At 59.9% G+C, this 167,728-nt stretch carries 146 protein-coding genes, 1 tRNA gene, 4 pseudogenes and 1 riboswitch (1 of these 152 running past the window's edge); of the genes and pseudogenes, 78 read left to right on the top strand and 73 right to left on the bottom strand.

Annotated features, from left to right (window positions below):
• Entirely contained in the window at window positions 1–849 is an 849-nt protein-coding gene (gene nadC / locus AC09SL_RS19610; RefSeq protein WP_058543957.1) for a carboxylating nicotinate-nucleotide diphosphorylase, read from the bottom strand.
• Between the two features lie 226 nt (window positions 850–1,075).
• Between nadC and AC09SL_RS19605 the strand changes: the two genes are divergently transcribed.
• The 5 genes and pseudogenes from AC09SL_RS19605 to AC09SL_RS19585 all read left to right on the top strand — a co-directional run.
• Window positions 1,076–3,289, top strand: coding sequence for a DUF1631 domain-containing protein (locus AC09SL_RS19605; RefSeq protein WP_058543956.1), 2,214 nt, complete (start codon window positions 1,076–1,078; stop codon window positions 3,287–3,289).
• Between the two features lie 64 nt (window positions 3,290–3,353).
• The gene (gene ampD / locus AC09SL_RS19600) at window positions 3,354–3,914 is read left to right on the top strand and encodes a 1,6-anhydro-N-acetylmuramyl-L-alanine amidase AmpD (protein ID WP_058543955.1); all 561 of its coding nucleotides are present in this window, start codon (window positions 3,354–3,356) and stop codon (window positions 3,912–3,914) included.
• The gene (gene ampE, locus AC09SL_RS19595; protein WP_058543954.1) at window positions 3,911–4,747 is read left to right on the top strand and encodes a regulatory signaling modulator protein AmpE; all 837 of its coding nucleotides are present in this window, start codon (window positions 3,911–3,913) and stop codon (window positions 4,745–4,747) included. Before ampD ends, ampE begins: the two co-directional genes overlap by 4 nt.
• Window positions 4,748–5,091: 344 nt before the next feature.
• Window positions 5,092–6,183, top strand: a pseudogene (locus AC09SL_RS19590) (methyl-accepting chemotaxis protein); the annotation flags it as partial.
• 333 nt (window positions 6,184–6,516) lie between these two features.
• Window positions 6,517–7,089: pseudogene (locus tag AC09SL_RS19585) on the top strand (methyl-accepting chemotaxis protein); the annotation flags it as partial.
• Between the two features lie 120 nt (window positions 7,090–7,209).
• On the opposite strand, the gene AC09SL_RS19580 reads toward AC09SL_RS19585, so the two are convergent.
• Both AC09SL_RS19580 and cra read right to left on the bottom strand, forming a co-directional pair.
• On the bottom strand, window positions 7,210–7,986 hold the full coding sequence (locus tag AC09SL_RS19580; protein WP_058543952.1) for a TatD family hydrolase: 777 nt from the start codon (window positions 7,984–7,986) through the stop codon (window positions 7,210–7,212).
• Between the two features lie 20 nt (window positions 7,987–8,006).
• Window positions 8,007–9,002 (bottom strand): catabolite repressor/activator, encoded by a 996-nt coding sequence (gene cra / locus AC09SL_RS19575; RefSeq protein ID WP_058543951.1) that lies wholly within the window; start codon window positions 9,000–9,002, stop codon window positions 8,007–8,009.
• Window positions 9,003–9,290: 288 nt separating this feature from the next.
• Between cra and ptsP the strand changes: the two genes are divergently transcribed.
• The 4 genes from ptsP (at window position 9,291) to AC09SL_RS19555 (ending at window position 16,492) form a co-directional block, all read left to right on the top strand.
• Window positions 9,291–12,155, top strand: coding sequence for a phosphoenolpyruvate--protein phosphotransferase (gene ptsP, locus AC09SL_RS19570; protein ID WP_064107095.1), 2,865 nt, complete (start codon window positions 9,291–9,293; stop codon window positions 12,153–12,155).
• A complete protein-coding gene (pfkB, locus tag AC09SL_RS19565; protein WP_058542938.1) occupies window positions 12,155–13,096 on the top strand; it encodes a 1-phosphofructokinase in 942 nt (313 codons plus the stop codon). Before ptsP ends, pfkB begins: the two co-directional genes overlap by 1 nt.
• 14 nt (window positions 13,097–13,110) lie before the next feature.
• Window positions 13,111–14,853: a PTS fructose-like transporter subunit IIB gene (locus AC09SL_RS19560; protein ID WP_058542937.1), complete on the top strand. Its 1,743-nt coding sequence runs from the start codon at window positions 13,111–13,113 to the stop codon at window positions 14,851–14,853.
• Between the two features lie 97 nt (window positions 14,854–14,950).
• A complete protein-coding gene (locus tag AC09SL_RS19555; RefSeq protein ID WP_058542936.1) occupies window positions 14,951–16,492 on the top strand; it encodes an alkaline phosphatase D family protein in 1,542 nt (513 codons plus the stop codon).
• A 152-nt stretch (window positions 16,493–16,644) separates the two neighbouring features.
• On the opposite strand, the gene AC09SL_RS19550 is transcribed toward AC09SL_RS19555, so the two are convergent.
• Window positions 16,645–19,170 (bottom strand): PepSY domain-containing protein, encoded by a 2,526-nt coding sequence (locus AC09SL_RS19550; RefSeq protein WP_193034298.1) that lies wholly within the window; start codon window positions 19,168–19,170, stop codon window positions 16,645–16,647.
• Between the two features lie 444 nt (window positions 19,171–19,614).
• On the opposite strand from AC09SL_RS19550, the gene AC09SL_RS19545 reads away from it, so the two are divergent.
• The 3 genes from AC09SL_RS19545 (at window position 19,615) to AC09SL_RS19535 (ending at window position 23,151) form a co-directional block, all read left to right on the top strand.
• The gene (locus tag AC09SL_RS19545; RefSeq protein WP_116643180.1) at window positions 19,615–19,788 is read left to right on the top strand and encodes a hypothetical protein; all 174 of its coding nucleotides are present in this window, start codon (window positions 19,615–19,617) and stop codon (window positions 19,786–19,788) included.
• 82 nt (window positions 19,789–19,870) lie between these two features.
• The gene (locus AC09SL_RS19540; RefSeq protein WP_058542934.1) at window positions 19,871–22,132 is read left to right on the top strand and encodes an alpha-xenorhabdolysin family binary toxin subunit A; all 2,262 of its coding nucleotides are present in this window, start codon (window positions 19,871–19,873) and stop codon (window positions 22,130–22,132) included.
• Window positions 22,133–22,242: 110 nt separating this feature from the next.
• Entirely contained in the window at window positions 22,243–23,151 is a 909-nt protein-coding gene (locus tag AC09SL_RS19535) for a hypothetical protein (RefSeq protein WP_058542933.1), read from the top strand.
• Between the two features lie 48 nt (window positions 23,152–23,199).
• Here AC09SL_RS19535 and AC09SL_RS19530 read toward each other — a convergent pair whose 3' ends face one another.
• The 5 genes from AC09SL_RS19530 to AC09SL_RS19510 all read right to left on the bottom strand — a co-directional run bounded on the left by AC09SL_RS19530 (window position 23,200) and on the right by AC09SL_RS19510 (window position 28,362).
• On the bottom strand, window positions 23,200–24,363 hold the full coding sequence (locus AC09SL_RS19530; protein WP_058542932.1) for a type III PLP-dependent enzyme: 1,164 nt from the start codon (window positions 24,361–24,363) through the stop codon (window positions 23,200–23,202).
• A gap of 530 nt (window positions 24,364–24,893) precedes the next feature.
• Complete coding sequence (locus AC09SL_RS19525; RefSeq protein WP_058542931.1) at window positions 24,894–26,051, bottom strand: osmoprotectant ABC transporter ATP-binding protein OsmV; 1,158 nt, start codon at window positions 26,049–26,051, stop codon at window positions 24,894–24,896.
• A complete protein-coding gene (locus tag AC09SL_RS19520) occupies window positions 26,048–26,701 on the bottom strand; it encodes an ABC transporter permease (RefSeq protein ID WP_058542930.1) in 654 nt (217 codons plus the stop codon). Before AC09SL_RS19520 ends, AC09SL_RS19525 begins: the two co-directional genes overlap by 4 nt.
• 15 nt (window positions 26,702–26,716) lie before the next feature.
• Complete coding sequence (locus tag AC09SL_RS19515; RefSeq protein ID WP_058542929.1) at window positions 26,717–27,619, bottom strand: glycine betaine ABC transporter substrate-binding protein; 903 nt, start codon at window positions 27,617–27,619, stop codon at window positions 26,717–26,719.
• 26 nt (window positions 27,620–27,645) lie between these two features.
• The gene (locus AC09SL_RS19510) at window positions 27,646–28,362 is read right to left on the bottom strand and encodes an ABC transporter permease (protein WP_058542928.1); all 717 of its coding nucleotides are present in this window, start codon (window positions 28,360–28,362) and stop codon (window positions 27,646–27,648) included.
• 330 nt (window positions 28,363–28,692) lie between these two features.
• On the opposite strand from AC09SL_RS19510, the gene AC09SL_RS19505 reads away from it, so the two are divergent.
• Both AC09SL_RS19505 and AC09SL_RS19500 read left to right on the top strand, forming a co-directional pair.
• The gene (locus tag AC09SL_RS19505; RefSeq protein ID WP_058542927.1) at window positions 28,693–30,276 is read left to right on the top strand and encodes a peptide chain release factor 3; all 1,584 of its coding nucleotides are present in this window, start codon (window positions 28,693–28,695) and stop codon (window positions 30,274–30,276) included.
• Window positions 30,277–31,444: 1,168 nt separating this feature from the next.
• Window positions 31,445–31,696: a hypothetical protein gene (locus AC09SL_RS19500; protein ID WP_058546776.1), complete on the top strand. Its 252-nt coding sequence runs from the start codon at window positions 31,445–31,447 to the stop codon at window positions 31,694–31,696.
• Between the two features lie 80 nt (window positions 31,697–31,776).
• Here AC09SL_RS19500 and AC09SL_RS19495 read toward each other — a convergent pair whose 3' ends face one another.
• The 12 genes from AC09SL_RS19495 to AC09SL_RS19440 form a co-directional block, all read right to left on the bottom strand.
• Window positions 31,777–32,757, bottom strand: coding sequence for a peptide ABC transporter ATP-binding protein (locus AC09SL_RS19495; protein WP_064107094.1), 981 nt, complete (start codon window positions 32,755–32,757; stop codon window positions 31,777–31,779).
• Window positions 32,757–33,725 (bottom strand): ABC transporter ATP-binding protein, encoded by a 969-nt coding sequence (locus AC09SL_RS19490; RefSeq protein WP_058546775.1) that lies wholly within the window; start codon window positions 33,723–33,725, stop codon window positions 32,757–32,759. The genes AC09SL_RS19495 and AC09SL_RS19490 overlap by 1 nt, the downstream gene beginning before the upstream one ends.
• A gap of 10 nt (window positions 33,726–33,735) precedes the next feature.
• Entirely contained in the window at window positions 33,736–34,647 is a 912-nt protein-coding gene (locus AC09SL_RS19485; RefSeq protein ID WP_058546774.1) for an ABC transporter permease subunit, read from the bottom strand.
• A 10-nt stretch (window positions 34,648–34,657) separates the two neighbouring features.
• Window positions 34,658–35,668 (bottom strand): ABC transporter permease subunit, encoded by a 1,011-nt coding sequence (locus AC09SL_RS19480; protein ID WP_058546773.1) that lies wholly within the window; start codon window positions 35,666–35,668, stop codon window positions 34,658–34,660.
• A 76-nt stretch (window positions 35,669–35,744) separates the two neighbouring features.
• Entirely contained in the window at window positions 35,745–37,340 is a 1,596-nt protein-coding gene (locus AC09SL_RS19475) for an ABC transporter substrate-binding protein (protein ID WP_058546772.1), read from the bottom strand.
• A gap of 75 nt (window positions 37,341–37,415) precedes the next feature.
• Entirely contained in the window at window positions 37,416–38,795 is a 1,380-nt protein-coding gene (locus AC09SL_RS19470) for an OprD family porin (RefSeq protein WP_058546771.1), read from the bottom strand.
• Window positions 38,796–38,967: 172 nt separating this feature from the next.
• The gene (locus tag AC09SL_RS19465; protein ID WP_058546770.1) at window positions 38,968–40,569 is read right to left on the bottom strand and encodes an ABC transporter substrate-binding protein; all 1,602 of its coding nucleotides are present in this window, start codon (window positions 40,567–40,569) and stop codon (window positions 38,968–38,970) included.
• 305 nt (window positions 40,570–40,874) lie between these two features.
• Window positions 40,875–42,500 carry an ABC transporter substrate-binding protein gene (locus AC09SL_RS19460; RefSeq protein ID WP_058546769.1) on the bottom strand — a complete coding sequence of 542 codons (1,626 nt, stop codon included), beginning with the start codon at window positions 42,498–42,500 and terminating at the stop codon, window positions 40,875–40,877.
• Window positions 42,501–42,755: 255 nt separating this feature from the next.
• Window positions 42,756–44,357 carry an ABC transporter substrate-binding protein gene (locus AC09SL_RS19455; RefSeq protein WP_058546768.1) on the bottom strand — a complete coding sequence of 534 codons (1,602 nt, stop codon included), beginning with the start codon at window positions 44,355–44,357 and terminating at the stop codon, window positions 42,756–42,758.
• Between the two features lie 279 nt (window positions 44,358–44,636).
• Window positions 44,637–45,317, bottom strand: a complete 681-nt coding sequence (locus AC09SL_RS19450; RefSeq protein ID WP_081264532.1) for a serine/threonine protein phosphatase — start codon at window positions 45,315–45,317, stop codon at window positions 44,637–44,639.
• A complete protein-coding gene (locus AC09SL_RS19445; RefSeq protein ID WP_058546767.1) occupies window positions 45,314–46,018 on the bottom strand; it encodes a hypothetical protein in 705 nt (234 codons plus the stop codon). The genes AC09SL_RS19450 and AC09SL_RS19445 overlap by 4 nt, the downstream gene beginning before the upstream one ends.
• A complete protein-coding gene (locus AC09SL_RS19440; protein WP_081264531.1) occupies window positions 46,015–46,797 on the bottom strand; it encodes a MarR family transcriptional regulator in 783 nt (260 codons plus the stop codon). The genes AC09SL_RS19445 and AC09SL_RS19440 overlap by 4 nt, the downstream gene beginning before the upstream one ends.
• Before the next feature lie 1,152 nt (window positions 46,798–47,949).
• On the opposite strand from AC09SL_RS19440, the gene AC09SL_RS19435 reads away from it, so the two are divergent.
• The 3 genes from AC09SL_RS19435 to AC09SL_RS19425 all read left to right on the top strand — a co-directional run bounded on the left by AC09SL_RS19435 (window position 47,950) and on the right by AC09SL_RS19425 (window position 49,048).
• Entirely contained in the window at window positions 47,950–48,342 is a 393-nt protein-coding gene (locus AC09SL_RS19435) for a DUF6124 family protein (protein ID WP_058545385.1), read from the top strand.
• A gap of 133 nt (window positions 48,343–48,475) precedes the next feature.
• On the top strand, window positions 48,476–48,721 hold the full coding sequence (locus tag AC09SL_RS19430) for a hypothetical protein (RefSeq protein ID WP_064107093.1): 246 nt from the start codon (window positions 48,476–48,478) through the stop codon (window positions 48,719–48,721).
• Between the two features lie 69 nt (window positions 48,722–48,790).
• Window positions 48,791–49,048: a hypothetical protein gene (locus AC09SL_RS19425; protein WP_058545383.1), complete on the top strand. Its 258-nt coding sequence runs from the start codon at window positions 48,791–48,793 to the stop codon at window positions 49,046–49,048.
• Between the two features lie 309 nt (window positions 49,049–49,357).
• Here AC09SL_RS19425 and AC09SL_RS19420 read toward each other — a convergent pair whose 3' ends face one another.
• Complete coding sequence (locus tag AC09SL_RS19420) at window positions 49,358–50,074, bottom strand: SIMPL domain-containing protein (RefSeq protein WP_058545382.1); 717 nt, start codon at window positions 50,072–50,074, stop codon at window positions 49,358–49,360.
• A gap of 234 nt (window positions 50,075–50,308) precedes the next feature.
• Here AC09SL_RS19420 and AC09SL_RS19415 point away from each other — a divergent pair, with 234 nt between their 5' ends.
• The 9 genes from AC09SL_RS19415 to AC09SL_RS19375 all read left to right on the top strand — a co-directional run bounded on the left by AC09SL_RS19415 (window position 50,309) and on the right by AC09SL_RS19375 (window position 62,276).
• Window positions 50,309–51,571, top strand: coding sequence for an ATP-binding protein (locus AC09SL_RS19415; RefSeq protein WP_058545381.1), 1,263 nt, complete (start codon window positions 50,309–50,311; stop codon window positions 51,569–51,571).
• The gene (locus AC09SL_RS19410) at window positions 51,564–52,124 is read left to right on the top strand and encodes a response regulator transcription factor (protein WP_003177957.1); all 561 of its coding nucleotides are present in this window, start codon (window positions 51,564–51,566) and stop codon (window positions 52,122–52,124) included. The genes AC09SL_RS19415 and AC09SL_RS19410 overlap by 8 nt, the downstream gene beginning before the upstream one ends.
• Window positions 52,125–52,215: 91 nt before the next feature.
• Entirely contained in the window at window positions 52,216–53,943 is a 1,728-nt protein-coding gene (locus AC09SL_RS19405) for an ABC transporter ATP-binding protein/permease (RefSeq protein ID WP_058545380.1), read from the top strand.
• Window positions 53,944–54,219: 276 nt separating this feature from the next.
• Entirely contained in the window at window positions 54,220–54,966 is a 747-nt protein-coding gene (locus AC09SL_RS19400; protein ID WP_058545379.1) for a FadR/GntR family transcriptional regulator, read from the top strand.
• A gap of 513 nt (window positions 54,967–55,479) precedes the next feature.
• Window positions 55,480–56,391 carry a 5-dehydro-4-deoxyglucarate dehydratase gene (kdgD, locus tag AC09SL_RS19395; protein ID WP_058545378.1) on the top strand — a complete coding sequence of 304 codons (912 nt, stop codon included), beginning with the start codon at window positions 55,480–55,482 and terminating at the stop codon, window positions 56,389–56,391.
• A 129-nt stretch (window positions 56,392–56,520) separates the two neighbouring features.
• Window positions 56,521–57,966, top strand: a complete 1,446-nt coding sequence (locus tag AC09SL_RS19390) for an aldehyde dehydrogenase family protein (RefSeq protein ID WP_058545377.1) — start codon at window positions 56,521–56,523, stop codon at window positions 57,964–57,966.
• A 175-nt stretch (window positions 57,967–58,141) separates the two neighbouring features.
• Entirely contained in the window at window positions 58,142–59,506 is a 1,365-nt protein-coding gene (locus AC09SL_RS19385; RefSeq protein WP_058545376.1) for an MFS transporter, read from the top strand.
• A 13-nt stretch (window positions 59,507–59,519) separates the two neighbouring features.
• A complete protein-coding gene (gene garD / locus AC09SL_RS19380; protein ID WP_058545375.1) occupies window positions 59,520–61,073 on the top strand; it encodes a galactarate dehydratase in 1,554 nt (517 codons plus the stop codon).
• 261 nt (window positions 61,074–61,334) lie between these two features.
• Window positions 61,335–62,276 (top strand): AEC family transporter, encoded by a 942-nt coding sequence (locus AC09SL_RS19375; protein ID WP_058545374.1) that lies wholly within the window; start codon window positions 61,335–61,337, stop codon window positions 62,274–62,276.
• A 144-nt stretch (window positions 62,277–62,420) separates the two neighbouring features.
• On the opposite strand, the gene AC09SL_RS19370 is transcribed toward AC09SL_RS19375, so the two are convergent.
• The 6 genes from AC09SL_RS19370 to gatC all read right to left on the bottom strand — a co-directional run bounded on the left by AC09SL_RS19370 (window position 62,421) and on the right by gatC (window position 67,691).
• On the bottom strand, window positions 62,421–62,801 hold the full coding sequence (locus AC09SL_RS19370; RefSeq protein WP_003177973.1) for a carboxymuconolactone decarboxylase family protein: 381 nt from the start codon (window positions 62,799–62,801) through the stop codon (window positions 62,421–62,423).
• The gene (locus AC09SL_RS19365; RefSeq protein WP_064107092.1) at window positions 62,798–63,859 is read right to left on the bottom strand and encodes a calcium/sodium antiporter; all 1,062 of its coding nucleotides are present in this window, start codon (window positions 63,857–63,859) and stop codon (window positions 62,798–62,800) included. The genes AC09SL_RS19370 and AC09SL_RS19365 overlap by 4 nt, the downstream gene beginning before the upstream one ends.
• A 49-nt stretch (window positions 63,860–63,908) precedes the next feature.
• A complete protein-coding gene (locus AC09SL_RS19360; protein ID WP_058546626.1) occupies window positions 63,909–64,286 on the bottom strand; it encodes a septal ring lytic transglycosylase RlpA family protein in 378 nt (125 codons plus the stop codon).
• Window positions 64,287–64,479: 193 nt separating this feature from the next.
• Entirely contained in the window at window positions 64,480–65,925 is a 1,446-nt protein-coding gene (gene gatB, locus AC09SL_RS19355) for an Asp-tRNA(Asn)/Glu-tRNA(Gln) amidotransferase subunit GatB (RefSeq protein WP_058546625.1), read from the bottom strand.
• Window positions 65,926–65,935: 10 nt separating this feature from the next.
• The gene (gatA, locus tag AC09SL_RS19350) at window positions 65,936–67,387 is read right to left on the bottom strand and encodes an Asp-tRNA(Asn)/Glu-tRNA(Gln) amidotransferase subunit GatA (RefSeq protein WP_058546624.1); all 1,452 of its coding nucleotides are present in this window, start codon (window positions 67,385–67,387) and stop codon (window positions 65,936–65,938) included.
• Between the two features lie 16 nt (window positions 67,388–67,403).
• Window positions 67,404–67,691 (bottom strand): Asp-tRNA(Asn)/Glu-tRNA(Gln) amidotransferase subunit GatC, encoded by a 288-nt coding sequence (gene gatC / locus AC09SL_RS19345; protein WP_003197816.1) that lies wholly within the window; start codon window positions 67,689–67,691, stop codon window positions 67,404–67,406.
• Between the two features lie 372 nt (window positions 67,692–68,063).
• On the opposite strand from gatC, the gene mreB reads away from it, so the two are divergent.
• The 8 genes from mreB (at window position 68,064) to tldD (ending at window position 79,347) form a co-directional block, all read left to right on the top strand.
• Window positions 68,064–69,101 (top strand): rod shape-determining protein MreB, encoded by a 1,038-nt coding sequence (gene mreB / locus AC09SL_RS19340; protein ID WP_002555108.1) that lies wholly within the window; start codon window positions 68,064–68,066, stop codon window positions 69,099–69,101.
• Window positions 69,102–69,241: 140 nt separating this feature from the next.
• Window positions 69,242–70,378: a rod shape-determining protein MreC gene (mreC, locus tag AC09SL_RS19335; protein ID WP_081264529.1), complete on the top strand. Its 1,137-nt coding sequence runs from the start codon at window positions 69,242–69,244 to the stop codon at window positions 70,376–70,378.
• Entirely contained in the window at window positions 70,375–70,863 is a 489-nt protein-coding gene (mreD, locus tag AC09SL_RS19330) for a rod shape-determining protein MreD (RefSeq protein WP_003197820.1), read from the top strand. Before mreC ends, mreD begins: the two co-directional genes overlap by 4 nt.
• A 37-nt stretch (window positions 70,864–70,900) precedes the next feature.
• The gene (locus AC09SL_RS19325) at window positions 70,901–71,497 is read left to right on the top strand and encodes a Maf family protein (RefSeq protein WP_058546622.1); all 597 of its coding nucleotides are present in this window, start codon (window positions 70,901–70,903) and stop codon (window positions 71,495–71,497) included.
• Window positions 71,498–71,553: 56 nt separating this feature from the next.
• On the top strand, window positions 71,554–73,011 hold the full coding sequence (rng, locus tag AC09SL_RS19320; protein WP_018613976.1) for a ribonuclease G: 1,458 nt from the start codon (window positions 71,554–71,556) through the stop codon (window positions 73,009–73,011).
• A gap of 60 nt (window positions 73,012–73,071) precedes the next feature.
• On the top strand, window positions 73,072–76,875 hold the full coding sequence (locus tag AC09SL_RS19315) for a YhdP family protein (RefSeq protein WP_058546621.1): 3,804 nt from the start codon (window positions 73,072–73,074) through the stop codon (window positions 76,873–76,875).
• Between the two features lie 160 nt (window positions 76,876–77,035).
• Entirely contained in the window at window positions 77,036–77,899 is an 864-nt protein-coding gene (locus AC09SL_RS19310) for a carbon-nitrogen hydrolase family protein (RefSeq protein WP_058546620.1), read from the top strand.
• Window positions 77,900–77,904: 5 nt separating this feature from the next.
• The gene (gene tldD / locus AC09SL_RS19305; RefSeq protein WP_058546619.1) at window positions 77,905–79,347 is read left to right on the top strand and encodes a metalloprotease TldD; all 1,443 of its coding nucleotides are present in this window, start codon (window positions 77,905–77,907) and stop codon (window positions 79,345–79,347) included.
• 230 nt (window positions 79,348–79,577) lie between these two features.
• Here the strand turns inward: tldD and yjgA are convergent, their stop codons facing one another.
• Window positions 79,578–80,102, bottom strand: a complete 525-nt coding sequence (gene yjgA, locus AC09SL_RS19300) for a ribosome biogenesis factor YjgA (RefSeq protein WP_003197830.1) — start codon at window positions 80,100–80,102, stop codon at window positions 79,578–79,580.
• A gap of 108 nt (window positions 80,103–80,210) precedes the next feature.
• Between yjgA and pmbA the strand changes: the two genes are divergently transcribed.
• Window positions 80,211–81,557: a metalloprotease PmbA gene (gene pmbA, locus AC09SL_RS19295; RefSeq protein ID WP_058546618.1), complete on the top strand. Its 1,347-nt coding sequence runs from the start codon at window positions 80,211–80,213 to the stop codon at window positions 81,555–81,557.
• An 84-nt stretch (window positions 81,558–81,641) separates the two neighbouring features.
• On the opposite strand, the gene AC09SL_RS19290 is transcribed toward pmbA, so the two are convergent.
• The 10 genes from AC09SL_RS19290 to AC09SL_RS19245 all read right to left on the bottom strand — a co-directional run bounded on the left by AC09SL_RS19290 (window position 81,642) and on the right by AC09SL_RS19245 (window position 88,649).
• Window positions 81,642–81,917 (bottom strand): HPr family phosphocarrier protein, encoded by a 276-nt coding sequence (locus AC09SL_RS19290; RefSeq protein ID WP_058546617.1) that lies wholly within the window; start codon window positions 81,915–81,917, stop codon window positions 81,642–81,644.
• Between the two features lie 15 nt (window positions 81,918–81,932).
• Window positions 81,933–82,790 (bottom strand): RNase adapter RapZ, encoded by an 858-nt coding sequence (gene rapZ / locus AC09SL_RS19285; protein WP_058546616.1) that lies wholly within the window; start codon window positions 82,788–82,790, stop codon window positions 81,933–81,935.
• Window positions 82,791–82,792: 2 nt separating this feature from the next.
• Entirely contained in the window at window positions 82,793–83,257 is a 465-nt protein-coding gene (gene ptsN, locus AC09SL_RS19280) for a PTS IIA-like nitrogen regulatory protein PtsN (RefSeq protein ID WP_058546615.1), read from the bottom strand.
• Between the two features lie 12 nt (window positions 83,258–83,269).
• Window positions 83,270–83,578 (bottom strand): ribosome hibernation-promoting factor, HPF/YfiA family, encoded by a 309-nt coding sequence (gene hpf, locus AC09SL_RS19275; RefSeq protein ID WP_058546614.1) that lies wholly within the window; start codon window positions 83,576–83,578, stop codon window positions 83,270–83,272.
• Between the two features lie 76 nt (window positions 83,579–83,654).
• Window positions 83,655–85,148 carry an RNA polymerase factor sigma-54 gene (locus tag AC09SL_RS19270; RefSeq protein WP_058546613.1) on the bottom strand — a complete coding sequence of 498 codons (1,494 nt, stop codon included), beginning with the start codon at window positions 85,146–85,148 and terminating at the stop codon, window positions 83,655–83,657.
• A 164-nt stretch (window positions 85,149–85,312) separates the two neighbouring features.
• Window positions 85,313–86,038 carry an LPS export ABC transporter ATP-binding protein gene (lptB, locus tag AC09SL_RS19265; RefSeq protein WP_018614004.1) on the bottom strand — a complete coding sequence of 242 codons (726 nt, stop codon included), beginning with the start codon at window positions 86,036–86,038 and terminating at the stop codon, window positions 85,313–85,315.
• A complete protein-coding gene (gene lptA, locus AC09SL_RS19260; RefSeq protein ID WP_058546612.1) occupies window positions 86,038–86,586 on the bottom strand; it encodes a lipopolysaccharide transport periplasmic protein LptA in 549 nt (182 codons plus the stop codon). The genes lptB and lptA overlap by 1 nt, the downstream gene beginning before the upstream one ends.
• Entirely contained in the window at window positions 86,573–87,142 is a 570-nt protein-coding gene (lptC, locus tag AC09SL_RS19255; RefSeq protein ID WP_058546611.1) for an LPS export ABC transporter periplasmic protein LptC, read from the bottom strand. Before lptC ends, lptA begins: the two co-directional genes overlap by 14 nt.
• A gap of 7 nt (window positions 87,143–87,149) precedes the next feature.
• Complete coding sequence (locus AC09SL_RS19250) at window positions 87,150–87,674, bottom strand: KdsC family phosphatase (RefSeq protein WP_058546610.1); 525 nt, start codon at window positions 87,672–87,674, stop codon at window positions 87,150–87,152.
• Window positions 87,675–88,649 (bottom strand): KpsF/GutQ family sugar-phosphate isomerase, encoded by a 975-nt coding sequence (locus AC09SL_RS19245; RefSeq protein ID WP_058546609.1) that lies wholly within the window; start codon window positions 88,647–88,649, stop codon window positions 87,675–87,677.
• A 274-nt stretch (window positions 88,650–88,923) separates the two neighbouring features.
• On the opposite strand from AC09SL_RS19245, the gene AC09SL_RS19240 reads away from it, so the two are divergent.
• The 10 genes from AC09SL_RS19240 to hisC all read left to right on the top strand — a co-directional run bounded on the left by AC09SL_RS19240 (window position 88,924) and on the right by hisC (window position 97,028).
• Window positions 88,924–89,733 carry an ATP-binding cassette domain-containing protein gene (locus AC09SL_RS19240; protein WP_058546608.1) on the top strand — a complete coding sequence of 270 codons (810 nt, stop codon included), beginning with the start codon at window positions 88,924–88,926 and terminating at the stop codon, window positions 89,731–89,733.
• Window positions 89,733–90,530, top strand: a complete 798-nt coding sequence (gene mlaE, locus AC09SL_RS19235; RefSeq protein WP_058546607.1) for a lipid asymmetry maintenance ABC transporter permease subunit MlaE — start codon at window positions 89,733–89,735, stop codon at window positions 90,528–90,530. Before AC09SL_RS19240 ends, mlaE begins: the two co-directional genes overlap by 1 nt.
• The gene (gene mlaD / locus AC09SL_RS19230) at window positions 90,530–90,997 is read left to right on the top strand and encodes an outer membrane lipid asymmetry maintenance protein MlaD (protein ID WP_053118499.1); all 468 of its coding nucleotides are present in this window, start codon (window positions 90,530–90,532) and stop codon (window positions 90,995–90,997) included. Before mlaE ends, mlaD begins: the two co-directional genes overlap by 1 nt.
• A gap of 11 nt (window positions 90,998–91,008) precedes the next feature.
• A complete protein-coding gene (locus AC09SL_RS19225) occupies window positions 91,009–91,662 on the top strand; it encodes an MlaC/ttg2D family ABC transporter substrate-binding protein (RefSeq protein WP_058546606.1) in 654 nt (217 codons plus the stop codon).
• A gap of 8 nt (window positions 91,663–91,670) precedes the next feature.
• Window positions 91,671–91,976 carry an STAS domain-containing protein gene (locus AC09SL_RS19220; protein WP_058546627.1) on the top strand — a complete coding sequence of 102 codons (306 nt, stop codon included), beginning with the start codon at window positions 91,671–91,673 and terminating at the stop codon, window positions 91,974–91,976.
• 115 nt (window positions 91,977–92,091) lie between these two features.
• Complete coding sequence (locus AC09SL_RS19215; RefSeq protein WP_003439919.1) at window positions 92,092–92,331, top strand: BolA family protein; 240 nt, start codon at window positions 92,092–92,094, stop codon at window positions 92,329–92,331.
• A gap of 22 nt (window positions 92,332–92,353) precedes the next feature.
• Window positions 92,354–93,619 carry a UDP-N-acetylglucosamine 1-carboxyvinyltransferase gene (gene murA, locus AC09SL_RS19210; protein WP_003197868.1) on the top strand — a complete coding sequence of 422 codons (1,266 nt, stop codon included), beginning with the start codon at window positions 92,354–92,356 and terminating at the stop codon, window positions 93,617–93,619.
• A gap of 243 nt (window positions 93,620–93,862) precedes the next feature.
• Complete coding sequence (gene hisG, locus AC09SL_RS19205; protein WP_058546605.1) at window positions 93,863–94,498, top strand: ATP phosphoribosyltransferase; 636 nt, start codon at window positions 93,863–93,865, stop codon at window positions 94,496–94,498.
• Between the two features lie 123 nt (window positions 94,499–94,621).
• Window positions 94,622–95,974 (top strand): histidinol dehydrogenase, encoded by a 1,353-nt coding sequence (gene hisD / locus AC09SL_RS19200; RefSeq protein ID WP_058546604.1) that lies wholly within the window; start codon window positions 94,622–94,624, stop codon window positions 95,972–95,974.
• Between the two features lies 1 nt (window position 95,975).
• The gene (gene hisC, locus AC09SL_RS19195; RefSeq protein WP_058546603.1) at window positions 95,976–97,028 is read left to right on the top strand and encodes a histidinol-phosphate transaminase; all 1,053 of its coding nucleotides are present in this window, start codon (window positions 95,976–95,978) and stop codon (window positions 97,026–97,028) included.
• Between the two features lie 1,759 nt (window positions 97,029–98,787).
• Here hisC and AC09SL_RS19190 read toward each other — a convergent pair.
• Both AC09SL_RS19190 and AC09SL_RS19185 read right to left on the bottom strand, forming a co-directional pair.
• The gene (locus AC09SL_RS19190) at window positions 98,788–99,531 is read right to left on the bottom strand and encodes a methyl-accepting chemotaxis protein (RefSeq protein ID WP_479571956.1); all 744 of its coding nucleotides are present in this window, start codon (window positions 99,529–99,531) and stop codon (window positions 98,788–98,790) included.
• Window positions 99,532–99,645: 114 nt separating this feature from the next.
• Window positions 99,646–99,840 (bottom strand): annotated as a pseudogene (locus tag AC09SL_RS19185) (HAMP domain-containing protein); the annotation flags it as partial.
• Between the two features lie 1,304 nt (window positions 99,841–101,144).
• Between AC09SL_RS19185 and AC09SL_RS19180 the strand changes: the two are divergent.
• The gene (locus tag AC09SL_RS19180; RefSeq protein ID WP_058543353.1) at window positions 101,145–101,960 is read left to right on the top strand and encodes a M48 family metallopeptidase; all 816 of its coding nucleotides are present in this window, start codon (window positions 101,145–101,147) and stop codon (window positions 101,958–101,960) included.
• 136 nt (window positions 101,961–102,096) lie between these two features.
• Here AC09SL_RS19180 and AC09SL_RS19175 read toward each other — a convergent pair whose 3' ends face one another.
• From AC09SL_RS19175 to AC09SL_RS19165, 3 genes are all read right to left on the bottom strand, one after another.
• Window positions 102,097–102,681 carry a TMEM165/GDT1 family protein gene (locus AC09SL_RS19175; RefSeq protein WP_058543354.1) on the bottom strand — a complete coding sequence of 195 codons (585 nt, stop codon included), beginning with the start codon at window positions 102,679–102,681 and terminating at the stop codon, window positions 102,097–102,099.
• A gap of 88 nt (window positions 102,682–102,769) precedes the next feature.
• A riboswitch (yybP-ykoY riboswitch) is annotated at window positions 102,770–102,892 on the bottom strand.
• Window positions 102,893–102,941: 49 nt separating this feature from the next.
• Entirely contained in the window at window positions 102,942–103,940 is a 999-nt protein-coding gene (locus AC09SL_RS19170; RefSeq protein ID WP_058543355.1) for a class I SAM-dependent methyltransferase, read from the bottom strand.
• Window positions 103,941–103,973: 33 nt separating this feature from the next.
• Entirely contained in the window at window positions 103,974–104,939 is a 966-nt protein-coding gene (locus tag AC09SL_RS19165) for a 2-hydroxyacid dehydrogenase (protein WP_058543356.1), read from the bottom strand.
• A 168-nt stretch (window positions 104,940–105,107) separates the two neighbouring features.
• Here AC09SL_RS19165 and AC09SL_RS19160 point away from each other — a divergent pair, with 168 nt between their 5' ends.
• The 6 genes from AC09SL_RS19160 (at window position 105,108) to AC09SL_RS19135 (ending at window position 115,185) form a co-directional block, all read left to right on the top strand.
• Window positions 105,108–105,737, top strand: coding sequence for a LysE family translocator (locus tag AC09SL_RS19160; RefSeq protein WP_058543357.1), 630 nt, complete (start codon window positions 105,108–105,110; stop codon window positions 105,735–105,737).
• Window positions 105,738–106,040: 303 nt separating this feature from the next.
• A complete protein-coding gene (locus tag AC09SL_RS19155) occupies window positions 106,041–107,723 on the top strand; it encodes a fatty acid--CoA ligase (protein ID WP_058543358.1) in 1,683 nt (560 codons plus the stop codon).
• 330 nt (window positions 107,724–108,053) lie between these two features.
• On the top strand, window positions 108,054–109,910 hold the full coding sequence (locus AC09SL_RS19150; protein WP_058543359.1) for a DUF1302 domain-containing protein: 1,857 nt from the start codon (window positions 108,054–108,056) through the stop codon (window positions 109,908–109,910).
• Between the two features lie 25 nt (window positions 109,911–109,935).
• Window positions 109,936–111,300: a DUF1329 domain-containing protein gene (locus tag AC09SL_RS19145; protein WP_058543360.1), complete on the top strand. Its 1,365-nt coding sequence runs from the start codon at window positions 109,936–109,938 to the stop codon at window positions 111,298–111,300.
• Between the two features lie 394 nt (window positions 111,301–111,694).
• The gene (locus AC09SL_RS19140) at window positions 111,695–114,430 is read left to right on the top strand and encodes a winged helix-turn-helix domain-containing protein (protein ID WP_058543361.1); all 2,736 of its coding nucleotides are present in this window, start codon (window positions 111,695–111,697) and stop codon (window positions 114,428–114,430) included.
• Between the two features lie 254 nt (window positions 114,431–114,684).
• Window positions 114,685–115,185, top strand: a complete 501-nt coding sequence (locus AC09SL_RS19135) for a methylated-DNA--[protein]-cysteine S-methyltransferase (RefSeq protein WP_058543362.1) — start codon at window positions 114,685–114,687, stop codon at window positions 115,183–115,185.
• Between the two features lie 7 nt (window positions 115,186–115,192).
• On the opposite strand, the gene AC09SL_RS19130 is transcribed toward AC09SL_RS19135, so the two are convergent.
• The 5 genes from AC09SL_RS19130 to dctP form a co-directional block, all read right to left on the bottom strand.
• The gene (locus AC09SL_RS19130) at window positions 115,193–117,112 is read right to left on the bottom strand and encodes an alkaline phosphatase D family protein (protein WP_058543363.1); all 1,920 of its coding nucleotides are present in this window, start codon (window positions 117,110–117,112) and stop codon (window positions 115,193–115,195) included.
• Between the two features lie 215 nt (window positions 117,113–117,327).
• Complete coding sequence (locus tag AC09SL_RS19125) at window positions 117,328–118,323, bottom strand: TRAP transporter substrate-binding protein (RefSeq protein WP_058543364.1); 996 nt, start codon at window positions 118,321–118,323, stop codon at window positions 117,328–117,330.
• 109 nt (window positions 118,324–118,432) lie between these two features.
• Window positions 118,433–119,716: a C4-dicarboxylate TRAP transporter large permease protein DctM gene (gene dctM / locus AC09SL_RS19120; RefSeq protein ID WP_058543365.1), complete on the bottom strand. Its 1,284-nt coding sequence runs from the start codon at window positions 119,714–119,716 to the stop codon at window positions 118,433–118,435.
• Window positions 119,713–120,345, bottom strand: coding sequence for a TRAP transporter small permease (locus tag AC09SL_RS19115; protein ID WP_058543366.1), 633 nt, complete (start codon window positions 120,343–120,345; stop codon window positions 119,713–119,715). Before AC09SL_RS19115 ends, dctM begins: the two co-directional genes overlap by 4 nt.
• A 65-nt stretch (window positions 120,346–120,410) precedes the next feature.
• Window positions 120,411–121,406: a C4-dicarboxylate TRAP substrate-binding protein DctP gene (gene dctP / locus AC09SL_RS19110; RefSeq protein WP_058543367.1), complete on the bottom strand. Its 996-nt coding sequence runs from the start codon at window positions 121,404–121,406 to the stop codon at window positions 120,411–120,413.
• Window positions 121,407–121,763: 357 nt separating this feature from the next.
• Here dctP and AC09SL_RS19105 point away from each other — a divergent pair, with 357 nt between their 5' ends.
• Window positions 121,764–121,988 carry a hypothetical protein gene (locus tag AC09SL_RS19105; protein WP_058543368.1) on the top strand — a complete coding sequence of 75 codons (225 nt, stop codon included), beginning with the start codon at window positions 121,764–121,766 and terminating at the stop codon, window positions 121,986–121,988.
• Window positions 121,989–122,202: 214 nt separating this feature from the next.
• Here AC09SL_RS19105 and aceE read toward each other — a convergent pair whose 3' ends face one another.
• Entirely contained in the window at window positions 122,203–124,872 is a 2,670-nt protein-coding gene (gene aceE / locus AC09SL_RS19100) for a pyruvate dehydrogenase (acetyl-transferring), homodimeric type (RefSeq protein WP_058543369.1), read from the bottom strand.
• Between the two features lie 174 nt (window positions 124,873–125,046).
• Here aceE and AC09SL_RS19095 point away from each other — a divergent pair, with 174 nt between their 5' ends.
• Window positions 125,047–125,499, top strand: a complete 453-nt coding sequence (locus AC09SL_RS19095) for a MarR family winged helix-turn-helix transcriptional regulator (protein ID WP_058543370.1) — start codon at window positions 125,047–125,049, stop codon at window positions 125,497–125,499.
• 11 nt (window positions 125,500–125,510) lie between these two features.
• On the opposite strand, the gene AC09SL_RS19090 is transcribed toward AC09SL_RS19095, so the two are convergent.
• From AC09SL_RS19090 to AC09SL_RS19075, 4 genes are all read right to left on the bottom strand, one after another.
• On the bottom strand, window positions 125,511–126,593 hold the full coding sequence (locus AC09SL_RS19090) for a transketolase-like TK C-terminal-containing protein (protein ID WP_058543371.1): 1,083 nt from the start codon (window positions 126,591–126,593) through the stop codon (window positions 125,511–125,513).
• A gap of 133 nt (window positions 126,594–126,726) precedes the next feature.
• Window positions 126,727–127,143, bottom strand: a complete 417-nt coding sequence (locus AC09SL_RS19085; protein ID WP_058543372.1) for a VOC family protein — start codon at window positions 127,141–127,143, stop codon at window positions 126,727–126,729.
• 235 nt (window positions 127,144–127,378) lie between these two features.
• Window positions 127,379–127,912, bottom strand: a complete 534-nt coding sequence (locus AC09SL_RS19080; RefSeq protein WP_058543378.1) for a GNAT family N-acetyltransferase — start codon at window positions 127,910–127,912, stop codon at window positions 127,379–127,381.
• A gap of 52 nt (window positions 127,913–127,964) precedes the next feature.
• Complete coding sequence (locus tag AC09SL_RS19075; protein ID WP_058543373.1) at window positions 127,965–128,576, bottom strand: DUF695 domain-containing protein; 612 nt, start codon at window positions 128,574–128,576, stop codon at window positions 127,965–127,967.
• Window positions 128,577–128,757: 181 nt separating this feature from the next.
• On the opposite strand from AC09SL_RS19075, the gene AC09SL_RS19070 reads away from it, so the two are divergent.
• The gene (locus AC09SL_RS19070) at window positions 128,758–129,303 is read left to right on the top strand and encodes a DUF4256 domain-containing protein (protein ID WP_058543374.1); all 546 of its coding nucleotides are present in this window, start codon (window positions 128,758–128,760) and stop codon (window positions 129,301–129,303) included.
• 295 nt (window positions 129,304–129,598) lie between these two features.
• Here the strand turns inward: AC09SL_RS19070 and AC09SL_RS19065 are convergent, their stop codons facing one another.
• From AC09SL_RS19065 to AC09SL_RS19050, 4 genes are all read right to left on the bottom strand, one after another.
• Window positions 129,599–130,009 carry a hypothetical protein gene (locus tag AC09SL_RS19065; RefSeq protein WP_231139265.1) on the bottom strand — a complete coding sequence of 137 codons (411 nt, stop codon included), beginning with the start codon at window positions 130,007–130,009 and terminating at the stop codon, window positions 129,599–129,601.
• On the bottom strand, window positions 129,942–130,349 hold the full coding sequence (locus AC09SL_RS19060) for a hypothetical protein (protein WP_058543376.1): 408 nt from the start codon (window positions 130,347–130,349) through the stop codon (window positions 129,942–129,944). Before AC09SL_RS19060 ends, AC09SL_RS19065 begins: the two co-directional genes overlap by 68 nt.
• Window positions 130,346–130,735: a DUF6630 family protein gene (locus AC09SL_RS19055; RefSeq protein ID WP_231139266.1), complete on the bottom strand. Its 390-nt coding sequence runs from the start codon at window positions 130,733–130,735 to the stop codon at window positions 130,346–130,348. The genes AC09SL_RS19060 and AC09SL_RS19055 overlap by 4 nt, the downstream gene beginning before the upstream one ends.
• A gap of 191 nt (window positions 130,736–130,926) precedes the next feature.
• Window positions 130,927–131,331 (bottom strand): DUF488 domain-containing protein, encoded by a 405-nt coding sequence (locus AC09SL_RS19050; protein WP_058546907.1) that lies wholly within the window; start codon window positions 131,329–131,331, stop codon window positions 130,927–130,929.
• A gap of 216 nt (window positions 131,332–131,547) precedes the next feature.
• Between AC09SL_RS19050 and AC09SL_RS19045 the strand changes: the two genes are divergently transcribed.
• From AC09SL_RS19045 to AC09SL_RS19035, 3 genes are read left to right on the top strand one after another with little or no spacing between them, the layout of a single operon-like run.
• Window positions 131,548–132,348: a response regulator transcription factor gene (locus tag AC09SL_RS19045; protein WP_058546908.1), complete on the top strand. Its 801-nt coding sequence runs from the start codon at window positions 131,548–131,550 to the stop codon at window positions 132,346–132,348.
• The gene (locus tag AC09SL_RS19040; protein WP_058546882.1) at window positions 132,348–134,735 is read left to right on the top strand and encodes a hybrid sensor histidine kinase/response regulator; all 2,388 of its coding nucleotides are present in this window, start codon (window positions 132,348–132,350) and stop codon (window positions 134,733–134,735) included. Before AC09SL_RS19045 ends, AC09SL_RS19040 begins: the two co-directional genes overlap by 1 nt.
• Before the next feature lies 1 nt (window position 134,736).
• A complete protein-coding gene (locus AC09SL_RS19035) occupies window positions 134,737–137,085 on the top strand; it encodes a TonB-dependent receptor (protein WP_058546883.1) in 2,349 nt (782 codons plus the stop codon).
• Here the strand turns inward: AC09SL_RS19035 and AC09SL_RS19030 are convergent.
• Window positions 137,069–138,154 (bottom strand): sensor domain-containing diguanylate cyclase, encoded by a 1,086-nt coding sequence (locus AC09SL_RS19030; RefSeq protein ID WP_058546884.1) that lies wholly within the window; start codon window positions 138,152–138,154, stop codon window positions 137,069–137,071. The genes AC09SL_RS19035 and AC09SL_RS19030 overlap by 17 nt on opposite strands.
• Window positions 138,155–138,355: 201 nt before the next feature.
• A complete protein-coding gene (locus AC09SL_RS19025) occupies window positions 138,356–139,999 on the bottom strand; it encodes an alkaline phosphatase D family protein (protein WP_058546885.1) in 1,644 nt (547 codons plus the stop codon).
• Window positions 140,000–140,355: 356 nt separating this feature from the next.
• On the opposite strand from AC09SL_RS19025, the gene AC09SL_RS19020 reads away from it, so the two are divergent.
• From AC09SL_RS19020 to AC09SL_RS19005, 4 genes are all read left to right on the top strand, one after another.
• Window positions 140,356–140,841, top strand: a complete 486-nt coding sequence (locus tag AC09SL_RS19020; protein ID WP_058546886.1) for a DUF3592 domain-containing protein — start codon at window positions 140,356–140,358, stop codon at window positions 140,839–140,841.
• Between the two features lie 68 nt (window positions 140,842–140,909).
• Window positions 140,910–141,515, top strand: coding sequence for a hypothetical protein (locus AC09SL_RS19015; protein WP_058546887.1), 606 nt, complete (start codon window positions 140,910–140,912; stop codon window positions 141,513–141,515).
• A 381-nt stretch (window positions 141,516–141,896) separates the two neighbouring features.
• A complete protein-coding gene (locus AC09SL_RS19010) occupies window positions 141,897–142,256 on the top strand; it encodes a DUF6124 family protein (protein WP_058546888.1) in 360 nt (119 codons plus the stop codon).
• A gap of 209 nt (window positions 142,257–142,465) precedes the next feature.
• Window positions 142,466–142,696, top strand: coding sequence for a DUF6429 family protein (locus AC09SL_RS19005; protein ID WP_058546889.1), 231 nt, complete (start codon window positions 142,466–142,468; stop codon window positions 142,694–142,696).
• A 187-nt stretch (window positions 142,697–142,883) separates the two neighbouring features.
• On the opposite strand, the gene AC09SL_RS19000 is transcribed toward AC09SL_RS19005, so the two are convergent.
• The 8 genes from AC09SL_RS19000 to AC09SL_RS18965 form a co-directional block, all read right to left on the bottom strand.
• A complete protein-coding gene (locus AC09SL_RS19000; RefSeq protein ID WP_081264518.1) occupies window positions 142,884–143,138 on the bottom strand; it encodes a colicin E3-like toxin immunity protein in 255 nt (84 codons plus the stop codon).
• 9 nt (window positions 143,139–143,147) lie between these two features.
• Window positions 143,148–143,681: a pyocin S6 family toxin immunity protein gene (locus tag AC09SL_RS18995; protein ID WP_331250291.1), complete on the bottom strand. Its 534-nt coding sequence runs from the start codon at window positions 143,679–143,681 to the stop codon at window positions 143,148–143,150.
• A gap of 71 nt (window positions 143,682–143,752) precedes the next feature.
• Window positions 143,753–143,983, bottom strand: coding sequence for a DUF7683 domain-containing protein (locus AC09SL_RS18990; protein WP_058546890.1), 231 nt, complete (start codon window positions 143,981–143,983; stop codon window positions 143,753–143,755).
• A 90-nt stretch (window positions 143,984–144,073) separates the two neighbouring features.
• A complete protein-coding gene (locus AC09SL_RS18985; RefSeq protein WP_058546891.1) occupies window positions 144,074–144,328 on the bottom strand; it encodes a colicin E3-like toxin immunity protein in 255 nt (84 codons plus the stop codon).
• Between the two features lie 29 nt (window positions 144,329–144,357).
• On the bottom strand, window positions 144,358–144,606 hold the full coding sequence (locus AC09SL_RS18980) for a pyocin S6 family toxin immunity protein (RefSeq protein ID WP_058546892.1): 249 nt from the start codon (window positions 144,604–144,606) through the stop codon (window positions 144,358–144,360).
• Window positions 144,607–144,636: 30 nt separating this feature from the next.
• Complete coding sequence (locus tag AC09SL_RS18975) at window positions 144,637–144,861, bottom strand: hypothetical protein (protein WP_058546893.1); 225 nt, start codon at window positions 144,859–144,861, stop codon at window positions 144,637–144,639.
• A 126-nt stretch (window positions 144,862–144,987) separates the two neighbouring features.
• Window positions 144,988–145,242, bottom strand: coding sequence for a colicin E3-like toxin immunity protein (locus tag AC09SL_RS18970; RefSeq protein ID WP_058546894.1), 255 nt, complete (start codon window positions 145,240–145,242; stop codon window positions 144,988–144,990).
• A 7-nt stretch (window positions 145,243–145,249) separates the two neighbouring features.
• Window positions 145,250–146,473: a colicin E3/pyocin S6 family cytotoxin gene (locus tag AC09SL_RS18965; RefSeq protein WP_058546895.1), complete on the bottom strand. Its 1,224-nt coding sequence runs from the start codon at window positions 146,471–146,473 to the stop codon at window positions 145,250–145,252.
• Between the two features lie 492 nt (window positions 146,474–146,965).
• On the opposite strand from AC09SL_RS18965, the gene AC09SL_RS18960 reads away from it, so the two are divergent.
• From AC09SL_RS18960 to AC09SL_RS18925, 8 genes and pseudogenes are all read left to right on the top strand, one after another.
• On the top strand, window positions 146,966–147,325 hold the full coding sequence (locus AC09SL_RS18960) for a DUF6124 family protein (protein WP_064107080.1): 360 nt from the start codon (window positions 146,966–146,968) through the stop codon (window positions 147,323–147,325).
• Window positions 147,326–147,689: 364 nt separating this feature from the next.
• Window positions 147,690–149,204, top strand: coding sequence for an IS21 family transposase (gene istA, locus AC09SL_RS18955; protein ID WP_058546896.1), 1,515 nt, complete (start codon window positions 147,690–147,692; stop codon window positions 149,202–149,204).
• A 20-nt stretch (window positions 149,205–149,224) separates the two neighbouring features.
• Complete coding sequence (istB, locus tag AC09SL_RS18950; protein WP_058546897.1) at window positions 149,225–149,980, top strand: IS21-like element ISPsy14 family helper ATPase IstB; 756 nt, start codon at window positions 149,225–149,227, stop codon at window positions 149,978–149,980.
• 905 nt (window positions 149,981–150,885) lie between these two features.
• Window positions 150,886–152,670, top strand: coding sequence for an ATP-dependent nuclease (locus AC09SL_RS18945; protein ID WP_058546898.1), 1,785 nt, complete (start codon window positions 150,886–150,888; stop codon window positions 152,668–152,670).
• Window positions 152,657–153,463: pseudogene (locus AC09SL_RS18940) on the top strand (UvrD-helicase domain-containing protein); the annotation flags it as partial. The gene AC09SL_RS18945 and the pseudogene AC09SL_RS18940, both read left to right, overlap by 14 nt.
• A 510-nt stretch (window positions 153,464–153,973) precedes the next feature.
• Entirely contained in the window at window positions 153,974–154,453 is a 480-nt protein-coding gene (locus tag AC09SL_RS18935; protein WP_231139268.1) for a 3'-5' exonuclease, read from the top strand.
• A gap of 196 nt (window positions 154,454–154,649) precedes the next feature.
• Window positions 154,650–155,726: a nucleoid-associated protein gene (locus AC09SL_RS18930; RefSeq protein ID WP_196764491.1), complete on the top strand. Its 1,077-nt coding sequence runs from the start codon at window positions 154,650–154,652 to the stop codon at window positions 155,724–155,726.
• 23 nt (window positions 155,727–155,749) lie between these two features.
• Entirely contained in the window at window positions 155,750–157,444 is a 1,695-nt protein-coding gene (locus tag AC09SL_RS18925) for a hypothetical protein (protein WP_155742111.1), read from the top strand.
• 126 nt (window positions 157,445–157,570) lie between these two features.
• Here the strand turns inward: AC09SL_RS18925 and AC09SL_RS18920 are convergent, their stop codons facing one another.
• The 4 genes from AC09SL_RS18920 to AC09SL_RS18905 form a co-directional block, all read right to left on the bottom strand.
• Window positions 157,571–157,909 (bottom strand): hypothetical protein, encoded by a 339-nt coding sequence (locus AC09SL_RS18920; protein WP_058546900.1) that lies wholly within the window; start codon window positions 157,907–157,909, stop codon window positions 157,571–157,573.
• Window positions 157,910–158,078: 169 nt separating this feature from the next.
• Window positions 158,079–158,483 (bottom strand): hypothetical protein, encoded by a 405-nt coding sequence (locus AC09SL_RS18915; protein ID WP_058546901.1) that lies wholly within the window; start codon window positions 158,481–158,483, stop codon window positions 158,079–158,081.
• A 98-nt stretch (window positions 158,484–158,581) separates the two neighbouring features.
• Window positions 158,582–158,911, bottom strand: coding sequence for a hypothetical protein (locus AC09SL_RS18910; protein WP_058546902.1), 330 nt, complete (start codon window positions 158,909–158,911; stop codon window positions 158,582–158,584).
• Window positions 158,912–159,450: 539 nt separating this feature from the next.
• A tRNA-Leu gene (locus AC09SL_RS18905) sits at window positions 159,451–159,535 on the bottom strand.
• 108 nt (window positions 159,536–159,643) lie between these two features.
• On the opposite strand from AC09SL_RS18905, the gene queA reads away from it, so the two are divergent.
• The 6 genes from queA (at window position 159,644) to AC09SL_RS18875 (ending at window position 165,724) form a co-directional block, all read left to right on the top strand.
• Window positions 159,644–160,693, top strand: a complete 1,050-nt coding sequence (gene queA / locus AC09SL_RS18900) for a tRNA preQ1(34) S-adenosylmethionine ribosyltransferase-isomerase QueA (RefSeq protein WP_018607457.1) — start codon at window positions 159,644–159,646, stop codon at window positions 160,691–160,693.
• 14 nt (window positions 160,694–160,707) lie between these two features.
• The gene (gene tgt, locus AC09SL_RS18895) at window positions 160,708–161,823 is read left to right on the top strand and encodes a tRNA guanosine(34) transglycosylase Tgt (RefSeq protein ID WP_161796642.1); all 1,116 of its coding nucleotides are present in this window, start codon (window positions 160,708–160,710) and stop codon (window positions 161,821–161,823) included.
• A 43-nt stretch (window positions 161,824–161,866) separates the two neighbouring features.
• Window positions 161,867–162,202: a preprotein translocase subunit YajC gene (gene yajC / locus AC09SL_RS18890; protein WP_058546903.1), complete on the top strand. Its 336-nt coding sequence runs from the start codon at window positions 161,867–161,869 to the stop codon at window positions 162,200–162,202.
• Window positions 162,203–162,265: 63 nt separating this feature from the next.
• Window positions 162,266–164,134, top strand: coding sequence for a protein translocase subunit SecD (gene secD / locus AC09SL_RS18885; protein WP_058546904.1), 1,869 nt, complete (start codon window positions 162,266–162,268; stop codon window positions 164,132–164,134).
• Between the two features lie 9 nt (window positions 164,135–164,143).
• Window positions 164,144–165,058 (top strand): protein translocase subunit SecF, encoded by a 915-nt coding sequence (gene secF, locus AC09SL_RS18880; RefSeq protein ID WP_058546905.1) that lies wholly within the window; start codon window positions 164,144–164,146, stop codon window positions 165,056–165,058.
• Between the two features lie 117 nt (window positions 165,059–165,175).
• The gene (locus tag AC09SL_RS18875; RefSeq protein WP_003197986.1) at window positions 165,176–165,724 is read left to right on the top strand and encodes a glycine zipper 2TM domain-containing protein; all 549 of its coding nucleotides are present in this window, start codon (window positions 165,176–165,178) and stop codon (window positions 165,722–165,724) included.
• A 231-nt stretch (window positions 165,725–165,955) separates the two neighbouring features.
• Here AC09SL_RS18875 and suhB read toward each other — a convergent pair whose 3' ends face one another.
• A complete protein-coding gene (suhB, locus tag AC09SL_RS18870) occupies window positions 165,956–166,774 on the bottom strand; it encodes a type III secretion system regulator SuhB (protein ID WP_003185165.1) in 819 nt (272 codons plus the stop codon).
• Between the two features lie 144 nt (window positions 166,775–166,918).
• On the opposite strand from suhB, the gene trmJ reads away from it, so the two are divergent.
• Together trmJ and cysE are read left to right on the top strand one after the other, a co-directional pair.
• Entirely contained in the window at window positions 166,919–167,689 is a 771-nt protein-coding gene (gene trmJ, locus AC09SL_RS18865) for a tRNA (cytosine(32)/uridine(32)-2'-O)-methyltransferase TrmJ (protein WP_058546906.1), read from the top strand.
• 1 nt (window position 167,690) lies between these two features.
• A protein-coding gene (gene cysE, locus AC09SL_RS18860; protein WP_064107081.1) for a serine O-acetyltransferase crosses the window boundary here: on the top strand, window positions 167,691–167,728 show its beginning. Its footprint extends 739 nt past the window's final position; 38 of the gene's 777 nt are visible here — the first part of the coding sequence; it begins with the start codon at window positions 167,691–167,693; its stop codon lies beyond the right edge, outside the window.

The following is a 167,728-nucleotide window of genomic DNA, read 5'->3' as shown; positions in this document are numbered from 1 at the left end:
TCAGAGGCTCAAGCGCATCGACAGATCCACTGCCTTCACATCCTTGGTCATTGCGCCGATCGAGATGTAGTCCACCCCTGTCTCGGCAATCGGGCGCAACGTGCTTTCGTTGATCCCGCCGCTGGCTTCCAGTTTCGCCTTGCCGCCATTGAGACGTACGGCTTCACGCATGTCGTCCAGGCTCAACTCGTCGAGCATGATGATGTCGGCGTTGGCCGCCAGCGCTTCTTTCAATTCCGCCAGGCTTTCGACTTCGATTTCCACCGGTTTGCCCGGAGCGATCTTGTGGGCGGCAGCGATGGCCTGGGCGATCCCGCCGCAGGCGGCGATGTGGTTTTCCTTGATCAGGAAGGCATCGTACAGGCCGATGCGGTGGTTGTGGCAGCCACCGCAGGTGACCGCGTACTTCTGGGCCAGACGCAGCCCGGGCAGGGTCTTGCGAGTGTCCAGAAGCTTGACCTGGGTACCGGTGACAAAGTCGGCCAGGTAACGAGCCCGCGTGGCAACGCCGGAAAGCATTTGCAGGAAGTTCAGCGCGCTGCGTTCGCCGGTCAGCAGCGAGCGGGCCGGACCTTCCAGGTGGAACAGCGCTTGATCGGGTTTGACCCGTTCGCCGTCGGCTACTTGCCAATGCACCGCGACACGCGGGTCCAGTTGCCGGAATACGGCATCGACCCAGGCCGTGCCACTGATGACTGCCGCGTCGCGGGTGATGATGGTGGCCTTGGCCAGGCGTTCAGCGGGGATCAGTTGCGCAGTGATGTCGCCGCTGCCGATGTCTTCAAGCAACGCACGGCGCACGTTGGCTTCGATTTCGGCGGTCAGATCGGCGAGGCGTAGATTCGGCATAACGGGCTCCACAAACAAAGTGGCCTGATTATAGGGTGTCGAAACCTGCATTTGGTCGCGTCCTCGCAACATTTCCTCATTTCCCCGGTCACTTATTGCGCCGTATTTCGAGATGGATCACAGAGTGTGCTGGTGCGACGGGGTTCTTTTACCTGATAATCCGCCTTTCGATTGACGTCATGACTTTGACGTTGCGAACCGAAGAAAGCCGCTTCAGGAGGCCAGGATGCACAACGACGGGAATGTAGTGCCTTTGCACAAGGTCGCTACCGATCAGGCGAATCCCTCGCCGCTCGCCCGCCTGCCTGTGATTCTGCTTCAGGTTCGCGACAAGGCCGCCCAGCAGTTGCGCCTGGGTTTGCAAGGGCTGTTCGATAACGCCGACGACACCTTGTTTGAAATGGCCGACCGGGCGCGCGACGACGTCGAGCAGAACCTGTACTTCGAGGCCATGCGGGACCTGCGCCTGAAGCGCAAAAGCATTGAACGTGAGTTTATCGAGCAGTTTTTCGAGACCTTCGTCAACCTCGCCCAATACGACCAGACCCACGCCAGCCTGGCGCCGAACCTGGCGCCAGACAGCCACATCCAGCGGTCCCAGGACGAGCTGGAGCGACAACTGGCGGTCGAGGCGATGGTCACTCGGGTGCTTCGGCGCGATGGCGTGTCGCTGGAACAACTGACGGCCCGGCTCGGCGTGCTGTTGGCCCGCCCGCTGGCCAATCAGCACAATCCCCTGAGTCCGGCGCTGCTGTGCGAGAAGTTCCTGCAGGCCGGGCGCAACCTGGGTGTGGAAATCAAGGTCAAGCTGATCCTGCTCAAGCTGTTCGAGCGTTATGTGCTCAGCGATTGCGACCAACTCTATACTGAGGCCAACCAGTTGCTGGCCGCCACAGGCATCCTGCCAGAGCTCAAGGTCACGTTGGCGCGCCGGGCGTCGGATCGCCCTGAGGAAACTCCCCGGCCGAACTCGGAGATCGCTGCCAAACCCGGCGATGACGAGGTCGATGACAGCGTGCAGGAAGTGTTCGCCGCCTTGCAGAAACTGTTGATGCAGGTGCGGGGCACTGTGGCGCCGACCCTGGAGCCCAGCGTGCCGCCCCAGCCGATTTCTACCCGTGACCTGCTGCGGCTGCTCTCTCATTTGCAGCAATACGTGCCGGCGCCTACTGTTCACGACGAGTTCGATTTGCGTAGCCAGCTCGAACAACTGTTGACCCGGGTCAGCGTGCGCAGTGGCAAGTCTCGCGTGGTCGAAGGCGCCGATGAAGATGTGATCAACCTGATCTCGATGATGTTCGAGTTCATCCTCGACGATCACAACCTGCCGGACTCCTTCAAGGCCCTGATCGGCCGCCTGCAAATCCCGATGCTCAAGGTCGCGGTGCAGGACAAGAGTTTCTTCAGCCGTGGCAATCATCCGGCCCGGCGACTGCTGAACGAAATCGCGGCCGCGGCCATGGGCTGGGGCGATTGCGACGATCATCAGCGCGACAGCCTCTACCTGCGCATCGAGCAGGTGGTGCAGCGCTTATTGAATGATTTTGTCGATGACCCGGCGATTTTCTCCGAGCTGCTGGCCGACTTTCTGGCCTTCACCAGTGATGAGCGGCGCCGCAGTGAGCTGCTCGAACAGCGTATCCGCGATGCCGAAGAGGGCCGGGCCAAGGCCGAGCTGGCGCGCCATCGCGTCGAAGGGGCGCTGAACCAGGTGATGTTGGGCAAAGTCTTGCCGCAAGCCGTGGTGGAGTTCGTGCAACACGCCTGGAGCCAAGTGTTGCTGCTGACGTGCTTCAAGCATGGCAAGTATTCCGCCGAGTGGCAGGCCGACGTCTTGACCCTGGAGCAATTGATCTGGAGCGTCCAGCCTCACGACGAACCCGATGCCGGCCTGCGTTTGCTGGCAATGGTGCCCGAACTGCTCAAGGCCTTGCGTGAAGGCTTGAGTCGCTCGGCGTTCGATCCGTTCGCCACCAGCGATTTTTTCAGTGAGCTGGAAGTCCTGCATGTGCAGGCGCTCGAGCGCATGGGCCAAGCGACGGAACAGGCCCAGTCGTTCACTTCACCGGTCATGGTCGAGGTGCGGGAAAAAATCGTCTTGCGTCCCCCTCAAAAAACGACGGGGGAGAGCGTGGCGGTGCATTTGCCGGCGGATGATGTGGGCCTGCTGCAGGTCGACCAGTTGCACCTGGGGAGCTGGGTCGAGTTCCAGGAGGACGATGACAATACCCTGCGCTGCAAGTTGGCGGCGATCATCGAGGCCACCGGCAAGTATGTTTTCGTCAATCGCACCGGCCTCAAGGTGCTGGAGCATAGTCGCACCAGCCTGGCCCTGGAATTTCGCCGGGGAGCGGCGCGGCTGTTGGACGACACCCTGTTGTTCGACCGTGCGCTGGAGTCGGTGCTGGGCAATCTGCGCCAGCTCAATCGCGGCAAGTGATCGCGCAGCCCGGCCCGATCACGGCATACTGACGGCATTCACCGTCGTCATCGAAGGAACCTGTATGCAGTTGGACTCCGCGAGCGGTTGGTGCGAGGGGGTGCGTCATTGTCCATCGCCCAACTTCAATGCGCGCCCGGAAGGCGAAATCTCCCTGCTGGTGATCCACAACATCAGCCTGCCACCGGCACAATTCGCCACGGGCAAGGTGCAGGAGTTCTTCCAGAATCGTCTGGATGTCACGGAACACCCCTACTTTGTCGGTATCGCTGACCTGCGCGTTTCTGCGCATTTTCTGATCGAGCGTGACGGCGCCGTGACCCAGTTTGTCTCTTGTCTGGATCGCGCGTGGCATGCGGGTGTCTCGTGCTTCGAGGGGCGTGAGACCTGTAATGATTTTTCCCTGGGCATCGAGCTCGAGGGCACGGATGATCTGCCGTTTACCGACGCGCAATATGCCGCGTTGGTGGACCTGACCCGGCAGTTGCAAGCGGCGTTCAGGGCGATCACAGTGCAGCGTATCTGCGGGCACAGCGACATCGCACCGGGGCGCAAGACCGATCCGGGACCGGCATTCGACTGGGTGCGCTATCGCGCGGCCCTGACAGAAGGGGAAGGACAATGAGTTTTCTGGTGTTGCTGCTGGCCGTCTGGATCGAGAAGTTCTCGGCCTTGCGCCAGCGGGTCCAGCGCGACGGCGGTTGGCTGCACGAGCTGAACAAGCTCGAGGCGAGCCCACGTTGGATCAACCGACCCTGGCTGGTGCTGACGATTTTGGTCCTGCTGCCTGTGGCGCTGCTGGCGTTGCTGCTGTGGGTGCTGGAACCGGTGGCCTACGGTCTGTTGGCGCTGCCGGTGCATTTGCTGGTGGTGATTTACAGCCTGGGACGCGGCGATCTGCTGGCCGGCCTCGGGCCGTTTCGCGACGCGTGGCGTCGAGAAGACCTGCAAGCGGCGGCCCACGTGGCCAAGCGCGACCTGGACATTGAAGCCGATGATGGCGAGCAGTTGCTGGAGCGGGTCCAGGGGCATTTGTTGTGGCAGGCCTACCAGAGCTTTTTCGCGGTGATTTTCTGGTACTTCCTGTTGGGCCCGGTCGCGGCCCTGAGTTATCGACTGCTGGCGCTGGCCGCCGAGCACAGCCAGAACCCCGGCGTGGCCGAGCGGGCCGCGCAAATGCGCCATGCTTTCGATTGGGTACCGGTGCGGTTGCTGGCGGCGAGCTTCGCCCTGGTGGGCAATTTCGTCGCGGTGAGCCGGGTCATGCTGCATGAGCTATTGAACTGGAACATCAGCGCCGCCGCTCTCATCGACAAAGTCGGCCTGGTGGCCGGCGAGATCCCCAGGCCCGTCGCCGGACCGGACGGCATCAACAGCCTGGACCGCCTCTGGGAGTTGCTGCTGCGTGCGGCGGTGCTCTGGTATGCCGGGTTTGCGTTGTGGACGGTGTTGGCCTGATCAATGTAGGCCTAGGAGCTTTTGTGGCGAGAGCTTGCTTGCGCTCGGTTCTGTAGGAGCTGGCGAAGCCTGCGATCTTTTGATCTTTTGATCTTTTGATCTTTCGCTTGAGATTCAAGTGTTTTTGGAAAGATCGCAGCCTCGTTGCACTCGACAGCTCCTACACAGCTCCACAGTTCCTACACCGTTAACCTTAAGTTACAAATCTCTCCGCCGATTTAGGCTATACAGGAGCAGCGCCCGAATAGTGGCTTTCTGCTCTCTCCGTGCGCGAGCCCATAACAATAAGAACACTACCGGGAGGCTTCCTAGTGAAGAGTTTGCTCTGGCCCGCCGTCGCGCTGATGAACCGCCTGAGCTTCGGCATGAAGTTCAGCCTGATCAGCGTGCTGTTCCTGTTGCCCATGCTGGTGACCAACTTCTTTCTGGTGCGCGATTCCTATCGGGAATTCCAGGGCACGCAAGTGGAGCTGCAAAGCCTCGACCTGCTGGGCAGCAGCCTGATCCTGCGCCGGGACCTGGAAACCCTCAATAACCTGGTGCAGATCAATGCCAGCCTGGGCCAGTCCGGCAAGGCCGGTGATGTGGAGGCGAAGATCGGCAGCCTGGAGCAACAGGTCCTCGCGCGGCTGCAAGGCATGGTCGCCATGGCCGTCGAACCTGAGCAGATCAGTGCCTTCGATGCCAAGCGCGACGAGATGATCGGTGCTTTCAAGGCCCAGCAGGCCGAAAGATCCCTGCAGAGCAAAAGTGCACTGATTGGCAAGTTGCTCAACAGCGCCCAGATGTTCAGCCAGATCATCGCCAGCCAGGCGGGGCTGAGCCGCGACAACCAGAGCGATATCCGCCAGCTCAGTGAGCTGATCATCGGCACGACCCCCAAGGTCACCCAGATCCTCGGCGAAGGCCGGGCGCTGGGCGCGTCCTCGTTGGGGCTGGGGTTTCTCAATTCGGCGTCGAGCACCCGTTTCGACGAGTTGCTGGGGCAGATCGAAAAGCTCCAGGGCGAGTACGACTTGAAACTGCAGGACGCCCTCGGCTCCAGCCAGGCTGCCGGACAAACCCTGGCCGCCCAGGCCGACGGCAGCAAGAGCACGCTCAAGAAAGCCTCGGAGCTGATCGAGGAGCAGGTGGTGATGGCTGATACCCTCGATGCGCCGTGGCCGGCATTCTTTGAGCAGGTCAGTGGCTTGATGGAGCAGACCTATCGGCTGAACGAGGCGACCCAGACTTTTCTCGGCGTGCAGTTGCAGCAGCGTCTGGAGCAGAATCGCAGCCACATGGTGCTGCAAGCCGTGGCGTTGGTGCTGGTGTTCCTGTTGATTTTTTACCTGTACGCGGGTTTCTACGCGTCGACCCGCACCACCCTCCAGCACCTGGGCCAGATGATGGACAAGGTGGCAGCGGGGGACATGACGGTCAATTTTGTCGCCCGCAGCAAGGATGAGCTGGGTGAATTGGGCGAAGTGTTCAACGGCACGGTGGCGAAGATCCATGACCTGATCGAGCAGGTCGGCCGCACCGTTGCTGAAGTCGAACGCCAGGCCGGGCAGGTGGAAACGGTATCGGCCCGCAGCAACCAGGCCGTCGCTGGGCAGCGCAGCCAGATCGAGTTGGTGGCCACGGCGATGAACCAGATGTCGGCCACGGCCCAGGAGGTTGCCCGCAGTGCCGCCGCCGCCGTGAGCAGTGCCCACAGCGTGAACGACGAAACCCTCAGCGGGCGCGGGCTGGTGGAATCCCAGCAGGGCAGCATCGCCCGCCTGGCCAGCGAGATCGATCAGTCAGTGCAGGTGATCAATCAACTGGCGACCGACAGCCAGGCCATCAGTCGCGTGCTGGATGTGATCAAGAGCATCGCCGAGCAGACCAACCTGCTGGCCCTCAATGCCGCCATCGAGGCGGCCCGGGCCGGTGAGCAGGGGCGCGGCTTTGCGGTGGTGGCCGATGAAGTGCGGACCCTGGCCAAGCGGACCCAGCAATCGACCGAAGAAATCGAAGCGATGATCAGCCGCTTGCACGGCGGTGTCGGCGCCGCGGTCAAGGCGATGGGCACCAGTCATGAGATGGCCAGCGGCACGGTCGGTCAATCGGAAAAGGTCCAGCAGGCCTTGGAAAACATTCTTGGCGCGGTGGGCATGATCGTCGACCAAAACCAACAGATTGCCGCAGCGGTAGAGCAGCAGACGGCCGTGGCCCATGACATCGACCAGAACATCGTCGAGATCAACCGCGCCGGCGAACGCACCGCCGAAGGTGCCCACCAGACCGAAGACGCCAGCCGCGAACTGTCCGCCCAGGTGGTGGTGCTCAAGCAGTTGATCAATGCGTTTCGGGTGTAGTTCCTAGGCCCACCACAGATCCAATGTGGGAGCGGGCTTGCTCGCGATAGCGGTGCATCAGTCGCCAAATAGGTTGCCTGACACTCCGCTTTCGCGAGCAAGCCCGCTCCCACAGGTTTTTTACCAGTTGAACAATGTTCGGGCGTTGCTGGTACTGGCCTCGGCCAATCGTTCTGGGCTGATATCCATGATCCCGGCCAACGTCTCACAAATCGCAGGCAAATGTGCCGGCGTATTACGTTGGCCGGGGAACATCGCCGGGGCCATGTCCGGGGAGTCGGTTTCCAGCACCACCGCGTCCAGCGGCAATTTCGCCAGCACACGGTGCATGCGCAAGGCCTGGGGCCAGGTCGCGGCACCGCCCAGGCCGAGCTTGAAGCCGAGCTTGATGTACTCGCGGGCCTCTTCAAAACTGCCGGCGAAGGCGTGGATGATCCCTGCGCGTTTGGGCCCCGTGCGCTTGAGGGTCGCGATCACGTCGGCATGGCTGCGGCGCACGTGGATCAGTGCTGGCAGTTCGAACTCCACCGCCAGTTGCAGTTGTGCGTCGAACAGCCTCTGCTGACGTTCGCGGTCCAGGGTCGGGATGTAGTAATCCAGGCCGATTTCCCCCACGGCACACAATTGCCGGTGCCCGGCCAGGCGGCTCAGCCACTCGCGCAGTAGCGCCACGTCGTCGGGGCGATGCTGGTCGAGATACACCGGGTGCAGGCCCAGCGCGGCATGCAGGTCCGGGTCGCTTTGCACCAGGTCCCAGACCCGCTGCCAGTTGTCCCGGTACACACCCAGCACCACCATTTGCCGCACGCCCAAGGCGCGGCTTTCGGCCAGCAGTGCCGGGCGGTCCGCGTCGAAGTCCGGGAAATCCAGGTGGGTGTGGGTATCGATCAACTCCATGCATCAATCCTGAAGAAGCTTCAGCCCTGGTGAATACGCTGCTTGAACGTCCGCGCGATGGCCTGCACGCCTGGCTGGTAGTCATCGTTTTCGATGGCCGCCAGGGCCAGTTCCAAGGCTTTTTCGGCGATCAGTTGGTGCTGTTGGGACATGGCATTGACCGGTAGCGGCAGGAAATCCAGCAACTGCGTGTCACCAAACGTGCCCAGGCGCAACGGCCGCGACTTGAGCGGGAAATCGTGGAGGGCGTCGAACACCCCTTGCAGCAGCACATAGGACGTGGTGATCAGCGCATCGGGCAGATGCCCCAGGCGTGCGAGCATTTCATCCATCAACTGGCGGCCGCATTCACGGCTGAACGACTCGCCATGCTCGATCAGCACCTGGCCCTCGAACCCGGCCAGTGCTTCGCGAAAACCTGCGGTGCGTTCCTGGCTGATGCTCAACTCGGGACGAGCGCTGATCAGCGCGATTTGCCGAGGGTGGGTTTGCAGCAGGCTACGCGTCAGTTGCAGGCTGGCCTGGCGGTCGTCGCTGATCACCGAGCAGAACCGCGCAGGGTCCATGACCCGGTCGATGGCGATGATCGGAATGCCCTTGGCCTGCAGTTGCTGGTAACTGTCGTCGCCGGTCGGCAGGCAACTGGCGACGATCAGCGCATCGCAGCGGCGGGCACGGAACAACTGCAACAGTTGCCGTTCGCTGTCGGGGGCGTCGTCGGAACTGGCGATCAGCAACTGGTAGCCTCGGGCCCGTGCGCCTTGTTCCAGCAACTTGGCGATGCGTGCGTAACTGGGGTTTTCCAGGTCTGGCAGGATGAAGCCCAGGGTGCGGGTGTGTCGGCTGCGCAGCCCGGCGGCCTGGGGATTGGGCGTGAAGCCGTGTTCCTGGACCACCGCCCGCACCCGTTCGACGGTGGCGCTGCTGATGCGTTGTTGTTCGGCCTTGCCGTTGATGACGTAACTGGCGGTGGTCACGGACACACCGGCCAGTTGGGCAATATCACTGAGTTTCAACCCGGTTTTCCTTGTTTTTTCGAGTTAGCCCCGACGATAAGGGCCATCCTACCCGATTCAAGCTGACGGTCACCGTCCAAACGCTTACGACAAGTTGCACTTCAAGGATGAGAGATTATCGAGTAACGTGCCAATCTTTCTAGATTAAACGTTTCAGCAAGCGTATTTTCAAGGCTAGCAGGATTTTTGGCCCTTCTGCCGTGATCACGCCAAAAATCATCCTGCAACGCTAAGCTGATTCATTCAAAACAATACCTGGCGCCAACCGGACGCCAAAAAGGAGAAAGCATGCTCGAGCTCACTCTAGAGCAGATATCCATGGCTCAGACGGCTGTGGATAAAGACGCTGCACTGCAACTGCTCGCCGACAAACTGGTGGCCGATGGCTTGGTGGCTGAGGGGTACCTCGCCGGCTTGCAGGCTCGTGAAGCCCAGGGCTCGACCTTTCTTGGCCAAGGTATTGCCATTCCCCACGGCACCCCGCAGACCCGCGACCTGGTTTATTCAACCGGTGTGCGCCTGCTGCAATTCCCGGAGGGCGTGGACTGGGGCGATGGTCAGATCGTCTACCTGGCGATCGGTATCGCGGCCAAGTCCGATGAACACCTGCGCCTGCTGCAACTGCTGACCCGCGCCCTCGGCGAGACTGACCTGGGCCAGGCCCTGCGCCGTGCCAGTTCCGCCGAAGCCTTGCTGAAGCTGCTGCAAGGCGCGCCGCAGGAACTGGCCCTGGATGCCCAGATGATCGGTCTGGGTGTGTCGGCGGACGATTTTGAAGAGCTGGTATGGCGTGGCGCCCGCTTGCTGCGCCAGGCCGATTGCGTGAGCAATGGCTTTGCCGGGGTGTTGCAGCAAGTCGATGCGCTGCCCCTGGGCGATGGCTTGTGGTGGCTGCACAGTGAACAGACCGTCAAGCGTCCGGGCCTGGCGTTCGTCACGCCGGACAAGCCCATCCGTTACCTGGGTCAACCGTTGAGCGGTCTGTTCTGCCTCGCCAGCCTCGGCGAGGCTCACCAGGCTTTGCTGGAAAGGCTCTGCGCCTTGCTGATCGAAGGCCGAGGCCACGAACTGGGTCGCGCCACCAGCAGCCGCAAGGTGCTGGAAGTGCTCGGCGGCGAACTGCCCGCCGATTGGCCCAGCGCGCGCATCGGCCTGGCCAATGCCCATGGCCTGCATGCACGCCCGGCGAAAATCCTCGCTCAGTTGGCGAAAAGCTTCGAAGGCGAGATCCGCGTGCGCATCGTCGACGGCCAGGACAGCGCGGTGTCGGCCAAGAGCCTGAGCAAGCTGTTGAGCCTGGGCGCCCGTCGCGGCCAGGTCCTGGAATTCATCGCCGAGCCGAGCATTGCCGCCGATGCGTTGCCGGCACTGCTGGCGGCCATCGAAGAAGGCCTTGGCGAAGACGTCGAACCGCTGCCGCCGCCGAGTGCACCGCGGGAAACGGTAATTGCCGAAGTGGCGACTGTCGTGCTGGCGCCCGAATCCGGCAGCCTGATCCAGGCCGTCGCCGCCGCCCCGGGCATCGCCATCGGCCCGGCCCACATCCAAGTGCTGCAGGCCATTGACTACCCGTTGCGCGGTGAGTCGGCGGCCATCGAGCGCGAGCGCCTGCAAAACGCCTTGAACCAGGTGCGCCGCGATATCCAAGGCCTGATCGAACGCGCCAAGGCCAAGGCCATCCGCGAGATCTTCATCACCCACCAGGAGATGCTCGACGACCCGGAGCTGAGCGACGAAGTCGACACCCGCTTGAAGCTGGGCGAGAGTGCGCAAGCGGCATGGATGGGGGTGGTTGAAGCTGCCGCGAAAGAACAGGAAGCCTTGCAGGACGCCTTGCTGGCCGAACGTGCCGCCGATCTGCGCGACGTCGGCCGTCGTGTGCTGGCGCAACTGTGTGGCGTCGAAACCCCGAACGAACCCGATCAACCCTACATCCTGGTGATGGACGAAGTCGGCCCGTCCGATGTGGCCCGCCTGGACCCGACGCGGGTGGCGGGGATTCTCACCGCCCGTGGCGGCGCCACCGCCCACAGCGCCATCGTTGCCCGGGCCTTGGGCATTCCAGCGCTGGTGGGCGCCGGTACGGCGGTGTTGCTGCTGGCGCCGGGCACGTCCTTGTTGCTGGATGGCCAGCGCGGTCGCCTGCACGTGGACCCTGACGCCGCCACCTTGCAACGGGCTGCCGAGGAACGCGACACCCGCGAGCAGCGCCTCAAGGTCGCTGCCCAGCAGCGCCACGAACCGGCGCAGACCCGTGAGGGTCATGCCGTGGAAGTGTTTGCCAACATCGGCGAAAGCGCCGGTGTCGCCAGTGCGGTGGAGCAGGGCGCCGAGGGCATCGGCCTGTTGCGCACCGAATTGATTTTCATGGCCCACAACGAGGCCCCGGACGAAGCGACCCAGGAAGCCGAATACCGCAAGGTGCTCGACGGCCTGGCCGGTCGACCGCTGGTGGTGCGCACCCTCGATGTGGGCGGCGACAAGCCGCTGCCGTACTGGCCGATCGCGAAAGAAGAAAACCCGTTCCTGGGCGTGCGTGGCATTCGCCTGACCTTGCAGCGTCCGCAGGTCATGGAAGCGCAACTGCGTGCCCTGTTGCGCTCGGCGGACAACCGCCCATTGCGGATCATGTTCCCGATGGTGGGCAGCGTCGATGAATGGCGCCAGGCCCGGGACATGACCGAACGCCTGCGCCAGGAAATTCCCGTGGCGGACCTGCAACTGGGGATCATGATCGAAGTGCCGTCCGCCGCGTTGCTGGCGCCGGTGCTCGCCAAGGAAGTCGACTTCTTCAGCGTCGGCACCAACGACCTGACGCAATACACCCTGGCGATCGACCGTGGTCACCCGACCCTTTCGGCCCAGGCCGATGGCTTGCACCCGGCGGTGCTGCAACTGATCGACATCACCGTGCGCGCCGCCCATGCCCATGGCAAATGGGTCGGCGTGTGCGGCGAACTGGCGGCCGACCCGCTGGCGGTGCCGGTGCTGGTGGGCCTGGGCGTGGACGAACTGAGCGTCTCGGCCCGCAGCATTGCCGAGGTCAAGGCGCGGGTCCGCGAATTGAGCCTGGCGCAAGTACAAACCTTGGCCCAAGAGGCCTTGGCCGTGGGCAGCGCCGATGACGTGCGCGCATTAGTGGAGGCGCTGTAATGGCGAAGATTCTTACCCTGACCCTCAACCCGGCGCTCGACCTCACGGTAGAGTTGGCGCGCCTGGAGCCGGGCCAGGTCAACCGCAGCGACGCCATGCACGCCCACGCCGCCGGCAAGGGCGTGAACGTGGCCCAAGTGTTGGCCGATCTCGGCCATACGCTGACGGTCAGTGGTTTTCTGGGCGAAGACAATGCCCAGGTGTTTGAGACGCTGTTTGCCCAGCGTGGTTTTGTCGACGCCTTTATCCGTGTTCCCGGCGAAACCCGCAGCAATATCAAACTGGCCGAGCAGGATGGGCGCATCACTGACCTCAACGGCCCGGGCCCGGTGGTTGATGAAGCCGCTCAGCAGGCCTTGCTGGCGCGCCTTGAGCAAATCGCCCCCGGTCACGACGTGGTCGTGGTGGCGGGTAGCTTGCCTCGGGGCGTCAGCCCGCAGTGGTTGCAGGCCTTGATCATGCGCTTGAAAACCCTCGGCCTGAACGTGGCCCTGGACACCAGTGGCGAAGCCTTGCGCGTCGCCCTGGCGGCGGGGCCGTGGCTGATCAAGCCGAACACCGAGGAGTTGGCCGACGCGCTGGGTTGCGAGGTGGTGAGCGAATTGGCCCAGGCGCAAGCGGCGCAGCGCCTGCATGCCCAGGGCGTCGAACATGTGGTGATTTCCCACGGTGCCGATGGCGTGAACTGGTTCAGTGTCGGTACGGCGCTGCATGCTTCGCCACCCAAGGTCAGCGTCGCCAGCACCGTGGGTGCCGGGGATTCGCTGCTGGCGGGCATGCTGCACGGCTTGCTCAGCGCCGACACCCCGGAGCAGACGCTGCGCACCGCCACGGCCATCGCCGCCATGGCGGTCACGCAGATCGGTTTTGGCATCCACGACACCGCGTTGCTGGCGTCGCTTGAACAGGGCGTGCGCGTGCGCCCCCTGACAGAACAATAAGAGGGTTCGCAAGAATGAAACTAGCCATTGTGACGGCCTGCCCCAACGGCATGGTTACCAGTGTGTTGTGTGCCCGCCTGCTGGACGCCGCGGCGCAGCGCCAGGGTTGGAGCACCAGTGTCGAAGTCCATGACGCGGCCCATCCGGAACGCCAGTTGTCGGCGGCGACCCTCGAAGCAGCCGAGTGGGTCTTGCTGGTTGCCAGCGGCCCGGTGGACCTGTCGCGTTTCGTCGGCAAACGCCTGTTCCGCAGCACCCCGGCCCTGGCCCTCCAGGATGTTGATGCGGTGCTGCGCCGCGGCGCCGAAGAGGCCGAGGTTCTTCTTGCCTCGGATGTCGTGGAGCAAGTGCCGGCGGTGTCGACCGAGCGTGCGCCGCGCCTGGTTGCCATCACCGCATGCCCGACGGGCGTTGCCCATACCTTCATGGCCGCCGAGGCATTGCAGCAGGCGGCGAAGAAGCTCGGCTACGACCTGCAAGTGGAAACCCAGGGGTCGGTCGGTGCGCGCAATCCGTTGAGCGCCGAGGCCATCGCCGAGGCGGACGTGGTGCTGCTGGCGACCGACATCGAAGTCGCCACCGAGCGTTTTGCCGGCAAGAAGATCTACCGCTGCAGCACGGGCATCGCCTTGAAACAGGCCGAAGCGACGCTGAACAAAGCGCTGGTCGAAGGTCGCCAGGAAAGCGCCTCGAGCGCTGCCGGCGCTGCGGCCAAGTCGGAGAAGACCGGCGTCTACAAGCACCTGCTGACGGGCGTGTCGTTCATGCTGCCGATGGTGGTGGCCGGTGGTCTGTTGATCGCCTTGTCGTTTGTATTCGGCATCACCGCCTTCAAGGAGCCCGGCACGTTGGCGGCCGCGCTGATGCAGATCGGCGGCGACACCGCGTTCAAATTGATGGTGCCGCTGCTGGCCGGCTACATCGCCTATTCCATCGCCGACCGTCCGGGCCTGGCGCCGGGGATGATCGGCGGGATGCTGGCGAGCACCCTGGGCGCCGGCTTCATTGGCGGGATCATCGCCGGTTTCCTGGCCGGTTACGTGGCCAAGGCGATCAACCGCTACGCACGCCTGCCCCAGAGCCTGGAAGCACTCAAGCCGATCTTGATCATCCCGCTGCTGGCGAGCCTGATCACCGGCCTGGTGATGATCTACATCGTCGGCAAACCGGTGGCAGGCATGCTCGAAGGCCTGACCCATTTCCTCGACAGCATGGGTACCACCAACGCGATCCTGCTGGGCGTGCTGCTGGGGGCGATGATGTGCGTCGATCTCGGTGGGCCGATCAACAAGGCCGCCTACGCCTTTTCGGTGGGGCTGCTGGCTTCCCAGAGTTATGCACCGATGGCCGCGACCATGGCCGCCGGCATGGTGCCGCCCATTGGCCTGGGCATCGCCACTTTCATCGCCCGGCGCAAATTCGCCCAGACCGAACGCGAGGCCGGTAAAGCTGCGTTGGTGCTGGGGCTGTGCTTCATCTCCGAAGGCGCGATTCCGTTCGCCGCCAAGGACCCGCTGCGGGTGATCCCGGCCAGCATCGCCGGCGGCGCGCTGACCGGTGCGCTGTCGATGTACTTCGGCTGCAAGCTCATGGCCCCCCACGGTGGTCTGTTCGTGATGCTGATCCCCAACGCCATCAACCATGCGCTGTTGTACCTGCTGGCGATCGTAGCGGGGAGCCTGCTGACGGGGGTGGCGTATGCGCTGCTCAAGCGGCCTGAGGTGGTGGAGATGGCGTTGGAGCCGGCCAAGGCCTGAGATCACACTGCTTTGCCTACTGTGGGTGTTCATGAGTTCCTGTCACACCCACTTCACAGAGCCATGCTTAAGTTTTCCCATTTCAAGGGAGAACACCATGAGCGAATTCGACCTGGGCCGCCGTCGTGTGATGCAAGCCGTGGGGGCGGGGTTGTTGTTGCCGGGGCTGGCGCCGGCGGTGATGGCTTCGGTCAAGGATCGGCCGGTGCTCACCGACGGTGTGCAGTCCGGCGACTTGCAGGGCGACCGGGCGATGATCTGGAGCCGCAGCGACCGTCCGGCGCGGATGGTGGTGGAGTGGGACACCCGCAGCAAGTTCAGCAATCCGCGTCGCTTCGTCTCGCCCATGGTCGATTCGCGCAGCGATTTCACCGCCCGGGTCGAACTCACCGGCCTGCCGCCCGACCAGGCAATTTTCTACCGGGTGCATTTCGAAGACGCCCAGAGCGGTGCTGCCAGCGAACCCTGGTTGGGCCACCTGCGCAGCGTGCCGCAGTTCAAGCGCGACATCCGTTTTGTCTGGAGCGGCGACACCGTCGGCCAGGGCTTCGGCATCAACCCGGACATCGGCGGCATGCGCATCTACGAAGCCATGCGCCTGCGCCTGCCGGACTTTTTTATCCACAGCGGCGACACCATCTACGCCGACGGCCCGGTGCCGGCGCAAATCACCGCCGAGGGTGGACGCGTCTGGCGCAACCTCACCACCGAAGCCAAGAGCAAGGTCGCCGAGACTCTGGATGAGTATCGCGGCAACTATCGCTACAACCTGATGGACGAAAACGTACGTCGCTTCAACGCCGAAGTGCCGCAGATCTGGCAGTGGGACGACCATGAGGTGGTCAACAACTGGTCGCCGGGCAAGCAACTGGACGAGCGCTACCAGACCCAGGATATCCACAGCCTCGTGGGGCGCGCGCGACAGGCCTGGCTGGAATACGCGCCGATGCGCCGGCAGAAGGCCGATGGCGGCGGACGCATCTACCGCAAGCTCGGTTACGGGCCGCTGCTGGATGTGTTCGTGCTGGACATGCGCAGCTACCGTGAAGCCAACGACGCCAACCTTGGCGCGGCCAAACCGTTCCTGGGGCGTGAACAGTTGAATTGGCTCAAGCGCGAATTGAAGCAGTCCCGTGCCCAATGGAAAGTCATTGCCGCCGACATGCCCATCGGCCTCGGTGTGCCGGATGGCGAGGTCAGCCCCGGTGTGCCGCGCTGGGAAGCGGTGGCCAACGGTGATCCGGGCGCAGCCCAGGGCCGTGAAGTGGAGATCGCCGAACTGCTCGGCTACCTGCGCAAGCATCAGGTGCGCAACTACGTCTGGCTCACCGCCGATGTCCACTATTGCGCCGCCCATCACTACCACCCCGAACACGCCGCGTTCCAGGATTTCGAACCGTTCTGGGAGTTCGTCGCCGGGCCGCTCAATGCGGGCAGCTTCGGGCCCAACGCCTTGGACAAGACCTTTGGGCCCGAAGTGGTGTTCCAAAAAGCCCCCCCGGCCCAGAACACCTCGCCGTTCGCCGGGTATCAGTTCTTTGGCGAAGTGAACATCGACGGGCCGAGCGGGGAGATGAGCGTGGTGCTGCGGGACCTGGAAGGTGTGGCGGTGTTCGAGAAGAAGTTGCAGCCGGTTTGACTGTCAGTCGTGCCAGGAACCTCTGTGGGAGAAGCCTCTGTGGGAGCAAAGCTTGCTCGCGATAACGGTACATCTGTCAATAAATGGCTGGCTGACAGTCCGCTATCGCGAGCAAGCTTTGCTCCCACAGGGGTACTAAAGATGGGCGTTTGTCAGTAGACATCCCGCCGATACCGACCCTGCTCGATCAGCCGCTCCACTTCCTCGCGCCCCAGCACGTTGTTGAGCACGTGATCCACCCCGGATGCCATGCCCTGCAAGCTGCCGCAGACATAGATCACCGCGCCGTCGGCCAGCCATTGCTTGAGCAGCGCGGCTGATTCCAGCAGGCGGTCCTGGACGTAGACTTTCTGCTTCTGATCCCGGGAGAAGGCCAGGTCCAGGCGTTCCAGGTCGCCCGAGGTCACCCATTCCTGCAATTCATCGCGGCAGTGGAAATCGTGTTCGCGGTTGCGCTCGCCAAACAGCAGCCAGTTGCGCTGCATGCCCTCGGTGACGCGCGCCTTGAGCAGGCTGCGCAGGCCGGCCAGACCGGTGCCGTTGCCCAGCAGGATCATCGGCACGCCTTGGGCCGGCAGATGGAAGCTGCTGTTGCGGCGCAGCCGCAGGCTGATGGCGCTGCCCAACGGTGCGTGCTCGGTCAGCCAGCCCGAACCGACGCCGAGGCTGCCGTCGGCGTGACGTTCCTGGCGCACGATCAGTTCCAGCACACCGTCGGCCGGGATCGAGGCGATGGAGTACTCGCGTATCGACAGCGGCGCCAGGGCATCCACCAGTGCCTGGGCATGCAGGCCGACCAGGTGGGCACGGTTTTCCGGGAGTTGGCGGGTCGCCAGGGCCTGGTCGAGGCTCTGGGACAGGCCATCGACCTGTACGCGCGCGTGGCCGGAGAGGCCGAGCCCGTCGAGCAAATGTTCGATGGCCAACAGGTCATTGCGCGGCAGGATTTCCACCAGGTCACCGGCCAGCCAACTGCTCGGGCCAGGGGCGGTGAGGCCCAGCAGGTACACGCCCGAGCTGCTGCTGTCGGGGTTGAGCAGGGTGCGTTGGCTCAGCGTCCAGTTCTCGAAGCTTGGCGCTTGCCAGGCATCCAATGGCGCCTGGCCGGTCAGTTCGGCCAATTGCTGTTGCCAGTGACGCAGGGCGTAAGGGTCGCCGCTGTCCACTTCCACTGGCGCGAACAGGGTCTTGCCGCCGTGTTCCGCCAGCCAGGCGTGCAGGCGCCGGGCGAAGCCGCAGAAGTGTTCATATTGCCGGTCGCCCAGGCCCAGCACCGAATACTGCAGGCGCTCCAGGCTCAAGGCCTGGCCCAGCACCTTGCGTTCGAAACCGCGGGCGCTGTCCGGTCCTTCGCCGTCGCCAAAGGTGCTGACGACAAACAGCGCGTGGGTAGCGTTGTTCAGGTCCTGCTCACGAACGCTGGCCAGTGGCTGGACGTTCACGGGCAAGCCAGCGGCCTGAAGTTGGCCGGCGGTCTGCCAGGCCAGTCGCTCGGCGAAACCGCTTTGGCTGGCGAAGCCGATCAGCCAGGCCGGCGCATTGCCCGGGTTGGCGCTCAGGGCCTGGCGGGCGTTTCTGGCCTGGCGCTTCTTGCGGCGACGGTCCAGGTACAGCAACCAGCCGGTGATGAAGAACAGCGGCATGGTCAGTGCGGCGACGGTCATCAGGATCCGCCCGACCAGGCCGAAGTAACTGCCGACATGCAGGGCATAGACACTGGTCAGCAACTGCGCCTTGAGGCTCTTGTCGCTGTAGCGGCTGTGTCGGCTGACAACGCCGGTGGCCGGGTCGAGGGTGAGCTGGTTCAGCGCCCGGTCGTGGGGCGAGTTTTTCAGCAGGTAGAACACGGTCGCCGGTTGTCCGGCCACGGGCGGCATGCGCACGTTATAGGCCGACAGTCCGGGGCCGGCAGCGCTGTAGATGCTGCTCCACATGGCCCGGTAATCGGCCACGGGAAGTGGGCCGCTTGGCACCGGGCCGCGATTGCGCACCCGTTCCTCTTTCGGTGAATCGGAGAGCAGGCGGGTCACGCCTTTGTTGTACCACTCGTAGGACCAGGTCAGCCCGGTCAGGGCCGCCAACAGATAGAACACCAGGCACCAGGTGCCCGCCACCGAGTGCAGGTCCCAATTGAAGCTGCGGCCTTTTTTCCCCCAGTCGAGGGTCAGCCAGGCGCGCCAGCTTTTCCATTGGCGCGGCCAACGCAGGTACAGCCCGGACAGGCAGAAAAACACCAGGATCAGTGTGCAGGCACCGGTGATTTGCCGACCGACATCATCCAGGGTCAGGACGCGGTGCAACCTGAGTATCAGGCCGAAGAAGTCCTGGCCCGTCACATCGCCCATGAACTGTGCGTTGTAAGGGTTGAAATAGCGCACGGCGCCACGTTTTTCCCCAGCAGGCGCCGCAAAGATCACCCGCGCAGCGTTACCGCTGTCGGTCTCGACCCAGAGCATGGCGACAGTCTTGCCGGCGGCGGCTTCGATCTGCTCTACCAGCTCGGCGGGCGGCAGGACGCCGGCCGGCTGCTTCTCGACCATCAGCACTTGCGGATTCAAGGCCCGCAGGATTTCATCCTGGAACGACACCACAGCCCCGGTAACGCCCATCAACGCCAGGACCAGTCCGGCACTGATGCCGAAAAACCAGTGCAACTGGAACAGGGTTTTCTTCAACACGTCGCTCGCCTTGTTCATTTACTGTTCATCACGGCGTGCATTATGCCGTGTGTTATCGAGAAGCATTCATAAACACACGCAAAAGCCTCGATCATTTGCATGAGCGGGGCTTGTTGCCGCTGTGACCAAGCCGCTAGCGCCCTGGCCCGCGTCCGTAGGAACTGTGTAGAAACCGTAGGAACCGCAGGAGCTGTAGGAGCTGTAGGAGCCGTAGGAGCTGTCGAGTGCAACGAGGCTGCGATCTTGTCCCAGACAATTGAGTAGAAAGCGAAATCGAAATCGAAAGCGAAAGATCAAGATCAAAAGATCGCAGACTTCGCCTGCTCCTACAGAGCCCAGCGCTCGCCGCGTCGGCACGGTGTTGATGTTGTATGCGAATTTTCGCTGGTTCACGGCTCAACTCGATACGGCACCCACCTGTCGCCTAGTTGATTGTCATCGTGGATGGACGAGTATCGGGTGCGCATCGAACAGTTGGAAAATCAGTTGAATAGTTGCTCTATGGGGCGGTTATTTATTGCTCGGTCAGGGGTGTTTATTGTTGTTGTCCTGCTTTGGTATTGTTCTCTAATATTTGAATTTTTTTTGCTTTTGACTGGGTTTGTCCTGATGGATTAGTGTTGGTGGCGCTGCACTTGCTTTTACCCTTGATGTAAGCGAGTGAGTAATTTGGAGCAGTAATTTAATTAAAGGATTAATTATGAATGCTAATAGTCTATGGAACGATGCACTTGAAAATGCCTCTGCCGACGACCTTGCCCGGTTTGCACAACTTGTGCCCAAGACGCTCGCCAATGCCTCTGCGCCAGAGCAGGAAGGCAACTCTCGTGGCAAAGGGTTATTGCTGACGAAAAAACAGATCATTGACCTGCGCAAATACGAAGCCGCCGCCCTGGCACTTCCCTTCACCCTGGCGGATGTGAAGGATTACTTGAATTTTGGCGCCGACGCAGGCGCGGGGCTCAAACATGAGGATTTTTTAAGGACCTTCAGCGCCACTCGCCGTCATGCCCAACGTTGGTCGCCGTTGCGCGAAGCAATCATGCTGACCGGTAGTCAATTGAAATTATTTGCTGCAAGCATGACCCTTTACGGTCGAGATATAGAAGAAGTCTATGCCGATGTCAGGGCTTGCGGTTTGCTGGATAAACATAACATCAGGAACTTGGAAGAGTTAAAACGCCTGGAGCTGGAACTGGGAGATAAATTTCCGGGTATTGAATTGGAATCTGACACCGTCAGCGACTTGGGATACTACCTGGACCAGATTTTCAAACGGATCAAGGACAATCTGGACGGTGTCACCGCGATCAAGGAACAGTTGGCTTCGTTTGGTTATGATTTACGCGAGTACATCCTTCCTGAAATAAAGTTGCGCATCAGTTTGATTGGCAGCAACTCGCTGCCAGCCGACATCGAGACGCTCAAGCAGCAAATTGATGAGCGGTCCCGGCAGATCAACGAGAAAAACGCCGACTACAAGAATGCCGTGGAAAAATCCATCGGGGCTGCTGCAGGAATGAACCTGCTCGGCCTGGCGCTGGCGATCTACCTGGGCGTAGAGGCTGAGAACATCCGGGCGCAAAGGAATAGCCTCTACAAGGAACAGGAAGAGGCGATTGAAACGCTGAAGAGTAAGAACCAGACACTCGGCTCCTTGACGCGCGTAAAGCACGACCTGCAAGGACTGGAACTGGTCGCTGTCGATGCGGATATCGCCACGCAGAACCTGATGCATGTCTGGAACGTCATGCATCTATACGTGAAAGATTCCCAGGATGCGGTTTCCAGGATTACCGACGCTTTAAGTCTGAGGCGCTTTATGTCGGCATTCCGAGAAGTGGTCAAACCGTGGAGTCAGATCGAGCATGATGCCGATGCGTTGATTGCAGTATTCAAGGAGGCCGACGCGGAGTATGAGCGCAATTATCGCGTCCAGCCTCGACTCGAATTCTATCGGGCACTGCCCAGCGCTTATCCGGCTGTGGACCGCCAGATCATGGCTGACAGCCACACATTGATGCGAGACGGAGCGGTTAGATCCAAGGCGCTATTCATCAATTGGAACTACCTGCCGCAACTGCATGATCGGTTCCGTGATCTGGTGGGCAATGTGAGTCAGAGCAGCGGCGTTCTGAGTACGTCTGCTCTGAACATGAAGGTGGGACTCGACGGCAGCATGCGGCGCCTGGAACGTCTCGAAAAAGAATTGGCGGATGCGTCGGATCAACAAGAGATAGAAGAAATCGAGGCTGACCGCGCGGAGGAGTTGCTCAGGATCGCTTCTCTAGTGGTTCGGCCCGTCCAGCAACTCGCCAGTCAATTGTCGGCGATCGATGACCGTTTTGATCGACGCTTGACGTTGGGTTTCATTGACGACCTTGGCAACGAGCAACAAACCGTCCAGGCATCTCTGGATCGAATGAATGATGAACGTACCGAGCGCCAGAACGAACGCGCAGTCATCAACGAAGCCATTGAGGCGCTGAAGACGGGCGGGGTTGAGGTGATTGGCAACGATTTGCTCCTGACGCTGGAAGAAGTCATGAAGCTCGGTATTGCACCCCCTCAGGTGCAATTGGTCATGTTCGCCATCGAACAACTTAAAAAGACCCTCGGACAAATCGGCGATGGGCTTCGGTTCCTCGACATGGTGCGCGAGCGGGACAAACTGGTTGAGAAAATCGAGGCGCTGGCACGCGATATCGAGACGAAAACCCGAGTCCTGGCCTCACTCAAAGGGAAAGTCGAGTTTCTCCAGAACATTCACACCCTTGACGACCAGCGCCAGCGCTACGTGGGTGAATACCAGCGCGCAGTAGAGGCTTTCCAATCGTTCGTCTCGCAGATCGATGCCGGCAAGCAAGCCGATGACGCGCAGCGCAGTCGCGAATTCATCAATCACGCGCAGCTGTTCAGCGCCTTCTTGACCCCGCTGGCACTGCCTTTGACTGCACATTGAGCCTCGACACGCAGCTATAGCTGTCTGGGCTTTGAAACAATGACGAAAGGCTGTCGGGGATCTGCCGCCTCGCGGCATCTACCGACAGCCTTTTAGCTTGGTAACCGATCATGTTTGATTTCTTGTTGGATAAGAAGAGTGTTTCTTCGTTGAAAGAGTACATAGGTTTTTTGAACGACCTGCCCGTCGTCTTGGATGAGATCAAGCGTTTTTCGGATTCTTTCCAACGGTCGGGCCATGCGATGATGACTCCGCCTGATGCGCAGGCGCTGACTCGGGCGGCCGTCGCCAATGAAAGTCGTTGGCGAGCGATTCTCATGGTTGTTCCTTCACTGGCGACAATGGGGCGTCATCTGGTCGCCGAGACCGATACGTTTACGCAAGAATTTGCACAGGTGGCTCAGCACACTGCCGGTGCTGCGGGTCGTATGCCGATGCAAAATGTCGACCCCGTGCGCTTCACCCCCATCAACGCCGGTCAACAGGGCACCAACCGTCCGCCCAACGTCTTGTATCTGATCAACAATCTCTGCTTGCGCCTGGATCAATGCGCGAAGGTCGCGGCGCATTTCAAGACGTTGATTACTGAGGTTTCCCAGACGATCCACAGTATTTTCGTGCGCTTCATCGACTCATTGGCATTGAGGTTGTGCATCTGTGATGCGCCTGTCTCAAAGATCGAGGCTTACTACAGCCTCGGGCGAATAGGCTTGCCGAATATGCCGTACGACACGGACAGCTATTATTCCCAAGAGCAACGACGGGAAAAAGCCAGGGAACATTTGAAAATTTTGGGTGAGATCTATGTGCGGGCCATTTCAGCCGGTAACAATTTCGCCGATTTTTGTCATCGCCTGAACCATTTCCTGACCTGCGTTAAGGTTGAGCTTCAATCCAACGATCCGCAGCGCAGCCTGCGACGAGCGAAAAGTTCGATGGCGCAAGTCGCTTATCCGTTGCAAGAACTGGATGTCATGGTAAGCGCCTTGGAGCGTCTTTCTCCCAAATACCAGTCATGAAAAAGCCCGTGACGCTGTCACGGGCTTTCGACTTCAAGCGTTCAGCAGTTACACGTAGAACGACTTCAACGGCGGAAAGCCATTGAATTCCACCGCGCTATAGCTGGTGGTATAGGCACCGGTCGACAGCCAGTACAGGCGATCCCCAATGGCCAGGTTCAACGGCAAACCATACTTGTAGTTTTCATACATGATGTCAGCGCTGTCGCAGGTAGGCCCGGCGATCACCACTTCTTCCATCTCGCCTTTCTTCTCGGTCCAGATCGGAAACTTGATGGCTTCGTCCATGGTTTCGATCAGGCCGGAGAACTTGCCCACATCCGTGTACACCCAACGCTCGACGGCGGTACGGGACTTACGCGCCACCAGCACCACTTCGCTGACCAGGATACCGGCGTTGGCGATCAACGAACGGCCCGGCTCCAGGATGATTTCCGGCAGGTCGTCGCCGAAGTCTTCCTTGAGGAAACGGATGATTTCCTCAGCGTAGGTTTCCAGGCTGTTGGTGCGGGTGATGTAGTTGGCCGGGAAGCCACCACCCATGTTGATCAGCTTCAGGACGATGCCGTCTTCTTCCTTCAGGCGTTCGAAGATTACCTTGACCTTGGCGATCGCCGCGTCCCAGACGCTGATGTCGCGCTGTTGCGAGCCGACGTGGAACGAAATGCCGTACGGCACCAGGCCCAGGTCGCGGGCCAGGATCAGCAGGTCCATGGCCATGTCGGTCTGGCAGCCGAACTTGCGCGACAACGGCCAGTCAGCGGTGGTCGAGCCTTCGGTGAGGATCCGTACATAGACTTTCGAGCCCGGTGCGGCCTTGGCGATGTTACGCAGGTCGGCTTCGGAGTCGGTGGCATACAGGCGCACGCCCTTCTCGTAGAAGTAGCGAATGTCGCGGGATTTCTTGATGGTGTTGCCGTAGCTGATCTGATCCGGGCCGACGCCACGGCTCATGACCTTATCCAGCTCATAGATCGAGGCGATGTCGAAGTTCGAGCCTTTATCCTTGAGCAGGTCGATGATTTCCACCGCCGGGTTGGCCTTGACGGCGTAGTAGACCTTGGCGAATTCGAAACCGGCGCGCAGGTCGTCATAGGCCTTGGAGATCATCGCGGTGTCGATCACCACGAACGGGGTTTCCTGCTTGTCGGCGAACGCTTTCATTCTCTGGAAGGTTTCGCGCGCGAAATAATCTTCGACCTGGATCGACATACTTGGGACTCCTACTGGCAAACATCAGGATCAATGGGTGTGAGGGCAAGCAGCCCCCGTGAACGTCCTCCGTATCCCCACTTTGGTTCGCCTACTTCCCAAGGCATGTCGCCGAAAGCAAAAAGGCCATGGGACGCTTGATTCCCTTGGCCTTGCTGTCTCGTCGTCAGTACTTGAGCCGGATGGATCGTTTCCAGCATGGACGTTCGGCGCGAACTTTAGGGCGTGAGGGGCCTGAGATCAACTAAAAATGTCGCGTTTTTGCACTCATTCGTCGTGCGGTGCGCGACAGCTCCTGATGTAACCGACCTGCGTGACAGATTGATGTTCCCATCGATTGGTTTTTCAGGCCGCAAAGCTGCCAGCAGGCAAGTCATAACCAGCCTCACACTGAACCTGTGGCGAGGGGATTTATCCCCGCTCGAGGGCGTAGCACTCGCAGGCTCTAGAGCACAGCAAAAATCTCGGGGCCGCTTCGCGACCCAGCGGGGATAAATCCCCTCGCCACAGGGGTTACCTTTCACAAGGTATCAGGCCGACGCAGTCTCCGCCGGCGAGACAATGCTGGTCTTGCCCCCACGAGAGCGCCCCGAGCTCAGGTACTCGGCAATCGATTCCTGCGTCACCTCGCCGAGGAATACCCGCTCGGCATCCATCACCGGCAGCCACGAACGGTTGAACTCGTACATGCGCGACAACAGGATCCGCAGGTGTTCATCGTAAGCCGCTGTGGCGTTGAATTTGCTCAGGTACTGCGAGCAGGCGCCGGTCTGACGGTGCAGGTCGCGACGTCTTACAAAGCCCAGGGCCTTGTTCTCGGAGCAGGTCACCACCAGGTAGCGACGGTCATGTTCGTCCATCAGTTCCAGTGCCTCGCCCACCGGTGTCTCGGGGCTGACTGACGGGGCGTTGTCGGCCGCATCTTCAGCCTTGACCAGCAGCAGGCGCTTGAGCGTGCTGTCCTGGCCGACGAAGCTGCTGACGAACTCGTCGGCTGGATGCGCCAGCAGCGTGTCCGGGTGATCGAACTGGATCAGTTTGCCGGCGCGGAAGATCGCAATCTTGTCCCCCAGCTTGATCGCTTCGTCGATGTCGTGGCTGACCATGATCACGGTCTTGTTCAGCGCCCGCTGCATTTCGAAAAACTCGTTCTGGATCATCTCGCGGTTGATCGGGTCCACCGCGCCGAAGGGTTCGTCCATCAGCAGCAGCGGCGCATCGGCCGCCAGGGCGCGGATCACACCGATCCGCTGCTGCTGGCCGCCGGAGAGTTCACGCGGGTAGCGATGCAGGTACTGCTTGGGTTCGAGCTTGATCATGCTCATCAATTCGCGGGCGCGGTCGTGGCTCTTCTGCTTGTCCCAGCCGAGCAGGCGCGGGACCACGGTGATGTTTTCCTCGATGGTCATGTTCGGAAACAGGCCGATCTGCTGGATCACGTAGCCGATGTTGCGGCGCAGGGTCACTTCGTCCAGGCCGGTGGTGTCTTCACCGTTGATCAACACCTTGCCCGAGGTGGGCGCGATCAGGCGGTTGATCATCTTCAGCGTGGTGCTTTTGCCACAGCCCGATGGCCCGAGGAACACGCAGATCTCGCCTTCGTTGACGGTCAGGCTCACCGAGTCCACGGCCTTGACGTCCTTGCCGTTGCTCTTGAAGGTTTTGCTGAGGTTTTGAAGTTCGATCATTTCAGTAATCCTTTTGGGGTCAGCGAACGTTGCAGCCATTGCAGAAGCAGGTCGGCGAAGATGGCCAGGAGACTGACCAGCACGGCGCCGACGATCAGCATCGACATGTCGCTGCGGCTGATGGAAGCGAGGATGAGTACGCCCAGGCCACCGGCGCCGATGGTGGCGGCGATGGTCATGACGCCGATGTTCATGACCACGGCGGTGCGCACGCCGGCCAGGATCACCGGCACGGCAATGGGCAGTTCGACCATGCGCAGGCGCTGGCCGAAGGTCATGCCGATGCCGCGAGCGGCTTCACGGATGCCCGGTTCGACGCCGGTCAGGGCCAGGTAGGTGTTGCGCATGATCGGCAACAGGGAATAGAGGAACACGGCGGTGATCGCCGGCATCGGCCCCAGGCCCTGGCCGAATGTGGAATAGACCGGCAGCAGGAGGCCGAACAAGGCGATTGATGGAATGGTCAGCAGCACCGTGGCGCTGGCCTGCAATGGGCCGGCGAGCGTCGGGAAGCGGGTCATGAAAATGCCCAGCGGTACGCCGACCAAGATCGCCAGGGTCACGGCGATGCCCACCAGGGTGATGTGCTGCCAGGTCAGGTGCAGCACCAGCGGCCAGTCCAGATGGGAAAAGGCGTCAAGAAAATCCATGGCTTTTCCTCCAGGTCATTGGGTTGAGAGCAGCGAATGCTGGCGCAGGAAATCGGCGGCAACGGCCGAAGGGCTTTCGTGGTTGACGTCTACGCGGGCGTTGAGCTGGCGCATGGTTTCATCGTCAAACAATTCGGCCAGGGGTTTGAGCTGCGCGGCCAATTGCGGATTTGCATCCAGAGTCGTCTGGCGCACCACGGGCGCGGCGGTGTAGTCCGGGAAGTATTGCTTGTCGTCTTCCAGCAGTTTGAGTTTGAACGCGCTCAAGCGCCCGTCGGTGGTGTACACCAGCCCGGCGAATACTTGGCCGTTGCGCAGGGCGGTATAGACCAGGCCCGCGTCCATTTGCCGGATGTTTTCGCGGGTCAGGTTCATGCCGTACAGCTTGACCATGCCATCCAGCCCGTCGGAACGGTTGGCGAACTCGGTGTCCAGGGCCACCAGGTGATTTTCATCGGCCTCGGCCTGTAGCACAGTGTTCAATTGGCTGATGGTGTTGATCTGTGGATATTGCTGGGCGATTTTCTCCGGCAAGGCCAGGGCATAGGTGTTACTGAATTTCGACGGCGTCAGCCAGGTCAGGCCTTTTTTTGCGTCGATTTCTTTCACCCGGGCGTAGGACTGGGCGCTGTCGAGTTTCTCCGTAATGTGGTTGTAAGACACCAGCGAGACGCCGGTGTATTCCCAGAGCAGGTCCAGTTGACCACTCTCCTGGGCGCTACGGGCCAGGTTGCTGCCAAGTCCGCCGGTGATCTGCGCGTCGTAGCCTTTGCCACGCAGGTATTGCGCAGTGATTTCTGCCAGCAGCGTCTGCTCGGTGAACACTCGGGCGCCGAGGCGAATCAGCGGTTTTTCAGCGGCCTGGGCGAATCCTGCGAACAGCAGGACGCAGCCCAGTATCAAGCTCAACTTCTTCATAAACGATTTCCTTTATCCAGCCGGGCTTATGACGGTCGTAGACCGCGTTCCAGCCAGAGACGGCTGGCCAGTGTCACCAGGCCGTCGAGCAGCAACGCCAGCAGAGCGGTGCAAACCGCGCCGAGCAGCAGTTGCGGCTGATTGTTCAAGGCGATGCCAGGGAAGATCAGGCTGCCGAGGCTGTTGGCGCCGATCAGGAATGCCAGGGGGGCAGTGCCGACGTTGATCGCCAGCGCCACGCGCACACCACCGACGATGATCGGCACGGCATTGGGCAACTCGACTCTCCACAGCACCTGGCGCGGGGTCATGCCGATGCCGACGGCGGCTTCCTTGAGGGAGCCCTGGACATTTTTCAGGCCTTCGTAGGTGTTGCGCACGATGGGCAGCAGCGAGGCGAGGAACAGGGCGAAGATGGCGGGCCCGCTGCCGATACCCAGGAAGCCCAGGGCGATGGCCAGCACGGCCAGGGGCGGCACGGTGTTGCCGACGTTGAAGACTTGCATGAAGCGCTCGGCGCGCCCGACCATCGCGGGGCGGCTGAGGGCGATGCCGGCGGGGATGCCCACGATCAGGGCTGCCAACATGGACGCCACAACGAGCATCAGGTGAGCTTGCAGGTAAAACAGTAGATCGTCGTGGTAACGCTCAATCGTATCGATACCGATCCAATAGACCAGCAGGGCCAGGAGAGCGACGACGATCGCGCCCCCTGTCAGCCCTTTGCCATAGCGGATAGCCACAGGCGGACTCCTTTGTATTTCAGTCGGCGCGCGCTTTCCCGTGCGGCAAACCGTCAGGTTGCCGGGAAAACGTTCGCGAGAAGCAGCTCTGTTCAGTGCCGGTAAAACGGCCTGTAAATTGAGCCATGAGCGCAGCCTCGTCAGGCTAACTTGCTGATTTTGCAGACCCTGACGAACAGCCGTGTCAGGGGGGTGGACGTCTTCACGGGGCGAAAGGTTCCCACGTAAGGGGGCATTTGGCCACCCCGAATGTGCCCAATGGTTCGGTTCCTGGCGCAAGTTGAGCTATAATCGCCGCCCTTTTTTGAATCACCTGCCAGGCGATTTCCCATGACCAAACAGGCCGCCGAAGTCGCGAAACGCCGCACTTTCGCCATTATTTCCCACCCCGATGCCGGTAAGACCACCATCACCGAGAAGCTCTTGCTGATGGGCAAGGCGATTGCGGTCGCCGGCACGGTGAAATCTCGTAAATCCGACCGCCATGCCACCTCCGACTGGATGGAAATGGAAAAACAACGGGGTATTTCCATTACCACGTCGGTCATGCAGTTCCCCTATCGCGATCACATGATTAACCTGCTCGACACCCCGGGCCACGAAGACTTCTCCGAAGACACCTACCGCACCCTGACGGCAGTGGACTCGGCGCTGATGGTCCTCGACGGCGGTAAAGGCGTCGAGCCACGGACCATCGCGCTGATGGACGTCTGCCGCCTGCGGGACACGCCGATCGTCAGCTTCATCAACAAACTGGACCGTGACATCCGCGACCCGATCGAACTGCTCGACGAGATCGAAGCGGTCCTGAAGATCAAGGCGGCGCCGATCACCTGGCCGATCGGCTGCTACCGCGACTTCAAGGGCGTGTACCACCTGGCCGACGACTACATCATCGTCTACACCGCCGGGCATGGTCATGAACGCACCGAAACCAAAATCATCGAGAAGCTCGACTCCGACGAGGCCCGCGCCCACCTGGGCGACGAGTACGACCGTTTTGTCGAGCAACTGGAACTGGTGCAGGGTGCCTGCCACGAGTTCAACCAGCAGGAGTTCCTCGACGGCCAGCTGACCCCGGTGTTCTTCGGTACTGCCTTGGGCAACTTCGGTGTGGACCATGTGCTCGACGCCGTGGTCGATTGGGCCCCGCGCCCGCTGGCCCGTGTCGCCAACGAGCGCACCGTGGAGCCGGTGGAAGAGAAGTTCACAGGCTTCGTGTTCAAGATCCAGGCGAACATGGACCCCAAGCACCGCGACCGCATCGCCTTCATGCGCATCTGCTCCGGCAAATACGAAAAGGGCATGAAAATGCGCCACGTGCGCACTGGCAAGGACGTGCGCATCGGCGACGCCTTGACGTTCTTCTCCTCGGAACGCGAGCAGTTGGAAGAAGCCTTTGCCGGTGACATCATCGGTCTGCATAACCACGGCACCATCCAGATCGGCGACACCTTCACCGAAGGCGAAACCCTGGGCTTCACCGGCATCCCGCACTTCGCCCCGGAACTGTTCCGCCGCGTACGCCTGAAGGATCCGCTCAAATCCAAGCAACTGCGCCAGGGCCTCCAGCAACTGGCCGAAGAAGGCGCCACCCAGGTGTTCTTCCCGACCCGCAGCAACGACATCATCCTCGGTGCCGTCGGTGTGCTGCAGTTCGACGTCGTCGCCAGCCGCTTGAAAGAGGAATACAAGGTCGAGTGCTCCTACGAGCCGATCACCGTGTACTCCGCGCGTTGGGTCGAATGTGGCGACAAGAAGAAACTCGAGGAATTCTCCAACAAGGCCGTGGAAAACCTCGCGCTCGATGGCGGCGGTCACCTGACCTACCTGGCCCCGACCCGGGTCAACCTGGCGCTGATGGAAGAGCGCTGGCCGGATGTGAAATTCCGCGCGACGCGTGAGCACCACTAAGCGCTGAGCGTTGAAACCGAAACCCCGTTGCGAAAGCTGCGGGGTTTTTTATGGCTTGTCCCGTGTCCTGAACATAAATAATTCACTGTGGGAGCGAGCCTGCTCGCGAAAGCGGCGGGTCAGTGTGCCTGGATGTTGGATGTACTGGCGCCATCGCGGGCAAGCCTTGCTCCCACACTGGATCTTCAGTGGGCAAGAAACGTGTGTTAGGCACCGTTTCCTCTGTGGGAGCAAAGCTTGCTCGCGATAGCGGTGGGTCAGTGTGCCTGGATGTTGGATGTACTGGCGCCATCGCGGGCAAGCCTTGCTCCCACACTGGATCTTCAGTGGGCCAGAAACCGGTGTTAGGCACCGTTTCCTCTGTGGGAGCAAAGCTTGCTCGCGATAGCGGTGGGTCAGCTTGCCTGGACGTTGGATATGCCGCCGCCATCGCGGGCAAGCCTTGCTCCCACAGTGGATCTTCAGTGGGCCAGAAACGGGTGTTAGGCACCGTTTCCTGTGGGAGCAAAGCTTGCTCGCGATAGCGGTGGGTCAGTGTGCCTGGATGTTGGATGTACTGGCGCCATCGCGGGCAAGCCTTGCTCCCACAGTGGATCTTCAGTGGGCAAGAAACGTGTGTTAGGTACCGTTTCCTCTGTGGGAGCAAAGCTTGCTCGCGATAGCGGCGGGTCAGCTTGCCTGGATGTTGGATATGCCGCCGCCATCGCGGGCAAGCCTTGCTCCCACAGTGGATCTTCAGTGGGCAAGAAACGTGTGTTCGGCACCGTTTCCTGTGGGAGCAAAGCTTGCTCGCGAAAGCGGTGGGTCAGCTTGCCTGGATGTTGGATGTACTGGCGCCATCGCGGGCAAGCCTTGCTCCCACAGTGGATCTTCAGTGGGCCAGAGCTTGTGTTCGGCACCGTTTCCTGTGGGAGCAAAGCTTGCTCGCGATAGCGGTGGGTCAGTGTGCCTGGATGTTGGATGTACTGGCGCCATCGCGGGCAAGCCTTGCTCCCACACTTTTGGGCGTTAGTTGCTTTGGAGATAAGTCTTATTCGAAACCAATCTGTCGGGCGGTGGCATTTATGGTGGTTTGGGAGCGTCTTATCTGGTGAACCGGCCTGTTCAGAACTAGATTTTCTTGAGCACCGTCAGGTCCCGGCTTTATCCGGAAAAGAAGGAATTGGCTATGAACAAGCTGCTACGCATGATGTTTTTGCTGAAGGTGTTGGTGATGTTGTCGCTGGGCTCCACAGCGGCGTGGGCGGAGTGCGATGAGCACGAGCAGCACGCGTCGAGTGGCTCGGTGGCGCAGGGTGAGTTGATGCTGGCCGCGACGGATGCGGACGCAGGTGATCCAGACGATGGCGAGGATGATGATGGTTCGCCAATCGACACGCCGGATGACGATGAGGATGCGGAGGGCGATAGCCAGACGTAGATTTCTGACCTAAAGAAAACCCCTCCAGCCCCAACTGAGACTCAGTCGGGGTTGGAGGGGTTTTTTATCGCAGGTACCTGTTACGCCGCGCCATCGAGGAATTGCTCGGCGTAGTGACACGCCACCTGCCGGTTATCCAGCAACCGCAACGCCGGTTCTTCAGTCTGGCAGCGCTCGGTGGCATACGGGCAGCGCTTGTGGAAGGCGCAGCCGGACGGCGGGTTGAGCGGGTTGGGCAATTCGCCGACGATCTTGATCTTCGGCTTGTTCGGGTCCGGGTGGATGGTTGGGGTGGCCGACAGCAGCGCCTGGGTGTACGGGTGCAACGGACGGCTGTAGATGGACTCGTTGGGGCCCATTTCCACCGGGCGGCCGAGGTACATCACCATCACGTCGTCGGCCACGTGCTGCACCACCGCCAGGTTGTGGGAAATGAACACATAGGCGGTGTTGAATTCCTCCTGCAGGTCCATGAACAGGTTCAGCACCTGGGCCTGGATCGACACGTCCAGCGCCGACGTCGGTTCGTCCGCCACCAGCACCTTGGGTTGCAGCATCATGGCGCGGGCCAGGGCGATACGCTGGCGCTGGCCGCCGGAGAACATGTGCGGGTAGCGCTGGTAATGCTCGGGGCGCAAGCCCACCTGCTTCATCATCGCCTGGACTTTTTCCCGCCGTTCGGTGGCCGACAGGCTGGTGTTGATCAGCAACGGCTCGGCCAGTTGATCACCGACTTTCTGCCGTGGGTTGAGGGACGCATAGGGGCTCTGGAACACCATCTGCACGTCTTTGCGCAACTGCTTGCGTTCGGCCTTGTTGGCGCCGCTCACTTCCTGGCCGGCGATTTTCAGGGAGCCGGTGGACGGCTCTTCGATCAGCGTCAGGGCCCGGGCGAGGGTGGATTTGCCGCAACCGGATTCGCCCACCACGGCCAGGGTCTTGCCGGCTTCCAGTTCGAACGACACGCCGTTGAGGGCGCGCACGGTCGCATGGCCCTTGAACATGCCGCGGGACACTTCGTAATGACGGGTCAGGTCACGGGCGGTAAGTACGACGGCCATCACGCCACCTCCTGGTTCAACGGGTAGAAGCAGCGGGCGAGGCTGTTGGATTTCGGATCGAGAGCCGGGCGTTGTTGACGGCAGTTGTCCTGCACGTACGGGCAGCGCGGCGACAGCAGGCAACCCTGTGGACGGTCGTAGCGACCGGGGACGATGCCGGGCAAGGTCGCCAGGCGCTCGGCGCCCATGCTGTGCTCCGGAATCGCCGCCAGCAGCGCTTCGCTGTACGGGTGGGCGGGGATGTCGAACAGTTCGGGCACCTTGCCGACTTCCACCGCTTGGCCGGCGTACATCACGCACACGCGCTGGGCGGTTTCAGCCACCACGGCGAGGTCGTGGGTGATCAGCACCAGGCCCATGTCTTGCTCTTTTTGCAGGGCCAGCAGCAGGTCCATTATCTGCGCCTGGATGGTCACGTCCAGGGCGGTGGTCGGTTCGTCGGCGATCAGCAGCTTCGGCTCGCCGGCAATCGCCATGGCAATCGCCACGCGCTGGCTCATGCCGCCGGACAGTTGATGCGGGTAGGCGTTCATACGGCTGGCGGCGCCCGGGATCTCGACTTTTTCCAGCAGTTCGATGGCGCGCTTGCGGGCGGCCTTGCCGGACATTTTCAGGTGCAGACGCAGCACTTCTTCGATCTGGAAACCCACGGTGTAGCTGGGGTTGAGTGCAGTCATCGGGTCCTGGAAAACCATCGCCAGGTCCTTGCCGACGATCTGCCGGCGCTGGCGGTTGCTCAGCTTGAGCATGTTCTTGCCGTCGAAGTTCAGCGCATCGGCGGTGACGATGCCAGGGTGCTCGATCAGCCCCATCAGCGCCATCATGGTCACGGATTTACCCGAGCCCGATTCGCCGACGATGGCCAGGACTTCGCCTTTGTCCACGGACAGGTCCAGGCCGTCGACCACCGGTACGGCGGTGGCGTCGCCGAAGCGAACGTTGAGATTCTTGATTTCTAGCAGTGACATGGGAATCTCCTCAGGCGGCATTCTTGAGTTTCGGGTCCAGCGCATCGCGCAGCCCGTCGCCCATCAGGTTGATTGCCAGCACGCTGAGCAAAATGGTCAAGCCAGGCAGGCTCACGACCCACCAGGCGCGTTCGATGTAGTCGCGGGCCGAGGCCAGCATGGTGCCCCACTCCGGGGTGGGCGGCTGGACGCCGAGGCCGAGGAAGCCCAGGGCGGCGGCGTCGAGGATCGCCGAGGAAAAGCTCAGCGTCGCCTGGACGATCAGCGGTGCCATGCAGTTGGGCAGCACGGTGATGAACATCAGGCGTGGCAGGCCGGCACCGGCCAGGCGGGCGGCGGTCACGTAGTCGCGGTTCAGCTCGCCCATCACGGCGGCGCGGGTCAGGCGCACGTAGGACGGCAGCGAGACAATGGCGATGGCGATCACGGTATTGATCAGGCCAGGGCCGAGGATGGCGACAATCGCCACGGCCAGCAGCAGCGAAGGCAGGGCCAGCATGATGTCCATCAGGCGCATGATGGTCGGGCCGAGCAGGCGTGGGAAGAACCCGGCGAACAGCCCCAGCAGGATGCCCGGGATCAGCGACATCACCACCGACGACAAGCCGATCAGCAGCGACAGGCGCGAACCCTGGATCAGGCGCGAGAGCAAATCGCGGCCCAGTTCGTCGGTGCCCAGCAGGAACTGGATTTGCCCGCCCTCAAGCCACACCGGTGGCGTCAGCAGGAAGTCGCGGTATTGCTCGCTCGGGTCGTGAGGCGCGACCCACGGGGCGAAGATCGCGCAGAACACGATCAGGGTCATGAACAGCAGCCCGGCCACGGCGCCCTTGTTGCGGGAAAACGCGTGCCAGAATTCTTTGTACGGGGACGGGTACAGCAGGCTTTGATCGACTGCTACCGCGGTAGTTGGAGTACTCATGGTTTTGATCTCAGCGCTGGTGACGGATGCGTGGGTTGGCAAAGCCGTAGAGGACGTCCACGACGAAGTTGACCAGAATCACCAGGCAGGCGATTAACAGGATGCCGTTCTGCACCACGGGATAGTCCCGGGCGCCAATGGCTTCGATCAGCCACTTGCCGATGCCCGGCCAGGAGAAGATCGTTTCGGTCAGCACCGCGCCGGCCAGCAGCGTGCCGACTTGCAGGCCGACCACGGTCAGCACCGGGATCAGCGCGTTGCGCAGGCCATGCACGAACACCACGCGCGAAGGCGACAGGCCCTTGGCGCGGGCGGTGCGGATGTAGTCTTCGCGCAGCACTTCGAGCATCGAGGAGCGGGTCATGCGGGCGATCACCGCCAGCGGAATGGTGCCCAGCACGATGGCCGGCAGGATCAGGTGGTGCAGCGCATCGAGAAACGCGCCCGGCTCATCGGCCAGCAGGGTGTCGATCAGCATGAAGCCGGTTTTCGGCTCGATGTCGTAGAGCAGGTCGATCCGTCCCGATACCGGGGTCCAACCGAGGGACACCGAGAAGAACATGATCAGGATCAGGCCCCACCAGAAGATCGGCATCGAGTATCCCGCCAGGGAGATACCCATCACCCCATGGTCGAACAGGGACCCTCGCTTGAGTGCCGCGATCACCCCGGCCAGCAGGCCCAGGATACCGGCGAACAACAGCGCGGCCATGGACAGCTCCAGGGTCGCGGGGAACAGGGAGCTGAACTCGGTCCATACGCTTTCACGGGTACGCAGCGATTCGCCGAGATCGCCGTGGGCCAGTTTGCCGATGTAGTCCAGGTACTGGGCATACAGCGGTTTGTTCAGGCCAAGGCGTTCCATTGCCTGTGCATGCATTTCGGGATCGACCCGACGTTCGCCCATCATCACTTCCACGGGGTCGCCGGGGATCATGCGAATCAACGCGAAGGTCAGCAAGGTGATGCCGAAGAACGTGGGGATCAATAATCCCAGTCGGCGGGCAATAAAACTAAACATCTTCAGGTGTACCTCATCAGCCGGTTAGGCGTGCCCGGCAGCCCTTGGGGTCAAGGGTTGCCAGGCGTTTTCTTATCTACTTCACCTGGGTGGTGGCGAAGTTATTGGTGGTGAGCGGGCTAATCACGTAGCCCTCTACGTTGTTGCGCATTGCCGTGAACATGCGAGTGTGGGCCATGCTGATCCAAGGCTGGTCCTGGTTGAAAATCACCTGGGCCTGTTCATAGAGCTTGGCGCGTTCCTCGGGGTTCACTGTGGCGCGTGCCTCGTCGATCAGCGCCTGGAATTTCTCGTTGCACCAGCGCGCGTAGTTTTCGCCGTTCTTGGCGGCCTCGCAACTGAGCATAGGCGTCAGGAAGTTATCCGGGTCACCGTTGTCGCCCGCCCATCCGGCGGAGACCATGTCGTGCTCGCCGTTTTTCGCGCGCTTGAGCATTTCGCCCCATTCCATCACGCGGATGTCGACCTTGATTCCGACTTTCGCCAGGTCCGCCTGCATCATCTGCGCGCCGAGCATCGGGTTGGGGTTGGTCGGGCCGCCGCCGTTGCGCGTGAACAGGGTGAACACGGTGCCTTCCGGCACGCCGGCTTCCTTGAGCAACTGACGGGCTTTGTCCAGGTCGCGGGTCGGGTTCTTCAAGTCGTGGTTGAAGCCCAGCAGGGTCGGCGGGTACGGGTTGACCGCCACGGTGGCGTTGCCCTTGCCGAACAGCGCGTTGACGTAGGCTTCCTTGTCGAAGGCCAGGTCGATGGCTTTGCGCACCCGCACATCGCTCATGTATTTGTGGCTGGTGTTCAGGGCGGTGTAGGAGACGGTCATCGCATCCAGCTCGGCGACCTTCAGGTTCGGGTCTTTCTTGATGCTGGGGATGTCATCGGGTTTGGGGTACAGCGCGATCTGGCACTCGTTGGTCTTGAGTTTCTGCATGCGCACGTTGTTGTCGGTGGCGATCGCCAGTATCAGCGCATCGGCTGGCGGCTTGCCACGGAAGTAGTCCGGGTTGGCCTTGAAGCGCACCTGGGCGTCCTTGCTGTAGCGCTGGAAGATGAACGGGCCGGTGCCGATCGGCTTGCTGTTGAGGTCGCCGGCCTTGCCTGCCTTGAGCAACTGATCGGCGTATTCGGCCGGGTAGATCGAGGAGAAGGCCATGGCGATGTCGGCCAGGAACGGTGCTTCGCGGCGGGTCAGGGTGAACTTGACCGTGTGCTCGTCGACTTTCTCGACGCTCTTGAGCAGTTCCTTGAAGCCCATGCTTTCAAAGTAGGGGAAGCCCACGCTCGACAGTTTGTGCCACGGGTGATTCGGGTCCAGCTGGCGCTGGAAGCTCCAGACCACGTCGTCGGCGTTCATGTCGCGGGTCGGCTTGAAGTAGTCGGTGGTGTGGAACTTGACGCCCTTGCGCAGGTGGAAGGTGTACGTCAGGCCATCGTCACTGATGTCCCAGGATTCGGCCAGGGCCGGAATCACTTCGGTGGTGCCGGGCTTGAAATCGGCCAGGCGATTGAAAATGGTTTCCGCCACGGCGTCGGCGGTGACTGCAGTCGTGTACTGGACCATGTCGAAGCCTTCCGGGCTGGCTTCTGTGCAAACCACCAGGGGTTTGGCCGTGGCGCCAACGGCAACGCTCAGCAATGCGGCGGCGATGGCGGCGCGTAGGGGAATCATGTTCATCGTCAATCCTCTGCAATCGGGTAATTGGCAAAAGACCGGACGGTCAACCTTGTGAGTCGACCGCCCGGTGGCAGTTTAGAGAATGTTGAACGGGATGGTGGTGACCAGGCGGAACTCGTTGACGCTGCCGTCGGCCTGGTTTTCGCTGGCGCGGTGCGTGGTGTAAGTGGCGCGTACCGCGGTGGCTTTCAGCGGGCCGCTTTGTACGGCGTAAGACGCACCGATGCCGTATTCGTAGTGATGTTCACCGTCCATGGCTTTCACATCGGTATAGCCGGTGCTGTTGTAATGCGTACCATCGATGCCCCAGCCGCGAGCCTGGTAGATGTTGAACTTCAGGCCTGGCACGCCGTATTCAGCCATGTTCAGGCCATAGGCGATCTGGAAGGATTTCTCGTTCGGGCCGTTGAAGTCCGACAGCAGGGAGTTGGCCAGGTAGATGCCGTTGGTTTCGTGCAGGTAGTCGAAGTACTCGTTACCGTCCACTTCCTGGTACGAGAACGTCAGGCTGTGGGCCTGGTGAGTCAGCCCGAACGACAGGGAGTAGGTATTGTTGTCGATATCACCCAGTTTGCTTTTGCCCGAGTCCACAGTCCTGTAGTAGTTCAGGCCGGTGGTCAGGCTCAGTACCGAGCTGTCGCCCAATACGTGGCTGGCGCCGAAGTAGTATTGGTTCCACAGGTCTTCGGCCTGGGTACCCCACAGGCTGGTGGTGAGGCTGGCGAACGGCTGGTAAGTGATACCGGCGGTGTTCACATGATCAGCTTCGGCCGAGGAGCTGCCGTATTCGGAGCGGAACTTGGCGAGGCTTTGCTCGGTACGGGGAGAGTTACGGTCGAAGGTCGCGACGTCGAATGCCAGGTTTTCCAGCTCTTCGCTGTGCAGGCTCACGCCCTGGAAGCTCGAAGGCAGGGCGCGGTTACCGATCACGTCGACCATCGGGCTGCTGAAGTTTTGACGACCGGCGGTCAGGGTGGTGTTGGAAACGCGTGCCTTGACGTTCGCCAGGCCCAGTTTGCTCCACTGGTCGACGGCGTCGCCATCGGAGTGCGCCAGGGTACGGTTGGAACCGCCCATGATGTCATCGTGATCACCGAGCAACGCGATAGCGTTATAGGCCGCGACTTCGGTGCTGAAGCCAACGGTGCCTTGGGTGAAGCCGGAGGTGTAGTTCAGGATGGTGCCCTGGACCCAGTTGGTCCGGCGCGAATCGCTGCGATCAACACCGTCGCGCGTGTAGCTGAAGGCGCCGCCGCGGCGTTTCAGTTCGTTGGAATACCAGTTGCGAGTGCTGCCACTGACCGACTGGCCTTCTACGAAACCGGTGGCTTCGGATTGAGCGCTGGTGGTCTTGACGGTCACCGGATTGAACGCCTGGCTCTGCGATTCTGCGTAGGCCGTGGCGGTAATGCTGCTGATGGCCAAGGCCAGTATCGCGGTGCTGCTCAGTTTCATGGGTAAAGCTCCTTTTCTTTCTTTTAATGCCGTTCTTTTTTGGTGATACGGCTATTGGTTTTTGCAACTAATTCACAGCTAGCAAACGTTTGCATGGCGCCTGATCGGCGAATTCAGGCAAGACGTCTGCGTGAGGGCTTCCAAGGGAAGCCCTCGCTGTGTGGCTAAGCGGTTATGGGTTCAGGCTGACGCCCGAGAACACGTTGCGACCGAAGGGGCTGACTTTGAACCCTTCGACTTTGGCACTCAGCGGCTGGTTGACCGTCGAGTGGGCAACAGGGGTGATCGGCACTTGCTGCTTGAGCAACTGCTGGGCCTGTTTGTAGAGCACGGTGCGCTGGTCGCGGTCGGTGACGACCTTGGCCTGCTTGATCAGCTTGTCGTAGTCCTGGTCACACCACATGGAGTAGTTGTTGCCGCCAATGGCGTCGCAGCTGTACAGCGTGCCCAACCAGTTGTCCGGGTCCCCGTTGTCACCGGTCCAGCCGATCAGGCTGATGTCGTGCTCGCCGTTCTTGGTGCGCTTGATGTACTCGCCCCATTCATAGCTGACGATCTTCACCTTCAGACCGATCTTGGCCCAGTCAGCCTGAAGCATTTCGGCCATCAGCTTGGCGTTGGGGTTGTACGGGCGTTGTACCGGCATGGCCCAGAGGGTGATTTCGGTGCCTTCCTTGACCCCGGCGGCCTTGAGCAATTGCTTGGCTTTTTCCGGGTTGTAGGGAACGTCCTTGATGGTGTCGTCGTAGGACCATTGGGTTGGCGGCATGGCGTTCTGCGCCAATTGCCCCGCGCCCTGGTACACGGCATTGAGAATGCTTTGCTTGTTCACCGCCATGTCCAGCGCCTGGCGCACTTCGACCTGGTCGAACGGCTTGTGGCGAGTGTTATAGGCGATGTAGCCCAGGTTGAAGCCGGGCTTCTCGATCAACTGCAGCTTGGGGTCGTTCTTCAAGGCCGGCACATCGGCCGGACGCGGATGCAGGGTGACCTGGCATTCGTTGGCCTTGAGCTTCTGCACCCGCACCGAGGCGTCGGTGTTGATGGAGAAAATCAGGTTGTTCAGCTTGACCCGTTCCGGCGCCCAGTACTGCTTGTTGGCGACGTAGCGGATGTTGGAGTCTTTCTGGTAGCTCTTGAACTCGAACGGCCCGGTGCCGATCGGCTTCTGGTTGATGTCGCTCGGCTTGCCGCTCTTGAGCAGTTGGTCGGCATATTCGGCCGAGAGGATCGCGGCGAAGCTCATGGCGATGTTCTGGATGAATGCAGCGTCCACGCTGTTGAGGGTCATGACCACGGTCAACGGCCCGGTCGCTTCCACCTTGGCGATGTTCTTGTTCAGGCTCATGCCGTTGAAGTACGGGAACTCGGTGGGGTAGGCCTTGCGGAACGGATGCTGTGGGTCAAGCATGCGGTTGAAGGTGAAGAGTACGTCGTCGGCGTTGAAATCCCGGGTCGGTGTGAAGTAGTCGGTGGTATGAAACTTCACGCCTTCGCGCAGGTGAAACGTGTACGTCAGGCCGTCTTCGGAAATGTCCCAACGGGTCGCCAGGCCTGGGACGACATTGGTCGCGCCTTTTTCAAACTCGGCCAGGCGGTTGTACAGCGGCTCGGCGGCATCGTTGTCGGTGGCCGTGGTGTATTGCGCGGTGTCGAAGCCGGCGGGGCTGCCTTCGGAACAGAACACCAGGCTGCCGCCAGCGGCCTGGGCTGCGGATGTGGCGGCCAGCAGGCCGGTGCCCAGCAATGCGGATAAAACCAAGGTATGGCGCATGACGCTCCCTCTCTCGTTCGGGGTGTTTAACAGTGAACCGGTGTCCTTCCGGGGACAGGTCCGGAGCACTGAGCTCATTCCATTGCGTAGCGATGCCGCAGGGTTGGCAAGCCGTCCAGGCCTCGACGGTAGGAGTCGTGGGCCAGGCGGTAAATGCGTAATGCCTGAAAGACTTGTGGGAAAAGGCGATACGTCCTAAACCAACTGCTGTGGTACGCAGTGCTTTTGGATGTAGGCGATTTCCTGAGTCTTGGTCTCGGCAGATACAGCAACGGCGACGTTGAGGACGCCGCCGTTGCCTGTCTTTATTTGCTGACGCTGACGCCGTAGAAGGAGTTCAAGCCAAATGGGCTGATCTTGAAATCCTGCACGTTGGCGCGCATGGGTTGATACACCGTCGAGTGAGCGATAGGTGTCATTGGCACGGCATCCTTGAGGACGTGTTGTGCCTGTTTGTACAGTTCGGTGCGCTTGGCTTGGTCGGTGGTGCGCTTGGCTTCCTTGACCAGACCGTCGAATTTCTTGTCGCACCATTTGGAGAAGTTGTTGCCGGCCAGCGAGTCGCAGCCGAACAGCACGTTGAGCCAGTTGTCCGGGTCACCGTTGTCACCGCTCCAGCCGATGATCATCGCCTGGTTCTCGCCGCCTTTGGAACGCTTGATGTACTCGCCCCATTCGTAGCTGACGATGTTGACGTTCAGGCCGATTTTCTTCCAGTCGGACTGCAGCATCTCGGCCATCAGCTTGGCGTTCGGGTTGTACGGACGCTGGACCGGCATCGCCCACAGGGTGATGTTGGTGCCTTCCTTGACGCCGGCTTCCTTGAGCAGCTCCTTGGCTTTCTCAGGGTCGTACTTGGCGTCCTTGATGGTGGTGTCGTAGGACCATTGGGTCGGCGGCATGGCGTTGACCGCCAGCTGGCCAGCGCCCTGGTAGACCGAATCGATGATCTGCGGCTTGTTGACCGACATGTCCAGCGCCTGGCGAACTTTCAGGTCGGCCAGAATGTTTGGCTCATTGCTGCCCTTGATCTTGTCCATCACGTTGTAAGCGATGTAGCCCAGGTTGAAACCCGCCTGGTCAGGCATCTTCAGCGCTTTATCTTCCTTCAGGGACTTGAGGTCGGCCGGGCGTGGGAAGAGGGTGATCTGGCATTCGTTTTTCTTGAGCTTTTGCATGCGCACCGACGGGTCGGTGGTGATGGCGAAGATCAGATTGTCGATCTTCACGTCTTCAGGCTTCCAGTAGTTCTTGTTCCCGGTGTAGCGGATGTTGGAGTCTTTCTGGTAGCTCTTGAACACGAACGGGCCGGTGCCGATCGGCTTCTGGTTGATGTCGGAGGCCTTGCCTTCCTTGAGCAGTTGGGCGGCGTATTCGGCGGACTGGATCGAGGCGAAGCTCATGGCCATGTTCTGGATGAACGCGGCGTCGACATCCTTGAGGGTGAACTTGACGGTGTGGTCGTCGACTTTATCGATCTTGGTGATGTTGGTGTCCATCCCCATGTCGGTGAAGTACGGGAACTCGGTCGGGTAGGCCTTACGGAACGGGTCGTCCTTGTTGATCATGCGATTGAAGGTGAACAGCACGTCGTCGGCGTTGAACTCGCGGGTCGGCTTGAAATACGGGGTGGTGTGGAACTTGACGCCTTCACGCAGGTGGAAGGTATAGGTCAGGCCGTCGTCGGAAATATCCCACTTGGTCGCCAGGCCAGGAATCACGGCGGTGCCGCCACGTTCGAACTGGGTCAGGCGGTTGAACATGGTCTCTGCAGAGGCGTCGAAGTCGGTTCCGGTGGTGTACTGACCAGGGTCAAAACCGGCCGGGCTCCCTTCGGAGCAGAACACCAGGTTAGTCGCGGCGGAAGCGAAAGGAGCGCTGGCTAGTAAGCTTGCGCCGACTAAAAACGGAATGACCGCTTGTTTAAGCATGTTGGCCTCATGATTTGTTGTCATTTTTGGATTTGAGGGCGACCTCGTGAGTCGTCCTGCGGATACTTATGCAGGCCCCATACCCAATGCAAGATCCAGAGCCGTTACAAGCCTGAAACAGTGGCACGGACGTACCTTAATGTCGCATCTGTGTAACTTCTGACGCATTTGATCGTTTGCGCGTGTTTTTTTGGGGCTGATTGCGCTCTTTTCCGGTGCGCCGCGTGGCGCTGGCGCACCGGGAAGGGGCGGGTATTACTTCTTCAAACCCACGCCGTAGAAGGGTGTAAGGCCGAAGGGGCTGAGTTTGAAATCCACCACCTGCCTGTTTATCGGCTGGAATACCGTGGAATTGGCGATCGGGGTGATCGGCACCTGTTGCTTGAGGATTTTCTGCGCTTGTTGGTACAAATCGATCCGTTTCTGGCGGTCTGTCGAGACTTTGGCCTGCTGGATCAAGCGGTCATACGCCGGGTCGCACCACTTGGCGTAGTTGCTGCCCTTGACCGCCGCACAGCTGTACAGCACCCCCAGCCAGTTGTCGGGGTCGCCGTTGTCGCCGGTCCAGCCGTAAATCATTGCATCATGTTCGCCATTTTTTGCACGCTTGATGTACTCGCCCCATTCATAACTGACGATGTTGGCCTTGATCCCGATCTTGGCCCAATCCTGCTGGATCATCTGCGCAGACATTCGCGCATTGGGGTTGGAGGCGCGCTGCACCGTCATCGCCCATAAATCGATGGTGGTACCCGGCGCAACCCCGGCTTCCTTGAGTAGCGCCTTGGCCTTGGTCACGTCATGAGGCGCGTCCTGGATGGTCGGGTCGAACGACCACTGGGCCGGCGGCAACGCGTTTTGCGCCAGCTGCCCGGCGCTCTGGTACACGGCCTTGATGATTGCCGGCTTATCGATGGCCATGTCCAGCGCCTGGCGGACCTTGAGCTGATCCAAAGGCGGATGCGTGACGTTGTAGGCCAAAAAGCCCAGGTTGAAACCGGGCTGCTTGAGCACTTGCAGGTTGGGGTCTTGCTCGATTACCTCGATGTCGGCCGGACGCGGATAACCACTGACCTGGCATTCGCCACGCTTGAGCTTTTGCAGGCGCACGGCGGCGTCGGGGGTGATGGAAAAGATCAGGTTGTCGAGCTTCACGTCCTCGGGTTTCCAGTACGCGGTGTTGGCGGCGTAGCGGATCTGCGAGTCCTTCAGGTAGCGCTTGAACATGAACGGCCCGGTGCCAACGGGTTTCTGGTTGAGGTCGCCGGCCTTGCCTTGTTTGAGCAACTGCGCGGCATATTCGGCTGATTGCACGGAGGCAAAACTCATCGCCAGGTTCTGTACGAAGGCGGCGTCGACGTTGTTCAGATTGAAGCGCACGGTGTGTTCGTCGACTTTTTCAACGCTCTTGATCGTGGTGTTCAGGCCCATGTCGGTGAAGTACGGCGACTCGGTGGGGTAGGCCTGGCGAAACGGGTGTTGTGGGTCGAGCAGGCGCTGGAAGGTGAACAGCACGTCGTCGGCGTTGAACTCGCGGGTGGGGGTGAAGTAGTCGGTGGTGTGGAATTTCACCCCGTCGCGCAGGTGGAAGGTGTAGGCCAGGCCATCGGGGGACACCTCCCAGCTCGTCGCCAATCCGGGTTCGACCTCGGTGCCGCCGCGCTTGAATTGGGTGAGGCGGTTGAAGACGGTTTCGGCTGAGGCGTCGAAGTCGGTGCCGCTGGTGTATTGGCTGGGATCGAACCCGGCGGGGCTGGCTTCGGAGCAGTAGACCAGGGTGGTGGCGGCCTGGGCCATTGGGGCGCTGCTGATCAGGGCCAGGGTCAGCAGGAGGGGCTTGAAGGTGGTTCTGTCCATGAAATCCCTTGGGGGTGGTGAGGTTTTTCAGGAGAGTAGCGTTGTGGGCGGGGGTGTTGGAAATATCGAAAAGTGAGGGGGACCGTTGGGTTTGGGTATAGCCTCTTGGACGAGGCGGCTTTACAGCCGACCTGGCGCTCCCGGTCGTACACCCGTCAGGTCTGTGGGAGCAAAGCTTGCTCGCGAGGCGGCCTTATAGCCGACCTGGCTCTCCCGGCTGTACCCCCGATCCAAGTGTGTGCGGGCTTGCTCGCGAAGGCGGCCCAAATGAGTTGATTGTTAAGCGGGGATTTGAACGACTATCCAGGAGACGTCGTCATCGATAAGGAGGGGGCTTAACAGCTCAGATCCAAGCAACTGGGCCTGTGTCACATCGCTCAAGTCAGCCCAAAAGCCATCGGTTGCAAAAGCCAGTTTTTCACCTCCAATGGTCGTCCTTGTGACAATCTCGGGATCTGGTCTATTCCGTGCTTTGAAACACCGGCTTATCCGATGCCGGCCTGGATCTGCTGCCAGTTGTCGGTGGTCACGATCGCGCTTCCAGTTGGCAAGACAGTGAGGTGCTGTGAACCAGGTGATCGGGCGGTTTGAAGAAACAATGCCGGCGCAGCAGTCGCCTTCGTAAGCGATGGTGAGAAGTCCTGCAGCGGCTACACCGACCAGATAGCTCGCTGACCCTGTGAAGGCTGTTGAAAAGAGTCGCTCGTGTACGTCATTCAATACCTCCTTGAGTAACGCCGCCGCTTCTTCATGGCTGTTATCCGAACAACCCTGTGCGACTTTCTCGAAATACAGTGTGAGTATTTGATCGACCAGCGCCTGTGCGAGCAGGCCACTGCCTGGTCTTGACGTGCCGTCTACGACGACAAGCAGTCCTCGTGCTCCGTCGAACCTTCCCCCTACACCGTCTCGGTTTTCATCTCTTGCCCGACCTTTAATCGACCTGGCTGAGTGAATCATTGGATGTCGCCCAACTGTTTCAGGCGCTGATAAATCAGTTTGCCTCGGCCTGGGTTTGCGCTGACGGAATGGAAGCTTTGTATTACATAATCCAGTGAATTGAGTGCCAGCAGCTCGGTGATGCCGGTCGCAACATACGTTCGTAGTGCCTGATCTGCCTGGCGAACCTCCTCCAGCAAACTCTCTCGGCCGTCTATGACGAGAACGATATCCTCGACATCTTTGTGGTAGGCATCGCCGTTGCCGCGGCCTTTGAATGCTTCGAGCTTGGTCGCGATAAAGTAGGCGGGTTTGAAAATTTTGATCGCAATCCCGCTGGGCAGCGTGAAGGTGTCTGCGTTCGCCAGGCCGTCCACAAACCAGCGGTTTTCATAACCGAGCACCTCCTTCACGGAGGGCATCACGTCGACGATCACATCGTTGAACTTGAACCGGCACGTTACGTCGCTGTACTCGGCGGTAATCTTGAAACCCTTATTGGCCAAGCGCTCTGTCAGTCTTTGCCAGTCAGCGATGCCTCCTAGCTCAATCACCAGGTCCACGTCGTCAGTGCTGCGAATATCGTCCAGCACAATGTCGTCAGTACACAGAAGCCAGGTGGTCGAGCCGCCAACGAAGGCGACCTCTTTTAAAAGCTCGTCACCCAATCCCAGTGCGACGGCACTCAACATCTCGTAGTTGTGATCGGAGGCAATGCTCAAAGGCCCATCCCTTTTTTAAGCAGTTGAATGGCGACGCTGGTTTCGCGAGGTCCGCCCAACCGTATTGAGTCCACCAAGGCCAAGTAGTGATAGAGGGTTCGGTCGTTCTTCACGGCTTCCGGCACTGTCTTATAAATCGGTTCGATGGTTTGGCCGCGTTCTGTGCCGTGTGGGTCGGGCCAGACATGGATATTCCCGCCGACGCTTTTAAGGTGTTTGGACAGCACCGGTGATGCAAAGCCTGTTGGAATTCCGCGCGCCAGGGCGCCAGGCTTGACAGGGAAAAAGTACTTCAGCGCGTGCTCGGTAATCTTTAAAAGCGCCAGGCGATTCACTTTGGGCAAGGAGGTTTCATAGTCGTTTGTTACCAGTCCAGCCTCCCGGCACCGGGCGATCGAGTTCGATATCTCGCTTTTGCTCAAGCCCAAGGATTCAGCCAGGGCTCTGAGGGTGTAGCGGTCTTCCCATTTGGCGGCGGTCCTTTTCTGGGAAAGATTATCGTCGGCGTCCCAGCCTTCCCACTGGAACGAGTCTGCGTCGATGATGCGTTTTATGGCGAGCTCTAAGTTGTCCCAGGGTTTTTCAGGCGGCGGGGCGGTGATGAATGTTGGCTCAGGGCTGTAGTCATCCGGCAGTAAGTCAATCTGGGATAAGCCGCCCCATGCCACTGTTTGGCTGCCTGTCGGAGACACTTCCTCCTGCGCGTGAAGGCTGGTCATTTTGTACATGAGCAAAATATCTTGACTTTTCACGTCGGTTAAATCTCTGTTTGTCCACATTCCATAAAATGTGGACAAGTGTTGCTCACTGTTTTTTATGATGTCAAATATTATTTTAGGGCGAGAAGCGGAAAAGTAACCAAAACGCTACCTGCCCCCACTACTCGGCACTTCGCCTAGGCTCGGTGTGCCCGAGCGCAGGCATGGTTAACGGGGAGCCTCAGATCAACGTCCATCGCGAGGCGGCCTAGTAGCCGACCTGGTTCTCCCGGTCGTACACCCATCAGATCTGTTTGAGCAGGATCTGTGGGAGCAAAGCTTGCTCGCGAGGCGGCCTTACAGCCGGCCTGTTTCTTCGGCTGTCCCCAACCCAAATTGTGGGAGCGAGCTTGCTCGCGATGAGGCCAGTAAGCTCAACATCCATGTGACTGAACCACCGCCATCGCGAGCAAGCTTTGCTCCCACAGGAGAAACGCGGTCTCACCAAGAGTCAGGTCGGCTACTAGGCCGCCTCGTGGCGGACGTTGATCTGGGGTGCCCCGTTAACCACGCTGGCTGAACGAAGGTATTGCGCAGTGGGCAACCCGGCATGGATGCCGGGTTAGCCGCGCTGGGCCATGGATGGCCCTTCGCGGCGGCCCACGGAGCAATGCCTGCGTTCGGGCATGCCGAGCCTAAGCGAGGCACCGAGTGGTGGGGCCATGAGCGTTTTGCTTACTTTTGCGCTTCTCAAAAGTGAGCCGCCGTCAGGGCGGAACCATTAGTCGCCGTCACCAAAAAAACGGATATACACACATCTCTGAAAAGGGGCCGCTGCGCAGCCCAGCGGGAGCAAGCTCCCTCGCCACGGGGTTTGCAGCGCCAGGAAGTGTGATGGGTCATTCATTTGTGTAGGAGGGATCACCAGTCCTGAAACGAAACATCCCACAGCTTTTTAGGGTTGCCGCTCGGAAGTGGGCTCTCTAACCTTTGAACGTCGCTGCCTAATCAGCGACCGGGTGTGGAAACCTGAACCTTTAGCAGTGGCATGGCTGAACATCGTGTTGCCGACGTCTGGTTTCGTCTGCAAACTGCGTCTTGGCGGCTGTGCGTGGGCAGACTTCGTCTGGCCGGGTCCTGCTAACCGGTATTTCCACCCCACGTACCGCTGCCACCTATTGTCGCGTGGAAACGACACAGGGATGGCTCCAACTTTAAGCAGGAGAATTGAATATGGATAAGTCAGTCCCCGACCCACCCTTCAACAAAACCAACCCCCTTTCCGGCTTCGACTCCATCGAAGACCTACTCAAAGACCGCGCCGCCGCCGAGCGTGCTCTCAATCATTACCTCAACCCAAAACCTCCAGAATCAAGCACCGACCCGCGCATCGACAGCCTGTTTTCCGTCACCGCCAAAGCCGACGCCGACACACTACTGACCAGCACCTCCGAAACCCTGGCTTCGATAAAAGCCATGGCCGAGGACCTGGCTTTCGAAGTAGAAGGCACGCGGCGCAGCGTGGCGTTGGGGATTCATCAATTGGTGGAGTTGTGCCAGTTGCTGGTGGACAAGGCGTTGGATCAGTTAGAGGCGACGGTCAGTTCTGCCGAGGTACAGGGTTAACCATTGCTGTACGGCCATTCACCTGTAAGTTCTGACAGTAGACGGATAGCGCGCTTGATCATACGGTGAACTCAAGCGCGCGTTCCGTCAGTAGCGATGCCCAAATCATTGTTTCAACGAAAGGGGCGTAACCATGGCTGCTAAAGAAATTCGCATGTCGTTTGAAGACTTTGAGGGCGACGGTAAAAAAGAAATGGTGATCGAGTTTTATTCCAGAAAGAAACTCGAGTTTGCGACGTATCTTACGTCCTCGAAGAACGATGGAAGGTACGACAAGGTCGAGGTCAAAGGTGACGTCGATGGAGACGGCGACTTCGATTCGCATGATAAGAAATTGGTCCTCAAGCTCGCTCAAGCCGCCGTGGCGATGCTGAAGTAAGTGTCACGGCCTACGCTGCGCCTTGCTCTGCGTGCAGCGCCGATGCAACCCAATGGATGAGGTGTCGCGATGGTTGCCGAAGAAGTTCGCATAACGCTCAGAAACCTTGACGGTGACGATTGTCCCGAAGTCAGGTTTGAATTTTACTCCGATCAAAAGCGTTATTTCGTTACCTTTGTTTCCTCGTCTTTAAAGAATGGAGTCTATAACGATGTGCGTATAAAAATTGACTTGAACGAGGATGGCAAGCGAGATTTGAAAGATGTTTCTTTACTGGCTCGCCTCGCTCAAGCAGCTGTACCTCTGTTGAAGATAGCGACCAAGTAAACATTCTCAAATCGAGAGCGATATTGGGGAACCGGTTTGAGGCGTTTTTTAAAACTGCAGATTCCACCGCTCCAACTGACGCATACGATGACTTAGGGGTTCATGTTTATTTTGATAAGCAGGATACCGTTATCGGCCTGGAGTTTTTGAAGTGGAGCGATCTCAGTTGGCGGGGGCAACGTTTGGTTGGCGCAGGGGCTCCATCTGCCTGACACACCGAGGTGTCAGGTTTGGGTCTGCTGCGCAGCCCAACGGGGATAAATCCCCCCGCCACAAGGGCTTCATTGGGCTGCACAGTCAGCGCATCGATTACTGCATCAACACCTCAACCACCCCATCCGCCGTCATCGTCACCTTGCTGGTGCCCGCTTCCACTTCCGGCGTGACCGACTCCGCATCCATCGAAGCCCCTTTCATCATCATCTGCGGGCGCATGTACGGTTGTGGATAACCGTTGGTATTGAAGTTCAGGTTGACGATCTTGTAACCCTTGCCGCCCAAGGCTTCGGTGGCCAGTTGGGCGCGGGCCTTGAAGGCGTTGACGGCGTCCTTGAGCAGGGCGTCTTCGCTGCTTTGGCGGGTGGCGGTGGCGATGGCGAAGTCCATACCGCCCATTTTCAGGTCGCCCAACAGTTCGCCGGTGAGTTTGGACAGCGCGGCGAAGTCGGCGCTTTCCAGGCGCAGTTCGGCGCGCTCACGCCAGCCGGTGATTTTCTGGCCTTTGTTGTCGTAGATCGGGTAGCTGTTGCGGCTGCCTTGGCGCAGGTTGATGTCCTTGACCTCTTTGGCCTGGCCGATGGCTTTGTTCAACGTGGTGCTGACGGCGGCGGCGAGTTTGGCCGGGTCCGTGTTCTGTTCTTCGGTGTAGAGGGTGACGATCATCAGGTCGCGGGCCACTTCCTGGCTGGCTTCGGCGCGCAGGGATATCTGGTTGTAGTGAAGCTCGTCGGCGGCCAGGGCCGGCAGGCTGGCGACGGTGCCGAGGCTGAGGGCGAGCAGGGCGGCGGGGCGACTGAACGTGTGCATGAAAGCTCCTTGGAATGATGCGCAGGGGTGAGGTCCGGGCCTGCGTGAACGTTAAGACTCTAGCTTTTATGGGCGGGTTCGCACAGTTACAACTTCTATACAGATGTGCATGAGTCCAATGGACAGGGGGTGTGTCATTTCGAGGCTGTGGCGCTTTGCCGCATAGCTGCCTGTGCAAGCCGCGCCTTGGTTATACTCCGTGCGATTCGCCTGGAGCGCTCATCAGGAGAGCTCATGCTCACCCCTTTGCAAATGACATCCGCCTCTCGCCAGAACCTCTGGCGCCTGACATTCATCCGTATCCTGGTCCTGGCGGCCCAGGCCGGCTCCGTGGGGCTCGCCTATTGGTTCGACCTGCTGCCGCTGCCCTGGCTGCAACTGGCGATCACCCTGGCTTGCTCCAGCGTGCTCTGCGCACTGACGGCGATTCGCCTGCGCACCTCGTGGCCGGTGACCGAGCTGGAATACGCCGTACAGCTGGCCGGCGACCTGTTTATCCACAGCGCGCTGCTGTATTTCTCCGGCGGCTCCACCAACCCCTTCGTTTCCTATTACCTGGTGCCTTTGACCATCGCAGCGGTGACGTTGCCGTGGCGCTATTCGCTGATCCTTTCAGGCATCGCCCTGGCGCTGTATACCTTGCTGCTGGCACGGTTCTACCCATTGGAAACCTTTCCCATCGCCCGGGAAAACCTGCAGATCTACGGCATGTGGCTGAGTTTCGCCCTGGCCGCGGCGGTCATCACGTTTTTTGCCGCGCGCATGGCCGAGGAGCTGCGCCGCCAGGAAGAACTGCGGGCCATCCGCCGTGAAGAGGGCCTGCGCGACGAGCAATTGCTGGCCGTGGCGACCCAGGCCGCTGGCGCAGCCCATGAATTGGGTACACCGCTGGCGACCATGAGCGTGCTGCTCAAGGAGATGCGCCAGGATCACCACGACCCGGCGCTGCAGGACGATCTCAGTGTGCTGCAGGACCAGGTCAAGCTGTGCAAGGAAACCTTGCAATACCTGGTGCGCGCCGCCGAGGCCAATCGGCGGTTGGACATCGACATGCAAGCGGTCACCTTCTGGCTCGACGATGCCTTGAACCGCTGGCACCTGATGCGCCCGGAAGCCAGTTATCGCTTCCAGTGCCTGGGCAAGGGTGTGGTGCCGCGCATGGCCCCGCCGCCAGACCTGACCCAGGCGCTGCTGAACCTGCTCAACAATGCCGCCGACGCTTGCCCTGAAGGGCTGGAAGTGGCGTTGGACTGGAACGCCTATGAGCTGACCATCAGTATTCGCGACCACGGCGCCGGTGTGCCGCTGGCGATTGCCGAGCAAATCGGCAAGCCGTTCTATACCACCAAGGGCAAAGGTTTCGGCCTGGGCCTGTTTTTGAGCAAAGCCAGCGTGACACGCGCCGGCGGCTCGGTGAAACTCTACCCCCATGAGGAAGGCGGCACGCTCACCGAGCTGCGCCTGCCCCATGCCGACCGAGGAGACGAACATGAGTGACGAGATCCAAGTCGACGGCGAAGAACTGCCGCACCTGTTGCTGGTAGATGACGACGCCACGTTTACCCGCGTGATGGCCCGGGCCATGTCCCGTCGCGGTTTTCGCGTCAGTACCGCAGGTTCTGCCGAGGAAGGCCTGACCATCGCCCAGGCCGACCTGCCGGACTACGCCGCCCTGGACCTGAAAATGGACGGCGATTCCGGCCTGGTGCTGTTGCCCAAGCTGCTGGAGCTGGACCCGGAGATGCGCGTGGTGATCCTCACCGGCTACTCGAGCATCGCCACCGCGGTCGAGGCCATCAAGCGCGGCGCCTGCAACTACCTGTGCAAACCGGCGGACGCCGATGATGTGCTGGCGGCGCTGTTGTCCGAGCACGCCGACCTCGACACCCTGGTGCCGGAAAACCCCATGTCGGTGGATCGCCTGCAATGGGAGCACATCCAGCGGGTGCTGACCGAGCACGAAGGCAATATTTCGGCCACGGCTCGCGCTTTGGGCATGCACCGGCGGACTTTGCAGCGCAAATTGCAAAAGCGTCCCGTGCGTCGCTGAACCTGCGCTGAACGAATGCTGTCCACCCTCGCGGCACGTCGGGCCGTTGTTTTATGATCGGCCCGAGTTTTTTCCCTATTGAGCCTTAACCATGAATCAGAACGCTGAATATTCCGCGGTCAATGACGCGGTGCGCGGGCAGTTTTTCCGCCGTGTCTGGCAAATGACCACGCCGTACTGGCGCAGTGAGGAGAAGGGCAAGGCCTGGACGTTGTTGATCGCCGTGATTGCGCTGTCGCTGTTCAGCGTGGCGATTTCGGTGTGGATCAACAGTTGGTACAAGGATTTCTACAACGCCCTGCAAGAGAAGGACAGCGCGGCGTTCTGGCAGTTGATCCTGTATTTCTGCGGTATCGCAGCGGTGGCGATCCTCGGCGCCGTCTACCGCTTGTACCTCACGCAGATGCTCACCATCCGCTGGCGGGCCTGGCTCACCGAGCAGCATTTCGCCCGTTGGCTCAGAGACAAGAACTATTACCGACTGGAGCAGGGCGGTTATACCGATAACCCGGACCAGCGGATTTCCGAAGACCTCAACAGTTTCACCACCAATACCCTGAGCCTGGGCTTGGGACTGCTGCGCACCGTGGTCAGCCTAGTATCGTTTTCGATCATCTTGTGGGGCGTGTCAGGCAGCATCGAAGTGTTCGGCTACACCATCCCAGGCTACATGTTCTGGTGCGCGCTGGTGTATGCGGCGGTGGGCAGTTGGCTGACGCACTTGATCGGCCGCCGGTTGATCGGCTTGAACAACAATCAGCAACGCTTTGAAGCCGACCTGCGTTTCTCCATGGTTCGGGTGCGCGAAAACGCCGAAAGCATTGCGCTGTACAACGGCGAGCCGAACGAAAACCGTCGCCTGAGCGGGCGCTTCGGCCTGGTCTGGCATAACTTCTGGGACATCATGCGGGTGTCCAAGCGCCTGACGTTCTTCACCTCCGGCTATGGCCAGATCGCGATCATCTTCCCGTTCATCGTCGCCGCGCCGCGTTACTTCGCCGGCAAGATCCAGCTGGGTGAGCTCATGCAGATCAACTCGGCCTTCGGCAATGTGCAGGAGAACTTCAGCTGGTTCATCAGCGCTTATGCCGACCTCGCGGCGTGGCGCGCCACCTGCGATCGTCTGCTGAGCTTTCGCCAGGCCATGAGCGACAACGAAGACCGCGTGCCGGCCATTGACGTGCAAAACCAGGGCAGTGCATTGCAAGTGCAAGAACTGGGGTTGGACCTGGCCGATGGCCGCCATCTGCTCAGCAAGACCAATATGACCGTCGAGCCGGGGGAGCGGGTGATGCTCAGTGGACGTTCGGGCAGCGGTAAATCCACGCTGTTCCGGGCGATGGGGCACCTGTGGCCCGAAGGACACGGCGCGATCCGCTTGCCCGCGGCGCGTTATTTATTCCTGCCGCAAAAACCCTACCTGCCCATTGGCACGTTGCGCGAGGTGCTGAGTTATCCACAGCCGGGCGACACGTACCCGCACGAGCGTTACGCCCAAGTGCTGGAAACCTGCCGCCTGCCGCATCTGGTGTCGCGACTGGACGAGGCCAACCACTGGCAGCGCATGCTCTCGCCCGGCGAGCAGCAACGCCTGGCTTTCGCCCGCGCATTGCTTTATGCACCGCAATGGTTGTACATGGATGAGGCCACGTCGGCGATGGATGAAGAAGACGAGGCGACGCTGTACCAGGCGCTGATTGACCAGTTGCCAGGCCTGAGCATCGTCAGCGTTGGTCACCGAAGCAGTTTGAAACGTTTCCATCCACGACATGTGCGTATCGAAAATGGCCAACTCGTGGAGCGCACCGTGGCAGCATAAACACCGAAAACCTGTGGGAGTGAGCTTGCTCGCGATAGCGATGTATCAGTTGATATTGATGTGGCTGACCCTCCGCCATCGCGAGCAAGCTCGCTCCCACAAGGTTTTTTGGTGAACCTGATGCTTGTGCACGCAACCGCTCTAGTGCGGGAGTGAGCCCGCTCGCGATGACTGCGAATCGGTTTCAGCGCCAGACTCGCCACTTCACCCACGGTGATCGTACAACCACGTTGCGCTATGATGATGCCATTCAGCCGTTTAACGAGACACAGCCCCATGGAAAGACCGATCGACGTACCACGCCTTCCCCGCAAGCGCCGCAGCCTGGCGCAGGAGCTGGTGACGGTGTTGACCGAGCAGATTCGCGACGGCCTGCTCAAGCGTGGCGATAAATTGCCCACCGAGTCGGCGATCATGGAAGCCCATGGCGTCAGTCGCACGGTGGTGCGCGAGGCGATTTCCCGCTTGCAGGCGGCCGGCCAGGTGGAAACCCGCCATGGCATTGGTACTTTCGTGCTGGACACACCCAGCCCAAGCGGTTTTCGCATCGACCCGGCCACCGTGGTCACCTTGCGTGACGTGCTGGCGATCCTGGAGTTGCGCATCAGCCTGGAAGTGGAGTCCGCGGGGCTTGCGGCGCAGCGCCGCAGCGACGAGCAACTGGCCGCGATGCGCGCCGCCCTCGACGCCTTGAACGAAAGCGCCGCCCACGCCAGCGATGCGGTGGCCTCGGACTTCGCCTTCCACCTGGAAATCGCCCTGTCCACCGGCAACCGCTACTTCACCGACATCATGACTCACCTGGGCACCAGCATCATTCCGCGTACCCGGGTGAACTCGGCGCGCCTGGCCCACGATGACCAGCAGCGCTACATGAACCGCCTGAGTCGTGAGCACGAGGAAATCTACGACGCCATCGCCCGCCAGGACTCCGAGGCGGCCCGTGCGGCCATGCGTTTGCACCTGACCAACAGCCGCGAACGGCTGCGCCAGGCGCATGAAGAGGCGCAGGCGCAGGGCTAGCCGCTCGTCACTGCTGCTTGCTTGCGCTTGGCTGCATCGTAGGCGCTCTGTAGGAGCTGCCGAAGGCTGCGATCTTTTGATCTTGATCTTGATCTTGATCTTGATCTTTCACTTGGGACTCAAATGTCTGGGGAAAGATCGCAGCCTCGTTGCACTCGACAGCTCCTACACGGCTCCTGCATAGCTCTTACCTAGCTCTTACATAGCACCTACACAGCTTCTAGGACGCAGCCCGGTGGGGGACGAGCCCTTTGCCGCCGGGGCGCCTGTTGGCAGCGTTGACAGTGACGATGAGCGGCCTTGCTCCTTGGCGAGGGCAAGTTTGAGCGGTCTTCCAATCTGCTCAAAAGCCGCGAGTTACAAGGCTTGGCCACAAATACCCCCGGACCTGGCATTCGACAAAAGACGAAATGCAGTTGACGTTCACATTTTAAGTTGTACGATGACCTACAACTTCACATGAAGCTGAACCGTTTTCCTACAACACAACATTGCGTCCAGGGTGTTCGAATAATGAATCCACAAGAACTGAAGTCCATCCTCTCGTCTGGCCTGCTGTCGTTCCCGGTCACCGATTTCACTGCTCAAGGCGATTTCAATCGCGACAGCTACATCAAGCGCCTCGAGTGGTTGGCCCCGTATGGCGCCTCTGCATTGTTCGCAGCGGGCGGCACCGGTGAATTCTTCTCCCTGGCCGCCAGCGAGTATTCCCAAGTCATCAAGACCGCCGTCGATACCTGCGCCACCAGCGTGCCAATCCTCGCCGGTGTTGGCGGTGCCACTCGCCAGGCCATCGAATACGCTCAAGAAGCCGAGCGCCTGGGCGCCAAGGGCCTGTTGCTGCTGCCGCACTACCTGACCGAAGCCAGCCAGGACGGCGTAGCCGCCCACGTTGAGGCCGTGTGTAAATCGGTGAAGATCGGCGTGGTGGTGTACAACCGCAACGTCTGCCGCCTGAATGCCACGCACCTGGAGCAACTGGCCGAGCGCTGCCCGAACCTGATCGGCTATAAGGATGGCCTGGGCGATATCGAACTGATGGTGTCGATCCGCCGTCGTCTCGGCGATCGTTTCAGCTACCTGGGCGGCCTGCCGACCGCAGAAGTCTATGCCGCGGCCTACAAGGCCCTGGGCGTGCCGGTCTACTCCTCGGCGGTGTTCAACTTCATTCCGAAGACCGCGATGGATTTCTACCACGCTATTTCCCGTGACGATCATGAGACCGTCGGCAAGATCATCGACGACTTCTTCCTGCCGTACCTGGACATCCGTAACCGCAAGGCCGGTTACGCGGTGAGCATCGTCAAGGCCGGCGCGAAGATCGTGGGCTATGACGCAGGTCCGGTGCGCACGCCGCTGACCGACCTGCTGCCAGAAGAATACGAAGCCCTGGCCGCGCTGATCGACAAGCAAGGCAAGCAGTAACAGACCCGACAAGGCCGCTGAGCAATCAGCGGCTTTTTGCGTAAAGCTTGATCGTTCTCACGCTCTGCATGGGAACGCCACCAGGGACGCTCTGTGTTCCTAGACAGCTTTTGTAGAAGGAGTAGCTCCGTGGCAGATTCAAAGCGTTTCGATAACTACATCAACGGTCAGTGGGTGGCTGGTGCCGACTATTGCACCAACATCAACCCGTCTGACTTGTCCGATGTCATCGGTGAATACGCCAAGGCTGACGCAGCGCAAGTCAATGCCGCCATCGAAGCCGCCCGCGCCGCGTTCCCGGCCTGGTCGACCTCGGGCATCCAGGCCCGTCATGATGCGCTGGACAAGGTCGGCAGCGAGATCCTCGCCCGCCGTGAAGAACTCGGCCAACTGCTGGCCCGGGAAGAGGGCAAGACCCTGCCCGAAGCCATCGGCGAAGTGACCCGCGCCGGTAATATTTTCAAGTTCTTTGCCGGTGAATGCCTGCGCCTGTCGGGCGACTACGTGCCGTCGGTGCGCCCAGGCGTCAACGTTGAAGTCACCCGCGAAGCCCTGGGTGTGGTCGGCCTGATCACACCGTGGAATTTCCCGATTGCCATTCCTGCGTGGAAAATCGCCCCAGCCCTGGCCTACGGCAACTGCGTGGTGATCAAGCCCGCCGAGCTGGTGCCGGGCTGCGCCTGGGCCCTGGCCGAGATCATTTCCCGCGCCGGTTTCCCGGCCGGTGCGTTCAACCTGGTGATGGGCAGCGGCCGTGTGGTTGGCGAAGTGCTGGTCAACAGCCCGAAAGTTGACGGCATCAGCTTTACCGGTTCGGTGGGCGTGGGGCGGCAGATCGCGGTCAATTGCGTGGCGCGCCAGGCCAAGGTGCAACTGGAGATGGGCGGCAAGAACCCGCAGATCATCCTCGACGACGCCGACCTCAAGCAGGCCGTCGAACTGGCGGTACAGAGCGCGTTCTACTCCACCGGCCAGCGTTGCACGGCCTCGAGCCGCCTGATCGTCACCGCCGGCATCCATGACAAGTTCGTCGAGGCCATGGCCGAGCGCATGCAGTCGATCAAGGTCGGCCATGCGTTGAAGGCCGGTACCGATATCGGTCCGGTGGTTTCCGAAGCCCAGCTCAGCCAGGACTTGAAGTACATCGACATCGGCCAGAGCGAAGGCGCTCGGTTGGTCAGTGGCGGTGGGCTGGTGACGTGCGACACTGAAGGTTACTTCCTGGCACCGACCCTGTTCGCCGACAGCGAAGCCTCGATGCGCATCAGCCGCGAAGAGATCTTCGGCCCGGTGGCCAACGTCGTGCGCGTGGCCGACTACGAGGCGGCGCTGGCGATGGCCAACGACACCGAGTTCGGTCTGTCCGCCGGCATCGCCACCACCTCGTTGAAGTATGCCAACCACTTCAAGCGCCATTCGCAGGCGGGCATGGTGATGATCAACCTGCCGACCGCTGGCGTGGACTACCACGTGCCATTCGGCGGGCGCAAAGGCTCGTCCTATGGTTCGCGTGAGCAAGGTCGCTATGCGCAAGAGTTCTACACCGTGGTGAAGACCTCTTACATCGGCTCCTGATACACCGCAACACCCCTGTAGGAGCTGTCGAGTGTAGCGAGGCTGCGATCTTTTGGTCTTTCGCTCGCAACTCAATGGTCTGAGGCAAGATCGCAGCCTCGTTGCACTCGACAGCTCCTACAGGGCGTAACACAGCACTGACCCGTATAAAAATAATGAGTGGAAGTAGATTTACATGCAAGAAACCAAGCCGACTCGCGTCCGCTATTTGATCCTGCTCATGCTGTTTTTGGTGACGACGATCAATTACGCCGACCGCGCAACCATCGCTATCGCCGGCTCCAGCCTGCAGAAAGACCTCGGCATCGATGCCGTTACCCTCGGTTATATCTTCTCCGCCTTCGGCTGGGCCTATGTGGCCGGGCAGATCCCGGGCGGCTGGCTGCTTGACCGGTTCGGGTCGAAAAAAATCTATGCCTTGAGCATTTTTACCTGGTCGCTGTTCACCGTGCTGCAAGGCTATGTCGGTGAATTCGGCGTCTCCACCGCCGTGGTGGCGCTGTTCATGCTGCGTTTTCTGGTTGGGCTGGCCGAGGCGCCTTCCTTCCCGGGCAACGCCCGCATCGTCGCGGCCTGGTTCCCCACCGCTGAACGCGGCACCGCTTCGGCGATTTTCAACTCGGCCCAGTATTTCGCTACGGTGTTGTTTGCGCCGCTGATGGGCTGGATTGTCTACCGCTTCGGCTGGCAGCACGTGTTTATCGTGATGGGCGTGGTCGGTATCGTGTTCTCGCTGGTCTGGCTGAAAATTATCCACAGCCCGCGCCAGCATCCGATGATCAACGAGGCCGAGTTCAATCACATCGCCGCCAACGGCGCGATGGTCGACATGGACCAGGACAAGGGCAGGGGTAAGAAGTCCGACGGTCCGAAGTGGGATTACATCCGCCAACTGCTGACCAACCGCATGATGCTTGGCGTGTACTTGGGCCAATACTGCATCAACGGCATCACCTACTTCTTTCTGACCTGGTTCCCGGTGTACCTGGTGCAAGAGCGCGGCATGACCATCCTCAAGGCCGGTTTCATCGCCTCCTTGCCGGCGATCTGCGGCTTCATCGGGGGCGTGCTGGGCGGGGTGATCTCTGACTACCTGCTGCGCAAGGGCCACTCGCTGACGTTCGCCCGCAAGGCGCCGATCATCGCCGGCCTGCTGGTGTCCAGCAGCATCGTGGCGTGCAACTACGTGGACATCGAATGGATGGTGGTGGGCTTCATGGCCCTGGCCTTCTTCGGTAAAGGCGTGGGTGCATTGGGCTGGGCAGTGGTCTCCGATACGTCGCCAAAACAGATCGCCGGTTTGAGCGGTGGCCTGTTCAACACCTTCGGTAACCTGGCATCGATCACCACGCCAATCGTCATCGGCTACATCATCAATGCCACCGGTTCGTTCAAGTGGGCACTGGTGTTCGTCGGTTGCAACGCGTTGGTGGCGGTGTTCAGCTACCTGGTCATCGTGGGGCCGATCAAGCGTGTCGTACTCAAAGAACCCATGGGCAGGGATGACCAATCTTCCAGCCTGTCTGAAGCTAAATCCTGAAGGAGCGGCGTCCATGCAACTGATTGAACATGCCGATTCGCCGCGTTATATCCGCCTGCATGAGCGGGACAATGTGGTGATCGTCGTCAATGACCAGGGCGTACCGGCCGGGACCGAGTTCCCGGATGGCCTGGTCACCGTGGACTTTGTGCCCCAGAGCCACAAGGTCACGCTGCAGGATATTCCCGAGGGCGGCGAGGTGATTCGCTACGGCCAGGTCATTGGCTACGCGCTGCAACCGATCCGCCGTGGCAGTTGGGTCAAGGAGGACCAGTTGCGCATGCCCACCGCGCCGCCGCTGGACAGCCTGCCGCTGTCCACCGATGTGCCGGCGGCCGATGCGCCGCTGGAGGGCTACACCTTCGAGGGCTATCGCAACGCCGACGGTACGGTCGGCACGCGCAATATCCTGGGCATCACCACCACGGTGCAGTGTGTGACCGGGGTGTTGGACCATGCGGTCAAGCGCATCAAGGACGAACTGCTGCCCAAGTACCCGAACGTCGATGACGTGGTGGCGCTGACCCACAGCTACGGCTGCGGCGTGGCGATCACCGCCACCGACGCCTACATCCCGATCCGCACCGTGCGCAACCTGGCGCGCAACCCGAACCTGGGTGGCGAGGCGCTGGTGATCAGCCTGGGCTGCGAGAAATTGCAGGCCGGGCAGGTGATGCATGAAGGCGACAGTTCGGTGGACCTCAGCGAGCCGTGGTTGTATCGCTTGCAGGACTCCAGCCACGGTTTTACCGAAATGATCGAGCAGATCATGGCGCTGGCCGAGACCCGCTTGAAGAAACTTGACCAACGCCGCCGCGAAACCGTACCGGCTTCGGAGCTGATCCTGGGCATGCAGTGCGGCGGCAGCGATGCGTTCTCCGGTATTACTGCCAACCCGGCGTTGGGTTATGCCTCGGACCTGTTGCTGCGGGCCGGGGCGACGGTGATGTTCTCCGAAGTCACCGAAGTGCGCGATGCGATCTACCTGCTGACTTCCCGGGCACAAACCCGGGAAGTGGCTCAGGAGCTGGTGCGCGAAATGGACTGGTACGACCGTTACCTGGCCAAGGGCGAGGCCGATCGCAGTGCCAATACCACGCCGGGCAACAAGAAGGGCGGGCTGTCGAACATCGTCGAAAAATCCCTGGGCTCAATCGTCAAGTCCGGCAGCAGCGCGATCAACGGCGTGCTCGGCCCGGGCGAACGTTTCAAGCAAAAGGGCCTGATCTTCTGCGCCACGCCGGCCAGTGACTTTGTCTGCGGCACGTTGCAACTGGCGGCGGGGATGAACCTGCACGTCTTCACCACCGGCCGCGGCACGCCGTACGGCTTGGCCATGGCCCCGGTGGTGAAGGTCTCGACCCGCACCGAACTGGCCCAGCGCTGGCCGGACCTGATCGACATCGACGCCGGCCGGATCGCCACCGGGCGCGCGACCATCGAGGAGCTGGGCTGGGAGCTGTTCCACTACTACCTGGACGTGGCCAGCGGCAAGAAACAAACCTGGTCCGAGCGGCACAAGCTGCACAACGACATCACGTTGTTCAACCCGGCGCCGATTACCTGATGATTTCGTGATCGCCGGAGATCCAGTGTGGGAGCGAGCTTGCTCGCGATAGCGGTGGTTCAGCTAGCATCGATATTGGATGTGCTGCCGTCTTCGCGAGCAAGCTCGCTCCCACAGGGGATTTGCGGAGAGTGCGGATTTTGTGTTCACTGAAGAACACATGTGGGGGCGAGCTTGCTCGCGATAGCGCTCCACCAGACGCCAATGCCGTGAGTGGCTTATCATTAGCCACCTAACGACACCCTTCTCAAGGTCCCCGGCATGCTGGCAATTTTCCTCGAAACCCTGAACATCACCGCGCCGGTGTTTGCCATGTTGTTTCTGGGGACGTTGCTCAAGCGCATCTATTGGATCAATGACAATTTCATCCACATGGCCTCGTCCCTGGTGTTCAACGTCACCATGCCGGCGCTGTTGTTCCTCGGCATCCTGCATGCCGATCTCCACGCGGCATTGCAGCCGGACCTGTTGATCTATTTTTCCATTGCCACCCTGGTGGGCTTTGCCGTGGCCTGGGGCTGGGCGATCTGGCGTTGCCCGCGTGAGGACCGTGGCATCTATACCCAAGGTGCCTTTCGCGGCAACAACGGCGTGATCGGCCTGGCACTGGCAGCGAGCATGTACGGCGACTACGGGATTTCCCTGGGGTCGATACTCGCGGCGTTGGTGATCCTGTTCTACAACACCCTGTCGACGATCGTGCTGGCGGTCTACAGCCCAGTGATCAAGTCCGACCCCTGGAGCATCTGCAAAAGCGTGGTCAGCAACCCGCTGATCATCAGTGTGGTCGTGGCCGCGCCGTTCGCCTATTGGCAGATAGGCCTGCCGAACTGGTTCGAAACCTCGGCCAAATACCTTGCCCAGATGACCTTGCCCCTGGCGTTGATCTGCATCGGCGGCACACTGTCACTGGCGGCCTTGCGCAAGAGCGGCAAGATGGCCCTGAGTTCGAGCCTGGTGAAGATGGTCGGGCTGCCGCTGCTGGCCACCTTGGGCGCTTGGCTCTGGGGCTTTCGCGGGGCGGAGCTGGGGATCCTGTTCCTGTACTTCGGCAGCCCGACCGCCGCGGCCAGTTACGTCATGGCCCGGGCGGCCGATGGCAACCATGAGCTGGCGGCGGCGATCATCGTCATCACCACGCTGATGGCGGCGATCACCACCAATCTGGGGATTTTTGTGTTGCAGTGGGGTGGGTGGATCTAGCCTGCAGATTTGCAGCGCTCTGGCGATCCATTCGCGAGCAAGCCCGCTCCCACATTCGATCGCGTTCCCATGGAAGAACGCAGTCAATGTGGGAGCGGGCTTGCTCGCGAAGAGGCCTGACCTGCCACTGCAAGGATCAGGCTTTTACTCAGGCTTCTGGTAGCTATCGATTACTTCCTGTGCCGCCCGAAACGCATCAATCGCCGCCGGCACGCCCGCGTACACCGCGCAATGCAGCAATGCCTCGCGAATCTCTTCCACCGTGCAGCCATTGTTCAGCGCGCCACGCACGTGGCCTTTGAGTTCCTGCGGGCACTTGAGCGCGGTGAGGGCGGCCAGGGTGATCAGGCTGCGGGTTTTGAGCGGCAGGCCCTCGCGGCTCCAGACGCTGCCCCAGGCGTGTTCGTTGACGAAGTCCTGCAATGGCTGGGTGAATTCGGTGGCGTTGCCCAGGGCGCGGTCGACGAATGCGTCGCCCATGACCTGGCGACGCATGTCCAGGCCGGTCTTTGGAGTGTCGGTCATGGCAAATCCCTCTTGTGGTGTTGGCGGCGCCAGGCGCGCAGGGAGGTGAACAGTAAAAACACGAGCAGGGCCGGCAGCACATAGAACAGCATCAGCCGTTCCAGTTGGCCGGCCAGGGGCATGCCGGTGGTGAACGACACCACGTGCAGCCCATAGGCCAGGTACAAACCCAGCAACAGCAGGCCTTCGGCGCGGGTGACACGATAACCGGAATAGAACACCGGCAGGCACAGCACCGCCACGCCGAGCATTACCGGCAGGTCGAAATCCAGGGCGTTCGGTGAGACCGACAGTGGCGTGGGCGCTGCCAGGGCGGTCACTCCCAGTACACCCAGCAGGTTGAACAGGTTGCTGCCGATGACGTTGCCTACCGCAATGTCCCGTTGGCCGCGCAGGGCGGCGATCAATGAGGTGGCGAGCTCCGGCAGCGAGGTACTGACAGCGACAATGGTCAGGCCGATGATGCGCTCCGAAAGCCCCAAGTCCGTCGCCACTTCCACCGCCGCACCCAACAGCAGGTGCCCGGCGAAAATCAGCATGGCCAAACCCAGCACGATCATCGACAGGCTCTTGGGCCACGATCCCCGGGTCAGCTCGATACCCACCGCGTGCGGCCGTCCCGAGTGCCGCGACTGGCGCAGCAACAGGCCCAGGTACACCACCAGGGCCACCAGCAGCCAGACGCCGTCCAGCCGGGTCAGTTCTTCATTCCAGGCCAGCACGAACACCAGCAGGCTGGCACCGATCATCAACGGGATGTCCAGGCGCACCAGTTGGCGCGAGACGCGCAACGGAATGATCAGCGCCGACAGCCCAAGGGTGACGAGGATGTTGAAGATGCTGCTGCCGATCACGCTGCCCACGGCGATGTCGGCGTTTTGCGCCAGGGTCGCCTGCAGGCTCACGGCCATTTGTGGGGCGCTGCTGCCGAACGCGACGACGCTCAGGCCGATGATCAGCGGTCGTACCTGCAAGCGTGCTGCCAGGCCCACGGCGGCGCGTACCAGCAGTTCGGCACCGCCGATCAGCAACAGCAGGGCGCCGAACAATTCGATCAGGCTGAGCAGCGGTAAGGCGGTGAGTAGGGAAATGGCCGGGCTCCGTCTATCAATCGTCGAGGGCTTGCACGCGCACCCGTGCGGTGCCGCTGCGCAACATTCCCAGTTGCTCGGCGGCTGCGCGGGACACGTCGATCAAGCGGCCTCGGGAGTATGGGCCACGGTCGTTGATGCGCACCACCACGCTGTCATTGTTGCCCAGGTTGGTGACTTTCACTCGGGTGCCGAACGGCAACTGGCGGTGGGCGGCGGTCAGGCTGTGCTGGTCGAAACGCTCGCCGCTGGCGGTGCGCTTGCCATGGTGCCTGGCACCGTAATAGGAGGCGACGCCGGTCTGGTCGTAGCCGTGTGGATCGACCGTCCCGCTCTGGCTGGCGCAACCGGCCAGCAGGGACAGCAGCGCGCAGGCGCCGAGGAGACGCTTCATGTGGGGTTTCCAACTACAGATAGGGGCGCTGGCCAGTGGGAACAAAGCCTGTGGGAGTAAAGCTTGCTCGCGATGAAGACACCTCGATCCATCAGTGGACCGCAGTATCGACCATCGCGAGCAAGCTTTGCTCCCACAGGCTCGCTCCCGCAAGGGGGAGTGGAGCCAGGCTTGATATCTGGCCCCATGGTCATCAGCCCTCGAGCTTGCTTTTGAGCAGTTCGTTGACCTGTTGCGGGTTGGCCTTGCCCTTGGAGGCTTTCATGGCCTGGCCGACGAAGAAGCCGAACATCTTGCCGCGCTTGGCTTCGTCTGCCGCACGGTACTGTTCGACCTGCTCGGCGTTGGCCGCGAGCATTTCATCGAGCACGGCGGAAATCGCGCCGGTGTCGGTGACCTGCTTCAGGCCGCGCTTTTCGATGATCTCGTCGGCGCTGCCTTCACCGTTGGCCATGGCTTCGAACACCATCTTGGCGATCTTGCCGGAAATGGTGTTGTCCTTGATCCGCACCAACATGCCGCCCAGTTGCTCGGCCGAGACCGGCGACTGGTCGATTTCCAGGCCCTGCTTGTTCAGCAGGCTGCCCAACTCGACCATCACCCAGTTGGCCGCCAGCTTGGCGTCGCCGCCGATGCTCACGACTTTCTCGAAGTAATCGGCCTGCTCGCGGCTGGTGGCCAGGACGTTGGCGTCATAGCTCGACAGCCCGAACTGCGCCTGGAAGCGCTCGCGTTTTTGCGGCGGCAATTCTGGCAGGGTGGCGCGTACGTCATTGAGGAACGAGTTCTCGATGACCACCGGTAGCAGATCCGGGTCGGGGAAGTAACGGTAGTCGTTGGCTTCCTCTTTACTGCGCATCGGACGGGTCTCGTCCTTGTTCGGGTCGTACAGGCGGGTCTGCTGGATGACCTTGCCACCGTCCTCGATCAGTTCGATCTGGCGCTGGATCTCGCTGTTGATCGCCTTCTCGATGAAGCGGAACGAGTTGACGTTCTTGATCTCGCAGCGGGTCCCGAACTCGACTTGGCCCTTGGGCCGGATCGACACGTTGCAGTCGCAGCGCAGCGAGCCTTCGGCCATGTTGCCGTCGCAGATGCCCAGGTAGCGCACCAACGCGTGGATCGCCTTGACGTAGGCCACGGCTTCCTTGGCGCTGCGCATGTCCGGCTCGGAGACGATTTCCAGCAGCGGCGTGCCGGCACGGTTCAGGTCGATGCCGGTGGCGCCGTTGAACTCTTCGTGCAGGCTCTTGCCCGCGTCTTCTTCCAGATGCGCACGGGTGATGCCGACGCGCTTGACCGTGCCGTCTTCCAGGGCGATGTCCAGGTGGCCCTTGCCGACGATCGGCAATTCCATCTGGCTGATCTGGTAGCCCTTGGGCAGGTCCGGGTAGAAGTAGTTCTTGCGGGCGAACACGTTGTGCTGGCCGATCTCGGCGTCAATCGCCAGGCCGAACATCACCGCCATGCGCACCGCTTCGGCGTTGAGCACCGGCAGCACGCCGGGCATGCCCAGGTCGACCAGGCTGGCCTGGGTGTTGGGCTCAGAGCCGAACGTGGTGGAGCTACCGGAAAAGATTTTCGACCGGGTGGTGAGCTGGGTATGAATCTCCAGCCCGATCACGACTTCCCATTGCATGTGTTTCTCCTCAGAAGCCGGTTGGGGTGCGGGTGTGCCAGTCAGTGTTCAACTGATACTGGTGCGCCACGTTGAGCAGGCGGCCTTCCTGGAAATAGGGTGCGAGCAACTGCACGCCCACCGGCAGGCCATCGACGAAACCGGCCGGCATGGACAGGCCCGGCAAACCGGCGAGGTTGGCGGTGATGGTGTAGACGTCTTCCAGGTACTCGGCAACCGGGTCACTGGTCTTGGCGCCCAGTTTCCAGGCCGGGTTCGGCGTGGTCGGGCCGAGGATGATGTCGACCTCGTTGAAGGCGGCCATGAAGTCGTTCTTCACCAGGCGACGGATTTTCTGCGCCTTGAGGTAGTAGGCATCGTAGTAGCCGGCGGACAACGCGTAGGCGCCGACCATGATCCGGCGCTGCACTTCGGCGCCGAAGCCTTCGCCACGGGAGCGCTTGTACAGGTCAATCAGGTTTTCCGGATTCTCGCAGCGATAGCCGAAGCGCACGCCGTCGAAACGCGACAGGTTCGAGGACGCTTCCGCCGGGGCGATCACATAGTACGCGGGGATCGCGTGCTGCATGTTCGGCAGGCTGATTTGCTTGATGACCGCGCCGAGCTTCTCCAGCTCCTTGACGCTGTTGTGGACCAGCTCGGCGATGCGCGGGTCGAGACCGGCACTGAAGTATTCCTTCGGCACGCCGATGCGCAGGCCTTGCAGCGAGCCGTTGAGGCTGGCGCTGTAGTCCGGCACAGGCTCATCGATGCTGGTGGAGTCGTTCGGGTCGAAGCCGGCCATGCCTTGCAGCAGGATTGCGCAGTCTTCGGCAGTGCGGGCCAGCGGGCCACCCTGGTCGAGGCTGGAGGCATAGGCGATCATGCCCCAGCGCGAGACGCGACCATAGGTGGGCTTGAGGCCGGTGAGGTTGGTGAACGCCGCTGGCTGGCGAATCGAGCCGCCGGTGTCGGTGGCAGTGGCGGCCGGCAACAGGCGCGCGGCCACGGCGGCGGCGGAACCACCGGACGAGCCGCCCGGTACGTGCTCCAGGTTCCAGGGGTTTTTCACCGGGCCGTAGTAGCTCGACTCGTTGGCCGAACCCATGGCGAATTCGTCCATGTTGGTCTTGCCCAAAGTCACGGTGCCGGCGGCATCCAGCTTGGCGACCACGGTGGCATCGTACGGCGCCTTGAAATTGTCGAGCATCTTCGAGCCGCAGCTGGTGCGGATGCCCAGGGTGCAGAACAGATCCTTGTGGGCAATCGGCGCGCCGAGCAGGGCGCCGCTTTCACCATCGGCGCGACGGGCGTCGGCGGCCTTGGCCTGGCCCAGGGCCAGTTCTTCGGTGAGGCTGATGAAACTGTTGAGCTGCGGGTCGAGCTGAGCGATGCGCGCCAGCAGGACTTTGGTCAGTTCTTCGGAGGAAAACTTTTTGTCGGCGAGTCCGCGGGCGATCTCGGCCAGGGTCATGTGATGCATGAGAGGCTCTTTCCCTTTAGTCGATGACTTTCGGAACCAGGTACAGGCCGTTTTCGACCGCTGGTGCGATGGACTGGTAGGCCTCGCGATGATTGGATTCGGTCACGACGTCGGCGCGCAGGCGCTGGCTGGCTTCCAGTGGGTGTGCCAGCGGTTCGATACCGTCGGTATTGACCGCCTGCATCTCGTCGACCAGCCCCAGAATGCTGTTCAGGGCAGAAGTAATGTGTGGAAGATCGGCTTCATTGAGGCCCAGGCAGGCCAGATGAGCGATTTTTTCCACGTCGGAGCGTTCAAGCGCCATGGGATTCTCCAGTGGAAAACAAAACGGACGCAGTCTGTCCGTGTGTTAGATTGTCGGAACACTACCGCATTTCTACGGCCGTGGTGCCCTGTATCACAAGTGCTGTTCCTTTTTGACGGCGTCTATTACCGTCATGCTGCGTTGCCGCTTCTCGCCATAGCGGGCTATGACTCGTCGCGGCGCCTTGCCTGACGACAATAGCCACTCGTCAAAGAAGGAACGCATTTGCGAAACAGGGCACTGGCCGCGATTGTGGGGTTTGGTGCACAGAAAAGCGGCCAATTTAACATATTGGCGCCTTGCCCAAAATCCCTGTCGTTGTTAGAGTTTGCCGCACTTTTTTACCCACGCGTTGCCTAGGGTCCCTTTCCCATGTTCAAGAAACTGCGTGGCATGTTTTCCAGCGATCTTTCCATTGACCTGGGCACTGCCAACACCCTTATTTACGTGCGCGAGCGCGGTATCGTCCTGAATGAACCCTCGGTCGTGGCCATCCGCACCCACGGTAACCAGAAAAGTGTCGTGGCTGTCGGTACGGAAGCCAAGCGCATGCTGGGCCGTACACCGGGCAACATCGCGGCCATTCGCCCGATGAAAGACGGCGTGATCGCCGACTTTAGCGTCTGCGAAAAGATGCTGCAGTACTTCATCAACAAGGTTCACGAGAACAGCTTCCTGCAGCCCAGCCCTCGTGTGCTGATCTGCGTTCCATGCAAGTCCACCCAGGTTGAGCGACGCGCTATCCGTGAATCGGCCCTCGGTGCCGGTGCTCGTGAAGTGTTCCTGATCGAAGAACCCATGGCTGCTGCCATCGGTGCCGGCCTGCCGGTAGAAGAGGCCCGCGGCTCGATGGTCGTCGACATCGGCGGCGGCACCACTGAAATCGCGCTGATCTCCCTCAACGGTGTGGTCTACGCCGAATCCGTACGTGTGGGCGGCGACCGTTTCGACGAAGCGATCATCACCTATGTGCGTCGCAACTACGGCAGCCTGATCGGCGAATCCACCGCCGAGCGCATCAAGCAGGAAATCGGCACGGCCTACCCGGGCGGTGAAGTGCGTGAAGTCGACGTACGCGGTCGCAACCTGGCCGAAGGCGTTCCACGGGCGTTTACCCTCAACTCCAACGAAGTGCTCGAAGCGCTGCAAGAATCGCTGGCGACCATCGTCCAGGCCGTCAAGAGCGCCCTGGAGCAGTCGCCGCCGGAGCTGGCATCGGACATCGCCGAGCGTGGCCTGGTGCTGACCGGTGGTGGCGCGCTGCTGCGTGACCTCGACAAGCTGCTGGCCCAGGAAACCGGCCTGCCGGTGATCGTTGCCGAAGACCCGTTGACCTGCGTTGCCCGCGGCGGTGGCCGTGCATTGGAAATGATGGACAAGCACACCATGGACCTGCTCTCCAGCGAATAAATTGGCTGGATCGTCTAGGTTGTTCGCTCCCGGGCAGCACTTTGCAGTGCTGCCCGTTGGCGTTTATCTTCTGTCATTCGTATCCAGGCCGGTTTGATGCCGTATGAATAAAGAAAACATTTGCCTGGGAGGAGCGGCCTATTAAACCGCTTTTCGCCAAAGGCCCCTCATTGGGTGTGCGCCTGCTGGTGCTGACCGTGCTTTCGGTCGCGCTGATGGTGGTCGATGCCCGCTTCACGCTGCTCAAGCCTGTACGCAGCCAGATGTCGCTGGTGTTGATGGAGTCCTACTGGATCACCGACCTGCCGCAGCGCTTGTGGCAAGGTGTCGCCAGCCAGTTTGGCAGCCGGACCGAATTGGTCGCCGAAAACGAAAAACTCAAGACCGAAAACCTGCTGCTGCAGGGGCGCATGCAGAAGCTGGCGGCCCTCACCGAGCAGAACGTGCGGCTGCGTGAGTTGCTCAATTCTTCTGCGCTGGTCAACGAGAAGGTCGAAGTGGCCGAATTGATCGGCATGGACCCCAACCCCTTCACCCACCGCATCATCATCAACAAGGGCGAGCGCGACGGCGTGGTCCTCGGCCAGCCGGTGCTCGACGCCCGGGGCCTGATGGGCCAGGTGGTGGAGTTGATGCCCTACACCTCCCGGGTGCTGCTGCTGACCGATACCACCCACAGCATTCCCGTGCAGGTCAATCGCAACGGCTTGCGCGCGATTGCCAGCGGCACCGGCAACCCGGAACGCCTGGAACTGCGCCATGTGGCCGACACTGCCGACATCAAGGAAGGCGACCTGCTGGTCAGCTCAGGTCTTGGCCAGCGCTTCCCGGCTGGTTATCCGGTGGCAATGGTCAAGGAGGTCATCCATGACTCCGGCCAGCCGTTTGCCATCGTTCGCGCGGTGCCGACGGCTGCATTGAATCGCAGCCGCTACCTGCTGCTGGTATTCAGCGACAACCGCACGCCCGAAGAGCGTGCCAACGACGCCGCCGTGGCCCAGGAAGCCCAGGATCGGCAGAGCGGCGAGGCGGCCGCCACGGCGACAGCCCCTGCCACCGTGCCGAAACCACAAGTGCCGGCACCCGCTACGGCGGCTCCGGCCACCACACCGGCGGCAACCCCGGCCACTGCACCCGCCGCGGCTGCTGTGAAACCGACCCGGTCGGCCACCCACGCGCCCGCCGCGCAGCCAGCTCAGCCAGCCCGGCCCGCCGCCAAACCGCCAGCCTCCACGCCGGCCACCGCGCCAGCCCCCAGGGGAGCACGAGAAGAATGAGCAGTACCCAATCCGGTAACGGCTGGATGGTCTGGTTGACCTTCGCCATCGGCCTGTTGCTCAGTGTTTCGCCGCTGCCGCAGTTCATGGAAATCCTGCGCCCACTGTGGCTGGCCCTGTTGCTGGCTTTCTGGGCGCTGGCCTTGCCGCACAAGGTCGGCATGGTCACCGCCTGGTGCCTGGGCCTGGCCGAAGATGTGCTTTATGGCACGTTGCTTGGGCAGAACGCACTGATCCTGACGCTGATCACCTTCCTGGTGCTGTCGTTGCAACAACGCCTGCGGATGTTCCCCATGTGGCAACAATGCCTGGTGATCCTGGTGATCTTCGGCCTGGCGCAGCTGGTGCAATTGTGGCTCAGCGCGCTGACCGGCAATCGCCAGCCGACCCTGGCGCTGGTGTTGCCGGCCCTGGTCAGTGCCTTGCTCTGGCCATGGGTCAGCTTCGGTTTGCGTGGCCTGCGCCTGCGTTTCAAAATCAACTGATTCGGTCAGGCATTGGCCTTGATAGGGAGATGTCTTGATGAAACCGCTTTACCTCGCCTCAGGCTCGCCGCGTCGGCGTGAACTGCTTACGCAGATCGGCGTGCCCTTTACCGCCATCGGCGCGGACATCGACGAAACTCCCCTGGACCACGAAACCCCTTCGGCCTATGTCGAGCGCCTGGCGCGCGGCAAGGCCGAGGCGGGGCGACGAGCCCTGGACGCCGGCATGGATGGCTGCGTGCTCGGGGCCGACACTGCCGTAGTGCTGGACGGGCGAATTCTCGGCAAGCCCGAGAACCAGGCCGATGCCATGACGATGCTCTTGAGCCTGTCCGGTCGCGAGCATGAAGTTTTGACCGCCATTGCCATACTGGATGGGCAGCGTTGCGAATCCCGCGTTGTGCGCAGCCTGGTGCGCTTTCGTTCGATCACGGAACAGGAAGCGGCGGCCTACTGGGCCAGTGGCGAACCCCGGGACAAGGCTGGCGGCTATGGTATTCAAGGGCTGGGCGCGGTGTTTGTCGCCGGGCTCGAAGGCAGTTATTCAGCCGTGGTCGGCCTGCCACTGTGCGAAACCGCAGAACTACTGGGCCATTTCGGCATACCCTGTTGGCAAACCTTGAACGCGCGCTGAGCGCCGTCTGACTTGATGCGGCCATAATCGTGAACATGCCTGAACGAGACCCTGCCATGAGTGAAGAGATCCTGATCAACATCACGCCGATGGAATCGCGCGTGGCGGTGGTTGAAAACGGTGTGCTGCAAGAGGTCCACGTCGAGCGCACGCAAAAGCGTGGCATCGTCGGCAATATCTATAAAGGCAAGGTGGTGCGGGTGCTGCCGGGCATGCAGGCAGCCTTTGTCGACATCGGCCTGGACCGTGCGGCGTTCATTCACGCTTCGGAAATTTCCATGCGCGAAGGGCCAGCGGTGGAGAGCATCAGCGCGTTGGTCCATGAAGGCCAGAGCCTGGTGGTGCAGGTCACCAAGGACCCCATCGGCTCCAAGGGCGCGCGCCTGACCACGCAACTGTCGATTCCGTCGCGCTACCTGGTGTATATGCCGCGCACCGCCCATGTCGGCATTTCCCTGAAAATCGAAGACGAAGCCGAGCGCGAGCGCCTCAAGCAGGTGGTCAGCGACTGCGTGGAAAAAGAAGGCATCAAGGAAGCCGGTGGGTTCATCCTGCGCACCGCCGCCGAAGGGGCCGGGGCCGATGAGATCCTGATGGACATCCGCTACCTGCGCAGGCTCTGGGACCAGATCGCTGCGCAGATCAAGACCATCGCCACCCCCAGCGTGATCTACGAAGACCTGGGCCTGGCGCTGCGGACCTTGCGCGACCTGGTCAGCCCCAAGATCGAGAAAATCCGCATCGACTCCCGGGAAACCTTCCAGAAAACCACCCAGTTCGTTGCCGAGCTGATGCCGGAAATCGCCGACCGCCTCGAGCATTACCCTGGCGAACGGCCGATTTTCGACCTGTACGGGGTCGAAGACGAAATCCAGAAAGCCCTTGAGCGCAAGGTACCGCTCAAGTCCGGGGGCTACCTGGTGGTGGATCCGGCCGAGGCCATGAGCACCATCGACGTCAACACCGGGGCGTTCGTCGGCCATCGCAACCTGGAAGAAACCATCTTCAAGACCAACCTGGAAGCCGCCACGGCCATCGCCCGGCAACTGCGCCTGCGCAACCTGGGTGGGATCATCATCATCGACTTCATCGACATGGAGGATGAAGAGCACCAGCGCCAGGTGCTGCGGACCCTGGAAAAACAACTCGAACGCGACCACGCCAAGACCAACATCATCGGGATCACCGAGCTGGGCCTGGTGCAGATGACCCGCAAGCGCACCCGAGAAAGCCTCGAACAGGTGCTGTGCGAGCCGTGCAGCAGTTGCCAGGGCCGCGGCAAGCTCAAGACTCCGGAAACCGTGTGTTACGAAATCTTCCGGGAAATCCTCCGGGAGGCGCGCGCCTACCAGGCCACTGGCTATAGAGTGTTGGCAAACCAGAAAGTGGTGGACCGCCTGCTCGATGAGGAGTCAGGCAACGTCGCGGAGCTGGAAGCGTTTATCGGACGCACGATTCGCTTCCAGGTGGAAACCATGTATTCCCAGGAACAATACGACGTGGTGTTGCTCTGAAGAGCTTGGGAAGCGGCGGGCCCGCGGATTTGATTGTCTTTGCCAGGGGAGCCCACTGACATGGAGCGTCTGACACGCATGATGGCGACGCTGACCCGTTGGGCGCTGGGACTGTGCGCGCTGCTGCTGGTGTTGCTGGCGTTGTACGTCAGCCTCGGTCGTGAGCTGGTCCCGCTGGTGGCCGAATACCGCGCCGACGTCCAGACCCGGGCCAGCGCCGCCTTGGGCATACCCGTGCATATTGGCAACCTCGACGGTAGCTGGAGCGCCCTGGCGCCGATCCTGGCGGCGCGCGACGTGGTGGTCGGCGAGGGTCCCAACGCCTTGCACCTGGATCAGGTGCGGGCCGTGCCTGACCTGTGGGATAGCCTGTTGGCGCGTCAGGTGCGCATCGCCCACCTGGAAGTCAGCGGCCTGAAGATCAGCCTCAAGGAGGGTGCCGACGGCAAGTGGGTCCTGGAAGGCCTGCCAGTGCAGGACGATCAGCCCCTCGATCCACAGCAACTGCTCGAGCGCATGCAGGTGGTTTCCAAGCTGTCGTTGCTCGATAGCCAAGTGACCTTGCAGCCCCTTGAGCAACCACCGCTGACCCTCACCTACGTCGGTTTGAGCCTGCGCACCGGCGCCACCCATCAACGGCTGGACGCCCGCTTGACCCTGCCTGACGGTCAGCCCGTGGCGATCAACCTGCGTACCCGTATCCGCGCCAGTGATTGGAAGAATGGCCAGGCCGATGCCTACCTGAGCCTGCCGCAAAGCGACTGGTCCAAATGGCTGCCGAAACGCCTGACCCAACAATGGAATTTTTCCCGGATCAAGGCCGGTGGCGAGTTCTGGCTGAGCTGGGGGGACGGCACGGTGCAAAGCGCGGCCATGCGCTTGAACGCCCCTGACATCCAGGGCGCCTACGCCGAGCGCAAACCGGTGCAGATCCATAACCTGGCGCTCAATGGATATTTCCAGCGTGGCGACCAGGGTTTTACCGCGACCTTCGATTCTTTGGCGATGAACCTGGGCGAAACCCGCTGGGAGTCACGTCTGCTACTGCAACAGAGCAGCGCCACCGAAAAGGCCGAAGAGCGCTGGCACTTGCAGGCCGATCGCCTTGACCTGGCGCCGCTGACCCCATTGCTTCATGCCTTGGCGCCATTGCCCGAAGGTGTCGCGACGGCCATCGACCGGCTCAAGGTGACCGGTGGCCTGCGCAATGTGCTGGTGGATTACCGGCCGCAGAATACCGGTGATCAAAAAATCAGTTTCGCCACGAATTTGGACACCGTGGGCTTTGATGCCTATCGCGGTGCCCCGGCTGCGCGCAATGTATCGGGGAGCCTGAGCGGCGACCTCGGTGGCGGCGAGCTGCGCATGGACAGCAAGGACTTTTCCCTGCACCTGGACCCGATTTTCGCCAAGCCCTGGCAGTACCTGCAGGCCAACGCCCGGCTGACCTGGAAACTCGACAAGCAAGGCTTCACCCTGATCGCGCCATATTTGAAGGTGCTGGGGGAGGAGGGCCGGATTGCTGGCGACTTCCTGATCCGCCTGCATTTCGACCACAGCCAGGAAGACTACATGGACCTGCGGGTCGGCCTGGTGGACGGTGACGGACGCTACACCGCCAAGTACTTGCCGGCGGTCCTCAGCCCGGCGCTGGATGAGTGGTTGCGCACGGCCATCGTCAAGGGGGCGGTGGACGAGGGCTTTTTCCAGTATCAAGGCTCGCTCAATCACGGAGCCGAGGACGCGGCGCGCAGTATCAGCCTGTTTTTCAAGGTGCATGATGCCGAACTGGCGTTCCAGCCGGGCTGGCCTTCGGTCAGCAAGGTCAGCGGCGATGTCTTTGTCGAAGACAGCGGCGTGCGCATTTTCGCCAGCCAGGGCCAATTGTTCGATACCCAGGTCAAGGATGTTTCGGTGAACATTCCCCATGTACCCAGCGGGAAGAGTTCTCATCTGTTTCTGAATGGCCGGTTCGCTGGAGGCCTGGGCGACGGCCTGAAAATCCTCCAGAGCGCGCCGATCGGGACGGCCGAGACGTTCGCTGGCTGGGAGGGTGAGGGCGATCTGCAAGGCAGCGTGAAGCTCGACATCCCCCTGGTCAAAGGCGAGCAACCGAATATCCTGGTGGATTTCGCCACCGACAAGGCCCGTCTCAAGCTCAGCGAGCCGGTGCTGGAGCTGACCCAGCTCAAGGGCGATTTCCGCTTTGACAGCAACAAGGGCCTGAGCGGCAAGGGCATCAGTGCCCGGGCATTCGACCGGCCCGTGACCGCGCAGATTTTCGCCGAGGGTCGCGCCGGTGCGCTCAACACCCGGGTTACCGCGTCCGGGCAGGTAGAGGTCAAGAAACTCACCCGTTGGCTGAATGTCACCCAGCCATTGCCGGTATCCGGTGTCGTACCCTACCGGTTGCAGGTGATCCTCGACGGCGCCGACAGCCAATTGTCGGTCAGTTCCAACCTCAAGGGCGTGGCGGTGGACCTGCCGGCACCCTTCGGCATAGCCGCCGATGTCGGGCGCGACACGGTGTTTCGCATGACCCTGCAAGGGCCGGAGCGGCGTTATTGGGTTGATTATGGCGACCTGGCCAGTTTCACTTACGCCGCGCCGAGCGGGAAAGTCGCCGACGGCCGCGGCGAATTGTTGCTGGGCGCTGGCGATGCCGTTCTGCCCGGGGCCAAAGGGTTGCGACTGCGCGGCTCACTGTCGGAACTGGACGTGAGCCCCTGGCAGGACCTGGTGAACAAGTATGCCGGCCAGGATCCGGGCGGCAGTGCCAAGCAATTGCTCAGCAGCGTCGATCTGAGCATCGGCAAGCTCACGGCCATGGGCACGACCCTGGACCAGGCATCGGTGCAACTGGATCGCAAGCCGGACGCCTGGGCCTTGCGGCTTGGCAGCCAGCAGGCCAAGGGCAATGTCAGCCTGCCAGACGCCAAGGCCGCCCCGATTGGTATCAAGCTCGATTATGTGCGCCTGCCGGCCGCAGACCCGACGGTCCAGACCGATGAAAACGCTCCGGATCCGTTGGCGTCGGTCGATCCCAGCAAGATCCCGGCCATGGATATTGCCATCGGCCAACTGTTCCAGGGCCCTGATCTCATCGGTGCGTGGTCGTTGAAAGTGCGACCGACCGCCAAGGGCATCGCGCTGAGCAATCTGGACATGGGCCTCAAGGGCATGGTGTTGAACGGCAGTGGCGGCTGGGAAGGCGCGCCCGGTTCCACCAGCAGTTGGTACAAGGGCCGTATCGGCGGCAAGAACCTGGGCGACGTGCTCAAGGGCTGGGGTTATGCCCCAAGCGTGACCAGCCAGAAATTCCGTCTGGATGTCGACGGCCGTTGGCCCGGCTCGCCGGCGTGGGTCGCCACCAAGCGCTTTTCCGGCAGCCTCGATGCGTCGCTGAGCAAGGGCCAGTTTGTCGAAGTTGAAGGCAGTGCCCAGGCGCTGCGGGTATTTGGCCTGCTGAACTTCAACTCCATCGGCCGACGCCTGCGCCTGGACTTCTCCGACCTGTTCAGCAAGGGCTTGAGCTACGACCGGGTCAAAGGGCTGTTGGTGGCGAGCGACGGTGTGTACGTGACCCGCGAACCCATTACCTTGACCGGGCCGTCGAGCAACCTGGAACTCAACGGCACGCTGGACATGGTGGCCGACCGGGTCGACGCCAAGCTGCTGGTGACGCTGCCGGTGACCAACAACCTGCCAATTGCCGCGCTGATCGTTGGCGCACCGGCGGTGGGTGGGGCGCTGTTTCTGATCGACAAACTGATCGGTGACCGCGTGGCGCGCTTTGCCAGCGTAAGATACGACGTCAAGGGACCGTGGAAAGAGCCGAAGATCACCTTCGACAAGCCGTTTTGACAGTTCGACGCCAACTCCCTTGTGGGAGCCGGCCTGTGGGAGCAAAGCTTGCTCGCGATTGAGGTGTGTCAGTCAGCCTATATGTTGGATGTACCTGCCTCATCGCGAGCAAGCTCTGCTCCACAGCCGCCTTGGGCGAGGATAAAAAGAGGGAAGCTCCATGCCAGTCGCAGTGATTCAAATGGTCAGCCAGAGCGATGTGCTCGCCAACCTGGCCCGTGCCCGTGTGCTGCTGGAGCAGGCGGCCGCAGGCGGCGCAAGGCTGGCCGTGCTGCCGGAGAATTTTGCGGCGATGGGGCGGCGGGACATTGCCGATATCGGTCGTGCCGAAGCCTTTGGTCAGGGACCGATCCTGCCCTGGTTGAAACAGGTCGCCCGAGACCTCAAGTTATGGATTGTGGCCGGCACGTTGCCGTTGCCACCGGTGGACCAGCCCGAGGCCAGGTCCCATGCCTGTTCGTTGCTGGTCGACGACCAGGGCCAGATCGTGGCGCGCTACGACAAGCTGCACCTGTTCGATGTGGATGTGGCGGACAATCGCGGGCGCTATCGCGAGTCGGATGACTATGCTTATGGCGCTAACGTGGTGGTTGCCGATACCCCCGTGGGTCGGGTGGGCCTGACGGTCTGTTATGACTTGCGATTCCCGGAGCTCTACAGCGAGCTGCGGGCTGCCGGGGCCGAGCTGATCACGGCGCCGTCGGCGTTTACCGCGGTGACCGGCGCGGCCCATTGGGACGTGCTGATCCGCGCCCGGGCCATCGAAACCCAGTGCTACGTGCTGGCGGCCGCCCAGGGCGGGGTGCATCCGGGGCCGCGGGAAACCTTTGGCCACGCCGCGATTGTCGACCCGTGGGGCCGTGTGCTGGCACAACAGGATCAAGGTGAGGCCGTGCTGCTGGCCGAGCGCGACAGCAGCGAACAGGCGTCCATCCGGGCGCGCATGCCGGTGGCCAGCCATCGGCGCTTTTTCTCGCAGGGCGCTCGACAGCGGCCTGTTCAAGACGACGAATTCAAGGCGTAAATCATATGAGCGGGTTGTTGTCCTCAGTCAGTGAACACCTTCTAGCCCCCGGCGGCGTGACCCTCGAAAGCCTGCAAGGCGTGCTGGGCGATCTGGCCGGCCCGGGCATCGATGCGGCCGACCTGTATTTCCAGGGGCAGATCTCCGAGTCCTGGTCGCTGGAAGACGGCATCGTCAAGGAAGGCAGTTTCAACCTCGACCAGGGCGTGGGCGTGCGCGCCCAGTCCGGGGAAAAGACCGGTTTTGCCTACAGCAACGCCATCACCCTCGAGGCCCTCGGCGCTGCGGCCCGTGCGGCCCGCTCGATCTCCCGCGCCGGGCAGAATGGCACGGTCCAGGCGTTCAGCAGCCAGGACGTGGCACAGTTGTATGCGCCGGATAACCCGCTGGAAGTCATGAGCCGCGCCGAAAAGGTCGAGCTGCTCAAGCGCATCGACGTTGCCACCCGTGCCCTCGACCCGCGCATCCAGCAAGTGTCGGTCAGCATGGCCGGGGTCTGGGAACGGATCCTGGTGGCTTCCACCGACGGCGGCCTGGCGGCGGACGTGCGGCCGCTGGTGCGGTTCAACGTCAGCGTGATCGTCGAGCAGAACGGTCGCCGCGAGCGCGGTGGCCATGGCGGCGGTGGGCGCACCGACTACCGTTATTTCCTCAGCGAAGACCGCGCCATGGGCTACGCCCGCGAAGCGCTGCGTCAGGCGCTGGTCAACCTGGAGGCCATTGCGGCCCCGGCAGGTACGTTGCCGGTGGTACTGGGGTCCGGTTGGTCCGGCGTGCTGCTGCACGAAGCAGTCGGCCACGGCCTGGAAGGCGATTTCAACCGCAAGGGCAGCTCGGCCTACAGCGGGCGCATGGGGGAAATGGTCGCCTCGAAACTCTGCACCATTGTCGATGACGGCACCCTGGCCGGGCGTCGCGGCTCCCTGAGCGTCGACGATGAAGGCACCCCGACCGAATGCACCACGCTGATCGAGAACGGCGTGCTCAAGGGCTACATGCAGGACAAACTCAACGCCAGGCTGATGGGCGTGGCCCGTACCGGCAACGGTCGCCGTGAGTCCTACGCGCACTTGCCGATGCCGCGCATGACCAACACCTACATGCTGGGCGGCCAAAGCGACCCGGCGGAAATCATCGCCTCGGTGAAAAAAGGTATTTATTGCGCCAACCTCGGCGGTGGCCAGGTGGACATCACCAGCGGCAAGTTCGTGTTCTCCACCAGCGAGGCCTACCTGATCGAGGACGGCAAGATCACCGCACCGGTCAAGGGCGCGACCCTGATCGGCAACGGGCCGGAGGCGATGAGCAAGGTGTCGATGGTCGGTAACGACCTGGCGCTGGACAGCGGCGTGGGTACGTGCGGCAAGGACGGGCAATCGGTGCCGGTAGGCGTCGGCCAGCCGACCCTGAAGATCGATGCGATTACCGTGGGTGGCACGGGCGGATAAGCATGTACACGAACTCCCAGGAGCCATGTAGAAACCATGTTGAAGCTACGTAGAAGCTACGTAGAAGCTATGTAGGAGCCGTGTAGGAGCTGTGTAGGAGCTGTGTAGGAGCTGTCGAGTGCAACGAGGCTGCGATCTTTCCCCAGACACTTAAGTCTCAAGCGAAAGATCAAAAGATCAAAAGATCAAAAGATCGCAGCCTACGGCAGCTCCTACAGAACGGATGAAACTCAGCGCAGGCCGCGTTGGGTTTCGTCCAGCTCACGGATGTACTTGAAGATTTTACGGCTCGAGGCTGGTGGCTTGTTCTGCGCCAGTTCGTGCTGGGCCTGACGGATCAGGGAGCGCAATTGCTGACGATCAGCCTCCGGGTAGTCGATGACGAATTTTTCCAGCACGCCGTCGTCGCCTGCGATCAAGCGATCGCGCCAGCGCTCCAGATTGTGGAAACGTTCGTTGTACTGTCGGGTGGAGGCATCGAGTTGATCGAGCAGGACCAGGATGGCGTCAGTGTCCTGATCGCGCATCAGTTTGCCGATGAATTGCAGGTGCCGTTTACGCGCGATATTCGCGGTGTGCTTGGGCGCATCGGCCAGGGCCCGGCGCAAGGCGTCGGTCAACGGCAGTTTGGCCAGCAAGTCAGGCTTGAGTGTTGTCAGGCGCTCGCCGAGGTCAACCAGAGCATGCAGCTCGCGTTTGACCTGGGATTTGCTTTTTTCACCCTCGTAGAGGGAGTCGTCGTAAGAATCAACCATGGTGGCAGTCCGCAAAGAAACGCCGCCATGATAACCAGTCGGGGGCCGCTTGTCCGGCCCGGTCGCTCGATGGCCATCACCGAAAAGAGAATTTGAGTGGAGAACACCATGAGTGCAGTTCAAAGCGTCGGCCCGCAAGCATTGCCGGCACTGCAGGAACAAGTCGAGCAGATCCTTGCCGAGGCCAAGCGCCAGGGCGCCAGTGCCTGTGAGGTGGCGGTGTCCCTGGAACAGGGCCTGTCGACGTCGGTGCGCCAGCGTGAGGTGGAAACCGTCGAATTCAATCGCGACCAGGGGTTCGGTATCACGTTGTACATGGGCCAGCGCAAGGGCTCGGCCAGCACCTCGGCGAGCGGCCCGGAGGCGATTCGCGAAACCGTCGCCGCGGCACTGGCGATTGCCAAGCACACTTCAGAAGACGAAGCCTCGGGCCTGGCCGATGCCGCGCTGATGTGCAAGGAGCTGCGCGACTTCGACCTGTTCCACGCCTGGGACATCACCCCCGAGCAGGCCATCGAACAGGCACTGCGTTGCGAAGCTGCGGCATTCGAGGCCGACAGCCGGATCAAGAACGCCGACGGCACGACGCTCAATACCCACCAGGGCTGCCGGGTCTATGGCAACAGCCACGGTTTCATCGGCGGTTATGCATCGACCCGCCACAGCCTCAGTTGCGTGATGATCGCCGAAGCCGACGGCCAGATGCAGCGCGATTACTGGTACGACGTGAGCCGTCAGGGCGCCTTGCTCGCGGACCCTGTGAGCATTGGCCAGAAAGCCGCGCAACGGGCGGCCAGCCGCCTGGGCGCGCGCCCGGTGCCGACCTGTGAGGTGCCGGTGTTGTTTTCGGCCGAGCTGGCTGGTGGCTTGTTCGGCAGCTTCCTGTCGGCGGTGTCCGGCGGCAACCTGTACCGCAAGTCGTCGTTCCTCGAGGGAGCGCTGGGCCAGAAGCTGTTCCCGCAATGGATGACCATCGACGAGCGTCCACACCTGATGCAGGCCATGGGCAGCTCGGCGTTCGACGGCGATGGCCTGGCCACTTACGCCAAGCCGTTCGTGGAAAACGGCGAGCTGGTGTCCTACATCCTCGGTACCTATTCGGGCCGCAAGCTCGGCATGCCGAGCACCGCCAATGCCGGCGGCGTGCATAACCTGTTCGTGACCCATGGCGAAGAAGACCAGGCCGCCTTGCTGCGGCGCATGGGCCGGGGGCTGCTGGTGACCGAACTGATGGGCCACGGCCTGAACATGGTCACCGGGGACTATTCCCGTGGCGCGGCGGGTTTCTGGGTCGAGAACGGCGAGATCCAGTTCCCGGTCCAGGAAGTGACCATCGCCGGGAACATGCGCGACATGTTCAAGCAGATCGTAGCGGTGGGCAACGACCTGGAGCTGCGCAGCAACATCCGCACCGGTTCGGTGTTGATCGAGCGTATGACGGTGGCGGGTAGCTAACGCTCAGCGCGTAAAAAAGCGCGTCATCCACTGGATGACGCGCCTTTTTTTGTGCCCAATGAATCCGCCTTGGGACCTGGGCAGTTATTCGCCTTCGTCGAAATATCGGTTGATCAGGTCCACCAGCGCGTCCATCGCTTCCTGTGCCTGTTCACCTTCGGTGAGCAGGTGGATCTTGGTGCCCTTGCCGGCGGCGAGCATCATCATCGCCATGATGCTTTTACCGTCGACCGCAGTCTCGGGCGTGCGGCCAACCCTGATGGTGGTGTCCTTGAACTGGCCCGCGACTCCGACGAACTTGGCCGACGCTCGGGCATGCAAACCCAGCTTGTTGATGATTTCAATTTCCTGAGCAGGCATCGCGATGTGAATCCTTTAGCTGAGGTCGCGGTGGCGAACCTGGACGTTCTTCAGGGATTGTTGCAGGAGTTGACCCAGGCGTTCGGTCAGGTAGACGGAGCGGTGATGTCCACCGGTACAACCGATGGCAATCGTGACATAGGCGCGGTTGCTCGCGGCAAAGCGGGGCAGCCATTTGAGCAGGTAGCTGGAGATGTCCTGGTACATTTCCTCGACATCCGGCTGGGCGGCCAGGTAATCGATCACCGGTTGGTCGAGCCCGGATTGCTCGCGCAATTCCGGTTTCCAATAAGGATTGGGCAGGCAGCGCACATCGAACACCAGGTCGGCGTCTACGGGCATGCCACGCTTGAAACCGAACGACTCCACCAGGAACGCCGTGCCCGGCTCAGGCTGGTTGAGCAGGCGCAGCTTGATCGTGTCGCGCAACTGATACAGGTTCAGGTGCGTGGTGTTGACCTTCAGGTCCGCCAAGTCGGCGATCGGCCCCAATAGTTGGCTTTCATCCTCGATGGCTTCGGCCAGGGAGCGGTTGGCATTGCTCAGCGGGTGGCGCCGGCGGGTTTCGGAAAAACGCTTGAGCAGTGTCTCTTCATCGGCATCCAGGTACAGCACGTCGCACTGGATATGCCGGCTGCGCACTTCCTCGAGCAGTTCAGGAAAACGCGACAGGTGGCTTGGCAGGTTACGCGCATCGATGGAGACCGCCACCAGTGGCTGCGCCAGCTCGGTGTGGATCAGGGCGCGCTCGGCCAGTTCCGGCAGCAGGCCGGCGGGCAAATTGTCGATGCAATAGTAGCCGCTGTCCTCAAGCACGGCGAGGGCCGTGCTTTTACCGGAGCCGGAGCGGCCACTGACAATGATCATGCGCATTTTTAATGACCGTTCTGCTCGTCCAGGACCACCTGGTACAACGCTTCGTTGCTTGGTGCGCTGCGCAGTTTTTCGCGCACTTCCTTGCGGTCCAGCATGCTGGCAATCTGGCGCAGCAGCTCGAGGTGCGCATCGGTCGCCGCTTCGGGTACCAGCAATACAAACAGCAGGTCGACCGGGGCGCCGTCGATGGCGTCGAAATCGATAGCCGTTTCAAGGTGCAACAGCGCGCTGATCGGCGCCTCACAGCCCTTGAGACGGCAATGGGGGATGGCGATGCCGTTGCCAAAACCGGTGGAACCGAGTTTTTCACGGGCAACCAGGGCCTCGAAGACGTCCTGCATGACCAGATCAGGCACCTCGCGGTGGATCAGGTTGGCAATGTGTTCGAGGGCTTTCTTTTTACTGCCGCCCGGCGCGTTCACTTGGGAACGGCCGGGGGTCAGGATGGTTTCTAGTCGGATCATGGATTGGGGGGGTTAACGACCGGTCGCGCCCTGGAGGAGGCTCTGGGTCTTTTCCTTATGCTTTTTGAGTTGGCGATCCAGCTTGTCGGTCAGCAGGTCAATCGCGGCATACATGTCTGTGTGCTCTGCGTTGGCAACCACTTCTCCGCCGGGAATATGCAGCGTGGCTTCGATTTTCTGCAGCAGTTTCTCGACGGTCATCGTGACTTGCACGTTGGTGATCTTGTCGAAATGCCTCTCCAATCGGTCGAGTTTTTCGCCGATGTAGGTGCGCAGGGGTTCGGTCACTTCCAGTTGGTGTCCACTGATGTTGACTTGCATACAGCTTCTCCTTCGTTGCCAGTGCATAAAGCGGCAGGCAGACATGCCTGCCACTGGAACGCTGTGGCGTGGCCTGTTACATCAACCGCTTGCGTTCGCTCGAAGGCGCGATCCCGAGGGATTCGCGGTATTTGGCGACGGTACGGCGGGCCACCTGAATGCCTTGTGCCTCCAGTAAACCAGCGATCTTGCTGTCACTCAACGGCTTTTTCTGATTTTCCGCGGCCACCAGTTTTTTGATGATCGCGCGGATGGCCGTGGACGAGCATTCGCCGCCTTCGGAGGTGCTGACGTGGCTGGAGAAAAAATATTTCAATTCATAGATGCCCCGGGGGGTATGCATGAATTTCTGGGTGGTTACCCGGGAAATCGTCGACTCGTGCATGCCCACTGCCTCGGCAATGTCATGCAGGACCAACGGTTTCATCGCTTCATCGCCATACTCCAGGAAGCCGCGCTGATGCTCGACGATCTGGGTGGCCACTTTCATCAGGGTTTCGTTGCGGCTTTGCAGGCTCTTGATGAACCAGCGCGCCTCCTGCAACTGGTTGCGCATGAAAGTGTTGTCGGCGCTGGTGTCGGCGCGCTTCACAAAGCCGGCGTACTGGGCGTTGACCCGCAGCTTGGGCACCGATTCCTGGTTGAGCTCCACCAGCCAGCGGTCGTTGTGCTTGCGCACGATTACGTCTGGAACCACGTATTCGGGCTCGGTGGATTCGATCTGCGAGCCGGGGCGCGGGTTGAGGCTCTGCACCAGTTCGATCACCTGGCGCAGCTCATCTTCCTTGAGCTTCATGCGACGCATCAACTGGCTGTAGTCGCGACCCCCCAGCAAGTCGATGTAGTCGGTGACCAGCCGCTTGGCTTCGGCCAGCCACGGGGTCTTGGCGGACAACTGGCGCAGTTGCAGCAACAGGCACTCGCCCAGGTTGCGGGCGCCGATGCCAGCCGGTTCGAACTGCTGGATGCGATGGAGGACGGCTTCGATCTCGTCCAGCTCGATGTCGAGCTCGGGATCGAAGGCTTCGAGGATTTCTTCGAGGGTCTCGTCCAGGTAGCCCTGGTTGTTGATGCAATCGATCAGGGTCACGGCGATCAGGCGATCGGTGTCGGACATCGGCGCCAGGTTCAGCTGCCACAGCAGGTGGCTTTGCAGGCTTTCGCCGGCGGAGGTGCGGGTGGTGAAGTCCCACTCGTCGTCATCGCTGCTCGGCAGGCTGCTGGCGCTGGTCTGATAGACGTCTTCCCAGGCCGTGTCCACGGGCAGTTCGTTGGGGATGCGTTCGTTCCATTCGCCATCCTCGAGGTTGTCCACCGTCGGGGCGGCTTCCTGGTAGGTCGGTTCCGGGATTTCGGTGTTGGTCTTCTGCTCGACGTTGTCGGCCAGTGGGTCGGTGTTGTCGAAGTCGTCGCCTTCTTCCTGGCGTTCGAGCATCGGATTGGACTCCAGGGCCTCCTGGATCTCCTGTTGCAGGTCCAGGGTCGACAATTGGAGCAGGCGGATGGCCTGTTGCAGCTGCGGTGTCATCGTCAGCTGCTGGCCCATTCTCAAGACTAGCGATGGTTTCATGGCAGGGGCTTAACACCTTATTCGCCGGCGCACATGCGCCATCCACTACAGGGCGCCGAAGCGCCAAACTTAAGCAAATTATATGCCTGAAACTGAAGTGTTTGCCTAGGGCGTCGCCATAATAAAATGAAACGACGCTCTAACGATTCGCCAGACACTTTGGCTTACAGGCGGAACTCATGGCCCAGATACACTTCCTTGACCAGGTCATTGGCCAGGATCGCTGCGGAGTCGCCTTCGGCGATCAGCTGGCCGTCATTGACAATGTAGGCGGTTTCGCAGATATCCAGCGTCTCGCGCACGTTGTGGTCGGTGATCAGCACGCCGATCCCCTTGGCCTTGAGGTGATGGATGATCTGCTTGATGTCGCCCACCGAGATGGGGTCCACGCCGGCGAACGGTTCGTCGAGCAGGATGAACTTCGGTGCGGTGGCCAGGGCGCGGGCGATTTCCACGCGGCGCCGCTCGCCCCCGGACAGGCTCATGCCCAGGTTGTCGCGAATGTGGCTGATGTGGAATTCCTGCAGCAGGCTTTCCAATTCCTGGCGACGACCGGCCTTGTCGAGTTCCTTGCGGGTCTCGAGGATCGCCATGATGTTGTCGGCAACCGACAGTTTGCGGAAGATCGACGCTTCTTGCGGCAAATAGCCGATACCTGCCTTCGCCCGGCCGTGCATCGGCTGGTGGCTGACATCCAGGTCGTCGATCAGTACGCGACCCTGGTCGGCCTGGACCAGGCCGACGATCATGTAGAAGCAAGTGGTCTTGCCCGCGCCGTTGGGGCCGAGCAGGCCGACGATCTGGCCGCTGTCGATGGACAGGCTGACATCACGCACGACTTGACGGCTCTTGTAGCTCTTGGCCAGATGCTGAGCTTTCAGAGTTGCCATTACTGGGCCTTCTGCTCGTCGGTTTTCTTTTTCGGTTGGATCACCATGTCGATCCGCGGACGCGACTCGGTCACCTTGCTGCCGGTGGCGCGACCGGCGCTTGCCAGCTTCTTGACTGTGTCGTAGACGATTTTCTCGCCCTGGGTGATGTTGTTGTCCTTGTCGATGACCTTGGCGCGGTCGATCAGGACCACGCGATCCTTGGAGGCGTGGTACTGGATGGTGACCCCGTAGCCCTGCACAGGCTTGGTATCGCCGGCAGTTTGCAACTGCTCGAAATAGGCCAGGTTGCCCACCGAGGTCACCACGTCGATGTCCCCGGCCGGAGTGCGGGTGATGGTCACGGTATTGCCGGTGACCTTCATCGAGCCCTGGGTGATGATCACGTCACCTGTGTAGGTGGCGACACCTTTCTTGTCGTCGAGCTGGGCATCGTCGGCCTGGATGCGGATAGGTTGGTTGCGGTCGTCGGGAAGAGCCCAGGCGCTCGCGCTTCCCAGTGCTGCGCCCAGACTGAGCAAAATAGGGAGGGTTTTAGCGAGCTTCATACTGTCCTCTTACGTTCGATAGCAGGTGTATCCTGCTTTCCTTCAAATACGCTTTCATTCCCGTGCCGGTCGACACACCCCCGGCGCCGTCGATTCTAACGGGTTGCTCGGTCTGCGCATATTCTTGCTGTGGGAACACGGTCATGCGCGTGCTGGTGATGATGGTCGTACGGTTTTTCTCGTCGGTTCGGGCGATGCGCACCGAGTCGATCAGTTCCACTTCGGTGCCGCCGGAATTGACTTCGGCGTGCTCGCTCTGCACATGCCACGGAAACTCGGTGCCGCGGAACATGTTCAGGTCGGGCTTGGTGACCAGCGTAATGTCAGTGGCCTTTACGTGGTCGACCTTGTCGGACGTCATCTCATATTGCACTTTGCCGTCGGGCAGGTACTGCAGGGTATGCGTGTTGGTCGCGTACCAGTCGATCTTTTCCTCGATCTGGGTCGCAGGTCGGTCGAGAAACCGTTCGGGGCTGATGTTCCAGTAGCCCACCGCAGCGAAAATCGCCGCGATACAGCCGAACACCACGATGGTGCGAATCTTCTTGCTCAGCATAAATGGCTCACAGGTACGCGGCGTTGGCCGCTTCGAGGCGGCCCTGGGCGCGCAGGATCAGTTCACAGAATTCGCGGGCCGCACCTTCGCCGCCTCGCGCCGTGGTGACGCCGTGGGCATGCTCGCGCACGAAGCTGGCCGCGTTGGCGACTGCCATGCCCAGGCCTACTCGGCGAATCACCGGCAGGTCTGGCAGGTCGTCACCGAGGTAGGCCACCTGTTCATAGCTTAGGTTGAGTTGGCCCAGAAGCTCGTCCAGCACCACCAGTTTGTCTTCGCGCCCCTGGTAAAGGTGCGGGATGCCGAGGTTCTTCGCGCGTCGCTCGACCACCGGGGTCTTGCGACCGCTGATGATGGCGGTCTGCACGCCGGCGGCCATCAGCATCTTGATGCCTTGGCCGTCGAGGGTGTTGAACGTCTTGAACTCGCTGCCGTCTTCAAGGAAGTACAGGCGACCGTCGGTCAGCACGCCGTCGACATCGAACACCGCCAGCTTGATGGCCTGGCCGCGTTGCAACAGTTCTGTGTTCATTTACATGACTCCCGCACGCAGCAAATCGTGCATATTCAGGGCGCCCACCGGACGGTCCTCGTCGTCGACGACCACCAGGGCGCTGATCTTGTGGTCTTCCATGATTTTCAGGGCCTCGGCGGCGAGCATCTCGGCGCGGGCGGTCTTGCCGTGGGGCGTCATGACTTGCTCGATGGTGGCACTGTGGATGTCGATGGTGCGGTCCAGGGTGCGGCGCAGGTCGCCGTCGGTGAAGATCCCGGCGAGCTTGCCGTCGGCTTCCAGGACCACCGTCATGCCCAGCCCCTTGCGGGTCATCTCCATGAGCGCGTCCTTGAGCAGCGTGCCGCGCAACACTTGCGGCAACTCTTGGCCGGCGTGCATCACGTTTTCGACTTTCAGCAGCAGGCGACGGCCGAGGGCGCCACCGGGATGGGAAAAGGCGAAGTCTTCCGCGGTGAAGCCCCGGGCTTCCAGCAGCGCCACGGCCAGGGCGTCGCCCATGACCAGGGCAGCGGTGGTGGAAGAGGTCGGTGCCAGGTTCAGCGGGCAGGCTTCGTGTTCGACATGAACATTGAGGTTCACTTCGGCGGCCTTGGCCAGCGGCGAGTCCGGGTTGCCGGTCATGCTGATCAACTGGATGCCCAGGCGCTTGATCAGCGGCAGCAGCGTGATGATCTCATTGGTGGAACCGGAGTTGGACAGGGCCAGGATGACATCGTCCCGGGTGATCATGCCCATGTCTCCGTGGCTGGCTTCGGCCGGATGGACAAAAAAGGCCGTGGTGCCGGTGCTGGCGAGGGTGGCGGCGATCTTGTTGCCGATGTGCCCGGACTTGCCCATGCCGACCACGACCACGCGGCCTTTGCTGGCCAGAATCATCTCGCAGGCGCGTACGAAATCAGCGTCGATACGGGGCAGCAAGCCTTGCACGGCTTCGAGCTCGAGGCGGATGGTACGTTGTGCCGATTGAATCAGGTCGCTGGATTGGCTCATGTCAGAAATCGTATAGCCCGATGAAAAGGCGGCGATTATAGCGGCAATGAACAATTCCCTCACGTAAGTTCGTCATGCTTTGTTCGTGGGGCCGCAAGGTTCGACATAAAATGTGGTTTTTTACCTTGAGCGAGGCTTAACGGGTGGGGTGTTGGCCTTGGGCGCTTGGCTGTTGCAGTGATATAGTTCGCCGCCGGTTCGCGTGCCCGGCGGTACCGGCGCTTGTCGACCGCCCAGGGCATTCGAATGTGAGGCTGCATCGCAAGGAGTTTAGATGAGTGCCGACAACGCCTACGCGGTCGAGCTGAAGGGACTGTCCTTCAAGCGAGGGACGCGCAGCATTTTCAATGACATCGATATTCGCATTCCACGCGGCAAGGTCACTGGCATCATGGGGCCTTCCGGGTGTGGCAAGACCACGCTGCTGCGGCTGATTGGGGCACAATTGCGCCCCAGCGCCGGCGAAGTCTGGGTCAATGGTCAGAATCTTCCCGAGTTGTCTCGCAGCGACCTGTTCGATGCGCGCAAGCACATGGGCGTGCTGTTCCAGAGTGGCGCGCTGTTTACCGATCTCGACGTGTTCGAGAACGTGGCGTTCCCGTTGCGGGTCCATACCGAGCTGCCGGAAGAGATGATCCGCGACATCGTCCTGCTCAAGTTGCAGGCCGTCGGGCTGCGAGGCGCCCTGGACCTGATGCCCGACGAGCTGTCCGGCGGCATGAAACGCCGGGTCGCGTTGGCGCGGGCGATTGCCCTCGATCCGAAGATCCTCATGTACGACGAACCCTTCGTCGGGCAGGACCCGATCGCCATGGGTGTACTCGTGCGCCTGATCCGCCTGCTCAACGATGCGCTGGGCATCACCAGCATCGTGGTCTCCCACGACCTGGCCGAAACCGCCAGCATTGCCGACTACATCTATGTAGTCGGTGATACCCAGGTGCTGGGGCAGGGTACGCCCCAGGAACTGATGGATTCGGACAATCCGCGCATTCGCCAATTCATGAAGGGTGATCCGGACGGGCCGGTGGAGTTCCATTTTCCGGCCACGGATTACCGTACCGATCTGCTGGGGAAGCGCTGATGCGCAAGAAATCACTATTGGAAAGAATTCGCCTGTTTGGCCGCTCCGGTATCGATGTGGTGGCAGTACTGGGCCGTTCCTCGCTGTTTCTGATGCATGCCCTGCTTGGGCGCAACTCGACGGGTGGTGGTTTTAGCCTGCTGGTCAAGCAGTTGCACTCGGTGGGCGTGATGTCCCTGGTGATCATCGTGGTCTCCGGGATCTTCATCGGCATGGTCCTGGCGCTGCAAGGGTTCAACATCTTGTCCAGCTACGGTTCGGAGCAGGCGGTCGGGCAGATGGTTGCGCTGACGCTGTTGCGTGAGCTCGGCCCCGTGGTCACGGCGCTGCTGTTTGCCGGGCGTGCCGGTTCGGCGCTGACGGCCGAAATCGGCAACATGAAGTCCACCGAACAATTGTCCAGCCTGGAAATGATCGGCGTCGACCCACTCAAATACATCATTGCCCCGCGCCTGTGGGCCGGTTTCATTTCCCTGCCGGTGCTGGCGATCATTTTCAGCGTCGTGGGGATCTGGGGCGGCTCGTGGGTGGCAGTAGACTGGCTGGGGGTCTATGAGGGTTCCTACTGGTCAAACATGCAGAACAGCGTCGATTTTCTCGACGACGTGCTCAACGGCGTTATCAAAAGTGCCGTATTCGCTTTCGTGGTGACCTGGATCGCTGTGTTCCAAGGCTATGACTGTGAGCCCACGTCAGAGGGGATCAGCCGTGCCACAACCAAGACCGTGGTGTACGCCTCGCTGGCGGTCCTGGGCCTTGACTTTATTCTGACCGCCTTGATGTTTGGAGATTTCTGATGCAAAACCGCACCCTGGAAATCGGTGTCGGCCTTTTCTTGCTGGCTGGCATCCTGGCTTTGCTGCTGCTGGCCCTGCGGGTCAGTGGACTGGCGCCGACGGCTAGCACCGATACTTATAAACTTTATGCCAACTTTGACAATATCGCCGGTTTGACGGTCAGAGCCAAAGTGACCATGGCCGGTGTCACCATCGGCAAGGTCACGGCAATCGATCTGAATCGCGAGGATTTCACCGGTCGAGTGACGCTGCAGTTGGAAAAGCGCGTGGACAACCTGCCGACTGATTCCACTGCATCTATCCTCACCGCTGGGCTGCTGGGTGAGAAATACATTGGCATCAGCGTGGGCGGGGAAGACGCCGTGCTCAAGGATGGTGGCGTCATCCACGACACGCAATCGTCCCTGGTGCTCGAGGACCTGATCGGTAAATTCCTGCTCAATACCGTTAGCAAAGACGCCAAATGAGGAGCTTTTGAATGATCTCTATCTTGCGACGTGGCCTGTTGGTGTTGCTCGCGGCGCTGCCGTTGATGGCTAACGCCATGGCTGCGCCTTCGGCCCATGACATCATCCAGGACACGACGACCCGGTTGTTGGCGGACCTTGCCGCCAACAAAGAGAAATACAAGCAGGACCCAAGCGCGTTCTATGACGCACTGAACGGCATCGTCGGCCCCGTGGTCGACGCCGACGGCATCTCCAGGAGCATCATGACCGTCAAGTATTCGCGCAAGGCAACCCCGGCGCAGATGACTCGCTTCCAGGAGAACTTCAAGCGCAGCCTGATGCAGTTCTATGGCAACGCCTTGCTTGAGTACAACAACCAGGGCATTACCGTTTCGCCGGCCAAGGATGAAAACGGCAATCGCACCAGCGTTGACATGCAGGTCAAGGGCAACAACGGCGCGATCTACCCTGTTTCCTACACACTCGAGAAAATCAACGGCGAGTGGAAGGTGCGCAACGTGATCATCAATGGCATCAACATCGGCAAGCTGTTCCGTGATCAGTTCTCCGATGCGATGCAGCGCAATGGCAACGACCTGGATAAGACCATCAACGGTTGGGCCGGTGAGGTCGCCAAGGCCAAGGACGTGGCCGAAGAAGCCAAAGAGAAGCAGGCACAATGATCGAGTCGGTGAGTGAATCGGCCGTTCGTCTGGATGAGGCTGGCGTGCTGATGCTCAGTGGCGTGCTGGATTACCGCACCGGCCCGGCTCTGCGCAAGCAGGGCCAGGCGCTGATCGAGTCCGTCAGCGCCGCCGAAGTGGTCATTGACTGCTCGGCGGTGCAGAAGTCCAGCAGCGTCGGCCTGTCGCTGCTGCTGTGCTTCATGCGGGACGCCAAGGCTGCCGGCAAAACGTGGAGCATCCGTGGGATGCCCGAAGACATGCGCGAAATAGCCCAGGTCAGCGAATTGACCGAGTTGTTGGCGCACCCCTGATCCACATCGTTGGAAAAGTCCCCCCGTCAGAGTCCTGTTTCGCGGGGTTCGCAGGCGCGGGGCTTTTTTGTATGATGTGCGACCCGCGCGCACAGGGCGCCGATTGAGGTTGAGCATGCAGGCTGTAGAAGTGAAGAGCTTCCTAGAAGGAAAGCTGCCTGGTACGCAGGTGGAAGTTGAAGGCGAAGGCTGCAACTTCCAGTTGAACGTGATCAGCGATGAACTGGTGGCGTTGAGCCCAGTGAAGCGTCAGCAGAGCATCTATGCCCATTTGAACCCATGGATCGCCGATGGCAGCATCCACGCGGTCACGATGAAATTTTTCAGCAGCGCGGCCTGGGCCGAGCGCACCTGAGCCCAAGGGCCTCGAGATTCTTATGGATAAACTGATTATTACCGGCGGCGTTCGTCTTGATGGCGAAATCCGTATTTCCGGGGCAAAGAACTCCGCCCTGCCGATCCTGGCCGCGACCCTGCTGTGCGATGGCCCGGTGACCGTGGCCAACCTGCCGCACCTGCACGACATCACCACGATGATCGAGCTGTTCGGCCGCATGGGCATCGAGCCGGTGATCGACGAGAAGCTCAGCGTCGAGATCGACCCGCGCACCATCAAGACCCTGGTCGCCCCGTACGAACTGGTGAAGACCATGCGTGCGTCGATCCTGGTATTGGGCCCGATGGTCGCCCGTTTCGGTGAAGCCGAAGTCGCCTTGCCTGGCGGTTGCGCCATCGGCTCGCGTCCGGTGGACCTGCACATTCGCGGCCTGGAAGCCATGGGCGCGGTGATCGACGTCGAAGGCGGCTACATCAAGGCCAAGGCGCCGGAAGGCGGCTTGCGCGGCGCACACTTCTTCTTCGATACCGTCAGCGTGACCGGTACCGAGAACATCATGATGGCCGCCGCACTGGCCAAGGGCCGCAGCGTGCTGCAAAACGCCGCGCGCGAGCCTGAAGTGGTCGACCTGGCGAACTTCCTGATCGCCATGGGCGCCAAGATCAGCGGCGCCGGCACCGACACCATCACCATCGATGGCGTCGAGCGTCTGCATTCGGCCACCTACAAAGTGATGCCGGACCGGATCGAAACCGGCACCTACCTGGTGGCCGCTGCTGTCACCGGTGGCCGCGTCAAGGTCAAGGACACCGACCCGACCATCCTTGAAGCCGTCCTGGAGAAACTCAAGGAAGCCGGTGCCGAAGTCACCTGCGGCGAAGACTGGATCGAAGTGAACATGCACGGCAAGCGGCCAAAAGCCGTCAACGTGCGGACTGCTCCGTACCCGGCATTCCCGACCGACATGCAGGCGCAGTTCATCTCCCTCAACGCCATTGCCGAAGGCACTGGCGCGGTGATCGAGACAATCTTCGAAAACCGTTTCATGCACGTGTACGAATTGCACCGCATGGGCGCCAAGATCCAGGTCGAAGGCAACACCGCCATTGTGACCGGTACCGAGAAGCTCAAGGGCGCGCCAGTGATGGCCACCGACCTGCGGGCCTCGGCCAGCCTGGTGATCTCGGCCCTGGTTGCCGAAGGCGACACCCTGATCGATCGCATCTACCACATCGACCGTGGCTATGAGTGCATCGAAGAAAAACTGCAGATGCTCGGCGCCAAGATCCGCCGCGTACCGGGCTAATTGGAAAGTGACTGCGCGGCGATCAGGCAAGGCGAAAACAGGCGAGGAAGCGGAGTTGACTGGTTGTCAATGAGCATTCCGAGCCTGTTTTCAACGCAGTATGATCGTCGCGCAGGCACTTTCCGTGGGCACAAGGACGTGCCCGTTGATTTCGTTTCAGGTCGAGGGTGTTTGCACCCTCGATGTGTGTCCGGCGCCGCTTGCGACCGGGCATGAGTACCTTGATAAGGACTGACGTTTCCCATGTTGACCATCGCACTGTCCAAGGGCCGTATCCTTGACGACACCCTGCCGCTTCTGGCTGAAGCGGGCATCGTGCCGACCGAGAATCCGGACAAGAGCCGCAAGCTGATCATCCCCACGACCCAGGCCGATGTGCGCTTGCTGATCGTGCGTGCCACCGATGTGCCGACCTACGTGGAACATGGCGCCGCCGACCTGGGCGTTGCCGGCAAGGACGTGCTGATGGAATACGGCGGCCAGGGCCTGTACGAGCCCCTGGACCTGCAAATCGCCCGCTGCAAGCTGATGACCGCCGGTAAAGTCGGCGCGCCGCAGCCCAAGGGGCGTTTGCGCGTGGCGACCAAGTTCGTCAACATTGCCAAGCGTTATTACGCCGAGCAGGGCCGTCAGGTCGATATCATCAAGTTGTACGGTTCGATGGAGCTGGCGCCGCTGATCGGCCTGGCGGACAAGATCATCGACGTGGTCGACACCGGCAACACCCTGCGGGCCAACGGTCTGGAACCCCAGGACTTCATCGCTGACATCACCTCCCGGCTGATCGTCAACAAGGCTTCGATGAAAATGCAGCACGCCCGTATCCAGGCTCTGATCGATACCCTGCGCAAGGCAGTGGAATCGCGACACCGCGGTTGATTCACCTGCGCGACCTTGAGTCGCGCCCGTCTATCCGTGTCATAGCCAATTTTCTCAGGTGCCCACGCGAATGGACTGGTAGCTTAGGGCGCCTGAGCATTTGCCATTAATGAGGCCCTCGCTATGACCGCTCCCACTTCGATTCGCCGACTCAACGCTGCCGACCCGGATTTCGCACATCATCTGGATCATCTGCTGAGCTGGGAAAGCGTGTCTGACGACTCGGTCAATCAGCGGGTGCTGGACATCATCAAGGCCGTGCGCGAGCGTGGCGATGCCGCCCTGGTGGAATTCACCCAGAAATTCGACGGCCTGCAAGTGGCGTCCATGGCCGACCTGATCCTGCCGCGCGAGCGCCTGGAACTGGCCCTGACCCGGATCACCGTGCCCCAGCGCGAAGCCCTGGAGAAAGCCGCATCCCGGGTGCGCGACTATCACGAAAGGCAGAAACAGGACTCCTGGAGCTACACCGAAGCCGACGGCACCGTGCTGGGCCAGAAGGTCACGCCGCTGGACCGTGCCGGCCTGTACGTGCCGGGCGGCAAAGCGTCCTATCCGTCCTCGGTGCTGATGAACGCGATTCCGGCCAAGGTCGCCGGCGTGACCGAAGTGGTCATGGTCGTCCCGACTCCGCGCGGTGAAATCAACGAACTGGTGTTGGCCGCCGCCTGCATCGCTGGCGTGGACCGGGTGTTCACCATCGGCGGTGCCCAGGCCGTGGCTGCGTTGGCCTATGGCACCGAAAGCGTGCCGCGGGTCGACAAGGTGGTCGGGCCGGGCAATATCTATGTCGCCACCGCCAAGCGCCACGTGTTTGGCCAGGTCGGCATCGACATGATCGCCGGCCCGTCGGAAATTCTCGTGGTGTGCGACGGCCAGACCGACCCGGACTGGATCGCCATGGACCTGTTTTCCCAGGCCGAGCACGACGAAGACGCCCAGGCGATCCTGGTCAGCCCGGACGCCGAGTTCCTCGACAAGGTCGCCGCCAGCATCGACAAGCTGCTGCCGACCATGGACCGCGCCGAGATCATCAACACCTCGATCAATGGTCGTGGGGCGCTGATCAAGGTCGATGACATGGCCCAGGCCATCGAAGTCGCCAACCGCATCGCGCCGGAACACCTGGAGTTGTCGGTCGCCGATCCGCAGGCCTGGTTGCCGCAGATCCGTCACGCCGGTGCGATTTTCATGGGTCGCCACACCAGCGAGGCCCTGGGTGACTATTGCGCAGGCCCCAACCACGTGCTGCCGACTTCCGGCACCGCGCGCTTCTCGTCGCCGCTGGGGGTGTATGACTTCCAGAAACGGTCGTCGATCATCTTCTGCTCCGAGCAGGGTGCCTCCGAACTGGGCAAGACCGCTTCGGTGCTGGCCCGCGGCGAATCGCTGAGCGCCCACGCGCGCAGTGCCGAGTACCGCATTCTTGATGAGCCATCCATTGACGAGCCATCCGTTGAACGGCAGGGGAACTGAAATGAGTAAATTCTGGAGCCCGTTCGTCAAGAACCTGGTGCCCTACGTGCCGGGTGAACAGCCGAAGCTGACGCGCCTGGTCAAGCTCAACACCAACGAGAACCCCTACGGCCCATCGCCCAAGGCCCTGGCGGCGATGCAGACCGAGCTCAACGACAATCTGCGCCTGTATCCGGATCCCAACAGCGACCTGCTGAAAAACGCCGTGGCCCGCTATTACGGCGTGCAGAACAACCAGGTGTTCCTGGGCAATGGCTCGGATGAAGTACTGGCGCATATTTTTCACGGCCTGTTGCAGCACGACCAGCCGCTGTTGTTCCCGGACATCAGCTACAGCTTCTATCCCGTGTACTGCGGGTTGTACGGTATCCAGTTCGATGCGGTGCCGCTGGATGAGCAGTTCCGGATCGACCCGGCGGACTATGCCAAGCCGAACGGCGGGATCATTTTCCCCAACCCGAACGCGCCGACCGGCTGCCTGCTGGCGCTGGAAGCGGTCGAGCAGATCCTCAAGGCCAGCCCGGATTCGGTGGTGGTGGTCGACGAGGCCTATATCGACTTCGGCGGCGAGACGGCCATCAGCCTGGTGGATCGCTATCCGAACCTGCTGGTGACCCAGACCCTGTCCAAGTCCCGCTCGCTGGCGGGGCTGCGCGTGGGCCTGGCGGTGGGGCATCCGGACCTGATCGAAGCGCTGGAGCGGATCAAGAACAGCTTCAACTCCTACCCACTGGATCGCTTGGCGAATGTCGGCGGCGCAGCGGCGTTCGATGATCGCGAGCACTTCGATCGGACCTGCCGGTTGGTCATCGAGCACCGTGAATGGGTCGTGGCCCAATTGCAGGCCAAGGGCTTTGAAGTCTTGCCCTCGGCGGCCAACTTCATCTTCGCCCGCCACCCCCGGCACGATGCGGCAGGGTTGGCGGCGAAACTGCGGGAACAGGGTGTGATCGTGCGGCACTTCAAGCAGGAGCGGATTGCCCAGTTCCTGCGGATCAGCATCGGCACGCCGGAGCAGAACCAGGCGCTGATCGAAGCCCTCGGCGAACTCTAAACCCCTGCATTGAACCTGTGGGAGTCTGTGGGAGCAAAGCTTGCTCGCGAAGGCGGTGTATCAGTCACTTCAAGATTGGCTGACCCGACGCCATCGCGAGCAAGCTTTGCTCCCACAGTTTTTTTCGGGTGTTCGCAAGATCGGCATGCCACCGCCAATCCCCTGTGGGAGCGGGTTTGCCCGCGAAGGCGTGGTGTCAGTCACTTCAAGGTTGGCTGAACGGACGCCATCGCGAGCAAGCTCAGCTCCCACAGTTTTTTTTCGGGTTTTCGGGTGTTCGCAAGATCGGCATGCCACCGCCAATCCCCTGTGGGAGCGGGCTTGCCCGCGAAGGCGTGGTGTCAGTCACTTCAAGGTTGGCTGAACGGACGCCATCGCGAGCAAGCTCAGCTCCCACAGTTTTTTTCGGGTATTCGCAAGATCTGCATGCCACCGCCAATCCCCTGTGGGAGCGGGCTTGCCCGCGAAGGCGTGGTGTCAGTCACTTCAAGGTTGGCTGAACCGACGCCATCGCGAGCAAGCTCAGCTCCCACAGTTTTTTTTCGGGTTTTCGGGTGTTCGCAAGATCGGCATGCCACCGCCAATCCCCTGTGGGAGCGGGCTTGCTCGCGAAGGCGTGGTGTCAGTCACTTCAAGGTTGGCTGAATGGACGCCATCGCGAGCAAGCTCAGCTCCCACAGTTTTTTTTCGGGTTTTCGGGTGTTCGCAAGATCGGCATGCCACCGCCAATCCCCTGTGGGAGCGGGTTTGCCCGCGAAGGCGTGGTGTCAGTCACTTCAAGGTTGGCTGAACGGACGCCATCGCGAGCAAGCTCAGCTCCCACAGTTTTTTTTCGGGTTTTCGGGTGTTCGCAAGATCGGCATGCCACCGCCAATCCCCTGTGGGAGCGGGCTTGCCCGCGAAGGCGTGGTGTCAGTCACTTCAAGGTTGGCTGAACGGACGCCATCGCGAGCAAGCTCAGCTCCCACAGTTTTTTTCGGGTGTTCGCAAGATCAGCATGCCACCGCCAATCCCCCTGTGGGAGCGGGCTTGCTCGCGAAGGCGTGGTGTCAGTCACTTCAATGTTGGCTGAACGGACGCCATCGCGAGCAAGCTCAGCTCCCACAGTTTTTTCGGGTGTTCGCCAGATCGGCATGCCACCGCCAATCCCCTGTGGGAGCAGGCTTGCCCGCGAAGGCGTGGTGTCAGTCACTTCAAGGTTGGCTGAATGGACGCCATCGCGAGCAAGCTTTGCTCCCACAGTTTTTTTTCGGGTTTTCGGGTGTTCGCAAGATCGGCATGCCACCGCCAATCCCCCTGTGGGAGCGGGCTTGCTCGCGAAGGCGTGGTGTCAGTCACTTCAAGGTTGGCTGAATGGACGCCATCGCGAGCAAGCTCAGCTCCCACAGTTTTTTTCGGGAGTTCGCAAGATCGGCATGCCACCGCCAATCCCCTGTGGGAGCGGGCTTGCTCGCGAAGGCGTGGTGTCAGTCACTTCAATGTTGGCTGAACGGACGCCATCGCGAGCAAGCTCAGCTCCCACAGTTTTTTTTCGGGTTTTCGGGTGTTCGCAAGATCGGCATGCCACCGCCAATCCCCTGTGGGAGCGGGCTTGCTCGCGAAGGCGTAGTGTCAGTCACTTCAAGGTTGGCTGAACGGACGCCATCGCGAGCAAGCTCAGCTCCCACAGTTTTTTCGGGTTTTCGGGTGTTCACAAAATTGGCATGCCACCGCCACCTCCCCTGTGGGAGCAAAGCTTGCTCGCGATGGGGCCTTTGGATCAGACCCTGAACTGATTGATCAATCGCCGCTGCTGCTCCGCCAGTTTGGTCAATCCGGCGCTGGCCGCGCTGGATTCATCGGCGCCGCTGGCTACTTCGTTCGCCACTTGCCCGATGTTGATCACATTGCGGTTGATGTCATCGGCCACGGCACTTTGTTCCTCGGCGGCGCTGGCGATCTGGGTGTTCATGTCGTTGATCACCGACACGGCCTGGGTGATCGTTTCCAGGGCCTGGGCCGCTTTCGCCGCATGCTGCACGCTTTCGTCGGTGCGGTGCTGGCTGTCTTCCATCACCCGCACCACGTCCCGTGTGCCTTGTTGCAACTGTTGGATCATCGTCTGGATTTCTTCGGTCGCCTGCTGCGTCTTCTGCGCCAGGTTGCGCACTTCATCGGCGACCACCGCAAAACCACGGCCCTGCTCACCGGCCCGGGCGGCTTCGATGGCCGCGTTGAGGGCCAGCAGGTTGGTCTGCTCGGCGATCCCGCGGATGGCGGTGAGGATCGCGTTGATGTTCTCGCTGTCCTTGGCCAAGGTCTGTACCACGCTTACCGCCTTGCCGATTTCCACGGCGAGGGCACCAATGGAGGTGGAAGTGTCCCGCACGATCTGCATGCCCTGGCTGGCGGCCTGGTCTGCATGACTGGCGGCCTGGGCGGCTTGGGTCGCGTTGCGTGCCACATCCTGCGCGGTGGCCGTCATTTCGTGCACGGCCGTGGCGACCTGATCGATCTCCGACATTTGCTTGTGCACGCCCTGGTTGGTGCGGATCGCGATATCAGCGGTGTGTTCCGATGAATCGCTGACGCTCTGCACCGAGGTCACCACCTGGGTGATCATGCCCTGCAATTTGCTCAGGAAAGTATTGAAGCCCCTGGCGATCGCCCCCAATTCATCGGCGCGGTCGCTGACCAGGCGACGGGTCAGGTCGCCTTCGCCCTGGGCGATGTCATCGAGCATCGCCACCATTTGCTTGAGCGGCCGGGCAATGCCGTGGCCCACCAGCCAGATCACCAGCAGACCGATGCCGGCAATCACCAGGCCCACCATCGCCATGCCGAAGATATCGGCCTGGCGTTGACGGTCGAGGTCTTGCTGCAACGCTTGCAGGTCGGCCATGACCGCATTCAGCGGCAGTTGCAGCATCAGCGTCCAGCGGGCGTTGGTCTCGCCGATGCCGAACGGCATGTACACCTCGATATGCCCGTGTTCTTCGTCGATGTCGTAGCGCACCTCGCCGACGCCCAGCTTGGCCAGGTTATCCAGTTCGCTGGTGTCCAGCAGGTCGCTGGCCTTTTCCCCGAGTTTGCTCGGGTCCTTGGTGAAGGCCACCAGCCGGTTGTTGCTGGAGAGCAAGGCCATTTCCCCGGCGCCGTCGTACAACTTGCCGTCGGCGGCCACGAGCATGTCCTGGATGAAGTTCACCGACAGATCGGCGCCGACGATGCCCTGGAACTTGCCATCGATCATGATCGGTTCGATGAACGAGGCGAGCATGGTCATCGTGCTGCCAACGCGATAGGGCGCCGGGTCGATCACGCAGGCTTTCTTGCTGTCCTGGGAGCACAGGTAGTACTCACTGGCACGGATGCCGGTGGAGAGCAGTTTCTGATCGGTCACATCGGCGAGTTTTTCCAGGCCCAGGGTGCCGTCCTGGTTACGGAACCACCACGGCAGGAAACGCCCGTTGGTTTCCATGCCCAACACCTGGCTGTTCACATAATTGCCATCGTTGTGGTCGATGGCGTTCGGCTCCCAGGCGATGTAGGCGCCGAGGATCTTCGGGTTGCGCACCACGGTCTCGCGCAACAGGCTGATCATTTGCTCGCGGGACACCTTCAGTTGCGGGTTGCCGTCCGCGCCGTTCATGCCCATCAAGGCGTTGCTGGTGGCCAGGCCGCGGGCGAGCAGCAGCGGGGCTTCCAGTTCTCGCTGGATCAGGCTGGCCTGGGTGCGGGCCAGGGCACCGAGGCGTTGTTCGATGAGTTGTTCGAACTGCGCCTTGGTTCGCTGTTGCACCATGTCCTGGGTGCGCGCGCCGGCAAACAGCGCATACAGCACAAGGGCAGCCACCACGCTGAGTACGATGGCGCCGGCCAGGGCCGCCACGGAAAACTGGATCGATCTGAATTTCATAAAGGCTCCGGACGCGGAAATGACGTCTGGAGCGGTTATCGGCGTTTCTGTGGGGCGACATGAGGGGTAGTTCGTCGGATGACTGTTTTAGCAGTGTGAGTGTCGCAAATGGACTGGGTGAGGTCTGTCCGAAAAACCTGCAATCGCTCGCTGTGTATCTGGCGCCGATACAAATCAAGGCCTAGGATACGCCCACGTTTCCAGGGAGCTTCTTTTACATGAACAAGACATTGATGGTGAGTGCTTTGAGCGCGGCTCTGCTGCTCGCCGGTTGCCAATCGGTCAATACCACCAGCGGCGGAGCCGTGGGCGTGGAACGCAAGCAATACATGTTCAGCATGCTGTCGACCGATCAGGTCAACCAGATGTACGCCCAGTCCTACCAAAAGACGATGGGGGAGGCGAGCGCCCAAGGCGTGCTGGACAAGACCAGCAAGGATGCCAAGCGCATCCAGGTCATCGCCGACCGCTTGATTGCCCAGGCGCCCGTGTTCCGCCCGGATTCGGCGCAGTGGAACTGGGAAGTGAACCTGATCAAGAGCGATGAGCTCAACGCCAATTGCGGTCCTGGCGGCAAGATCATGTTCTACACCGGCCTGATCGACCAGTTGAAGCTGACCGATGCTGAAATTGCCGCGATCATGGGCCACGAAATCGCCCACGCCCTGCGCGAGCACGGGCGCGAAGCGATGTCCAAGGCCTATGGCATCGAGATGGCCAAGCAGGGCGCTGGCGCCTTGTTCGGCCTCGGCCAGGACAGCCTGGCGTTGGCCGACACCGTCGCCAACTACGGCATGACCTTGCCCAACAGCCGCGGCAACGAGAACGAAGCCGACCTGATCGGCCTCGAGCTGGCCGCCCGCGCTGGCTACGACCCGAACGCGGCGATCACCTTGTGGAACAAGATGGCCAAGGCTTCGGAAGGCGCGCCACCGGAATTCATGAGCACCCACCCGTCGTCGAGCAGCCGTATCGCTTCGTTGCAGGCGGCGATTCCGAAGGTGATGCCGCTTTATCAGCAGGCCAAGAAGTAAGCATCGTCATGCTGTGAGGCGGCTGGCCTCATCGCGAGCAAGCTCGCTCCCACAAAGACCTGCAGTGAACACAATCGTGTGAACACCTGCAGCCCCTGTGGGAGCGAGCTTGCTCGCGATAAACGATGACGCGGTCTCAAACCCACCCACTACTCTGCATTGCCTTGTACACCGCCACGATCGCCAGGACGAAGAACGCCGAGGCCGCCAGGCGACGGATCAGGGTCAGGGGCAGCTTCTCGGCGGCGAAATTGCCCGCCAGGACCACCGGCACGTTGGCAATCAACATGCCCACGGTGGTGCCAATGATCACCAGCCACAACTCCGGGTATTGCGCGGCGAGCATCACCGTGGCGATCTGCGTCTTGTCGCCGATTTCCGCCAGGAAGAACGCAATCAACGTCGTCAGGAACGGTCCGAACTTGCGGGCCGTGTTGGCTTCTTCATCGTCCAGTTTGTCCGGGACCAGGGTCCACAGCGCCGTGGCCGTGAAGCTTGCCGCCAATATCCAGTGCAACATCGCGTTGGAGAAAAACCCGCTGACCCAGGCGCCTACTGCCCCGGCGGCTGCGTGGTTGGCAAGTGTTGCAGCAATGATGCCGGCGATGATCGGCCAGGGTTTGCGAAAGCGAGCGGCCAGGATGAGCGCGAGCAATTGCGTCTTGTCGCCGATTTCGGCCAGCGCAACGATGGCGGTAGGTACGAGGAGTGAGTCCAGCATCAGGAATTCCTAAAGGGGCGGGTCGACACGGCTATGACACGTACAGCCTTCCCGCCCCGGGTAAGGTGTGCGTGTCATAGGTCTTGTCAAACCCAGCGACCATCTGCGTGGACGCTTGGGCCGCATACGCCATGGTCTGCTGACCAAGTATGTTGACGTATGCCGGGCGAGCATGGCGCTCGCGGGAGACTACTCCCCTAGGACGGAGCGGATTCTGCCTAGGCAAATCCGATAGAGCAAGTGCTGTTGCCTAAAAGATTTCAACCGCGCTTGGCCCGGTAGATGCGAAAGCCCTGGCCTTCGGCCTTGATTGCGCAGACGCCCAGATGCTCCTCGATCAGTGGCTGGTACTTGAGGAAGCTATTGGCAACCAGCCGCAGTTCGCCGCCGTTTTTCAGATGTTTGGCTGCTTTTCGCAGCAGGTTTTCCGTGGCGTGGTAATCGGTGTGCACGCCGACATGGAACGGTGGGTTGCTCAGGATCGCACTCAAGCCCATCGGTGCGGCGTCGATGCCGTCACCGGTCAGCACCTCGGCCTCCAGGCCGTTGGCGGCCAGGGTCAGGCGACTGCTGGCGGCGGCGAATGCGTCCACGTCCAACAAGGTGACGGTGTTGTGCGGATAACGTCGCTTGACCACCGCCCCCAGCACCCCGGCACCGCAGCCGAAGTCCAGCAAATGCCCGCTGGGCAGTTTATCCAGGTGTTCCAACAGCAACGCACTGCCGCGGTCCAGGCGACCATGGCTGAACACCCCCGGCAGGCTGATGACTTTCAACGGGCCTTCGGCCAGGGGCAATTCGTAGGTCTGGGCCAGGCTTTCCAGGGGCGTGGCCTCGGGCGCGTTGGCGACGGTGACCTGCCACAGTTGGCAATGCCGCGCACTGTCGAGCTTGCGTGGCTTGCCGAACGGGTTGAGCTGTTTGGACGCGCCTTCGATGCCGCTGCGCTTTTCCCCCACCAGGTACACCTCGCGACCGGCCAGGCGCGCCGCCACGGCATTGAGGATGTAGTCGGTCAGATCCTTGGCCTTGGGCAGGAACACCACGGCCGTGTCGAACCCCCGCTCGGGGACGTTCACGCCAAAGTGGCTGCGCTCGGGGAAGCGAGCCTCCAGCGCGGCCTGATCCCCGGCATGCCAGCACCAGCCATGGGCCTCTGGCAAACGGCCGAGCAGGTCGTCGGCGGGCAGGCCGGCCAACAACACCGACCCCTGGAATAACTCGGCCTGACGAAGCAGTACTTCACTGCGCGGATCCATGGTCTGCTCCTTGAAAAAAAGTGCGGCAGTTTATCAACTGACGACACGCCGCGCTGTACCGCTGAAAAAGCCCTGGGCGTTTTCGCTCATTTGCCCGACGATCCGTTGCCGCGCCTCGCGGCTGCCCCAGGCGTTGTGTGGCGTGACGATCAGCCGTGGAATATCGCCGGCCAGCAGCGGGTTGCCTTGGGCCGGTGGCTCCACGCTCAGCACGTCGGTGGCGGCGCCCCCCAAATGACCGCTGCGCAGGGCCTCGGCCAACGCCTGTTCGTCAATCAGGCCGCCACGGGCGGTGTTGACCACGAATGCACCGGGCTTGAGCTGCGCCAGTTCGCGGGCGCCGATGAAGTTGTGGGTATGCTCGTTGAGCGGGCAGTGCAGGGTCAGGGCATCGACTTGCGGCAACAATTGCTCCAGCGGCAAGCGGTCGGGGCGGGCCGGGCGCCCGGGGATCTGCCCCAGCAGCACGCGCATGCCAAAGGCTTCGGCCAGCCGTCCGACGGCGCTGCCCAATTCACCGTGGCCCAGCAAGCCCAGGGTCTTGCCTTCGAGTTCGACAATCGGATAATCCAGCAGACAGAACTGCGAGGCCTGCTGCCAGCGACCTTCACCCACCGCTTTTTGATAATCGGCCAGGCGCGTCGCCAGGTTCAGCAACAGCATGATCGTGTGCTGGGCCACCGACGGCGTGCCGTAGCCCTGGCAATTGCACACCGTGATGCCGTGGCGGCGGGCGGCTGCCAGGTCGACATTGTTGGTGCCGGTGGCGCTGATCAGGATCAGCTTCAGTTCAGGGCTGGCCGCCATGGCCTGCGCATCGATCACGATCTTGTTGGTGATTGCCACGGTGGCACCCTTGAGCCGTTCGATGACCTGGTCCTGCGTGGTCCGGGCGAACAATTGCAGGTCGCTGAAGCAGCTGCGCAGCGGGCCCAGGTCCAGGTCGCCGAGGTCCAGGGAGGGGTGGTCGAGGAAAACTGCATGGGCGGTGTTCGTCATCAGCTGTACCTTTTATGTCAAGAACCGAAGGCGTAATGTGGCGAGCCTATCAGATGCGCTGTAGCTGCGGCCTAGCTCGATGTTGGGGCTAATGATGATCCCCTCGCCACAGATTCATTTGTCACACAGTGATGTTTGCTTTGAGATTGAGCTTGCCAAGGAGCCACCATGTACCTCACCGAATTCCTCACCGTCGCCCTGATCCACCTGCTGGCCGTTGCCAGCCCGGGGCCGGATTTTGCCGTGGTGGTGCGCGAAAGCGTGACTCATGGCCGGCGCGCCGGGACCTGGACGGCACTGGGCGTCGGCACGGCGATTTTCCTGCATGTGGGCTATTCGTTGCTGGGTATCGGCCTGATCGTCTCGCAATCGATCGTGCTGTTCAACGCGCTGAAATGGGCCGCCGCCGCGTACCTGCTGTACATCGGCTTCAAGGCTCTGCGGGCGCAACCGGCCAAGCCCACCGAAGACAACCTGCACAAGGAGGCCGGTGAGCGTACCGCCCGCGGCGCGTTCACCTCGGGCTTCGTTACCAATGGCCTGAACCCCAAGGCCACGCTGTTTTTCCTGTCGCTGTTCACCGTGGTGATCAACCCGCACACACCGCTGGCCGTCCAGGCCGGTTACGGCGTGTACCTGGCGGTTGCGACGGCCGCCTGGTTCTGCCTGGTGGCGCTGCTGTTCAGCCAGCAACGGGTGCGCGCCGGGTTTGCACGCATGGGCCACTGGTTCGACCGGACCATGGGTGCCGTGCTCGTCGCCATTGGGGTGAAGCTGGCGTTTACCGAGGCGCACTGATCCCGTTCTGTGTAGGAACTGTGTGGAAGCTGTGTAGGAGCTGCGTAGGAGCTGTGTAGGAGCTGTCGAGTGCAACGAGGCTGCGATCTTTCCCCTGACAATTGAGTCGTAAGCGAAAGATCAAAAGATCGCAGCCTCGTTGCACTCGGCAGCTCCTACAGGGGTACGCGCAGGTCCCGAGGATGGCTCAAGGCTAGTATTGGCGCACCGATCAAATCATTCCTTTGGCTGATTTGATCGGTGTATAAGCGCTCTAGAGTGCTTACTTCCAGCCAAGACCGTGCAGTCAGAAAAGGGACACTTATGTTGCAGACTCGCGTTATTCCTCCCGCCGAAGGCGCTTATCAATACCCGCTGCTGATCAAGCGGCTGCTGATGTCCGGCACGCGTTACGAGAAAACCCGCGAGATCATCTACCGTGACCAGTTGCGCTACAGCTATCCGACGCTGATAGAGCGGGTCGCGCGGCTGGCCAACGTGCTGACCGAGGCGGGGGTCAAGGCCGGTGATACCGTGGCGGTGATGGACTGGGACAGCCATCGCTACCTGGAATGCATGTTCGCAATTCCGATGATCGGCGCGGTGATCCACACCATCAACGTGCGCCTGTCACCGGAGCAGATCCTCTACACCATGAACCACGCCGAGGACCGCTTCGTGCTGGTCAACAGCGAGTTCGTTGGCTTGTACCAGGCGATTGCCGGGCACCTGACCACGGTGGACAAGACCCTGCTTTTGACCGACCTGCCGGAAAAAACCGCCGACCTGCCGAACCTGGTGGGTGAATACGAGCAACTGCTCGCCGCCGCCGCCCCGACCTACGACTTCCAGGATTTCGACGAAAACTCCGTCGCCACCACGTTCTACACCACCGGCACCACGGGCAACCCCAAGGGCGTGTACTTCACCCATCGGCAACTGGTGCTGCACACCATGGGCGTGGCGACCATCATGGGCTCTATCGACAGCGTCCGGCTGCTGGGTACCAACGACGTGTACATGCCCATCACGCCGATGTTCCATGTCCACGCCTGGGGCCTGCCCTATGTCGCGACCATGCTCGGGCTCAAGCAGGTTTACCCGGGTCGCTACGATCCCGAGTTCCTGGTCCAACTGTGGCGCAAGGAAAAGGTCACCTTTTCCCATTGCGTGCCGACCATCCTGCAAATGGTCCTCAACGCCAAGGGGGCCCAGGACACTGACTTTGGCGGTTGGAAGATCGTCATCGGCGGCAGCGCCCTGAACCGCAGCCTGTACGAAGCGGCCAAGGCCCGGGGCATCCAGCTCACTGCCGCCTATGGTATGTCGGAAACCGGCCCGCTGGTGTCCTGCGCCCACCTCAACGATGAACTGATGGCCGGTAGCGAAGACGAACGCACCACTTACCGGATCAAGGCCGGCGTGCCGGGCCCGCTGGTGGAGGCGGCGATCGTCGACACCGAGGGGCGCTTCCTGCCGGCCGACGGCGAGACCCAGGGTGAACTGGTGCTGCGCGCGCCGTGGCTCACCGAGGGCTATTTCAACGAGCCGCAGAAGGGCGCCGAGCTCTGGGCCGGCGGCTGGCTGCACACCGGTGACGTTGCCACGCTGGACAACATGGGCTTCATCGACATCCGTGACCGCATCAAGGACGTGATCAAGACCGGGGGCGAATGGATCTCCTCCCTGGACCTGGAAGACCTCATCAGCCGTCACGTGGCGGTACGCGAAGTAGCAGTGGTCGGCATTCCCGACCCGCAGTGGGGCGAGCGGCCGTTTGCCTTGCTGGTGGTTCGCGAAGGCCATCAGCTTGGGGCTCGCGAACTCAAGGAACACCTCAAGCCGTTCGTCGAGCTGGGGCACTTGAGCAAGTGGGCGATCCCGAGCCAGATCGCCCTTGTTACGGAAATTCCCAAGACCAGCGTCGGCAAGCTCGACAAGAAGCGCATCCGCGTCGACATCACCGAATGGCAGAGCAACAACAGCACCTTCCTCTCCACGCTTTAGGCCTTTTTGCCGTGCCCGAAAGGGCACGGCAGCCCCACCAAGCAAGCGCTTGACTTGTCAAACCGAAAATTTCAGCCATCCTTGCCGTGCCGACACCTGTCGGCCTGGCGAAAGGACTGTTCCAGAGTGGTCGGGGCCGCAAATCACACTTTAGAGGGATCAAGCCGTACTACCTGCTGGCTATAGTCCGCTAACGGATTCTCAGGAACGGGGCGCACGCACGAAAGGGCGATGCGACCTTGATGGATGTCGGGATGCTGTCGCTCCCAGCCATCGAGGTGTTCTTGAAAGGTCCACTGCCATAACAATAATGCACATGGAGTAGCGTCGATGACCTCAGCAACCACGTTCTGGCGCCGGGCAAAACTGCCTCTGGCGGTCAGTCTCGCCTCTTCGCTCGCCGGGCCAGCATTCGGCGTCAGTTTCAACATCGGTGAAATCGAAGGCCAGTTCGACTCGTCCCTGTCGGTCGGCGCGAGCTGGTCGACGGCCAACGCCAACAAGGACCTGATCGGTGTCAACAATGGCGGCAAGGGTTTGTCGCAGACCTCCGATGACGGCCACTTGAACTTCAAGCGAGGGGAAACCTTCTCGAAGATCTTCAAGGGCATCCATGACCTGGAACTGAAGTACGGCGATACCGGCGTGTTCGTGCGCGGCAAGTACTGGTACGACTTCGAACTCAAGGACGAAAGCCGCCTGTACAAGGACATCAGCGACAACAACCGCAAGGAAGGCGCCAAATCCTCCGGCGGGCAGATTCTCGATGCATTCGTCTACCACAACTACGCCATCGCCGATCAGCCAGGTTCGGTCCGCCTGGGCAAACAAGTGGTCAGCTGGGGTGAAAGTACCTTCATCCAGGGCGGCATCAACTCCATCAACCCGGTCGACGTGTCCGCGTTCCGTCGCCCTGGTGCGGAGATCAAGGAAGGCCTGATCCCGGTCAACATGTTCTACGTCTCCCAGAGCCTGACCGACAACCTGTCGGCCGAAGCGTTCTACCAGTTGGAGTGGGACCAGACCGTGGTGGATAACTGCGGTACGTTCTTCTCCCAGCCGGATGTGATTGCCGATGGGTGTACCGATAACCTGCGGGTGCTGAACAAGCGTTCCACCATTCCGTTGCCGGGCGTCATTCTTCCAATATTGGAAGGCCAGGGTGTTGATATCAACGAAGAAGGTGTGCTGGTACGTCGTGGTCCGGACCGCGATGCCCGCGACAGCGGCCAGTGGGGCGCATCGTTGAAGTACATGTTCGAACCGCTGGACACCGAGTTCGGTGCCTACTTTATGAACTACCACAGCCGTGCGCCGATTTTCAGTGCCCAGGGGGCAGCGCAGCAGTTCTACACCGCGGGGCCAATTGCGGCACTGCGTCCTCTGATCGTGGCAGGTAACTCCAACTACTTCGTCGAATACCCGGAAGATATCCGTCTGTATGGCCTGAGTTTCTCCACGACACTGCCTACCGGCACGGCGTGGAGCGGTGAGATCAGCTATCGCCCGAATGCGCCAGTGCAACTGAGCACCACTGACATTCTCTTCGCCGGTGTGACGCCGCTTCCCGGGTTTGGCGATGCATCGGTACTCCAGGGCGCGCCGGGCCAAGACCTGCATGGCTATCGCCGTAAAGAGATCACCCAGTTCCAGACCACATTCACTCACTTCCTGGACCAGGTCATGGGCGCGAGCCGCTTGACCCTGGTGGGCGAAGTCGGGGTGACCCATGTCGGTGGCCTGGAAAGCAAGTCCGAAGCCCGCTACGGTCGTGATCCGGTGTTCGGCCCTGGTGAGTTGCCAAACGGTTTCTGTAACACGCTCAATACCTCGACTGCGGCAGGTGGCGGCCAGACCATCAACGACGTGAACAGCAACTGCAACAACGACGGCTTCACCACCTCCACCTCCTGGGGCTACCGTGCGCGCGCCATCTGGGAATACCCGGACGTCTTCGCTGGCGTGAACCTCAAGCCCAACGTGGCTTGGTCCCATGACGTCAAGGGTTACTCGCCAGGCCCTGGCGGCAACTTCGAAGAGGGCCGCAAAGCCGTCAGCCTCGGGCTGGATGCCGAGTACCAGAACACCTACAACGCCAGCCTGGCCTACACCAACTTCTTTGGTGGCGACTTCAGCACTGTGGACGATCGTGACTTCCTGGCGCTCAGCGTCGGCGTGACCTTCTAAGCACCGTATTTCAGGACGACACACTATGAAAATAACAAAGAATCTGTTGCAGGCTGGTGTTCTGGGGTTCTCCCTGCTGGCCGCCAGTGTCATGGCGGCAGTGCCTGCGGCCGAGGCCGACAAACTCGGCAAGAGCCTGACGCCGATGGGCGCCGAGATGGCCGGCAATGCCGACGGCTCGATCTCGGCCTGGAAACCCATGGCCAAGAATGCCGGTGCCGTGGACAGCAAGGGCTTCCTCGCCGACCCGTACGCCAGTGAAAAACCGCTGTTCACCATCACCGCGCAGAACGTCGACCAGTACAAGGACAAGCTCGCGCCGGGCCAGTACGCGATGTTCAAGCGTTACCCGGAAACCTTCAAGATGCCGGTCTACCCGACCCATCGCGGTGCCACCGTGCCGGACGAGGTGTTCGCCTCCATCAAGAAAAACGCGGTCAACACCAAGCTGGTCTCCGGCGGCAACGGCCTGGAAAACTTCGAGACGGCCGTGCCGTTCCCGATTCCCCAGAGCGGCGTGGAAGTCATCTGGAACCACATCACCCGCTATCGCGGCGGCAGCGTGACGCGCCTGGTCACCCAGGCCACCCCGCAGCCCAACGGTTCGTACAGCCTGGTGTATTTCCGCGACCAGTTCGTGTTCCGCGACAAGATGAAGGATTTCGATCCGGCCAACCCTGGCAACATCCTGTTCTACTTCAAGCAGCAAGTGACCGCGCCGGCGCGTCTGGCCGGTGGTGTGCTGCTGGTGCACGAAACCCTCGACCAGGTGAAGGAACCGCGTTCGGCGTGGGTCTACAACGCTGGCCAGCGTCGTGTGCGCCGTGCCCCGCAAGTGTCCTACGATGGCCCGGGTACCGCCGCCGACGGCCTGCGTACCTCCGACAACCTGGACATGTACAACGGCGCGCCGGACCGTTACAACTGGAAGCTGGAAGGCAAGAAAGAGCTGTACATCGCCTCCAACAGCTACAAGATCGATTCGCCGCAACTCAAGTACGCCGACATCCTCAAGGCCGGCCACATCAACCAGGACCTGGCGCGTTACGAGTTGCGTCGTGTCTGGCACGTGACCGCGACGCTGAAGGAAGGCCAGCGCCACATCTACGCCAAACGTGACTTCTTCATCGATGAAGACACCTGGCAAGCCGCGGTGATCGACCATTACGACGGCCGTGGCCAACTGTGGCGAGTGGCCGAGGCCCATGCCGAGAACTACTACGACAAGCAAGTGCCGTGGTATGCCCTGGAAACCCTCTACGACCTGCAATCCGGCCGCTACCTGGCGCTGGGCATGAAGAACGAAGAGAAATCGGCCTACGACTTCGGCTTTACCGCCACCACCGCCGATTTCACCCCGAACGCACTGCGTCAGGAAGGCATCCGCTAAACCGCTTTACCCGAGGCCGCATCCTCGAAGAAACGCCCCGACTGGTTCGGGGCTTTTTTTTGATTCACGCCCCCTTGGCGAGAGAGCTTGCTTCCGCTGGGTTGCGATCTTTTGATCTTTCACTTGAGGCTCAAGTGTCTGGGGAAAGATCGCAGCCTCGCTGCACTCGACAGCTCCTACAGAGTCCTGCAGCCTCGCTGCACTCGACAGCTCCTACAGAGTTCCTGCAGCCGAGCGGGGATGAATCCTCTCGCCACAAAAGCGGTGCCTTCAAGGACGATCGGCTTGTAGTCTTTTTGTAGCCATTTGTAGCACTCCCTTCAATACCTCCTCGTTTACCGCTAGTCTGCGGACATCTGCAACGCCGCCACCCGCATTCCAACAAGAGCCGGCCATGACTGATTTGTCTTCACTTCCGGATTCTGCCCGCGCAGCCATCGCGGTACAGGACGGGCGTTTCTACCGCCCGCCCTTGCCCGACGGTCACGTTGTGCGACCGCGGTTGTGCGAGCGTTTGAGCGCGGGGCTTGGCGGCAGGTTGCTGTTGGTCAGTGCCCCGGCGGGGTTCGGTAAAAGCTCTCTGGCGGTGGAGTTCTGCCAGAGCCTGCCGGCCCATTGGCAAAGCCTCTGGCTGGGGCTCAGCGTCCGGGACAACGATCCGGGGCGCTTCCTGGAGCGGTTGCTCGAAGGGCTCCAGGCGTTTTTCCCGCAACTGGGCGGCCGGGCACTGGGGCTGCTGAAAATGCGCCAACGTCATCAACCCTTTGCTTTCGAAGAATGGCTCGACGGCCTGCTGGACGAACTGTCCACGCACTTATCGCCCCGCGAGCCGTTGCTGCTGGTGCTCGACGATTACCACCTGGCCCAAAGCCCGGTACTGGATCGCTGCCTGCAGTTTTTCCTCAATCACCTGCCCGACGGGTTGCTGGTCCTCGTCACCAGCCGCCAGCGCCCGGACTGGCATTTGGCGCGCCTGCGCCTGTCGCGGCAATTGCTCGAACTTAATGAACAGGACCTGCGCCTGACCCATGACGAAGCCTTGACCCTGCTCCAGCACCACAGCAGTTCGTTGCGCGGTGAGGCGCTGGAAAATCTTATCCAGCGCAGCGAAGGTTGGGTGGCCGGGTTGCGTTTCTGGCTGTTGGCCGCTTCCGAAGCCGGTACCGAAGGCCTGCTGCCCCAGGCCTTGCACGGCGGCGAAGGGCTGATTCGCGATTATCTGCTCGAAGAGGTCATCGACTGCCTGCCCGCCGAGGTGCAGGCATTTCTCTACGACACGGCTCCTCAGGAACGCTTTTGCAGCGAACTGTGCGACGCCGTGCGCGAAGCCCATGACAGCGCCGAAATCCTGCGTTACCTGGCGGCCCACCAAGTGTTTCTGGTACCGCTGGACGAGCACGGCCATTGGTACCGATATCACCACCTGTTTTCCGACCTGCTGCGCAGTCGCCCCAGCGCACCGGCCATGGTCCCGGCCGCGACGCTGCATTTGCGGGCCTGTCGCTGGTTCAACGCCCAGGGCCTGATCGACGAAGCCGTGGAACAAGCGCTGCGGGCCGGGCATCTGGACGTCGCGGCGAACCTGGTGCAGAACCTCTCGGAGGAGCAACTGCTGGCCGAGCAGAACGTCGGCATGTTGCTGCGCTGGAAAATGGACTTGCCCGACAGCCTGCTCATCAGCACCCCGCGGCTGATCGTGCTCTACAGCTGGGCGTTGGGGCTGGCCTGCCAGCTGGACGCTGCCGAAGAGCTGGCGGCGCACTTGAGTCGTTTCCTGCCGGCCCCTTCGGCCACCGCGCAAAAATCCATGCTCGCCCAATGGCTGGCCCTGAGCGGGATCGTCGCCCGTGGCCGGGGGGACCGCGAGGCCACCGTGCGTTATTGCAGCGAAGCGTTGGAGAGCCTGCCGCAAAAACGTTACGGCCAGCGCCTGATGTGCCTGTCCACACTGTCGAACCTGGCGATTGCCGATGGCGACCTGTGGCGCGCCCGGAACCTGAACCGTGATTCCCTGGAGCTGGCGCAGCGGGTCGGTAATCCACTGTTCGAGGCCCTGGCCCATTACGATCGTGCCCGGGTCCTGCAGGCGCGGGGGGAGATCCTGCGGGCGCTGGATGAAGTGCACCAGGGCCTGCAACGTTTGCACAAACTGTCGCCCCAGCGGCTTTATGCGGTTCGGGCGCGCTTGATCATGTACGAAGGTTTTTTGCTGACCTTGCGCATGCAGCCCCAGGCCGGCCTTGCGCGCTTGCAGGCGGGCCTCACCGAAGCCCGCGCCTGCCGCGACATCAGCGTGCTGATCGGCCATTGCGTGATCGCGCGTATCGAAGGCTACCGCGGCGAGTTCGCCCGGGCCTTCGCCGAACTGGCTGAAGCCGAGCGCCTGATGCATATCTGGGATGTTCCGCCGATCTACTATCTGGCGATGATCACCCTGGTCAAGTGCGAACTCTGGTTGGCCCAGGGGCGCACCGACCTGGCCGAAGCCTGGCTGGCCCGGCTGGGCCAGACCTACACGGGTGAGCGGGCCGCCGCCGCACCGGAATTCCACCCGCAATTGCCGCTGCATGTCGAGTTGCAGCAGGCGGTGCTGGAGTCCATCCGGGGCCAACCGATACTCGCGCAAGGGCGGCTCGATGCCTTGCTTGAACACGGTCAGCAAAGTGGCCGGCAGATGCTCAGCGTGATGGCGCTCAACCAGAAAGTCGCCTTGCTGCTGAGCATCGGGCGTGAACCCGAAGCCCGTCGCACCCTGGCCCAGGCTTTCGAAGCCGCCAGCGGCGGGGTATTGCAGCCTTTCGAATGGTTGTTCGGTGAGCACCGCGAATGGTTGCGTGAACAACTGGTGCATGCGCCACCCAGTACCTTGCGCGAACATTTGCTCGAACGCCTGCCCTCGATGGTGGCCCAACCCGCCGACCCAACGGCGCCCGTCGAAACCCTCAGCAGTCGCGAGCGAGCGGTGTTGCAGTTGATTGCCCAAGGATGCTCGAACCAGGAAATCAGCGAGCAGTTGTTTATCTCGCTGCACACCGTCAAGACTCACGCCAGCCACATCAACAGCAAGCTCGGCGTCGAGCGCCGCACCCAGGCGGTGGCGCGGGCGAAGGCGTTGGGGTTGTTGGGTTGAGCGAGATTTTGGGAACGGTGAAAAAAACCTGTGGCGAGGGAGCTTGCTCCCGCTGGGCCTGTAGGAGCTGTGTAGGAGCTGTGTAGGAGCTGTCGAGTGCAACGAGGCTGCGATCTTCCCCCAGACAATTGAGTCGTAAGCGAAAGAACAGGATCAAAAGATCGTCCGAACGCGGCCCGAGCCTTCGCCAGCTCCTACAGAACCCCGCGGGAACAAGCTCCCCCGCCACAAAGGCTTTGACAAGGAATCCCCCGATGTTGCCCCAGTACAAAACCATCCAATCCCCCGTCGGCCAACTGATCCTCGTCGCCCGGGAGACACGGCTGGCGGCCATCCTCTGGGAAAACGAGCGGCTCAATCGGGTGCGGCTGGGGCCATTGGAGGAGGACACCCAGCATCCGGTCCTCAAGGAAACCGAGCGTCAGTTGCTGGAATACTTCGCCGGCCAGCGCCGTCGTTTCGAGCTGGAACTGGACTTCGCGGGGACTGACTTCCAGATCCGGGTCTGGCAAGCCCTGTTGACCATCCCCTTCGGTGAAACCCGCAGCTACCGCGACATCGCCATCCAGATTGGCCAACCGACGGCGGTCCGGGCGGTCGGCGCCGCCAATGGTCGCAACCCCATTTCGATCATCGCCCCATGCCACCGCGTCATCGGCACCTCGGGCAGCCTTACCGGTTTCGCTGGCGGCCTGGCGGCGAAACAGTTGCTGCTCAGCCTTGAAGGTCAGCAGAGCCTGCAATTGGCGTTCTGAACCGATTTCACTCATCTATCCCTTGTGGGAGCGGGGATTTGGGAGGCCGCATGCGCGTCGGCGGTCGGCCGTTGGCGTTGTGCTGGTAGATCTTCGTGGGCTGCCCCTGTTCATTGAAGAACACCTGGCCAATGCCAGCGCTGTTCCACAGCCGCTCACCGGCCTCGGCGTGTTCCGGGGTGTGGGGGACGATGCGCATGCTGCGGCGCTTGGTGAACCAGTTCAGGGGCGAGCGCGGCGAGTAGAGCCAGCGGTTCAGGCGATCGAACCATTCCAGCAGCGCAGGCGGGAATTCATTCTTGATGCCGCTGCTGGTGATCTGCCAGATGCGCGGGCCGCCCTTGCGGTGTGGGATCAATACTTCGTAAACGAAGGAATAATGCACGTCCCCGGACAGCACCACGTAATTCCCGGGCGTACGCGAGTGGCGGAAAATGTTCAGGATCACCTGGGCAGCGCCGCGATGGGCCATCCAGTTTTCCGCATCCACCAGCAGCGGATAACCGCACCAACTGAACACCCGTTGCACGGTCTCGATCAGCTTCACGCCGAAGATCGGCGCCGGTGAGACGATGATCGCCGAGGGATGATCCAACAGCTCTTGCTGCAACTCGCTCAGGGCTTCCCAATCCAGCAGGCCGGAAGGCTGCTTGAGGTTGTTCTCGCTGCGCCAGCGACGGGTGCGGGTGTCGAGTACCACCAGGGCCGGGGTGCTCGGCAGCACGTAATGCCATTGCTGGAAAGCCAGCAGGGTGTCGATCAGTTGGTCCTGGGGTTTGCTGTCCAGGTAACGGTCCCGGGCGGTATCGCTCAGGGCCAAGATTTGCGGGAGCACGTCAGCAAAGGCATCCGGGTTGTTACCCCAGCCCTGGCAGAGCATGTAGGCGATCAACGCATTGCCGATGATGCGTTTGGAGAACGGATGGCCATAGGCCGTTTCCTCCCACTGTGCAGACAGGTTCCAGTCATCGGTAATGTCGTGGTCGTCGAAAATCATCAGGCACGACAGGTGCGCAAACACCCGCGCCACGCCGCCCAGCCCGGTCTTGAACGCATCGATGCGCTGCTGCTCCAGGTCGTAGCGCTGGCGCCGTTCGACGGTCAGTTCGGGCGGCTGCACCGCAATCAACGTCCAGGGCACCGGTGACCACACCAGCAGGTACATCGCCATGACCTCGGCGAAGGTCACCAGGTGATTGTCGGCGCTGCTGCTGGTGAAAATCGGCTTGCGGGCCCCGCCGAAAAATCGCTCGCGCAGGGTTTCGTTGCTCTCAAGCGCGGGCAACAGATCGGCACGATGGTAATAACTGGCCGGGTGCTGATAGAGCTTGGCGCTGTCTTCCACCACGGCACCGTCCAGGCATTCCTCGAACAACCCCAAGCGTTCGATCAACCCATGAATCGCCCGCAACATGGGCCCGGCGACGTCGTCGGCATAGACCTGGTCGCCGCTCATCATCAGCAATGCCGGACGTTGCGCCGGGGCTTGCGCCAACAGCCGATCGACGCAGAGCAGGCCGTCGTTGGCCGGGTAGTGGGGCTTGCGGCAAGAGCCGTGGACCAGTTGCTCGATGCGCGAGTGCAGCATGAAATTCGGGCGCCGAGCACCGTCATACAGCAGATGCGGCGCCCATTCGGCGATGGGCGCGCCGTCCACCAGCAAGTCGTAGTCGATCGTCACGTCTTGGGGCAGGGGGCTGTCGAGCCGCACATCGATCAGGTGCACAAACGCCTGCTGTCCCACCGGCACCACGGTGCAGCGCGACGCATCCAGTGCAAGATCGCCCACACCGTCCACCTGTAACGTCAACGCCAAGGCTCGCGTACCCACAAGCCACATCACCAGGCGCGTGGGCTCCAGCCGTCGCAGCAGTGGACCGACCAGGACGGGGGGCAGGGAGGTGGTATCGGCAGTAGACGGCAGCATTCGCGGGTAAAAGCTCTGTTCAGGGAGAGGCGGGGATCATAACGCAATGTGCCGGGTTGCTGGAGGCGGCAGAAGCTTGCGCCCGCTGGGCCTGCGGACGCTGTGTAGGAGCTGCCGAGTGCAACGAGGCTGCGATCTTTCCCCAGGCGCTTGAGTCTCAAGCGAAAAATCAAAAGATCGCAGCCTTCGGCAGCTCCTACAGGCACAGTGGGACCTTATTGGGCCTTGTTGGACGCTTCAGCCGCCTTGATCAGGTCCGGCCCGATCTCCTGTTCGAACTTCGCCCATACCGGCTTCATTTTTTCGCGCCAGGCATTACGCTCCTGCGGTGTGAGGGTAATGATCTGGGTGGTCTTGGCGTCCAGCACATGCTGCTTGTCCTGCTGGTTGAATCGCTCCGCTTCCTGGTTGGCATAGTCGGTGGATTCGACCACGATCTTGTCCAATTCGCTGCGGATGTCCGGTGGCAGGCCGTTCCAGAAATCCGACGTGGTGATCAGCATGTAGTCGAGTATGCCGTGGTTGGACTCGGTGACGTATTTCTGCACTTCATTGAGCTTCTGGTTATAGAAGTTGGAGTAGGTGTTTTCCGTGCCGTTGACCAAACCGGTGCGCAAAGCCTGGTACACCACCGAGAAGATCATCGGTTGCGCTTTGGCGCCCACTGCCTGGAACTGTTCCTGCAGCACCGCAGAAGTCTGTATCCGGAACGTCTGGCCGCGGGCATCCCCGGGGGTGCGCAGCGGCTTGTTGGCCGATAGCTGCTTCATGCCGTTGTGCCAATAGGCCAGGCCGGTGATGTTCTTGCTTTCCATGGACTTGAGCAGCTTCTGGCCCTCGGGGCTGCGCTGAAAACGGTCCACTGCGGCGATGTCGTTGAACAAGAAGGGCAAGTCGAACAACTGCACCGACTTGGTGTACTGATCGAACTTGGCCAGCGAGCGCGCAATGATCTGCACGTCTCCCAACAGCAGCGCCTCCATCTCCTTGTCGTCGCCATACAACGTGGCGCGTGGATACACCTCGACCCTCACCTTGCCCGGCAGCCGCTCCTCCACCAGCTTCTTGAACATCAACGCGCCCTGGCCCTTGGGCGTTTGTTCGCCTACGACATGGGAAAACTTGATCACGATCGGCTCTGCGGCCGCGGCCGTTGCGAACAGGCTGAAACTCAAGGTATAGACGAGCGCTTTCCATAGAGGCGTTAGCATTGCAAGGCTTCCCTGTTTTTATTGTTCGAAGACACATACCCGTGTTTGGCCCAACACCTGCGTGGCGAGGCGCGTTACGCTTTCGCCACGCAGTGTGTGTTTATCGGGCTTAACTCATCCCCAACCAATTCGGTAGCGCCATCGAAATCCACGGCACATAGGTAATCAGCATCAGGAACGCCAGCAGAATCATCAACCATGGCATGGCCGCACGGATGGTGGCGGGCAGGGACATGCCGGTTACCGCTGAGGTGACGAACAGGTTCAGCCCCACCGGCGGTGTGATCAAGCCGATCTCCAGGTTCACCACCATGATGATGCCCAGGTGGATCGGGTCGATGCCCAGCTTCATGGCGATGGGGAACAGGATCGGCGCCAGGATCAGAATGATCGCCGAAGGCTCCATGAACGCACCGGCGATCAGCAGCACGATGTTCACCACCAGCAGGAAGGCCACCGGCGTCAACCCGGCCTCGATCACCCATGCCGTGATTTGCTGCGGCAGTTGCTCGGTGGTCAGTACATGGGCGAAAAGCATGGCGTTGGCGATGATGAACATCAGCATGATGCTCAGCTTGGCCGACTCCAGCAGCACCTTCGGTGTCTCGCGGAACGTGAGGTCCTTGTAGACGAACAATGCAATGAACGCCGAATACACCGCCGCCACCGCCGCTGCTTCGGTAGGGGTGAACATCCCGGAGTAGATCCCGCCGAGGATGATGACCATCAGCAACAGGCCCCAGATGGCCTTGCGCGCGGTGGCCAACCATTCACGGAACGTCGCCCGGGGAAGGGCTGGCAGGTTCTTCTTCACGGCGACGACGTAGATCGCCACCATCAGTGAAACCCCCAGGAGCAGGCCCGGCACGACACCGGCCATGAACAGCTTGCCCACTGATGTTTCGGTCGCTGCGGCGTACACCACCATCACGATCGAGGGCGGAATCAGGATGCCCAGGGTCCCGGCATTACACACGATGCCTGCGCCAAACGACTGTGGATAACCCGAGCGCACCATCCCGGCAATGGCGATGGAACCGACCGCCGCCACCGTCGCGGGACTTGAGCCCGACAACGCCGCAAACAACATGCAGGCCAGCACCGCCGCAATCGCCAGGCCGCCACGGATATGCCCGACGCAGGCGTTGGCAAAGTCGATCAGCCGCCGCGCCACGCCGCCGGTGGTCATGAACGCGCCGGCCAGCAGGAAGAACGGAATCGCCAGCAACGTGTAGTGCTCGGAGGTTTCGAACAGCTTGATCGCCAGGGAACGCACGGAGTCGGGGCTGAAGAAAATGATGGTCAGCGAGCCGGCCAAACCCAGCGAAATGGCAATGGGCACGCCGATGAGCATCAGCACGAACAGTGCTATGAACAGGAAGGCAATGGTCATGGCTTGTCTTCCTCGTGTTCGGTCAATTTCATGGCTTCGGCCGCTTCATCGGCCAAGCCCAGGCCGGTCTGGCGATTCATCAGGATGCGCACGAGAATTTCCGCGAAACGAATAAACACCAGCGCGAACCCTACCGGCACGATCAACCCGACGTGCCACTGCATGATGCCGAAATGGCCGAGGTCCTCGGCGCCGATCTGGGCAATCATCAGAGTGTTGATCCATTCGTAACTCGCCACTGCCAGCAGCCCGGCGTAGGCGAGGCAGCACAGGCAAGCGATGACGCCAATGAAACGCTGCACCGGCTTGCTCGCCAGTTTCACCAGCGCATCGACGCCGATGTGTCCGGCCGTGCGCACGCCGTACGACAGCCCGAAAAAGATCAGCCAGCCAAACAGGGCCTTGGTCAGTGACGTGCTCCAGGTCATGGCCTGGGCCATGCCCATGACAGCGTCGCCTATGGCGAACATCGGTTCGCTCGCGGCTGACCATTGGTCGCCGAGGCTATAGAAAACGGTATAGAGATTGTTGAGCACCACGTAGACGAACGTTACAAGCGTCATGGCGGCCAGAAGGAAAGCAATAAAAGCTTCCTCGAAGTGTTCCCAGGTGCGCCGAAGGGCGTTCATGGCGTGACCTCTCCTGTGGGGGACGACAGGCCGACGCTGCCAGGGCGGCAGCGCCAGCCAACCAATCACTGGGCCTTGTTGGAGGCTTCTGCGGCTTTGATCAGGTCAGCGCCGATATCACCTTCGAACTTCTTCCATACCGGTTTCATCTTGTCGCGCCACTCGGCACGCTCTTGCGGCGTGAGGGTAATGATCTCGGTCGTCTTGGCGTCGACGATCTTCTGCTTGGCGTCCTGGTTCAGTTGCTCGGCTTCCTTGTTCACCTGAGTCGTGACTTCTTTGATGATCTTGTCCAGCTCAGTACGAACGTCTGGATCCAGGCCATTCCAGAACTTGGTGTTGGTGATCAGCATGTAGTCGAGTACACCGTGGTTGGACTCGGTGATGTACTTCTGCACTTCATGCATTTTCTGGCTGTAGATGTTCGAGTAGGGGTTTTCCGCACCGTTGACCACGCCGGTCTGCAAACCTTGGTAAACCTCGGCGAAGCTCATCTTGCGCGGGTTGGCGTTCACGGCCTTGAATTGTTCTTCCAGCACGGCCGATGCTTGTACGCGGAACTTCAGGCCACGAGCATCCTTGGGTTCGCGCAGCGGTTTGTTCGCCGACAGCTGCTTCATGCCGTTGTGCCAATAAGCCAGGCCGGTAATGTTCTTGCTTTCCATGGACTTGAGCAGCTTCTGGCCTTCAGGGCTCAACTGGAAGCGGTCCACCGCGGAGATGTCATCGAACAGGAACGGCAAGTCAAACAGTTGCACGGTCTTGGTGTATTGCTCGAACTTGGCCAGTGACGGCGCGATGATCTGCACGTCGCCCAGCAGCAGGGCTTCCATCTCCTTGCCGTCGCCGAACAGCGAGGAGTTGGGGTAGACCTCGACCTTCACTTTGCCTGGCAACCGTTCTTCCACCAGTTTCTTGAACAGCAGAGCGCCTTGGCCTTTGGGCGTTTGTTCGGCCACCACATGGGAGAACTTGATCACCACCGGATCTGCCGCCATGGCCGTGCTCATCGCACTGAGGGCCAAAGTGCAAGCGAGCGCTTTCCAGATAGGTTTGAACATAAGGGGCTTTCCTCTTTTTTTTAGTATTTTCGTGCGGGCTCATTTAAAACACAGCGCACGGCGGAACAATGATGAGTCTAGGCAGAAAAATAACGAGTCGGCGACGGTTAACGGGAAAAACCGCCATTCGGCTGTTCGTCTCGACAGGTTGCGCTAGAGCCTTCCTGGCGTCGGGCTGACACATCACAAACGGCTCATTCCAAAGGTTTCAGTCAACAACCGTGTCTGGGGCAGGAAACCATAAAGGAGCGATGATGGCTACAGGCTTTCAATCTCACGCCGGTGATTATCGAATCCATGGGGCGAGGGGGGCTGTTAGGCTATGTGTTCAGGAGAGCATTTTGTTCTGGAAGTCATATGAACGTCATCAAGGAAACTTTGTTCGTTCTCCTGATCACCGTGTTGGCGGTCGGCACATTTAATTTGGCGTTCATGGCCGTTGGTAGTTATTTCGGGCCGTTCCATGAGAGCGAAGCAGACCAGAGCCGCAACTTTGCGATCTGGTTGTTTGGCAATGTCGGGGTGGTGGTCGTGGCTGCGGCGGTGGGCATTGTCTGGAGACGACGCAAACCTCGGATCTAGCCAGGTAGCCAACGTCTGCACAAAACCTGTGACAGGGTGTTCACCTTCCGCAGGCACTGCCTTCCTGTGGGAACGAGCCTGCTCGCGATGACGGCGGCACAGTCAACATCTGCGTCTCAGACAAACCGCATTCGCGAGCAGGCTCGCTCCCACAGCTTTTGATCCTGGCTGCTCACAGCAGCGCCCCGGGGACGCCGCTGCAAGAGGGAAGGACTCAAACCGCTGTCGGGTTCTGCTTCTCTGGGTCAATGCCATATAGCACAATCGCCTCGGCCACTTTTTCCCGCGATATTGCCCCGTCATCGGCCAGCGCCTTCAAGGCCGCCAATACGATGAAATGGCGATCCACTTCGAAGAACCGGCGCAGCGATTCACGGGTATCCGACTGGCCGAAGCCGTCGGTGCCCAAGGCCACGAAGCGGCGTTTGGGCACGAACGGGCGGATCTGGTCTGCGAATATCTTCATGTAGTCGGTCGCCACCACCACCGGCCCCTGTTTATCCAGCAGGCAGCTTTCAACATGGCTGATACGAGGTGCCTGCTGTGGATGGAGCAGATTCCAGCGTTCGGCATCCTGGCCGTCCCGACGCAGTTCGGTCAGGCTGGTGACGCTCCACACTTCACTGCTGACGCCGAAATCCTGCTCCAGCAACTGCGCGGCGGCGGCGACTTCGCGCAGGATCGAACCGCAGCCCATGAGCTGCACATGCTTGCCTTCGACGGGCTGCGCAGGGGCTGAGAGCCGGTACATGCCTTTCAGAATATCTTGCTCGACTCCTTTGGGCATGGGCGGATGGGCATAGTTTTCGTTGAGCAGTGTGATGTAGTAATAGATGTCCTCGTTGTCGATATACATTCGCCGCATGCCGTCCTGGATGATCACCGCTAGCTCATAGGCGTAGGTCGGGTCGTAGGACACGCAGCAGGGGATGGTGGAGGACAGCACATGGCTGTGGCCGTCGTCATGTTGCAGGCCTTCGCCCATCAATGTGGTTCGGCCGGACGTGGCGCCGAGCAGGAACCCCCGGGCACGGGCATCGCCAGCGGCCCAGGCGAGGTCGCCGACGCGCTGGAAGCCGAACATCGAGTAGAAAATGTAGAAGGGCACCGTCATCACACCATGGGTGCTGTAGGAAGTGCTCGCGGCGATCCAGGAAGAAATCCCGCCGGATTCGTTCAGGCCTTCCTGCATGATCTGGCCGTCGCGGGCTTCCTTGTAATAGCTCAGTTGGCCGGCGTCCTGAGGTGTGTACAACTGACCGACATGGGAATGGATGCCGATCTGGCGGAACAGGCTTTCCATGCCGAAGGTGCGTGATTCGTCCGGGACGATCGGCACGAGCAGCTTGCCGATGTTCGGGTCCTTGAGCAGCGTGCCGAGGATGCGCACGAATGCCATGGTCGTCGAGATCGCCCGCTCGCCAGTGCCTTTTAGCTGGGTGTCCAGGGTCGATAATGGCGGGATCTGCAAAGGCTCCACCGCACTGAAGCGCGCAGGGACGTAGCCGCCCAACTGAGTGCGCCGGGCTTGCAGGTAAAGGGCTTCGACGCTGTCCGCTGCAGGCTTGAGATAGGGCATGTCGCTCAACTGATCGTCCGTGAGGTCCAGGCCGAAACGATCACGGAACGCCTTGACCGCGTCCTCGCCCATCTTCTTGAGTTGGTGGTTGATGTTCTGGCCTTCGCCTGCTTCGCCCATGCCGAAGCCTTTCACGGTTTTCGCCAGGATGACCGTAGGCCCGCCGGTGTGGCGCATGGCGGCGGCGTAGGCGTTGTAGACCTTCTCCGGGTCATGGCCGCCGCGCGACAGCCTCCAGATGTCGTCATCGCTCAGGTCACTGACCAGCGCCTGCAACTCGGGGTATTTACCGAAGAAATGCTCTCGCACATAGGTGCCATTCTGGGACTTGTAGTTCTGATAATCGCCATCGACGCACTCCATCATCCGCTGGCGTAGCAGGCCGGTCTTGTCCTTTTCCAACAACGCATCCCAACCGCTGCCCCAAATCACCTTGATGACGTTCCAGCCGGCCGCGCGGTACAGGCTTTCGAATTCCTGGATCACCTTGCTGTTGCCGCGCACCGGTCCGTCGAGGCGCTGCAGGTTGCAGTTGACGACAAAAATGATGTTGTCGAGCTTCTCCCGGCCCGCGAGGGAAATTGCCGCCAGCGATTCCGGCTGGTCCATTTCACCGTCACCGAGGAACGCCCAGACTTTGCGCCCCTGATGTTCCTTCAACCCGCGATCTTCCAGGTAACGCATGAACCGCGCCTGGTAGGCGGCGGTGATCGGCCCAAGCCCCATGGACACCGTGGGGAATTGCCAGAAATCCGGCATGAGCCTTGGGTGCGGATAGGACGAAACACCGTCGCGGTCGGTCTCGCGACGGAAGTTGTCCAGCTGTGCTTCGTCCAGGCGACCTTCCAGATACGCGCGCCCGTAGATGCCCGGCGAGGAGTGGCCCTGGATGTACACCATGTCGCCACCGAACTGCTCGGTGCGGCCACGGAAGAAGTGCTCGAAGCCCACATCGTAGAGAACGGCCGCCGAGGCATAGGAGGCGATGTGCCCACCCACGTTCGAATGCTTGCCGGCGCGCAGCACCATGGCCAAGGCGTTCCAGCGGATGTAGGCGTTTATCCGGCGTTCTATGGCCTGGTCGCCGGGATAAGGCTGCTGACGGTCGAATGGAATGGTATTGACGTAGGGCGTGGTGACGCGCCCGTAAAAATCGCCATGGCGGTTGGCGTCGAAATCCAGCATCTGGTCAATCAGGTAGTGGGCGCGAGACCGCCCTTCGACGCTCGCCACCGATTCAATGGATTCGAGCCATTCGCGAGTTTCTTGTGGATCCTCGTCGAGGAACATGGGTTGTTGTGCCATCGTTGTCGTCTCCTGGACAGTGCTGCAGCACCGAGTCGTTTGGTGCCTGACTAAGGGGCGTGGGTCGACGCCAACCTTCGAGAATTTTGTAGTTGCACTTGCAACTACGTGCGAGAACTTAGCCTGCCGCACGCTACAATTGCAACTAAATCGATTTCTTGAGAAAGGTGCTGCATGTCTTCCAGCGAGCCGGATACCTGGTTCAGATTCGTCAGGGCCCACCGTTGCCTGATCCGCGAAATTGAGCGTCGGCTGGCGGCCGCCGGGCTGCCGGCCTACGCGTGGTACGACGCGTTATGGGGCCTGGAGAGCGGTCCCGACGGCGCACGGCGCATGAGCGAACTGGCCGATGTCATGGCCATCGAACGCTACAACCTCACCCGCCTGGTGGACCGCCTGGAGGCGGAAGGCCTGGTCACCCGCAGCCGTGCCAGCGATGACGGTCGAGGTGCGTACGCCGCCATCACCGAGCGCGGGAAGGTATTGCGCAAAAAGATGTGGAACATTTACGAAGGGGCGGTGGACGAGTTGTTCTTGTCACAATTCGATGACGCACAGCAGCGTGTCTTCAGTGACGCGCTGGAGCGAGCGGCGATTGCAGCGCGCAACAGCGGGCGAGCGCGCTGACGCCGGCCTGCTCATGGTAACTGATACCGCGCCATGGCCTGTTCGACACGCGCCTGGGTGATGGCGCCTTCCTGAACCAAGGCTTGCAGGGCCAGCACCACGATCCAGTGCTTATCCACCTTGCCCATGGCGGGGCCGGTCGAGTCAGCTCCGAGCGCCACGAACCGTGATTTGACATGTGCTCCGATCTGCTCGGCGACATGCTGGGCATACCCGGTCACGGCCACCACCGGCCAGTCTTCGGTGTCGAGGCAATCGAGCAAATGCGCCGACCGTAGCGGCATCCCCGGATGCAAGCGATTCCAGCGTTGCGCTTTGTCTGCGTCGCGGGCCAGGCGGGTGTAGCTGGGGCAACTCCACAATTCGCTGTCGACGCCCCAGTCGTCGCGCAACATGTGCGCCGCAGCTACCACCGACTGCAAGGCCAACCCCGCACCCAGCAAGCGCACCCGAGGAAGCGCTGAGTCGGCATCGATCCCGGCGAGCCTGTACATGCCCTTGAGGGCCTGGCTGGCGCAGAGGTGCTCGGTGGGCGCGATGAAGTCATCGGGTTGGTCGTGAAGCGCCATGTAGTAAAAGCCGTCATTGCCTTCCACATACAAACTTTGCAAGGCCGCCAGGGCAATGGCGTGCGCCTCGGCACCATTGGCGGGGTCGAACGGCAGGCATTGCGGGTTGGCGACCAACCAGAGCGGTACCCAGGGATGGGCGCCCTTGGGCCAGCGCGAAGGCGAGGTTTCTATGTCGTTGCACAAAATGCCCCGGTTGGCCGATTCATTGGACAGTGCGCAAAGCTCGGCCGAGGTCGCGGAACGGGTCAGGTACAGCAGTGGTTTTTCACTGGCGCGGGCTGTGGCGCTGAAGCGCAGGGGCCAGGCGCTGATACGCGATTGCTGTATGTCGTCCGACCGCGGGTGGGGGCGTATGACCCAGATATTTTGGGCGGCACCCGAATCGTTTTCCAATCGGTTGGCAATATCGATCATGGTGCAGAGCGGAGATGCGCAAGCCGTGTACGTTCGGATTTTTTCGATGCAGACCTGAGCCGCTCGCCCTGTGTCAGGTGTTTTTTTGAAAGTGGAAAAACCGATCATGAACCAAGGCGCTCCGTGCATTGGGTAATGCCGGGACCATACTGCACTCTTCAATGTAATTGCAAATGCAATGGTTTTGCCTCGGTATCAGTGTTCGCAGCAAGCGCGCGAGCAGGCACCGAGCCTGTTGAACTCAGGGCTCCAGCGCCGGCCCCTTCAACTCGATCTGGTTGTCGTCCGGATCGAAGCAGTAGATCGACCAACCCTTGCCCTCCGCGCCATAACGCATCTGCGCTTTCTCAACCTCCAAGCCAGATGAAGCCAGATGCGCGAGGAGGGCTTGTTCGTCAAACGGCTCGATACGCAGGCAGAGGTGATCGACGTTGTGCCCTTGCTTACCGGCCGCCGGCCCACCCTGGCGGCCGAGAGGCCCATCGACAGCAACCAGGTCAATCATCGAAACACCGGTGCCCAGATGAACCATGCCTAGATCGTCCCGGCGCTTCTTGAGCTCGCAACCGAGCACCGACGTATAAAAAGCGAGGCTGCGCTCGATGTCTTTGACGCGCAGGACGATGTGGTCAATACGTTGAATCGTGAAGTTCTTCATACGGGCCTCATGTGCTCAGTGATGGGCGCTAACGGGTTACTTCACCTTAGCTATTCATGCAGGAATGTCATCTCAACGCAAAAACCTGTGGGAGCGAGCTTGCTAGCGACAACGCTGGTACATCCACCACGAACGCGCGCTGTTTGGAACAGCCATGCCGCACGCTGTCAATGCTTCTGGTGCCGAGCGAAAAACATGATTCAACCGAGGCTGAAGGCCTCCTGGAAAATCTCGATCAAACGGTTGCCGTTTGCGCCGAGCCAATGGGCTTTTCCATCAAGCGCAAGCGCAGTTCTGGCTTATCTTGTCTGGGCCCGATATCAGTCCAACCATGGTGACTATAAAACCGCGCCGCCCTCTGGTTCGTTTCGCTCACCGACAGTCTCATCCGCTCGCAGCCCAGCCCTGCAAGAAAGTCGGTCGCGTAAGCCAGCAGCAACTTCCCAGCGCCGCGTGATCGCCAGTCAGGGATGAGATAGAAAAAGTGGATATAACCCACTGCAGGTTCTGTCTTGAGCAGCGACATCTCTATTTGCCCCACAATCCGTGTTTCATCCCAGGCATGGACAACGCTGCCAGGAATCTCGGCTGCTTTTTCTTGCAGCGACTGAAGGTATCGCTGCCTACCATCGGGGCCGTGAAGCTGTTGTGCGCAACCAAACGCACACAGCAGCATGTCCTCAAAGAAGTGCACGCAAACGTCGCTGTCCTGGGTGAGGTTAACCGGACGAAAGCTCAGCAGAGCGTCTGACGCATTTCCTATAACCATTTGGGCATGACTCAGCATCACTATTTAAGTGGGAGTATGCGCCGCTCGAATCTCAACGGGAGGTTCCGTCTGTTCGCAATTCGATGGGGTATGGCCCTGTCGACTCGAGAGCTTCCCTTGCTCGAGCGGAAAAATCTTCGTAGCTTCGCGTAAAGAAGTGCCATTCGCGCTGGTGTTCAAACGTGGTGGTGCATATCCATCTCGCCAGTCCTTTGTCCTGCACGGAGGGCAGCAACAGTCTCTCCATCTCCTTCATCCGGGCTGCGTCTGCAGGCGCGGGCATGACTGTCTTGGGGGAAAATTTCCAGTTGACTGCAACCACGATGGGAGGCGCCAACTCTTTAGCCGGTGATATCGAACGGGTACAGATCTGCTCGTCAATTTTGATGTTTGCGAGGGTTTTTTCGTTGGAGGGACCATCGTCGAGAAGGGCTCGGAGTGCCTCTTGTTTGCGAGCTTCTCGCTGAGCCACGCAATTATCGAATGACACGCTGTTGACCGGTCCCGCATCCAAACATAAGTCCCGTTGAACCGGTTCGGGCAAGTCAGGTTTGGAGTTGGAGCAGCCAACAATAAGTAGGCTCGCCAGCCCCAACAATCGGAGCCGGTTGTGCGCCTCCATAGGGCCGCGCCCTAAGGGGCGCCTGGTTTTTTCCATGACCATCGGTGTTATTCCTTCAACTCGTGACCTCGTCCTGAAGACCGGTCTTGCCATATCCGCGCAGGCTAGTCTGCCAGAGGGCTCCAGGGACGGCGATAGGGGGGGGCGGGCATTTGTTGCTTCAGCATCTAGCCCCAGGAGTCACTATCATTGAGCAAGCGCTCACCCACGGATACACGAACCCATGAAAAAACAAGAACAAGACAACCTCATCCAAATCCTGAAAGCCCGCTTCGAACAAAACCCGAACCGTCACCCGGACATCTCCTGGACCGACGTCCAGACCCGGCTCGAAAACCACCCCAATGCCCTGAAATCCCTCCAGGCCATGGAAACCACCGGAGGCGAGCCAGACGTGATCGGCTTCGACTCGAAGACCGGCGCTGTCACCTTCTGCGATTGCGCCAAGGAGAGCCCCTCCGGGCGCCGGAGCCTCTGTTACGACCGCGCCGCCCTGGACGCACGCAAGGAGAACAAGCCCAAGGGCAGTGCCGTTGAAATGGCCGAAGAAATGGGCATCGCCCTGCTGACGGAAGACCAGTACCGAGCTCTGCAAACCCTCGGTGAGTTTGATGCCAAGACCTCGAGTTGGCTGGCAACCCCGCCAGCGCTTCGTTCGCTCGATGGGGCGATTTTTGGCGACTATCGCTATGGCCGGGTGTTCATCTATCACAACGGCGTACAGTCGTATTACGCGGCACGCGGGTTTCGCGGCGTGCTAAGCATCTAAGCAAACCTGTGGCGACGGAGCTTGCTCCCGCTGGGTTGCGTGTAGGAGCTGTCGAGTGCAACGAGGCTGCGATCTTTCTCATGTGGCGAGGGGGATTTATCCCCGCTGGGCTGCGCAGCAGCCCCAAAAGCAACGACCTCGATCTTACTGGCGCACCGAGTTGTCTGGTTGGGGGGCCGCTGCGCAGCCCAGCGGGGATAAATCCCCTAGCCACAAGACCTGTTCCCTGCGCGACAGCGCAGCGTCGGCGACGCGGCGGGGACTTCCTCGCCACAAAAGCTCCTGCTTAATCGCCTCACTCAAAAACCAGAACCTCACTCCCCTTGGCCTCAACCATCTGCGCAAACCCCGGCAACCGCGCCACAAAATCCGCCTCGAACGCCATATACCGATCCTGCGTCGGCACGTAACGAACATCCGGTTTAATACGCGGGATGTCCTTGGTCGACAGCTTCACCACTTCATCACTGCCCTGATTCCAAAACCACGCCAGCGTCTGCGACCCGAACGTATTGGCGCGATAATTCCACACCCACCAATTCCCATGCCCCCGGGACACATGAAGCTGCCCATGAAACGTGCGCAACGTAATGACATGCTTGGGCTGGGTGACGAGCAATCGCGTGTCCTGGCGCAGTTCACTGCCGAAACCGTCCAATGTCGCCTTGGTCCTGGCGCCGGTCATGAAGTTGAAGCGCCAGGCCAACAGCACCGTCTCCTGATAACCCGAACGCCGCGATCTCATCGCCTTGCCGAATCTCGTATTGATAACGGTCACCCGCACTGTAATCGCCGCGTACGATCCGACGTTTCCACAGGCTACGCCGGGCATCGGCATCGATGAGCTGCAAGTCCGCGCCGTCCGCGCCATCGGTGCGGTGTTCGAGCATGTCCTGCTCGGTGGGCGGCCACTGGTTGTAGTCGATCAGGAAGCACAACCACTGGTCTTCGTCCTGCTCGGTAATGGCGGCCCAACCGTTGCGGTAGTTGTCGTCATGCACATAGGTGGCGCCGGGATAGTCATGGACTTCCTGCAGCCAATTCAACTTGCTGCGTTTGGCTTTGGTTTTTTGCGCTCGACTGCGACAGGCTTCGACGGCTCGATCAACGTCGGCGTGTAGCCTGGCTCTGCGTTTTGTTCCCGCCAGTGTTGTGCAAACGCCTCGCGCTGATCGACCGGGACAATCACCGGCCGATAATCATCGCCACCGGCATCCAGGTTCCACAAGTCGTAACCCTGAGCCGCCAACACCGGCGCCAGCGCCTCGAAGCAGACCTCGGGCATCTCGTTGGACAGCTCATCCAACAACGCCTCGAATTCCGGGCCGGAAAACACACCGATGTCGGGATAGTAATGCTGCAACAGCCCGAGCAAGTCGCTGCCCGGTGTTTTCCAATCGATATGAACCAACGGATCAAATGGCGATTGCATCGCGGCTGTCTTCCTTGTGGTTTCTCTGCGCGCCATCTTAGCCGCACGCCGCTGAACTTAAGCAAACCAATTACCCCGTGGAGAGGTCTGTGCAGTGCATTGATTGTTCCCACACTCTGCGTCACCTCGCAGAAGCGGAACGCGGAGCGTCCCTGGCGGCGTTCCCACGCGGGAGCGTGGGAACGATCAACTCAAAGCTCCGGAAACTCAGAAAAATAGCAAACCGGCGAACTCCCCTCCGCCCGTTTCTCCACCTCATCCTCCAACCACTGCGCCAACACCACCGCATTATTCTCAACCGTAGACTTAGCCGAATACACCAACGTCAGCGTCCCATCCCGCGCAATATCCACCAGCTTCCACCAATGCTCTGGCCGCGCCGCCAGCTTACGCCGATACGCCACGCTGAACTCGGTAAACGACACAGCCCCCGCCTTGAACGCCTTGCGCAACTCATGAGAAGGCGCAACCTCCGGCAACCACTCGGCAATCGCCAACGCATCCTTGCGGCAATTGCGCGGCCACAAGCGGTCCACCAGAACCCGTACGCCATCCGTGGCGCTGGCTGGTTCATAGGCGCGTTTGCACTGGATCATCGAAGCCTGCCTGTCGAAGTAGGATCGCCTTAGCATAGCGGCCATGGACAATTCGGCATCTTCAAGTCTTCGCCGGACCTGCCGCTATCGGTATAACGATTTTTACCGATCCATCGATTGGCTTTGCAATGCCGTTGCTCTGCGGCAATTAATTGGCCAGCGCACGATAAGAGAACGTAGCGAATGGACGACGGACGATTCGAAAAGCGGACGGCGATGGCGGGAGGTGCGGCGGTGTCGTCCGAGCCGCATATTCTGCTGATCGACGACGTCCCGGAGGATATCCGCGCAACGCTCATCCTGCTCAAGGCCCAACCGTGGCGCATTTCCCTGGCCAGCGATGCCCACCAGGGCTATCAGCGGGCACTGGCCTTGCGTCCGGACCTGATCGTGCTGGACGTGCACATGCCGCACATGAACGGTTTCAGCCTGTGCCGGCTGTTGCGCGAGGCGCCGTCGACCCGTCAGACGCCGATCCTGTTTTTGTCTTCGGCCAACAGCTCCATCGAGCGTCTGGAAGGGCTGACTGTCGGCGCGGTCGATTACATCCCCAAGTCCTGCGCGCCCGAAGAGGTGCTGGCGCGCATCAAGATCCACCTGCAATTGACCTGGCGCGCGCCGCCCACCCATCAACACAACCCGGTCGATCCGGAGCCGCAAGGCGATGAAATCGTCCTGCGCGCCGCGATGCGCTTGATCGAAGAGCACCTCGATGACATGCCTTCCCTGGTCCAGCTGGCGCAAAAGGTCGGCACTCACGAAAAGCGCCTCTCGCGGATCTTTCGCGAGCACCTGGGGCTGACCGTGTTCGCCTACATTCGCGACGCACGACTGCGACGTGGCCAGGACTTGCTCGGCGAAAGCGCCATGAGCGTGCAGGACGTCGCCGAACTGGTGGGCTTTCGCAACGCCTGCAACTTCACCACGGCCTTCCGCCAGCGAATCGGCATGACGCCCAGTCAGTTTCGCCAGCAAGCCTTGGGCATCGCTGATACAGAGTCGGCCGGACGCGCCTGATGCGGCTTCTACAGTTGTTGTTACTGACGATAGCGTTGTTATCCACAGGCTTGCTGCGCGCCGCGCCTGTGGATATCTGCCGGGCTGATCATCTGGACCTGATGCCCGCGATAACGATTTTTGAAGACACCCAGGCCAGCCTGAGCCTGGAAGACGTCGCGCAACTGCCCGAAACGCGTTTCGCCGCGGCAACCCCAAGCTGGCCGACCCAAGCCTACAGCCGCTCCGCCTTCTGGTTGAAAGTGCAGCTCAGCAACTCAAGCGCTGTGGCGTGTTCGCGCCTGCTGGTGGTCGGCGCGCCGCGCCTGGAAGACATCCGCGTCTATCAACCGGGGCATGACGCCCATGCCGGTGGCGCCTATCCCGTGGCCGAATGGCCCCAGCCGGCGACACGTCAGCCGGCCTTCCCGGTCTCGCTGGCGGCAGGGGAGAGCGCCACGCTGTTCATCCGCGTGGCGAGCAACTTCCAGATGTTGCTGGAGCCGGAACTGTGGTCCGAACCGGCGCTGCTGCGCAGTCAGCAACAGACCTACCTGAGCGACGGACTCACCCTTGGCATTGTCCTGCTGGTCGTCCCGTTCGGCTTCATCGTCGGCTGGATCCTGCGCTCCCAACTGCTGAGCGTGAACGCGGGCGCGGTATTGAGCTACATCCTGCTGACCTGCATCCTCAACGGCTACCTGATCTACTGGCCCAGCGCACTGGGCTGGACACGCGAGTTGCTGACCTGCGCCAGCGCGTTCTCGTTCGTACTGTTCCTGGCCTACATGCGCGTGCTGTTGCAGGTCGCCCGCCTGCCCAGAATCATCGGCTGGAGCTATTGGCTGCCGCTGTTGGGCTGCATCTTCGGCCGACTCTGGTGGCTAAAAGTCGATCCCGTCCAGGGCGCGCAGATCGTCCAAATATCCCTGATGAGTTTTTACGGCGTGCTGCTCGCCACCCTGTTCATGGCCTGGCGCAGACGCCTGAGCTACAGCTGGATGGCCTGGCTGGTGCCGGGGCTCTTGCTTGGGCAATTGCTGATGCGGCTGTTTTTCCCCCAGGAACAACTGCCCTGGCAGTCGCCGCAAAGCAAATACAGCTTATCGTCCACCTTGCCCGGCGTGGCGTTGCTGGTGTGTACGTTGATCATGGAAGTCGCCCGCAGCCGCAACCGGGAAAAGCACGCCCTGTCCACCCTCGACCAACAACGCCAAGCCGAACAGGAACGCCTGGAAAGCACCGTGGCGCTGCGCACGTCGCAACTGCGCGAATCCCTCGCGGCGCGCAGCGCGTTGATGGCGCGGATCAGCCACGACCTGCGCTCGCCGCTGGTGCGCATCATCGACTACGCGCGCCTGCTGCACGCCGGGCCCAACCGCGACTATCAGGCGACAATCGAACGCAACGCCCGCCAGCAACTGGAGCTGATCGACGAGATGCTCGAATTTTCCCGTGGCGAGCTGGAGCAGATGCAATTGACCCTCGCGCCGGGCTATCTGTATGGCTTCCTCAAAGAGATTGCAGACGAGGCAGGCTTTTTAGCTGCGCGCCAAGGCAACACTTTCGAGGCCGTTTTGGCGGATGACTTGCCGCCACTGGTGGAGGCCGATTTCAAACGCCTCCGGCAGATCCTCATGAACCTGCTGGCGAACGCGGCAAAATTCACCCGCAACGGCCAGATCCGTTTCGAAGTGAGCGGTGGTGCTGCACCAACGCCGGAAACCGTGGAACTGCGCTTCAGCGTGATCGACACCGGCATCGGCATCGACCCGCAAGAGTTCGAACACCTGCTGCAACCGTTCCGCCGCGGCCGCAATGCCCAGCGCTACGAAGGCAGCGGGCTAGGCCTGTCCATCGTCACGCAACTGCTGGAGCGCATGGACAGCCGCCTCGAACCCCAAGCCACGGGGCAGGGCAGCCACTTCAGTTTTCGCCTGCAACTGAACTGCGCCCAAGAACACGACTTGGAAAACGGTATCGTCGACAACAACGCCACGCCGTTCGACGGCCAGGGCAAGCATGTTCTGCTAGTGGACGACATCGAACAGAACAGCGAATGGCTCTACGACTTGCTGGCCGGCTACGGTTTTGACGTAAGCATGGCGGCGACCGGCGAAGACGGCTTGGCCTGCCTGGCTGAACAATCGGTCGACCTGCTGATCAGCGACCAGATGATGCCCGGCATGGACGGCTGGGAACTGCTGCGTCACGTGCGCGACGGTGCGCGCGATATACCCGTGGTGCTTTATTCCGCAGTGCCGCCACGCAGGCCGGAGAACTATCCACAGGACCTGGCCTTCGACGCGGTATTGCTCAAGCCCGCCGACAGCCGCGAATTGCTGGCGTGCGTCCAGGCACTGGCCTGCCCGGACACGGTGCGTCGCGAAATGGCTCGGGAGTCCTAGCGTGCCGGGTTTGGGTTACAGGCTGCTCTTGCTCGCCAGCCTTTCGACGTTGCCCTGGGCGTCGGTCCAGGCCGAACAGGCGACGCCCGGAGCCCTCACGCTCGACGAAACCACCGTCACCGCTCGCCGCCGCGAGGAAGACCCGCAAAACGTGCCGATCCCGATCAACGTCCTCTACGGCGAGCAACTGAACGAAGCCGGCCTGCATCGGCTGCAAGACATTCAACAACGCGTGCCCGGCCTGATAGTGTCCGGCCACGACGCCCGTTACGCCGGCTTCGGCCTGCGCGGCTTCGGCGCGACTGCCTACAACGATGGCCTGGAAGGCAGCGTCGGCACCTACGTCGATGGCGTTTACCAGGCGCGCCAGGGCATGGCCTTCACCGAGTTGATGGACATCGAGCGCATTGAAGTGCTGCGCGGGCCGCAAGGCACCTTGTTTGGCAAAAACACCACTGCCGGCGCGCTGAACATCATCACCAAACAACCGACGTTCCAGCCCGAAGCCAACCTCGAAGCCAGCTACGGCGAGCGCGGCTTGCGTGAGTTTCGCGGGACGATTTCCGGGCCGCTGCAGGACGACGTGCTCGCCGGGCGACTCAACGTCTACGACAGCGCCACCGATGGCGCCGTGGAAAACCTGCAAGACGGCAGCCGCCTCGGCGACGCCGACAGCCAAGGCCTGCGCGGCCAATTGCTGTGGACGCCGAACGCTGACTTCAGCGCTCGCCTGATCGCCGACTACGCCGAGCAAAACGAAGCCGGCAACGTCCTGCTGGTCAATCACTACAGCACCCAGACCCGCAAGCGCGCCACATTCCTCGGCTATCCGCTGACCGAACCCGACCCCTACAAACGCGAGTCCCGCATCGACGCGCCGGGCCATCCGCAAACCCTGCAGAACGGCGTCTCACTGGAATTGAACTGGGACCTCGACGAGGCGATGCGCTTGACCAGCATCACTGCCTACCGCGACTGGGACTACCGCGCCACCCGCGATGGCGACAGCACCGCGCTGTCGGTGGCCCAGTCCGAAACCGAACTGGGCCACCGGCAGTTCAGCCAGGAATGGCGCCTGTCCGGCACGGCCGGTTCGTCTGTCGACTATGTCGCCGGTCTCTACTACCTGCGCCAGCAGCTCGACCGTCAGATCGACGTCGAGTTCGGCAAGGACGCCGCGCCCTGGTTCGTCGGCGATCAACTGGAACCACTGAAGAAACTGGGCATCAACATCACCGACCCGAGCCAGGTGCCGGCCATGCTGCTGGACGGCGCCCGGCAACGGTATGACGGCGAGCAGAAGGGCGACAGCCGAGCGATTTTCGGCCAGCTCTCCTGGCGCCCGATTGACCCGCTGGAACTCACCGGCGGCCTGCGCTACAGCCAGGAGCGCAAGGACGGCTGGATCTCCCGCAACGTCAGCAACCTCGCCCCGCTGACCGGTTTGCCCCCGGTGTTCCGGGCCGGTGGGCAATTGCTGCGCGACATCGCCCTTGGCGGTACTTATTACCGCGAAGATTCGATTGAAGAAGACAACGTCTCCAGCCTCCTCAGCGCCAGCTACCGTTTCAGCGAGGCGGTGATGGGCTACGTCAGCTGGTCGCGGGGCTACAAGGCCGGTGGCATCAACTTCGACGTGGTCGGCCCGTTCACCGCGCCGACCTTCGAGCCGGAGCGGGCCACATCCCTGGAGCTGGGCGTGAAGACGCGCTTCTGGGACGAGCGCGCCTTGCTCGACCTCGCCGTCTACCAAACCGACGTCGACAACTACCAAGCGCTCACCTACAGCCCGCCAACGTCGGTGTTCGCACCACCGCTGCGGGACAACCTGATCAACGTCGGCAAAGTCCGCCTGCGCGGCATCGAACTCGACTCAGCCTGGCAACTCACCCCACGACTCACCGGCCGCCTGGGCTTGGCCTGGAGCGATGCGCGCTACCGCAGCTTCCCCAACGCCCCGTGCCCGCCGGCCTCGGGCCAATGGACCTGCGACCTCAGCGGCGAGCGCCTCTACAACGCGCCGGAATGGACCCTCAGCAGCGGCCTCGACCACACCCATCCGCTGCCCTACGGCTTGGAAGCCTACAGCGGCATCGACTACAGCTTTCGCACCGGCTACTCCGGCACCCTCGAAGGCGGCGAAGGCAGCTATCAACCCAGCTACGGCCTCACCAACCTGCGCCTGGGCCTGCGCAGCCAGGACCGCGCCTGGGAAGTCGAAGGTTGGGTGCGCAACCTCTTCGACCGCAATTACATCACCGCCGTCTATTCACTGCTCGGCGCCGGCGACTACGGCGTCATGACCGGCAGCGAACGCACCCTCGGCACCACCGTCAGGCTTCGCTATTGACCGAAATAAACCGCGTCGGACAAAACGCCAGACGATTACCACCGGCCTTCTTCGACAGGTACATGGCCTGATCCGCCTTACTGATCAGCCCATCGATCTCATGCCCATGCTCAGGGTAAAACGCCACCCCGATACTCGCCGCGATCTCCACCGTCTGCGCGCCAATCAAAATCGGCGCATTCGCCGCCGCCAGCATCCGCTTGAGCAACGGCTCGCAGTCCTCCACCGCCTGCAACCCCACCAACCCCGCAACAAACTCATCACCCCCCAACCGCGCCAAGGTATCCCCCTCACGCAACGTCGCATTAATGCGCGCCGCGACGATCTGCAACACCCGGTCCCCCCAGTCATGCCCATAACTGTCGTTCAGCGCCTTGAACCCATCCAGGTCAATAAACGCAATCGCCACCTTCTGCTGATAAATACGCGCCTTGCCCAACGCCTGACGCATCCGCTCAGCCAACAACAACCGATTGGGCAACTGCGTGAGCGCGTCATACCGGGCATCGCGCTCCAGCAACTGCAGACGCTGCTTCATCTGCGTCATGTCGCTGAACAGCGCCACGTAGTGCTGAACATTGCCGTGCTGGTCATGCACGGCGCTAATGCTGATCCGCGACGTCATCTCCCGGCCATCCTTGTGGTTGCTTTGGATTTCACCGGACCAATGGCCGTGGAAATCCAGCGCGTTTTTCATCGGCGCGTAAAAAGCGGTGAGGCGGCGGACCATGCGATGGGAGTTCAGCTCGCGCCCCTTGATCTCTTCTTGCCCATAACCGGTGAGCCGCGTGAAGGCCTCGTTCACGGCGATGACCCGACCGAATGGGTCGACCAGGATGATGCCTTCGCGGGCGTGGCTGAACACAGTGGCGGCTAGCTCTGGGCACAGGGTGTTGAGGCGACGGTCCGGTGCAGCTTCGTCACGGGTGGCCGGCCATATGTTGGAATCGAAGCCTTGCTGGGCCAGGTAGGCGGCCAGGGATGACAGCGCCTTGTGCAGGCGGGTCAGGGCGTTCGTAGCGAGCCTGGAATTGAGGCAATAGCTCCGGATGAAGGTGCGTAGGTTCATGGGCGGGTACACGGTGCTCGGTTGCAGCGGTAGGGGGTGAGTGGAGAAGGCATTATCGAGGCGGGGGTGGGTGGGGGCGTTTGCTGGAGCGGATGGGGGCTTTGCGGGAAGGGATGGATTGGAAAGATTTTCGGGACGTTACTGCGCACCATAGCGACTTACAGTGCGCAGGTTTTATCAAGGCCTTGCGTCAAGCGGGAGTCAGCGAAGTCGTAGGGTTTTCACCACGGCTTCGCCTTGTGAGCCACCAGGCCAACAGAGATCGACAGATGCCGAGGCTCCACCCGCTACGTGGAATATTGCAAAGTTCTTATCTTCCGAGTGACTGAAAAGGTGCTCGAAATAGATGGAATCATGACCGTTGATCTTTCCAGAATTTGCGATCCCGGTTCCGGCGAACTGCCCGGCGGGCATTCGGGAAATAGCGCTGGAGGTCACCTGATAAATACTGGCTTTACGATATTTATCATGACTCAGTCGAAACGCTGCGGCACAGTGAACGTCGCCACTGATGAACACGAGTGTCTTGCCGCCTTTGTCCAGCGCTGGAAAGATGGAATCGAGCAGGATGTTTCGCTCTGCATGGTTACTGCTATGGTCCCACTCATCCATGCAATCATCTTTGGCGGAGTCAAGCCAGGATCCAGCGGTCAATAGCACCGATTTCCAATGAACGAAGGGCACCGGGCTAACCACAAATAACAAGGGTGAGGATGAGTTCACGCTACTTTTCAACCATCCTTGGAATCGTTCGATTTGTTTTGTGCCGAGAAGAAAGTTCTTCTTTTCCGGGGTTTCGACGTCGTGATGTCCACGCATGTCAAGCATATAAAATGGAATGCCTCCTTTTTCAAAACCGTAATCCCAGATACAGGTCTCTGGTTTTTTCAAGGAGCCTTTGGAAACGCCAGTCTCTGGATTGTGGCTGTGCGCATATTCAAAGTATGCCGTCCGCGCAGCCGTCCACATTGAATTAACCAATTTTCTATCTATTACTTTGTCATCGCGTTCGAAATACCTGGAAATTATTGCGATTCGCTCTTCGTCGGTACGAGAACCCCAGCCATCCATGATTTCATGATCATCCCACATCATGTATTGCGGGTATTTGGAGAACGCTTCCTGGAGGTGTGGAAATTTCCAATACACTCGATAGTACCAGCGATACAGATTGAGCAGGTACGCGTCGAGCTTTTTAAGGTCAAGCTTGCCTTTTGTGGAACACTCTGCGATCAAGTCGTCCTTGTTGTCTTTCAACCACTCCCAGATGTCAGGAAAGTGCTTGCTTTCCTGGCAATCAACATACACCTGATCGCCACCCCCTATAGCGAATCTGGCGTTTGAAACATCCATTTTTTCCAGAAAGAGAGGCCAGGCGCCATAACTTCCATTTGCGTTGAACGGATCATGGCAACTATAGAATCCAAAGCTGAAATCAAGCATCTCGTCTGTCATGGTCCGGAAGGCGATTGACTTATGACAACCGATTTCGGTCCTGCGGAATGTGTCCGTACCGTCTGTCTCGTCGGTCATTAAATAGTAGAAATAAGTCGTGTCTTGATCCAGGCCCTGAAGGTCGAAGGTATGGGTCAGATCATCTTCCCAGCTGAATGCATATGAGTCATGAGCACAGTTATACGGTTTCAAAAACTCGGCCAGCGGTTTGCCATCCAGCTTTACCAAATCTCCTTCGATTGCTTTCTTTGACCAAACCAGGCTCCAGTTTCCTGGTGTATAGACGCGAATCCAAATGCGTGCAGACTGGGTGGTGACGTGTCCGATAATACTTGCACTTTGTAGTTTGGAAACGTCGTACTCATTATTTCTAGGGTCGACCAAGGCCATGGGGAATTCCTTTGTCCGAGCATAGTGATCTCAGAACAGGAGATGAGTCCGGTTCGGATGCTTACGTCCCTCCGGCAGGATCTACAGCGAAGGATTCAAATCCAATCAGGATGGAGGCATTGTGAATATAGCCGTACCGCTTCGCTTGTCGAATCGACTCGCCTGTTTTTGGCGATAATTGAAAGTGTTGACGGTGGGCTGTTAAGTAAATGAAACACCTGGCAGGATAACAATCCGTTGAACCCTGCTTATCGACAGGCCGACAGCAACGAACGGGCCGTGGCCTCAATAAAAACTCAAGTTGCCCGGTCGCTCGCCGATAGGTTGCGCAGCAATCCCATTCGAAGGACCGGAGCATGTTTTACCCACGCGAAGCTGAAAAAGACCACCTGTATAACCGAATCGTCCTGCTTACCGTTGCTTGCTGTGTACTGTTATTTCTAGCCTCCCTGGCAAAACACTCAGGGTTCATTTATGGGGCCATTCGGTGGAGCGCTGTCGAGGTAAACGGTACCGTGACGCAACTGGAAAGCATCCCGATGAATGAAAACGGCATCATCATTCGTTACCGATATACCGACGGTGATCAGCAAGTCCATGAAGACGAATACGTGGACCAACGCTATAACGAACATGATCAGTACGAGGTAGGGGGTGACGTTCCCCTGCTGTATTCACGTTGGTTTCCCCAAATCAGCAGCATCGCCACCGAGCTACACTCTTATCGCGCCAGCTTCTTCGTCATGGCTGGCGGGGTATTGCTGACATTGGTGTTCCTCGGGATTTCCTTCATGACGTTCGGTCGCATTTACCGCATGAAAGAAGAAGACCGCTTCTATTGAGCGGTCTGGCAACAATCGCTCAGGCAAACCGGAGTGCTGCGCGCCTCCTCATGGATAAGGAGTTATGGATGACCGCTGCCTCGACACTCAAGCAGTACTCGTTAAAAAGCTGGGCCGCGATCGTGGCGATTGTTGGCTTGTTGGCCGGGTTCCCCAGCATTTCATCCTGGTTGGCCGAAATGAGGGCCGACTACTACAAAAGCCACTTCATTGGTCGTTGGACCGAAGCGTTCAGCTATCCCAACGGCGACGGCATGAAGTTCGAGTTCAAGGGCACCATCGAATACTTCGCCAACAATCATTACAACGTCAGCGGCGTCGTCGCGCTGGTTGGGACAGAGCCTTCGAAGCCGTTCAGGCTCGAATACAGCGCCAATGGCGCCGGCACCTGGAGCGCAGACAGCGAAAACCTGTCGTTCACGCTGCAGCAGATGAAGACGTTACCCAAGACCTACTCGGTTGACGGCAAAGATATTTCGCCTTTGACAGTGGCGCAATTTATCGGCCCCAGCATGCCCAACCTCAGTGATATCTACCCCGAAGGGGGATCGGGGCACGCGCGCATCAAGGAGGTGGATAAGAACAGGATGGTCCTGGAGCAAATGGATCTTGAGGGCAGGCCCTTTATCGTGACTGCGGATCGTCAGGTAGCAGGGCCGTCTGGTAAGCCTTGATTTGAAGCCCGGGTATCCGGCTGAAATGGGTAACGTAAGCCGGGTCTGTCAGGCAACGAGCGACCTCCGCTCGTAAGCTACGTCGCCTTGCGCCTTTGCCTACAACTACGCCAGAATCCGCCGGCTTGTTCGCCTGGGGTTGCGTCGGTAGTTTGGGACCTGTCACTGCTCATCAGTGATCGGGTTTAGCAGCTCGTGGTGAAACAGGTTGTGCAAGGCGTCATCCAGTCAGGACTCCCATCCTGCACTTGATGGTGGCTGTGCGCAGGGCGTCCCCGGACGCGCCGGCTTCTTGTTTCCCCGGTCTGCTAACCTGCGTACAGCTGCCTCCCATCGTTTAGCAGCGAGAGGGTGATGGCTTCAACTACAGGAAGCAAGACGATGGCAAAAGATACGCCGAATCCCCCCGATACGAACGAACACCTCTCCCGTGCTCAGTCTGCCCGCAACAAGAAAGTCGATGACGCTGCCACGCGAGCGTTGGATTACTATCTGAAACCCAAGCCTAAGAGCGAAACGTCTGACAAGTCGGACTCCATTTTTCGGATTGATGCGAGTGTGGATTCTGAGTGTTTGCTTGCGAATCTCAGTGAGAATCTGGCTTCGGCGAACGCGATGATCAGTGATTTGGCGTTTGATCTTGATGGGTCGCGGCGGCGGGTTGCGATGGGGATTTTGCAGGTGATTGAGGTGAGTGAGCTGTTGGCGAATCGGGCTTTGGATATTGTTGAGGTGAGGTAGTCGACGGCTTCGCCTCAGTACGGGAAAGGTCTTGCTCGGCTGGACCTTTCCTGCCGTCTTGTCTTGGGCGGTAAACACACCGCTGACCCGCAGCGTGTGTGGAATCGGTTGGCGCTGGGGCAAGCCGGTGAGGTGATGACTGTCTAACGTTTAAGGAATGCTAACGCGTAAAATCGGCACTTCGTGCTAACACGAGCGGAGCAGCGACCGTGGAATACGACGACAGATTGATAGAAGAAGCTGTGCTTGCCTTGCTGGCAGCCTTCAGCTCCGACAGCGGCAATGCCTGGAAAGGTTTCGACTTCGAAGTCATGAACCGATTGCATGAACAAGGCCTTATCAGCGATCCGGTGAACAAGAACAAGTCGATCTGGTTGACGGAAGAAGGGTTGGAGCGAGGTCGACAGATTGCCGAGCGGTTGTTCGGGAAGAAGAGTTGAGGGGCGCGTCGCTTCGTGATCGCTCGCTGGAAGCCATAGCAACCCATAGCGAAAGCTTGGCATGCCGCTAATGCCATGTTCGGTGATCATTCGTCGCCCAGCACAACGCGGCCAAACCTAGCGTTGTTATCCAGTGGCGTAATTGCCAATAACGGATCGAGGCGAATTTACTGGCGACCGTCCGTGGCTACCATCTGTCTCGATAATCGAAGGAGACCTGATAGACGTAGGTGGGCCAATCAATTGAATGCTGAAAATAAGGTTGGAGAATTGTTATCCATTCTTGTGGGACATTAAAACCTCCGTTATTTATGTTGTTTTCGATTGGAATCCCTAGGGCTTCAATGACAGAGCCGTCATCACCCAAGTTTTCGGAATACTCCTCACCCTCGTAGGAGTCGGTTTGCTTGTTATACCATTCAAGTCTTAGTTTTAGTCCCATTTGGCTCGCTCAGCTTTTTGATCTGGTTTTGGTTGAGGGAGCATCGGCGCGAGTTCCGATGAAATATTCCAGTCCGGCAGGGAATTTCATATCGAGAATTTTTTCTATTTTTTTGAGTTGCTCTTCCGTGATCTCCAGCTCTCCTGGTTCAACAGCATTGAATGGTTTGGCTTCAGTTATCCGGGCTAGCGCTTCGTTTTGCTCGGCGTTTTTTATGCAAGTCTCAAATTGCAGTGAGTCGTCTTTCTTGTCGTCTGGATAGAAGCCTGTTATTGAAAAGTAACGCATGGTATTCCTCGTTTTGATGGCTTTAATGAGTTGATTGCTGCTGCTTAAAAAAAGCAACAGGTTTCGTGGTAGCTCTATTGAACATGCTTTTTCCAGCGCTGCAATTTGAGATGTGTTCAATGCGTAATCATAAGAATAGCTTTCTTCTTTGGTCCAATTCATTACCTTTGCTAGAGTCCGAGTGTTAATGCAGAGCGTGTTTTCGTATGAGGCAAAGTCGTCACCGTCTATTACGCCCATTATTTTATGCTTCATGGTTCTATCCACCTCGTTGGAGGCGCTGGTTTGGTTTGGGCACCCATAACAGTAGCGGATTTTCCTCGGCTTTATTCAAGGCAAACGATTTGAACGAGGCGGTTATCGCCATGAATTGTTGCGTGAGTCCACTCTTCGACTGTCTTTATCTGTTGTGGTGATAGATCATAGACAAAACAAAAAACTTCAGGCTTTGTCCAGCCCATAAGTGCGGCCAACTGGTCCATATAGGCGATTGGGACTTCTACGGTCTTTATCAACTCTTCAGTAGTCATGTCAAAAATTTCAACGATGGGCTTCACTTCTCTGCTTTCCTTGTCGGAGGTTGGGTCTAGTTTGCCTGCCAGTTATCGGGTTTTTCGAGATATTGGCCTTGTGTGTGTCACTAGTTTTTACCAATTGGTTCTGTACCGAAATGCAATTTGATAGTCGAATATTTCTGGTTCGATTGGGTGGTCAAAGAAGGACTGGAGGATCGGTATCCATTCGGCGCGTACATCAAAGCCTCCGTCATATATTTCTGGTTCGCTTTCCAGATTCATCGCCGAGATTGCCGATACATCATCTCCCATGTCATTCGAATATTCTTTGCCTTCACCCAATTCGGTTTTTTTGTCGTACCAATCAAGTCTTAATTTTAGTCCCATTCGGACTTTCTCCCGGTTTCTGTTGGGGGCTAGTCGGCGCAAGTTCCGATGTAATACTCCAGTCCCGCAGGGAATTTTATACCTAGCACCTTTTCTATTTCTCTAAGTTGTTCGTCTGTTATCTCCAGTTCTCCTGGTTCAATTTCGTTGAAGGGTTTGGTTTCAGTTATTTGCGCCAGTGCCTCATTTTGTTCGGCGTTCTCGATATAAGTCTCGAACTGTAATGAGTCGTCATTTTTGTCGTCTGGGTAGAAGCCTGTTATTGAGAAACAAGGCATGATGTTCCTCTTTTAATATCTTTCTGGAGGTTAGTTGCTGCTGGTTAAAAAAAGCAATAGGTTTCGGGGTAGCTCTATTGAACACGCTTTTTCCAATGCTGCAATTTGAGACGTGCTCAACTCATAATCGTGAAAATAGCTTTCCTCTTTGGTCCAGTTCATTATTTTTGCTAGAGCTTGAGTGTCAATACAGAGCTCTTTTTCGAACGAGGCAAAATCGTCACCGTCAATTACGCCAATTATTTTGTGTTTCATGATTCTATCTTGTCGCGCTGCGCTGTGAGTCCAATCATAAACTTATCTTTAGGACCCTCCCATCTTCAACGCTTTACGTCGCCGCTACGTACAAATGTTTTGATGGGAGGTGGCTAGTTGTTTTTTTTACCAATTAACTCGGTATCGAAGTGCAATTTGATAATCGAATTTTTCTGGGGCGATTGAATGCGTAAAGAAGGGCTGGATGATAGGTATCCATTCGGCACGTACATCAAAGCCGCCGTCATATATTTCGGGTTCGCTTTCCAGATCCAATGCCGTGATTACTGACAAATCATCCCCCAAGTCGTTCGAATATTCTTCGCCTTCACCCAACTTGGTTTTTTTATCGTACCAATCCAATCTTAGTTTTAAGCCCATCGTGTCCTCACAAATATTTTTTTATGTTGCGGTTTTTTTTTGCCTTGCCTACTTGGACGCCCGTCTCGTGATCGAACGCGCCTAAATGACTTCCATCGCTTGCGCGATATGCCTCTAGCTCGCCATGTTGGGAGTCCCACTCGTAAATAGTCCTTCCTTTAGGGTCAACCCAACGTTCTCTAAGTCCCGCTCCTCCTTGTTTTGGCGTTTGCTTTTTTGCCGATCTTAGATTTAAAAAGCCGGTAATTTCTCCGGTTTTTGGTGCTGGATAGTAGTCATGATCGGGGTTACCGCTTCGCCTGACAGAGACCACAACATAAACCGGCCGAACCCCCGAGTCCGCCGGAAACACCAGAATGAAATCCTTGTACTCCGGCGGATAGATCGGGTCGACGATGATGCTGTCGGCCATCGGCGTCGGCGGATAGATCCAAATAGGCGGTGCCTGGGGCGCAGCTTCCAGGGCGGGAATGCCGAGGGTGTCAGCCGGATTGATAGCCGGCGTCCAGATCAGCTCGATACCGTCACCCAGGTCGGCGATGAACTGATCGGCTCGCGGCGTGAACTGAACAACATCAACCATTTCCCAATCGGGATGCTGACCGGTATAGAAGCCATACCCCTTGAGACTGCCATCGGCCTGCTGCTCGACGCTCAAGCGCATGCGGCTGCGGGCCTGCTTGAGATCGCGTAGCTGGTCTTCGCTATAAAGCGCGCTATCGCCCAGATTGGATGGCCAGAGCAGGGCGACGATGCCTGTCAGCAGGGCTGCGCCGACGGTGCCGCCGGCAGCTGCAGCCGAGGAAGTTGCCGAACCGCCCAGCGCGAGCCTGCCCAAGGTAACGGGAACCGCGCCAGCGCCGATCCGCTTGAGGGGGATCGTGCCGGATGGGTCGGCGCTCCTGCCGCCGAGCCACATGAGATCGCCGTACTGCTTGACCAGATCCGCCGGGACGTAGCCGTTGGGGTTGCTGTAATCGATGATGCCGTTGGGGAGCTTGCAGCTCTTGGCAAACACGCTTCCAGTCACGGTGAATACAGGCTTCTTATCCACCGTGGCCCAGCGTTCTTGCTCATAGGCTGCCTGCCGGGCAAGCATGGCTTCGTAAGCCTGCTGCCGGGCGTCGCGCTCGGCCAGTTCGCTAGCGGTCATGTCCCGATAAGTGACGTGATGCCCATCGCCGCTGGGTGGGTTTCGGACCTGGGGGATGTCTTTTTTGCGTGTCGCCACGTAGTGAATCTCGTCCGCTAAATGCAGCGCAGACGCTAACGCGGGAAGAGAGGGGCGCGATGTAGGAGGTTTCTTGAAATGGTTGTTCCGGTTTCCTCAAAACAGGTAGGGCTGGCTATGAGGGGCCGGAACAATTTGAAGTGTCAGATGGGGCTGTCAGTCATTGGGCAATCGCAACTCGCCAGCCGACGTCACCTTGCGCCTTTGCCTACAACTACGCCAGAATCCGCCGGCTTGTTCGCCTTGGATTGCGTCGGTAGTTTGGGACCTGTCACTGCTCATCAGTGATCGGGTTTAGTCGCCCGTCGTTGCTAAGTCGCTCAAGCGTCCGTCAGTCAGGTATCCCCATCCCTGCACTCGATGGTGGCTGTGCGCAGGGCGCCCTTGGGCGCGCCGATTCCTTAGCTCGTCGGTCGACTAACCTGCGTACAGCTGCCTCCCAATCGTTTAGTCGCGAACGGGAAGTAGCCTCAACCAAAGAGAGCTAAGGCTATGGTCAAAATTACACCGAATCCTCCTGTTACAGATGAGCCCACGTCTCGTGCCCAGTCTGCCCGTAACAAAAAGCTCGACGACGCGGCCACCCGCGCGTTGGATTACTACCTGAAACCCAAGCCTAAGAATGAAGCGTCTGACAAGACCGACTCCATTTTTCGGATTGATCCGGGTGTGGATTCCGAGTGTTTGCTTGCGAATCTGAGTGAGAACCTGGCTTCGGCGAATGCCATGATCAGTGATTTGGCGTTTGATCTGGATGGGTCGAGGCGGCGTGTTGCGATGGGGATTTTGCAGGTGATCGAGGTGAGTGAGCTGTTGGCGAATCGGGCTTTGGATATTGTTGAGGTGAGGTAGGGCAGCAGCGCTACGCGCAGCCTGGATTGGAAAAAAGGTCTTGCCCAGCAAGGCCTTTTTTTGTTCACCCGAAGGCTTAGCGCTATAGCAAACCCTAAGCCCCCAAACGTCCGCATTCTTTACGCATGTGAGCTTTTCTGCGGATTCCACGCGCATTTGGACACCCATTCCACGAACACTTGGACAGCGATTCCACGCTGACTTGGACACTCATTCCACGGCCACTTGGACACTGATTCCACGAGCACTTGGACAGTGATTTCTCACTGATCCGCCCCGCGCTCAGGCAGGCGGCAACGCAGGACTATTCACTACCATCGGCCTCTTTTATCGAAGCGAAGAGGTCGTCGTGGAGCGTATATCCATGCGTAAAATCCGAGAGGTACTACGCTTAAAGTTCGACGCCGGCCTGTCCGTGCGCAAGATCGCCGCCAGCCTGCGCATCAGCAGCGGCAGTGCCGGCAGTTACCTGCACCGTTTCAACGCTTCCGGGCTGACTTGGCCGACATCATTGTCGGACGCCGAGCTGGAGCGATGCCTGTTTCCGCCAGCACCAACAGTTCCCAGCGATCAAAGGCCGATGCCTGATTGGGCTTGGGCGCATGCCGAGCTGCGCCGCCCCGGCGTGACTCTGGCTCTGCTCTGGCAAGAGTACCGACTCGCTCATCCGCAAGGCTTTCAATACAGCTGGTTCTGCGAGCACTACCGGCTCTGGGCCGCCAAGGTCGACGTGGTCATGCGCCAGGAACATCGCGCCGGCGAAAAGCTGTTCGTCGATTACGCGGGTCAGACCGTGCCGATCATCGACCGGCGAACCGGAGAGATCCGCCAGGCCCAGATTTTCGTCGCCGTCCTCGGCGCCTCCAGCTACACCTTCGCCGAGGCGACCTGGTCGCAGAAACTGCCCGACTGGCTGGGCTCGCACGCCCGCTGTTTTGCTTTTTTCGGCGGCACCGCACAGATCCTAGTGCCCGACAATCTGCGCAGTGGCGTGACCAAGGCGCACCGTTACGAGCCCGATATCAACCCCAGCTACCGCGATCTGGCCGAGCACTACGGCGTCGCCGTATTGCCTGCTCGCTCACGAAAACCCAAGGACAAAGCCAAGGTCGAAGTCGGTGTTCAAGTGGTCGAGCGCTGGATCCTGGCGGTGCTGCGCAATCGGCAGTTCTTTTCGCTGGGTGAACTCAACACGGCCATCGGACTGCTGCTGGATCGCCTCAACCAAAAGCCCTTCAAGAAACTGCCCGGCTCACGCCGTTCGGCCTTCGAAACCCTTGACCAGCCGGTACTGCAAGCACTGCCGGAACATCCCTACGTCTATACCGAATGGAAAAAGGTGCGAGTCCACATCGACTACCACGTCGAGGTCGACGGTCACTTCTACTCGGTGCCGTACCAGTTGGTGAAGCACCAACTCGAAGTGCGACTGACTGCACAGACCGTCGAGTGCTTCCACGCCAACCAGCGCGTGGCCAGCCATCTGCGCTCGCCGCACAAAGGCCGCCACACCACCCACACCGAGCACATGCCCAAAAGTCACCGCGAACACGCCGAGTGGACGCCGCAACGGCTGATCCGCTGGGCAGAGCAAACCGGGCCGAACACGGCTGGCGTTATCGCCGACATCCTCGAACGCCGAATCCATCCGCAACACGGCTTCCGCGCCTGCCTGGGGATCCTACGCCTGAGCAAACAGCACGGCGAAGCGCGGCTGGAAGCCGCTTGCCAGCGTGCGCTGGCACTGGGCGCATGTAGCTATAAAAGCCTCGAATCAATCCTGCGCCAAGGGCTGGAACGCCTGCCGCTGGCTCAGCAAAACCTGCCGCTGCTGCCCGACGAGCACATCAACCTGCGCGGCCCCGGCTACTACCACTGACCTGAAAAAGGAGGATAAAAATGCTACCGAACCCGACCTTGGACAAGCTGCAAACCTTGCGCCTGCACGGCATGATCAAAGCGCTCAGCGAGCAACACGCAACGCCCGACATCAACGATCTCAGCTTCGACGAACGCCTCGGCCTGATGGTCGACCGCGAGCTGACCGAGCGCGAAGACGCCCGCCTGACGACTCGCCTCAAAGCCGCACGACTGCGCCATAACGCCTGCCTGGAAGACATCGATTACCGCAGCCCTCGTGGCCTGGACAAGGCGCTGATCCTGCAACTGGGTAGCGGCCAGTGGCTGCGCGATGGCCTGAACCTGATCATCGGCGGGCCGACGGGCGTAGGCAAAACCTGGCTCGCTTGCGCGCTGGCTCATAAAGCTTGCCGCGACGGTTACAGCGTGCGCTATCTGCGCCTGCCGCGCTTGATGGAAGAACTGGGCCTGGCACACGGCGACGGCCGCTTCGCCAAGCTAATGGCCGGCTACGCCAAGACCGACCTGCTGATCCTGGATGACTGGGGCTTGGCGCCGTTTACCGCTGCTCAGCGGCGCGACATGCTTGAACTGCTGGACGACCGCTACGGCAACCGCTCGACGCTGGTGACTAGCCAGATGCCGGTGGACAAATGGCACGCACTGATCGGCGATCCGACCTTGGGCGATGCGATCCTCGACCGGCTGGTGCACAACGCTTATCGGATCGAACTGAAGGGCGAATCGATGCGCAGACGCGCAACGAAATTGACGGCGACAGAGACTTCAGACTAACAATGCAAACCTGCGTCGCTGCGCTCCGACTGCCCGGCCGGATGAGCGTGGAATAGGTGGCCGGATGTTGGTGGGCTGGGTGGCCGGATGGCGTGGAATGCGCAGGTTAGCTTGGGCGAGACAGAACGCAACTGGCCGCCTGCACGGCGCCGGGGCCCCTGGAGACTTTAAAGGTATACGGGGTCGGAAACCCGCGGGATTTTGTTAGCGACAGGCATCCCACCTTACTGAAATTTCAACGTTGAAATTGAAAGGAACCTGACGAAAAAAGGGGCATCGTTACCGTGTTGGTAAAGATGCCCCTTTGTGTTTCTGATAACGCACACATGGGGTTCGTCAACCGTGTCAACTTCGTCAACCTGTCAACCAACCTCAAAAAACCAGCCGCTAACACGAACGCGCGGGTTTCCGACACCCGTGTCACAAACGATACTCCAGGGTCCCCTGTAGGGGATTTGTTAACCTCAGTTATCCGGTTACCCAATTTTTTCCTGAGAGGTTTCCTATGGCGCGGATTTCTGATCCGGGAAGGTGGAGCTAGCGAAATCTGCCAGGCCATACAGAAGGCGATGAGAAAGAGTCGCTTTTGCGCTGGAGGTAAGGGATATCCGGGGCATTGGGGGATTGTAATGGAATATTCGCCCAGAATCGGTATAACGGGTGTAACGGGTGTAACGGGTGTAACGGGTGTAGCACGTGTAACAGTGTAAAGTAATGCATTGAAATATATAGACTTTATTGGTGTTACACACTTTAACTGCGAGCGTTACACCGGATCTAAAATGGACGACGCGTGTAACACATTCGGGATTTTAGGCTTTAGTGTGGAGTGGTGCTTACGCTAAAGACTGCGTTGGCAGTGATAGCATTCCGAGGATGCTGATTTTCTTAAGCAAGGAGCAGTGATGCGAATTTGTAGAATAAAAATTAAAAATTTCGCAACTTTTAAGCTTCTTGATATCCGTACGGACAAGAGCATTGTTGTGGTTGGTGAGAATAAGGTCGGTAAGAGCAACCTGATTCGAGCTTTACAGTTGGTTCTAGATCCCAGCCTGTCCGACCGCGATAGACAATTGGGACTTGAGCATTTCTGGGATGGGTTAGGTGACGAAAAACTTGGCTCAACGGTCCAGGTCTCGGTCTGGTTGACTGACTTCGACCAAAATCCCAATTTAGTGGCGACATTAGCGGACTGCATTGTTGCCCCTGGGCCTCCATTGAGAGCCCGCCTCACTTATCGGTTCCAACCAAAAACTAGCTTGGAAGACGCACCACCTAGATCTCTGGCTGATTATGAGTTCGTCATCTTCGGCGGAACTGATGAGGACAATACGTTTACCTCGACACAGCGCCGCCAAATTCCCTTAGACGTTCAAGGTGCGCTTCGAGATGCTGAGAAGGACCTATCCACTTGGCGCCGCTCGCCCTTAAGACCAATGATCGAGGAACTCACATCAGAACTGGATGATGATGCAAGAGAGGAAATTCAGGAGTTGATTGCTGAGGCTCAGATTGAGCTAGCTGATCGAGATGAGGTAGTTAGGGCTGCTGAACGTATCGGAGGTAGGCTTACTCAGATTGTAGGATCAAGCCATACGGTGCCTATCAAGCTTGGCTTAGCCCCGACAGGTGTCGATACGTTACTTCGTGGACTGCGTATTCTCATCGACCAAGGTGTTCGAGGTATTGGAGATGCCAGCCTTGGAACCGCAAATCTGATTTTCCTCGCGCTAAAAAGCTTGGAGTTAGATCGTCTCGTAGCTGAAGGTGAGCGAAGCCATACCTTCTTTGCAATTGAAGAGCCTGAAGCTCATCTCCATCCACATGTGCAGCGGTTGGTTTACCGCTACTTTCTCGCGAATGAAATTGTGGTAGATCAAAACCCAACTGATCTCACGACAATTCTGACAACGCACTCACCCCACATCGCTAGCGTTGCACCTATAAAATCGATCATCCTGCTGAGGCATGATCATAATCAGCAAGCCACTGTCGGAAAGTCGACGGCGAGAGCCTCACTCAGCGCGACTGATGAAGAGGACTTACAAAGATACATCGACGTTACACGAGGCGAGCTATTCTTTGCTCAAGGAATCATTTTTGTAGAAGGTGATGCAGAGCGGTTTCTCCTGCCAGCCTTTGCGTCGGCCTTGGGCATTGAGCTTGATATGCTGGGTGTTTCAGTTTGCTCTGTGTCCGGTACCAATTTCACTCCATATATAAAGTTGGTAGCAGCGAACAGCCTCTCGATACCATACGTCATCATCACGGATCTCGATCCCGTGCCGGGGTACCGGCCGCTAGCTCGTACAAGGGTTGAGTCGATTCTCTCTGTCACAGATGATTCAGATTTTTCATCTATGTCACATGCTGCGGTCTTTGAGCGGGCCGAAACAAGCGGATGCTTTGTCAATCAGTACACCCTAGAGGTGGAGCTCTTTCATGCTGGCCTAGGACCCTGTATGAAAGAGGTACTTTTGTCTGAGCGAGACCTTCGGCCTGCTACCATTGCTCGTATTGATGGTTGGATTGCTAATCCAGCCACTCTAGACGCCAATAATCTTTTGGGCCTGATTGAGCGGGTTGGCAAAGGGCGTTTCGCCCAAGCTCTTGCTTCATACGTGACGGCAGCGTACTGCCCGACATACATTCGGCGCGCTATTGAGCGAATCCGTGATGAACTCGCATAATTCTAGTTCGCGTTACTTAGGCATGTCCCGTGAGTTGCGCGATAACCGAGGGCAGTGGGAAGCCTATGAGTCCACAGGACATTGCATTGTTCTAGCAGGTCCAGGTAGTGGGAAAACAAAAACATTAGCTTTAAAACTTGCACGTATATTAGCTGAAGATATCAGTGCTCCAAGAGGAGTGGCTTGCATCACGTTCAGTCAGGAATGTTCGAGGGAATTAATCAGGCGTCTTGATGCACTCGGTATCAAAGAGTCGTCCAGATTATTTATTGGAACTGTACATGGTTTCTGTCTCAGGCACCTATTGGTGCCATATTCACGGCTAGCGAATTTGGGACTACCGCACCCAATAGAGGTGTCAACGACCGAGCAAAATCGGGCTGTATTCGAAGCTGTTTCAGTTCAATTATTTGGTGCTCGGAACTCATATCGACAGCATGATGTTGATAATCACCGACGGGCATACTTCGACCGTCAGAGTCCAGAATGGCAATCCGAGCCAGAACTTGCCCAAATCGCAGAGGCGTATGAAGGAGAGTTACACAGAAGGGGGCTAGTCGATTTTGAAGATTTAGTCCTTTACGGTCAGCGTCTTGTGATTCAACACAGTTGGGTGTTGCCACTTATACGAGCGAAGTTTCCTGTGCTTGCAATCGACGAATATCAGGACCTCGGAGTCGGTCTGCATAAAATTGTTCAGAGGTTAGCTTTTAACGGTGGTGTCCGTTTATTTGCAGTTGGAGATGCGGATCAATCGGTATATGGGTTCAATGGGGCAGATAGCAGTCTTTTACTGGAGTTGGCTGCCCGGCCAGACGTTCAATGCGTTCGATTGAGCCTGAATTATAGGTGCGCGAACGGGATCATTGACGCTGCGGAGCGAGCGTTAGGGGAGGCGCGTGGATATCGGTCATCTGATGTGTCGCGAGTTGCGCAGGTAGAAATTATCCATAGGCCTCTTGGAATTGCGGATCAAGCTCGGTATGCAGTTGAAAATCTAATCCCCCATGTCCTATTGAGCACACCTGGCCGTCAGTTGGGTGATATCGCGGTCCTATATCGCAATGCAGAGATAGGCGATCTCGTGGCGCGCTCGGCACAATCCGCAGGTTTAAATTTCATGCGTATAGATAACGCGGCGCCATATCGAAAATGCGCAGTTGTCAGCTGGATAGAGGACTGTGCCGCTTGGTGCTCAGGAGGTTGGAGGACTGCACAGCCAAAGTTAGGAGGGCTGATTGACCGATGGTGCAGATTTCATCAAGCGCGCCTCTCAGACGCCGACTGCCAGCATGAGTCGCGAATGCTGGCCACATTCTTGTGGGCCAGGCGAAGAAATGGTGAGGCTTTTGAGTTTCTTGCTGCTCTGCGTACTGAATTGCTCGACGTACTGCTAAGCTCCTACCGCACCCTTAACGACCAAAGAGTTCAAGTGGATGCGATGTCCCGAGCGCTAAGTCCAGGCGGTGCGCTCGTCGGGCTCGACCTAGCAAGGCTTGGAGGTCGAGATGGCGCGCCAAATCAGCTTAATCTGCTCACATTTCATTCGGCAAAAGGGTGTGAGTACAAAGTAGTGATTATTTTGGGCCTTGATGAAGGTGTGTTCCCTTGGAGTAATGAAACCGACGACGAGCTTCAGGAGAGTCGGCGGCTCTTTTATGTAGCGCTCACTCGGGCACGTGACGAAGTGCACCTCATTTACTCCGGCTGGTCAGCTAATAGGTTTGGACGTCGCTTTGATAACGGAATGTCGCGCTTTCTGAGAGACCTCATTAGCTTGTGATAGGCGCAGTCGTTGCTATGCTCTGTTCGCGACGGTTGGTCCGGCTGACGACGACTGCAAGGTGGTGCTGATTTTGGATGCAGAAAGTGTGGATTGCCGCTAGCGTGATGGCAAAATAATGTCGTCGGAGGCGAGCAACAAGAGTACGATCCTGCAGACAAAGCCCCGTATGTTCAATAGAGGAACAAGGAAGTCAATGAACAGTATCGTACCTAACGCTTCTGCCAGGATTTTAAGCACAACGCTGCATCATCTTGATATGGATACCGAGACCTGTGCGGCAATTCCCATGCCCGTTGAGCGCCAAGATTTAGAGCTCTATTTGAACGAGTTGCTAACTGAAATTAACGGCCGCCCACAAAATCGTGCTTATGCGCTCGCCAGCGCTACCACAGAATTCGCTACCTCCCTTCAATCTTTTTATGGTAACCAGGATTTAGCATTAAACCCCCAAACGAAAGTGTTGGCAGAACGATTGTTACGAGTCGAGTTAACTACCGAGGAACGGTACGGTCACTTGAATACTGCCGGTACTGGTCATATTAAAAAGGGTAGCTTTCTTCAGTTTCTATATCGTGATGGTGCTGTTGTCACTTATCTCGGAGTGAAGGTGGAGCACCAAAGATTTTTGGACGAAACCGATCTTCGAGCAAAAATCGGATTGGGTGAGTCTCATAAAATATATAAGGCTTGCAAGGTTTCTTTTGATGATGTCGGAAATGCACAGAATGCACTCGTATTTGATACCAACTCGAGGCCATCAACCTACTGGTGGAAGGATGTTTTAGAACTTAGGCAGCTTCGTACAGATGCTTTTAATACTGAACAGGCTGTTAAAGCAGTTATGAGGGTGATTGCGAAAGTTAAAACTGTCTCGCCATCGGATTATACGATATTGAGAAATGCTACTGTGCATGCTTTCAAACAGGTAGGAGTTCTTAACTTTGATGATTTTGTTACGGTGACTTTTACTCAGTATACGCCAATTGAGCCTGGTCTCAGTTTAGAGCTGCCAAATCTAGTTGATAAACTGAAAGAACTTCCCACGAAGCGCAATTTCGATGGGCAATTTACTTTGGTTCCTGCCTCAGTTCCCTATCGTCGCCATACGATAGCTGTTTCAGATGAGGTTAGTGTGTCTTATAATGAAGATATAGCGAATCTTAGTGATAAGATTTGGTCGTCCAAAACGCCGGACGGACAGTCGGTAATAATTATCGACGCTCCGAATTCTGCGGACAAATTTACACCAAAACCGTGGAATGCTGTGTGATGTTACGACAGTCGATCTCTGATATGACGGTTACTCAAGAGGAAGAGCGGCTTGATCAATATCGTCTAAAAGCGACTGTCAGCTGCGCAGCAAGCGAATGTAAGCAAAAAATTGAAAGCGTGCTTAATTCGTGGTCAACAGATATTTTTTCTCGTGATCGTTTTTCGTTAACGTTAAGTTTTGAGGGGGAAGCTAAAAGTATAAGTGATTTTGATCTCCCTACTCGAGATTCAGTGTACGAGTTTCTGGGTTCGGATGACGAAGAGGTATGCGAGCTTTCACTTGAAATGGTTGTCAGTAAGAATGCAAGTCAAGGTGCATTGTCGATTTACAATCCAGATGCGTTTGGTAATTACCTGGCGCAAGAGCCGATATTGCATGTGTTAAGTGCCTTAGCGTCTCGCATGAATAATTCACTTGTTTTCGAAGTTGCCGGAGTAATTAATGCCTGTGCAACTCCTAGTATTGTTTTCAGATCAGCTGCGCCAGAAGCAACAGATGATACTAAGTTTGAACTGTCTCCAGAGGAAAGGCAGTCAACTTTGGATCTTTTTAAAGGTAACTCCTTTAATAAAACAATACCTGGAAATTTTATTCCTAAAGACTTTAGGCTTGATAAGGCAACGGGAGTGCCGGCGATAGATTTGTTTTTCGCTAAGGCTTGTTCGCTTTTGGCGGCAGTATTTATATCAAGTAGTGCGGAATTGACTGCTGATGGGAAACTTAGCTATAAAATTTGTGGTTATAAAAATATAACTGGGGTGGTTTCTTTATGTGAGATCTTTCCGGTCAAAGAGCAATTATATAAAATTGCAGATTGGGCTTATGGAGTTGGAGGTAGCTCCGATAAGGTTGGTTTAGTTAGAAATGTCTTGTCCTTATATATCAGCAAGCTGGAAGATATTGCACTGCATTCTGAGATATTTAGTGCGATCCATTCAAATTATCAAATTTATTTAAAAGGCAATATTGAAAGCTATCTTGAGGTTAAAAGCAAAATCGCTGATGTTTTAGTGGATACTACAACAAAGACTCAAGCGTTGGTCGACTCGTTGGTTGATTCCTTAAAGAATGGTGTGTTTGTTCTTCTGACGTTTATTTTGACTGTTGTAGTGGTGAATGGGTTAAAGGATACAAATGTTAACGCTATTTTTTCTGCGGTTTATATATGGGTGGTCGTTCTACTGAGCATCTTGATGACAATTTGGGTGGCGTTTTCATGTTTTAGCTCTCTGAGACAATACGATAAAGGCGTTGATACGATTGAGGCGGTTCTTAAGCTCAATTACCATATGGTGCTACAATCAGTTGAGATTGATCACGCGTTTACCCCGATTCGTATACGAAATCGTGAATACCTTAAGGGTCAAGCTTGGCGTTATTCAATTGCATGGGTGATAATTGCGGCGATATTAACGGCCGGTTTTGTTTGCGGTCATATAGTTTTTAAAGACGCACCCCAACCTGCGTCAGCATCAGCATCAGCATCAGCATCAGCATCAGCATCAGCATCAGCATCAGCATCAGCATCAGCATCAGCATCAGCATCAGCATCAGCATCAGCAGTATCCCCGATATTGCTTCCAGGGGTGATGATAGCTCCATTCATGGTGCGTAGTTATTATCGAGGTCTATTCGAATCAGCTTCTGGGCGTAATCATAAGTCCAGGCCGATTAGCGCTTTAAAGTCGGATAGGCGTCCACCGCCAAGAAAATAACGGTGTTCCGATTTATGTGAGTATTGTTTTTTTGTATCGTTCTCTATTACTCGTTTTTTGTTTTGAGGTATTCCATAAATCAATCTCTATGTAATAAATAGCCCGCTATCGCGGGCTATTTCAGAGTCATGCCGCTAGTACATCCTCCAAGGAAATGAAGCGTGCGGCGGAAGCCAGATCAGAACGGTCTAGTCTCGAATGGAAAGGACCAAACCGTGGAACGTCAAGTCCGGACAAGGCGTCTCCCATCCCACCTTTCAGATAGCTGACGGCAAGCATCCGTGATCCCAATGCAACCAATTGCTCGGTGGCTATATTCCACTCTTCATCTAATGCAATCCCTATCGCGTTCAAGGCCAATTTTTTGGCCTCATCCCCACGCTGTTGAGCGTTTGAGATTTGAGTTTCGATGGTGTTGAGAGCCTTTTCGGCACGCTCTTTGGTTGCGTCGTCATCGTCGGCCAATGCTGCTGCGTATGCGTCGGCAGCACGTTGTTCAGTGGTTTGAGCTTTTTCGATTTCGCCGCGTTGTTCCCGTTGTGCTTTCTCAAGTTTGGAGGAGGTTTTCGTGCGTTTATTTTATGGCTTCTTGAGCTCGCCTTATCTCTTCATGACTGAGGCTTGCGGCCTCACTTCAGTCTTTGAAATCTGACAAAACAAACGAAGTACAACTTGTAAGATAGGCCTCAACCTTCTCCAACGACGGCATAACCGCGCTACACGACTCGGTGCGCTCCCCGTCAGCCTCTCGAATCAGGATAACGGTATATCCGCCTTCAACCCGCCGCAGGGTGCCAACATATTTAACTGCACGACCCTGTTCGTCACTCAACGACGTAGCGATCAGGTCCTTCTCCGGCAAGGCTTGCTCCGTTCGCACCATCAGCGCCTTACGCTTCGTGGCGTAATCCTTCGCGGCGATCGCGCCGACAATCGCGACGGCGATCCAGAAGAGCATTTCCAGGTTGCTCACCATTCGACGTTTCGCTTCATGGGTGTCGGTTAGCCAACTGCCAATCGCTGCGATGATGTCGTCCATGGATTGCCTGCGTAGGAGTGTGTTCTGCCTGTTAAGTCTGCAACGCGGAGCGTCGCGGGATGCGTTACCACGCGGAGCGTGGGAACGAGCGCTGGGGGTTATAGAATATCTTTCACGTAACCGTTAAGCGCGATGAGCGGGGCGTAAAGGTCATCCATTTTCTGCACTGCGTTGAAATCCGCAGCCAAACGATGCAGCTCTCGGCCCAGCACCGTGTCCACTCCACCAATCGCCCCCAAGGCTAAATCCAGGCATCGACTGATTTCGCCCTGAATCCCAGCCACATCGCCCCGTCGTATCAGCAACTCAAAAACCTCACGGTCGCAACTGCCCATCAATGGATCATCCCGCAGGATCGGGCTGTGGCCCTCTGACTCATAAGCCAGCTTGAGGGAGTAAAGAGCGACCGTTTCCAGCAGCAATTCCATGGGGTGAAATCCTTAGTGACTGGGTGGGGAGGGTGGGGTGGAGTTGGTGGGTTATATCTTGGCGGTGGCAACTCGGAGTATTCGTGAAGGTAGTGACTTTATTGTGAGCGCTTCGCGCTCAAGCGGGAGCAAGCTCCCTCGCCACAGGTTTTTCCTCTATAACAGGTCTTCCCTTGCTACAGGTTTTTCCCTGCTACAGGTTTTTCTCTACCACCGGGGTTCTTCCTTGTTCTCAGGTTCTTCCTTACCACAGGTTCTTCCTCTCCATGGGGTTGGCTATGGGGACCGCTTCGCGGCCCAGCGGGGATAAATCCCCTCGCCACAAAGGGGGAATAAATCCCTTCGCCACACAGGGGAGCGGGGATAAATCCCCTCGCCACAAAGGGGGAATAAATCCCTTCACCACACAGGGGAGCGGGGATAAATCCCCCTCACCACAAAAGCGAGCGGGGGATTGGTTGGGATCTGCATTAGCCGCAAAAACCCACTTTCCTACAGACGAAAAAAAAGACCTTGAATTTCAAGGTCTTTCTTTAAGATGGTGCCCCGAGGGAGACTCGAACTCCCACTCCTTTCGAAAACGGATTTTGAATCCGCCGCGTCTACCAATTCCGCCATCAGGGCTCAATGGCGGCGAAGTATAGAGAGGTGCCTACCGTTGGTCAATCACGTTTCATGGTGAATTTTTGATATTTCCGCTAGACTTTCCGGCCCTGCTAGACGAACCCCATCATGCGTGTTGCTGACTTTACCTTCGAACTCCCGGATTCGCTGATCGCTCGCCACCCTCTGGCCGAGCGTCGCGCCAGTCGACTGTTGACCCTGGACGGGGTCAGCGGTGCCATGGCTCACCGTCAATTCACTGATTTGCTTGAGCATTTGCGCCCGGGCGATTTGATGGTGTTCAACAATACCCGTGTCATTCCCGCGCGTTTGTTTGGCCAGAAGGCCTCCGGCGGCAAGCTGGAGATTCTGGTGGAGCGGGTGCTGGACAGCCATCGCGTGCTGGCCCACGTGCGGTCGAGCAAGTCGCCCAAGCCCGGTTCGTCGATCTTGATCGACGGCGGCGGTGAGGCGCGGATGGTGGCGCGGCATGATGCGTTGTTCGAGCTGGAATTCGCCGAAGAGGTGTTGCCGCTGCTCGACCGTGTCGGGCACATGCCGTTGCCTCCTTATATAGACCGCCCGGACGAAGGTTCGGACCGCGAGCGGTATCAGACCGTGTACGCCGAGCGCCTGGGGGCGGTGGCGGCGCCGACGGCGGGGCTGCATTTTGATCAGCCGTTGCTGGAGGCGATCGCCGCCAAGGGCGTGGAGACCGCGTTCGTGACGCTGCACGTCGGCGCTGGCACGTTCCAGCCGGTGCGCGTGGAGCGTATCGAAGACCACCACATGCACAACGAATGGCTGGAAGTGAGCCAGGAAGTGGTCGATGCCGTGGCGGCCTGTCGCGCACGCGGCGGGCGGGTGGTGGCGGTGGGGACCACCAGCGTGCGCTCCCTGGAAAGCGCCGCGCGCGATGGCGTGCTCAAGCCGTTCAGTGGCGACACCGATATCTTTATCTACCCGGGCCGGCCGTTTCATGTGGTCGATGCCCTGGTCACCAACTTTCATTTGCCCGAATCCACGCTGTTGATGCTGGTTTCGGCGTTCGCCGGTTATCCCGAAGCCATGGCCGCCTACAAGGCCGCCGTCGAGCATGGATACCGCTTTTTCAGCTACGGTGATGCGATGTTCATCACCCGTAACCCCGCGCCACGCGGACCCGAGGAAACAGTATGAGTCGCACCTGTCGCATGTCCTTCGAGTTGCTCGCCACCGATGGCAAGGCTCGTCGCGGTCGTCTGACCTTCCCCCGCGGTACCGTGGAAACCCCGGCGTTCATGCCGGTGGGCACCTATGGCACGGTCAAGGGCATGCTGCCGCGGGACATCGAGGCGATTGGCGCGGAAATCATCCTGGGCAATACCTTCCACCTGTGGCTGCGCCCGGGCATGGAAGTGATCAAGGCTCACGGCGACTTGCACGATTTCATGCAGTGGAAAGGCCCGATCCTGACCGACTCCGGCGGCTTCCAGGTGTTCAGCCTGGGCGCGATGCGCAAGATCAAGGAGGAGGGCGTGACCTTCGCTTCTCCGGTCGATGGCTCCAAGGTGTTCATGGGCCCGGAAGAGTCGATGCAGGTGCAACGCGACCTGGGCTCCGACATTGTGATGATCTTCGACGAATGCACGCCGTACCCGGCCGATGAAGACGTGGCGCGGGTGTCCATGGAGCTGTCGTTGCGCTGGGCCCAGCGGTCGAAGAACGCCCATGGCGACAACACCGCGGCGCTGTTCGGCATCGTTCAGGGCGGCATGCACCGTGACTTGCGCATGCGCTCGCTCGAAGGCCTGGACAAGATCGGCTTCGACGGCCTGGCCATTGGCGGCCTGTCGGTGGGCGAGCCCAAGCACGAGATGATCAAGGTGCTCGATTACCTGCCGGGCGAGATGCCGGCTGACAAACCTCGTTACCTTATGGGCGTTGGCAAACCGGAAGATCTGGTTGAGGGTGTGCGCCGCGGGGTGGACATGTTCGATTGCGTGATGCCAACCCGTAATGCCCGCAATGGGCATCTGTTCATCGACACTGGTGTGCTGAAGATCCGTAACGCGTTTCATCGCCATGATAATTCGCCGCTGGATCCGACGTGCGATTGCTACACCTGCCAGAACTTCTCCCGCGCTTATCTGCATCATTTGGACAAGTGCGGCGAAATGCTCGGCAGTATGCTCAATACCATCCACAATTTGCGCCATTATCAGGTGCTTATGGCTGGTTTGCGCGAGGCTATCCAACAGGGTACATTGGCCGCCTTTGTCGAGGCCTTCTATGCCAAGCGCGGGTTACCTGTACCGCCTTTGGACTGAGTTTTCCGATCCCTAGATTCAATACTTGCAACTGGAGTGCTAAATGAGCTTTTTTATCTCTAATGCCATGGCTGACGCGGCTGCACCGGCTGCCGGCCCTATGGGCGGTGGTTTCGAGTGGATTTTCCTGGTCGGCTTCCTGGTCATCTTCTACCTGATGATCTGGCGTCCACAGGCCAAGCGCGCCAAAGAGCAGAAGAACCTGCTCAGCAGCCTGGCGAAGGGCGACGAAGTGGTCACCACCGGCGGCATCGCTGGCAAGATCACCAAAGTGGCTGACGACTTCGTGGTACTGGAAGTGTCCGACACTGTTGAAATGAAGTTCCAGAAGGGCGCTATCGCGGCCACGCTGCCAAAAGGCACGCTGAAAGCGATCTAAGTAACAACTTCTATTCAATCGACGGGGCGCGCAAGGCGCCCCGCGTCATAAGCGGGCGGCGTGATGCTGAACAAATACCCTCTGTGGAAATATGTACTGATCCTGGCGGTGCTGGCGGTCGGTCTGATTTATTCCGCTCCCAATCTTTACCCGGATGACCCGGCCATTCAGGTCAGTGGCGCAAGCACTGCGCTGCAGGTCACCCAGGCCGATCTGGACCGTGCGAGCGCTGCGCTCAAGGCGTCCAACATCGAGGTCAAGGCTGCGTCCATCGCCGAAAACGGCAAGGGCGGCCTGTTGCGCCTGGTCAAGGCTGAAGACCAGTTGCCAGCCAAGGATGTGGTGCGCAAGGCGTTGGGCGACGATTACGTCGTAGCCCTGAACCTGGCCCAGACCACGCCGCAATGGCTGCGCAATCTCGGCGCCCACCCAATGAAGCTGGGCCTGGACTTGTCCGGTGGTGTGCACTTCCTGCTGGAAGTGGACATGGACAAAGCCCTCGACGCGCGCCTGAAAGTCTACGAAGGCGACGTCAAGAGTTTGCTGCGCAAAGAGCGTGTGCGTTATCGCAGCCTGCCGCAAATCGATGGTGCCATTCAGCTGGGCTTCAGCGATGAAGATACCCGCGAAAAGGCCCGTGCATTGGTCCGCAAGAACTTCAATGATTTCGACATTGTGCCGGCCGACCTCAATGGTCAGGCGGTGCTGCGTCTGGCGATGACCCCGGCCAAGCTGGCGGAAATCCGCGAATACTCCATCAAGCAGAACTTGACCACGGTACGTAACCGCGTCAACGAGCTGGGTGTGGCCGAGCCGATCGTGCAGCGCCAGGGCGCCAACCGCATCGTGGTTGAGCTGCCAGGCGTGCAGGACACCGCCGAAGCCAAGCGTATCCTCGGCAAGACCGCCAACCTGGAGTTCCGCCTGGCCGCTGAGCCGGGTGCTTCCAGGGCCACTTCCGAGAGCTTCGAGTTCCGTGAGGGCAATCGTCCGGCGGCGCAGATCGAGCGTGGCTTGATCATCACCGGTGACCAGGTAACCGACGCCCAGGCAGGCTTCGACGAGCAGGGCCGCCCCCAGGTGAACATTCGCCTGGACGGCCATGGCGGCGAACTGATGAACCGCGCCACGCGCAGCAACGTCGGTCGCAGCATGGCGGTGATCTTCATCGAGCAGAAGCCGACCACCACCTACACCAAGCAAGTGGTTAACGGCGTCGAGAAAGACGTACCGGTGCAGACCTTCAAGGAAGAGAAGAAGATCATCAGCCTGGCGACCATCCAGTCGCCGCTGGGCAGCCAGTTCCGCATCACCGGCCTGAATGGCCAGGGTGAATCCTCGGAGCTGGCCCTGCTGCTGCGTGCTGGTGGCCTGGCCGCGCCGATGTACTTCGCCGAAGAGCGCACCATTGGCCCGAGCCTGGGTGCCGACAACATCACCAAGGGTATCGATGCTTCGCTGTGGGGCATGTTGTTCGTGTCGCTGTTCATCATCGCCATCTACCGCTTCTTCGGCATCATCGCCACCGTCGCCCTGGGGGTGAACATGGTGCTGCTGCTGGCGCTGATGTCGATGCTGGGGGCCACGCTGACCCTGCCGGGTATCGCCGGTATCGTGCTGACCATGGGCATGGCGGTGGACGCCAACGTGCTGATCTTCTCGCGGATACGTGAAGAGATCGCCGCGGGCATGTCGGTCCAGCGGGCAATCAATGAAGGCTTCGGTCGGGCATTCACCGCGATTGTCGATGCCAACCTGACCACGTTGCTGGTCGGCGGGATTCTCTTCGCCATGGGCACCGGCCCGGTCAAGGGCTTCGCAGTGACCATGTCCCTCGGGATCTTTACCTCGATGTTCACAGCCATTCTGGTGACCCGTGCAATGGTCAACCTGATTTATGGTGGCCGTGACTTCAAGAAGTTGTGGATTTAAGGGGCTGCCATGTTACGTACAATCAACTTCATGGGCGTTCGCAACGTTGCGTTCGGCGTCACATTGTTCCTTACCGTCCTGGCGTTGTTCAGCTGGGCCACCAAGGGCCTGAACTACGGCCTGGACTTCACCGGCGGTACGCTCATCGAGCTGACCTACGAGCGTCCGGCCGACGTCACCAAGGTGCGCGAGCAACTGGCGTCGTCGGGCTACAGCGATGCCATCGTGCAGAGCTTTGGTGCGACCACCGACCTGCTGGTGCGCATGCCGGGTGAAGACCCGCAGTTGGGCCACCAGGTGGCCGAAGCCTTGCAGAAGGCCGGCGGCGACAACCCGGCCCAGGTCAAGCGCGTCGAGTTCGTCGGCCCGCAAGTGGGTGAAGAGCTGCGCGACCAGGGCGGCCTCGGCATGCTGATGGCGCTGGGCGGCATCCTGATCTACCTGGCCTTCCGCTTTCAGTGGAAGTTCGCGGTGGGTGCGATTGTCTCGCTGATCCACGACGTGATCGTGACCGTGGGCATCCTGTCGTTCTTCCAGGTCACCTTCGACCTGACGGTGCTGGCGGCGGTGCTGGCGATCATCGGTTACTCGCTCAACGACACCATCGTGGTGTTCGACCGGGTGCGTGAGAACTTCCGTGTGCTGCGCAAGGCGTCCCTGATCGAGAATATCAACATCTCGACCACCCAGACCCTGCTGCGGACCATGGCGACGTCGATCTCCACCTTGCTGGCGATTGCCGCGCTGCTGTTCTTTGGTGGCGACAACCTGTTCGGTTTCTCCATCGCGCTGTTCATCGGTGTGTTGGCGGGTACTTACTCGTCGATCTACATCGCCAACGTGGTGTTGATCTGGCTGAACCTGAGCACCGAGGACCTGATTCCTCCTGCGGCCACCGAAACGGAAGTGGACGACCGCCCGTAAGGCTCCGGTCTCCAACCGTCACCGCTGAAAAGGCGCGAGTTGAACTCGCGCCTTTTTTTGTGCTCCAAGGCTGGGAGAAGCGCGGATTAGTCCGCTTGTGATGGTCAGGAGGTTCAAGTGAATAAATCGATGCTGGTTGGTGCGGTATTGGGTGCTGTCGGTGTAACAGCCGGTGGTGCGGTCGCCACCTACAGCTTGGTAAAAAGTGGCCCTGAGTATGCGCAAGTTCTGGCCGTGGAGCCGGTCAAGACCCAAATCAAGACCCCGCGTGAAGTGTGCAAGGACGTCACCGTGACTCGGCAGAAGCCGGTCCAGGACCAACACCAGATCGCCGGTACCGTGCTGGGCGCCGTAGCCGGTGGCCTGCTGGGTAACCAGATCGGTGGTGGCACCGGCAAGAAAATCGCCACCGTGGCGGGTGCGGCCGGTGGTGGTTATGCCGGTAACAAGATCCAGGAAGGCATGCAGGAGCGCGACACCTACACCACCACCCAGACTCGCTGCAACACGGTCAATGACATCAGCGACAAGGTTGTAGGCTACGACGTTCGCTACATGCTCGACGGCAAAGAAGGCAAAGTCCGCATGGATCGCGACCCGGGCAACCAGATTCCGGTGAACAAGGAAGGCCAACTGATCCTGGGGCAGAACGAACCGGCTCAGTGACCCAACCGCTATGAAAGAAGCACCCTTCGGGGTGCTTTTTTTCGCCCGCATTTTATGCCCGCAGGGGATCTGCGGCAGGCTTCGATTTCCCGGGTACCCAAATCTTCTCTGTGGGAGCAAGCTTTGCTCCCACAGGTTTTGCTCTTGCATGCTCTTGCAAATAGTTGGAGGTATGTCGAAATCCGGGCATAAAAAAAGCACCCCTAAGGGTGCTTTTCTGTAGCCGGTTGCTTAGCGCTTCAGCGAAGCCGGCAAGTGTGGCTGGATGGCGGTAAGCACAGCCTTGAAGCATTTGGTGTTGCCGGCAACGATGTGGCCTTTTTCGAGGAAGTCGTGGCCGCCGGTGAAGTCGCTCACCAAGCCGCCGGCTTCCTGGATCAGCAGGGCGCCAGCAGCCATGTCCCATTCGGACAGGCCCGATTCCCAGAACGCATCGAAACGGCCTGCAGCCACATAAGCCAGGTCCAGGCTCGCAGCGCCGGCGCGGCGGATGCCGGCGGTCTGGCCGACCAGGGCGCGGAACATGCCCAGGTAGTTGTCCAGGTTGTCCATCTGGTCGTCACGGAACGGGAAGCCGGTACCCAGCAGGGCGCCGTCCAGGCTGGTGCGGCCGCTGACGCGCAGGCGACGACCGTTCAGTTGGGCGCCACGACCACGGCTGGCGGTGAATTCTTCCTGGCGAACCGGGTCCAGCACAACGGCGTGTTCCAGGCGGCCACGGTATTTGCAGGCGATGCTGACAGCGAAGTGAGGAATGCCGCGCAAGAAGTTGGTAGTGCCGTCCAGCGGATCGATGATCCACAGGTACTCTTCGCCTTCGATGCCAGTACCGGCGTGCATGCCGGTCTCTTCACCGAGGATCGAGTGGTTCGGGTAAGCCTTGCGCAGGGCGTCGACGATTTTTTGCTCGGCGGCGCGATCAACCTCGGACACGTAGTCCTTGGCGTCTTTTTCATCGACCTTGATGGTATCCAGGCGCTCGATGGAGCGGAAGATCAGTTCACTGGCGCTGCGGGCGGCGCGCAGCGCGATATTCAGCATGGGCTGCATGGATGTGTCACCTAAGGTTGTTAAAGAAAGCCGCGCATTCTATCAGAAAGTTTTCCAAGGAGAAGGTTGGTGTTCGCTTTCATAGCTTAACGGTAGGTGCTTATGTAAAATTTGCTCCCTTTATCGTGTTCGAGAGCGCCTCCCTTGTTGCAGAACATTCGTGTCGTCCTGGTCAATACCAGCCATCCGGGTAACATCGGCGGAGCTGCGCGGGCCATGAAGAACATGGGCCTGTCGCGCCTGGTGCTGGTCGAGCCGCGCTTGTTTCCCCATCACGAAGCCGACGCCCGGGCTTCCGGTGCCGGCGACGTGCTGGCCAATGCCCAGGTCGTCGCCACACTGGAAGACGCCCTGGTGGGGTGCAACCTGGTGCTTGGCACCAGCGCCCGCGACCGGCGTATCCCCTGGCCGTTGCTCGACCCCCGCGAATGCGGCACCAAAGTGGTCGAGCAAGCCACGCAAGGCTTTGAGATTGCCCTGGTGTTCGGTCGTGAAGACTCCGGCCTGACCAACGACGAGCTGCAGCGATGTCACTTTCACGTGCATATCCCTTCCGACCCCGAATTCAGTTCCTTGAACCTGGGGGCGGCGGTGCAGGTGTTGAGTTATGAAGTGCGCATGGCTTGGCTGGCAGCCGAAGGCAAACCCAGCAAAGTCGAAAAAACCGAGGTCACGTCGCCGCGCAGTGAGACACTGGCGACAATGGACGAGCTGGAACGATTCTATGAGCACCTGGAACAGAGCCTGGTGGACATCGAGTTCCTCGATCCGGAAAAGCCGCGACACTTGATGGCGCGCCTGCGTCGGTTGTACGGACGAAGCTCGGTCAGCCGGGCGGAGATGAATATATTGCGCGGCATCCTCACGGAAACCCAGAAGGCGGCCCGTGGCGAGCTGATTAAGCGGAAGAAATAAAATGTTCGAACGTTTGCGTGAAGATATCCAAAGTGTTTT

It is taken from the genome of Pseudomonas sp. PF05 (assembly GCF_056521845.1).
This window is presented reverse-complemented; position numbering and strand designations above follow the sequence as displayed.

Excerpts from the sequence above, each read along its gene's own strand:
- AC09SL_RS19310 (WP_058546620.1), top strand. The coding sequence starts at position 77,036 with ATGCCAGTCGCAGTGATTCAAATGGTCAGCCAGAGCGATGTGCTCGCC.
- AC09SL_RS19085 (WP_058543372.1), bottom strand. The coding sequence starts at position 127,143 with ATGAAGAACTTCACGATTCAACGTATTGACCACATCGTCCTGCGCGTC.
- AC09SL_RS19180 (WP_058543353.1), top strand. The coding sequence starts at position 101,145 with ATGAACAAGACATTGATGGTGAGTGCTTTGAGCGCGGCTCTGCTGCTC.
- AC09SL_RS19095 (WP_058543370.1), top strand. The coding sequence starts at position 125,047 with ATGTCTTCCAGCGAGCCGGATACCTGGTTCAGATTCGTCAGGGCCCAC.
- tldD (WP_058546619.1), top strand. The coding sequence starts at position 77,905 with ATGAGCGGGTTGTTGTCCTCAGTCAGTGAACACCTTCTAGCCCCCGGC.
- AC09SL_RS19400 (WP_058545379.1), top strand. The coding sequence starts at position 54,220 with ATGGAAAGACCGATCGACGTACCACGCCTTCCCCGCAAGCGCCGCAGC.
- suhB (WP_003185165.1), bottom strand. The coding sequence starts at position 166,774 with ATGCAGCCCATGCTGAATATCGCGCTGCGCGCCGCCCGCAGCGCCAGT.
- AC09SL_RS19135 (WP_058543362.1), top strand. The coding sequence starts at position 114,685 with ATGTTGCCCCAGTACAAAACCATCCAATCCCCCGTCGGCCAACTGATC.
- AC09SL_RS19540 (WP_058542934.1), top strand. The coding sequence starts at position 19,871 with ATGAATGCTAATAGTCTATGGAACGATGCACTTGAAAATGCCTCTGCC.
- AC09SL_RS19155 (WP_058543358.1), top strand. The coding sequence starts at position 106,041 with ATGTTGCAGACTCGCGTTATTCCTCCCGCCGAAGGCGCTTATCAATAC.
- AC09SL_RS19290 (WP_058546617.1), bottom strand. The coding sequence starts at position 81,917 with ATGCCTGCTCAGGAAATTGAAATCATCAACAAGCTGGGTTTGCATGCC.
- AC09SL_RS18970 (WP_058546894.1), bottom strand. The coding sequence starts at position 145,242 with ATGGGCTTAAAACTAAGATTGGATTGGTACGATAAAAAAACCAAGTTG.
- AC09SL_RS18975 (WP_058546893.1), bottom strand. The coding sequence starts at position 144,861 with ATGAAACACAAAATAATTGGCGTAATTGACGGTGACGATTTTGCCTCG.
- pfkB (WP_058542938.1), top strand. The coding sequence starts at position 12,155 with ATGGCGAAGATTCTTACCCTGACCCTCAACCCGGCGCTCGACCTCACG.
- AC09SL_RS19020 (WP_058546886.1), top strand. The coding sequence starts at position 140,356 with ATGTTTTACCCACGCGAAGCTGAAAAAGACCACCTGTATAACCGAATC.
- AC09SL_RS19495 (WP_064107094.1), bottom strand. The coding sequence starts at position 32,757 with ATGGCCGTCGTACTTACCGCCCGTGACCTGACCCGTCATTACGAAGTG.
- AC09SL_RS19130 (WP_058543363.1), bottom strand. The coding sequence starts at position 117,112 with ATGCTGCCGTCTACTGCCGATACCACCTCCCTGCCCCCCGTCCTGGTC.
- AC09SL_RS19250 (WP_058546610.1), bottom strand. The coding sequence starts at position 87,674 with ATGAACACAGAACTGTTGCAACGCGGCCAGGCCATCAAGCTGGCGGTG.
- AC09SL_RS19425 (WP_058545383.1), top strand. The coding sequence starts at position 48,791 with ATGGTTGCCGAAGAAGTTCGCATAACGCTCAGAAACCTTGACGGTGAC.
- AC09SL_RS19360 (WP_058546626.1), bottom strand. The coding sequence starts at position 64,286 with ATGAAGCGTCTCCTCGGCGCCTGCGCGCTGCTGTCCCTGCTGGCCGGT.
- AC09SL_RS19405 (WP_058545380.1), top strand. The coding sequence starts at position 52,216 with ATGAATCAGAACGCTGAATATTCCGCGGTCAATGACGCGGTGCGCGGG.
- AC09SL_RS19170 (WP_058543355.1), bottom strand. The coding sequence starts at position 103,940 with ATGGATCCGCGCAGTGAAGTACTGCTTCGTCAGGCCGAGTTATTCCAG.
- AC09SL_RS19420 (WP_058545382.1), bottom strand. The coding sequence starts at position 50,074 with ATGCACACGTTCAGTCGCCCCGCCGCCCTGCTCGCCCTCAGCCTCGGC.
- AC09SL_RS19415 (WP_058545381.1), top strand. The coding sequence starts at position 50,309 with ATGCTCACCCCTTTGCAAATGACATCCGCCTCTCGCCAGAACCTCTGG.
- AC09SL_RS19605 (WP_058543956.1), top strand. The coding sequence starts at position 1,076 with ATGCACAACGACGGGAATGTAGTGCCTTTGCACAAGGTCGCTACCGAT.
- AC09SL_RS18980 (WP_058546892.1), bottom strand. The coding sequence starts at position 144,606 with ATGCCTTGTTTCTCAATAACAGGCTTCTACCCAGACGACAAAAATGAC.
- AC09SL_RS19505 (WP_058542927.1), top strand. The coding sequence starts at position 28,693 with ATGACCAAACAGGCCGCCGAAGTCGCGAAACGCCGCACTTTCGCCATT.
- mreB (WP_002555108.1), top strand. The coding sequence starts at position 68,064 with ATGTTCAAGAAACTGCGTGGCATGTTTTCCAGCGATCTTTCCATTGAC.
- AC09SL_RS19140 (WP_058543361.1), top strand. The coding sequence starts at position 111,695 with ATGACTGATTTGTCTTCACTTCCGGATTCTGCCCGCGCAGCCATCGCG.
- tgt (WP_161796642.1), top strand. The coding sequence starts at position 160,708 with ATGTCCTTCGAGTTGCTCGCCACCGATGGCAAGGCTCGTCGCGGTCGT.
- gatB (WP_058546625.1), bottom strand. The coding sequence starts at position 65,925 with ATGCAATGGGAAGTCGTGATCGGGCTGGAGATTCATACCCAGCTCACC.
- AC09SL_RS19525 (WP_058542931.1), bottom strand. The coding sequence starts at position 26,051 with ATGATCGAACTTCAAAACCTCAGCAAAACCTTCAAGAGCAACGGCAAG.
- AC09SL_RS19160 (WP_058543357.1), top strand. The coding sequence starts at position 105,108 with ATGTACCTCACCGAATTCCTCACCGTCGCCCTGATCCACCTGCTGGCC.
- garD (WP_058545375.1), top strand. The coding sequence starts at position 59,520 with ATGCAACTGATTGAACATGCCGATTCGCCGCGTTATATCCGCCTGCAT.
- AC09SL_RS19385 (WP_058545376.1), top strand. The coding sequence starts at position 58,142 with ATGCAAGAAACCAAGCCGACTCGCGTCCGCTATTTGATCCTGCTCATG.
- AC09SL_RS18930 (WP_196764491.1), top strand. The coding sequence starts at position 154,650 with ATGAACAGTATCGTACCTAACGCTTCTGCCAGGATTTTAAGCACAACG.
- istB (WP_058546897.1), top strand. The coding sequence starts at position 149,225 with ATGCTACCGAACCCGACCTTGGACAAGCTGCAAACCTTGCGCCTGCAC.
- AC09SL_RS19270 (WP_058546613.1), bottom strand. The coding sequence starts at position 85,148 with ATGAAACCATCGCTAGTCTTGAGAATGGGCCAGCAGCTGACGATGACA.
- AC09SL_RS19485 (WP_058546774.1), bottom strand. The coding sequence starts at position 34,647 with ATGAGTACTCCAACTACCGCGGTAGCAGTCGATCAAAGCCTGCTGTAC.
- lptC (WP_058546611.1), bottom strand. The coding sequence starts at position 87,142 with ATGCTGAGCAAGAAGATTCGCACCATCGTGGTGTTCGGCTGTATCGCG.
- AC09SL_RS19375 (WP_058545374.1), top strand. The coding sequence starts at position 61,335 with ATGCTGGCAATTTTCCTCGAAACCCTGAACATCACCGCGCCGGTGTTT.
- AC09SL_RS19190 (WP_479571956.1), bottom strand. The coding sequence starts at position 99,531 with ATGTCGGAGATCGATCAGGTCGCCACGGCCGTGCACGAAATGACGGCC.
- istA (WP_058546896.1), top strand. The coding sequence starts at position 147,690 with ATGCGTAAAATCCGAGAGGTACTACGCTTAAAGTTCGACGCCGGCCTG.
- AC09SL_RS18985 (WP_058546891.1), bottom strand. The coding sequence starts at position 144,328 with ATGGGACTAAAATTAAGACTTGATTGGTACGACAAAAAAACCGAATTG.
- rng (WP_018613976.1), top strand. The coding sequence starts at position 71,554 with ATGAGTGAAGAGATCCTGATCAACATCACGCCGATGGAATCGCGCGTG.
- AC09SL_RS19225 (WP_058546606.1), top strand. The coding sequence starts at position 91,009 with ATGATCTCTATCTTGCGACGTGGCCTGTTGGTGTTGCTCGCGGCGCTG.
- AC09SL_RS19080 (WP_058543378.1), bottom strand. The coding sequence starts at position 127,912 with ATGGTTATAGGAAATGCGTCAGACGCTCTGCTGAGCTTTCGTCCGGTT.
- lptA (WP_058546612.1), bottom strand. The coding sequence starts at position 86,586 with ATGAAGCTCGCTAAAACCCTCCCTATTTTGCTCAGTCTGGGCGCAGCA.
- AC09SL_RS19475 (WP_058546772.1), bottom strand. The coding sequence starts at position 37,340 with ATGAACATGATTCCCCTACGCGCCGCCATCGCCGCCGCATTGCTGAGC.
- AC09SL_RS19435 (WP_058545385.1), top strand. The coding sequence starts at position 47,950 with ATGGATAAGTCAGTCCCCGACCCACCCTTCAACAAAACCAACCCCCTT.
- AC09SL_RS19520 (WP_058542930.1), bottom strand. The coding sequence starts at position 26,701 with ATGGATTTTCTTGACGCCTTTTCCCATCTGGACTGGCCGCTGGTGCTG.
- ampE (WP_058543954.1), top strand. The coding sequence starts at position 3,911 with ATGAGTTTTCTGGTGTTGCTGCTGGCCGTCTGGATCGAGAAGTTCTCG.
- nadC (WP_058543957.1), bottom strand. The coding sequence starts at position 849 with ATGCCGAATCTACGCCTCGCCGATCTGACCGCCGAAATCGAAGCCAAC.
- AC09SL_RS19315 (WP_058546621.1), top strand. The coding sequence starts at position 73,072 with ATGGAGCGTCTGACACGCATGATGGCGACGCTGACCCGTTGGGCGCTG.
- AC09SL_RS18995 (WP_331250291.1), bottom strand. The coding sequence starts at position 143,681 with ATGAAGCATAAAATAATGGGCGTAATAGACGGTGACGACTTTGCCTCA.
- hisC (WP_058546603.1), top strand. The coding sequence starts at position 95,976 with ATGAGTAAATTCTGGAGCCCGTTCGTCAAGAACCTGGTGCCCTACGTG.
- AC09SL_RS18960 (WP_064107080.1), top strand. The coding sequence starts at position 146,966 with ATGGTCAAAATTACACCGAATCCTCCTGTTACAGATGAGCCCACGTCT.
- mlaD (WP_053118499.1), top strand. The coding sequence starts at position 90,530 with ATGCAAAACCGCACCCTGGAAATCGGTGTCGGCCTTTTCTTGCTGGCT.
- AC09SL_RS18910 (WP_058546902.1), bottom strand. The coding sequence starts at position 158,911 with ATGGAATTGCTGCTGGAAACGGTCGCTCTTTACTCCCTCAAGCTGGCT.
- yajC (WP_058546903.1), top strand. The coding sequence starts at position 161,867 with ATGAGCTTTTTTATCTCTAATGCCATGGCTGACGCGGCTGCACCGGCT.
- AC09SL_RS19055 (WP_231139266.1), bottom strand. The coding sequence starts at position 130,735 with ATGCAATCGCCATTTGATCCGTTGGTTCATATCGATTGGAAAACACCG.
- AC09SL_RS19545 (WP_116643180.1), top strand. The coding sequence starts at position 19,615 with ATGGACGAGTATCGGGTGCGCATCGAACAGTTGGAAAATCAGTTGAAT.
- AC09SL_RS19515 (WP_058542929.1), bottom strand. The coding sequence starts at position 27,619 with ATGAAGAAGTTGAGCTTGATACTGGGCTGCGTCCTGCTGTTCGCAGGA.
- AC09SL_RS19410 (WP_003177957.1), top strand. The coding sequence starts at position 51,564 with ATGAGTGACGAGATCCAAGTCGACGGCGAAGAACTGCCGCACCTGTTG.
- AC09SL_RS19245 (WP_058546609.1), bottom strand. The coding sequence starts at position 88,649 with ATGAGCCAATCCAGCGACCTGATTCAATCGGCACAACGTACCATCCGC.
- rapZ (WP_058546616.1), bottom strand. The coding sequence starts at position 82,790 with ATGCGCATGATCATTGTCAGTGGCCGCTCCGGCTCCGGTAAAAGCACG.
- AC09SL_RS18915 (WP_058546901.1), bottom strand. The coding sequence starts at position 158,483 with ATGGACGACATCATCGCAGCGATTGGCAGTTGGCTAACCGACACCCAT.
- AC09SL_RS19555 (WP_058542936.1), top strand. The coding sequence starts at position 14,951 with ATGAGCGAATTCGACCTGGGCCGCCGTCGTGTGATGCAAGCCGTGGGG.
- AC09SL_RS19000 (WP_081264518.1), bottom strand. The coding sequence starts at position 143,138 with ATGGGACTAAAACTAAGACTTGAATGGTATAACAAGCAAACCGACTCC.
- AC09SL_RS19115 (WP_058543366.1), bottom strand. The coding sequence starts at position 120,345 with ATGAACGCCCTTCGGCGCACCTGGGAACACTTCGAGGAAGCTTTTATT.
- ampD (WP_058543955.1), top strand. The coding sequence starts at position 3,354 with ATGCAGTTGGACTCCGCGAGCGGTTGGTGCGAGGGGGTGCGTCATTGT.
- secF (WP_058546905.1), top strand. The coding sequence starts at position 164,144 with ATGTTACGTACAATCAACTTCATGGGCGTTCGCAACGTTGCGTTCGGC.
- AC09SL_RS19455 (WP_058546768.1), bottom strand. The coding sequence starts at position 44,357 with ATGGACAGAACCACCTTCAAGCCCCTCCTGCTGACCCTGGCCCTGATC.
- AC09SL_RS19240 (WP_058546608.1), top strand. The coding sequence starts at position 88,924 with ATGAGTGCCGACAACGCCTACGCGGTCGAGCTGAAGGGACTGTCCTTC.
- gatC (WP_003197816.1), bottom strand. The coding sequence starts at position 67,691 with ATGGCGCTTGAACGCTCCGACGTGGAAAAAATCGCTCATCTGGCCTGC.
- dctM (WP_058543365.1), bottom strand. The coding sequence starts at position 119,716 with ATGACCATTGCCTTCCTGTTCATAGCACTGTTCGTGCTGATGCTCATC.
- AC09SL_RS19070 (WP_058543374.1), top strand. The coding sequence starts at position 128,758 with ATGAAAAAACAAGAACAAGACAACCTCATCCAAATCCTGAAAGCCCGC.
- AC09SL_RS19480 (WP_058546773.1), bottom strand. The coding sequence starts at position 35,668 with ATGTTTAGTTTTATTGCCCGCCGACTGGGATTATTGATCCCCACGTTC.
- AC09SL_RS18925 (WP_155742111.1), top strand. The coding sequence starts at position 155,750 with ATGACGGTTACTCAAGAGGAAGAGCGGCTTGATCAATATCGTCTAAAA.
- AC09SL_RS19465 (WP_058546770.1), bottom strand. The coding sequence starts at position 40,569 with ATGCGCCATACCTTGGTTTTATCCGCATTGCTGGGCACCGGCCTGCTG.
- AC09SL_RS19175 (WP_058543354.1), bottom strand. The coding sequence starts at position 102,681 with ATGCTGGACTCACTCCTCGTACCTACCGCCATCGTTGCGCTGGCCGAA.
- hisD (WP_058546604.1), top strand. The coding sequence starts at position 94,622 with ATGACCGCTCCCACTTCGATTCGCCGACTCAACGCTGCCGACCCGGAT.
- pmbA (WP_058546618.1), top strand. The coding sequence starts at position 80,211 with ATGAGTGCAGTTCAAAGCGTCGGCCCGCAAGCATTGCCGGCACTGCAG.
- kdgD (WP_058545378.1), top strand. The coding sequence starts at position 55,480 with ATGAATCCACAAGAACTGAAGTCCATCCTCTCGTCTGGCCTGCTGTCG.
- ptsP (WP_064107095.1), top strand. The coding sequence starts at position 9,291 with ATGCTCGAGCTCACTCTAGAGCAGATATCCATGGCTCAGACGGCTGTG.
- AC09SL_RS19075 (WP_058543373.1), bottom strand. The coding sequence starts at position 128,576 with ATGGTCATGGAAAAAACCAGGCGCCCCTTAGGGCGCGGCCCTATGGAG.
- AC09SL_RS19500 (WP_058546776.1), top strand. The coding sequence starts at position 31,445 with ATGAACAAGCTGCTACGCATGATGTTTTTGCTGAAGGTGTTGGTGATG.
- AC09SL_RS19010 (WP_058546888.1), top strand. The coding sequence starts at position 141,897 with ATGGCAAAAGATACGCCGAATCCCCCCGATACGAACGAACACCTCTCC.
- AC09SL_RS19325 (WP_058546622.1), top strand. The coding sequence starts at position 70,901 with ATGAAACCGCTTTACCTCGCCTCAGGCTCGCCGCGTCGGCGTGAACTG.
- AC09SL_RS19015 (WP_058546887.1), top strand. The coding sequence starts at position 140,910 with ATGACCGCTGCCTCGACACTCAAGCAGTACTCGTTAAAAAGCTGGGCC.
- AC09SL_RS19535 (WP_058542933.1), top strand. The coding sequence starts at position 22,243 with ATGTTTGATTTCTTGTTGGATAAGAAGAGTGTTTCTTCGTTGAAAGAG.
- mlaE (WP_058546607.1), top strand. The coding sequence starts at position 89,733 with ATGCGCAAGAAATCACTATTGGAAAGAATTCGCCTGTTTGGCCGCTCC.
- murA (WP_003197868.1), top strand. The coding sequence starts at position 92,354 with ATGGATAAACTGATTATTACCGGCGGCGTTCGTCTTGATGGCGAAATC.
- AC09SL_RS19530 (WP_058542932.1), bottom strand. The coding sequence starts at position 24,363 with ATGTCGATCCAGGTCGAAGATTATTTCGCGCGCGAAACCTTCCAGAGA.
- AC09SL_RS19440 (WP_081264531.1), bottom strand. The coding sequence starts at position 46,797 with ATGTGGACAAACAGAGATTTAACCGACGTGAAAAGTCAAGATATTTTG.
- AC09SL_RS19460 (WP_058546769.1), bottom strand. The coding sequence starts at position 42,500 with ATGCTTAAACAAGCGGTCATTCCGTTTTTAGTCGGCGCAAGCTTACTA.
- AC09SL_RS19580 (WP_058543952.1), bottom strand. The coding sequence starts at position 7,986 with ATGGAGTTGATCGATACCCACACCCACCTGGATTTCCCGGACTTCGAC.
- AC09SL_RS19430 (WP_064107093.1), top strand. The coding sequence starts at position 48,476 with ATGGCTGCTAAAGAAATTCGCATGTCGTTTGAAGACTTTGAGGGCGAC.
- gatA (WP_058546624.1), bottom strand. The coding sequence starts at position 67,387 with ATGCATCACATGACCCTGGCCGAGATCGCCCGCGGACTCGCCGACAAA.
- AC09SL_RS19040 (WP_058546882.1), top strand. The coding sequence starts at position 132,348 with ATGCGGCTTCTACAGTTGTTGTTACTGACGATAGCGTTGTTATCCACA.
- queA (WP_018607457.1), top strand. The coding sequence starts at position 159,644 with ATGCGTGTTGCTGACTTTACCTTCGAACTCCCGGATTCGCTGATCGCT.
- AC09SL_RS19125 (WP_058543364.1), bottom strand. The coding sequence starts at position 118,323 with ATGCTAACGCCTCTATGGAAAGCGCTCGTCTATACCTTGAGTTTCAGC.
- mreD (WP_003197820.1), top strand. The coding sequence starts at position 70,375 with ATGAGCAGTACCCAATCCGGTAACGGCTGGATGGTCTGGTTGACCTTC.
- lptB (WP_018614004.1), bottom strand. The coding sequence starts at position 86,038 with ATGGCAACTCTGAAAGCTCAGCATCTGGCCAAGAGCTACAAGAGCCGT.
- hpf (WP_058546614.1), bottom strand. The coding sequence starts at position 83,578 with ATGCAAGTCAACATCAGTGGACACCAACTGGAAGTGACCGAACCCCTG.
- AC09SL_RS19165 (WP_058543356.1), bottom strand. The coding sequence starts at position 104,939 with ATGACGAACACCGCCCATGCAGTTTTCCTCGACCACCCCTCCCTGGAC.
- AC09SL_RS19045 (WP_058546908.1), top strand. The coding sequence starts at position 131,548 with ATGGCGGGAGGTGCGGCGGTGTCGTCCGAGCCGCATATTCTGCTGATC.
- AC09SL_RS19560 (WP_058542937.1), top strand. The coding sequence starts at position 13,111 with ATGAAACTAGCCATTGTGACGGCCTGCCCCAACGGCATGGTTACCAGT.
- AC09SL_RS19370 (WP_003177973.1), bottom strand. The coding sequence starts at position 62,801 with ATGACCGACACTCCAAAGACCGGCCTGGACATGCGTCGCCAGGTCATG.
- ptsN (WP_058546615.1), bottom strand. The coding sequence starts at position 83,257 with ATGATCCGACTAGAAACCATCCTGACCCCCGGCCGTTCCCAAGTGAAC.
- AC09SL_RS19090 (WP_058543371.1), bottom strand. The coding sequence starts at position 126,593 with ATGATCGGTTTTTCCACTTTCAAAAAAACACCTGACACAGGGCGAGCG.
- yjgA (WP_003197830.1), bottom strand. The coding sequence starts at position 80,102 with ATGGTTGATTCTTACGACGACTCCCTCTACGAGGGTGAAAAAAGCAAA.
- dctP (WP_058543367.1), bottom strand. The coding sequence starts at position 121,406 with ATGTTCAAACCTATCTGGAAAGCGCTCGCTTGCACTTTGGCCCTCAGT.
- AC09SL_RS19050 (WP_058546907.1), bottom strand. The coding sequence starts at position 131,331 with ATGATCCAGTGCAAACGCGCCTATGAACCAGCCAGCGCCACGGATGGC.
- hisG (WP_058546605.1), top strand. The coding sequence starts at position 93,863 with ATGTTGACCATCGCACTGTCCAAGGGCCGTATCCTTGACGACACCCTG.
- aceE (WP_058543369.1), bottom strand. The coding sequence starts at position 124,872 with ATGGCACAACAACCCATGTTCCTCGACGAGGATCCACAAGAAACTCGC.
- AC09SL_RS19490 (WP_058546775.1), bottom strand. The coding sequence starts at position 33,725 with ATGTCACTGCTAGAAATCAAGAATCTCAACGTTCGCTTCGGCGACGCC.
- AC09SL_RS18935 (WP_231139268.1), top strand. The coding sequence starts at position 153,974 with ATGCTGGCCACATTCTTGTGGGCCAGGCGAAGAAATGGTGAGGCTTTT.
- AC09SL_RS19105 (WP_058543368.1), top strand. The coding sequence starts at position 121,764 with ATGAACGTCATCAAGGAAACTTTGTTCGTTCTCCTGATCACCGTGTTG.
- AC09SL_RS19025 (WP_058546885.1), bottom strand. The coding sequence starts at position 139,999 with ATGGCCTTGGTCGACCCTAGAAATAATGAGTACGACGTTTCCAAACTA.
- AC09SL_RS19450 (WP_081264532.1), bottom strand. The coding sequence starts at position 45,317 with ATGATTCACTCAGCCAGGTCGATTAAAGGTCGGGCAAGAGATGAAAAC.
- AC09SL_RS19030 (WP_058546884.1), bottom strand. The coding sequence starts at position 138,154 with ATGAACCTACGCACCTTCATCCGGAGCTATTGCCTCAATTCCAGGCTC.
- AC09SL_RS19145 (WP_058543360.1), top strand. The coding sequence starts at position 109,936 with ATGAAAATAACAAAGAATCTGTTGCAGGCTGGTGTTCTGGGGTTCTCC.
- AC09SL_RS19150 (WP_058543359.1), top strand. The coding sequence starts at position 108,054 with ATGACCTCAGCAACCACGTTCTGGCGCCGGGCAAAACTGCCTCTGGCG.
- AC09SL_RS19215 (WP_003439919.1), top strand. The coding sequence starts at position 92,092 with ATGCAGGCTGTAGAAGTGAAGAGCTTCCTAGAAGGAAAGCTGCCTGGT.
- secD (WP_058546904.1), top strand. The coding sequence starts at position 162,266 with ATGCTGAACAAATACCCTCTGTGGAAATATGTACTGATCCTGGCGGTG.
- AC09SL_RS19470 (WP_058546771.1), bottom strand. The coding sequence starts at position 38,795 with ATGAAACTGAGCAGCACCGCGATACTGGCCTTGGCCATCAGCAGCATT.
- AC09SL_RS18945 (WP_058546898.1), top strand. The coding sequence starts at position 150,886 with ATGCGAATTTGTAGAATAAAAATTAAAAATTTCGCAACTTTTAAGCTT.